A 230,686-nucleotide genomic window follows, 5' to 3' on the forward strand; every position below is an offset into this window, starting at 1 on the left:
GAGCAGTGCAACACGGCTTTCGCTCACTGTTGCGAGGTGGCGTATATTACGCTTTCCTCTTTCAGAGTCAAGCGTTTAATTTCGCTTTTCTCTGTTGAGATTCTCAGGAGAACCTCGCTGACCCGGCGGCTTGTTTGCCGTTGTTCCGTCTCAGTGGGGCCGCATTATAGGGAGTTTCTTCAGGGCCGCAACCCTTAAATTGCAGAAAAATGACTGACTGCTGCAATCCCCAGCAGAACCCCGCCTTATACCCATTTACACACAGAGTTATCCACAAAATTCATCTATTCATATGATCTCCGCGTATCCCCCCTTCTTTATATAGAGGGAAAATGGCTTATCTCAGCCACCACTATTCGACAATACGCCCTGACTCGAGCTTGATAATCCGGTCCGCAAGGTGGAAATAGCGATCGTCATGGGTAACAGCGATAATGGTTTTCCCCTCAGCCTTCAGCGCCGGCAGGATTTCCTGGTAAAATACCGCTTTGAATTCCGGGTCCTGATCGGCAGCCCACTCATCGAACAGGTAGATTGGCCGCGCTTCCAGCCAGGCCTGCAACAAAGCCAGCCGTTTGCGCTGCCCTTGCGAGAGCGCCGTCGTCGAGAATCGCCCATCGGCAAAACGGACCTTATGGCTGAGCTTCAGCCGTTCGAGTAACTCCCCCACCTGTTCCGCCGTGCGCTCATGCACAAACGCCACGTTATCGAAAAGGAAGAAATCATTGAACACCACCGAGAAGCATTGCCGATATGCCTCCTGTTGGTCATCGGTAACCCGCTGGCCGTTTAAGCGCAGCGTTCCGCTATCGGGCGGATAGATCCCCACCAGCAGATTCGCCAGCGTCGTTTTCCCGCTGCCGTTGCCGCCGACGATAAAAACCAGCTCGCCAGGATTAAACGTCAGGTCGAGTGGCCCCAGGGTAAAGCGTTCACCATCTTCCCCCTGATACTGATAGCTCACCTGCTCCAGCGCCAACGAGGTGAATAGCCCCTCTGGCAACGGACGCTGCGCCTGCTCCGGCGGTAGCGCTCCCTGAAGTTGCTGTACCCGCTGCACCGCCACCCGCGCGCTGGCGATCGTCGGTAGCGACGACAGCACACCTTCGACGGGCACAATCATATAAAGGAAGATCATCACGTAGCCGGTAATCGCCGCCGGTTGCAGCGTTAGCGCTTCGCGCAGGCCAAACAGTACCAGGCCGATAAACACAAAGAACAGAATGCTGCCCCAGCTCGTCGCCAGACCATACAGGATGTAGCCCCGCGTCCGCTCCCGACGCACCGCCTCAATATTCTCCGCCAGTTCGCCATCCACAAAATGCCGCCGACGCGCGGCGTTAAGCCGATATTCGCGCCCGCCGTCGAACAACGTTTTGCACTGTTGAATCAATGTATCTTCCCGTCGCCGGGATTGTCGCAACAGCCCAAGCGCGCGCCCGTGTGCCGCCTGATATCCCAGCGTACCGAGCACAATAGCCAGCATCGCCAGCCCCAGCACGCTAAAAGAGAGCGTCGCCAGGTAAATCAGACACCCGAGGATCACCGCGCTATAGATGAAGAGATTCGGCAGGTTGACGAAAAAGACCACCAGCGTATCGAGATCCTGCGTCAGCACCGAGATAGTCCGCGCCATTCCAGAACGCTCCAGCTGCAGCCAGCGGGTTTCACTCACCCGATGCGTCAGCTCACTACGCAGCCGCGCCTTTACCTTCTGCCCAAGATACATAAAGGTGGTTTGTGAGATAACGCGGGTTGCCAGCATCAAGCACGCCAGCAGCGCAAACTGTATTCCCGGTGCCAGCCAGCCGTGCGCTGGCGGCAGATTCAGGCTGTGGTTAATCATCGCCAACAGCGACGCATTGCTCAGCCCGCTAATCAGCCCGGCAACCACGGCCAGCAGTAGCCAGCCGCCGACCATCCGAAACAACATCAACAACAACGACATGCTCATTCCTTTTTTATAGTTTGCTTCTTTATTACGTCTGATGAGATGACGGCCTATTTCTGCCACGAATCAACGGCCAGACCAGCAGCGGCACGCCGATGAGCGATGCCACCAGCCCCACCGGCAGCTGGCGCGGATAGAGCGCATTGCGTCCCAGCCAATCGGCAACGGTCATGATGCAGGCGGAAAGCAGCACCGCGGTGTAGAGCTGCGCCAATACGCCCTTCACGCCAACCCGGCGCGCCAGATGCGGGCCCAGAAGCCCGATAAACGACACCGGCCCCACTAATAAGGTGGCAAGCCCAGTCATCAGCGCCGCCAGCGCTAGCACACTGAAGCGGGCACGCGGCAGCGAGACGCCTAGCGAACCGGCCACGCTGCCCATCGGCAGCAGTACCAGCCAACGACGAAACAGCGGGGTGATGACCAGCAGCACCAGCGTGGCGATAAACAGCACCTGCGCCAGAGAGGCGCTGATGTAGTAGGTACTGCCGGTCATCAGCGGCAGCAGCACCGCGCTGGCGGAGAGGTTATTGAGCATCACGATGCTCACGGCCGCCTGGCATAACGCATTCAGCGCCAGCCCGTTAAGCAACACGTGCTGAGGATTAAACGCGCTGCGTCGGCTATTCCACATCGTCAGTAACAAGCTGATCAGCGCCCCCGCCAGGCTGCTTAATAGAAGAAAGGCGCTGCCCTGAGTGGGAAACAGCAGGATATAGACGGTGACGCCCATCGCCGCGCCGCCGCCGATGCCCAGCACTTCAGGGCTCGCCAGCGGGTTGCCGCTTACGCGTTGCATCAGTACCCCCGCGCCCGCTAACAGCGCCCCGGCGCTGATGGCGGCCAGCAAGCGAGGCACCCTGAGCGGCAGCAACTGCGTCAGCTCCTCATGGCTTGCCCAATGCCAGTGGCCGAGGCCCAGCCCAAGACAGAGTGAAACCACAATGGCGATAAGCAGTACGGCAGCGGCGAGCCACGGCACCCAGCGGTGGGTTGAGGCATCCGCCGTCAGTGGCGACGGGGAAGTATCCGGAACAGGTTGTCGGGCATGACGCGCCAGCAGGATCAACAGCGGCCCGCCGGTCAGTGCAGTCAACATACCCACCGGCAGCAACTGACCGTTCAATAGCGACACCCGGGACACGCAGAGGTCGGTAAACCACAGCAGCCCCGCCCCGGTGAGCGCACTGTGCAGTATCAGTTGGCGCGACGTGCGCGCACCGCCAAAGCGGGCAAGATGCGGCGCGGCCAGGCCGATAAAACCAATCACGCCGACGGCATTGACCACCAGCGCGCTCATCACCAGCGCCAGCAGCACCGCCGCACTGCGAATTTTCAGCGGCGAGGCCCCCAGGCTACTGACCATGGTTTCCGGCAGTTGCAGCAGCTCCAGCGGTCGCCACAAAAAAGCCAACGCCAGCAGGCAAAGCGCCAGCCAGGGCAGCAGCGACATCAGCAGATGGCTATCCTCCTGCGCCAGCGAACCGCCGCCCCACATCAACACGGTCAACAGAAAACGGTCATTGATGATGGCAATAAGCATCGTCAGCGCGCCGCACCACAGGTTGATCATCATCCCGGCCTGGATCATCACTAAAGGCGAGAGCCGCTGCCGCCAGCTCAGCGCCAGCACCAGCAGCAGCGCGGCCAGTTCTCCCACGACCACCACCGCCATTTTGGCTTCGGTCAGGAGTAGTGGAAACCAGAGCGATGCTAGCCCCAGCGCCAGCGTCGCGCCGGAAGTCATCCCAAGCGTAATCGGCTCCGCCAGCGGATTGCGCAGCGCCCGCTGCATCAACCAGCCGCAGAGCCCGAGCGTCGCCCCGCCGACAATCGCCATACCCTGCCGTGGCAGCCACATGCTGTGCAGAATAATCGCCGTAGGTTGGAGGTTATTGGCATACAGCAGTGCGCACAGGCCACCTTCGCGTAGCACGTCGCTACCGGCGAGCAACAGCGCCGCCAGCCACAGCAGCGTGATGAGCCCCCATGAGAGACAGCGGGAATAGGGTTCATGCATCGCGCCACCCCGCAACAAAGGGATAGAGGATATCGGCGAAGCGCCCGGCGGTGATCAGCGCACCGGTATCGCTAATCGGCTGTTCAATCACTGCTATCGGATACCGCGACGTCACCGGCAGGCGCTGCCACAGCGCGCTCTGCCGCCAGCGGGCAACGGCATCACGCTTGTCGTCATCGACCAGCAGGATAAGCCGGGCGTTCACCGTGGCAATGCTGGTCAACTCCACCAGCACCGTCCCTTCCGCCCCACGGCTCCCCTGCCAGGCATGACGCAGGCCGCAGGCGGCCAGCACATCGCCAGGCAAACTTCCCGGGGTGTAGAGCCGCAGATGCAGCGCATCAACAGGCGTGGCGCAGAACACCGGTTGCCGCACCGTCTGGGCAACCTTGCGCACGCGGGCTAGTTGCGATTGCAGATTGTTGAGCAACACCTGCGCCTGCGTTTCTCGTCCGAAAACATCACCAAGCTGGCGCGTGGCGTCGATAAAGGAGGCAAGCCCATGGGTTGGCAGCGTCAGCGTCGGCGCGATTTTTTCCAGCGCGGGCTTCAGCAACGTATGTTGAGGGGTTATCACAATGCGGTCAGGCTTTAAGGCGTACAGCGTTTCGAGGTTCGGCTGGAACAGCAGCCCTAAATCCTGCACCGTTGAAGGCAGCACGGGCTGCGGGATCAGTTTGCGATACCAGTCAGGCGCCGAGACGCCAGCAGGCGTAATACCGAGCGCGAGGATCATCTCAGCCAGCCCCCAGTCCAGCACCGCCAGCTTCTGCGGGACCGCAGCACTCCCGGCCCACGACATCGCGGGAACGAGCAGTGCTGCGGTTAATAACGTGCGTCGTGAGAGCATCGTTACCACTTGTAGCTAACGGTCGCCGTCAGCTGACGTTTCATCGCGTATTCACAGCCGTTGTTCTGGCAGGTGGCGAGGTAGGTTTTGTTGGTCAGGTTCGCCGCGTTCAGCGCAACGCCCCATTCACGCCAGTCGTAGCCCAGACGCGCGTCGTAGACCGTGGCCGCCGGTACCTTCAGGCTGTTGTCGGTGTTGGCATAGCTGCTGCCGACATAGCGCACGCCGCCGCCGATGGAGAAACCGTCCAGCGGGCCACTCAGCGCATACTGCGTCCACAGCTTGGCGCTGTTGCGCGCAATACCAACCGGATGTTTACCTTCGGTGCCGTCGTTTGCGCTGATCACTTCCGGATCGGTCAACGCGTAGGACGCCAGAACAGACCAGGCCGGGGTGATATTGATCTTGCCATCCAGCTCGATCCCGCGCGATCGGATCTCACCGGTCTGCACGCTGTAGTTGGCGTGATCCGGATCCGGCGTCGCCACGTTAGTTTCCCGCAGGTTAAACAGCGCCAGCGTAAACAGCGCATCCAGCCCAACCGGGTCGTACTTCAGGCCCATTTCCGTCTGCTTGCCTTCCGTCGGCTTAAAGCCGTGACCATAAAAATCGGTCGTGCTGCTCGGCACAAACGAGGTCGAGTAGCTGACGTACGGCGCTAAACCGTTATCGAAGTGATACAGCAGCCCGGCGCGTCCGGTGGTCGCATAGTCGTTGCTTTCGGTACGCGCGTCGGTCAGCAGGTTGGTGCTCTTGGTTTTCGCCGCATCGTAACGCCCGGCCAGATTCATTATCCAGTTTGCCCATTCAAGCTGATCCTGCAGGTAGAACCCGGTTTGATCGAGCGTGGAGTGGGTGCTGCTGGTGAAGGCTGGCACTTTAACCGGCGTACTGTAATCCGGGTTGAGGTAGTTGATCGGGCTCGCATCACCGTAGCCTGCGCGGCTGCGCACCGAGCTATGCATCCGGTCAATCCCGGCCAGCAGCGTATGCTGTACCGGGCCGGTTTGCAGATGGAACTCCGCCTGGTTATCCACGGCGAAGTTGACCATGGTCTCCTGCAGGTTCATCGAGTAGCGGTCGATCAGCGGCGCATCCGCATGAACGCCCCACGGGTAGACCATCAGGTAATCGCCGGTGCTGCTGATATAGCGCAGGTTCTGGCGGAAGGTCACCGTGTCGTTAAAGTCGTGGCGGAACTGATAGCCGATGCTGCCCTGCTTGCGCTCATAGCTGTCAAAGCCAGGCTGGCCACCGTAGAACTTACTGGAGATCTGCCCGTTCGGGTTATAGGTCAGCGTGCCGGAGGTGGGCATCTGGTTGTAGAAGCCGCTGTCCGGATCTTTACGCAACTGCGCCAGCACCGTCAGGCTGGTGCGATCGCTCGGCTGCCAGGTGAAGGATGGCGCAATGTCGTAATGCTGATAGCGAGTGTGGTCGACCTGCGTTTCGGTATCGAAGAAGGTCCCCGCTACGCGGCCAAGCAGCGTGTTGTCGTCGGTCAGCGGGCCGGTGACATCAAAGCCGGTGCCAAACAGGTTGTTGTTGCCGGTGGACATATACACTTCCCCGCCAGGCTGGGCCTGCGGAGTTTTGCTCACCATATTGACCACCCCACCCGGGTTGGCTTGGCCGTACAGCACCGACGATGGGCCTTTCACCACCTCAATACGCGACAGCAGGAACGGGTCCCACGCCGGACGACTCCACCAGGCTTCGCGCGGCAGGCGCAGGCCATCGAGATATTCGTCGGCTTCAAAACCGCGCACCACGATAGTGTCGAAACGGGTATCCGGCCCGGCGTTTTCCGATGCCACGCCGGAGACATAGCGCAGCGCCTCCGGAATGGTTTTCGCCGCCTGCGCCGCGATTTGCGCCTGTGTAACGACGGCGATACTTTGCGATGTGCGGCTGATCGGCTGGCTGGATTTCGTTCCGGCAGCCGCGTTGTGCGCCACCAGTGAACTCTCATCATCCTGCCCCTGCGACGGTGCCGCGGCGGTGACCACTATTGTCTGTTCTTTTGTGCTATCGTGACCGTTATCCGCAGTGAACGCTTGCCCGCTGTACCCTGCGATGATCGTACATGCCAGTACTTTCAACGGTTTATCCCTGAAAAACTTGCCAACCAGATTCATAGCATTTCCGACTGTTATTAGAATTGGATGGAAATGATAATTATTCAAGTTTAAAAGAGAAGCCCTTCCATGGCAGAATGGCGTTACTGGCCATCAGGATGTCGCCATCCGGACAAAAGTTGTCTCTAAACGCAGCAGTAAGCATAAATGGTGAGAATCAGACAGAGGGCAGGTGAAGATGACCATTCCACACGCGATTGAAGGGCTGCGCCAGCTCAAATACGCTCCGGGCAGCGAAGAGCCGGTTCACCAGCACGAGCAGGGGCAGCTGATTTATCCGCTCAGCGGCGTGGCGAAAATCGTCACCCCGCAGCATATCTGGCTGCTGTCGCCCGGCCGCGCAATCTGGCTACCCGGCGGGCTGCCGCACGGGCTTCAGGCCGTGGATCGCGTGGTGACGCAGAACCTGTACCTTAGCCCGCAGGCTTCCCGCCTGTTTGGTAATCAGTGCCGCGGCCTGACCGCCACTCCCCTACTCCACACCTTGATTGATGCCGGGCTTGAAGATGCCATTCCCCCAGAGCGGATGGCCCTGCTTCAGGCGCTGCTGACCGACGAGCTACAGCGTTTACCCGCCGCCGCGCTGTGCCACGTGATCCTCCCCAGCGACCGCCGGGTGCGCCAGATCTGCGATACGCTGTGCCGCGAGTTGGATCACACCGCGACCCTCGCCTGGTGGGGGCAAAAGGTCGGAGCCAGCGAACGCACGCTGGCACGCCTGTTCCGCGAAGAGACGCACCTGAGTTTTTCCGAATGGCGGCAGCAGATTCGGCTGCTGGAAGCGGTGTGTAATCTGGCGCGCGGCGTGGCGGTGAATACGCTGGCGCAGGAGCTGGGTTATGCCAGCGCGAGCGCGTTTATTGCGATGTTCAGGAAGAAGCTGGGGGTGTCGCCGCAGCGGTATATTCAGGCGGCGATGGTGATGTCGTGATTTTATGGTTATCTATTTTTATTATTAATACGGGGACTGTTTTTAATAGATAATATTAATAATGGTTTCCGGTTTTATATTTAATAGCGTTTATTACGTTTTATTTTCGGCTGGCTTTTATTTTCTGTACTGGGTATATTTACAGGTATTATTTTGCGCGATGCGGGTGTGCGCCAACACGCCCGCATCGCTAATCACACCTACTATTTCACGAGAATAGCAACTATGACTAATACCGATTGTATTGTAGATTCGTTTGAACCAGAAGTAGCCGAAGGAAATAAGCGGAATTTAACCGTGAGTTATGTGAGCCGCGCGCCAGATTACCATCGCGTTCCAGCGGTGATGATGAAGGGGCAATGGCTGGAAGCGGCGGGGTTTGCCACCGGCACGAAGGTTGAGGTGCGGGTGATGAAGGGGTGTATGGTACTGACGGCGGTGGAAGATGAAGCTGACGAGGTGCTGGAGACGGCGCGGGTGGTGGGGAAGTTGTCGGTGCGGAAGCGGAGGCAGGTTAGGACGTTTATTGAGGTGATTGAGGGGAAAGGGAGTCGGGGGTGAAGGGGTAAGATTAGGCGCTGAGAGGCGCCTTTTTTGTTGGCTGTTTATTTAGGGTGAAACTGTATTTATGGGTGTTTGGCACTGGAATATTTATCACTCTCTTCCCGTACTATGAGTTAGGGTACAATTATCAGCGTGTGGAATATATTATGATACCTATTCAGACGACTATAAAGAATAAAATAATTGGGAGGAGCGCGCGCCCTTTACTTGTTGTTACAAAACATCATTTAGCTTAAGTCTAATAATTATTGCTCATGTGGTGATTGTTTTTAAAATGACCGCAGCGATTATTTCCATAATAGATAAAGGGAATTATGTCTGTAAAACTAAAAGTCATTACCGTTGGGGATAAAACCACCACAGGGGGAACGGTAAAAAACGGTGCTCTGACGGTGTTTTGCCAAGGCCGACCTGTTGCTCTTATTGATTCCGAATCTTTTTGCCCTCAATGCAAAACTCTCGGAGTTATCCGGCAGACCAGGCCATTCAACGTTTTCACTGAAAACAAACAAGTTTGTCTTGAAAACGATGTGGTTGAATGTGGCTGTCCGATAGGTACTAACCGCCTGATTGCTTCCCCTGATGCCTATGAGTTTATTGGTTACGATGATGGTTCGGTCAGTTCCACCATTTCTTATAAAGAGGTACCCGACTTTATCCAGAACGGGGGAAACACTCTGTTCAGCACGGGGGAGAAAGAACCAGAACAGCACGCACAGGTAGCGAAAAAACAAAATAGCTTTGCTGACATCTGTAAGCCAAAAGATAACCAGCTACTGAACGGCGTTTACCTCTGGACTGAAACGACAAGTGCAGGTCATGTTTTCGTTTCGGTGCATGACAATAACAGCATCTGCCTCTACACCTATGGACGATATGGACGCACTGATAAAAGTACCTTCACCGGGGATGGGATTTTAGATTTTTTCCAGGATGAAGATGCGCGTAAGTATTACCGATACGAACTTTATGAAATGGGTGCTCGCGCTTTCCGCATTGATGATGCAGATCCTAAAATAACCCGTAACTTCTTCGAAAGCCTTTGGAATAGCGGTGTAACCCCCATTCAAACGCCAAACATGCAAGACGGTACAAAGCGAAGAGGCCGCACAATTGATAAGTATGATGTGACCGATAGTAACTGTACCACCCACTCAGTTGAGGGGATCAAGTTTGCTGGCTCAAAGTTATTCGATCACGGTTACACATCCACGACAACACAGCTACCAATCGACATAGAAGACGATTTTACTATTCCGGTATCACTGCAAAGTTACCTTGAATCAAAGAGTGTAGGTGACACCTCAATTCTTGTTGTCGAAATGACGAATATACTCAAACAGCAGTACCCTAACACCGAGAACAAAAGCCCTCAACCCATGGGAGGGAGTGCAAAAATTCAACAACCTGCTGCCGATTCCGCTGCAGTTGCTGGCTCAACATCCCCATACTCAGGTGGTACGGTAGGCGGTTCATTGGGAAGTACTTACGATGATGAATAAGAAATTCTGGATCAGGTGGGCGAGTATCGCACTGATCTGTCTGGCGTATTACGTTATCGTGCTTTATTTCGACCTGGTCTTCGCTCTTAACTTTTCAGAGACAATGAGCCAAGGCGGAGCATTTACACCTTCTCAATGCACCTGGTTTGTTAAGGAGCTATCGCAAAATCACTCTGATTCGGCTTTAGCTTCTATCATTGGTTTCGCTGTTTGCGTCCCTCTGATTCTGCTCATCTTCAAGAAAGTGAGATGACCGTCAAAGGCTGGGAGATCCAGCCTTTGACCTTATCCCTGATTTTAGACAATAAAAACCTAGTGCCCCCTGGTGGTAAGACAACGCGCGGAGCCATTAGGCGACAACATCAGGGTATGTCAGACAGTGAAGTTTATCAGGATGACCATTCCCCAAAAAAGCGAGGCCGAACCGCTGGCTGAGCATGCATTTCGTGTGTAGGTGCTGCATTAGGGATGATGGACAAATTCTGGATTATAAGCACAAAAAAAAGACGTTCGTTGACGTCTATTGATGTTCCGATGGTGCGAAGGCCGGACTCGAATTTAACACCCAAAATACTGATATCAATAGATTTTATAAATTGGCATAAACAACCATACCCACACTTGTACCCACAAGTTAAAATCCGTACAAAAAATAGACATTGTGAGTGGGTATAAAGCCATATCAGTAGAACACCGATATGGCTATCAAAGCAAGATTCAGGCAGGTAGGAAAGTTTTCTTTAGGGGCACTAAAATCTTGGTCTCGATGTCGACTTGCTCATAGTTTTCAATCAATGTTCTGACAAGATCTTCAAGTGTCCATAGAGTCAGCGGGATATTCGAACGATCGGCTTCATAGCGAGCATCCTTAGTAAAACCGCCAGTGCTAACGTAAAGGCCGCGATCGTCTTTATGACGACCACCAATAAAACTTCGAATCTCCGGGCTTCCCATCTGTCCTTTACGGTGTTTTACCTCAACCACAATACGCGGGTTTTCAAACCCAAACCCATCTGGCGAGGCAATAATATCCTTCCCACGATCTGGCCCCACGGGAGATACTTGTGTTTTATACCCCATACTGCGTAAAACGCCAGCTACCAGATACTCCATTTCTTTCGGTTCGAGTGCATTAACTCGATCTTTGATGCCTTCACGCGCCAACGATTCCATATCACGAAGTAGATCAGGGGTGCCTTCATCTTCATCCATAGTAATTGGATTCTGAGTAATGACATCTATAGTGGGTTTCTTATCCTGCAAAAGCTCCTCTAACGCATACTCTGGAAGCTGGAAAACCGTCAGCGTAGAACCCAATGTATTCTTGGTAGCAACAGACAGTCTATCGCGGTCGATTTCTTGAGTATTCCATTTAACCTGCCGAGCGATACCCATCCCCTCTTCCACCCATTCAGGATGATATTGGAAGTCTGAAGTAACTTTGCCTAGCAAATAAGTACGGTTGGCTGGCGAATAGGTAATAACCCAATCACCCTTTTGGATCTCATTCACAAAACGCCAGACCTGCGATGCACCAGAACGCGCAGTTCCCAGCTTTGTTAAGGGATCTGCCTCCTGGTATAAGGCGAGTAACTGGGCTCGGGACAGGCCGGGTTTGACTAATGGAGCCAGCTGAGACCAGCCAATGCCAACAATTTGCTTATCGCGAAAATCGTCATAGAGCTTACCGCCGTCACCGCGGATCATCCACATTCTGTTGCCCATACTCGTCCCTTCATGAGGAAAAGAAATTAAGCTGGATCATAAGCTTGTTAGCCGTAGGCGTCAAAACTCTCCAAAATTACTTCGCTAACATTCCTGGGTAGTGTTTAGCGATAATATCGTTCATCCTCTCGACCAAATCCAGGCGCTTAAAAGTCAAGTGCGCAGTGCCCTTCTGAAAGTAGCGAACGCGGAAGAACTCATCCTCATAAACATCCTTATCCGGGTTATCTCGAATATGCGCCATCAACCGAGTAGTTATATCGCTACGGTTGTCAGGTATTGATTTACCACTCAGCAAAAACAGCATTCGCTCTAAGTCAGCCAACTGATCCCTCCGCCAACCCCAGTTAAGGCTAAAACCCCAGCGGTTATGAATTACCAAATTGTTAATGATTATCTTCTTACCAAATCTGCAGGGACTATTGGTTTTGTAATCCCACGACAGGCCTTTGAAGACATTAATGATCCCGCGCTCAAAGACATCCATTTTGTTCAGATGTAACTGTTCAAAAGTACTGAGAATGTTCGCCTCACTGATAGCTGGAAGATCGCCCTCCTCCAGGTTCTTGTGCCACTGGTCGCGAGCCTGTGCATCCATCAAGACCATCATGCCTGATTTCAGCATCAAATCGCGCCAGATACTACTGTCGATATTGCGGGTGACTGCAGGCATCGCTTTATCAGCCTTCTCAGTCAGCCAACTATCGTAGCGGTGCCCAGGCTTCATCGCCCAGTCTTGCGCTGTACCACCGCCAATTTCTGAGGTTAACCCTGAAATGGCATCAAGCTGCTCAATGAGTTGTTCTATCTGTTTTAATGCGGAATCGCGTCCAGTGACTACACGTTCGATACTGGTCGAAAGAATGAGCTCATTGTGTTCCGTCAACACGTCGTGTTCTGTTTGCATCGTTAATCGTCCATAAAAGCAAACACGCCTGCCGGGAGTGGCAGGCGCATTATGCGATGAATAAAAAAGGTGGGAAGTTCAGATGTAAAAATCAGGAATGGGGCTCGAAGAAATCAAGTATTTATTAATCCGGTAGCTCGCCTGGCTCTGAGAATATCGGTGGCGGTCAGGAATGGTGTTTGATCTTGCCAAGTGAATCCCTTACGGTCAGTGCGTACCAGTTCATAGCGTTCCACCAGGAAATTCACTGCATCAGCAAGTGTAATACCAGCTTCAATATGCTCTTGGATGGCCTCGTCGTCGTGAAATGGCGTGTCGTTAAGTGTCAGGCCGTAATGGTGTTCCAGCAGATACGTTAACAGTTGCTGCCAGACCTGTACGGGCGACAGGCGTGACGAAACCGGCACCGTGGCCGGTACAGTTGAAATGTGCATAATTTGGGTCCTGATAAAAGAAGAGAGAAGACGTTATTGGGTGGGATAAACAGTGAGGTAAACGTAGCCGCAGCTACTAAGGGTATCAGCTATACAAGTTAGACCTGTAAGCTGAATGGTCATCTGATGTTGCTGCTGTGGATTTAGCTCACCGGAACGCAACATATTTTCTAACTGCTCTATAAACAGTGGGAAAGCATTTTCCAGGCTTTGTAGCTGCTCTGGGCTAAAGCTTCCCATCAAACCAGCCCTGTCAGCCAGGTAATGCAGCCGGTTGCCTTCCTGAACTAATCTTGCGCCAAATCGTGGGGTGATATCGCTTTGTAGCCCCCATTCATGGGATAGTGTGAATGGCATGAAAACCTCCGTTTAAAGCAACCCCTGCTCAGCAAAAGAAACCACTTCATTCCCAACAACCAAATGATCCAACACTCGCACTTCTACCAGTGCTAACGCTTTCACTATCCGCTGAGTGATATGTTTATCCTGCTGACTGATTTCTGTCGTACCTGACGGATGGTTATGAGCCAGAATGACTGCAGCAGCATTGTGCTTCAGTGCCAATTTAACCACTTCGCGGGGATGAACTTCGGTTTGGCTGAGTGTGCCGGTAAACAGTGTTTCGCATCCCAGCAGGCAGTGCTGATTGTCGAGATACAACACCATAAAAACTTCACGCTCCTGATGAGCCATCTGTAATTGCAGCCAGGTTTTAGTGACGCTGGTGGAAGTAAATGACTCACTCGGTTGACGCTGATATTTCTCCACCAGTCGTAACGCCCGACGAATGATGCGTTGCTCTCTTGCAGGAAATACCGGGGATAAATTGAATACAGACATATTTGCTCCTTAAAACAAAAAGACTCGCCGATTTATTGGCAAGACCTTAGGGAAGGGATAATAGAAAGGCTCACGAAGCAAGCTGCAGCATATTCTCGGCCATCACCCACAGAGCGCGATTGAGCTTTACATCCCCGTCAATACCTTTGACGGCGCGGGTTTGAGCACGTTTACCTTTCATCGTTCGTCCCGACAGTCCACCTTTAATCAGGTTCTCCTGAATGCGCTGATAAGTGGTCCACAGGTCATTACTCTCATCCTGCCAGCGCCGCGGGATAAGGATCTGCGATTCCGTCACCGGCTGATGCTCTTCACCAAAGCGATAGGTTAATGCCGCTTTTGCCATTGCTAGTTGGGCCGGTGGGGGGAGTAGCAGCGACTGCATCGCATCTCGCTTCTCTTCAACCCGGTCAAATATCCCCAGTACCTCATAAGCCCCTTCAATGACTTTCTCCACCACGTTACCCTTATGGGGAACACGCACTTCACCAAAGCTCTCACCGCAAATCAGCCCATTTTGGCAAACCGATCTAAAAAGTCCCGGCAGCATCTGGTATGAGCTGGAACCGTCATGGCTATTAAGCAGAATAATTTCCGGCACTTGCTTGCCAGTGATTTGGCCTTCGCGGCGCAGGCGCAGCATATGTTTAGTGTGTTCACGCTTGCTCTGATCCCGCACACGAGTCTGGCAGGCAAAGAACGGCTGGAAGCCTTCTCGCTGCAGGTTATCGAGAAGGGTTATGGTCGGGATGTAGGTGTATCGGTCGCTACGTGATTCATGCTTTTCTTCACTAAAGACACTCGGTACGTAATGCGCCAGTTCATCATGGGTTAGAGGACGGTCGCGGCGAACCAGGTTGACCGCACCAAAGCGGCTGGCTAATTTCATGATAATTTCCTTAGGTTTTGGGGCATAAAAACAGAAGCCCCTGCTCCGTGAGGAGGCAGGGGCTATGTGCAGGTTCAGTGATCCTTGCAGCAGAAGGTGGCTCAGAAGTTGTCCAGGATCCGTAATATCTGCGCCATCAGGGCAGTTATCAGCGCGGTCACCAGCAGCGTGGCTGCTTCTCTGGCTGCATCTATGCTGTCGTCATCGCGACCGGCCTGACGAAAGCGGATTTCAATAAATTGTCGGGCTTGCTGACCGCCGTACCAGGTCAGAACCTGACCCAAAGCGGTCACTAGCATTTTCAGAAAAATCATAGGGTTTGCTCCGGACTGCCTGACGGCAGTCCGTTGGTGATGTGACGTCTTTTATGGAGGGAGATGAAACAGAGAGACTACTCAGTTATAGGTGTAGCGCCACGCCCCTCTGTCGGTGGTGACTACCACTTCCGAAGCCACGCACTCATTATAAAAATTCACTTTGACGGACTGCCCGTAGCGCAGAGTGATCGGCAGAATGGTTTCCTTGTTAACGGAGGACATAAACTTTTTGTTGTCGATGCGGCAGTTGCCCCGATTAACGTCAATGTTTTCAACTTTCACACTGTCATCCAGCGAGGTGACCACTACAGTGGCGTAGCGTGTTCCGGCAGGATGAACATAATCACTGGTCTCCACTTTTATTGGAGAAGTTGGCTCGGCCAGCGCCGAAGCAGACAGTAAAAATAGTGCGGGTATCAACCATTGTTTGATTTTCACAGCAAATTCCTTTTAAGAGTAACGTATCGCCGGAGCACGAATATCATCATTCATTACCAGCAACAGACGGTAAAAACATGTACAAATCAGAGTGAGGCCTTTGCCACACAGCCGTGTGTGCCAAACTCTGGCAGCACCTTCGCAGCCCCGGCTAGCGTGAAAGTTGCGGGCTTGACCCCTTCACCGGATACCGAGACCTGTTTGCCGTTACGCAACTGTGTCCAGGCCAGCACCAGGTTATTGCTGCCGACACGACTGTCAGACTCACTGATATCAATGGACTCCCCACCGTCAATGCTGACCTGGAGGTTTCTATCCTCATCCATACTGACTTCATGCCCGTTAGCGTCCGTAAATATGACCGTGGCTGGCTGTGAGCCGTAATCCTCACAGGACAGATATAACTGCGACTGACCTTTCCCCTTAATAACAAACTCTGATACGCCTTGGCCCCAACCACTGGACCAGGTGTCCTTATTTCCAAAAGCCTGCGCCATGACCGGAACTAGGCCACAGACCAGCACGAACGCGCTGAGTGATGAATTGTTCATGAATGTATCCTTTTATGAGTAAAGCAAATTGTCCTGACGGACGGGAATACGGGCTCATTCCTTGATGAGTCCGCTGATATATTGATAATGCGGCAGGGCCTGAATGAATCTCGGGTCCTGAAAAATGCGAGTGATATGGCTGTTTCGCACAAAACCGCTGAGGGTCATCACCACATCAGTGATGGCTGAAAGGGTGAACACCTGAATGCGATCTTTCGATACGGCCACCAAGTACCACTCCCCGTCCAGACAGATAAGCCGGTAAGGGGCCACTGCTGACTGCTGATGACCCTGATGCAGAAAGTGAACACGGCGATTACGGATGATGGCCTGAACGATAGCCTGGAAACCACCAAACAACGCAGGTGCCTGACGTGGCGGGGCATTCCAGATAATGCAGGGAGAATCCTGACCACTGTCGAGCAACACCGACAGCAGCCTGGGATCCAGGGTAGGAAAGTAATGTGCCACGCTGGTTATCCGGGCAAAGCGGAGAATGTCGCTGTTGGTGCGAAAGGGCCCTCGGGCATCCAGGAGTCGGAAGCTTCCACGGGAATATTCGATGTCGAGATAACGCAGACGCTCACGCAAGTCGCGCTGAACGGTGCGCTCAGAAACGCCAAACTCCTGAGCCAATTGTCTGACGCTGAGTGATTCGCCCATAAAGAGGCGACTGACCAGGATGGCGAGACGGTTGGCCAAACGATCATAGCGGTGTCCCTGTTCAGGCATGGAGTGTACTCCCAGCAGAAAATATTGGTACCAGTCATCTGCTGGCAGTGAAAAATGGATTAACGGGAAAGACGTTGCTGCCGGAGCCAGGCTACGATGATGCAGGCCGGTATGGTGACCCGGTAAGCCGGACCCGCAATATCGGAAATCATCCACGCCGAACTGAGCGCAATGGCTACGGGACCGGCGATAACGGACAGCACTCTGGATGCCACCACCACAGTGCCCCAAGTGGCAATCCCCCCCAGTGATGTAATGACGCTGGCGGACAGCACGGTGGCGAGTTCTAGGGCGGCCAGCGAGGAGGTACGTATGGCTGCCTGTACTGCCATCAGAATGAGCTGAGGGGTGGGGTTGGTCAGGTCGAGTTGCATATTGCGAGAAAAAGTAGCCAGTTCTTCCGGTGTCATCTGGTCCAGGCTTTTCTCCAGCACCTTCATCAACAGGCACAACTCAATGGTCTCGGTGGTGCTTTTCAGGTTGTAGTTCACATTAAGCTTATCGCAAACATCCTCGAGGATTTCCCGGTAGGTCACGCCCTGCCCCAGCCGAATCAAACTTACCAGCGTATTGGCCCCGTAACGCTGAAATTCAGCCGCTATCAGTTGCCAGTAGCGCCGGTGTTCCGGTGCCAACAGACGGTATTCAGGGGTACTGGTCAGGCTCTCTGTCCAGCGGGTGTCGCCGTCACGAGGGTCAGTGATCAGAATAGAAACCAACAGTTGCAGCTCTTCATTGCTGCACTGGCCCAGCAGGTTTAAATCGGGGTCGTTACGGTAGACAGCCATTGTTCTTCCTCAGTCAATGTGGTGAGAGGTCACACTGTAAGGGGGGCTGTTGCACAGATAGGTCTTATGAAATGGTGAATTTTTACGCGGATGGAGTTGAATGCGACACTGAGTGTCATAGTCCCGTGACAACTACGACTAAAACATACACACTGAGGTTGGGAGCTGCCATCATCCATTATGATAATATATGTCTGATTTTATGATGAATTACTGCATTTGTTCGAACAAAGACTGTATAGCCAGATCCATCAGTTCTGAGTGGTCCATACTGTGTTTTTTTGATAATTCCTTAAGCATCCTGATGCTTTCTTTGCTCAAGCCGAGAAGTTTGGCAGTCTGTTTTTTATCCGTCTCTTTTCTTTTTTCACGTACCTTCTTTTGTGACCAAGCTTTAGTCAACGAGGTGACTAACTCTTTAAAATTGTCTTCTCTTGTAAGCAGATAAAGCTGTGTGATTAATACGTATTTATTATCACTCTCCGTGAGAGGTTCTAAATCAGCCAGGAACTTATTCTTTTTCTTTAAGTAAAAAATTGAAAAAGAAACCGACTCCTTGCTTTTCATCAAAGAGGTGATATTGACCTCACGCCTGCATATCTCTTTACCTCTCTTGTAGTTACAGGATAAATGTGAAATCAGAAGATTTATTTCAGTATTTTTGAATGGCAACAAACTTAATAAGATCAAAATTGATTTGTAGCGTTCTTTATGCCCGCCTACTGCCCTGGGCAGACAAAATGTATCAGAAACGTATTGAACTTGCGGGTTATCCCCCACATCACTATAGCGATGTATATTATCCGCTCTAAGTAGTTTAAACACATCTCTCCATCCGAGCTGCATCAGATTCCACCAGAAATAGTGGCATGCCTCGATATCATTTTTAAGCCATACAATACAACCATCGGAGAAAGCGTCACTTCCTACATCTTTTACAATTTTATTTACCTTATCAAAAGGAGATATTATCTTATCAGAAGCAACACCAGAACAAATAAAACTTATTAATTTCGAGTCATCATTGGCTATTTGAGGGAAAATTGAGTTTGCTACCGTTATATCGAGCGAAATTAATATCCGCCTCAGTAGGGGCAATGGAAAGGTTGAAAGGTATTCCCTTATCAGCATTGGATCATCTCCTGCCAATTCCTGCGCAGATTTAATTCTCATCCTTTTTATACACTCATCATTCATGTCCAGTTCCTTCTATCAAACCTCCTTTTAGGATAACTTAAACCAAGGTATTAATGAAGATTATTCGTGTTAAAAACGATTCTTCATAGAGGAAAAAACAAGGAAAAAACGTTCCATTCATAGCGAACAGACCCCTGTAAATACTGGGACAAATGGTACTTTAGTGACATAGTTAAGCAACTTCCCCATACAACGTTAACTCCAGAGCGACTGAAGGACCAGCCAGGAGCACGCTGATGGTGCATGGCCCCCCGGATGCACACACTTTACATGGCTCAAACTGTCGGATTGGTAATATATACCTGACACATCCTTTCTCTCTGTTACGCTTAAAGCTATGGGTTACCTTCATAACCCTTCTGTAATCAGAAATGATTTAATCAAGATAGGTTGAAACATCAAATCTCAGTTTTAATTACCTGAAGCATTATTTTTAAGAGTATTTTTTTACAGCTCCAGTCATTGATGTGAAAAACAAACCACTGGAGATTTCAACAATGAACAACACCTTTAATCCTTTCTGGCAACAACGTATTACCGACACCTTACTGAACGCCCTTAAGGCTTATCCGCGAGTATTAATGTTGAGGGTTGATCTACGACTACCCAATGCTCCTGCATCTACAGATGCTGCTGTTATTTCCCGATTTATAGACTCTCTGAAAGTAAAGATTGCAGTATACCTGCTTCGTAAACACCGCGAGGGCAACCGAAAACGCATGACCGACCTGCGTTATATCTGGGCAAGGGAATATGGAGAACGCAATGGTAAAAAGCACTACCACGTGGTGTTGTTGCTTAATCGCGAAGTCTGGTGTTCCGCAGGTAACTATAACGATCCGGCTTCACTGGCAGGGTTAATCAAACAGGCGTGGTGTAGCGCCTTACGGGTGGGTACTTCGGAGTATGCAACGCTGGCACACTTTCCGGAAAGCCCGGTGTACTGGATTGACCGCGGGAATAATGAGCAACTACAGGAGGCATTAGTACGGGCTTCATATCTTGCAAAAGACCATACCAAAGTCACCGGTGATGGCGAACGTAATTTTGGATGCAGTCAGCGCTGATTTTCCCGTCAAGATTCACCCCAGCCTATCGGGGCCGATAAGGCTCTCAGGTATTTTTTTACTGGCAATCCCTATCCTCTGAAGGAGTACTGGCGTGCAATAGAACTCAACCACGCCGGACTCCTCCCATCATTAATTTTCAGAGGGAGAGATTCCATGGCTACTATCAATAACCCCATTCTTAGTGCTGAAGACCCGCTTATCGATATGACATTCATCACCACATACACCGGCATGACAGATAAGTGGTTCTACAAGCTTATTCAGGATGGCGAATTCCCGAAACCCATCAAACTGGGACGGAGTTCCCGTTGGTATAAAAGCGAAGTGGAAATCTGGATGCTACAGCGTATTGCTGACTCGCGGCGGATAGAAAAAATATGAAACGTACTACAGTACGAAAACTGGGATTATTTATCCCTTCCAGACAGAGGTAACCATAAGCGTCAATACGGTGTGTATTGACGCTTATGCAGAACTAATATTTACTTTCTATGGAAGCAGAACGACGACAGCTGCAAGACTGCTTTGTGCTCATCCTGCACATGTACCCTCAACCGGGCTGCCCATTTCCTGCACAAGTAACCAGTACAGTGTCAGGTTTTGGAAACGGTATCCGCGTCATGCATCAGCGTATCTACCAGTGATTTAAAGAAGGACGGCAGGGGGAGTGGCTCACCTTCTTCATCCACATTGTGACAGTCAAACCAGACTCCGTTCTCATGTGCGATAAAGAACGTTTCCTCTTCACTTACCGTAAGCTCTATACATGGCCATTCATCACCATAGACTGAGTGATAGGTCACGGCAGTGAAAGGCGCGTTTCCATCCTCTCTGCGAAGAAGGGCCAACAACCTTTTCGAGAGCACCCAACTGTGCAGCTCCCGGAAATAGCCGCGAAGGTTTGTCTTACTTAGCAGATACACCTGGTTATCTAATTTGTCGATAATCTTTTCCGAACAGTAGCGAATGGTCTCAGGGTCTTTCACGACCAGTTCGCGCCAGCCGCCCGGGTTTGATTCCTGAATAATTTCTCGGAGTGTATTCGACATATCTTCTTTTTTATTCAGCTTATCCAGCAGCTCAATAAACACATTTTTCTCTGTCACCCTCAGCCAGTTCTCATTACGCTCACGCCAAGACTGATGTAAAGGAAGGCAAAAGGTGTACCGTTGTCCTTTCTGCCATATCAGATAATCTCCCAGTGACAGCAGCGCACGTTCAAGTAAGTGCTCGTAGTTATGCAGAACCTGTTCGTTAAGCACCCAATAGGTTTTCTCTGTCAGAGATATAAATCGGGTAAGATCGTAACCGCTATTATCAGCAGTTTTGGCCCCCTTGAGCAGCCCCCTTACTCGACCTTTAAGATGAGGGTGAGATTCTGCCCGAATTAAGGCAGGCTCCCATTCACTATCCAAAGTAATCAGCTTTGCTTTAAGGGCTTCCTCATCCCACTGCTCGTTAAAACCCAGTCGAACGTCAACTGTACTCATATAGCTGTAAATGTTACCAGCATATGGAGCCAGTTCATCCAGAGAACGAATAACCCCCACTGCAACCTGATTGCTGTCAATACGCATAGTGTACAGGAAGTTATCGGTGACACGACTCCATTGAGCGTGCTGCTCAGCGAAGTAGGCGTGGCTGGACGATTTCTTATAAGTAATAAATGCGCAGAGTGCATAAAAACGACATGCTCCAAGTAAGTCAGAGCCCGTTAGAAACTCCATCAGCAAGCTGCGGTGTTCACGGGTTGCATGCTGGGAGCAAAGGAAATCTAGTACGGATGAGATGATTTCGATGTTACTGGGGTTGAAGGTATCCTTCGCTTCGAATTCTGAGGAACTAAAACCTTCACGGGTGCTTCTCAGGGCGCTGAACCAGGTCGCATTTAGGTTTGCCAGCAGATATGCAGGTTCAGATGACTGACTGCATTCAAGAAGAAACGCCATCCGCTTAAAAAAGCGCAGAAAAAGGGTATCAAAGCTTTCGGCCCTTTTTTTGCTCAGATTCCAGAACATATCAGTCCAGGCCTGATCGATTTTCTCTCCAAATTTCACGGCACCAGGCTGCTGGCTCATTCTGCCTGAGAGCCAGGCTTTGAAGTTTTCGAAATCGGTAAGCGCTTTCCCCCGCGAATTCATTTTGATATAGAGATCGTCAGAAAGTCCAAATGAGGACAGGTTTAAATATTGGAATACCACAGGCTGCGAGTCAGAACTGCACAGTTTGAAATAAAGCCCACTCGGTGCGTCATCGAAGCATGATTGAATCGCATTCAGCATCGTCAAGCAGGCTGAAACCGTAGGGTCCTGAAGCCAGGAGTGATAAAACCAGCGGCTGTCCGTTATCTGTTCCCTAAGGTCAGGGGCATTCTCTGCAAACTGTAGACCACTGTTGTCGGCTCGCACCAGCGCATGGAAAAACTCCGTTGCGGCGGTGCGGGTCTGATATGTGAAACGGGATTTGCCCAAATGAGTGAATCGCTCAATGAAATCAGCATATTTACCCTCTTTGTTCGCCAGATACCAGTGAAGCAAGAAGAGAGTTGTAAGGCGCTGCTGGCCATCAAGGACCGAAAGGGTGGGACGCTCCTCAGTGCTGAGGTTTCCATAAATAAAATCGAGATCAAGCGGTAGTGTGCCAACAGGAGCTGTTAACGCCTGACTGAGCGACAGGAGAAACTGATCGCGAATCTCCCATGCGTCCTCGCGCCCCTGAGCATAGTCACGCTGTATGATGGGGATCTCAACGTTGCTTACTTCGCTGAATAAACTGGCGAATGTGATGACTTTACCTTGCTGCATACATTGCTCCATCAAAAAATACGGTCAGGGCGTCTGTAATTGCGCGCCGGTAGCTATCCTGATCCTGGCTACTCCAGAAAGTCATTTCGTGGACATTACTGCTGTAGTATTTAAGAAATACGTTTCTTGTACCGGGAGGGACAAAAGTTGACGCTTTGTCCGCTTCAATAATGCGATTACGCTTCACCGGAAAGATGGCGTTGCGATAGCTTCTGTTAGTTGACTGATCCAGTAGCGTAAGGTTTCCAATGCTGTCATCCCTGTCCAGTAGAGGCATCTGACTATACTCATGCAGAATGTCGCTGAAATAGACTTCAAATTTTTCACTGTCAAAGGGTTCTTCCAGAAGCAAAGCTTTTGCACGCTCAAACAGTACCTGTTGTGCTGAACTTACCTTATCAGTTCCTTCTTCCGATAAATTGTAAGGACGAAAATGCTCACGCATCACTTCTGTCCAGGCCTTCTGTCCGCTGATATTTTCCGGCATTTGTGAGCTGACTGAAGTAATGTGCTCAATATCCCAGGCGTCGAGCTTGTAATGCCGGAATGGGAATCGGGTAGATGAATTTTTGTTAGCCAGCAAAATGGCAATATTAAAAAGCAGAAGCACAGGACGCAGCGAACGCTCAGGATACGTCAGAGCAGAGAGTGTGGCGTCAATCTGGCTGCTGCGCTCGCCCCGTCCCTGGCTCAACGGGCCCGCGAGTCCTGGCAGGGCAATACGTAGTATTCTTTGCTTCAGTACGGCAATGAATTTCGATTTAGTCTCACAGCTTTCAGATTCGCTGATAAGCTGAGGAATGACGCTCTCACTATTACTAATGAGGTAACCGACAAGATGATAAGTCATGCGGCCTTGGTACCACTCATCGAGTAACATAAAACGCTGTTTGATCCGCAGCCACACTTTCTCTATACGCTCCGGATCCTGATGCGTTTCCTCCAAGTAATGAGCGAACGACAGGAATATGTAGTGTGGATCCTGGCGGGAAACACCAGACTTCAGTGAATCTGCGACCAGTCCGAGTATAAACTCTATGCGGTTGCTCTCACGGGGATGATTACTGATGAAATACCAGAAGTCCTCTTGCTGAAGACGGCGTTCTGTTTCATCCCACTCCTGCGCAATCCTGAGTTGGTGAAAGCGAACGTTGAGATCTGTTGCATGGCTGAAGTTCCCGGCATTAAGCAGCAGTGCTTTAACCAGCTCTGAGTTGGTTAGCGGGATTTTTCCACGATTAAGCCGGGAAAATACCTCAGTCACGTTTGCCTGCTCGCTTAGCTGATACCAGATCACTTTTACATTTTTACCAGCCTCATCATCATTGAGCAGAGTCTGCAAAAAGCTGAACTTATAGACAGGCGGTCGTGAACTGAACCATGCGTCTATTACTTCCCGAGCCTGATTCATATGATAAAAATCAATATTATCATCTGCGTGATCGCTATTGATATTGCTAAGGAAACTTGCACTCTCAGGACGGGTTTCGTAGCGCAGAGAGTACCCTGAATGTCCAAGCATAGCGGCAATGTCCTTCAGATAATGAAGGATAATGCAGATAGTTGTCAGGCGCTGCTGACCATCAACCAATTCCCATTCTTCGCCACACTGCTTAATAACAACAGGCTGTAGGCAGTAGAAGGCTTTGCGGGAACTTGACTCGCTGTTTTTCTGAAATTCCGCGATGTCATCCAGCAGATCTGTTACCTGCCTTTGCGTCCAGCGGTAGCCCCGCTGGTATGAGGGTATGAAAAAACGCTGTTTCATCAGGTCGCTAATTGGCCTAAGGAGAAGTTCATTGCTCGTGGTCATGTGCCTCCCTGCATGCCTGATTTTTCCGGCCGCATGTTAAGTAGTTTAAGTCAGTTATAACAGTAATTGGCCTGCTTCGCTTTTTGCACATGGTGCGCAGCGGTACATTATCTTTTTCCCAAGGAAGGTAAACCGCCGGATACAACAATTCTACGCCCGCCAATGTATTGGTCCATGATATCTCGAGAACTGGCATTTCTGTTTTTTTTACTCTTTGCCGTTACTTTCTTGTTTTTGCTGGATTTGCTTTTTGCAGCAAGTCTTTTCTTGGCATGGGCAAGCAGAATGAGCCGCCCTGACATCAAACTCTGTCTGGAAGTATCCGCCGCATCATAGCCATTCACGATGGTCATTATTTCTTTTTCAATTTCAGATAACGTTTTTTCAGCAACGAATTTCTCTACTACAGCGGAGTATTTTTTATCGAGCGGTTGAGTTATCGCCCATTGATAGGAAATCGTCGTTACACTGTTTTTCTTTGTAGGGTTGCTACTGATGGGAGAAGAGCTTGGTCTTTCTGAATGGGCTTTATTTATATGCTTTTCTAATCTTTTCGCGTCCTTGAGAGAGACGTTACATACTGGACATTTGCAGGTTTGACGGGCAATAAGCGATGCCTCAGCTACCGGCTTAGCCGGATGAGGTACCATCTTCCAGCCATGATTGGTTAGCAAATGGCTGGACAGCACCGTCACCTCAACTGCGGTATTACACAGAGCACATATGATTTTTTCCATATTCTCCTCCCTCAAGCGATGGATGCTGCAGGACAGAAGCATCGCACGCCATTATGTTTAGCTTGTCATTATCATCCCAGCCATCCCGTCCAAACGCTTCTTGATCTTCTCCCAGTCAGGCATTACCTGCCCCATGAGCCGGTAGAAGCGTTCACTATGGTTATGCTCAGCCAGATGACATAGCTCATGCAAAATAACGTAATCGATGCACTCACGCGGGGCCTTTACCAGATTGGGATTCAGGGTCACCCTTCCATTGGGGGAACAACTTCCCCACTGAGTCTGCATGGTAAGAATACGCAATGGCGGTGAGTCACTGACCCATAACGCTTGCTCCAGCATAGCGCTCAGCCTTTTGGCGAAGACTTCGCGGGCTCGAGCCTTATACCAGTCAGTCAGCAACTGCAGAACCTTTTCAGCGCTCTTATGGCGTAAGGTGACTTCCAGCTTGCCACGCAACATTTTTACGCCCTGAGCGTCAGAGGGAGCCACTATCACCTTAAGCATGTACTGTTTGCCCAGGTAATAGTGGCTCTCACCGCTGATATACTGTCGTGGAGTTATATATTCCAGCTGCTTACGGAAGTCCCGTAGCTGCTGATAGATCCAGCGCCCACGCTTTTCAACAGCATTCAGAACCTGTTGGTCATCGGTATCCTGCGGCGCGGATACTACAACCCGGCAGTCGGGATGAACTTTTATCAGGATGCGTCCATTCACCAACGGTCGGGGTTTACACTCGAAGGTAATACGTTCATCACCGTAAATGAAGCTCATTGCTCTTTCGCCCACAATTTAGACTCCGCTCAGCCCTACACGGGTAATCTGGACGATCATTTCCACAATCTTTTTCGCCTGATCCATTCCGCCACCTATTGCCTTACACTCTTTAAACATCATCGGCAGAAGCTTCTTACGAATATCAGCCTCGATATTTTGCGGATTGATCGAGTTCTCAGCCACTGAGATATCAACAGCCTGGTCTACTTCAAAAGCAAGCTTCACCCACTTATCGATAACTTGAGAATCGGTAATGGCAAAAACCTCCGGCAGTACTTTTTTGTACACACCGAAGTAAGCCTGTGCATGGTGATTACCAGCAAATACGTCGGGTATTTCGTTCAGCCGCCGATCCTGTACTTGCTCCTCAAACTCACGAAATAGCATGTACTGCTTGAGAGGATGCTCAAACAGTTTTTCCGCCTCTTCAATAGCCAGACGCAGTAACTTCGAGAAGGCTTCCTGGGCATAAGGATCATCACGTAAATCCTGCTCAATCATCCGGGTTACGCGGGTTTTAATAATATCCGTTTCGTTGCGAGTTTTATCCTCACTCCACTCTTCGGGTCGTTGTCCCATTTTGCTGACTTCATACACTCCATCAGACTCGCGGACTTCTACGCCAACAACGTGTTTATCCAACAGCTTTTTAACCTGTTCTGTGTACTGATCATAATCTACTGTCTCACCGGCATCCTGCTTCACCAGCTGGCGCAAGCTAGTAAATTGCCTCAGCGTCTCTTTATAGTGCTGGCGATCCTCTTCGCTGAAACTCTTATCCTCAAAGAAGGTAGCCGACTGCAACGCCACTTTCAGGCAGCTGGCAAATTGCGTGAGTGCCTCATAAAAGTCCTCACGGACTTTAAGATGCACATCAACCATTTCTCCATGCTTTTCTTCCGTGCGCGGCACCAGCACCTGACGGAGCTGCTCAATATCGTTTTTGTTTTTTACACCTGCGAAAATCGCCCACAGATTTTTATACAGCTGGGGAAGGCGCTTGTACTCCGTACTCATCTGGCCGTACAGCCCCACCAGATCGTCAATATCAAACCCGCCCTGCGTGCGTGATGCCAACTTTTGGTAATCCTCAATGGTGGTATCCAACTCTTTGAGGATGCCCCGATAATCGATTAACAGACCAAATTTTTTCTTAGGATGAAGGCGGTTAACACGGGCTATGGCCTGAATCAGGTTATGCCCCTTAAGAGGCTTATCGATGTAAAGCACGGCGTTTTTGGGTTCATCAAATCCGGTAAGTAACTTATCGACCACAATAAGTAGCTTCAGCGAATCATCTTTATCAAAACGCTCAATGACATTACGCGTGTAAACCTGCTCATCCTGAGAGCCGACATTATCTTTCCACCATTTGGTCACATCAGGGATACCAGATTCATCCACCTCGGTATTTCCTTCACGCGTGTCAGGAGAACTAATGACCACTGCAGACTCAAACAGTCCGGCTTCATCAAGATACTTTTTGTATTTTATCGCTGCAGCTTTACTGTCACAGGCGAGCTGCCCCTTCAAGCCATCGTCGATGTTTTTGACAAAATGGTTGGCGATATCCAGTGCAATAAGGTGGATGCGATCGTCAGCGTTATACACCTGCCCTTTATTAGCAAACTTACGCTTCAAGTCGGCTTTTTGTTTATCCGTTAACCCCTCGGTGATACGGTCAAACCAACTATCTATAGCTCGTTCATTAACATTCAGCTCGGGCGGCCTCTCTTCGTAGAGAAGCGGAGTGACTGTCTTGTCCTCTACCGCACGCTGCATGGTGTAAGCATGAACGATGGGACCAAATTTATTAGTGGTCTTATCATCTTTCAGCAACGGCGTACCGGTGAAAGCAACAAAGGCCGCGTTGGGTAGAGCCAGCTTCATGCGTTGATGACTCTCACCGCCATGACTACGGTGGCCTTCATCGATCAACACAATGATATCGGGGCTGGTATTCACGCACTCGGGCAGGCGGGTGGCCGTGTTAAATTTCTGAATCAACGAGAAGAGAATGCGCTCAGTACCCTTGCCAATCTGTTCGGCTAAACGTCTGCCAGAGGTGGCAATGGCATCGGCTTTATCCCTTTTACCGGCCAGCTCCCCGGTTGAGATAAAGGTGCGACTGAGCTGGTTTTCCAAATCGACGCGATCGGTTACGACGATGATGCGGCACTGCTTGAGAGTTTCACTCAGAATCAGCGCCTTGCTGAGGAAAACCATCGTCAGCGACTTACCTGAACCCGTGGTATGCCAGATAACCCCACCGTTGCGGCTACCATCAGGGTTCTTCGTTTCTATCCGCTGTAGCAGCCGTTTGATACTGAATACCTGCTGATATCGGGCAATGACCTTACCGGCTTTCTTATCAAACAGCGTGAAGAAACGTGCCATATCCAGTAGACGTTCAGGTAAAAGCAGACTGATAAGTAGCTGGTCCTGGCCCGTTAAAGCTAGTTCACCCGCTGCAATCAGGTTCTGATACCATTTCAGGCAGCCAACCGGACGATGGCTGAAGATTGACTCCATCTGCTGTGCTGTGAGCTTGCGGTTTTTGACGGCAAGCATCTCCAGATCGGAGATATCTTCTTCCCGCCATGTCGCCCAAAACTTGGCTGGTGTTCCGCAAGTCCCATAACGCCCATCATGACCGTTTATCGACAGTAAGATCTGACTGTAGGCAAACAGTCTCGGAATTTCATCATGGCGCTGGTTGCGCAGACTTTGAGATATCCCTTCATCAATAGTCGGCCCTTTTTTAGCATTGCCATCCGGGCGCTTAGCCTCGATGACCACCAACGGAATACCATTCACAAAGCAGACAATATCTGGCCTGCGCACCTCAATGCCGTTAGCGCGTGTCACGCTGAATTCTTCGGTGAAAACAAAGCTGTTATTTTGCGGGTTGTTCCAGTCAATCAACGAGATTGTTGGGTTCACCCGCTTGCCATCGATAAATTCCGTCACTGAAATGCCGTACAACAAGTGGTTGTACAAGTGTTCATTGGCGGTAATCAATCCCTGGTTTAATGCCGGGCTGTTAACTTCGGCAATTAGGCTTTCAATCGCTTTGTCGGAAATGACATGCTCTTTACCGGCAAAGATAAACGTTCTCTTGGCTAACTGTTCACGCAAAATCTGGTTTAAGACCACCTGATCTGCCTTGCCTGCTCGCGCAGATAAGGCTTGCTGAGGTGAAATATATGTCCAGCCTAAATTACTCAAGAGGGCCAGCGCCGGGAGCTTGGCGCTGTACTCTTCCTGGAATTTTGGCGCGATCTGCATGCTCATGATGTTCCCTTATCTTTATCGGCTTTCCAGTGCAGTAGCTCGGTAATATCCTTTTCACCCTCGGCCTCTTTTAACAAACGCCGCTGTTCTGCAAATCTTGCATATTCACCCTGAGCTTTTTCATCTGCCATTTTCTTACTGACAGTGCCAGCGCCCTGTAGCACATTACGGTCGTTGAACTGCAGGAATTGATCCAGCTTCTCCTGCCAGTCCTGCAAAAAAACCTGCTGACGTCGCAGCGCCTGATCTTCGGCATAGTCCAGCCACATATTCACTACACGGTTCAGCTCACTGACCTCTTTTTGGGTCAGGTAATTCTTAGCAACCGTGACATCGCCTTTTCGAACGTCATTGCCTTTATAGCTGGTGAGCCCCATATGAGGCTGGCTGGCATCTGCCCGCTGGTGGATCAGCTCAGCGGCTGTACGCCCAGTGCAGGCAAAGTGCAGTTTGTTCTGGATGGTTTGAAAGAAGAGGGTGGTCTCTTTCAGAGTCGGCTGATAATCAGCAGCCAGCGCGAAAATCTCCCGCACACGCAGATAGACGCGCCGCTCGCTGGCACGAATATCACGGATACGTTCCAGCATCTCGTCAAAGTAGTCGGGCACCACAGAAGAGCCAACGGGCGGATTCTTCAGCCGCTCATCATCCATCACAAACCCTTTAATCAGATATTCCTGCAGGGTTTGCGTGGCCCACTGACGGAACTGAGTCCCCCGAACTGAGCGGACACGATAGCCAACAGCTAGTATGGCTTCGAGGCTGTAATGCTCTATCTCTCTGGAAACCTGACGTTTTCCTTCCTGGCGAACTATCCGGAATTTCCGGATAGTTGAATTTTGACCAAGTTCGCCTTCTGAAAAGATGTTGATAAGGTGCTCATTGATGGTACGAACATCCTTATCATATAGCTCAGCCATGGATGCCTGAGTGAGCCAAAGCGTATCTGACTGAAAGCGACACTCAACGCGTGCGCGACCATCTTCGCTTTGGAACAGCAGGAATTCACCTGCTGGAGGTTGAGGTAAGTGTTTATCAGTCATGCGGCGTCCACCTCCACACGGCGTTTACCGGTAAGAAGTTGCTGCATCAGGGCTTTTTTTTCTTGTTTTAGGTGATTTAGTTTTTGTTGTAAGAGCTCAATTTCTTGATCTGCCAAGGAAAGAACTTTAGCGATTTTTTTCTGTTCCTGTGAGCTTGGTACTCTAATTTGTAATTTCTTTATATCGTCGCTATTTATGGATTCAAATGTACTGCCTTGGGATAAGGAACACCATCTTGGTTCGAACCAAATCAACCACTGATAAAGATAAGCTTGATTAAATGCTGTTTTTGCTCTTATCGCGGCAATTCCTCTTCCTATGCATGCTTTATGGTTTGATATCGCAATCGTTCCCACTGGGGCTCTAACACTTAACAGAATATCATCAGGGTGACATTCTTTAGTTATCTCTGCAGTGAAAATACGTGGTGCAGATTTTCTATTTTTAATGTCAGCATTGCCTTGGATCAAGGGAAGACCAATCCCATTTTCATTATAGGCTCCAGATTTTGGTGAGGATCCCATTGTAATAACGGCGATTTTTGATAAATGATAAAACTTACATTCATCATTAAATTTCGGAAAACGGTTATTGCCGGTAAGCAATTTTTGCATTAGTGCTTTTTTCTGCTTCTTACTATTGACAAGCATTTCTTCAGTAGTAGCGATCGCCTTCACCCAGGCTGTAAGAATTTGAGCTATTTTCTTTTGCTCTCTGACAGGAGGTACCAAAATTCTAACTTTAGATAAGTCTTTTTGCCCAATATTCGCTCGAACAGCACCTTGGCCTAACTTAATTACTTGTGTTCTATAGCCAGACGCCTGAAACAAAAAAACTGAAAAGTCAGGATGAATTTCATCTACCTTAGGTCGCCCTCTTATTACAAAACCACCAAAGGTAGCAACAACATTATCTAAATAGACTGCCGCCATTGCTATTTCGTCAAATGTTTCTGAAGTGCGATTAAAGAGCACATCACCATACTTCAACTTATAGTCGCCCAGTTGTTTATCTGACATCTGAACTCGACCAATTATCTTGGACTCTGTGAGGATGTCATTTCTAAAAACATCCATAACATTTACAAACTTATATCCAATACCATATTGTTCCTTTTCAGCATTTAAACCATTCTTAAACTCAAACAGATTCCCTAAAATATCTATCTTCCATCCATCAGGCACCATAACCTAACTCCTCCAGATATTTCGCCATCTCCAATTCCAGCTCAACTAACTGTGCTTGCAGTTGCTTACGCTCGGTACGTAGCGCCATCAGATCAATTACCTCTTCTTCTTCAAAGGTATCGACATAGCGAGGAATATTCAGGTTGTAGTCGTTATCGCGGATCTCCTGCAGACTGGCAAGATAAGCATATTTTTCGACGTTATCACCTTCACGGTAGGTTTTAACGATTTTGGTAATATTTTCCGGGCTTAGCTGGTTTTGGTTTTTGCCTGATTTAAACTCACGACTGGCGTCGATAAACAACACGTTATCGTCCACTTTACTCTTTTTAAAGATCAGGATTGCAGCAGGTATACCTGTACCGAAGAATAACTTTTCTGGCAAACCAATCACCGCATCAAGGAGATTTTCTTCAATCAACTTCTGCCGGATTTTTCCCTCACTGGAACCGCGGAACAACACTCCATGGGGAACCACCACCCCCATACGTCCGGTTTTCGGCTTCATGGTTTCGATCATATGCAGGATAAATGCATAGTCGCCCTTGGTTTTAGGCGGCAGACCACGACGAAAACGGCTGAACTGGTCGTCAGAAATATCTTCAAGCCCCCATTTCTCCAGTGAGAAAGGTGGATTAGCGGTAACCACATCAAACAGCATCAGATTGGCATTTTTATCGAGTAGCTTGGGATTGCGGATCGTATCACCCCACTCGATTTTATGGTTATCCTCGCCGTGCAGAAACATGTTCATTTTAGCCAGAGACCAGGTTGAGCCAATTGCCTCCTGCCCATAAAGCTCATAGTTCTTACTATGGTGCTGTTGAGCCACCCACTTGCCACATTTCATCAAAAGCGAAGCAGAACCACAGGTTGGGTCACAGATCGATTCCCCTGGCTGTGGGTCAAGCAAAGCCGCGAGCAGATCCGACACTTCAGGTGGCGTATAGTACTCTCCGGCTTTCTGACCGCTGTTCGCGGCAAACTTACCAATCAAATACTCATAAGCGTTACCAATTACATCTAATCCCCCCACCCGACTGGGCTTAAGATTCAGCTCCGGATGAGTAAAATCTTCGAGTAGCTGCTTCAAAATCAGATTCTTTTGTTTTTCATCACCAAGCTTATTGGTATTAAATGAAATTTCTTGGAACACGCTCTTGCTACCATCTTTCAGCTTGGTGCCGTTAGCTTCTTCAATTGCGTGTAGAGCAACATCGATACGTTCACCGTTACCCGCCTCACTTCGACGCTTATAAAGAGCATAAAAGCTAGCATCTTTAGGTAGAACAAAGCGTTCATTCTTCATCATCTCTTCAATCAGCTCTGGTTCATCGCCATACTGGGCTTTGTAGCCATCATAGTGATCCTGCCAGACATCCGAGATGTACTTCAGAAACAGCATAGTAAGAATAAAATCTTTGTAGGTATCAGGGCTGATGGTGCCACGGAAAGTGTCACATACGCCCCATAGCACGCGATTGATGCGGTCCTGATCGATCATATTGCTCATAACAAGTTAATCCTTAAGTAATTTTTGCAAAATACCAAGCTCAAGCTGATGGCGATTTTTCTGTAACCTATTGATAAGTTCATCTTCTTTCTGCCATATATGCTGGAGCTCGATAAGCTGTAATTGAGTTTCAATAGGCGGTACCGGGATAGCGACATCCAGCAGCGCTGATTTCGTTATTAACTGAATATTGGTGCCACTCCGATGGAACCACTGCTGAATCGTCGGATGGTTTAAAAGCCAGCACACGTATTCAGGGGCAATCTCACTCTCTTTTCTTTTGATACTAACAATCAGGAACTGGCTGGTAGGAACCACAGGAACCTGGCCACGATATACAATTGCCAGATTACGATTCCCCCTGGCCGCAACAACAATCTCCCCCTGTTCAAGGAATGGAGGAGCGATGCGTTGTTCCCATACGACAGTAGGCAGTACTTTGTGGTTGAACTGCCAGTCCTGATCGAGGTCTTTAATCTGCAACAGACGCACATCTCCTTCAGGGTCAGGCGTGATTGCTCCCCTCAGAGTGTGGCCTGAACGGATGCCTGCAATTTGGCCTAACTTTCTTAAAGGTGTTGGCATACGGACCCCTGATTCATTGCACCATCCCTGGCGCATCTGTTCTTAAGCGTGGCGATTATAAGTTGTTTTTAAGCCATTGAGAGATATTGTCAGAAAGCCCATACCACGCACCATCTCCCCGCAAACCAGTAACGAGTAAACCATCATCGTTATCCATAACGGCTTTGAGATAATCGCGAACCTGAGTTGCCGTTTGCTCGGTGACAATAATCCAGGTTGATTCCAGAGGATGACACCAGGTCCCATAAGACTTGATGCGCACAATGAGCGGGGCATAATCTTTCTGCTTTCGCAGATCGTAAGAAATTTGATAAGCTGGCATAGATTTGATCTCCTAATTTAGACGTTTGGGTTTGAGTCAACGCGACAGATTGCAGTCTGTCGCACCTCATCACTCAAATCTGTAGATCGTGTACAGAGTTAAAAGTGATTTGGTGAAGCTATGATTGAGCAAAAAGATCAGAATGTAAACTAAAAAATAATGCAGTAGCGGACCTACAGAGATGCATATTCGTAAATTAGGTGCAAAAAAACAAACTTCTTACGACACAAGCGATTGATTTTAAATCAATAAAAAATAATCGAGCATGAATGAAACATGCGCAAATATTTTTATAACTTGCGCACTTTTATGCATTTTTGTTAAATGATCTGTGTAATATCATTCAACATTGACGCAAGATTATCCCATACACGTGCACCATCTCCCGTCTTCCCTCCAGGTAGGCCGCATATTTATACATGCCACAAATGGCTTTCCGTTTGGTGGATACCAAATCGTTCTCGTTTGCTAAATTTACTTAGTCTTCAACTTAGCAAAGTCAAACGGACTAATTGATTTTTCTCGATTAATATCCAGATAATCAGCCCACCACTGCAACATCAGTCTCCTCTCTCCCAGATGCTCCGCCTTATGGATATAAGCCGCCCGCACAGAGCTACGCTCCTGATGGCTCATCTGCCTTTCTACCGCATCCCTCGACCACAATCCTGACTCAATAAGTGAACTACACGCCATCGTCCTGAAACCATGCCCACAGACTTCCGTTTTGGTGTCATACCCCATCACTCGCAAAGCCTTGTTAACCGTATTCTCACTCATCGGCTTACGGGGATCGTGATCGCCAACGAAGATCAGCTCTCGGTTCCCATTCATGCTTTTGATCTTTTCCAGAATAGCTAAGGCCTGACGCGATAAGGGAACAAGATGGGGCGTCCGCATCTTTGAACCACGCTGCGAATGTTTAACACCGTCCAGCAGTTCACGCTCACCGGGGATCGTCCACATGGCCGTTTCAAAATCGACTTCTGACCAGCGGGCAAACCGCAGTTCACTTGAACGGATAAAGACTAACAAGGTAAGTTCGACAGCAAGTCGGGTTAATGGTCTTCCGGAATAGTGATCAATACGATGAAGTAATTCAGGTATGCGGTTAAGCTCCAGAGCAGCACGGTGCTGTCTTTTAGCCGTAGCAACTGCACCGGCAATTTCTTGCGCAGGGTTGTAGTCGATTAACCCGCTCTGCACAGCAAAGCGCATAATCGCGGTAGTTCTCTGTTGCAAACGAGCCGCAACTTCGAGACGCCCGGATGACTCCACCGCTTTGATGGGTACAAGCAAATCCCGTGTCTTCAACTCAGCAATGTTCCGCTTACCGATAGCAGCGAAGAGATTATCTTCCAGGCTTTTCAATACACGAGCACTGTGCGATGCCGACCATTTCTGGTTGCTGTTATGCCAGTCTCTGGCAACCACTTCAAACGTTATTGCCTCTTGCTCCTGCTCTACCTTAACGGCTTTCTTGTTCTCACTGGGATCGACGCCATTAGCTAACAGCTTACGGGCTTCGTCCCGGCGTGCCCGAGCATCCGCCAACGACACTTCAGGGTATTTCCCCAGCGCCAGCATTTTCTCTTTACCACCGAAGCGATAACGTAGCCGCCAATATTTGGAGCCGTTGGGGTGAACCAGCAAAACCATGCCATCACCGTCAGTCAGTTTGTAGGCTTTTGCTTCAGGCTTTGCCGAACGAACCTTCACATCACTCAGAGCCATGATGAGTATCCTTTCAAGGGTTCTGTGTGGGTACAAACATTATCGAACCGGGATATACCCGCAGTTGTACCCGCATCAGTAAGTTGATGTAGATTGAATCAGGTTGACTTAGGTTGAGTGAAAAAGCGAGGAAAGCCTTGCAGATACTGGATTTCAGGCACAAAAAAAGACGTCCGTTGACGTCTATTGATGTTCCGATGGTGCCGAAGGCCGGACTCGAACCGGCACGTATTTCTACGGTTGATTTTGAATCAACTGCGTCTACCGATTTCGCCACTCCGGCACTGGAAAGGTATGCGGAAAACGTTGAGGATTATACCTGTAGCGCGCCACCATGCAAGCACCAGCGCAAGCATAACTCGCTAAGTGTCGAAAAAATCAGCACAACTCTAATCTTGGTCACGTTTTCGCAGGCAACCCATAATCCCCCCTTCCGCCAAGCGCCCCGCCCCCACATGCTCTACACTCTCAGTTCAACACCACACTGAGAGATACACGATGTCCATAATAAAAAGCTACGCCGCGAAAAATGCCGGGGCAGAACTGGAAGTCTGGGAATACGATGCCGGAGAGCTGCTGCCGGAAGACGTTGAGGTGAAAGTGGATTACTGCGGGATCTGCCACTCGGACCTGTCGATGATCGACAACGAATGGGGGTTCTCTCAATATCCGCTGGTTGCTGGCCACGAGGTGATTGGTCACGTGGTGGCGCTGGGCAGCGCGGCGCAGAGTAAGGGGCTGAAGATTGGTCAGCGCGTGGGCATTGGCTGGACGGCGCGAAGCTGCGGCCACTGCGATGCCTGTATCGATGGCAACCAGATTAACTGTACCGAAGGCTCGGTGCCGACCATCCTCAACCACGGCGGCTTTGCCGATAAGCTGCGCGCCGACTGGCAATGGGTTATTCCACTGCCGGACAACATTGATATCGAAACCGCAGGCCCGATGCTGTGCGGCGGGATCACCGTCTTTAAACCGCTGCTGATGCATCACGTTACCGCCACCAGCCGCGTAGGGGTGATTGGGATTGGTGGTCTGGGGCATATCGCTATTAAACTGCTGCGCGCGATGGGTGCTGAAGTTACAGCATTCAGCTCCAATCCGTCGAAAGAGCAGGAAGTGCGGGCGATGGGTGCGGACCACGTGGTTAACAGCCGTTCGCCGGAAGCGCTCAAAGCGCTGGCGGGTCAGTTTGACCTGATCATCAACACCGTCAACGTCGACCTGAACTGGCAGCCGTACTTCGAAGCGCTGGCCTCAGGGGGGAACTTCCACACCGTCGGCGCGGTGCTGACGCCGCTGCCGGTACCGGCGTTTACCCTGATTGGCGGCGACCGCAGCGTCTCTGGTTCGGCGACGGGTAACCCGTTTGAACTGCGCAAGCTGATGAAGTTTGCCGGTCGTAGCAAAGTCGCGCCAATTACTGAGCTGTTCCCGATGTCAAAAATCAACGATGCCATCCAGCATGTGCGTGACGGTAAAGCCCGTTACCGCGTGGTGCTGAAGGCTGATTTCTGATGTTTATCCGGCGGCGTTCTGCCGCCGGTTCTTCTCTTAGTCGTTAAGCTTTTGCAAAAGCCGCGAAGACTTCCGCTACGGCCACGGCACCTGGGTCCGGCACGCCGTTCAGGTTATCGCTGTTCACGTATGACGCGCGCCCCGCTTTCGCTTTTTGCATCGTCGCCGTGCTTTCGGCACCCTGCTGTGCTGCCGCAATCGCCTCTGCCAGCCCCTTATCACGCAGCGCTTCCAGCGCCGGTTGCAGGGCATCGATTAACGTACGGTCGCCGGGTGCGGCACCACCGTAGAACTTCATCTGCTTTAGCCCAGCCAGTAGCGCATTGGCTAGCGGTTCGCCCTGCGCCAGCGCCTGCCCGGCGGCGGTGAAGAACAGCGACATCAGCACGCCGCTGGAGCCGCCCATCACCGTTGCCAGACGTTCGCCAATCAGCTGTAGAAGCTGCGCCGGGTTGTTCAGCGGCAGCGCGTTCTGCTTGAGCAGCGTGGCGATATCCTGCGCCCCCAGCGCAAAGGTCGAGCCGGTATCGCCGTCGCCTACTTTGGCATCCAGCGCGTTCAGGCGGCTCTCTAAACCCAACAGCGTCTGAGTAGCTTGTGCCACCAGCGCATGCACCTGCGGATTCTCTGACGGTTGTACCTCCAGCGCGTCGTGTACTTTGGCATGCGCCAGGGTTCTCAGCGGCGCAAAGGCCACGGCTTTTACCCATCCGCTGGTCTCAACGTCGGCCAGCAGCGCCTCTTCAATGGCCTGATTCATAACGATCAGCGAGAGCGAGAAGCCCTTCATATCGAGCGAGCTGACCAGCGTCGCCGGGCCAATCAGATAGGCTATCTGCTCACGCAGCGCGGAGTGCGCAAGCTCTTTGGCGAGCAGCGCCATCTCAAGCTCCGACACGCCGCCCAGGTTGTTGATTAACACCGCCACGCGGTTATCACCCACAGAGGCTTTCAGGGTCTCAACCAGCGTGCCGATCAGCTGTTGGCTGTTATGGCTGCTGACCGTCGAAGCGCCGGGCTCACCGTGGATACCAAGCCCCAGTTCCACCTGACCGGGCTTGATGCGATCTTCGGTCTCACCGCCGGGTAAATTGCAGGTTTCCATCGCCAGCCCCAGGCTGAACACGCCGCGGCTGGCCTGTTGGGCTATCTCGTGTACTTCGCTGAGCGATTTCCCCTGTTCCGCAGCAAAGCCCGCCACTTTATGCACCAGCGCCGTGCCCGCAATGCCGCGCGGCTGTTTGTTATCCGGCAGCGCAACGTCGTCGGCGACAATCACCATCTCGACCTTCAGGCCGTAGCGTTTGGCCTTTTCGGCGGCGAGGCCAAAGTTGAGGCGGTCGCCGGTGTAGTTTTTGACGATCAGCAGGCAGCCGCGATCGCCCGTAACCGCTACAATGGCGTTCAGCACCGCATCAACGCTCGGTGAGGCAAAGAGATCGCCACATACAGCAGCGGTGAGCATGCCCCTGCCGACAAAACCTGCGTGCGCCGGTTCATGGCCGGAGCCGCCGCCGGAGATTATCGCCACCCGGCTTTTATCCCAGTCGCTGCGGGCGACGATACGAATCGCCGGGTCGATATCCAATCGCACCAGGTTCGCGTGAGGTGCGGACAACACTAAGCCTTCAAGCGCATCATCCACAAGATGTTTGCGCTCGTTAAAGAAGAATCTGGACATAACATTCCAAAAAAAAGAAAACCGTATGCAAAGCATAGTCCGCACTGGATAAAGCGCCGCAAAACAGACAATTTACCGCCGCGAGATGTCGTTGTTTTGCCTATACTCGACGCAGAATAAATGGAGGATTACCCATGAGCGCACCTTTGCTTATCGCACGCACCCAGGACAAGCAGCTTGAACTGCTGCCCAATATGGCCAACCGTCACGGGCTGATTACCGGCGCCACCGGTACCGGGAAAACCGTCACCCTGCAAAAGATGGCCGAATCGTTCTCGGAGATTGGCGTGCCGGTCTTTATGGCGGATGTGAAAGGCGACCTGACCGGCGTAGCGGAGGAAGGCCAGGCCTCTGAGAAGCTGATGACGCGCCTGAACAATATCGGAGTGACCGACTGGGAGCCGCATGCTAACCCGGTAGTGGTGTGGGATATCTTCGGCGAGAAAGGCCACCCGGTTCGCGCCACGGTCTCAGACCTCGGCCCGCTGCTGCTGGCTCGCCTGCTGAACCTCAACGAGGTGCAGTCCGGGGTGCTGAATATTATCTTCCGCATCGCCGACGATCAGGGTCTGCTGTTACTGGATTTCAAAGACCTGCGGGCCATCACCCAGTACATCGGTGATAACGCCAAATCGTTCCAGAATCAGTACGGCAATATCAGCACCGCTTCTGTCGGCGCCATCCAGCGCGGGCTGCTGACGCTGGAACAACAAGGTGCCGAGCACTTCTTCGGTGAGCCGATGCTCGACATCAAAGACTGGATGCGTACCGACAGCAACGGTAAAGGCGTCATTAATATCCTCAGCGCAGAGAAGCTCTACCAGATGCCGAAGCTCTACGCTGCCAGCCTGCTGTGGATGCTCTCAGAGCTGTACGAGCAGTTGCCGGAAGCGGGCGACCTCGAAAAACCGAAGCTGGTCTTCTTCTTCGATGAAGCGCACCTGCTGTTTAGCGATGCGCCGCAGGTGCTGCTGGATAAAATCGAGCAGGTGATCCGTCTGATTCGCTCTAAGGGCGTGGGCGTCTACTTTGTGTCACAGAACCCGTCGGATATTCCCGATGCGGTGCTGGGCCAGCTAGGTAACCGCGTGCAGCACGCGCTACGCGCTTTTACACCGAAAGATCAGAAAGCGGTGAAGACGGCGGCGCAAACCATGCGCGCTAACCCGGCGTTTAATACCGAGCAGGCGATTCAGGAACTGGGCACCGGCGAGGCGCTTATCTCGTTCCTTGATGCCAAAGGCAGCCCGTCCATTGTTGAACGGGCGACGGTTATCGCGCCGTGTTCTCGTATGGGGCCAGTAACTGACGACGAGCGCAACGGCCTTATTAATAACTCGCCACTGTACGGTAAATACGAAGATGAGATTGACCGCGAGTCGGCGTTCGAGATGCTGCAAAAAGGGGTGCAGAACAGTGCCGGTCAGGCAGATGCCCCGCCCGCGAAAGGCCAGCAGGGCGCTGATGACGGCATCCTTGGCGGGCTGAAAGATATTATCTTCGGCACCACCGGGCCGCGCGGCGGCAAGCACGATGGTCTGGTGCAAACGGCGGCGAAAAGCGCCGTGCGTCAGGTGACAAACCAGATTGTGCGTGGGATGTTGGGTAGCCTGCTGGGTGGGCGGAAGCGTTAGTTCGTCATCGCCGGTTTGCCGGATGGCGGCTTCGCCTTATCCGGCCTACACCAATCGGTAGCCCGGGCGAGCGTCAGCGACCCCGGGGATAACACCGATGTTCCAAGAAATTTCGGGCATAAAAAACCCGGCGTCGCTATCGCTCGGCCGGGCTACAAGTGGGTTAGGCTTTTCGCATCATTAGCCAGAGGCTTATCAGGAAGAAGCTGGCGCTTGGCAGCAACGCCCCGATAATCGGCGGGATACCGTATACCAGCGTCAGTGGACCGAAGATCTGGTCGAGGACGTAGAACACAAAGCCGAAGCTAATCCCCGTCACCACACGCACACCCATCGGCACGCTACGCAGCGGGCCAAAGATAAACGACAGCGCCATCAGCATCATCACCGCCACGGACAGCGGCTGGAAGATTTTGCTCCACATGTTGAGCTGGTAGCGGCCTGGGTCCTGGCCGCTGGCCTTCAGATACTTCACATACTTATACAGACCGCTGATAGACAGCGCATCCGGGTCCAGTGCCACCACGCCAAGCTTATCTGGCGTCAGCGTGGTTTTCCAGGTCCCGCTCACGGTCTGCGAACCGGTCACCTGTTTCGGGTCAGTAAGGTTAGATTCATCAACCTGTGACAGACGCCATTCCTTCAGTTCCGGATCAAACTTCGCGCTGGCGGCATAGCGCACAGACTGCAAACGACGTTCGTTATTGAAGGCGTAAATACTCACGCCGCCGAGTTCATCGGTGCCCTTCAGACGTTCGATATAGACAAAGCTGTGGCCATCTTTCGCCCACATGCCCTGCTGTGTAGAAAGCAAAGAACCGCCGTACATCTGCTGAGCACGGTAGTTACGCGCCATCTGCTCACCCTGCGGTGCGACCCACTCGCCCATCGCCATGGTCAACAGCACCAGCGGGATAGCGGTTTTCATCACCGACAGCGCCACCTGCAGACGGGTAAAGCCGGAAGCCTGCATCACCACCAGCTCGCTACGCTGAGCCAGCATCCCCAGGCCCAGCAGTGCGCCAAGCAGCGCCGCCATCGGGAAGAAGATCTGCACGTCTTTCGGTACGCTAAGCAGGGTATAAATGCCCGCGCCTAATGCGTCATAGCTCCCCTGCCCGGCTTTCTTCAACTGGTCAACGAACTTGATAATGCCGGACAGCGACACCAGCATGAACAGCGTCATCATGATGGTGGTGAAAATGGTTTTGCCGATATAGCGGTCAAGTACACCAAATGGCTGCATTATACCGCTCCTTTATGCATGAAACGGGCGCGGAAACGGCGCATCGGCACGGTATCCCAGACATTAAGCACCACGGCCAACGCGATATACGCCAGGTTGACCGTCCACATCCATATTGCCGGGTCGATTTTGCCCTTGCCCGCATTCGACTTCAGCGAGGTCTGCAGCAGGAAGAACACCAGATACAGCAGCATGGCTGGCAGCATAGAGAGTACGCGGCCCTGACGTGGGTTTACCACGCTGAGCGGCACGACCATCAACGCCATGATAAAGACCGTCAATATCAACGTGATGCGCCAGTGCAGCTCCGCGCGGGCACGGTCGGTATCCGTGTTCCACAGCGTACTCATGCTCATCTGCTCGGTGTCGGTCGGGTCGGCGGCTACGGCCTGATGGCCCACGATCGCCTGGTAATTTTTGAAATCGGTAATGCGGAAGTCCCGCAGCATAGCGGTCCCTTCAAAGCGCGTGCCCTGATTTAAGGTCACCACCTGGGAGCCGTCTTTACGCTGAGAGAGCTGGCCAGTATCAGCCACCACGACGGAGGGGCGCGCAGAGCCTTTCGGGCGAAGCTGCGCCAGGAAGACGTCGTGGAAGTTTGCACCATTGACGCCTTCAATGAATAACACTGCGTTACCGTCGGTAGACTGCTGGAACTGACCCTGCGCCAGTGCCGCCATGCCGGGGTTCGCTTTAGCCTCAGCCAGAACTTCATCCTGATGGCGAGACGACCACGGCCCCGCCCACATCACGTTGACGGCCGCCACAATACCGGTAAAGAGCGCGAGTACCATCGCCGCTTTCACCAGCACCGCTTTACTCAGGCCGCAGGCGTGCATTACCGTGATTTCACTTTCGGTATACAGTTTACCCAGTGTCATCAGGAGACCGAGGAACAGGCTCAGCGGCAGAATAAGCTGCGCCATTTCAGGCACGCCGAGCCCGAGCAATGAGAGCACGAGGTTTGTCGGGATATCACCATCGACCGCCGCGCCGAGGATCCTCACCAGTTTCTGACAGAAAAAGATCAAAAGCAGGATGAAGAGGATGGCAAGCTGGCTTTTTAGCGTCTCCCGCACCAGATATCGTATGATTATCACTATAAATACGCCCGTAAAAACCCGTCTTATTGCAGGAAAATAGCTTGTTTCATGGCTTAAACGTCATTTATTCTCTTGAGTCGTCGAAAACATCGCTAAGATTAAATGACTCAGCGGTTTCACGTTTCAGGACATCGTCTGACGTGCCAGGACCGTAATAACGTTAAGATTAACACGAAGTCACCGCAACAGCGGAAATGAGTTACGTAAGCTTGCAATTCTATCCGTAGCCACCGCCGTTGTCTTTAAGATTCAGGAGCGTAGTGCATGGAGTTCAGTGTAAAAAGTGGTAGCCCGGAGAAGCAGCGGAGTGCCTGTATCGTCGTGGGCGTATTCGAACCACGCCGCCTTTCTCCCATCGCCGAACAGCTCGATAAAATCAGCGACGGCTATATCAGTGCGCTGCTGCGTCGCGGCGAACTGGAAGGCAAACCGGGGCAGACCTTATTGCTGCACCACGTACCGAACGTGCTGTCAGAACGCATTCTGCTGATTGGCTGCGGCAAAGAGCGCGAGCTCGACGAACGCCAGTACAAGCAGGTTATTCAGAAAACCATCAACACCCTGAATGACACCGGTTCAATGGAAGCCGTCTGCTTCCTGACCGAACTGCACGTTAAAGGCCGCAATAACTACTGGAAAGTACGCCAGGCGGTTGAGACAGCAAAAGAGACGCTGTACAGCTTCGACCAGCTCAAAACCAACAAAAGCGAACCGCGTCGCCCGCTGCGTAAAATGGTCTTCAACGTGCCAACTCGCCGTGAGCTGACCAGCGGCGAACGTGCTATCCAGCACGGCCTGGCGATTGCTGCCGGTATCAAAGCAGCTAAAGATCTCGGCAACATGCCGCCAAACATCTGTAACGCGGCTTACCTGGCCTCTCAGGCGCGTCAGCTTGCGGACAGCTACAGCAAAAACGTCATTACCCGCGTCATCGGTGAACAGCAGATGAAAGAGCTGGGTATGCACTCCTACCTAGCGGTCGGCAACGGTTCGCAGAACGAATCGCTGATGTCGGTCATCGAGTATAAAGGTGTGGCTTCCGAAGACGTTCGCCCCATCGTGCTGGTGGGTAAAGGCCTGACCTTCGACTCCGGCGGTATTTCCATCAAGCCTGCCGAAGGCATGGACGAGATGAAGTACGACATGTGCGGCGCAGCGGCGGTGTACGGCGTGATGCGGATGGTTGCGGAACTGCAATTGCCAATCAACGTGATCGGCGTGCTGGCGGGCTGTGAAAACATGCCTGGTGGACGCGCGTATCGTCCGGGCGATGTGCTGACCACCATGTCCGGACAGACCGTTGAAGTGCTGAACACCGATGCCGAAGGCCGTCTGGTGCTGTGCGACGTCCTGACCTACGTTGAGCGCTTCGAGCCGGAAGCGGTTATCGACGTGGCGACGCTGACCGGTGCCTGCGTGATTGCCCTGGGCCATCACATCACTGGCCTGATGTCGAACCACAACCCGCTGGCGCACGAGCTGATTGGCGCGTCCGAGCAGGCTGGCGACCGCGCGTGGCGTCTGCCGCTGGGCGATGAGTATCAGGAACAACTGGAGTCTAACTTCGCGGATATGGCGAACATCGGCGGCCGTCCTGGCGGTGCTATCACCGCGGGCTGCTTCCTGGCGCGCTTTACCCGTAAGTACAACTGGGCGCACCTGGACATCGCCGGCACCGCATGGCGTTCCGGCAAAGCCAAAGGCGCAACCGGTCGTCCGGTGGCGCTGCTGTCGCAGTTCCTGCTGAACCGCGCTGGCTTTAACGGCGAAGAGTAAAGCTGAAATGCCGGATGGCGCTGCGTTTATCCGACCTACAAGACGGTGTGCTGTAGGCCTGATAAGACGCGCCAGCGTCGCCATCAGGCAATAAGGCCGGGTCACCCGGCCTTGTATTTAAATCCATCACAAGAAGCCCCATATATGAAGAATGCGACGTTCTATCTTCTGGACAATGACACCACCGTCGACGACCTCAGCGCCGTCGAGCAACTGGTGTGTGAAATTGCCGCAGAACGTTGGCGCGCTGGCAAGCGCGTGCTGATCGCCTGCGAAGACGAGCAGCAGGCCATTCGCCTGGATGAAGCCCTGTGGAGCCGTCCTCCGGACAGTTTTGTGCCGCATAATCTGGCGGGCGAAGGCCCAAGAGGCGGTGCGCCGGTGGAGATAGCCTGGCCTGCCAAACGCAACAGCAGCCCACGGGATATACTGATAAGTCTGCGGGTAAACTTTGCAGATTTTGCCACCGCTTTCACAGAAGTGGTAGACTTCGTCCCTTACGAAGAAACTCTGAAACAACTCGCACGCGATCGCTACAAAGCCTACCGCGTGGCTGGTTTTAACCTGAATACGGCAACCTGGAAATAATGGAAAAGACATATAACCCGCAAGATATCGAACAGCCGCTTTACGAGCACTGGGAACAGCAGGGCTATTTCAAGCCTAACGGCGACGAAAGCAAAGAGTCCTTCTGCATCATGATCCCGCCGCCGAACGTCACCGGCAGTTTGCATATGGGTCATGCTTTCCAGCAAACCATCATGGACACCATGATTCGCTACCAGCGCATGCAGGGCAAAAATACCCTGTGGCAGGCGGGTACCGACCACGCGGGTATCGCAACCCAGATGGTGGTTGAGCGTAAGATTGCCGCTGAAGAAGGTAAAACTCGTCACGACTACGGTCGCGATGCCTTCATCGACAAAATCTGGCAGTGGAAAGCGGAATCCGGCGGCACCATTACCCGTCAGATGCGCCGTCTCGGCAACTCGGTTGACTGGGAGCGCGAGCGCTTCACCATGGACGAAGGCCTTTCCAATGCCGTGAAAGAAGTCTTTGTTCGCCTGTACAAAGAAGACCTGATTTATCGTGGCAAACGCCTGGTAAACTGGGACCCGAAACTGCGCACCGCCATCTCTGACCTGGAAGTGGAAAACCGCGAGTCTAAAGGCTCAATGTGGCACATCCGCTATCCGCTGGCCGACGGCGCGAAAACCGCAGACGGTAAAGATTACCTGGTCGTCGCGACCACCCGTCCGGAAACCATTCTGGGCGATACCGGCGTGGCCGTGAACCCGGAAGATCCGCGTTATAAAGATCTGATCGGCAAGTTCGTTATTCTGCCGCTGGTTGACCGCCGTATTCCGATCGTGGGCGATGAACATGCCGATATGGAAAAAGGCACCGGCTGCGTGAAGATCACCCCTGCGCACGACTTTAACGACTATGAAGTCGGCCGTCGTCACGCGCTGCCAATGATCAACATTCTGACCTTTGATGGCGACATCCGCGAAACCGCGGAAGTTTATGACACCAAGGGCGAAGAGTCTGACGTTTACTCCAACGCTATCCCGGCTGAATTCCAGAAGCTGGAACGCTTTGCCGCGCGTAAAGCGATCGTGGCTGCCATCGATGCGATGGGCCTGCTGGAAGAGATCAAACCTCACGATCTGACCGTTCCTTACGGCGACCGTGGCGGCGTGGTTATCGAGCCAATGCTGACCGACCAGTGGTACGTCCGTGCCGACGTGCTGGCGAAACCGGCGGTTGAAGCGGTTGAGAACGGCGACATTCAGTTCGTACCGAAACAGTACGAAAACATGTACTTCTCCTGGATGCGCGATATTCAGGACTGGTGTATCTCCCGTCAGCTGTGGTGGGGTCACCGTATCCCGGCATGGTATGACAACGACGGCAACGTCTACGTTGGCCGCACCGAAGACGAAGTGCGTCAGGAAAACAACCTCGGCGCCGACGTTCAGCTTCGTCAGGACGAAGACGTTCTGGATACCTGGTTCTCCTCCGCGCTGTGGACCTTCTCTACCCTTGGCTGGCCGGAAAACACCGACGCGCTGCGTCAGTTCCACCCAACCAGCGTGATGGTTTCCGGCTTCGACATCATCTTCTTCTGGATTGCCCGCATGATCATGATGACCATGCACTTCATCAAAGATGGAAACGGCAAGCCACAGGTTCCGTTCAAGACCGTCTACATGACCGGTCTGATTCGTGACGACGAAGGCCAGAAGATGTCCAAGTCCAAAGGTAACGTTATCGACCCGCTGGATATGGTCGACGGTATCTCGCTGGCAGACCTGCTGGAAAAACGTACCGGCAACATGATGCAGCCGCAGTTGGCTGAGAAAATTGCTAAACGTACCGAGAAACAGTTCCCGGACGGCATCGAGCCGCACGGCACCGACGCCCTGCGCTTCACCCTGGCAGCGCTGGCCTCTACCGGCCGCGACATCAACTGGGATATGAAGCGTCTGGAAGGTTACCGTAACTTCTGTAACAAGCTGTGGAACGCCAGTCGCTTCGTGCTGATGAACACCGAAGATCAGGATTGCGGCTTCAATGGCGGCGAAATGACCCTGTCTCTGGCGGATCGCTGGATCCTGGCTGAATTCAACCAGACCGTGAAAGCGTACCGTGAAGCGCTGGATAACTTCCGCTTCGACATCGCTGCGGGCATCCTGTACGAGTTCACCTGGAACCAGTTCTGTGACTGGTATCTGGAGCTGACTAAGCCAGTAATGACCGGTGGTTCCGAGTCTGAACTGCGCGGCACCCGCAATACGCTGGTCACCGTGCTGGAAGGTCTGCTGCGCCTGGCGCACCCGATCATTCCATTCATCACCGAGACCATCTGGCAGCGCGTGAAAGTCATTTGCGGCAACACCGCAGATACCATCATGCTGCAACCGTTCCCGGAATATAACGCTGCACAGGTTGATGAAGCCGCGCTGGCCGATACCGAGTGGCTGAAGCAGGCGATCGTTGCCGTACGTAACATCCGTGCGGAAATGAACATCGCTCCAGGCAAGCCGCTGGAGCTGCTGCTGCGTGGTTGCAGCGCTGACGCGATGCGTCGCGTGAACGACAACCGTAGCTTCCTGCTGAACCTGGCACGTCTGGAAAGCATCACCGTACTGCCAGCCGATGACAAAGGTCCGGTTTCCGTGACCAAAATCATCGACGGCGCCGAGCTGCTGATCCCGATGGCTGGCCTCATCAACAAAGAAGATGAGCTGGCGCGCCTGGCAAAAGAAGTGGCGAAAATCGAAGGTGAGATTGCCCGTATCGAAGGCAAGCTCTCCAACGAAGGTTTCGTTGCTCGCGCACCGGAAGCGGTCATTGCGAAAGAGCGTGAGAAGCTGGACGGTTACGCCGAAGCGAAAGCGAAGCTGATTGAGCAGCAGGCGGTCATCGCCGCGCTGTAATGTTATGGAAACGCCGGAGATCTTCTCCGGCGTTTTATTTTATGCGCCTTTTATTCTCACAAGTTTCCCATCCGGCATTGTCATCCAGTAATACTCACTGTCACCGAAAGAAAATTGCTCATAAAAACCCTCATCAAAATCAACCTGCAGAAGCATATTTTTTTCGATACAATTTTTTTTCGTATCTTTTTTTGGGGAGAAACAGAACAAGTCACCATCACCTGACTTATCAATATCGATAAACCCGCTACCAATACCCATAAAAGCAATACTGTATGAGGTACTCATTGGTATACGATATTTTTTCTTGAGCTCAACTTTGTGGTCTAAATACCAGTGAATCCTCCCCCATTCAGTTAATGCCAGGTGGTCAACCGCAATAGCGTACCATTCCTTACCAATAAATCCTCGAATACTACTGGCATAAAGACCATGTACATACTTAGGATCATATTCAAATTGAATCTCTGCCCGAAGGATAGTCACCGGTCTTTGAGTCCAGAGCAGATAACCGCAAACCAATGTTATCAAGCTAGTGATAACCACTTTATGTTTCGCTCTCATACTCTCCCCTTAATGAGGGCATGAGTACTCAAATTTGTCATGAACGGTTTGTAAGCATAATCGCGATGACGTTGTAGAAAAAACCAGATACGAAAAAAACGAAATGTTTCATAGAGAGTATTAGTAATATCTTCTTTACCAAGACCAAAATGATCCTGTCCTTTAAAAAAAAGCAACCCTTCCCATGACTTCGCATAACGCTGTAATCGAACAAGACTAATTTGTTGCGCATAAATATCATGTACGCTTATCCCTAATCCATTAAATCTATCGATAAAGCGGTTGAATTTTGGCAATCTTAAATCCCTTTTAATCACTGAATTTAGCTCCATAAAAAATCCGTAGTCGAGGATCACCTGTCGTTTAGAATAAAAATGTTTATTCATTGCCTCCTGAATTTTGACCAACACATCATTCGTCCCAACACCACTAATGACCTCTGCATATGCGCGATTCAGAAGTTCGTCAGTCCATGCCCGCACGTTGCCATAATGAAAATGATCAATCAACTTACCAATAAGAGGCGCATACCGCCCGCTGGCGAATTGCGTAGATAGCTCCTTCATCTCATCAAACATAATATCTGCACATTGCTGACGATTAATCGGTCTCCCTTGCCGTTGCTGATGAGCGAAGTCCATGGTGTATGCGTTAAATGAAGACATCTTTTCAAATTGCAAGCACTTGAATGGGTCAACCCGTGCCGAGATATCCATCAATCCCAATTGCTGAAAGTCCCAATCATCCATATCACCATATTGCATATCATCAATATAATAATTTTCGAAGCGATGGAATGTAGAGAAAATCTCACAGGGCAAACTCATTGATAAATAAATATCATTATTCATAACACATCACCCTAATAAATAACACTTCACGTTTATGTTGCATAAATAAATTAAGGTAATTTCAAATGATGAAAATTGATCAAAATAACGAAAATAACAGCTTAATGATGAAAAATCCCCCCACAGATAATATCTACCTTGCATGTTCGAAAAGAGGATGGTATCAAATATAACTATGATGATTTATCGTTTGATTGAGTAATAAAATGAGTTCTACGCAATTCTCCCCTACGCTACGCCGAATCTCTGCTAGCGACAACGCCGCCATCGCCAACGTTATCCGCCAGGTTTCCGCCGAATACGGCCTGACCGCCGATAAAGGCTACACGGTGGCCGACCCCAATCTGGACGAACTTTTCCAGGTTTACAGTCAGCCGGGCGCGGCCTACTGGGTCGTTGAGCAGAATGGTCAGGTGGTCGGTGGCGGCGGTGTCGCGCCGTTAGGCTGTAGCGAGCCGGATATTTGCGAACTGCAAAAGATGTATTTCCTGCCGAGCGTACGCGGTCAGGGGCTGGCGAAAAAGCTGGCGCTGATGGCGCTTGAGCACGCCCGCGAGCAGGGGTTTAAACAGTGTTATCTGGAAACGACGGCGTTTCTGACCGAGGCCATCAAGCTTTACGAACGTCTGGGATTTGCGCATATCACTGAAGCGCTGGGCTGCACCGGACATGTCGATTGTGAAGTGCGGATGTTAAAGCCCCTCTGAGAAGGATCAGAAGGGCTCCGTTTATCTTATTGCATCTCGGCAGAGAGTGCGAAGCGAATCACGCCGGCGGCGCGCGCGGTCGGCAGTTTGAGAACCTGAGTCCAGAGATCCTGAACCATTTCACAGGCCACTTTCTCTTTACCCATGCCTTTGCTCGGGTCAGCCATAATCTGAATATCCGGCCCGTAGCGCTGTACCAGTCCAGGGCTGATAGCTTGCAAATCTTCCAGCGCTAACTTTTTCTCTTCCGCCGTGACCGTATGTTTATCTGGGCCATAGGCGGCATGCATCATCGCCATATCGCTCGCCATACGCCGCTCCATAATTTCGCGCGGAATGAGACGAACCGGGTTAATTCCCCCTTTTACCGCAGGGAAAAGAAAACGAAAACATTCGTCGTCGCCCACGTTCTTCACCGCAGCAATCTGCTCGAGGTTAATCTTCATGTACTCGATAACATTGGTATCAGGCGCCTGCTGCAAACGCGCCATCTGAAGTTGAAGAATCTGCGGCTGGATGGCATCAATGATCTGCTGCTCGCTTTTCCCCGACTCTTTCATCTGCGCAGCCTGATTACGAATACGCTCCCAAAGCTCGGGTTCCTGCGCTTTAAGCACCTGATAAACCGGCATCGCCAGCATCGCATTTTCAAACTTCTGTGCTTCGCTCAGACCATAGTCCGGATTTTCTCGCGGGATCAGATAGTGCACATCGAACAGATTCCAGCCGACGATTGCAACGACAAAAATCACCCCGCCCGCGACCTTGCCAATCCAGCCTTTTTTGCGAAAGACACCAACGATGATGGCGATAACCGCCCCGATATACCCTGCCAGTAATACGTGTGCCCAGTTCATTGATTATCCTTAGCCAAATCGATAAATATGCCGGGAATTATGCTTTCCCGTACGGTATGTCGATTATTACGGCAAAGGTGGGGTATTTCCAGCCACCAGATTTTTCTACCGAACTATGCGGCACACCGCTGTGGAAGCGGAACTCGTCATCTGATGAAGTGATGAGCGAGGCTTCCACTTCACCGAAGAAACGCACTCGCTCGCTGATATCACCGTCAGCGATTTGCTGCGCCAGCGTGAGGTAATCCTGATAGTGCCGCGCTTCAGAACGCAGTAGCGATAGGTAAAACGCCTGCAGATCGTCATCCAGATACGGCGCCAGCGCGGCAAACCGTTCGCAGGATCGGGCCTCGATGTACGCGCCACAAATCAGCTTATCAATCAGCGTCAGCGGCTCATGCGTACGCACCTCTTTGAGCATCCCTTTGGCGTAGCGACTGGCGGTGATTTTCACGTACGGAATATGGCGCTTTAGCATCGCTTCGCGCACCTGCGAGAAGTGGTGCAGCTCCTCTTTAATCAACAACACCATGCTGTCGATAAGCTGCCGTCCCCACGGGTCGTCGGTCTGCGGCATCATGCTTTTGTTAATCTGCTTATTCAGCGCGGCGAAATCCGGCTCCTCGCCTTCGCGAAAGGTAAAGGCCTCATACGGTTTCAGCCAGTCGAGCAGCGCCTGCGCGCCGTCTTTATCCGCCACATATTTACGCACCAGCAGCATCGCGGTTTGCGCCGCTTTCAGCTCACAAACTAAATGGTCGGTCAGCAGCAAAGGAAGGTTGGCCGGATCGCGGGCTGTATCGAGCCATGCCTGGGGCGTTTTGCAATGCAGGAAGTTAAGAACCGGGGAGAGTATTTGCGGGTAATCCATGCCAAAATCCTTGCCCGACGGCAGCGGGCGCTGCCGTCGGATATATGATGACTTAGTGACGTACGCCGTCGTCTTCTTCGTCGACAAAATCTTCGTCGTCGTCATCGCCTTCTTCGCCGTTCGGGTCTTCGTAGTAGGTTCCCCAACCGTCGTATTCCACTTCGAACTTCTCAGCCAGGTTCATCAGTTGTTCAACCTGCGCGTCGATAAGCTCAGCATTCAGCGCGCTTTCGCTCAGGATATCGCAGCAGATCACGGTGTCGCCTTCTTCCACTTCCAGCTCTTCCGGTTCCGTCACTTCGTAGCCCAGCTTGAACGCTTCTACCGCTGCTTTCTCCAGACTTTCGAAATCGTCCGCGGAGAGGTGATGTTCGATGGTGTACAGCGCATCAGGATCGCTACCGTCTTCCAGCAGTTCTTCAATGATCAGACGGGTCTCTTCGCGCTGTTCTTCCAGATGTTCAGGGTTTGCCATGGCTCGTTCCTCATAATGTGGCTGATACTCTTATTGTCACATACCGTTGCCATTGCCTCCACCTTTCCGATAAAGATTTGTTATTGGGGTTGCAAATGAATATTCATCCATATAAAGTGAATTTTAATTCAATAAGTGGCTTGAGCCAGGTGAGGGAATTATGTCTACTCTGTATAAAAAGAACTTCTTAAAATTACTCGATTTTACCCCTGCAGAAATCACCACGCTGCTGCAGCTCGCAGCAAAGCTAAAAGCGGATAAAAAAAGCGGCGCGGAGTCGCCGAACCTGACCGGTAAAAACATCGCGCTCATCTTCGAAAAAGACTCAACCCGTACACGATGCTCTTTCGAAGTTGCCGCATACGATCAGGGTGCTCGCGTCACTTATCTTGGATCCAGCGGCAGCCAAATTGGCCACAAAGAATCGATTAAAGACACCGCTCGCGTGCTGGGCCGTATGTACGATGGCATCCAGTACCGTGGCTACGGCCAGGAAGTGGTGGAAACATTGGCTGAATACTCCGGCGTGCCGGTGTGGAACGGTCTGACCGATGAGTTCCATCCGACCCAACTGCTGGCGGATCTGCTCACCATGCAGGAACACCTGCCGGGCAAAGCGTTCAATGAAATGACGCTGGTTTATGCAGGCGATGCGCGTAATAACATGGGTAACTCCATGCTGGAAGCGGCGGCGTTAACCGGTCTCGACCTGCGTCTTGTCGCACCGCAGGAATGCTGGCCGGAAGCGAGCCTGGTGGCGGAATGCAAAGCGCTGGCGCAGAAGAACGGCGGCAACGTTACGCTAACGGAAGATATTGCCGCAGGCGTGAAGGGCGCGGACTTTATCTACACCGACGTGTGGGTATCGATGGGCGAAGCCAAAGAGAAGTGGGCGGAGCGTATTGCGCTGCTGCGCGGCTATCAGGTAAACAGCGCCATGATGAAGCTGACCGGCAATCCGCAGGTGAAATTCCTGCACTGCCTGCCTGCGTTCCACGATGACCAGACCACGCTGGGTAAGAAAATGGCCGCTGAATACGGCATGCACGGTGGAATGGAAGTGACCGACGAGGTCTTTGAATCTCCGGCCAGCATCGTATTCGATCAGGCGGAAAACCGGATGCACACCATCAAAGCGGTGATGGTCGCGACGCTAAGCAAATAACGACAACCTTAACGTTGTGCCTGATGGCGCTTCGCTTATCAGGCCTACGCACCATGTAGGCCGGATAAGGAGAAGCCGCCATCCGGCAATCTGTTTATTACTCAACCAGCAGCTTAATAACCGCTTTACGCACTTTCGCAGGCTGCCCTACCGCGCACAGCGGCTTGTGGACTTCGCCCGGGTAGAAGACCACGAAGTCACCTTCGCTCATCACTACCATCTTTTCCTGTACGCCTTCCGGCAGAAACGCGATGTCTTTGTCCGCCAGCCAGTCGGTGTCCGGCTCGCCCGCAGGCTGGGTGCTGAACGCCATCCCTTCCTGACCTTTCAGCACCACCTGGATATCCAGATAGCGCGCATGATACTCCGCACGACGGTCAGCATACGGCTCGGTCATGTTCTCAGAGATCATATAGAACAGGCGGTTGCCGTCGATGTCATATTTCCCTTCTGGGGTGGCATCGGTAACGTTCGCCATAAGGTGGATGATGGCCTGACGCAGCTCTTCCGGCAGCCAGGACTGAAGGTGATGGATGTTGCCAATAATCATGATGACTCCACGAATAAAACAATGTTTCAATTTTCAGTTGTTATACGTAAATTCGCGTTACCATACCAGTACTTTTTATCATGATTCTGCCGCCCTGCCGGTTTAGCGCACACTTTACGCGGCTTGCGTAAACGTCGAATTTAAATTCATAAAAAGCGAATACTCATTCTATAAGAATCGTTTTCGTTGATTAAAATGTGAATCAGACGCTTGATTGCCGGATAAAGCTGCGTATAATGCCACCCGTTTTGCCGGGAGGAATTATGGTTCAGTGTGTACGACATCGCGTCTTACCGCGTCTGAAAACAGACGCTGGCCTGCCGTTTTTCCTTTCCGTAGCATCCGTATTCATAAAGCCCCTTATTTAAGGGGCTTTTTTTTTGCGCCGTCGTCAGGAGATAACCATGGCTAATCCGCTGTATCAAAAACACATCATTTCCATAAACGATCTCAGCCGCGAAGACCTTGAACTGGTTTTGGCGACCGCCGCTAGCCTGAAAGCGAACCCACAACCGGAACTGCTGAAGCACAAGGTTATCGCCAGCTGTTTCTTCGAGGCCTCGACGCGCACCCGTCTCTCTTTTGAAACCTCCATGCACCGCCTTGGCGCCAGCGTGGTCGGCTTCTCCGACAGCGCCAATACCTCGCTCGGCAAGAAAGGCGAAACGCTGGCCGACACCATTTCGGTCATCAGCACCTACGTCGACGCCATCGTGATGCGTCACCCGCAGGAAGGTGCGGCGCGTCTGGCGACCGAGTTCTCCGGCAACATTCCGGTCCTGAACGCCGGCGACGGTGCCAACCAGCACCCTACCCAGACCCTGCTGGATCTGTTCACCATTCAGGAGACCCAAGGTCGCCTGGAGAACCTGAACATCGCAATGGTCGGCGACCTGAAGTACGGCCGCACCGTCCACTCGCTGACCCAGGCGCTGGCGAAATTTAACGGCAACCGCTTCTACTTTATCGCCCCGGACGCGCTGGCGATGCCGCAGTACATCCTCGATATGCTGGACGAGAAAGGCATTGTCTGGAGCCTGCATAGCGCCATCGACGAAGTGATGGCGGAGGTCGATATCCTCTACATGACCCGCGTGCAGAAAGAGCGCCTCGACCCGTCCGAATACGCCAACGTCAAAGCGCAGTTTGTCCTGCGCGCGGCGGATCTGGTCGGCGCACGCGATAACATGAAGGTGCTGCACCCGCTGCCGCGCATTGATGAGATCACCACCGATGTCGATAAAACGCCCCACGCCTGGTATTTCCAGCAGGCCGGCAACGGCATCTTCGCCCGCCAGGCGTTACTGGCACTGGTACTGAATAGCGAACTGGCTCTGTAAGGGGAAAATGACGATGACACACGATAACAAATTACAAGTAGAAGCCATCAAACGCGGCACCGTAATCGACCATATCCCGGCGCAGATTGGCTTTAAGCTGCTGACCCTGTTCAAGCTGACCGAGACCGACCAACGCATCACCATCGGCCTGAACCTGCCGTCCGGCGAGATGGGGCGTAAAGACCTGATTAAAATCGAAAACACCTTCCTGACCGACGAGCAGGTGAACCAACTGTCGCTGTACGCGCCAGAAGCGACCGTTAACCGCATCGATAACTACGAAGTGGTCGGCAAATCCCGCCCAAGCCTGCCGGAGCGCATTGAAAGCGTGCTGGTGTGCCCGAACAGCAACTGTATCAGCCACGCAGAACCGGTTTCCTCTAGCTTTGCAGTGAAAAAACGCGCCGATGACGTTGCACTCAAATGCAAATACTGTGAAAAAGAGTTTTCTCATTATGTGGTGCTGGCCAACTAATTGCGGTTGGTATTGAAATGTGGCCTCTCTATAATGGCTAACACCTTAATACTGCAGTTCATCTGGAGATATCATGAGCAAAACTATTGCGACGGAAAATGCACCAGCAGCTATCGGTCCATACGTTCAGGGCGTTGACCTGGGCAGCATGGTAATCACTTCCGGTCAGATCCCGGTAGACCCGAAAACCGGCAGCGTGGCGGAAGACGTATCCGCTCAGGCGCGTCAGTCGCTGGAAAACGTGAAAGCTATCGTTGAGGCCGCTGGCCTGAAAGTGGGCGATATCGTGAAAACCACCGTATTCGTTAAAGATCTCAACGATTTCGCGACCGTTAACGCCACTTACGAAGCATTCTTCACCGAGCACAATGCCACCTTCCCAGCGCGTTCTTGCGTCGAAGTGGCGCGTCTGCCGAAAGACGTGAAGATTGAAATCGAAGCGATTGCCGTTCGTCGCTGATAGCACGCAGTATGAAGAAAAGGCAGCCAATGGCTGCCTTTTTTTGTTTTAGTGCGACGTTTTCAACATCCACCATGTAGGCCGGATAAGGCGAAGCCGCCATCCGGCAACCTGCGCCATTCTGCCTGATGGCGCTTCGCTTATCAGGCCTACAATCAAGATTACTGCCAGCCGTAGCGGCGGGTGAAGAACCCTTTCACCATCTGCGTGAAGGTCATATACCCCACCAGAATCGCCACCAGCCATGGGAAGTAGCTCAGCGGCAGCGCTTCTAATTGCAGATAGCTTGCCAGCGGCGAGAACGGCAGCGCGATACCAATCGCCATCACCAGCAGCGTCATGGCGAACAGCGGCCACGCGGCGCGACTCTGCACAAACGGAATGCGGCGGGTACGAATCATATGCACAATCAGCGTCTGCGACAGCAGCCCTTCAATGAACCAGCCGGACTGGAACAGAGTCTGCATTTCTGGCGTGTTGGCTTTGAATACCCACCACATCAGGCAGAAGGTCAGAATGTCAAAGATGGAGCTGATTGGCCCGAAGAACACCATAAAGCGGCCCAGATCGGCCGGGTTCCAGCGCTGTGGTTTACGAATCTGTTCGTCATCGACGTTATCGAACGGCAGCGCCACCTGGGATACATCGTACAGCAGGTTCTGAATCAGCAAGTGTAACGGCAGCATTGGCAGGAACGGCAGGAAGGCGCTGGCCACCAGCACGCTGAAGACGTTACCGAAGTTAGAGCTGGCGGTCATCTTGATGTACTTCAGCATGTTCGAGAAAGTGCGGCGACCTTCGATCACGCCCTCTTCCAACACCATCAGGCTCTTTTCCAGCAGGATAATATCAGCCGCTTCACGGGCGATATCCACCGCGCCGTCGACTGAAATACCGATATCCGCCGCGCGCAGCGCTGGCGCATCGTTGATGCCGTCGCCCATAAAGCCCACCACGTGCCCTTCGCGTTTCAGCAGGGTCACGATGCGCTCTTTATGCATCGGCGTCAGGCGAGCAAACAGCGTGGTGCGCTGGGCAAGCTTCGCCAGCTCGTCGTCGCTCAGGTGCTCAATATCACTACCGACAATCACGTCGCCCGCATCCAGCCCCACTTCATGGCACACTTTCGCCGCCACCAGCTCGCTGTCGCCGGTGAGGATTTTCACGGTGATACCGCTTGCTTTCAGCGCTTTCAGCGCCGGCGCGGTAGTCTCTTTCGGCGGATCGAGGAAGGCGATATAGCCTTCGAGGATCAGGTCAGACTCATCAATGCGCTGATAATCCCCTTCACGCGCTGGCAGGAACTTGCTCGCCACCGCCACGACGCGCAGCCCCTGACGGTTCAGAGTATCGGTCACGCGTTTGATGCGGCGCAGCATGGTCTCGTCCAACGGCACGATTTCACCGTTGTGGTAGACCTGCGTACAGACGTTGAGGATCTCCTGCAGCGCCCCTTTGCAAATCAGCTTATGCACATCCGGCTTTTCGCTGACCACCACCGACATACGGCGGCGTTCAAAATCAAACGGGATCTCATCGACTTTCTGCCAGGCAGTCGACAGCTCGCGGGCCACCATTTCATCCACGCCTTCCAGCACCGCGGTATCCAGCAGGTTTTTCAGCCCGGTCTGGTAGTGGCTGTTGAGCCACGCGGTTTGCAGCACGCGTTCGCTCACTTTGCCGGAAACATCGGTGTGGTTTTCCAGCACGATTTTATCCTGAGTCAGCGTACCGGTTTTGTCGGTGCAGAGAATGTCCATCGCGCCAAAGTTCTGAATCGCGTCGAGGTGCTTAACAATAACCTTCTGTTTTGACAGTTTCACCGCCCCGCGCGCCAGCGTCGAGGTGACGATCATCGGCAGCATTTCCGGGGTCAGGCCTACCGCCACGGAGAGGGCGAACAGCGCCGCTTCCCACCAGTCGCCTTTGGTATAGCCGTTGATAACCAACACGATAGGCGCCATCACCAGCATAAAGCGGATCAGCAGCATGCTGACGCGGCTAATGCCTTTCTGGAAGGCGTTTGGCTCGCTCTCCTGCTCGCTCACGCGCCCAGCCAGTTGCCCAAACCAGGTGTTGGCCCCAGTGGAAATCACCATTGCCTGCGCGGTGCCGCTTACCACGTTAGTGCCCATAAAGCACAGGGTGTCGCATTCAAGCGGGTTAGTCTGTTCTGGCTCGCGGGTGTGCGCCACCTTCTCCACCGGCAAGGATTCGCCGGTCAGCGACGCCTGCGCCACGAACAGGTCGCGCGCCTGAAGCACGCGCAGGTCCGCCGGGATCATGTCGCCCGCCGCCAGTTTGATGATATCGCCCGGCACCAGCTGGTCGATAGGCAGTTCCACCCAGCTACTCTCACCCTTGTCATTGATGACGCGCAGCACCGTCGCGGTGTTGCTCACCATCGCTTTCAGGGTGTCCGCCGCCTTGGTCGAACGGGCTTCCTGGACAAAGTTCAGCAGTGTGGAAATGCCCACCATCAGCACGATAACGACCGCAGCAAAGAGATCTTCGGTGGCGTAAGAGACGGCAGCCAGCACAGTCAGCAGGATGTTGAACGGGTTACGGTAGCAGAGCCACAGATGCACCCACCACGGCTGCGGCTGTTGCGCGGGCAGTTTGTTTTCGCCGTGCGTGGTGCGCGCCAGCTCGACTTCCGCGGCGTTCAACCCTTCTGGATGGGTGTTAAAGGTTTCCCACAGCGCCTGTTCGCTGAGGTGCGCCATTTTCAGGCACTGTTCGCTGAGCGATGGCGGGATCGGGGTATTGGTGACGCTTTGCTGAGAAGGCATCGGGTCGCGCTGGACCAGACGGCGCGGCAAATGGCGGCCAAGCTGCGCGAACAGCTGCCGGGTTAAATTTTTCAGCATACAAAAGTCCTCCGCAGTCGCCGGGGGCAACCACAGACAGGCCTACGGGCACAGTCAATCTGTACCGTAAAGGCACTTCATTTTTATTGCAGGGACATTAAGACGTGTCACTGCCTCACATCATCGGCAAGGCAGCGAAAAGCTGGCTTACCGGAAAGTTACTCTCCAGATGGAGAGACGGGTGGGATCGGGATCCATACAGCCTCCGGTAAGATTGATAGTAGAAAACGCCGCGGATTATACGCAGAAATTCATAAGGTTTGTGGCAATTAGAGCGATATAATAACGTCAGGCAATTCAACGGTACGTCAACCATCAGGTTGGCGGCATAAAATATTCACGCGGGGCAACTATTATGGAAAATCGGCTGACTATTAAAGATATCGCTCGTCTGAGCGGTGTCGGGAAATCAACCGTCTCCCGCGTGCTGAATAATGAAAGCGGCGTTAGCGACCGCACCCGTGAACGGGTCGAAGCCGTCATGGTGCAGCACGGCTTCTCCCCTTCCCGCTCTGCGCGCGCCATGCGTGGGCAAAGCGATAAGGTGGTGGCGATTATCGTCACTCGTCTGGACTCGCTGTCGGAAAATCTGGCGGTACAGACTATGCTGCCCGCCTTCTACGAGCAGGGCTATGACCCCATCATGATGGAAAGCCAGTTCTCGCCGGAGAAAGTGGTCGAGCATCTGGCGATGCTCAAACGCCGCAATATCGACGGCGTGATCCTGTTCGGCTTTACCGGCGTGACCGAGGCAATTCTCGGCGACTGGCACTCCACGCTGGTGCTGATGGCCCGCGATGCTAAAGGTTTTGCTTCCGTCTGTTATGACGATACCGGCGCCATCACGCAGCTCATGCATCGCCTGTTCGAACTGGGTCATCGCCACATCAGCTTCCTCGGCGTTCCCCCTGCCGACGTCACCACCGGGCAACGTCGTCACGATGCCTATCAGGCGTTCTGCAAACGCCACAAGCTCACGCCAGTTGCCGCATTGCCGGGCCTGGCCATGAAGCAGGGCTACGACTTCGCAAGCCAGGTGATTACCCCCGAGACCACCGCGCTTATCTGCGCGACGGACACCCTCGCCCTTGGCGTCAGCAAATATCTTCAGGAGCAGCGCATCGACAACGTACAGTTGGCGAGCGTCGGTAACACACCGCTGACCAAGTTCCTGCACCCGGAAATTATCACCGTCGATCCCGGCTACGCCGAGGCTGGACACCGCGCCGCTGAGCAGCTTATCGCCCAAATCAGCGGTAAGAGCGAACCGCATCAGATCGTGATCCCCGCCATTCTGTCCTAAGCTTAACATCAGCTTTAATGTGATCGCCGCAGCGTTTCGGGAACGTTCCCATTTTCCCGAAACCGCAAACCCGTTAGGCTAATATTCAGCATATTAATAACGGTTCGATCCTGTGTCCGTCAGATAGCTCGCTTAAAAGAGCCTCTGAAGTGGCGGTATCGGGGAGATCTCACCTCTGTTTTAAGGCCCAATCATGAGCAAAAAAATAGACCAAAAGAACATCGATAAACTTATCGAGCTGGTTGGCGGGCGCGAGAACATCGCCACCGTCAGCCACTGCATCACGCGCCTGCGCTTCGTGCTCAACGACCCGGCCAAGGCCTCCCCGAAAGCCATTGAAGAGCTGCCGATGGTCAAAGGCTGCTTCACCAACGCCGGGCAGTTCCAGGTGGTTATCGGCACGGAAGTGGGCGACTACTACCAGGCCCTGCTCGCCACCACCGGTCAGACCGGCGCGGACAAAGAGCAGGCTAAAACGGCGGCGCGCCAGAATATGAAATGGCACGAGCAGATGATTTCTCACTTCGCGGAGATCTTCTTCCCGCTGCTGCCAGCGCTTATCAGCGGGGGTTTGATCTTAGGCTTCCGCAACGTGATCGGCGACCTGCCGATGAGCAACGGCCAGACCCTGGCGCAGATGCACCCGTCGCTGCAAACCATCTATGACTTCCTGTGGTTGATTGGCGAGGCCATTTTCTTCTATCTGCCGGTCGGTATCTGCTGGTCTGCGGTGAAGAAAATGGGCGGTACGCCAATTCTCGGTATCGTACTCGGCGTGACGCTAGTTTCCCCACAGCTGATGAACGCCTACCTGCTGGGTCAGCAGGTGCCGGAAGTGTGGAACTTCGGCCTGTTTACCATCGCTAAAGTCGGCTACCAGGCGCAGGTTATCCCGGCGCTGCTGGCGGGTCTGACCCTTGGCTTTATTGAGACGCGCCTTAAGCGCATCGTGCCAGACTACCTGTATCTCGTTATCGTACCGGTGTGCTCGCTGATTCTGGCGGTATTCCTTGCTCACGCGATTATCGGGCCATTTGGCCGCCTGATTGGCGATGGCGTTGCCTTCGCCGTGCGTCACCTGCTGACCGGCAGCTTCGCGCCGATTGGCGCCGCGCTGTTCGGCTTCCTGTATGCGCCGCTGGTCATTACCGGCGTGCACCAGACCACGCTGGCTATTGATATGCAGATGATTCAGAGCATGGGCGGCACCCCGGTGTGGCCGATGATTGCCCTATCAAACATCGCACAGGCCTCTGCCGTCGTCGGCATTATCATTTGCAGCCGCAAGGCCAAAGAGCGTGAAATCTCCGTGCCTGCGGCAATCTCCGCTTACCTCGGCGTGACCGAACCGGCGATGTACGGGATCAACCTCAAGTACCGCTTCCCGATGCTCTGCGCGATGATCGGTTCCGGCATCGCGGGCCTGCTGTGCGGCCTGTACGGCGTGCTGGCGAACGGTATCGGCGTCGGCGGCCTGCCGGGCATCCTGTCGATTAAGCCAACCTTCTGGGGCGTCTACAGCATCGCCATGATCATCACCATCGTGGTGCCGATTCTCCTGACGGTGATGGTCTACAAACGCAAAGAGCGTCAGGGCACGCTGCCCGTCATGTAACCCACCTTCTTCGGGGCGCAATTGCGCCCCTGATTCTTATTAGAGGACAACCAAATGAATACACTACCTCACTGGTGGCAAAACGGCGTGATTTACCAGATCTACCCAAAAAGCTTCCAGGACACGACCGGCAGCGGAACGGGAGATCTGCGCGGCGTCACCTCACGTCTCGACTATCTGCAAAAGCTCGGCGTTGATGCCCTCTGGATAACGCCGTTCTACGTTTCTCCGCAGGTCGATAACGGCTACGACATTGCCAACTACACCGAGATCGACCCCTCTTACGGCACGATCGATGATTTCGATACGCTGGTTGCCGAGGCGCATCAGCGCGGCATTCGCATCGTGCTGGACATGGTGCTCAACCACACCTCCACCCATCACGCATGGTTTAAAGAATCGCTGAACAAAGAGAGCCCGTACCGCCAGTTCTATATCTGGCGCGACGGCACGCCGGACACGCCGCCGAACAACTGGCGCTCGAAGTTTGGCGGCAACGCCTGGCAGTGGGACGCGGCCAGCGGCCAGTACTATCTGCACCTGTTCGCCACCGAGCAGGCGGATCTCAACTGGGAAAATGAAACGGTCCGCGCCGAGCTGAAAAAGGTCTGCGAGTTCTGGGCCGATCGCGGCGTTGATGGCCTGCGCCTCGACGTTATCAACCTGATCTCCAAAGACCAGAGCTTCCCGGACGACCATCAGGGCGATGGTCGACGTTTCTACACCGACGGCCCGCGCGCCCACGAGTTCCTGCAGGAGTTCAGCCGCGATGTCTTTACGCCGCGCGGTCTGATGACCGTTGGCGAGATGTCCTCGACCACGCTCGAAAACTGCCAGCAGTACGCCTCTCTCGACGGCAAAGAGCTGTCGATGACCTTTAACTTCCACCACCTGAAAGTGGACTACCCTGGCGGCGAGAAATGGACGCTGGCGCGTCCGGACTTCGTGGCGCTGAAATCGCTGTTCAACCACTGGCAGCAAGGGATGCACAACCGCGCGTGGAACGCGCTGTTCTGGTGTAACCACGATCAGCCGCGTATCGTTTCGCGCTTTGGCGACGAAGGCGAACATCGCGTCACCGCGGCGAAGATGCTGGCGATGGTGCTGCACGGGATGCAGGGCACGCCGTACATCTATCAAGGTGAAGAGATTGGCATGACCAACCCGCACTTCACGACGATAGAGCAGTACCGCGACGTTGAGAGCCACAATATGTACAACGAGCTGCTGGCGCAGGGGCGTGATGCCGATGAGCTGCTGGCGATCCTTGCCAGCAAATCCCGCGACAACAGCCGTACGCCGATGCAGTGGGACGCCAGCCCTAACGCCGGTTTTAGCGAAGGCAATCCGTGGATTGGCGTCAGCCATAACTATGCGGAGATCAACGCCGAACGCGCGCTGGCGGAGCCTGATTCGGTGTTTTACGCCTATCAGCAGCTGATTGCTCTGCGTAAATCCGAGCCGGTGCTGACCTGGGGCGACTATGAGGATCTGTTGCCTGAACACCCGTCGCTGTGGTGCTACCGTCGTCAGTGGCAGGGGCAGACGCTGTTGGTCGCCGCCAACCTCAGCGGCGAGCCGCAGGCCTGGGAACCTCCGACGGGCTCCACCGATGGCGAAGTATTGATGAGCAACTACGATACCCCTGCGGGTATGACGTTGCGTCCGTTTGAAGCTATCTGGTGGCTTCAGCGTTAACCCTCCGGCCCGACAGCGCCCTGCTGCCGGGCTTCCTCGCATCACGCTGTTTTTTGGTCCTTTTTCGTACATTTATTGCACAATAAAATTTACATTATCTATAACGCCTGCCATATGTACTCTCGCATTTTTACTTTGTCCTGAATCAATAAAAGCGCAAACATGTTTGATGCAAATCACTACATATAGAACTTAAAATGCGTCCCGGCCCAACATATGGTATTTATCGTCTATCATTGCAACAACGATAATCACGAAAAAGATAGTCGGTATGTGGATAACCTGGGCCACACACGAGGGAAAGTATTGGTTAATGGAGCTATTAAGCCAATCGTCGTTTTCCCGCCTCTGTGGATAACCTGTTCTTATAACGTAATGATAAAATTGGAGTGATCATGACACCGCATGTGATGAAACGAGATGGCTGTAAAGTGCCGTTCAAGTCAGAGCGCATCAAAGAAGCAATTCTGCGTGCAGCTAAAGCAGCGGGAGTCGATGACGCAGACTATTGCGCCACCGTCGCAGCAATCGTTAGCCAACAAATGCAAGGTCAGGCGCAGGTTGATATCAACGTGATTCAGACCGCCGTTGAGAACCAGTTGATGTCCGGGCCGTACAAGCAGCTCGCCCGTGCCTATATTGAATATCGTCACGACCGTGACAGCCAGCGCGAAAAACGCGGCCGCCTGAACCAGGAAATTCGCGGCCTGGTTGAGCAAACCAACTCGGCGCTGCTGAACGAGAACGCCAACAAAGACAGTAAAGTGATCCCGACCCAGCGCGACCTGCTGGCCGGTATCGTCGCTAAGCACTACGCTCGTCAGCACCTGCTGCCGCATGACGTGGTGATGGCGCACGAGCGCGGTGTTATCCACTACCACGACCTCGACTACTCGCCGTTCTTCCCGATGTTCAACTGTATGCTGATCGACCTGAAAGGTATGCTGACTCAGGGCTTTAAGATGGGCAACGCGGAGATTGAGCCGCCAAAATCCATCTCTACCGCGACTGCGGTGACCGCGCAGATTATCGCGCAGGTAGCCAGCCACATTTACGGCGGCACCACCATCAACCGTATCGATGAAGTGCTGGCGCCGTTCGTTGCCGCCAGCTTCAACAAGCATCGTCAAACCGCCGACGAGTGGCAGATCCCGAATGCGGAAGAGTATGCCCGTTCTCGTACCGAGAAAGAGTGCTACGACGCGTTCCAGTCGCTGGAGTATGAAGTGAACACGCTGCATACCGCCAACGGCCAGACCCCGTTTGTGACCTTTGGTTTCGGTCTCGGCACCAGTTGGGAGTCCCGCCTGATTCAGCAGTCCATTCTGCGTAATCGTATCGCGGGCCTCGGCAAAAACCGCAAAACCGCGGTGTTCCCGAAACTGGTCTTCGCCATTCGCGACGGCCTGAACCACAAGCCGGGCGATGCCAACTACGACATCAAACAGCTGGCGCTGGAGTGCGCGAGCAAGCGCATGTACCCGGACATTCTCAACTACGATCAGGTGGTGAAAGTCACCGGTTCGTTTAAAACCCCAATGGGCTGCCGCAGCTTCCTCGGCGTGTGGGAAAACGAGGACGGCGAGCAGGTTCACGATGGCCGTAACAACCTCGGCGTTATCAGCCTCAACCTGCCGCGCATCGCGCTGGAAGCGAAAGGCGACGAAGCCGCGTTCTGGTCATTGCTGGACGAACGTCTGGTGCTGGCGCGTAAAGCGCTGATGACCCGTATCGCCCGTCTGGAAGGGGTAAAAGCCCGCGTGGCGCCAATCCTCTATATGGAAGGGGCCTGCGGTGTGCGTCTGAAAGCGGACGACGACGTTTCTGAGATCTTCAAAAACGGTCGTGCGTCTATCTCTCTGGGCTACATCGGTATCCACGAGACCATCAACGCACTGTTCGGCAACCAGCATATGTACGACAGCGAGATGCTGCGTGAAAAAGGCGTGGCGATTGTTCAGCGTCTGCGCGACGCCGTTGACCAGTGGAAAGATGAAACCGGCTACGGCTTCAGCCTGTACAGCACGCCAAGCGAAAACCTGTGCGACCGCTTCTGCCGTCTGGACACCGCCGAGTTCGGCCTCGTTGAAGGCGTGACCGATAAGGGCTACTACACCAACAGCTTCCACCTCGACGTGGAGAAGAAGGTGAACCCGTACGACAAGATTGATTTCGAAGCGGCCTACCCGCCAATCGCCAACGGCGGCTTCATCTGCTACGGCGAATACCCGAACATTCAGCACAACCTGAAGGCGCTGGAAGACGTGTGGGATTACAGCTATCAGCACGTGCCGTACTACGGCACCAACACGCCAATCGACGAATGTTACGAGTGCGGCTTTACCGGTGAGTTCGAGTGCACCAGCAAAGGCTTCACCTGCCCGAAATGCGGCAACCACGACGCCGCGCGCGTCTCCGTGACGCGCCGCGTGTGCGGCTATCTCGGCAGCCCGGATGCACGTCCGTTCAACGCCGGTAAGCAGGAAGAAGTGAAGCGCCGCGTGAAGCACCTGGGTAACGGGCAGCTCGGTTAAGTTCGAGCGGTTTATCCCCTCACCCTAACCCTCTCCCCCCCGGGGGAGAGGGAACCGTTCACTGCACCATCGTACCACCGTAGCCCGGCCGAGCGTAGCGACGCCAGGGCCGTCCCGGAGTCGGCGTACCGCCTCGTCCGGGCTACGATGGTTGCTAATCTGGAACGCGAACATGAATTACCATCAATACTACCCCGTCGACATCGTTAACGGGCCGGGTACACGCTGCACGCTGTTTGTTTCCGGCTGCGTTCACGAATGCCCCGGCTGCTACAACAAGAGCACCTGGCGCGTGAATTCCGGCCAGCCGTTTACCGCCGAGATGGCCGACCGCATCATCGCCGACCTGAACGACACCCGTGTAAAACGCCAGGGGATTTCCCTCTCCGGCGGCGACCCGCTGCATCCACAGAACGTACCGGAAATTCTCAAGCTGGTTCAACGCATTCGCGCCGAATGCCCCGGCAAAGATATCTGGGTCTGGACCGGCTACAAGATAGACGAACTGAACGCCGCACAGATGGAGGTCGTCGACCTTATCAACGTGCTGGTCGACGGTAAGTTTGTGCAGGATTTAAAAGACCCGGCGCTTATCTGGCGCGGCAGCAGTAATCAGGTGGTGCACCACCTGCGTTAACCCCCTACGTCAGCCGCTCAAAACCGGCTGACGCACTCCATCGCCACCGCTTTAAATTCATCAAAGCTGCGGGTTGCCGACAGGCGCGTCATGGCGCGCTCGCGAAGGAAAGTGACGAAAATATCGTAGATGGCCATCGCCTCTTCATACTCGCTTTTGCTGATCGCCAGCAGGAAGATGAGGTGGGCGGTTTCGTCGCCCCAGGCGATGCCCTGTGGGGCAATGACGGTGTAGACCACCGTTTTTTGCGCCAGCAGCCCCAGGGCGTGCGGCAGCGCGATGCCGTCGCCCAGCATGGTGCTGACAATGGCTTCACGTTCCACCACCGAGGCATGGAACGCTTCGTCGACAAACCCTTCCTGCTCAAGCTGCTGGCAGAGTTCGGCAAACAGTGTCTGCTGGTCCGTCGGCCCATCGATAACCCGAAAATGGGCAGCGTCGAAGAACTTATTCAGCATCCACGGGCGCGTGCGGTCGACTAGCACCAGCTTGCCAATCTGGTCCAGTTGGTAATCCGTGGGGAACGGTGAAATGGTGACGACCGGCTTCTCTTTTTCGCTGATGCGCACCGTGGAAATGACGAAATCCTCGCTCACGCTTTCCCGCTGTTCGTACTCGCGCTGGGACAAGGTGGCGGCAATTTCCACCTGCGGGTATTTGCGCTGCAAAATGGCTTCAATCACTCGCACCATGGCGTTACCAGCATCGCACACCAGCAGCACCTTCGGCTGGCGCTGATAGCCGATATTGTAATGACGTTCTAGCCCCACGCCGATGTGCAGCACCAGAAAACCGATTTCGTTTTCGCTGATGGTGTACGGCGTATATTTCCCCCAGCTTGAAACCGCCGCCAGCGTCATATCCCACGCCATCGGGTAGTGCTGCTTGATGTTATCGAGCAACGGGTTGGGGATCATAATCTGGTAGCGCACGCGGGTGATCATGGTTTTGATGTGGGTCAGCAGATCCGCGTGCAGCTGCGCGTCCTCCAGCAGGTTGTAGTTATACTGCTGATTGATATAGCGCAGGATGTAATTCACCAGCGCTTCGTCATCGTCGGCGCTGATGGTTTCCGGATCGACGTCCTGCACCTGCCGAGCAGCAAGGTGTACGCACAGCCAGGCCTCTTCGGCCTGGGAGAACGGCTTTCCGGTGAGTTTTTGTAGCGCGCTGGCCACGTCATGAGCCACATCACGCACATTTTGCGCGACCTCTTCGGCGCTGAAGTCCGCCAGTGGATAGCCGTCACTCACGCGTCGTGCCGCCACCGCGCCGTACAGACAGATAAATCGCTCACCCACGTCGGTGAGGCGCACACGATGGCGCACCAGCGTTTCTTCCAGTACGGCTTCCAGCATGGCTGGCACGGTGTCATCAAACGCTTCCTGGCGAATCATCGGGTTCAGCGGCCCCTGCTGGCTGAGTTCCCACAGCAGATCAGTTAAGCAGGCGCGCACCGATACCTCGCTGCCAAACAGCTTCATACCGTGGCGCGGGCGGGTCTCGAGCGTCAGTTGATAGCGCTGAAAGCGCTCACGCACTTCCACCATATCGCCCTGCAGCGTCGCGCGGCTGACAAACCACTCGTCAGCGAGATCCTCAAGCTTGATAGAGAACGCCGAAGTCAGAAAGCGCACTAGCAGAAAGTGAATGCGATCCTGCGCGGTGCGGGGAATGTGCTGCGGCTTAGGCGCGCTCTCTTCCAGCGTCTGATAGCGGGAAGGATCGTCAATCTTCAACTGATAGCCGCTGCCGCGGGCTAATACAAACTGCGCGCCGTAGTTCATCAGCAGCTCGTTCAAAGCGGTGATATCGGCGCGTACGGTACGGGTCGAAACCGACAAGCGCTGCGCCAGTTCATCCTGCGGCAGCGTTTCGTTTTGCAGCAGAGTAAAGAGTTGCGCTAAACGTTGATTGGGAAATCTCATGTCAGTTCCTTGCTGTTACGGCTTAGGGTTGGGCAGAAATCACCATCTGCGACGGGCTGCCAACCGGGGTGTAGTCCGGAGAGAACGTCAGTTTTCCGTCCTTCGGCGCGACGCTAAAGCGGGTGATATTGTCGCTACGCTGATTCATCACATAGAGCCAGTGCCCCTGCTTATCCAGCGTTAACGTTCGCGGATAGTCGCCACGTGTCCAGATGTCATCCTGATGCTTCAGGCTGCCATCGGCCATCACGGTAAAGTGGGCGATACTGTTGTGTAAGCGGTTAGCGACGTACAGCTGTTTGCCGTCATGGCTTAATACCAGACCGGCGGCAAAGCTGGTGCCTTTGTACTCTTTCGGCAAGGCAGAGACCGTTTTCCCTTCGCGCAGCAGTCCGCTCTGTTTATCGAGGTGATAAAAGGTCAGCGTGGAAGCTTCTTCATTGATCAACCATAGTCCATCCCCGGCAGGGGTGAAGACAAAATGCCGCGGCCCCGCCCCGGCGGACGATGCGGCGATAAACGGCGGATCGTTCGGCGTCAGCTTGCCGCTGGCGCTGTCCATTCGGTACTGATAGATCCGGTCGAGCCCCAGATCGGTGGAGAAAACAAACTGCCCGCTCGGATCGGCCGAGATCATATGGGCATGCGGGCCGTTGTGATCGCTGACGGCAAAGCTGCCTTCAGCCGCCGCAGCCGGTCGCGCTGCGCCCGCGGGACCTTGATCCTGATGCACATCGACCGCCTCACCCAGGCTGCCGTCCTCTTTCACCGGTAATACGGCAATCGACCCGCTCACGTAGTTGGCGACCAACAGATGGCGACCATCTGGCGTCAGCGAGAGATAGACCGGGCCCGCGCCGCCGGAAGCCACCTGATTCAGCTCGCTAAGCTCGCCGCTCGCGGCAATGCGCCACGCCTGCACTACGCCTTTTTCTGCTTCACTGGCGGCGTACAGGGTTTTGCCATCCTGGCTGACGGTCAGCTGCGCGACATTCGGCAGCGAACTGACGAGCGCTTTATCGCGCAGCTCGCCGGTTTGGCCATCGACGGTAAAACGGTACAGACCTTCGCCGTTAGGGTTGTAAGTACCCACCCAGGCATACTGGGTTTGCGCGACGGCGCTGGCGGCAAGCAGAGAGAGTGAAGCAACAAGCAGGTGACGAGCGGTTAGCATGGTGACTCCTTGATGGTTCGGTGGGGTTTTCCCCTCACCCCGGCCCTCTCCCCATAGGGGCGAGGGAGAAAACCGGGCGGTCCCCTCTCCCCTATGGGGAGAGGGTTAGGGTGAGGGGGTTAATCGCACTACTTAACAAGCTGTTTCGTCATATCCAGCAACTGACGCACATCTGCCGGACGCGTATTCCCGCTCGCCTTATCAATAATCGAGCTATAGATATGGGGGATAATTTTGCTAACTCCAGCATCCAGCGCAATTTTCAGGATTTCACCGTAGTTATCGAGGTCAATGCCGCCGGTTGGCTCCAGCCAGAAATCATGGCGCGCGCAGGCTTCCGCCACCGCGACAAACTCATCGCGATGCTTCAGGCCGCCCATCGGGAAGTATTTAATCGAGCTACCGCCCATATCTTTCAGCAGGGCAATCGCCGTTTCCAGCGGCACAATGCCGTCCGGCGCATTGCTGGACAGCGGACCGGTGGAGATTTTGACCCTGCCGACGGTGCCGGTTGGCGACACCAGGCCGTTGACCACGGTCTCGTTCTGCCCCAGCAGCGCGCGGCTGGTGGCTACACCCGTGAAGACCTGGTTTACGTGCTGCGGCTGCACCTGACGGGAGATTTCGCTGACCATCGCCGACTGGTTCGGGTCGCCCGCGCCAAGACCAACGGAGAGCGCGTTATCAATCAGCTTGGCGTATTCGCGCATATCGGCCACCGCGCTGGCGATGTCCGGATAGTTTTTGGAGAGCACGCCCACCAGCACATGACCTTCTGCCGCTGCGTAAATCTCGCTGGCGTTCTGCTTGCTGCCTGCCAGAACGTTCAGGCAGACACGGTCACGGTAAAAGTTTGGGGTCAGTTTCATGCTTTTTTCTCCTGGTTTAAGACTTCAGCAATACGACGGGAGACAATCTCCAGCTGCTGCGCATCCACGCTGCGGACATCGGCTTCGATAATGCCTTCATTGGCCTTGTAGCCGCGGAAGTAAATGGCGTATTCGCCCTGCTTCAGTGCCGCCACCAGGTCACCGGTGTGAACGCCGGTCGCGGCTTCATCAAATTTAATCTCGGCGCGCGCAATATCGCGGCCTGCGCTGTCCCACACCACGCGGGCGGTTACGCCGTTGAGCGTATTAAGCTGATTGATGAATGGGGTCATTTTCGCCACCATCTCTTCGCCGCTCTCTTTGGTCGCCGTCAGGTAATGTTCAATGGCACAGGTCAGCCCAAGAATGCCCTCTTTACCCACCTTCATGGCACGGCCAATGCCGTTCGACTGACGTTTGACCCACTCCACGTACTGGGTTTTACCGATAACCAGCCCGCTGGTTGGCCCTTCAATGGCCTTCGCGCCGCTGTAGATAACCAGGTCCGCACCCGCGCGGTAGTAGGCCTGTAAATCTTCTTCCGCCGCTGCATCGACAATCAGCGGCAGATTGTGGCTACGCGCGACCACCGCGGCCTGCGCCACGTTGAGCATGCTTTTCTGCACGCAGTGGTGGGATTTAATGTACAGAATGGCTGCGGTACGCGGGGTAATCGCCGCGGCCAGCTGGTCGGCAGAGCATTCGTTGGCGTAGCCCGCTTCCACCAGCTTGCCGCCGCCCAGCGCCACCATGGTGCCGACCGGCGCGCCGAAGTTAACGTTGTGGCCTTTCGGCAGCACGATTTCGTTGTTTTCAATCGGGGTGACGTGCAGGTTTTCCAGCAGCCAGTCGCTGTCTTTTACCAGCACCGCCGCCACCGACTGCGCAATCCCGGCAGAGGCGCAGGAGACAACGGTCGCCCCTTCTACGTCCAGTAGCTTCGCGATGTAGGCACCGGTTTTATTCACCAGATCTTTCATCTCGAAGTACTGGTTCATGCCCGCCATCGCGGCTTCCACCACTTCCGGGCGCGGCGTAGAAACACCGAGGATCGTCATACGGCCGGAGGTGTTAATCACCTGTTTTAAATCATATTTCTCAAAAATCGAAGGCATTTTCCGCACTCCCTTGTTCGGTCAGATAGCCCTTGCCCGCACGAATCGCGGCAAGCGGCAGCAAAATCTTGTCAGCCTGAAGGCTCTCTTTTTCCGCATCCACCAGCACCGTTGGCGTCTGGGCAACGGTAAACAGCGTCAGGTCGGCGTCATACCCCACCGCCAGTTGCCCTTTACGGCTCAGGCGCAGGCCGTCGGCGGCATGGGCGGTGACGCAGTCAATGACCTGCGGCAGCGACATGCCGATGGCGAGAAACTTCGACATCACCAGCGCCAGCGAGCGTACCGGGCCGTCAATGCGGTTACGGCAGTAAATATCGGAGCTGATGGTGTGCGGCAGAATGCCCATCGCAATCGCCCGGCGGGCCACTTCAAAGCTGAAGCTGGCGGTGCCGTGGCCGACGTCGAGACGCACGCCGCGCTTTAAGGCGCGCACGATGGAGCCACGCAGTTCGCCTTCCGGCGTCAGAATACGGTTCGGTTTACCGTTGTAGCAGTGGGTGATGATGTCGCCGGAACTCAGCAGTTCAGCGATTTCATCGAGGTTTGGCGGGTTGTTGCCAATGTGCACCATCAGCGGCAGGTCGCCATTTTCTTTCTGGATGGCTTTGCCGCGCTCCAGCGGCGTAATGCCGTTTTCGCCGACTACGCTGCTGCTCATGCGCGCTTTCAGGCCGACGATAAAATCCGGGTGGCGCGCTACCGCCTGCTTCACCGCTTCCGCATCGATATTGGCCATATTGGCCAGTTCGTTCTGGGCAATCAGCCCGACGCGGGAGATATTGAGCAGCGCATACACCTCGGTCGCGGCTTTGCGGGTCAACTGGTAGAAATCATCCACATCATCGGCACCGGTACTGCCAGCATCAATCACGGTGGTCACGCCGGTGGCGATACCGACGCTGTCCGGTTCGTCGTGGTAAATCGGTGAGTTCGGGTAGCAGTGGACGTGGGAGTCAATCCAGCCAGCGCTGGCGTAGTATTTGCCGTCAAGGTCGATGGTTTTCAGGGCAGGCGCGCTAATCTCGCCCAGCGCCGCGATTGAACCGTCCTTGATGGCGATATCAGTCAGGGTATCGTCGACGAGGCGCGCACGGCGCAGGAGTAAATCAAACATATCTCTCTCCTGTTGGAATGGGGGCGTGTAGGCCTGATAAGCGCAGCGCCATCAGGCGGCGTTGCCGGATGGCGGCTACGCCTTATCCGGCCTACAACGAAACGCTATCAACTAATAGCCACCGGGAAGATAGAGCCCAGCAGCATCGCACCCAGAATGGCGCCGCCGGTAATCGGCTTCTGCCAGACATAGAAAATCAGCGCGCCAATCAGTGAGCCCACACCGATGGGAATCGAAGCGGTCATGGCGCTGAGGATAATCAACGGGCCGAGGAAGCGACCGGAGGCGTTACCCGCGCCCATCATCACGTCGGCCCCGTAGGTGGAATCGCTCTGATTGATGGTGAACTTACGCGCCAGGATGATGATGTAGCCAATCGCCAGACCAATCACCAGCCCGGTAATCAGGGAGGCGATAAAGTTGGTCACCGGGAACATGATGCCCGCCCCCAGCAGCAGCGCTGGAACCCCCAGGCCAACCCCGGTCTGGATAGCACCGCCGATGTCGAGTATCCCCACCAGCGAACCTTCGATGATACGGGCGAACAGGAAGCTCGCGCCGAACGCGGCAACGGCGCCGTAAGCCCCGGTATCAATCCCGGCTTTCAGCATCGCCACGAAAGCCACTTCGTTAAAGGCGCCGATGCCGTAGAGGTAGTACATATGCGTCCCGGCGAACACGCCGGAGGAGAGCAGGCCAACGAAGATCGGGAACGACCAGTCGGCATACCAAAAACCTTTATTTTGTTCCATGTCAGGCTCCCGTTATTTGCCGCTGATTGAGCTGTGGATCAGATCCAGCCAGTTCGGTACGGTCAGGTGGAAGGATTCAATCATCTTCATGTCGAAGCCGCGGAAGAAGGCGCTCAGGACGAATAGCGCAACGATAGCGCCCATCATCACTTTAGTGACGCGATGCCAGCCGCTCTCTTCAACGCCCTTACCAATCAGAATACCCAGCACCAGGCCCGGTACGGCGTTACCCATAATCAGCTGCGCTGCGCCGCCGAAGATGGTGGCCCAGAAGCCTGATTTCTTACCGGCATCAATCGCCGCCAGCCAGAAGATAACCGGCATCACGGTGTTCACCAGCAGATTGGCCGCCGGAACCAGCACCTTAACGGCGGTCACCTGCAGCGCCTGCGGTACGGAAGAGGCCGTCAGGTTAAGGAAGGCCACCACAATCATGCCGATAATGCCGCAGGCAATCGCCATTTTGCGTGGGTCATGCAGCGTCTCGCCGACGTTGCGATTTTTCACCATCAGTGCCGCCGCGCCCCAGTTCGGGATAATGCGGTGGTCAACATCCTGGGTGAAGGAACCTGCTGCGACGGAAGAAGCCCAAGCGTTAAAGAAGAAGCCGAGGCCAAAGGAGAAGTGGGAAGCCGGATCGCCTTCACAGGAGTTCAGCTCGCCCAACGTACGAAACGCCCCCATCCCCTGCGTGGTGGGCGCGTGAAACATGCGTGCCGCTCCGGCGCCCACGCCGACGCCAACCAGGCCGCCGATAATGAGCGATTTTATTAAAATTATCAGGAACATAGTCTGACCCTTTGGTGAAAATCAGGTGTGCGTGACGAAATCCACTTTATCGATATCAATGGCGGTCACGTTGACGGTCACGTCCAGCTCCACGCTGTACGCTCGTCGTTCACGGCGTAAAAAGAAGAATAAGAACGCCTCTTTTCGTACCGCTTCGCGCGCATGAACAACCTGCACATCCTGTGGCTCAATACGCAGTAAGATGCGCGATGATGTTTTCATCACCGCTGCCTGCACGTGGTTCAGGGCATCGGCGAACGCCCGTGTTTTGCTCTCGCCTTTGCCCGTGACCCTCACCGTGGTGGTGAATTGCTCTTTCATACTCAAGCGCCGTACTTCTTCTTCCAGGCCTCTACCAGGCGTTCACCCAGCTCTTCTTTGTCCATAAAGCCGAAGCCCAGCACGTTGCAGCCTTCGTTGATGGCGGTAACGCCCTCTTCCACCGAACGCATGCCGTATTTCGCTTTGTAGCCATATTTGGTCTGCGCGGTGATAGCACCCGCACCGCCGCTGCCGCAGAAGGAGATACCGAAGGTCGCGTTCTCAGCCTTCATCATGTCGCCCAGCTTCATGTCGGCGGCGACGCCCGGTACCACAACTGCACGAGCACCGGCTTTTTCCGCGCCAGCGGCAACTTTTTGTCCTTTACCCAGGCGGTCGCCAATTACTACGGTGATCTGTTCCATTTGTTGCTCCTTACAGGTTGTCTTTTGCTACTTCGAAGTGAACGGACAGCAGCCAGGCCTCTTCATCAGGCAGGTTGCCAAAATCCGCGACCACTTCGCGGGCAAGCATCATTGAATCGTCAGAAATTTCTTCAAACAGGCTTTCATCCACTTCCGGCAGCGGCTCGCCGCTGATGGACCGGTGGGCCATGGCCCGCACGTGGGAGGTCAGCATTTGCTCCTGCACGTCGTTAGGGGTGATACCGCGGCGGCGTAACAGTGCGAACACCTGCTGCAACATCTTGTCGGCCAACCGTTCGGTCTGTAGCGCCTGCTCCCCTGCGTCGTGTATTACCGCTCCGTTATTCACTCGTGTTACCCCGCTAATGTCTCTGGGGATAAACCTAACGCCGGGGGATGGGAGTTTGTAGCGAGTTGTTTTCCACTTCGAAGTGGAAAGGTAGACGGCTTGAGTGATCGGATTCACACATTCATCACGAAAATAACGATTTCGATATATTCGCGTGATGAATGTCACGTCTGGGGAGAAAGGTCATTGGAAAGGCGAATGGTAAAACGAAGGTAAAAAGTGTGATATCGGTGGAGTTTTCGGGGGGAGAAAGACGGAAGGCGTCAGGCGACACCTTCCGGAGATAGGATTAGCGGAACTTCTTGTGGTTCTCGTTGCGGGTAGTTTTGAAATCTTCCGCAGCGGCCTGGGCTTCTTTCACTTTGCCCTCGTTCGCCAGCTTCAGCGCACCGTCAATCTGACCAATCAGCGTATCCATACCATGACGATAGTCTTTCATTTCTGCGCTGTCAGCCGCTTTGCCTTCCAGCTTCGGCGGGGTCTCTTTTTTGGCGTCTTCCGCCGCGGTACGCATTTTCGTCAGCGCCGCTTTCAGCTCACCCGCATCGGAGGTCTTCTGCACCACCTGCAGATTTTCCGCCAGAGTGTCCATATCTTCGCCCAGATCGGCGAAGGCAGAAGCCGAACCCAGCGCCAGCGCGGAGACCGCCAGCATCGCAACCAGTTTTTTACGCATTGCTCACTTCCTTTTTATTATTTAAGCGAACGGGCGCAGCAGGATGCGCCCAATACGTGATTACTGTCCGGCGATTTTCATCTCCGGAAGCAGTACGGAACCACATTGAATGTTACTGCGTGTCTCAATATCGTCGGCGATGGTGACCATATTGCGCCACATGTCTTTCAGGTTGCCAGCGATGGTGATTTCACTCACCGGATATTGAATTTCGCCGTTCTCAACCCAGAAGCCGGATGCACCGCGAGAGTAATCGCCGGTGATGCCGCTAACACCCTGCCCCATCAGTTCTGTCACGACAAGACCCGTGCCCATCTCTTTAAGCAACTTTTCAAAACTCAGGCCGCGACCGGCAATACGCCAGTTGTGAATGCCGCCCGCGTGACCGGTGCTCTTCAGGCCCAGCTTACGCGCGGAGTAGTTGGTCAGCAGCCACTGGGTCAGCACGCCGTCTTTAATGATGTCGCGACGTTCGGTGCGCACGCCTTCGCCGTCAAACGGCGTAGACGCCAGCCCTTTCAGCAGATGCGGATGCTCTTCAATGGTCAGCCATTCAGGCAGAATTTGCTTGCCGAGAGAGTCCAGCAGGAAGGTGGATTTACGGTACACCGAACCACCGGCAATCGCGCCCACCAGGTGGCCAAACAGCCCGGTCGCCACTTCATTCGCGAAAATCACCGGCGCTTTCATGGTAGAGAGCTTACGCGGCTCCAGGCGAGACAGGGTGCGACGCGCACACTCTTCACCGACCCACTCAGGGGATTTCAGATCGCCCAGCGCGCGGCCAATGGTATAGGCGTAGTCACGCTCCATGTCACCGTTCACTTCGGCAATCACGCAGCTGGACAGGGAATGACGGGTAGAGCAGTAGCTTTGCAGCATGCCGTGGCTGTTGCCGAAGACTTTAATGCCGTAATGGCTGTTGAAGCTGCCGCCTTCGGTGTTGGTAATGCGTTTGTCAGCCTTCAGGGAAGCCTGCTCGGCGCGGGCCGCCATTTCGATGGCTTCATCCGGGGAGACTTCCGCCGGGTGGAACAGGTCAAGATCCGGGGCGTCAAAGGCCAGCAGCTCTTTGTCTGCCACGCCAGCACACGGGTCCGGCGAGGTGTAGCGCGCAATGTCTAACGCCGCCTGTACGGTACGGGCGATCGCATCCGGGCTCAGGTCGGTGGACGATGCGCTGCCTTTGCGGTTCTGGTGATACACGGTGATCCCCAGCGCCCCGTCGCTATTAAATTCGACGTTTTCGACTTCACCATAACGGGTGCTTACGCCGATACCGGTGGTCTTGCTGACCGCCACTTCCGCGCCGTCTGATTGACTGGCTGCCAGTTCCAGCGCCATAGAGACCGCTTTTTCCAGCGCAATACGTTGTTGTGCAACTTGTGTGATCACTTTCATCGTCTAAGCCATAATCTGAGGTAAAGTTAAATGAAGTCTAACAGAGAACCCTTTCTCAGTATGCGCTCAAGCTGTTAGTATTAGCCTCTTTTTTAAGGAGCCTGAAATGACAAAGCAGCCCGAAGACTGGCTCGACGACGTCCCCGGTGATGATATCGAAGACGAAGATGATGAAATTATCTGGGTCAGCAAGAGTGAAATTAAACGTGATGCCGAAGAGCTGAAGAAGCTTGGGGTAGAACTGGTTGAGCTCGGTAAGAACGCGCTGGATAAAATCCCGCTGGACGCCGACCTGCGCGCCGCCATTGAACTGGCGCAGCGTATTAAGATGGAAGGCCGCCGCCGCCAGCTGCAGCTGATTGGTAAAATGCTGCGTCAGCGTGACGTAGAACCTTTCCGCCAGGCGCTGGATAAGCTGAAAAACCGCCACAACCAGCAGGTTGTTGTTTTCCACAAGCTGGAACAACTGCGTGACCGTATGGTTGACGGTAGCGATGAAGCCATCGAAGAAGTGATGAACCTGTGGCCTGACGCCGACCGTCAGCAACTGCGTTCGCTGGTGCGTAACGCCAGGAAAGAAAAAGCCGGTAATAAGCCGCCGAAATCTTCCCGCCAGATCTTCCAGTATCTGCGCGAGCTGTCCGAAAACCAGGACTAAGCGTTGAGAAAATGCCCTCTTCGTGAGGGTATTTTTTTATCTGCGTGTGACCGCCTGATGGCGCTTCGCTTATCAGGCCTACAATTGGCACCGAATGTAGGCCGGATAAGGCGTTTACGCCGCCATCCGGCAATGATGCCTCGTTATGCCATCACAATCCGGCACAAATCATCGTTGAAGCGCTGGTACTGCGCCTCGTCAATCGGCTGCGGGTAGCTCAGCACGATCAGTTCGTGATCGGCGATACCGGGATGATAGGTCGGGTGCGCGTGCGGCCACGGGTTGGCGAAGAATCCCATGCTTTCATAGAAACGCAGGCGCTTGTGGGCTATCTCGGTGGTCAGCGGGTCGATTTCCAGAATGGTTTTCGCCGCACGTTCAAGGATTTGCCCCAGCAGGCGTTTGCCGTAGCCCTGCGAACGCAGGCTGCTGTCGACCGCCAGATGTTCAATGTAGACGTAGCCGTCGAACGCCCAGCATCCGCTCATGCCGATAAACTGTTCGCCGTCGAACCACGCTTCCAGCGCGTAGTGCGGGGAGTTGAGCGCGCGCTGCTTGGCGGGGAGTTCGCGCTGTTCGTGCCAGGGGAAGGCGTGGGTGTAAAGCGTGTCTAGTGGGGGGAATAGGACGGAGTCGGTTGAGGTGATTTTTTTAGCGGTGAGCATTTTTGGGTTCCGGGGAAAGGGCTGGATCGAGCGAGCTCCCCTCACCCCGGCCCTCTCCCCAAAGGGGCGAGGGAGAAAACCGTCCGGTCCCCTCTCCCCCGTGGGGAGAGGGTTAGGGTGAGGGGAAACCCGCTCAGCGCAAAAACAGGCGAATTATTCCTGCTGCGCTTTCTTCGCCAGCCCGTCGAGCAGCTTCTGATGAATGCCGCCGAAGCCGCCGTTACTCATCACCAGAATATGGTCGCCAGGCTCGGCGCTCTTCACAATCATATCGGCCAGCGTATCCACGTCGGCGCTCCAGTGCGCAGGCTGCACGCAGGCTTCCGCCACTTCCGCGACCTGCCACGGAATATGCTGAGGCTGCAGCAGGAACACTTCATCCGCGCGGCCCAGAGACGGCGCCAGGTCGTCTTTGCAGACGCCCATTTTCATGGTGTTCGAACGTGGCTCCAGCACGGCGATGATTTTCGCGGTACCGCCAACTTTGCCACGCAGCGCTTGCAGCGTCGCGAGGATAGCCGTTGGGTGGTGCGCGAAGTCGTCGTAAACGCAAACGCCGTTGGCTTCGCCGCGAAGCTCCAGACGACGACGGGCGTTGATAAAGCTGCCCAGCGCGTTGGCGGCATCGGCTGGGGTCACACCCACATGACGCGCGGCGGCAATCGCCATCAGACCGTTATGCATGTTGTGCTCGCCCACCAGGCCCCACTTCACTTCACCCACTTTCTCACCGTCGAGCAGCACTTCCCACTCGGAGGCGTCAGTGTTGAGCTTTTTCGCCTGCCAGTGGCCCTGTTCGCCCACCAGCTCCTGCTCGCTCCAGCAGCCCATCGCCATCACCTGTTTCAGGTTCGCGTCGTTTTCCGGCAGGATGATGCGACCTTGACCCGGAACGATACGCACCAGATGGTGGAACTGTTTCTGGATTGCTTTCAGATCGTCGAAGATGTCCGCGTGATCGAACTCAAGGTTGTTGAGGATCAGCGTGCGCGGGCAGTAATGCACGAATTTGGAACGCTTATCGAAGAAGGCGCAGTCGTATTCATCGGCTTCAATCACGAAGAACGGGCTGTCGCCCAGACGCGCGGAAACCTCGAAGTTACCCGGTACGCCGCCGATCACGAAGCCCGGCTTGTAGCCGCACTCTTCGAGGATCCAGGTCGCCATACCGGCGGTGGTGGTTTTACCGTGGGTACCGGCAACCGCCACAACCCAGCGGTCGCGAAGCACGAAGTCGTGCAGCCACTGCGGGCCGGACATGTACGGAATGTTCTTCTCCAGCACCGCTTCTACACACGGATTACCGCGCGTCATCGCGTTGCCGATGATCACCAGGTCCGGCTGAGGGTCGAGCTGACTTGCGTCATATCCCTGAATTAAATCAATACCTTGCTTTTCAAGCAGCGTGCTCATCGGGGGATACACATTGGCATCCGAACCCGTGACTTCGTGACCCAGCGAACGGGCCAGCATCGCCAGACCGCCCATGAAGGTGCCACAAATACCCAAAATATGAATGCGCATACGTCACTATCCTTTTTTTATCTGCTTCGCATTTTACCCATATGTTTGCCGTCATAGAAATGCATTTCAGGATATTCCGTAGTTTGCTGGCGCGATTCACCTGTGCGTATTTTTTTTATTCTTTGTTAAGATTGTTGCAGTCGTTTTACTCAACATCCACTGTCAGGGAAAGTGTTATGAAAACGTTAGGTGAATTTATTGTCGAAAAGCAGCACGAGTTCTCTCATGCTACCGGTGAGCTCACTGCTTTGTTGTCGGCAATAAAGTTAGGTGCCAAGATCATCCACCGCGATATCAATAAGGCCGGTCTGGTCGATATCCTGGGTGCCAGCGGCGCAGAAAACGTACAGGGAGAAGTACAACAAAAGCTCGATTTGTTCGCCAACGAGAAGCTGAAAGCCGCGCTGCGCGCCCGTGACATCGTCGCTGGTATCGCCTCCGAAGAAGAAGACGAAATTGTCGTATTCGACGGCTGCGAACATGCGAAGTATGTGGTCCTGATGGACCCGCTGGATGGCTCATCTAATATCGACGTTAACGTCTCTGTCGGTACTATCTTCTCTATCTACCGCCGCGTGACCCCAGTGGGTACGCCGGTCACCGAAGAAGATTTCCTGCAGCCGGGTAACCGTCAGGTGGCCGCGGGTTACGTGGTTTACGGCTCCTCCACCATGCTGGTGTACACCACCGGCTGCGGCGTGCATGCCTTTACCTACGACCCGTCGCTCGGCGTGTTCTGCCTGTGCCAGGAACGTATGCGCTTCCCGCAGCGCGGCAGCACCTACTCCATCAACGAAGGCAACTACATCAAGTTCCCGAACGGGGTGAAGAAGTACATTAAGTTCTGCCAGGAAGAAGATAAGTCCACGCAGCGCCCGTACACCTCACGCTACATCGGTTCTCTGGTTGCCGATTTCCACCGCAACCTGCTGAAAGGCGGGATCTACCTGTACCCAAGCACCGCCAGCCACCCGGAAGGGAAGCTGCGTCTGCTGTATGAGTGCAACCCGATGGCGTTCCTCGCGGAACAGGCCGGCGGAAAGGCCAGCGATGGGAAAGAGCGTATTCTGGATATCGTGCCGGAAACGCTGCACCAGCGTCGTTCGTTCTTCGTGGGGAACGACCATATGGTGGAAGACGTGGAACGTCTGATTCGCGAGTTCCCGGACGCGTAATCGCAGTATCCCGGCCTACATCACGTAGTAGGCCGGATAAGCGAAGCGCCATCCGGCACGATGCGGTGATATTGCCGGATGGCGGCGTAAACGCCTTATCCGGCCTACAAAATCGGTAACCCGATTACGATACCTGCAACCGGAACGAAGACATCGCCGCCACCAGCGCCTGCGACTGTTCTTCCAGCGAACGGGTTGCCGCCGACGACTGCTGTACCAGCGCCGCGTTCTGCTGCGCCGTCTCATCCATCTGACTCACCGCAATATTCACCTGCTCAATGCCGCGACTCTGCTCCTGTGACGCGCTGGCAATCTCGCGCATCAGTTTGGTCATGCGCATCACTTCGCTGGCAATCTCATCCATGGTCTCCCCCGCCTGCTGCGCAAGGTCGCTGCCTTCGCTGACGTGGGTTTGTGAGGCGGAAATCAGCTGACGAATCTCTTTGGCGGCATCCGCGCTGCGGCTTGCCAGATTACGTACCTCCCCGGCAACAACGGCGAACCCACGCCCCTGTTCGCCCGCGCGCGCCGCTTCTACCGAGGCGTTCAGCGCCAGAATGTTAGTCTGGAAGGCAATGCCGTCAATCACGCCGAGGATATCGGCGATGCGGTTGGCGCTTCCGGCAATATCCTGCATTTTTTCAATCACGTAGCAGACCATTTCGCTGCCGCGATCGGCGGTATCGGAAACCTCCTGCGCCAGCTTGTGCGCCTGGTCGGCATTATCGGCGTTTTGCTTCACGGTGGCGGTGATCTCTTCCATGCTGGCTGCGGTTTGCTCAAGCGACGTCGCCGTCGACTCGGTGCGCTGCGCCAGATGGTTGTTGCCCGCGGTCAGTTCACGGCTGCCTACGTCAATCTGCGAGCTGGCGTCGCGCACGCGCATGACCGAGTTCATCATCGATTCGCGCATGCCGGTAATCGCCACGTTCAGGCGCTTAATCTCCGCGCTGCGCGCCTTCAGCGGTGAATGGGTTAAGTCCCCCGCCGCTACCTGCTCCAGTTGGCCAATCGCTGCCGCCAGCGGTTTAAGCAGCAGATGACGCAGCTGCAGCCAGCCCAGCGCCATCACGCCTGCGGTCAGGAGAATGGCGATAATCATCAGCACCAGCACGCGGTTTTTGGTACTGTGCACCGCTGCGATTTCAATCTGGCCGCGAGACTCGCCCCAGTCCTGGAACGCGTGGATCGCCTCATCAAACTGGCGGGAGACCGGGATCATGGTCTTTTCCAGCAGATCGTAATAAGCATCGACGTTTTGTTGATTCAGCGCCGCCAGCATCGGCACGATCCCTTGCGTGTTGTAGGCTTCGAAGCTTTTCGTCACGTTCGCCAGCAGCAGTGCACCGTCGGCGTCATCCATTGAAGACTGGCCCACGTCGGCAATAATCTTTTGCCCCTGAGCCACTTCACCGTTGAGGATTTTTACCGCTTTCGTCGCATCGTCCAGCATGCCGATTTCCATCAGCCGAACAGCCTGGCTGGCTTCGTTACGCGCACGCAATAGCAGCGTGTAACCTTCGTTAAGCTGAGTCATCTGGTCACTTTGCAGATGGTCGATACGTTGCAGAGAAGTGGAGCTTTTGGTGAGGGCATAAATGCCGATGCCGCTGACTAAAACCAGCAGCAGGGTCATCACGGCGAGCAGGGACAGCAGGCCGGTACGGATAGAGAGCGTTTTTAGCATCATTGTGTTGTCCGGTAGCAGGGGTACTGTTTGGCGTAAAAGGTTAGTATCGGCTGCTACCGGAAAAACATTAGTGTTTCAGTGTGTTAGTCCTTTGTTACTGCTGGGCTAACGCGGGTCACCGCCGCGTTCTGGCGGTTCTCCCACAGCACCGTCAGCGCACGCTGGAGCGCGATGAAAATAAACAGCAAAATGCCGATGGCGATTTTCGTCCACCAGGAACTTAGCGTGCCGTCGAAGTTGATGTAGGTCTGAATCAGCCCCTGAATGCCAACGCCGAACAGCGTACCGAGCACCGTACCGACACCGCCGCTCAGCAGCGTGCCGCCAATCACCACCGAAGCAATGGCATCCAGCTCAACCCCAACGCCTGCCAGCGCATAGCCCGCCTGGGTATAGATGGAGAAGACGATACCGGCGAGCGTCGCCAGCCCGGTCGACAGCATATAAATACGCACGATGGTGCTGCGGGTCGGAATGCCCATCAGATTCGCCGAGATGGCGTTGCCGCCGATGGCATACACCTGATTACCAAAGCGCGTGCGGTGAGCCAGGAAGATCCCCAGAATCACCACCAACAGCATCAGCAGCCCCATTGCGCTCAGGCGACCACCGCCGGGAATGGTCCACGCCAGCCCGGAGAGGGTATCGTAGAGCGGATGATCGATAGGAATCGACTCCTCGGAAACCAGATAGCTGACGCCGCGCAGGAAGAACATCCCGGCAAGGGTAATGATAAACGCCGGGATCTTCAGGGCATCAATCAGCCAGCCCATAAACGCGCCGAAGGCGCAGCCCATTACCAACACCAGCGGGAAGGCCACCATCGGCGACAGCCCCCAGAAGCCAATGGCTTTCGCTAAGAAGACGCCGGTAAAAGCGATCACCGAACCGACGGAGAGATCGATCCCGCCGGAGAGGATCACAAAGGTCATACCTACCGCCACGATGCCCAAAAAGGCGTTGTCGGTCAGGATATTGCAAATCACCCGCGTGGACGCGAAGCCGGGAAACTGGGTCAGGCAGTAGAGATAGCCGAGGATGAACACGCCCAGGGTGATCATCAACGGTAAATTACGTTTTATCATCGCGGCGAACCCTCTTCAGCATCTGAATAAAGCGCGGCGATTGGACAATCAGCACGCACATTACCACCACCGCCTTCACGACCTGATTCAGCTCAGGTGGGAAACCGGAGAGCAAAATACCGGTGTTCATACCCTGAATAATCAGCGCGCCGACCACCGACAGCAGCAGGTTAAAGCGCCCGCCCATCAGCGAGCCGCCGCCTATCACCACCGCCAGAATGGCGTCGAGCTCCAGCCATAGCCCGGCGTTGTTGGCATCGGCACCACGAATGTCCGCCGCCACAATGGTGCCGGCAATCGCCGCGCAGACACCGCTCAGCACGTAGGCCAGCATCACCACAATGCGGGTATTTACCCCAGCGTTTTTTGCCGCGCGGATGTTGATCCCTACCGCTTCGATAAACATGCCGAGGGCGGTTTTACGCGCCAGCAGCCAGAAAATCACCAGCGTCACCAGCGCAATAATCACCGGCGTCGGGAACAGCAGAAACTTGCCGCTGCCAATCCACGCCAGCGACGGCGAGTCGAAGGTAACGATTTGCCCGGAGGTGATGAGCTGCGCCACCCCGCGTCCGGCCACCATCAAAATCAACGTTGCCACAAAGGGCTGAATTTTGAGGATGGCGACCAGAATGCCGTTCCACAGCCCTGCCAGCACGCCGGAGCCCAGCGCCGCCAGCAGCACCACCGGCAGGCTATGTCCGGCCACGGTCATTGAGGCGGCGGTCGCCCCGGCAATCGCCATGACCGCGCCCACGGAAAGATCGATACCGCCGGTAGCAATCACCAGCGTCATGCCAATCGCCAGCAGCGCCACCGGGGCGGCGCGGTTGAGGATATCAATCGGGCTACCGAACAGGCGGCCATCCTGTAGCGTTATCTGGAAAAAGTGCGGCGCGACAAGGCTATCCACCAGCAGCACCAGAATCAGCGCCGCAATCTGCGGCATACCCGGCGGCCAGCGAAAACGTCGCGCGGGCTGGCCGGGTTGAGGAACGGATCGAGGCATCACGGTGTACTCCTTAGGCCGCAATAGCGTTCATGATGGCAGGGACGGAGAGCTTATCGAGCGGGATCTCCGCCACCTGTTGGCGATCGCGCATGATGATCACCCGGTCGGCGTAGCCCACCAGCTCTTCCAGTTCAGATGAGATAACCAGCAGCGCCAGACCATCCGCGCAGAGCGTTTCGATAAGACGAATGATCTCCGCGTGAGCGCCCACGTCGATCCCGCGGGTCGGTTCGTCGAGGATCAGGAACTGCGGGCGCGTCAGCAGCCAGCGGGAGAGCAGCACCTTCTGCTGGTTGCCGCCGGAGAGAAACTCCACCGGCTGCTCGGCGCTGGGGGTGCGGATCGCCAGTTGGCGGATAAAGCGTTCGGCAATATCGTTCTGCTCTTTGCGCGGAATTGGCCGCAGCCAGCCGCGCTGCGCCTGTAGCGCGAGGATGATATTTTCCCGCACAGAAGCGGCGGCAATAATGCCGTCAGTTTTCCTGTCCTCCGGGCAGAAGCCGATCCCGAGGCAGGAGGCCTGATGCGGCGAGCGCAGGGTTTGCGGTTTGCCTTTGATCGTCGCCTGGCCGCTGTCGGCAGGATGAATACCGAAGATCACTTCGGCGGTTTCGGTACGCCCCGATCCCAGCAGCCCCGCCAGGCCGACGATCTCGCCGGGCCGGATATGCAGATCGAACGGGGCGATAGTACCTTTTTTGCCGTATCCCTCGAACGAGGCGACCGGTTTATCGCTCAGTAACGTGCGCCCGGCGCGTTGAAGCGCCTGATGCTCCAGCTCACGGCCAAGCATCATTTTGACCAGTTCAATCTGCGGTAGCTCGGCGGTTTCCCGGCAGCCAACGAACGATCCGTTGCGCAGCACGGTGATCCGGTCGCTGACCGCATAGACCTGATCGAGGAAGTGGGTGACGAAGATCAGGCTGACGCCCTGATCGCGCAGCTGGCGCATCAGGGTGAAGAGCATTTCCACTTCTTTGGTGTCGAGGCTGGCGGTAGGTTCATCGAGGATCAGCACTTTTGCCGAGAGATCGATGGCCCGGCAGACAGCGACGATTTGCTGCATCGCGACAGAAAAGCGGTTTAGCGGCTCGCGCACATCGAGGGAGAAGCCGTAGGAGGCCATCAGCGCGGTGGCGCGCTTTTCCATCTCTTTGCGCTGGATAAAACCAAAGCGTTTGGGTTCACGGCCGATAAACAGATTGTCCGCCACCGACATGTTCGGCAGCAGGTTCACTTCCTGGTAGACGGTGCCAATACCCAACTGTTGGGCATGGGCGGTATTTTTCGGGTTGATTTGCTGGCCTTCCAGCCAGATGCTGCCGCTGTTGGCATGGTAGACGCCGGTCAGCGCTTTGATGAGCGTGGATTTTCCCGCGCCGTTTTCGCCGAGCAGCGCCATAATTTCACCGCGCCGCAGGCTAAAGTTGACGTTATCCAGCGCTTTCACGCCGGGGAAGTACTGGCAGAGCCCCTCGGTGCGGAGGATTTCCGGGTTGGTTTCAGTGGTCATGTGCGCTCCCCCTCACCCCTTATATTGTACCCAACTTGCAACCCACACTGCCTGGTGAGGGTATCAGTCCTGTAGGCCGGATAAGGCAAAGCCGCCATCCGGCACCGTGCGCCGAACTGCCTGATGGCGCTTCGCTTATCAGGCCTACCGATATGCAGGTCCGATATGTGAAGCGTCACCAGGCGGGGTTACGCCTTAATAGCCCATATTTTTCTTCTTCTCTAACTCCTCTTTCGCCGTATCCGGCAGATACAGCGTGGACTTGGTCAGCGTCACTTTCTCCGGCATGGTGCCGTCTTTCTTGAATTTTTCGAGCGCATCAAACGCCGGACCCGCCATGTTCGGGGTCAGCTCGACGCTGGCGTTCGCTTCCCCGGCGATCATCGCTTTATAGATATCCGGTACGCCATCAATTGAACCGGTCAGAATATCTTTGCCCGGCTTGAGCCCGGCCTCTTTGATAGCCTGGATAGCGCCGATCACCATGTCGTCGTTATGGGCGTAAACCATGCAAATGTTCTTGCCGTTGTTCTCCGCCTTGATAAAGCTCTCCATCACCTCTTTACCCTTACTGCGGGTAAAGTCGCCGGACTGGGAGCGAATAATCTTGATATTGGAGGCTTTTGAAATCGCGTCGGCGAAGCCTTTCTTACGGTCAATCGCCACGCTCGCGCCGACGGTGCCTTGCAGCTCAACGACGTTACACGGCTTGCCGTCGACGGTTTTAATCAGCCACTCGCCAATCAGCTGGCCTTCCAGCACGTTGTTAGCGGTGACCGTGGTCATGTAGAGGGATTTGTCTTTGACATCAATGGAGCGGTCGAGCAGGAAGACCGGGATCTTGGCTTCTTTGGCTTCCTTCAGCACCGGTTCCCAGCCAGTGGCCACCACCGGCGCGATAAAGATGGCATCCACCCCCTGAGCGATAAACGAACGCACCGCTTTAATCTGGTTTTCCTGCTTTTGCTGCCCGTCGGCAATCTTCAGGGTGATACCGCGTTTTTCCGCTTCCTGCTTCGCGACGTTAGTTTCCGCCGCGCGCCAGCCGGATTCAGATCCGACCTGCGAAAATCCCACCGTTAATGGAGCAGCCATGACCATAGACGACATGGCTGCGGAAACTGCTGTGACAAGAAGTAAGCGCTTCCACATAGAGAAATCCTCGTAGGGTTATTGTTGGTCAAATATTCATCTGCGGAAAAACTATAGACAATAGGATATGTAACGGAATGCGTTACATCACAATTCAAAAAAGTAAATTATTTGTTAATTAGAAGTCAGCATCAGAGATTAGGAAGGAGTAGGTGTCGCGCACCCATTGATGGCAATCGGTTTTGTGTTTTTTTTAACCGCATCACCGTCATTTTTTATCGTGATGTAAACGGTTTCATGATTTTATTCATGATGCGGCTGTGTTTATGGATTTTTCTGCTTTAAGAAGGCGCTGAAAAGGCCGGGTTCCAAAGGGAGGGACGTAAAACAGGCCAAGACTTTCCCGGCGAGTTGGCTATAATACCGGGCACTAGTTTGCCATACATTCTAAAGGAAACAGACATGAGCTTACTCAACGTCCCTGCGGGTAAAGATCTGCCGGAAGATATCTACGTTGTCATTGAAATCCCAGCTAACGCAGATCCTATCAAATACGAAGTCGACAAAGAGAGCGGCGCGCTGTTCGTAGACCGTTTCATGTCCACCGCGATGTTCTATCCGTGCAACTACGGTTACATCAACCACACCCTGTCTCTGGACGGTGACCCGGTAGACGTTCTGGTCCCAACGCCATACCCACTGGAGCCAGGCTCCGTCATTCGCTGCCGCCCAGTTGGCGTGCTGAAAATGACCGACGAATCCGGTGAAGATGCGAAACTGGTTGCGGTACCGCACACCAAGCTGAGCAAAGAATACGATCACATCAAAGATGTGAACGACCTGCCAGACCTGCTGAAAGCGCAGATCACCCACTTCTTCGAGCACTACAAAGACCTCGAAGCGGGCAAATGGGTTAAAGTTGACGGTTGGGACAACGCTGAAGCGGCTAAAGCTGAAATCGTTGCTTCCTTCGAACGTGCGAAAAAATAATATTTTTCAAGCGTGACAAAACACCGCCTTCGGGCGGTGTTTTTGTTTGTGCGGGCCCCGGTATCAGAATACAAAAAAACAACGCCACCCGAAGGTGGCGTTGCCGTATTCAATACTGGTCTTTATCCAACCAGTTACCGCTTTCTATCAGCTTCAGCCCGTCGACCGGGCGCTGATAGACATACATCCAGGCACTACCGTAAGGCGTCTGGATGAGGTGACGTGCATACTCACCCGCTTTGGTGCGCAGCGCATCCAGTTCGGCCAGCGTCGATGCGTCAATTCGATAAACTTCACCGTGTACCGTGCCTTCACCTGGCACCGCGCCTGGATAGTGGCCCAGGCTGTACAGTTGATAATCGAAAACGCTGTGATCGCCCAGCCACTGGGCGTTCGTCATCCAGTGGCTGTTGCCTTGTTTGCGCCGTAAACTGCCGTACACAAATATTCGCATTGCTAAAACTCAAACTGATAGAGCAAATCGAGCGCCTGGTCTACGCCAGACACCGCTTCCAGATACAGCTTAGGCATCAGGCGATAGCGTAACGTGAGCGTCGCTAGCGAGTCAAAGATCCCAACGCCATATTTCACCTGCAGACCTGGCAATACGTAACCACTGACCACCACCTGGGAGGAATCACCCACCCCTTGTGTATCCAGAGCCAGATTACTTACGCCAAACGTCTCGCCGATTTTACCCACAAGCTGACCACTTTGTGCAACCCCCATACCAATAAGCATAGATGTCATTGCCGCACTGTCACTCTGACCGCTATCCAGCCCCTGTCCACGAACGAGGTAAGAGAGCGCTTCCTGCTGCGACATCGCCGGGTCGGAGAAAACTTCCGCCTTAGGCTGATCGGCGCTGCCGGTGACGCGAACGCCGGCAATAACATCGTTTTCCGTCGATTCTGGGTTACGAATCGCTTCGATGTTGAGCAGCGGCTGATCCGGCGGGCCGGAGAACAACAGCTCGCCTTTACGCACGATCAGGTCCTGGCCATAAGCGTGGAAACGCCCTTCCGGAATATTAATCTGGCCGTTCAGGCCCAGCCCCTGTTTATCCTGCGCCACCTTCAGGTCGCCGGTCAGGCGCGCTTTCAGCCCAAAGGCTTCCAGACGGACGTTGTTGCCGACATGAATATTCAGGTTGCTGTTGATAGGAATCGACGCAGACTGCGTTTTCTCCGGTTTGAGGTCACTGTTGAGCATCACCTCGTCGCTGGAGACGCCCACGGCGCTCTCCGGCACGTCTTTCACGATAATACGCGCCCACGGGATATCGACGTTACCGTCCAGCGTAAACAGGCTTGGCGTGGCGTTAAAGACAATATCCGGCGACACATCAAGTCGCACCATCGGCGGCACGGTAATACGTACCCGGCTGCCTTGCGCGGCGATACGCGCCCGCCAGTTGTCAATTTGCCGCCAGTCCGCGTCGCCGTTCAGGCTGATTTGCCCCTGCTGGGTGCGAATATCACCCAGCAACGTCGAGCTAGCGCCGTTGAAGTTCATGGTTATCTGGCTTGGCTGCATATCAAACGGCATAAAGTTGCCGTCGACGTCGATACCGTTCAACTGCATTTGCCCGAAGAGCAGCGGGCTCTGCGCGTTGCCGCCGAGACGCAGGTTCGCGTTGAGCTTACCCTCCGCCTTTTCGCCGCGAGAGAAGATAGGGTTAATCATCGCCAACGAGAAGTTGCGGATATTAACGTTACCGCCGAGGTTGCGACGCCCCTGTGGGTCGGTTACCTGCACCTGACCGTCCAGTTGGCCGTTATTGGTCAGACGGATAAGCCAGCCCAGCTCCGCGCGGTTGTTATGCAGGTCTGCGTTCAGGTTCAGCGTGTCAAAGGCCACCGGCAGCGGCGCATTGTTGACGATTTGCGTCACTTTGACGTTGCGCCCGGAGAGCGTCACTTTGCCCTGCGGCAGCCCCTCTTTGGTGGTGTCCCACGTCACATCGGCGTTACCGCTGAACACGCCGCTCGCCTGCGTCGCTTCCGGCATAAACGGTTTGAGCATGGCGAGATCGAAGCGGTTAAGGTTCACTATCGCATGGCCTGCGGCACCGGCATCAATCGTCTGCGGCACGCACAGCTCGGCGTTCGGGTTCACCCAACAATGTGGCCCGATGCTGATTTTCTGCTCGAGGTTGCGGTAGTCCAGCGCGATATCGCGGTTAACCGACCACGGGCCAACCGGGGTCTGGAAGCGCGTATTGCTGAGCGCCCCCTTCCAGCGTTCTTCTTTGCGGTCGAAGCTGCCCGACAGCGCCAGTTGGCCGGAGACCGGCTCGCCCTGAATCTGCAACTGCAAGGAATGCTGCTTCTCGTTACCTTTGGCCGCCAGATGCACCAGGCCGATATTCACGCCCGGCTGCGCAATGCGTTCCACGCGCACATCGAGCTTCCCGGCAATCTGATCGGTCGAATTGACCTCACCGTCCACGCGCACCTGGGCAATCGACAGTTCCTGCCAGCGCAGGCCCCGCGCGGTGATATCCGCCAGTAACTGCGGCGCTTCGACGGTGCCACGAATTTTCACCAGCCCTTTCGCCGTGCCGCCAAGACCCGGCAGCATGTTGTCGAGCTTCGGCGCATCAATGTTGGCATCCAGGTTGAGGTCTTTCACCCCCAGCTCGCCCTTCACGTCGGCAGTATTGTTACCCAGCGCCACGTGCAGGCCGGGAATGGTCCACTGCATATAGCTGTTGCCACGCAGGGAGCCATCGACGTTCACCTTGTTCTGCTTCACGTTGCCGGTGATTTTCACCTCCGGTACGTTCATCTGCCAGGTGCCGCCGTAAAGGCTACCGTTGGTTTTAATCAGGCCGTCCAGCTTCGATGGCCAGTCCGGCGCCACTTTAGCGGTGTTGATGCCGCGAAGCGCCAGTTCGCCGCGCCAGCTTATCGCCTGTTGCCAGTCGAGCAGCGCGGTTAGTTCGGTTTTGCCTTCCAGCGCCGCCACGGTGAGCTTATCAAGACTCACCTGCCGTTCATTGCCTTTTGCGTCAAGGGTGATATCCGCTGGCGGCACGCCCTGCCCCTTCACCGCGGTACGGAATGAGAGCGTATAGTCAGTCATCTTGCCGCCGAGCTTCAGCTTCAGGTCATCGGCCTGGAACTGTTTCTCGCCGGTAAACGGCCAGTAAAGCTGTTTGCTGTTGATTTCAACGTTGAACGGCAGGCCAGCTTCCGCCAGCTGCGCCTGAGCGCGGAGGGAAACGTCTACCGGGCCAGAGAGATTGACCCCAACCTCAAGCTGCTTGCGCACCTCACCGCCCACTTTCAGCTTCACTTTCTCGCCCTTCAGCGGGTCCATGTTCAGCGTACTGTTCAGCGTGATGTCGACCGGCCAATCGTTGATAAGCGTGGCGGTGCCGCTGGCGTTCACCGTTCCCTGGCTGGAGTCGACGTCCAGCGCATCGAGCTTCATGTTGCCGTCGATGCTGCTCACCTTCAGCAGCATTTTGTAGACCGTCAGGTCGGTGTCGCCGGTAATACGCAGCTGTTCACCGCTAAAGGACTCAACGTTCAGGTTTAGCGGCAGATGAACATCGGCCATTTCCGGCAGCACCGGCTTGGAGAACAGCTCGGTCATGGTTTCGCCGAGCGGTTTTTCCTGCGGTTGCGGGTTGTCGATTTTCGGCTCAACCACCTCTTTTTGTGCCACGTCGGCCACTTTCGGTAGGGCAATCAGCAGCCCTTGCAGCGTGGTTGGCGTGAGGGTCAGGTTTTTCTCCTGCCACTGAAGGCCACTGGTGAAATCCATCACCGACACCGTGGTGTCATCAATCTTGATATTGACGTTGTTCAGCGCGAAGCGCTTGAGGGTAATCGGGTACGGCGTGGAGAGGTTCAGCGGGCCGCTGTCCTCCTCTTTAACCGGCGCGGCAGGCGGCATTTTGCTGCTGTCGATAGCCACGTTGATGTTGCTGAGCGCAATGTCGTTCACGCACACGCTGCTGTGCCACAGACAATTGAGATCCACCGCCAGGTGGAATTCCCCGGCATCTACCGCCACGCCCGGCTGGGTATAACGGACGTTTTTCAGCGTCAGATCCCGCCAGCCGCCGGTGACCTTGCCAATTTCCAGCCCCGGCACCCAGCGGTTCGCCGCGTTAAACAGCAGATGTAACCCTGTCGTCGTGCCGACGAGGAATCCGACGATCCCCACCAGCAGCACGAGAAAAATCAGCACACCGAGGCTTATTTTCTTCCATAACGTCATAGTTCAGGCCCCAGTCCAATGTAAAACTGCAATCCATGTTCATCTTTGTCGCCCACTGGAACGGCGAAATCGAGCTTGATTGGCCCAACCGGCGACTGCCAGCGTACGCCAACGCCCGCGCCTTTTTTCCAGTCGCTCTGGCGAATATCGCTGACCGCTTCACCGCCGTCGACAAACACCGCGCCCCACCACTTCCCGGTCACGTTGTACTGATACTCCAGCGAGCCGGTGGCCAGTTTCGATGCACCAATCAGCTTGCCTTTATCGTCACGTGGAGCCACCGATTTGTACTTATAGCCGCGAATACTGCGGTCGCCACCGGCGAAGAAACGCAGATCCGGCGGTACGCGGTCGAAATCACCGGTTTCAATCCAGCCGAGGTTGCCGCGCATCACGAAGCGATGGCGGTCATAGAGCGTGCGGATCCAGACGTTTTGCGCCTGAAACACGGAGAAGTCGACGTCCGAACCCCAGGCGGTGTTGGAGTAGTCAATCGAGTAGCGCTGAGAATCACCCCAGGTTGGCATCAGGCCGCCGCGCGAGCGGGTTCGGCTAATAGAGACGCCAGGATAGAACAGCATGGTGGTGTTGGTGACATCGGCCTGGGTAAAGTGGTCGAGGCTCCAGCGCAGGTTAATGGCGCGCTGCCAGCCGCTCGACAAGTCCCAGAAGCGCGAGACAGCAAGCGTCGTGGAGTCAGCTTTGGTGTCGTTGAGATCGGTGCTTTTGAAACCGCCCTGCACCAGATAATACTGTTCCAGCGGGTTTTTCAGCAGCGGTACCTTATAGCTGAAGTCCAGCTGCTGTTCCGGTGCCGACACGCTAACGCTGGTCGTCAGGCTATGGCCGTAGGAGTTCACCCACGGTTTTCGCCACGAGGCTTTCACCCGTGGCCCGACGTCAGTGGAGAATCCGCCCCCTAGTTCAACGGTGTTTTCGCTGCGCGGCGAGACGACGCCATGCAGCGGTAGCACCTTCGTTTTCCGGGATTTAGCGAACTCCGGCGCGACGACCACCGAGTTAAACCAGCCGGTGGCGGAAAGACGGCGGTTGAGTTCAGCCAGGTCGCTGGACTGGTAGTAATCGCCCTTTTTGAACGGCACCAGGCGCTGCAAATACTCTTCGCGGATCTGCGAGCCTTCGAAGGTGACATCACCAAAACGGTAGCGCTCGCCGCTGTCGTAGTCGATATCCCAGAATGCCTGATGACGGTCGAGCGACACACCGAGCTGGCTCTTGTTAAACTCGCTATCAAAGTAGCCTTTACGCAGCGCCACGCTGGTTAGCGAACTTTTGAAATGATCGTAATCGCCGTGGTTCAGGACGGTACCAATTTTAGGCCGGGTTTGCAGCAGCGACAGATAATCGCTGTCGGTTCGCGCACCGCCGCGCAGAATCACATCAGTACCGCCAATCAGCACCGGCTCGCCCGGCGTCACTTTTGCCAGCAGCACCTGACGGCCTTTGGCCGGCGGTGGCTTAAGTTCGAAATCGATAGTCGGCTCGTAGTAGCCGAGGGCCTTCAGCCCTTCACGAATAGCATCATCTACGCGCGCGCGAAAGCGACGATCGGGCGTCACCTCATCGCTGCCAATAGTGGAAAGCTGCGCACGTACGTTTTTTTGTAGCTCGCCTGAGAGCCCTTCAACCTGCAGACGGATGTTTGCTGCACTGGCAACACCGCTGGTCAGCAGCAAGCTCACCAAACATAACTGGCGGATTTGTCGCACATTTTCTCCTGAATATCCTTGTTCCCACCCCAACGGGAAACGAAAGTCCGCTCCGCGGCCACGACTGCGTTTTCGCCAAAATTGCGCCTTGAGGACGCACGGCATTCAACGTCAGCTCAAAAAACCCACTCTTTGTCGGGTTGAAATAAAGACAGAGCCCCAAATTATTCTTATGTTTAAATTTAGACGTATTCGGCGTGTTTATTGTGTTAAAAGACGCGCCCGGTTACAACCTTAACGGAAATTACCGTACACCGGAGGCCTGGCCCATGAGTCTAGTTGATAAGAAAAACCTTGTATCTCAATCGGATGCATTACCCGGGCGAAATACGCCAATGCCGGTTGCCACGCTCAATGTTGTGACCGAACACTCAATGACGAACGTTCCGGAGGGGATGGAAGTCGCCTTATTCGCCATGGGCTGCTTCTGGGGCGTCGAACGTCTGTACTGGCAGATCCCTGGTGTTTACAGCACCGCAGCAGGCTATACCGGCGGCTATACGCCGAATCCAACCTACCGCGAAGTGTGTAGCGGGCTGACCGGACATGCGGAAGCGGTACGCGTGGTTTATGACCCTGCGGTGGTCAGCTATAGCGCCCTGCTAAAAGTGTTCTGGGAAAACCACGACCCGGCGCAGGGGATGAGACAGGGCAACGATCAGGGCACGCAGTACCGCTCGGCGATTTACCCCGTCACGCCGGAACAAGAGCAGGAAGCACATGCCAGCCTGAAACAGTTCCAGGACGCGATGAGGAGCTCGGGAGATGCGCGTACCATCACCACCGAAATCGCCAATGCGAAGCCGTTCTACTACGCCGAAGATGAGCACCAGCAGTATCTGTACAAAAATCCGCACGGCTACTGCGGCATCGGCGGGATTGGCGTGTGTCTGCCCCCTCAGTTGCAGGGTTAACCGTCCAACGCCACGCGCGCGGCATGGCGCGTGGCATTCGCCACCGTCCCGTAGTCCATGACTTTCCCCTGCAGTAACAGGTTATAGACCGGCGAATGGGGCCGGTTAAGCCGCGTTTGCAGCAAATGCACGGCCTCAATGCCCAGGTCACGGCAAGGCACGCGAATGCCGGTCACCGGCGCGGTCAGGCTATTTTCCAGATTCCACGTAAAATCGGTGGTGATAAGCGAGATATCCTGCGGCACGCGCAGCCCGTGGCGCTGCAACGCCTTCATCACCCCCTCGGTCATGCTGGTGCTGTTGGGGAAAATAACATCCGGCCACTGCGCGCGATCGTGCGTTTCCAGCCATGTATTCAGCGCCCGCTCGGCCTCCTCCGCCGTGAACCACTCGGTGACTAACAGGTCGTGCTGAGGGTTGAAAGGCACATGGTGATAGCGATAGGCCTCTTTAATTCCGTCCAGCCGCGCGTACAGCGTCTCCCTACGCAGACAGGTCATCGTCAGCACCCGCCGATGCCCTTGTTCAAAGAGATAGCGCATCGCGGTAAAGCCGATAGCCCGGTGGTCAGGCGAGACGCAATCCAGCGACATTTCCCGGTCAATCGAGTTAATCAGCACGCAGGGCTTATTCAGCGTACTGGCCAGCTTGAGGATCGTGGGGTCGTCCGTGCCGATGATGACCACGGCATTGATGCTCTTCTGATTGGCTTTTTCGAGGAACAATTTTACGTCTGCATGCTGTTCTTCCAGCGCACAGTGGCTGATCCAGACATCATGCGGCGCGCTGGCTTCGGCAATCCCTTTGGTGACCTCCAGATAAAAGGTATCGCCGCGCCCCTGGAACGTGCGCTCCGGCGCAAACACGGCAATGCCGTTAATCAGCAGTCGTCCGTTGGCCAGTGAGTCCAGTACCCCTAGCTGGCGAGCGCATTGCACAATCGCCTCTCGCGCCTTTTCGCTGGTGTAGGATTTGCCGCTCAGCACCCGGGAGACGGTGCTGATGGAGTAGCCGGTTCGGGCGGCAATTTCATCCATTTTTAGCTTGCCTGGCATTGTGTGACCTCGCTCGCAATCATATTTTGCAAATTTTTGCAGATGCAGTTTGCTGATTTTAAAACGCATTTTCACTTTCCCGCCCATATTCCTGCTTGGCCTGCGAGCATTCTCACAAATTCCGTTTGTCCGCGTTATCCGCCTTCCCTATTTTCAGACTTCAGTCATTCCTATCACGGTTAAGGTGCAACATGGATAAGGTGCGTTTCGGCATTATTGGCGTGGGTAACATTGGTACCCTTCACGCCCGTTACCTGATGGCAGGTACGGTGAAAGAGGCCTGCCTGACGGCAGTGTGCGATAACGATCTCAGCAAGCATCCGGCTATTCGCCAGCTGGTTGGCGACGGCATCACCCTATTCGACGATGCCGAAACCATGCTGAAAAGCGGGCTGATCGACGCGGTTATCGTCTCAACCCCGCACTACGATCATCCGGGCCTGTCGATGATGGCGATGCGCCACGGCATCCATACCCTTTGCGAAAAACCGGCCGGGGTTTACACCGCCCAGGTGCGTGAAATGAACGAATACGCCCGCGGCTGCAACGTGGTGTTCGGCATGATGTTCAACCAGCGTCCTAACCCGCTGTATCAGAAAGTGAAAGATCTGATCGACAGCGGCGAGCTGGGCGAACTGCGCCGCTCCAACTGGATTATCACCAACTGGTATCGCTCCCAGAGCTACTACAACTCCGGCGGCTGGCGCGCCACCTGGAAGGGCGAAGGCGGCGGCGTGCTGCTCAATCAGGACCCGCATCAGCTCGACCTGTGGCAGTGGCTGGTCGGTATGCCGGTGCGCATGCGCGCGTTTTGCCAGTTCGGTAAGCATCGCGATATTGAAGTGGAAAACGACGTCACCGCCTACGCCGAATACGCCAACGGCGCAACCGGGGTCTTTATTACCACCACCGCGGAAGCGCCGGGCACCAACCGCCTGGAGATCACCGGCGATCGCGGCAAGGTGGTGGTCGAGGAAGGTCGCCTGCGATTCTGGCGTCTGCGCGAGTCTGAACCCGAATTCAACGCCCGCTGGCAGAACGGCTTTGGCGAGCCGGAATGTTGGGAAGTCATCATCCCTACTCCGCCGGAAAGCAGCGAGCACCACGTGGTCACCGCCAACTTCTGCGACGCCGTGCTGCACGGTAAACCGCTGATTGCCCCCGGCACCGACGGGATTCGCGGCCTGACGCTTTCCAACGCCATGCACCTCTCCACCTGGACCGACGACTGGGTCAACCTGCCGTTTGACGAGGCGCTGTTTAAAAAGCTGCTGGACGAGCGCATCGCCACCTCCGTTGAAAAACAGGTCGAAAGTAAAACGCTGGATGCCTCCGGCACCTGGTAATCCGCATCAGGAGAGACACATGTTACGCATTGCTATCGTGGGAACCGGGAACATCTCCCACAACCATATTCAGGGATATCAGGAGTTTGCCGACCGCTGCCAGATAGTCGCGCTGGTCGATATCTACCCAGAGAAAGCGCAGGAGAAGAAAGAACGTTACGGGCTGACCAACGCTACGGTGTTCAGCAGCCACCAGGCCCTGCTGGAATCGGGTCTTGAGGTGGATATTGTTGATGTCTGCACCCCGCCGTATGTCCACGCCCAAATCAGTATTGATGCGCTAAACGCCGGTAAGCACGTGCTGTGCGAGAAGCCGATGGCGGCATCATTAGAGGAGTGCGACGCGATGATCGCCGCCCAACGCGCCAGCGGCAAAATCCTCTCGATCATCGCCCAGAACCGCTTCACCGACGCCTTCTGGCGTTTAAAGCAGGTGGTCGATTCCGGCGAGCTGGGGAAAATCTGCCACGCGCAGGTGGACTCATTCTGGTGGCGCGGCCACTGCTATTACGACCTGTGGTGGCGCGGCACCTGGGAAAAAGAGGGCGGCGGCTGCACCCTGAATCATGCGGTGCACCATATCGACGCTATCCAGTGGATGCTCGGCTTCCCCACCGAGGTGGTGGCGATGATGACCAACGTCGCCCACGATAACGCCGAGGTTGAAGACCTCTCCGCCGCCATTTTCCGCTACAGCAGCGGCGCGCTGACGCAGTTGACCGCCTCGGTGGTGCATCACGGCGAAGACCAGAAGATTGTGATTCAGGGCGAAAAAGCGCGAATCTCCGCGCCATGGGACGTGTGGGCCAGCGTCTCCGCCGATAACGGCTTCCCGCAGGAGCAGCATAACGACGCGCTGGAAGCACGACTGGACTCACTTTTCCGCAATACGCCAAAGCTCAAATACACGCTGCATACCGGGCAGATCAACGACCTGCTGAACGCGGTGGAGCAGCGCGGCGAACCGCTGATTGACGGCGTGCAGGGTAAACGCTCGCTCGAGCTGATTACCGCCATCTATCAATCTTCCATTACCGGGCGCGTGGTAACGCTGCCCGTCAGCCCGGACGAGCCCTGGTATAAAACCGGTGGCCTGGTTTCCCTCGCCCCGCACTTCTACGAGAAGGCGGCATCGGTCGAGAACTTCAGCGAAGTGGGCGCGATTCCGTTGGGTAAAGATTTGGACAAAGGAGCATAAACATGAGCATCAAAGACGGTATGAACTACGCCCCGGTGGGCAAACCACAGCCGGTTGTTGGCCAGGGTGAGTTTATTATTGCGGCGGCGGCGTTAGACCACGGTCATATCTACGGGATGTGTAACGGTCTGATTGAAGCCGGTGCGACGCTGAAATGGGTTTATGACCCGGACCCGGCGAAGGTCGACAAGTTTGTGCAGCAGTACCCGCAGGCGCAGGTTGCGCCGACGCTAGAAACGATTTTAAACGACGCCAGCGTCCATCTCGTGGCTGGGGCGGCGATCCCGTCCGAGCGCTGCGCGCTAGGGCTGAAGGTGATGGATGCCGGGAAAGACTACTTCACCGATAAAGCCCCGCTGACCACGCTGGCGCAACTGGAAGCCGCGAAACGTAAAGTGGCGGAAACCGGCCGCAAATACGCGGTGTACTACAGCGAGCGCCTGCACGTAGAAAGCGCGGTCTTTGCCGGGCAGTTAGTTGCTGAGGGCGCCATTGGCCGCGTCATGCAGACGCTGGGCGTCGGCCCGCACCGCGAAGGCACCGGTCGCCCGGACTGGTTCTACGAGAAAGAATTCTTCGGCGGCATCCTGTGCGACATCGGCAGTCACCAGATTGAGCAGTTCCTGTTTTATACCGGCAACAGCGATGCGCGCATCGTGGCAAGCCAGGTTCGCAACGTGAACCATCCGCAGTATCCGCAGTTCGAAGATTTCGGCGATGCCATGCTGGCGGGCGACAACGGCGCCACCGGCTATTTCCGCTGCGACTGGTTTACACCGGATGGCCTCTCCAGTTGGGGCGACGGTCGCTTAACCCTGCTCGGCACCGACGGCTATATCGAAATCCGTAAGTACGTCGACATCACCCACGGCGAGCAGGACGTGGTTTACCTGGTCAACAAAGAGGGCGAGTTCCGCTATCCGGTGGCGGGCAAAGTGGGCTTCCCTTATTTCGGCGAGCTGATTCGGGACTGCATGAATCGCACCGAAAACGCCATGACCCAGGCACACACCTTTAAAGCAGCCGAGCTTTGCGTCAAAGCGCAGATGCTGGCGAACGCGGTGGAATAACGGGAGGCGGAAATGAACACACGTCATGTCGCCATTATCGGCTGCGGCGCCATCCATACCTGCCACGTGGACGCGCTGCGCCATGTGCCGGGCGTTGTCCTGCGGGCGATTGTGGATATCGATAGCGCCAAAGGAAGCCAGCTTGCGGCCGACTATGGCTGTCACTTTTATCAGGACTACCGCGAGATGCTGCTGGATGACGCCATTGACGTGGTGCATATCTGCACGCCGCACTACCTGCATAAACCGATGATCCTTGCCGCGCTGGCGGCAGGGAAACAGGTTTTCTGCGAAAAACCGGTGGTGATGAATCCACAGGAGGTGGAGGAGATTCAGGCCGCGGCAGAGCGCTTCCAGCGCCGCGTCGGCGTCTGCTATCAAAACCGCCTGAACCCCACCAGCCTGGCCATTGAGCGCTGTATTGCCGACGGTACGCTGGGCGGCCTGCGCGCCATCAAGGCGGTGCTCACCTGGTCACGCTCTGGGGATTACTATGCCGCCAGCCCGTGGCGCGGTAGTTTCGCGACTGAAGGCGGCAGTCTGTTGATTAATCAGGCGATTCATACGCTGGATCTGATGCAGTGGTATGGCGAGGGGGTCAAGAGCCTGAAAGGGGTCGTCGACAGCGCACTGTTGGCCGACGAGATTGAAACCGAAGACAGCGCGATGGTCACTCTGCGCTTTCACAACGGCGCACGCGGGCTGTTTTACGCCAGCAACTGCCATATCAGCGACTCGCCACTGCTGCTGGAGTTGGAGTTTGAACGGGGAATGCTGCGCCTGGCGGACAACGTACTGTGGCAGTTCTGCGGTGATGAACGCACGCAGCTTGCCAGCGACGCTGCGCCCGACGGCATCGGCAAAAGCTACTGGGGAATCGGCCATCGGCTGGCCATTCTCCATTTTTACCAAGCGTTAAACGATCCCGCCAGTGCAGACTACTGCGATATTGCTGAGGCGGCCAAATCATTACAGATGGTTAATGCCATTTACCAATCGTCACTATTGAGGAAATGGGTGAATATAGACTAGCGATCGTCATCCGATTTTTCCTGCTGTCAATAAGATACAGTGCAGGGGTCACTCTGCACTGACACCCTACCAGTACAGGAATAATAATATTATGGTTAAACCAACTGAACGTCGCGTTGGCTATGGTACCGCTATTGGCTACGGCGTCACTGATTTATTTGGCGGCGGCGCCTTTGCCGTTATAGGAACCTGGCTTTTATTTTTTTACACCACCTATTGTGGCCTGAGCGTTTTAGAAGCGGGGTCAATATTTGCTATCGCTCGTATTATTGATGCCATTTTGAGTCCGGTGATGGGCTATATCACGGATAACTTTGGTAATACCTGGCTTGGCCGCAAGTTTGGCCGTCGCCGTTTTTTCCTGTTGATAAGCTCGCCGCTGATGTTTCTCTACGCGCTGGTGTGGATTACCGACATGAACTATTGGTACTACCTGGGCACCTATCTTTCCATCGAGCTGCTCTCTGCAATGGTACTGGTGCCGTGGGAAACCTTATCCGCCGAAATGACCAACCGCTTTAGCGAGCGTACGCGTCTTTCCGGCGTGCGCATGATGTGCTCCGCACTCGGCGGTTTTTTAGCGGTTTCCGTACCGGGTATTATTATGCAGTACACCGGTAAAGATAATTCATTCACCTACACCTTAACCGGGATTGTTTTTGCGACCATTTATTGCGTCGCGGTATTTACCACCTGGGCTTGTACCTGGGAAGCGAAAGACGTTCGCGAAGAATATGAATTCCAGTCGGATAATCAACGCGGCGGCGGCCTATTTAACCATTTAAAATACCTGGTTATTGATCTTATATCTTCATTCAAAATAAGAATATTTCGTCAGCACATTCTGATTTATATTTGTTCATTTACCGCCATGGATGTTTTTGGTTCGGTATTTACCTATTACGTGGTTTACGCATTACACCACGATACCGAAATGGTTTCCGGGCTATTAAGTATTGCCGCTTTTGTTTCGATTCCCGGCACCTTCGGCTTTATGATGCTGATGAATAGATTTAACCTCACGCCTTCCGCGGCGCTAAGGCTTTCCTATGGCAGTATTATGGTGGTGCTGGCGTTCCTGTTTATCATTTATATCGGTAATTTGCAGGTGCCGACGCTGCTGTTCTCCGCCGTGTTTGTGTTGCTGGGGCTGGCAAAAGCCGGGCTGTACTACATTCCCTGGAACATCTACAGCTTTATCCCTGATGTGGATGAGATTGTCACCCGCCAGCGCCGTGAGGGGATCTTTGCGGGCGTGATGGTACTGACGCGTAAAAGCACCGTCGCGCTGGCGATTATGCTGATTGGTATTGTGCTCGAGGAGAGCGGCTTCGTGAAAGGCGGCGGCGCACAGCCTGCCAGCGCGCTACACGCGATCATCGGCCTGATGGTGTTCGCCACCGCCGGGATGCTGGCCGTGAGCTTCTACATGACCTATCGCTTTAAGCTGACGCAAAAAACGCACAGCCTGCTGATTAAAGAGGTGGCGCGGCGCAAGCTCGGCGGGAATGCCGAGGACTGCGATCCGGAGACGCGTCAGGTGATTATGGCATTGACGGGATATGCGTATAACGAGGTCTGGGACGCAAAGCCGAAAGGGCACGAGAAGAGTAAATCGCTCGCCACCAGCGGATAACCTCAGTCACACCGTAGGCCGGATAAGCGAAGCGCCATCCGGCAGAACCCGCGTGCATTGCCGGATGGCGCTTCGCTTATCCGGCCTACCGCTCTCCCCACCTAAACAAAATGTGACCTCTGGCGGCTTTACAGTGCTTTACGCTATACTAACCGCTGAAATTGTCGCCCCATCACCTACGGGGCGGTTTTCAATGTGTATTCCACACGGATTTATAAACTTCCCCTTCCGAGGATCTGGCCCGACGGGCTGGATAAGATATGTTAAACAGTATATTAATCATACTCTGTCTGATCGCTGTAAGTGCGTTCTTCTCTATCTCTGAGATCTCACTTGCGGCATCACGCAAGATCAAACTGAAACTGCTTTCTGATGAAGGCAATATCAACGCCCTACGTGTTTTAAAAATGCAGGAAAACCCCGGTATGTTCTTTACCGTGGTGCAAATCGGCCTTAACGCCGTTGCCATTCTCGGCGGTATCGTCGGCGACGCCGCTTTCTCTCCCGCTTTCCACTCCTTGTTCTCAAAATACATGTCAGCGGAACTCTCCGAGCAGCTGAGCTTTATCCTCTCCTTCTCGCTGGTGACCGGGATGTTTATCCTGTTCGCGGATTTAACCCCGAAACGCATCGGTATGATTGCGCCTGAAGCCGTGGCTTTGCGTATCATCAACCCGATGCGCTTCTGCCTGGCGGTCTTCCGGCCGCTGGTGTGGTTCTTCAACGGCATGGCCAACATCATCTTCCGCATCTTCAAGCTGCCGATGGTGCGTAAAGACGACATTACCTCCGATGATATCTACGCGGTGGTCGAGGCCGGCGCGCTGGCTGGCGTGCTGCGTAAGCAAGAGCACGAGCTGATTGAAAACGTATTCGAGCTGGAATCCCGTACCGTGCCGTCGTCCATGACCCCGCGCGAGAACGTTATCTGGTTCGATCTGCACGAAGACGAACAAAGCCTGAAAAACAAAGTCGCCGAACATCCGCACTCCAAGTTCCTGGTGTGTAATGAAGACATTGACCACATCATTGGCTACGTCGACTCCAAAGACCTGCTGAACCGCGTGCTGGCTAACCAGAGCATGGCGCTGAACAGCGGCGTGCAGATCCGCAATACGCTGATTGTACCGGACACCCTCACCCTCTCTGAGGCGCTGGAAAGTTTCAAAACCGCCGGGGAAGACTTCGCGGTTATCATGAACGAATACGCGCTGGTGGTAGGGATCATCACTCTTAACGACGTGATGACAACCCTGATGGGCGACCTGGTGGGTCAGGGGCTGGAAGAGCAAATCGTTGCCCGTGACGAGAACTCCTGGCTGATTGACGGCGGTACGCCGATTGATGACGTGATGCGCGTGCTGGATATCGACGACTTCCCGCAGTCGGACAACTATGAAACCATCGGCGGCTTCATGATGTTTATGCTGCGCAAAATCCCGAAACGTACCGACGCAGTGAAGTTCTCCGGCTACAAGTTTGAAGTGGTGGATATCGATAACTACCGCATCGACCAGCTGCTGGTGACGCGCATTGATAACAAGCCGACGGTACTGGTGCCGAAGCAGTCGGATATCACTGAAAGCGAACAGCACGGCGCGTAAAACGGCGGTGCCAGAAACATCAACGGCTCCCATTGGGAGCCGTTTTTAATTCTGCCGCATCGTGTTCTGATTACGCCATGTCAGTCTGTAGGCGTAACACGTGGCGGTTAACTTCAGACATCACAGAAAGGTGCTGAATGTCTCTGACTTTTGGGATAAGAATTTTGCCCTTATCAAATTCAAAAGCGCCAACGTCCTTGATGTACAACCGTCCACGGAACAGGGTCTTAACGTATTTGGCTACCTGAAACGGGTTGTAGCGTTGGAAAATTTTCATTCTAATCTCCTGCAAGTACTACGCCCTTGTTGTCCACATTTGGCTCAACGCTCCGGGGCGCAAAGTGAAGTACTTGTTAACTATAGTCCATAACAACAGAGGACCTCTATCATAGAGGCCCTTATTTACCTTTTTATTACAATAATTCAGAACTTTCTTTTCAGCTATACGACGAACACAGTATAAGCCTTCGATTTCGGGAGATTGTGTGCGTTCCTCCACAAACTGGCACCGCCTTTGCGGGAAAAAAACATAGATCGCACATATGATTAAAGCTATCGGCCAAGTGGTCGGATCACCTGCATATAAAAAGGAAAAACCATGACCCTACGAACCCTTCTGGCGGTTTCATTCCTGTTAATGCCGTTAATGGCAACCGCACATAACTTTACAAACGGACAGCGCGTTTCGCCGGTTGGCGTGGCGGATCGCGGCGAACTCATTCTCGATAATGATAAGTTTAGCTATAAAAACTGGAACAGCGCGCAGCTACCTGGGAAAGTGAGAGTCGTGCAACATATTGCCGGGCGTTCATCGGCAAAAGAGAAAAATGCGACGCTGGTCGAGGCGATAAAAGCCGCTAAGTTGCCGCATGACCGCTACCAGACCACCACAATTGTTAACACTGATGATGCGATTCCGGGCTCCTCTATCTTCGTGCGCAGCAGCATCGAAAGTAATAAGAAGCTCTACCCTTGGTCACAGTTTATTGTCGACAGCGATGGTCTGGTGCGCAAAGCCTGGCAGTTGGATGAAGGCAGTTCGGCGATTGTGGTACTGGACAAAGAGGGACGGGTTCAGTGGGCCAAAGATGGCGCGCTGACGCAGGAAGAAGTGCAGCAGGTGGTTGCCCTGCTGCATAAGCTACTGAATTAAAAAATAGAGACGCGGAAGCCGGGGTTCAGGAACGATTCACGCGGGGTGTAATCCAGCGTTTTGCCCTGCCAGTCGTTGACGTGTGCACCGGCAGCAGCAGCCACCGCGTGCCCTGCGGCGGTATCCCAGATATTAGTTGGCCCGAAGCGCGGGTAAAGCTGCGCTTCGCCTTCCGCCACCAGGCAGAACTTCAGCGACGAGCCGATAGACGCGGTGTCGTGTTCACCCAACTGCTGCAGATACTCTTTCAGTTCGTCATCGTTGGCGTAGTGCGAACGGCTCACCACTACTTTCGGCGGGTTCGCGTCACGCACCTGAATCTGCTTACGCACGCCGCATTCTTCTTTCCACGCTTTGCCGTTTTCCGCGCTGTACATCACCTTGAGTACCGGTGCGAATACTACGCCCAGCACCGCTTTACCGTTTTCAATCAGCGCAATGTTAACCGTGAACTCACCGTTGCGCTTGATGAACTCTTTGGTGCCGTCGAGCGGGTCCACCAGCCAATAGCGCTGCCAGTGCTGGCGTACATCCCAGCCCGGCGGGTCCTCTTCAGAAAGAATCGGCACGTCGGGCGTCAGCGCCTTCAGCCCTTTGATAATGACATGGTGCGCCGCGATATCGGCCGCCGTCACCGGGGAATCATCTTTCTTGCTGGTGACGTCCAGCGGCTGCTTTCCGTCATACACCTGCATAATGGCATCACCCGCGTCGCGCGCGAGTTGACAGACTTGTTCTAACATTCTCCACCTCGTTGAGATTACAGTGGCGTTAACTTATTGTTTTATTTATATCGCATCGCCGTTAATTCTGCTATTCCCATCATCGTCCGGATATCTGTGAACCGTTACCGATTTCCTGTCACGCTTTTCTGGCATGATTCACATCCTCGTAAGTAACAGAATACAAATACATTTAAATCTGTGTGTCAGATCTAAAAAAAGGATGCCTCTGATGATCAAGTTTAGCGCAACGCTTCTGGCGACGCTGATTGCCGCCAGCGTGAATGCCGCCACGGTGGATCTCCGCATTATGGAAACCACTGATTTACATAGCAACATGATGGATTTTGATTACTACAAAGATACCGCCACCGAGAAGTTCGGCCTGGTGCGCACCGCGAGCCTGATTAATGCCGCTCGCGACGAAGTGAAAAACAGCGTACTGGTCGATAACGGTGACGTTATTCAGGGCAGCCCAATGGGCGATTACATGGCGGCCAAAGGGTTGAAACAGGGCGACGTTCACCCGGTTTATAAAGCCATGAACCTGCTCGATTACAGCGTCGGCAACCTCGGTAACCACGAATTCAACTACGGGCTGGATTACCTGCACAAAGCGCTAGCGGGAGCTAAATTCCCGTACGTTAACGCCAATATCATCGACGTTAAGACCAAAAAGCCGCTGTTTACGCCATATCTGATTAAAGAGACAGAGGTTGTCGATAAAGACGGTCACAAGCAAACGCTGAAGATTGGCTATATCGGCTTTGTGCCGCCGCAGATCATGACCTGGGATAAGGCCAATCTAAGCGGTAAAGTGACGGTGAACGACATCACCGAAACCGCGCGTCACTACGTGCCGGAGATGCGCGCCAAGGGTGCCGACGTGGTGGTGGTGATTGCCCACTCCGGCCTCTCCGCTGATCCGTATCAGGCAATGGCGGAGAACTCCGTCTATTACTTAAGCCAGGTGCCGGGCGTCGATGCCATTATGTTTGGCCACGCGCATGCAGTTTTCCCGAGCAAAGATTTCGCCAGCATCAAAGGGGCGGATATCGAAAAAGGCACGCTTAACGGTATTCCAGCGGTGATGCCGGGGATGTGGGGCGACCATCTTGGCGTGGTTGACCTGGTGCTGAACAACGACAGCGGCAAGTGGCAGGTGACTTCCGCGCAGGCTCAGGCTCGCCCAATCTATGACGCCGTCGCGAAAAAATCACTGGCAGCGGAAGACCACAAACTGGTTGATGCGCTGAAGGCCGATCACGACGCCACCCGCGAGTTCGTCAGCAAGCCGATTGGCAAGTCCTCCGACAATATGTACAGCTACCTGGCGCTGGTGCAGGACGACCCAACCGTGCAGGTGGTCAACATGGCGCAGAAGGCCTACGTTGAGCACTTTATTCAGGGCGACCCGGATCTGGCAAAACTGCCGGTGCTGTCTGCCGCCGCACCGTTTAAAGTCGGCGGACGTAAGAACGACCCGGCAAGCTACGTTGAAGTGGAAAAAGGTCAACTGACCTTCCGCAACGCCGCCGACCTCTATCTCTATCCAAACACCCTGGTGGTGGTGAAAGCCAGCGGTAAAGAAGTGAAAGAGTGGCTGGAGTGCTCGGCCGGGCAGTTCAACCAGATTGACCCACACAGCAGCAAGCCACAATCGCTGATTAACTGGGACGGTTTCCGCACCTATAACTTCGACATTATCGATGGCGTAGATTATCAGGTCGATGTGACCCAACCGGCGCGCTACGACGGCGAATGCCAGAGCCTTAATCCGAAATCCGAGCGCATCAAGAATCTGACCTTTAACGGCAAGCCTATCGATCCGAACGCCACGTTCCTCGTCGCCACCAACAACTATCGCGCTTACGGCGGTAAGTTCGCGGGCACCGGCGATGCGCATATTGCCTTTGCGTCACCGGATGAAAACCGTTCGGTACTGGCGGCATGGATTGGCGAGCAGTCGAAGAAAGCCGGAGAAATTCACCCAGCGGCGGACAACAACTGGCGTCTGGCACCGATTCACAGCGATACCAAACTGGATATCCGCTTTGAAACCTCACCGTCAGAAAAAGCCGCGGCGTTTATCAAAGAGAAAGCGCAGTATCCGATGAAGCAGGTAGCGACGGATGATATTGGGTTTGCGATTTATCAGCTCGATTTGAGTAAGTAAAAGACCTGCCGGGTGGCGGCTACGCCTTACCCGGCCTACGCGCGAGTTAGCATGGTAGGCCGGATAAGCGCAGCGCCATCCGGCAAACGAAGCCCGGCCGAGGCGTTTACGCCGACGCCGGGTTCTGCTGCGCCATCACCGTCGGCAAATTCACCTCAATCCAGTCCGCCAGCGCCGCCACCTTCTCACTCACCTCTTCCCCCAGCGGCGTCAGGCTATACTCAACGTGCGGCGGGACCACCGGGTAAGAGATGCGGTTGAGGAAACCATCCTGCTCCAGCGCCTGCAGCGACTGGGCGAGCATTTTTTCGCTGACCCCGCCCATCTTGCGGCGCAGGTCGCTAAAGCGATGCGTACCTTCACGCAGCGCCACCAGAATCAGTACGCCCCAACGGCTGGTCACGTGTTTGAGCACGTCCCGCGAAGGGCAGCTTTCGGCAAACAGATTGCCGTTGCGCAGCTTTTGCGTCAGCGTCGGATTTATTTCTTTCATACTTACCTTTTTGTACGTACTTACTAAAAGTTAGTTAAGGTGTTAGCTTACCACAACACCATACGAATACGAAGGAGAAGCCCCATGATCGCCATTACCGGAGCCACCGGCCAACTCGGCCAGCACGTCATTACTAACCTGCTCAACACCACCGCCGCTAACCAGTTGGTTGCCGTCGTCCGCAACCCGGCGAAAGCCGAAGCGCTGAGCCAGAAAGGGATCGTCGTTCGTCAGGCCGATTACGGCGACGAAGCGGCGCTGACCAAAGCCCTGCAGGGCGTGGACAAGCTGCTGATTATCTCCTCCAGCGAAGTCGGCCAGCGCGCACCGCAGCACCGTAATATCATCAATGCCGCCAAAGCTGCGGGCGTGAAATTCATCGCCTACACCAGCCTGCTGCACGCTGATAAATCCCCGCTGGGCCTGCACGTAGAACACGTTGAAACCGAGAAGATGCTGGCTGATTCCGGCATTCCTTATGCGCTGCTGCGTAACGGCTGGTACACCGAAAACTACCTGGCGAGCGCACCGCCTGCGCTGGAACACGGCGTGTTTATCGGTGCGGCCGGTGAAGGCAAAATTGCCTCAGCTACCCGCGCTGACTACGCCGCTGCCGCCGCGCGCGTCATCGCTGAAGAAGGTCATGCTGGGAAGGTTTACGAGCTGGCGGGCGACCACGGCTGGACGCTCAGCGAACTGGCCGCTGAGCTGGCAAAACAGAGCGGTAAAAAAGTAGTGTATCAGAACCTGAGCCAGGCCGATTTCGCCGCCGCGCTCAAAAGCGTTGGCCTGCCTGCCGGTCTGGCTGACATGCTGGCGGACTCTGACGTTGGCGCGTCAAAAGGCGGCCTGTTCGACGACAGTCACACCCTGAGCAAACTGATTGGCCGCCCAACCACGCCGCTTGCTGAGAGCGTCAAAGGCATCCTGTAATCGTTAAAAATCGGTTAAATGTGGTAGCGCCCCCGCGGGCCATCTCTGATAATAAAAGAATGGTCCAGGGGGAAACATCACGTGCAAGGCGTACCAGAACAGTTCAGCGATGAGAAAGACAGCGCCCGCTTTCGCCATCTGGCGCAGGTGCCGGGCGTTGAGCTTTATCATGCGCATATCTCCCGTTACGCCTTTGAACCCCACACCCACGAAGCGTTTGGCATCGGCGTCATTGAAGCCGGAGCCGAGCGTTTTCGCTATCGCGGTACCCAGCACGTTGCACCGGTCCACTCGGTTGTCACTATGAACCCTGACGAACTGCACACCGGCGAGGCGGAAACCGCCGACGGCTGGCGTTATCGGATGATTTATCTTCAGCCCGACCTGCTCGAAGAGGTCATCGGCATTCGCCACTGGTGGTTTGACGACGTCACCCGCCACGACCCGCAGCGCTCGTTGTTGATTGGCCGCCAGATCCACGCCCTGTGGCATACCGACGACCCACTCGCGCAAAAAGGGCTACTGCTCGATATGATAGACACCTTCCAGCCGCTGGCCTGTCATGCACCGGTGCTGGCGGAAGGGGCGCACCGCTTTGCCCACGTGCGCGACTATCTCTATGACAACTACATGCACCCGATTACCCTCGACGAACTGGCGAACGTCGCGGCGCTGAGCCCGTGGCATTTCCAGCGCCAGTTCAAAGCCCATTTCCACGTTACACCGCACCAGATGCTGATGGCCGTACGCTTATGGCGCGCTAAAGAGTTTCTGACCCACGGCATGCCCGCCGCTGAAGTCGCCGCCGCAACCGGGCTGACCGACCAGTCGCACCTCACCCGCGCCTTTACCCAGCGCTATGGCATTACCCCGGTGCGCTACCAAAAACAGGTTGTCCGTCGCTAATCAGCAATCTCATACAATACTGCACGCTTTTCCCCTCCTACACTTTTGTGCATGTTTAACAGAAGTGGAAGTCATGATGATTAGCGGTGTGCTGTATGCCCTGTTAGCGGGTTTGATGTGGGGGCTGATTTTTGTCGGGCCGTTAATCGTGCCGGATTACCCGGCGGTGTTGCAGTCGATGGGGCGCTATCTGGCGCTGGGGCTGATTGCCCTGCCGCTGGCGTGGCTTGGCCGCGTGCGTTTGCGCCAGTTAACGCGTCAGGACTGGTGGACGGCGCTGGGGTTGACCATGGTCGGCAACCTTATCTATTACGTCTGCCTTGCCAGCGCAATTCAGCGCACCGGTGCGCCGGTTTCAACAATGATCATCGCCACGCTGCCGGTGGTGATCCCGATTTTCGCCAACCTGCTCTATAGCCAGCGCGACGGTAAGCTGTCGTGGATGCGGCTGATGCCCGCGCTGGTGCTGATTGGCATCGGGCTGCTGTGCGTGAATATCGCCGAGCTGCGCCAGGGTTTGCCGGATTTCAGCGGCTGGCGCTACGGCTCCGGGATTGCGCTGGCGAGCGTGTCGGTGGTGTGCTGGGCATGGTATGCCCTACGTAACGCCCGCTGGCTGCGAGAAAACCCGCACCAGCCGCCGCTGATGTGGGCCACCGCACAGGCGCTGGTGACGCTGCCGGTTTCCGTTATCGGCTATGTCGCTGCCTGCCTGTGGCTCAACGTCCAGACGCCGGATTTCGCGCTGCCTTTCGGCCCGCGACCGGCGGTATTTATCGGGCTGATGATTGCGATTGCCGTGCTCTGTTCGTGGGTGGGCGCGCTGTGCTGGAACGTGGCGAGCCAGCGGCTGCCGACGGTGATCCTTGGGCCATTGATTGTCTTTGAAACGCTGGCGGGGTTGCTGTACACCTTCCTGCTGCGCCAGGAGATGCCGCCAATGTTGACGCTGAGCGGGATTACGCTGCTGGTAATCGGCGTGGTGATTGCGGTGCGGTCAAAACCGCAGAAACCGGCGGTGATGCCGGTTTCGGGGGATGCCTGATGGCGCTGCGCTTATCAGGCCTACAGGGGCAGAGCCGTTTGTAGGCCGGATAAGGCGTTCACGCCGCCATCCGGCAATGTGCTCGCGGTGACTTAAAAGGTTTCCCAGTTCGCTTCGTTGAGCGGCGCGGCTTTCGCCGTTGGCACGGAGGCTTTCTTCACTGGCGCTTTCTGCATCGACTGCTGGCGGGAGATTTTAAATACCGCCACCGTCTCGTTCAGGCGCGCTGCCTGCTCTTCCAGCGCTGATGCGGCGCTGGCGGACTCTTCCACCAGCGAGGCGTTCTGCTGGGTGACGCGGTCCATCTCGGCAACCGCCTGGCCCACCTGGTCAATGCCGCGGCTTTGCTCATCGGAGGCGGAAGCGATTTCGCCCATAATGTCGCTGACGCGGGTAACGGCGTTGACGATCTCTGCCATTGTTTCACCGGCTTCGTGCACCAGCGCAGAACCGGCGCTGACGCGGTTGCCCGAGTCATCAATCAGCCCTTTAATCTCTTTCGCGGCCTGCGCGCTGCGCTGCGCCAGCGTGCGGACTTCACCGGCAACCACGGCAAAGCCGCGCCCCTGTTCACCGGCTCGCGCCGCTTCTACCGCCGCGTTCAGCGCCAGAATGTTGGTCTGGAAGGCGATGCCGTCGATGACGTTGGTGATCTGGGCAATTTTGCTGGAGCTGGCGGCAATCTCGTCCATGGTACGCACCACGCCGTCGACCACGTTTCCGCCCTTCTGCGCGGTTTCAGAGGCGTTCTGCGCCAGTTGAGTGGCCTGACGCGCGTTGTCGGCGTTTTGTTTCACCGTCGCGGTCAACTGCTCCATGCTGGCGGCAGTCTGCTCCAGCGAGGCCGCCTGCTGCTCGGTGCGCGAAGAAAGATCGTTACTGCCTGCAGAAATTTCGCCCGCACCGGTGTAGATGGTGTCCGCTCCTTCGCGAACCACGCCGACCGTCTTCGCCAGCGACTGCTGCATGTCGTTGACGTTACGCGCCAGCAGCGCCATTTCGTTGCTGCCTTCGGTGTTGATATTGTTGGTCAGGTCGCCTTCGGCAATATGACGAATGTGGTCCATCACCTGATGCAGCGGCTTCAGCAGCACGCGCTGCATCGCCACCCAGCTCACCACAATAACCGCCAGCGCCAGCGCCAGCATCACCCCAAGGCTCCAAAGAATCCGCACGTAGTCGCTTTCGTTTTGTTTAACCCCTGCGGTGGTCAGCGCGGCCTGCGCCGCACGCCAGTCCAGATAAACCGCCTGCATCGCCTGCTGTTTCTGCTCGGCATTTTGCTTGAACATCTCTTCCAGCTTGCCTTCCGCCAGCAGTTCATTCATGCGCGCAAGCGTCGCGGAATAGATGCCGTACTGTTTCTCAAGGCTATCCGACAAATGGCCGTCCAGCCCTGGGGTTTCCGGCAGCGCGTAATATTTGTCGTAGTGACGCTTCGCGTCAGCCAAAAGATTATTCGCCGTGTCCACCAGCGTTTTCAGTTCGCCGCCGTTGACGCTGCTTGCCATGGTCCCCTGCAGACGCAGCATGCCGCGGTTGAGGGTAACACGGGCCTGGTTGAGGCTAATCCACGCATCGGTAAACTCCGCCACGTTCTGGCTGGAGAGCTGCGAAACGTTAAAATTCTGTTTGTCGTTATTCAGCGCACGGACGAATACGCCCGCCGAAATCAGCTGCATCGCGCCCAGCGCGACCAGCACGACAATCAGTACGGTAATCACTTTTATTCTTTTAAACATCTTTTGCCTTTAAGTGCAGGTGGTCTGAAGTCTCACTATCGGCAGCGCCACGCGCTTGTTTAATCGATTCAGGTCTTACCAGAGGCATTCTTAATAAGATTCAGCACGTTAAAGCGGAATAATTTTTTGTGACAGCCATCACTTAATTCCACTGCCTATAAAGGGGTATATCTTCGATTTAAAGATGCATTTAAAATACATCTTATATTATTGATGACGAGGTAACTGCTATGGCCTTTCGCGACCAACCATTAGGCGAGCTGGCGCTCTCCATCCCACGCGCATCCGCGCTGTTCCGTAAATACGATATGGATTACTGCTGCGGCGGTAAGCAGACTCTAGCCCGTGCGGCGGACCGCAAAGCGCTGGACGTTGCCGTGATTGAAGCTGAACTGGCAAAACTGGCCGAACAGCCTGTGGAAAAAGACTGGCGCGTTGCACCGCTGGCCGAAATCATCGACCACATCATCGTGCGTTACCACGACCGTCACCGCGAGCAACTGCCGGAGCTGATTCTGCAAGCCACCAAAGTCGAACGTGTACACGCCGACAAACCGAATGTGCCAAAAGGCCTGGCGAAATACCTGACCATGCTGCATCAGGAGCTTTCCAGCCACATGATGAAAGAGGAGCAGATCCTGTTCCCGATGATCAAACAGGGCATGGGCAGCCAGGCGATGGGGCCTATCAGCGTGATGGAAAGCGAGCATGACGAGGCAGGTGAACTGCTGGAAGTGATCAAGCACACCACGCAGAACGTCACCATTCCACCGGAAGCCTGCACCACCTGGAAAGCGATGTATAACGGCATCAACGAGATGATCGACGACCTGATGGAGCACATCAGCCTCGAGAATAACGTGCTGTTCCCACGCGCGCTCAAAGGCGAATAAGATGGCTAAGCGCCTCCCTGCGGGAGGCGTTTTTTTTACAGCAGCCCTTTCTGGCGGAAGGTTTCTCGCGTAGCGACGTTGAGATCCATGTCGGCCAGCGCTTCGGGTTTTACCCAGGCGACCTCCTGAAACTCCTCGTTAAACGTAATATCCCGGTTGGCGCTCACGCAGTCGAAGATGAGATAAATCATGTAGATTTGCTCGGTGGTTCCGTCGGCGTAGGTTTTCACCCGCACGTCATCGCGAAAGGTCCACGGTTTCACTTCGATAATCTCCAGCGCGTCACCCAGCTCTTCTTTTATTTCGCGTCTCAGCGCTGCTTCCATGGTTTCACCCGGCTCCATGCCGCCACCGGAAATCGCCCACTGCCCTGGGAAAACGCCGCGGTCATCGGCCATTTTGCACAGCAGGTATTCGCCCTCGTTTTGAATCACCGGGCAGACTATCGTTCTCTGACGCATTTCATCTCCATACGCTTTTTGTTTGTGGCGGGGAAAGTAGCACGTAAAGAAAGCGGGGACGTAGAGGTGGGGCTCAAAAACGAAGAAAGCGCCACGATGGGCGCTTTGTGTCGTTTCCCCTCACCCCGGCCCTCTCCGCAGAGGGGCGAGGGAGAAAACCGCACCGAGCGGTCCCCTCTCCCCCTTGGGGAGAGGGTTAGGGTGAGGGGGAAATTCTCTTACTTAGCCAGCTTGTTCTTACGCAGGAACATCCAACCCAGCCCCAGCACGATGAACCAGATTGGCGTTACCATCAGCGCTTCGCGGGTATCCGCTTCCAGGGTCAGCAGTACCAGAACGAAGGCGAAGAACGCCATGCAGACCCAGCACATCACTTTGCCCAGCGGCATTTTGTAGATCGATTTTTCATGCAGGTGCGGACGCTTCTTACGGTAGACCAGGTAAGAACACAGAATAATCGTCCAGACGAACATAAACAGAATCGCCGATACGGTGGTGATCATGGTGAAGGCCGCAATCACGCTTGGGTTCACCATCAGCATCACCACGCCGCCCAGCAGGCAGATACAGGAGAAGGTCAGCCCTTTTGCCGGTACTGCACGCTTGGAAAGCTTCGCGAACAGGCTTGGTGCTACGCCGTCCTGCGCCAGACCGAACAGCATACGGCTGGTTGAGAACACGCCGCTGTTGGCGGAGGAAGTCGCAGAAGTCAGCACCACGAAGTTGATGATGCTCGCCGCCGCCGGCAGACCGACCAGCATGAACAGTTCAACAAATGGGCTCTTATCAGGCACGATTGAGCTCCACGGGGTCACGGACATAATCACAATCAGCGCGAACACGTAGAACATAATGATACGGATGGGAATCGAGTTAATCGCGCGTGGCAGGGATTTCTCAGGGTCTTTAGTTTCCGCCGCGGTGGTGCCCACCAGCTCAATCCCCACGAAGGCGAAGACCGCTATCTGGAAGCCCGCAAAGAAGCCGCTGATGCCTTTCGGGAACCAGCCGCCATCATTCCACAGGTGGGCAAACGAGGCTTCTACGCCGGTCGGTGATTTGAAGTGCATCAGCACCATCACCAGGCCGACAACAATCAGCGCCACAATCGCGACGATTTTGATCATCGCAAACCAGAACTCCATCTCACCGAACATCTTCACGGTGGCAAGGTTCAGGCTCAGCAGTAGGACAACCACCGCCAGCGAAGCCACCCAATCGGATAGTCCGGGGAACCAGAACTGCGCGTAGGCGGTAATGGCGACGACGTCCGCCATGCCGGTCACCACCCAACAGAACCAGTAGGTCCAGCCGGTAAAATACCCGGCCCATGGGCCAAGCAGGTCGGCCGCAAAGTCACTAAACGATTTGTACTCGAGGTTGGAGAGCAGCAGCTCACCCATCGCGCGCATCACGAAGAAAAGCATAAAACCGATGATCATATAAACGAAGATGATCGAGGGCCCAGCGAGACTGATAGTTTTGCCCGATCCCATAAACAGCCCGGTGCCGATGGCCCCGCCGATAGCAATAAGCTGAATATGTCGGTTTGTGAGGTTTCGCCGTAGCGATTGTTCAGCCGGCTCCTGCCCTTCGGCAGCAGCGACCTTGATCTGATCAACCATGTGATTTTCTTCCTGTTGTTTCTGTCTGTGTTGTGCGGGCTCTACTGGCCCTTTATGTCGTCATGCAAGACGATCCTATCAATAGGATGCCTCGATATTAGGTAAGAATCGGAGGGATGAATACTATGATTTAAATATAATGTTAATTTTATGTTTAAAGTGAGTGTTATATCACCTCACCTATGGGAAACAGCTCACAAAAATACACGCAATTGCTGTATTTGCAAGATTAAATCCCAACATATATCTAACTTCAGGAGTTTGTATCCTCTCCCCGGACGAAGAGAGGATAAGTGCGAGGATTACAGGATTTCCAGTAACTCGACTTCGAACACCAGGGTGCTGAACGGAGGGATGGAAGCACCCGCGCCGCGCTCGCCGTAGGCCAGGCTATGAGGGATAGTCAGTTCCCACTTAGAACCAACCGGCATCAGGGTCAGTGCTTCAATCCAGCCAGCGATAACGCCGTTAACCGGGAATTCTGCTGGTTCGCCGCGCGCAACGGAGCTGTCGAATACGGTGCCGTCAATCAGCTTACCGGTGTAGTGCACACGAACGTGATCGGTACGCGCTGGGATTGCGCCTTCGCCCTGGGTCAGAACGCGGAACTGCAGACCGGATTCGGTGCTGTTTACGCCTTCTTTCTCACGGTTTTCTTCCAGATATTTCACGCCGTCTTCGGCCATCGCCGCAAAACGCTCACGACGTACTGCATCAGCACGTTCGTGGATTTCACGCAGCGCGCGATGAACAACGTCTACCGGCACAGCAGGCTGTTTGCCTTCCAGCGCATCGGCGATACCGGCAACCAGTGCTTCCGGCAGTAAACCCTGCAAACCGGACTCGCTCAGTTGCTGCCCTACCTGCAGGCCGATACCGTAGCTTGCCTGTGCTTCAATAGTGTCAAAAGTCGGGGTGGCCATCGTCTTTCCTTTCTTCGGGTATAAAGTAGCGGGCAGCATAGCAGCCACGCCGCACAGGGTAAAACTTTGTGTCAGGAAAGATGACAAATTACCGGGAAAAAGAAACAATAAGTTTTGCCTATAGGATATGATGAAAGTGCGCTTTGCCACGTTCATCAGGCAGTTAGCCATCTATACTGGATAGCATCGACACGGAGCAGGAGGAGAGCCATGCCCGCGAGATTTGAAATTAAACCTTTGCTGGTGAAAATCTGGCATGCGCCGGACGATCTTCGCATCCTGGACCCGCTGCCGCCAGCCCACCGTCGCGGCGTGATTGTTGCGGCACTGGCTATTATCATCGGCTTCCTGCTGCCTTCCGCTGACGACAGCCCCCCACCTCAGGTGACTCGCTCCGCACAGCTGGACTTCCAGTCACAGTCGCAAACGCCACAGCCTGACGCTCAGCCATTGCACGCCCAGTTGGTCACGCCGTCTAACGATTTAGATCAGGTTGCCCCTGTTGCGCCGGAACCGGTGCAGGAAGAGCAGCAGAGCGAACAGCAGGCCGCGCCGTCGCGAACTCAGCCCTATCAGGAGAGCCGCAGCAGCAGCGACTGGCGCACCTATCAGGTTGAAGCCGGTAAAACGCTGGCGCAGCTTTTCCGCGACAATAATCTGCCGCCAACCGATGTCTATGCCATGGCGCAGGTTGAGGGGGCTGGTAAACCGCTGAGTAACCTGAAGAACGGCCAGAAAGTGCAGATTCGTAAGAACGCCAACGGTGTGGTTACCGGGTTAACCATCGAATCTGACAACGGTCAGGTGCTGTTCACTCGCCAGCAGGACGGTAGTTTTATTCGCGCGCGTTAAGCGCGCAAATTGCCGGATGGAGGCTCCGCCTTATCCGGCCTACAAAAACGTGAACGCAGGCCTGATAAGCGCAGCGCCATCAGGCATTACCGCTTCACCTTGTTCACCCACCAAATCCCCGAACAGACCAGCACCAGCGCCAGCGCGTATTTCCACTCGAGAATATTTTCCCCAAGGAAAATCGCCGACAGTACCGAACCGGATACCGGGATCAGGAAGTTAAACGGCGCAATCATTCCCACGCGGTTGTACTTGAGCAGAATACTCCACAGCGCAAAGGCCACCGACGACAGCAGCGTCAGATAGCCAAGAATCGCCACCGACGAGAAGCCGTGGAAGGTGAGTGTGCCGCCACTCAGGTAGCCACCAACCACCAATGCCAAACCGCCCAGCGCCAGTTGGTAACCGGTCATCACCGTCGGGTCGACCGTTTGGGAGATGCGCTTGCCGTACAGCGAAGCCGCCGACAGGATAAACGCCGCCAGCACCACTGAGCCATCGCCCAGGCTAAAGCTGAAGTCCAGCAGCCCGCTGTTGAAGTTCACCACCATCACCCCGACAAAGCCGAGAATACAGCCCAGCGTCTTGTTATAGCTCAGCCGATCGTTCTGATAGATAAAGTGCGCCAGCAGGACGCTAAAGAAGGTACCCGTGGCATTCATAATTGACCCTTTCACCCCGGTGGTGAAAGCAAGGCCAATGTAGAAGAAGATGTACTGTAGCGAGGTCTGGGTGAGTCCCAGCAGGCTTAGCTGGCCAAACTGACGCGCGCTCAGGCGAGCAATAGGCTTGCGCTGTGCCATCGCCAGCAGGAGCAATATCAGCCCGGCAAACAGGAAACGGTAGCCCGCAAAGACGATTTTGGTCGGAATATCATCAGTGGCAATCTGAAACAGTTCATATCCGCTCTTAATCGCCGGGTAAGCACTTCCCCAAAGTAGACAGCAGAACGCAGCGCAGAGATAAACGATGTTTTTGCGGGAAAACAGAGGATGCTGGCGCAGAGTTTCCATTCTTTTACCAAAAATTAAAATATTGTTTTAATTTTTTGATTATCGCGAAAAGGATGAAAGATAGCCAGTCGAAAAGTGGTGGGCCTAAAAAGCAAAACGCCGGCACAAGGCCGGCGGTTTGTTGTTATCAAAACGTGGATTGCTGATTAAGCAGCAACAACGTTGATGATAACTTTAGCGAATACTTCGCTGTGAACCTGGAAGTCCACTTCGTGCTCGCCAACAGTACGCAGAACGCCGTTCGGCAGACGAACTTCGCTCTTAGCAACTTTAACGCCAGCTGCAGTAACTGCATCAGCGATGTCGCGAGTACCGATGGAACCGAACAGTTTACCTTCGTCGCCAGCTTTAGACGCGATGGTTACTGATTCCAGTGCTACGATCTGTGCAGCACGAGCTTCTGCAGCGCCCAGAACGTCAGCCAGTTTGGCTTCCAGTTCTGCACGACGTGCTTCGAAGAATTCAACGTTTTTCTTGGTAGCAGGAACAGCTTTGCCCTGTGGTACCAGGAAGTTACGAGCGTAGCCCGCTTTAACGTTAACTTGATCACCCAGGGTGCCCAGGTTTGCTACTTTATCAAGCAGAATAACTTGCATTACCTTATCCTCTTAAAGTCGTTAATAGACGGCGGCCGATTACTGATGACGATCGGTATACGGCAGCAGGGACAGGTAGCGAGCGCGCTTGATGCAGCGAGCCAGCTGACGCTGGTATTTTGCACGAGTACCGGTGATACGGCTCGGGACAATTTTACCGCTTTCGGTAATGTAGTTTTTCAACGTTGCGATGTCTTTGTAATCGATCTCAACAACGCCTTCCGCGGTGAAACGGCAGAACTTGCGACGACGGAAATAACGTGCCATATGGCTAGTCTCCAGAATCTATCAATTCAATCTGCTCGGCATGCAGAACCATTTTGCTCAGGCCATTCTTTGCTTTGTGGCAACAGATAAAACCCTGAACGGTGACTGCACTACCGACCGTTATACTGTGAGTAATGGCTTGGTTCTCTTGTCCGCTAATAATAACGGGCATTTGGCACCACGCCTGCCGGTGAAAGCCGGCTTCCTCCTGCACAGAACGATGCTCAAGCACGAACTGGCAATGAGGAATTCCTGATGGGCTGACCTTGCGAAGCGGTGTTCTGCACACTGTGCCGGATAACACCAGACGATTGGTCATCAGAAATTACTCTTCAGAATCCCCAGCTTCAGCATCATCTGAGGTTTCGTTTGCGAAATCATCGCGACGTTCACGACGCTCGTCTTTCGCTTTAACCATCGGAGACGCTTCGGTAACAGCGTGCTTAGTACGCATAACCATGCTGCGGATAACGGCATCGTTGAAGCGGAAGTTAGTTTCCAGCTCATCGATCACTTCCTGCGGCGCTTCAACGTTCAGCAGAACGTAGTGAGCTTTGTGCAGTTTGTTGATCGGGTAAGCCAGCTGACGACGGCCCCAGTCTTCCAGACGGTGGATCGTGCCTTCTGCTGCAGTGATTGCACCAGTGTAGCGCTCGATCATACCCGGAACCTGTTCGCTCTGGTCAGGATGGACCATAAAAACGATTTCGTAATGACGCATCGAATTGCTCCTTACGGATTATTCAGCCTCCTGTCTGGGTCAGCCGAGGCCCATGGAGGCAAGGAACGTGTTAAAGGTCGGCTGAAAAATGACGCGTAATAATACTTGCCCCCCCCAGGAAACTCAAGTGAATTGCACAAAAAGTTCACACAAAAGGCAAAGTCGGTCTAAGTCAGTGATTTAAAATTAAACAGCCCCAAATGCGGCATTTTTTTGAACAACAGCATCAGAAAAGGTCGCCATACAGCAGTCAAAAACCGATTACAATTACATCAGTAGTCAACCACAACAAGAGGAGAGCCCCCGCGTTAGCGTCAGGACTGTCAGTAAGGAGTCGAGTATGAAAACTATCGTCATTGCCGCATTGGCTGCGCTACTGGTTAGCGTCAGCGCACAGGCCGCCATTAAGATCGATGGCCATCAGGCACGTAACATGGACGATGTACAGAGCCTGGGGGTTATCTATATCAACCATAATATCGCCACTGAGCAAGAGGCCGATAAGGCGCTCAGTCAGGAGAGCGATGCTCAGGGGGCAAAATACTTCCAGCCTATCCTGATACATGAACCCGGAAGCAACGGTTTGATCCACGCGAGCGCTGCGCTGTATCGCTAATCCCGTGCATCGTTCTTCGCCCCCACCCCGAGGGCGAAGAACGCCTGCCGTAAAAAGGCTCCGGAATCAGACCAGTAACATCCCGAAGGTGTACAAATCCCGGAGCACATTTTTGGTAGCCGACTCCGGGGAGAACCCGGCGGCGCTTCGCTTGGCCGGGCTACGTTCCAGGTCCTGTAGGCCTGATAAGCGTAGCGCCATCAGGCATTATCAGGCTTCTAGATCACTGCCCGTAATAGGCATTCGGCCCATGCTTACGCATAAAGTGTTTATTCATCAGGTAGCTGTCAATCGAGCTAAGCGCTGGGTTGATACCGCGCGCAATCCACGCCATTTTCGCCACCTCTTCCATCACCACCGCGTTATGCACCGCGTCGTGCGCATCTTTCCCCCAGGCGAATGGGCCATGCTGGTACACCACAATTCCCGGCGTATGCAGCGGTTCGACATCACCCAGCGTCTCGATGATCACCTTGCCGGTATTCAGCTCATATTCCCCCTGAACTTCAGCCTCTGTTAACGCGCGGGTGCAGGGAATATCGCCAAAGAAGTAGTCCGCATGGGTAGTGCCGAGCGCGGGGATCGCCAGACCGGCCTGCGCCCACGCTGTCGCATGAGTCGAGTGGGTATGCACTACGCCGCCGAGCGATGGGTAACGGCGGTACATCGCCAGATGCGTCGCGGTATCGGAGGAAGGACGATAGTGCCCTTCCACCACGTTACCGTCCATATCCACGACCACCATGTCATCCACGGTCATAGCCTCATACGCTACGCCGCTCGGTTTAATCACTACCCGACCGCGTTCACGGTCGATAGCGCTGACGTTGCCCCAGGTAAAGGTCACCAGACCGTAGCGCGGCAAATCCATATTGGCGTCGAATACCTGCTGTTTTAGCTGTAGCATTATGCCGCCTCCACCAGTCCAGCGCGGGCCATTCTGGCCTTCACCCAATCGCGCGCTTTTGCCACTTCACGCACCGGGTCGTCTGAGGTTTCACTCCACATCTCAATCAGATACGGGCCGCAGTAGCCACTCTCGCGCAGCGTTTCAAAACAGCGCTCGAAGTCGACAACACCTTCACCGAAGGGGACGTTTTTAAAGACGCCGGGCTTCGTGTCTTTTACGTGTACGGCAACGATATGCCCCATCCCTGCCTGTAGCTCCATCTGTACGTCGTTATCCCACGCTGACAGGTTGCCAATATCTGGATAAAGCTGGAACCACGGGTTATTCAGATAGTGCGCATAGCCAAGCGCCTTACTGATGGAGTTCATCAGCGGGTAATCCATGATCTCCATCGCCAGCGTGACCTGCGCACGGCTGGCCATTTCCACGCTCTCCTTCAGGCCATCGCGAAAGCGTCGACGCGTTTCGTCATTCGCCTGCTGGTAATAGACGTCATATCCCGCCAGTTGGATCACCCGGATGCCGATGTCCTGCGCAAAGCGGATAGCTTTACGCATAATCTCCAGCCCCTGATTGCGAACGTCGTTATCTTCGCAACCCAAAGGGAAGCGGCGATGCGCGCTCAGACACATCGACGGCACGCGTACGCCGGTTTCCGCAATCGCGCCCACCAGCGCTAAACGCTGCTCGCGACTCCAGTCGAGACGCGACAGCCGTTCGTCGGTCTCATCCACCGACATTTCAACGAAATCAAAACCCAGCTCTTTTGCCAGACGCAGGCGTTCCAGCCAGCACTCCCCGGCGGGGAGCGCTTTTTCATAGATGCCAAGCGGTGTCTGTTTCGACAACATAACCGCTCCTTAGCCCCAAAGCTGAGCAATAGAGCGCTTGAACTGACGCGCGGCTTCCACTGGAGATGCTGCATCACGAATGCTACGGCCCGCGATAAAGACGTGGATTGGGATTCCCGCAAACAGCGGCAGATCTTCCAGCGCCAGCCCGCCGGTGACGGTCACTTTAAAGCCCATATCCGCCAGACGTTTGATGGCGCTAATGTCCGCCTCCCCCCACGCCACACCGGCTGCCTGCGCATCGCGGCTGCGGTGATAGACCACCTGCCCAATGCCCGCATCGCGCCACTCTTTGGCCTGTTCCCAGGTCCAGTAGCCGGTCAGCTCAATCTGCACGTCGCCGTTAAACTCTTTTGCTACGTCCAGCGCGCCTTTGGCGGTGTTGATATCCGCACAGCAGATGACGGTGACCCAGTCAGCGTTGGCTTCAAAGCACATGCGGGAAAGGATTTTACCCGCGTCGGCAATTTTGGCGTCTGCCAGCACGATTTTATGCGGATACAGCGCCTTCAGGTCGCGCACTGCGCGCACGCCTTCACCGACGCAAAGGATGGTGCCGACTTCAATGATATCAACCTCTTCCGCAATCAGGCGGGTGGTTTCATAGGCGCTGTCCATGGTCTGGTTATCCAGCGCAACCTGCAACATTGGTAATGACATGTTCAATTCCTTCTTAAGCTGTCGCCGCCTGAGTGGCGCTATCGATTAAATCCAGCACGTCCTGCTCGGTACGGCAGGCGCGTAAACGGTCGAAATTGGCTTCATCTTCAAACAGGTTGACGATCTGCATGATGCCGTCTTCCTGATGAGTGCGTGCATCCACCGCCGCCAGGGTGATGAGGATATCGACCGGGTCGTTGTCTTCGTGGTTAAACACCATCGGGGTTTTCAGGGTGACTAATGCAAAACCGTTTTTCTTCACCCCTTCTTCAGGGCGGCCATGCGGCATCGCCAAGCCAGGGGCAATGACGAAGTACGGGCCGAAACGTTCAACACCATCCAGAATCGCCTGGAAGTAGCGCGGCTCGACAACCTCTGCCTCCACCAGCAGGTCAACGCCAAGCTTGACCGCTTCCTGCCAGGTATTAGCTTCCTCCTGCAGGCGGATGGATTTATTTTCCGCCAATGAATCACGTAGCTTCATGGGTTGTCCTTACTTCATGTCTTTCGGGAAATGCGCGCTGATGACTTCCATCAGCTTCGGACCGAAGTCGGCCGCCGAGAGCATATTGCGTACGCCCACCACGTATTTGTTGCCGGAGACGGTGATTTCGCTCGCAACATGGGTGGAGGCGATAATGATGTCGGCCCCGCTCAGCTCGCTTTTGTACTCGCCCACCGCGCAGCTGTTTACCGTGTGATCAACGCCCTGCTCTTTGAGGAACTGGTCGACTTTCATCTTCATAATCATGGAGCTGCCTTGCCCACAACCACATACAGCCAGAATACGTACGGTCATAATCAACACTCCTTAGTGAGCAGAAACTTCTGCCATTTGTTTTTCCGCATCTTCTTCAGCGCGCAGGGTGCGGCCAGCGAAGAACATATAAGCCAGGGCAATCACGATGATGACGGCCATGAAAATCAGCCCGATGGAGGCAAAGCCCTGCATCATCGGCGGTGCCAGAATTGACCAGTCGGCCATCCCCATCCAGGCGCTCATGCCGGTCAGTTTCACCGCCCATACGCAGCCGAAGATTTCGATCATCCCCATCACCAGACAAATCTTGAGCGCCGCGCGCCAGCCGCCGAAGTGGTTAGCAAAGACGCCGATGGTGGCGTTGGAGAAGAACATCGGGATAAAGCCTGGAATAATCAGGATGGAAGAGCCGCAGCCGACCAGAATGCCCACGGCAATCAATTGACCGATGGTGCCCCACATAAAGCCCCATACCACGGCGTTTGGCGCGAAGCTATAAATCGCGGCGCAATCAATCGCTAGCACGGCACCGGGGATCAGGCGCTGAGAGATACCGTTAAAGGCTTCAGACAGCTCGGCGACGAACATGCGTACGCCCTGAGTGATGATGAAAATGGCCACCGCAAACGAGAAGCCGGTTTGCAGGATGTAGATAGTCCAGTGGGTCTTACCGGCCATCGCCTGTACCACATCCAGACCGAACGACAGCAGAATCGCACCGAAGAAGACCGTCATTACGATGGCAGTAGAGACGATGTTGTCATGGAAGATATTGAGCCAGCCCGGCAGCTTCAGGTCCTCTACGCTCTCCTCTTTCTTACCCAGGAACGGCGCCACCTTGTAGGCAATCCACGACGCAAACTGCTGCTGGTGACCGATGGAGAAACCGCAGTTATCCGTCACTTCCTGCGTCGGTTTGTACATCATGTTGGAGGTAATCCCCCAGTAGAGCGACACCAGCACTGCCGTGCAGATAATGGTGGTCCACATGGAGTAACCGCAGATATAGAAGAACACCGCAATCAACCCGGCCTGCTGGAACATGATGTGACCGGTGAGCATGATGGTGCGGATCCCCGTGATACGCCGCAGCAGCACGTAGCAAATGTTCAATGCCAACGCGAGCAGCACCGCATAGCCCACCCAGCTATAGGCATCGCCCATGCGTTCGATGGTCGCCATCATTGAGGCGTAGGTATCAGAAATGGCGCCGTTGATGCCGTAAACCTCAGACATCTTTGCCACTACCGGTTTGAAGGTGCTGGTCAGGATGCCCGACCCCGCCTGCAGAAGCATAAAGCCGATAATCGTCTTGATGGTGCCTTTGATAATCACGCTAACGCTTTTGCGCAGCAGGATATAACCAAGACAGGTCACGATACCCAGCAGCAGCGGGGCGTTGGTCATCACCTGATTAAAAAAGACGGTAAAGATGTTGTAGAGGATCTCCATAACGCTCTCCGATAAATGAAGTGGCTGAACCAGCAACCCTGCTCAGCGGTGGTGTGACACACTCTAATAATCAAAAATAATCACAACAAGATTCAATTTGATTAAATGTGACGCGCGCCGCAATAATAAGCACATTTAAAGAATGGAATTAATAACCATTCAATAAATATAAAAATAAACCAACAAAATCAATAAAATGAAATAAAAACATAGGTTAACAATTATTGATTTATCGTTACCTTGCATTGAGATCGTCCTCTCACACGCCAAAATACATCATTGCAATAATGAAAAAACGGTGACAATATCAATCACAACAAATCACAATGTGATTACTTATGACGATTTAAGAGGAAAACACGATGAGTAAAGTTGAAACCATTTCGCGAGAATCCTGGATCCTGAGCACCTTTCCAGAGTGGGGTAGCTGGCTGAATGAAGAGATCGAGCAAGAGCAGGTCGCACCGGGTACTTTTGCGATGTGGTGGCTGGGTTGCACCGGTATCTGGCTGAAATCAGAAGGCGGTACTAACGTCTGTGTCGATTTCTGGTGCGGCACAGGCAAACAAAGCCACGGCAATCCGCTGATGAAACAAGGTCATCAGATGCAGCGCATGGCGGGGGTGAAAAAATTACAGCCAAACCTGCGCACCACGCCGTTTGTGCTGGATCCGTTCGCCATCCGTCAGATCGACGCCGTGCTGGCAACTCACGATCATAACGATCATATCGACGTGAACGTTGCGGCCGCCGTCATGCAGAACTGCGCGGACGATGTGCCGTTTATCGGGCCACAAACCTGCGTTGACCTATGGGTAGGCTGGGGCGTGCCGAAAGAACGCTGCATCGTGGTGAAACCAGGCGATGTGGTTAAGGTAAAAGATATTGAAATTCATGCGCTTGATGCTTTCGATCGCACCGCGTTGATTACGCTGCCAGCCGATCAAAAAGCCGCTGGCGTACTGCCGGACGGTATGGACGCACGCGCGGTAAACTACCTGTTCAAAACGCCGGGCGGCACCCTGTATCACAGCGGTGACTCCCACTACTCTAACTACTACGCCAAGCACGGCAACGAGCATCACATCGACGTGGCGCTGGGATCCTACGGCGAGAACCCGCGCGGGATCACCGACAAAATGACCAGCGCCGATATGCTGCGTATGGCCGAGGCGCTGAACACCAAAGTGGTGATCCCTTTCCACCACGATATCTGGTCAAACTTCCAGGCGGACCCGCAGGAAATCCGCGTGCTGTGGGAGATGAAAAAAGACCGCCTGAAATACGGATTTAAGCCGTTTATCTGGCAGGTTGGCGGCAAGTTTACCTGGCCGCTGGATAAAGATAACTTCGAGTATCACTATCCGCGTGGCTTCGACGATTGCTTTACCATTGAGCCGGATCTGCCGTTTAAATCGTTCCTGTAAATTTAGGGGGCGAGCGAACCTTTGTAGGCCGGATAAGGCGTTACGCCACCATCCGGCATCTTGCTCCGTGTTGCCTGATGGCGCTGCGCTTATCAGGCCTACCCCCACTCCGTAGCCCGGGCGAGATGCCTCAACATCGACCCCGGGAAATAGCCCATATACTTTTAGTATTTTGGCGATTTTTCAAATATCATCTTTAATCATCATTTTTTTTCGGATTAGCTCATGACGGAAGCGCAAAGACATCAGATTCTACTGGACCTGCTGGCGCAAGCGGGTTTTATAACAGTAGAGCAGGTGATTTCCCGTCTGGGGATCTCACCCGCTACGGCCCGCAGGGACATCAACAAGCTTGATGAAAGCGGCAAGCTGAAAAAAGTGCGCAACGGCGCCGAGGCCGTTAACCAGCAGCGCCCGCGCTGGTCACCAATGAACATTCATCAGGCACAAAATCACGACGAGAAAGTCCGTATCGCGAAAGCGGCGGCGCAGCTGGTGATGCCCGGTGAAAGCGTGGTGATCAACTGCGGATCGACGGCTTTTCTGGTCGGCCAGGAGATCTGCGGCAAACCGGTTCAGATCATCACTAACTACCTGCCGCTGGCTAACTACCTTATCGATCAAGAACATGACAGCGTGATCATTATGGGCGGGCAGTACAACCGCAGCCACGCCATCACGCTCAGCCCACAGGGCAGCGAAAACAGCCTGTACGCCGGGCACTGGATGTTTACCAGCGGCAAAGGGCTGACGGCAGAAGGGTTGTATAAAACCGACATGCTCACCGCCATGGCAGAACAGAAAATGCTGAACGTAGTGGGTAAGCTTGTGGTACTGGTCGATAGCAGCAAGGTCGGCGAGCGAGCGGGAATGCTGTTCAGCCGCGCCGATGAAATCGATCTGCTGATCACCGGCAAACAGGCTGACCCGGAGATCCTCAAGAAGCTTGAGGATCAGGGGGTGAAGGTCATCCGCGTTTAAAGATGCTGGCGGAAAAAGGCCACCGTACTGTCCAGCGCTTCAGGCGTAATACGGTGGCGAACACCCGCCTGCCAGACACAGGTGAGATGCTCATCGAGTTCGGCCTCCCGCAACGCTTGCTGGAGTCGGAACGTCTCGCCCGGCGGCACCACGTCATCCTCTTCCCCATGCCACAGCAGCAGCGGCCTGTCCGCCAGACGCACCAGCTGATGTCCAACATCCCACTTCGCCAGCGGTGCCAATAGGCGTGCCTTCTCAATAGGATTTGCTGCTGACGGTGGGAATAGCGTCTCGGAAAGCGAAGTGAAATAACCCGACCCCATCAGGCTCGCCACGCATTTCAGCTCCGGATGCTGCGCCATCAGCCCCAGCGCGGTCATGCCGCCCATCGAGGCACCGGCCACCGCTAACCGCCCTTCGCTCACCAGCCCGCTTGCCAGCAGCGCATCGCGTAGCGCTGGGAACTCGGTAAAGTTCTGCACCAGAATCTGCCAGAAGTGCTGCAGACGCTCGGCCCCATCGCCATTGAAGCGTTCTCCATGCTCGGCGGCGTTAGGCATCACCACCCGAAAACCTGCCTGGGCCAGCGCCACGGCAAAATAGCTATAAACAACGTTCGACGAGGTAAAACCGTGATAAAACACTATGCTGGGAAGCGCCTTTTCACTACATCCCCTTGGGTAAGCGTGCAAAATCTGCTGTCCTGCCAGGGTGCGCATTTCCAGTTCAACCATGAGTTATCTCCTTTAGCTATGCTGAGATGGCATACGAAAATTGATGCAGTATGATGACGACAATACCCCTGATTTATAACATTGAGAACCCGGTTACGAAATCGTGATATTTTCATTCGAAAATAGCGCTATGGTTAACAAATCAGGAACATTCGCCTAAAGCGAAATGCTTTCCCCACTACACTATGACTATCAGGAAACGGGAAATGGCTAAACGACGGTTTATCCCACTGTTGCTGGCGCTCTTGTTGAGCGGTTGTACCATCCTGGAAGGCACGCCTGAAGCGCCTCCACCGGTCACCGACCATCCACAGGAAATACGCCGCAACCAGACGGCAGGCTTGCAGCGCATAGGCACGGTTAGCTCGCTGGTGTACGGTTCGCCGATGGATGTTGAAGCGTCTATCAAAGAGAAAGTCGCCGCGCAGAAAGCGGACTACTACGTGATAGTCATGATTGATGACACCGTAGTGCCGGGCCAGTGGTACTCGCAGGCAATTCTCTACCGTAAGTAGTTTTATTAGCTTTACGCAGCTTTGCACCGTTTCACGTTTCCCTGATGCACAATGGCGCCTCTGTCTGGATACAGGATATGCGTCTGCTATGGATTGCCCCCACTGGGTTATGTGAAATGGAGCTGACGATGAAACAAACACTTACCTTATCTACCCTGCTTTTGCCAGGCGGCAGTCATGCCGCGGCGGCGCAATCTGCAGAGTTCGCCAGCGCAGACTGCGTCACCGGGCTGAATGAGATCGGGCTGATTTCGGTGAATAACATCACCGGGAGCCTGGAAGATGTCGAACAGGTCATCGCACGCAAAGCGGATGAACAGGGCGCATCCTGGTATCGCATCGTTCAGATGTATGAAGAACCCCAGCAGGACAATTGGCGAGCACAGGCGATTCTCTATGCTTGATACCCGCCCCTAGTGGAAGAAGCGTTACGCTTGTTGCGCCTCTTCCACCCGCTTCTATTGCCTATCTTCCCCCGCCCGTCGCCCGACACAGCAGGTCATTAATCGCGGGTTCACTCAGTAACGTTCCGCCTCGCGAGTCCAGCATCATTCGACACCAGGCCTGAGCCATCGGCGGCGACGCATGACGCAGCATCTGCGCACCCACGCCCAGCAGGTAAAGCTGAAACGTTATCTCGCGCCCCAGAGATTCAGAAGGCTTGCGCAGCCGTTGCTGTAGCTGCCGCCAGTGCCGATCAAAGTGGCGATCCTGCCCCTTAACCTCGTTACATTCCGCCAACAGCAGCGCCACAGCGTCCGGTTGCTTCATCAACACGCGCAGTACATCGAGGCACATGATGTTACCCGAGCCTTCCCAGATGCTGTTCACCGGCATCTCCCGATACAGGCGCGGTAGTTCGCTCTCTTCACAGTAGCCAATCCCGCCCAGCACCTCCATCGCCTCCGCCACGAACGGGATGCCCGCTTTGCAGATAGCAAATTTGGCTGCAGGGGTGAAAAGACGCGCCCACAGTGCTTCCTGCGGCTGATGATTCTGCCCCCAGGCGCTCGCAAGACGAAACATAAACGCGGTCTGCCCTTCAAGCTGGAGAGCCATTTTCCCCAGCACCTGACGCATCAGCGGCAAGTCGACCAGATTATGGCCGAAGGCCTGACGCTGGAAGGCATGGTATAGCGCCACCGACAGCGCGCGACGCATCAGGCTGTGGCTGCCCAGCGCGCAGTCAAAGCGCGTCAGCCCGCCCATTTTGAGGATTTGCCGGATACCGTCGCCCTCTTCACCCAGCGGCCAGCCGAGCGCCTGCTGGAACTCCACTTCGCTGCTGGCGTTGGCGCGGTTGCCGAGCTTGTCTTTTAGCCGTTCGATGCGAATCGCATTGCGGGTACCGTCGGGCAGCAGGCGCGGCACAAAGAAGCAGGTTAATCCGCCATTAGCCTGCGCCAGCACCAGATGTGCGTCGCTCTGCGGCACCGAATAGAACCATTTGTGCCCGGTAAGCTGATAGCTGCCGTCCTCCAGCCGTTCCGCCCGCGTGCTATTGCTCAGGACGTCCGAGCCGCCCTGTTTTTCGGTCATCCCCATGCCAATCAGGAGTCCGCGCTTCTGCACGCCGGGTAGCTGATGGGGGTCATAGCGATCGCTAAGCAGGGCCGAACGCCAATCGGCAAAAAGCGGCGGCAGCGTTTTTAGCAGCAGCGGCGTGGCGGCAAAGGTCATGGTGATGGGGCACAGCGTGCCGGCTTCCACCTGCGCATGAAGCATAAAGCGCGCGGCACGGGCAACGAATGCGCCGCTGCGCGCCTCTTCCTCCCAGGGAAGGTTATGTACCCGGTTGGCGCAAAGTCCCTGCATCAACAGGTGCCAGGCGGGGTGAAAGCGAACATCGTCGAGCCGCTGCCCCTGCGGGTCATAGCGTAATAGTTCAGGGGGATGAGCGTTGGCGAGCCTGCCGAGCTCCAGCGATTCGGCGGTGCCGAGCTGTTGGCCGATGCTTGCCAGCAGTTCGCTGTCCCAACCGGCGTCATAGCGGGTCACCGCGTCACGCAGCGCAACGTCAGATAGAAACAGGTTGCTGTTATGTAAGGGAATAGGTTGATTAAAAACGGTATGTGTTTGCCAGTTCATTGTGTCTCCCTCCGTCAATGGGCAACCTGTTAAGTATGGATGGTCAGGGGAGATGCACAATAAAAAAGCCACCCGAAAGGGTGGCTTAGATGCAGAACCCGGCGGCGCTTCGCTTGGCCGGGCTACAAAATCGTAGCCCGGGAGAGGCGTTTACGCCGACCCCGGGAACGGAGCGTTAGCTGCGCTGACGCACCGCTTCAAACAGGCAGATGCCGGTTGCTACGGAAACGTTCAGCGACGACACGGTACCCGCCATCGGAATGCTGATCAGTTCGTCGCAGTGTTCACGAGTCAGACGGCGCATACCTTCGCCTTCCGCGCCCATCACCAGCGCCATTGCGCCGGTCATTTTGCTCTGATACAGGGTATGGGTTGCTTCACCAGCGGTGCCGACAATCCAGACGCTCTCTTCCTGTAGCATACGCATGGTACGCGCCAGGTTGGTCACGCGGATTAGCGGTACGCTCTCGGCGGCGCCACAGGCCACTTTCTTCGCCGTGGCGTTCAACTGCGCAGAACGGTCTTTCGGTACGATAACCGCGTGTACGCCAGCGGCATCGGCGCTACGCAGGCAGGCGCCGAGGTTGTGTGGGTCGGTCACGCCGTCGAGGATCAGCAGGAACGGGCTGTCGAGCGAAGCGATCAGATCCGGCAGATCGTTTTCCTGATACTGACGGCCCGGCTTCACGCGCGCAATAATGCCCTGGTGCACGGCACCTTCGCTTTTCTCATCCAGGAACTGACGGTTCGCTAACTGAATCACCACGCCCTGCGCTTCAAGCGCATGGATCAGCGGCATCAGACGCTTATCGTCGCGGCCTTTCAGAATAAAAACTTCCTGAAAACGTTCAGGCGCGCGCTCCAGCAGTGCCTGCACTGCGTGGATGCCGTAAATCATTTCACTCATGAATATACTCGTTGTTAATTCTACGTTGTGATTACCCTCACCCTAGCCCTCTCCCTGGAAGGGAGAGAGAACCGTCCTCTCTCGCCACTAAGGGGAGAGGGTCGCGGTGAGGGGAATGAGGTTATTCCGCTGCTTTCTTCTTCGCGGCGCGCTTAGCTTTGGTCGCCGCCGCGATTTTCTGCGTCTTGGTTGAAGGCTTTTTGGCCTTCTTCGCCGCCCCTTTCTCGGTAGAAGCCGGTTTAGCTTTCGCCTTCCCTTTCTTCTCGCCGCGGAAGGCGCTGTCCGGTTCGAAGTTCACGCGCTTGCCAACCTGACGGCGTTTACCGCCCGGCTTGGCCCCCGCTTCTTTCCTCGTTCTTTCACGCTCGGTTTTACCGACGTTGCGCGGCGCACGTTCGCTGGAAATCAGGGAGAAGTCAATTTTACGCTCGTCCATGTTGACCGCTTCCACGCGAACTTCCACGCGGTCGCCCAGACGATAGGTCTGACCGCCGGATTCACCAATCAGGCGCTGACCGATCTGATCAAAACGATAGTAGTCGTTGTCCAGCGAGGAGACGTGGACCAGGCCATCGATGAACAGCTCGTCCAGACGTACGAAGAAGCCAAAGCCGGTCACGCTCGCGATAACGCCTTTAAAGACGTTACCCACCTGATCCTGCATGAAGTCACATTTCAGCCAGTCAGCGACATCGCGAGTGGCTTCATCAGCACGACGTTCAGTCATCGAACAGTGCTGACCCAGTTGCAGCATCTCTTCCATCGAATAATGGTAGCCGCCGGTGTCGGTGCTGTTGCCCTTATGACCCTGCTCTTTCGCCAGCAGATACTTGATAGCGCGGTGCAGCGACAGGTCAGGATAACGACGAATCGGCGAGGTGAAGTGCGCATAGGACTGCAGCGCCAGGCCAAAGTGACCGCGATTTTCCGGGTCATAGATAGCCTGCTTCATCGAACGCAGCAGCATGGTTTGCAGCATTTCGGCGTCAGGACGGTCGGCGACGGATTCCAGCAGCTCGGCGTAGTCGCGTGGCTCCGGTTTGTTGCCGCCTGGCAGTTCAAGACCGAGTTCAGATAACACCGAACGGAACGCGGTAATCGCTTCGGTCGTTGGCTTGTCGTGAATACGGAACAGCGCAGGTTCCTGGGCTTTCTCGACAAAACGCGCCGCCGAGATGTTGGCCATGATCATGCACTCTTCAATCAGTTTGTGCGCGTCGTTACGCTGGGTCTGTTCGATACGCTCAATGCGGCGTTCGGCGTTGAAGATGAATTTCGCTTCTTCGCTCTCAAACGAGATCCCGCCGCGTTCGGCGCGAGCTTGATCCAGCACTTTGTAGAGGTTATGCAGCTCTTCAATGTGTTTCACCAGCGGCGCGTACTGTTCACGCAGCTCCTGGTCGCCCTGCAGCATATGCCAGACCTTGGTATAGGTCAGACGCGCGTGGGAGCTCATTACCGCTTCGTAGAATTTAAAGCCGGTTAAGCGCCCCTTCGACGAAATAGTCATTTCGCAGACCATACACAGGCGGTCAACCTGCGGGTTCAGCGAGCACAGGCCGTTGGAGAGCACTTCCGGCAGCATCGGTACAACCTGCGTTGGGAAGTAGACCGAGGTACCGCGGTTACGCGCTTCGCCGTCCAGCGGCGTTGGCGGACGCACATAGTAGCTCACGTCAGCGATGGCAACCCACAGGCGCCAGCCGCCGCCGCGCTTTTTCTCGCAGTAGACCGCGTCATCAAAGTCACGGGCGTCTTCGCCATCAATGGTGACCAGCGGCAGGTCGCGCAGGTCGACACGACCCACTTTTGCCTCTTCAGGCACCTGCTCTTTCAGCCCGGCAACCTGCGCTTCAACCGCTGGCGGCCAGACGTAGGGAATTTCGTGGGTGCGTAGCGCCATCTCAACGGCCATGCCGGTACCCATGTTGTCGCCCAGTACTTCGACGATTTTACCAATCGCCTTGGTGCGGCGGGTTGGGCGCTGGGTCAGTTCGACCACCACCACAAAGCCCATGCGCGCGCCCATCACCGACTCAGGCGGGATGAGGATATCAAAGCTCAGGCGGCTGTCATCCGGGACCACAAAGCCTACGCCAGCGTCGGTAAAGTAGCGACCGACGATCTGCGCATTGCGCGGCACCAGTACGCGAACGATACGCGCTTCGCGACGGCCTTTACGGTCCGCGCCCAGCGGCTGTGCCAGCACTTCATCGCCGTGCATGCACATTTTCATCTGTTCGCTCGACAGATACAGGTCGTCTTTACGGCCTTCAACGCGTAGGAAGCCGAAGCCATCGCGGTGACCGATGACCATGCCTTTCAGCAGGTCGAGACGTTCCGGCAGCGCATAGCACTGGCGGCGGGTAAAGACCAATTGCCCATCGCGCTCCATGGCGCGCAGGCGACGGCGCAGCGCTTCAACCTGCTCTTCGCCTTCAATATTGAGTTCGACGGCCAGTTCTTCTCGGTTGGCCGGTTTTTCGCGTTTTGTTAAGTGTTCGAGGATAAATTCCCGGCTCGGGATAGGATTCGAATATTTTTCTGCTTCGCGTTCCAGGAAAGGATCTTTTGACATGTCGGTTCCTCCGTCATCATCGCTGCTGGCGGGAGTCGTTACTCCACCAGCAATAATTTATATAGCGGTTGATTCTTTTCAACCAAATCAGCCAGTGTGTAGTTATCCAACTCCTTGAGAAAACATTGCACGGCTTGAGCAAGCGCCTGTTTCAAACGACAGGCGGGCGTAATATGGCAAAATTCGCTGCTGCAGTTCACCAGCGATAACGGTTCGAGTTCGCGCACCACGTCTCCGACGCGGATGTCCTTTGCTGGTTTACCCAGACGGATCCCGCCATTTTTTCCCCGCACGGCCATCACGTATCCGGCGCGACTGAGCTGGTTGATAATTTTAACCATATGGTTACGCGACACGCCGTAGACCTCGGTAACCTCCGAGATGCTGGTCATGTTGCCTTCCGGCAGCGACGCCATATAGATCAGCGCACGTAGCCCATAATCGGTAAAACTTGTTAACTGCACATCAACCTCAGGAAAAAGGGGAAAAACAGGGTGAGCCTGTTGATATTAATTATATTGATGATAAACCAGCCAGCGACTGAGCCGCTAATTTATTTCAGTTCGGGAAGGAAAAAGCGAGGATTTAACGCACGATTAAGCCGGATGGTGACGCTTTGCGCCTTATCCGGCCTACAGAGTGAGTAGGCCTGATAAGCGCAGCGCCTGATAGCGCTGCACAACGAACCAGAATTATGCGTCGAACGGGTCGCGCAGGATCATGGTTTCGGTACGGTCTGGGCCAGTCGAAATAATATCGATCGGCACGCCGGTCAGTTCTTCAATACGCTTGATGTAGTCCAGCGCTGCCTGTGGCAGGCCGCTACGTTCCTTCACGCCAAAGGTGGTTTCAGACCAGCCCGGCATGGTTTCATAGATTGGCTCAATACCTTCCCAATCATCAGCTGCCAGCGGAGTGGTCGTCACTTCGCGGCCATCTGGCATGCGGTAGCCTACGCAGATTTTCACTTCTTTCAGGCCGTCCAGAACGTCCAGCTTGGTCAGGCAGAAGCCAGACAGGGAGTTGATCTGTACAGCACGACGCACGGCAACGGAGTCCAGCCAGCCGGTACGACGACGACGACCGGTAGTGGCGCCGAATTCGTTACCCTGCTTGCACAAGAACTCACCGGTTTCATCAAACAGTTCGGTCGGGAATGGACCGGCACCCACGCGAGTGGAGTACGCTTTGATGATGCCCAGTACGTAGTCAACATAGCGCGGGCCGAGGCCTGAACCGGTTGCTACGCCACCCGCTGTGGTGTTGGAAGAGGTCACGTACGGATAGGTACCGTGGTCGATATCCAGCAGCGTACCCTGCGCGCCTTCGAACATCACGAAGTCACCGCGCTGACGAGCCTGATCCAGCAGGTCAGAAACGTCAACTACCATGCTGGTCAGGATGTCGGCAACGGCCATTACATCGTCCAGCACTTTCTGATAGTCAACCGCGTCAACTTTGTAGAAGTTCACCAGCTGGAAGTTGTGATATTCCATCACTTCTTTCAGTTTGTCGGCGAAGGTGGCTTTATCGAAGAGGTCACCCACGCGCAGACCGCGACGAGCCACTTTATCTTCGTAAGCAGGACCGATACCACGACCGGTAGTACCGATAGCTTTCGCGCCGCGCGCTTTTTCGCGAGCGTTATCCAGCGCGACGTGATAGTCGAGGATTAACGGGCATGCTTCGGAAAGCAGCAGACGTTCGCGAACCGGGATACCACGGTCTTCCAGGCCTTTCATCTCTTTCATCAGCGCAGCCGGAGACAGCACAACACCGTTACCGATGATGCTGGTTACATTCTCACGGAGAATACCTGATGGAATAAGATGGAGGACGGTTTTTTCACCGTTGATTACGAGAGTATGGCCTGCGTTGTGACCACCCTGATAGCGAACAACATATTTTGCACGCTCAGTAAGAAGATCGACGATCTTCCCTTTACCTTCGTCACCCCATTGGGTGCCCAGTACGACGACGTTGTTACCCATTTTTCAAAATCACCGATTGCTTAAAAATGGATTCTACCATCGCTTTTTCAGATATACAGCACTTTTTACCCACAAAATCGCGCTTTAATGTTCTCTTTTTAATCAGCCAATCGTTTTCGTCAACATGTAGTAGATCACGACACCTGCCACCACAAGACCGCCGCCAAATCGACGTAACATCGTATCCGGTAATTGGGTCATCGTAGCAATCATCTTGCGCCAGGCTTTCGGATAAAGCATCGGCCCCAGGCCTTCAAACACTAAAACCAGCGCAAGCGCCAGCCAGATGGTGGAGTTCATTCATCGTCCTTATAAAAAGAAAACCACCGACTCCCTGAGGAGGCGGTGGTTTTGTTCAGGCTTTCGCGCGATTAACGCGTCGTGGTACCCGGGTTTTTCATGTAGCGGAAGAAGTCGCTATCCGGGCTCAGCACCATCACGTCCTGGTTGCTATCGAAGCTCGCTTCGTACGCACGCAGGCTACGGATAAAGGCATAGAAGTCTGGATCCTGGCTGAAGGCATCGGCAAACAGCTTAGCGGCTTCAGCATCACCTTCACCGCGCATGATACGACCCTGACGTTCGGCTTCTGCCAGCGTCTTCGTCACTTCATAGTCAGCGGTAGCGCGCAGTTTTTCTGCCTCTTCCTGACCCTGTGAACGGTGACGACGGGCAACGGCTTCACGCTCGGCACGCATACGGTTGTAGATAGCTTCGGAAACCTCAGCAGGCAGGTTGATCTGCTTAATACGCACATCGACCACTTCAATCCCTAACGCCGCCATACTGTTCGGGTTAATGGTTGGCCCTTTGATGTTAGCCTGCTGCTCTACGCGCTCTGCGGCTTCGGCAATCGCGTTATCTGCGGCTGGCGTAGCGACTTCGTCTTCAGCACCGGAAGAACCGGAGTTCAGCGCGTCACGAACTTCCAGCGTCAGACGACCACGGGAGTCGGTAACGATGTCTTTCACGTCCAGACGACCAATCTCAGAACGCAGACGGTCAGAGAACTTACGTTTCAGCAGTACTTCGGCCTGGGAGACGTCACCGCCGCCGGTCGCCAGGAAGTAACGGCTGAAATCGCTGATACGCCACTTGATATAGGAGTCGACGATCAGGTCTTTTTTCTCTTTGGTCACGAAACGGTCGGCCTGGTTATCCATGGTCTGGATACGGGCATCGAGCATTTTCACTGACTGAATGAACGGAACCTTGAAGTGCAGGCCCGGCTCATAAATCAGCGGCTTCTTGTCGCCGTCACGCACGACGCTGCTGAACTGGAACTTGATCCCACGCTCGCCTTCTTTAACCACGAAGATAGAGGTGTAAAGCACTACCAGCACGATGATGATAATCGCAATAACTGACTTACGCATCGTTATTCCCCCTGACGCTGGTAGTCGTTACGCTGCGCGTTAGCGCGGCGTTGGTCCATGATATTGCCCTGACTGGCAGACGACGTGTTGCTTGCGCTGCTGCTGGAAGAGGACGCAGGCGGCAGGCGCAACAGGTTGTTCGCACCACTGCTATCGCTCTTTGCTGCCGGGGCGTTGCCGCCTTTCAGCATTTGATCCAGCGGCAGTACCATCAGGTTGCCATTCTTGTTGTCGCTAACCAGCACTTTGCGGGTATGGCTCAGTACTTTTTCCATGGTCTCGATATAGAGACGCTCGCGAGTGATCTGCGGTGCGGCTTTATATTCCGGCAGGATTTTCGCAAAGCGAGCCACTTCACCCTGTGCTTCCAGGACGGTCTGGGTCTTATACGCACGCGCTTCTTCCAGAATACGCTGCGCCTGACCGTTCGCACGTGGCTGCACTTCGTTGGTATACGCTTCCGCTTCACGGATGTACTGCTGCTCGTTTTCGCGTGCGGCAATCGCATCGTCAAACGCGGCTTTTACCTCTTCCGGCGGACGAGCGGCCTGGAAGTTGACGTCCAGCAGGGTGATACCCATGTTGTATGGACGAATGGTCTCTTCCAGCTCGCGCTGGGTATCGCTACGAATAACGGTACGACCTTCGGTCAGAATACGGTCCATGGTGTATTTACCGATAACACCACGCAGGGCGCTGTCGGTTGCCTGACGCAGACTGTCGTCAGCGCTGGTGACGCTGAACAGGTATTTCTGCGGGTCGGTCACGCGGTACTGCACGTTCATTTCTACGCGCACTACGTTTTCATCGGAGGTCAGCATCACGCCAGACGCGGCCAGTTCGCGTACGGCTTCAACGTTCACCGGAGTGACTTCGTCAACGAAGGTCGGCTTCCAGTTCAGACCCGGTTCAACCAGGTGGCTGAACTTACCAAAGCGCGTGACTACACCGCGCTCGGCTTCTTTAATGGTATAGAACCCGCTAGCCGCCCAGATAACCACAACGGCTGCGGCAGCGATACCGACAATGCGTCCGCCCATAGGGCTACGCGGCCCCTGGGTTGAACTACCGTTGCCGGAGCCCCCTTTACCGCCCCCAAATCCACCGAGCTTTTTGCTCAGCTTGCGGAAGATATCATCCAAATCCGGCGGCCCCTGATCGCGACCGCCTTTATTTCCATTCCCCCCGGAGTTGCCGCCTTGATTATTGCTGCTTCCCCACGGGTCGCGGTCTTGTCCGTTATTACCGGGCTGATTCCACGCCATGTTTATGCTCCATATTTGTTATGCGGTGATATACCTTTTCCCAGTCCAGATTTTTTCGCGGTTAACCGTCCTACCCTCCTGGTGGCGACGGTCGCGTTGAGGCAATCTGAACCGCTGGGTGCCCAAAGGGCTAATGTTCAGGCAAGCTGCACGGTCAGACCACGTAGTCTGCCAGTGTCGGTTCTTGTTTACAGAGGCGACGCCAGTCGACAATTGGCATACGAACCTGCAAATTGACGCAGCCGTCCTCCTCCATCCACTCTTTTTCAATTGCCTGAAGCTGATAAAAGCGGCTACGCAAACGCCCGGCCTGCGGAGGTAACCGCAGCGTGTGCTGCGCGACTTCGCCGGCTAGCCGTTCGGTTAACGCCTGAAAAAGCAGTGGTATGCCTACCCCGGTTTGTGCAGACAGCCACACCCGGATAGGTTTGTTCTCTTCATCACGGTCGATACGCGGCTCGAAATCGTCCAGCATATCGATTTTGTTCATCACCAGCAGGGTTGGGATCTCGTGCGCGTCGATCTCTTCGAGAACTGTGTTCACCGCGTCGATGTTTTCCTGTACCCGAACGTCCGCTGCATCAATCACGTGAAGCAACAGCGTCGCTTCGCGGGTTTCCTGCAAGGTGGCTTTAAAAGCCGCCACCAGATCGTGCGGCAGATGGCGAATAAAGCCTACGGTATCGGCCAGCACGGTTTCACCCACATCCGCCACGTCAATACGACGCAGGGTAGGATCCAGGGTCGCGAACAGCTGATCGGCAGCGTAAACCTCTGCCTGCGTAATATGGTTGAACAGCGTCGATTTGCCGGCGTTGGTGTAACCCACCAGCGATACCGTTGGCACATCGGCCTTTACACGGGCGCGACGCCCCTGCTCACGCTGTTTCTCCACTCGCTCAATACGCGAGAGGATCTGCATAATACGGTTACGCAGTAAACGACGGTCGGTTTCGAGCTGGGTTTCACCCGGGCCGCGCAAACCAATACCGCCTTTTTGTCTTTCAAGGTGCGTCCAGCCGCGCACCAGGCGCGTGGCCAGATGGCGCAGTTGCGCCAGCTCAACCTGCAGCTTACCTTCATGGGTACGCGCACGCTGGGCGAAAATATCTAAGATCAGACCGGTACGGTCGATAACCCGGCATTGACACAGGGCTTCAAGGTTTCGCTCCTGCGCGGGGCTTAGTGCATGATCGAACAGCACAACGGAAGCACCTGTCGCTTTGACGGCTTCCGCAATCTCGACAGCCTTACCTTCACCAACAAAATATTTTGGGTGCGGCGCTTTACGGCTACCAGTAATCACCTGCATTGCTTCGACACCGGCGGAAGAGACCAGAGATTCAAACTCCTGGAGGTCTTCCATATCTTTGTCTTGCGTAAAATAGATGTGTACCAGCACCGCCTGCTCACCGGCGTCATAACGGTCAAACAAGCGTTATATCTCCTGAAATACCAGCGGGGAACCTGGATAATCCGGCTCCCCGACATGGATAAACAGCCATCAACCTTATTCGGTTTCTTCGCTGTCTTGCGGCGCAGAACCCTGCGCGTTGCTACTGTGGTGGTAGTTGCTGCCAGTGCCGCCGCCAGCATTGTTGCTGTGATGGGAAACTGGACGAGACGGAACTACGGTAGAAATTGCGTGCTTATAGACCATCTGGCTGACCGTGTTTTTCAACAGGATCACGAACTGGTCAAAAGACTCAATTTGCCCTTGCAGCTTAATACCATTCACCAAATAAATAGAAACTGGAACACGTTCCCGACGCAGTGCGTTCAGGAACGGATCTTGTAAAGATTGCCCCTTAGCCATTCTCTCTTTTCCTTATATGCTTATTTGTACTTATACACTTCGTCTTTCAAGCCGCATTGCGGCAACTTGAGCGATGTTGCGTATGAACCTTACGATTCTGAAAATTGCGCACGATACGACTCAATTGTACACATTCAGTCTACACTAGCACCCACTACCTGTAATAGTTGGTTAAACGCCTGCTCCGGCTGCTCACTATCTAACCAGTGAACGTCTTCCCAACCGCGTAACCACGTCACCTGGCGTTTCGCTAGCTGTCTCGTGGCACAAACTCCTCTATAAACCATTTCATCATATGAAATCTCGCCTTCAAGGTATGACCACATCTGGCGGTATCCCACACAACGAATGGAAGGCATATCCGTATGCAAATCTCCACGGGCAAATAGCGCCCGCACTTCTGCTTCAAAACCTGAAGCTAACATCTGATGAAAACGCTGCTCAATGCGCTGATGGAGCAGTTCACGGCTCGCCGGGGCGATGGCGAACTGATGCACCTTGTAGGGCAGAGCGTCTCCTGACGTTTGTGTCAGCTCCGTTAAAGTTTTACCCGAAATGAAAAAAACTTCCAGTGCTCGGGAAAGTCTTTGCGGATCATTCGGATGAATACGCTCGGCCGCGACGGGGTCAATTTCCCGCAGTTGCTGATGCAGCGCCATCCATCCTTGCTCTGCCGCCTGCTGCTCAATCCGCGCCCGAACTTCTGGGTCGGCTGAGGGCAGCGGTGATAAACCTTCAAGCAACGCTTTGAAATACAACATCGTACCACCGACCAGCAGCGGAATTTTCCCTGCTGCGGTGATTTCCGCCATCTGCGCAAGCGCATCGCGGCGGAAGTCCGCCGCAGAGTATGCCTGCGACGGATCGAGAATATCTAACAGTCGATGCGGCGCGGCTTCTAGCTCTTCCGCACTCGGCTTAGCGGTGCCGATATCCATTCCCCGATAGATGAGGGCAGAATCAACACTAATCAACTCTACTGGCAAAACTTTACGTAATTCAATCGCCAGCGCCGTCTTGCCCGAAGCGGTTGGCCCCATCAAAAAAATTGCCTTAGGCAGGCTCACCTCGGTTACGTCACTCATGTCTCAGGGCGTTCATCGCAGAATCTAAATCAACGGGTTGTAACAGACCACCCGGCGGAGCTTTAACCAGCTGTGGGCAAAGACGTTCAACGTCTGCCAGCATGGAAATTGCCTGCGCCATGTTCCACTGCGCGTGATCGCTTGCCAGATTTCGGGCCAGCCACTGCGCAACATTCCCGGCGTCAACGACACTTTGTTCCACCAGGTAGCCTATCAGTTCAGGAATCAAGATTTGTAAATTTTGTTGTCGTAAGGGTAAAGGCACGGCGCGGATCGTGGCGTGTTGCCCTTCGAGCAATATTTCAATGCCGAGCAGGTTCAGCGTTTCCTGCGCGCGCTCCAGCGTTTGACGCTCGCCGTCGGTCACTTTCAGACGCAGCGGGATCAGCAGCGGCTGCGCGCAAATGGACGCCTCACCCGGCGTCAACTGTGCCTGGCGCAGCCAGCGTTCCGCCACCGGCAACGCCAGCAGGCTTACCTTACCGCCGCGCTCCAGCAGAGCACAGGTATCGGCGACAATCGCCAACACACGCCCAAAGCTTTGACTATGTCCGGCAAGATTATCCACCGCTGGTGCTTTCACCGGTTCCGGCGTTTTCTCTGGCGTATTTAACAACTGGCGATAAAGCGCCCCCTGCTGTTTCTGATAGCCCGGCTGAGCATTCGGCCAGCTACCGTTGGCACCACCACCGCTGATCCGCCCAGCGCTACCGCCGCCGGTTGGCGTTTGATAGCGCGGCATATCAGGCTCACGCGCCACCGCGGGTTCCGCAAACTGGTTGCGCCCCGCAGCAACGCGGTTCTCCGGCAGGACGCGCGGCGCGGGCTCGTCATCTTCCGCCAATGGCAGAGGCGCATCCAACTGCTGTTGCAGCACGCTGAGCACCCCTTGATAGATAAAGTCATGCACCAGACGGGACTGATGGAAACGCACCTCGTGCTTCGCCGGGTGAACGTTCACGTCCACCTGGTGCGGGTCAATCTCGAGATAAAGAACAAACGCTGGCTGCTGGTCAGCGCCAAGCTTATCTTCACACGCCTGACGAATCGCATGGTTGATGAGCCTATCGCGCATCATGCGTCCGTTCACGTAACAGTACTGAATTTCAGCCAGCGCAGGCGTGGTGTGTTTCGGGTCCGCCACCCAGCCGTGCAGCGCCAGGTCGCCGTGCTGCCACTCAATGGCCAGCGCGTGCTCAAGGAACGGCACGCCGCAAATCGCCCCCAGTCGGCGCTCTTTCGGTGCGCCTTCGGCTACCGCACGATACTGGCGAACCGCTTTGCCATTGTGGGTCAGGTTAATGCTCACATCGAAGCGCGCCAGCGCAATGCGGCGGATAATCTCATCGATATGGTTGAATTCGGTTTTCTCGGTGCGCATAAACTTGCGCCGCGCTGGGGTGTTGTAGAACAGGTCCAACACTTCCAGCGTGGTCCCTACTGGGTGCGCCGCTGGTTTCACCGTCACGTCCTGATCGCGCCCTTCCGCGTAGGCCTGCCACGCTTCTTGTTGCTCAGCGGTTCGTGAGGTGATGGTCAGACGCGAGACCGAGCTGATACTCGCCAGCGCTTCGCCGCGAAAACCCAGACTGATGATCGCCTCAAGGTCATCAAGCGAGGCGATTTTACTGGTGGCGTGACGAGCCAGCGAGAGCGCCAGCTCGTCTTTTTTGATGCCGCAGCCGTTATCACGAATGCGGATAAGCTTGGCGCCGCCGCGTTCAATATCAATATCAATGCGGGTGGCTCCCGCATCGAGACTGTTCTCCACCAGCTCTTTCACTACCGATGCAGGCCGCTCAACCACTTCACCCGCGGCAATCTGGTTCGCAAGCTGCGGCGGTAAAACCTGTATCGGCATGAAAACTCCTTAGTTAACGAGCGTCCTGGATGCTGACGCGGCGCTGGCGGTCTGCGACTGTTCGTCACGAGGGCCGGATTGTATCGGATGCGCCGTGAAATAGTTACGTAAACCGTTATAAATGGCTTCCGCGATCTTCTGCTGATAATCGTCGCTGCCCAGCAGGCGCTCTTCGCTGCTGTTACTGATAAAGCCGGTCTCGACCAGAATGGACGGAATATCCGGCGAACGCAGCACGCCAAGGCTGGCATGTTCAGGACGACGCTTATGCAAGTTACCCACCTGCTGAAGCTGGCTAATCACGCTGGTCGCCACATCATACCCTACGCGCTGGGAATGACCGAACTGCAGATCCAGCACCGCCTGGCTCAGGTACGGGTCGGCCTGGCTGTTGGCCAGTACGTCGCCCGCGCCGCCCAGCAGCTCAGACTGTTTCTCATGCTGTTCGAGCCAGCCCGCCATTTCGCTGTTTGCGCGACGGTTAGAGAGCACCCACACGGACGCACCGGTCGCATCGCGGTTCGGCGCAGCATCGGCGTGAATCGACACCAGGAAAGAGGCGTTCTGCTTACGCGCCACGTCGGAACGGCCCATCACCGAAATAAAATAATCGCCGTCGCGAGTCAGCACGCCTTTGAACATCGGATCATCATTCAGCAAGGCACGCAGCTTGCGCGCAATGGCAATGGTGACGTTTTTCTCACGCGTGCCGCCAGGGCCAATCGCCCCAGGGTCCTGACCGCCGTGACCGGCATCAATAGCGATAATCACTTTATCCCCCGAGACGCTGCGCGCGCGGGAAGACGGACGCGGGGTTGGCGTCACGGTGCTGGCAATTGCCGGCTGGCGTTCACTGCTGAAACTACCGCTACTGCCGTTCGTGGTACTGCCGCCGCTGAACGGGTTACGCCCAGGCTGCACCGGCGCAGTCGTCACGACTGGCGTTTCCACTCGCTTAGCCACTACCGGCGGTGGCGGAGGAGGCGGTGGAACGTCAGCGTTAATGGTGAACACCACGGTATAGTTGGCACCGTTCTGCTGCTTCACCGCCCGGGTTTTGCCATTTTCGGTCAGATCGACCACCAGTCGTAAGGTCTGATCGTCTTTCGGCGTGCCCGAGCGAATCGCTTTCACCAGGTTATTACCGCTAAAACGCAACGGTAATCCCTGAAGCACCCCGGTTTGTTTGATATCCAGCACGACGCTACGCTTGTCGTCCTGGGTAAAGTTGTACTCCGGATCGCCCATAAAGCTGAGCGTGATCCGCGCCTGCGTTTCGCCGTTCGCCACCTGAATATCGGACAAACTTGCCGCCATTGCCGGTACGCCGACCAGCATCAGTGCGGCCATTAACCACCCTTTTGCGCGAAAAATCATCCTGGGATCCCTTAAATTAACCGGCAAACCGCGCCAGCAGAGACTCACCTAATGAGGAGACCGCGCTGATGCGCGCCTCACGCCCTTGCGCCTGGTAATCTAAGTGTATTTCGATATCCGGCTCGGGCAGAACACCTGCGCCCTGTTGCGGCCATTCCACCAGGCAAATGGCATCGTTAGCAAAGTAATCGCGGATCCCCATAAATTCGAGCTCCTCGGGATCGGCAAGGCGGTACAGATCAAAGTGATAAACCATCAGGTCGGCGAGCTGATAAGGCTCAACCAGGGTATAAGTGGGGCTTTTGACGTTGCCGTTATGACCTAACGCCTGCAGGAATCCACGGCTAAAGGTGGTTTTCCCGGCGCCCAGATCGCCGTACAGATAGATGACGGTTGCACCGACACAGGCTTTCGCCACTCGGTTGCCAAGGTCCAGGGTTGCCTGCTCGTCAGATAAAGGAATCACTCGATTAGTCATGGTTTACGTCAATCACATCCGGGTTAACAACACGCCGTAGCGTGGAAAAGAGGTCTGTCGCGAGCATACCGCGGGTGCCATAGCGCGCCGCCAGTTCATCGGCGGCGGCACCGTGGGCGATACACCCTGCGCACGCTGCATCATACGGCGATAATGCCTGCCCCAGCAATGCGCCGATGATGCCCGAAAGCACATCGCCCATTCCGCCGCTGGCCATGCCGGCATTTCCCGCATCAATAATTCCGATCGCGCCCTGGTCATCTGCCACGACCGTACCGGCGCCTTTTAGCACCACCGCGCCGCCGTACCGTTTTACCAGACGCTGCGCGGAAAGTAAGCGATCGTTCTCGATGTCTGCCACCCGACAATTGAGCAGCCGTGCGGCTTCGCCGGGGTGCGGCGTGATCACGCGATTGTGACGTTTATCCGGATTGATTGCCAGCAGGTTAAGCGCATCGGCATCCCACAGAGTGGGTTTGCGGAAATTGTCGATTTTCCGCAGCGCCTGCTTGCCCCATTCGGCTTGCCCCAGACCGGGGCCTATCACCACCGCATCCGCCCACTCCAGTGCTTCATCGAGCGTCTGCGGCGTCAGTTCATGCACCATCAGCTCAGGCCGGGCGGTAATAATCGGCGCAACGTTTTCAGCACGCGTTAATACCCGCACCAGCCCCGCACCGGCTCGCAGCGCCGCTTCACCGGTCATGCGAATCGCCCCGGCGGTACCGTGGTCGCCACCGATCACCACCAGGCGGCCGTGATCGCCTTTATGTGAGGTAGGACGACGCGGCGTGAACCACTGTCCTAGCTGCGAAGCATCAAATCGATGAATGTTTGTGTTCTGGGTTGCCAGCCAGGCGTCGAGACCGAGCGCATCGTGGTGCAGATGCCCAACAACGTCACGCGCCTTGCCGGTCAGTAAACCGGGTTTGAGGGCGATAAAGGTGATGGTGTGAGCCGCCTGAATAACCGCACCGGGCGTCGTGCCCGTTTGCGCATTCAGCCCGGAGGGAATATCCAGCGCGATAATCGGTGCCGGGAAGGCGTTAGCCCGCTCAATCAGGTACGCTACGTTCTCGCGCGGCGCGCTTTGTAGCCCGGTACCGAGCAGGCCATCAATAATCAGGTCTGCGTCCTGTGGCCAATGCGCATTCGCCGGGTAAATCTCGCCGCCCACCGCGTGCCACGCCTCACGAGCAGCCTGCGCCTCTTCCGGCAGCGGCTTATCGCTGGCGATTGCCAGCAGCGTCACCTGAATACCGGCAGCCTTCGCCAGACGCGCGACCTCGTAGCCATCACCGCCGTTATTGCCGTGCCCGCAAAGGACAATCCAGCGGCGGGTAGCAGGATACGCGGCTCGCGCGAGGTTAAATGCCGCTTCGCCCGCGCGCTGCATTAAGGAGTAAAGGGAAAGCCCAAGGCTCTGTGCCGCTGTTTTTTCAGCGCGACGCAGGTCATCCGCAGGCCAAATGGAGTGTGGTATACTTTGGGGGTTACTCGTCAATGTATGGTCCGTCATGTCACAGCCCCTCGATCTCAATCAATTAGCGCAACAAATCAAACAATGGGGCACCGAACTGGGTTTTCAGCAGGTCGGCATCACCGATACCGATCTCAGCGCCTCCGAGCCCAAACTGCAGGCATGGCTGGATAAACAATACCACGGCGAGATGGAATGGATGGCGCGTCACGGTATGATGCGCGCGCGTCCGCACGAACTGCAGCCCGGTACGCTCCGGGTGATTAGCGTTCGCATGAACTATCTTCCCGCCAATGCGGCCTTTGCCAGCACGCTGAAAAATCCCGAGCTAGGTTACGTCAGCCGTTATGCCCTGGGGCGTGATTATCATAAGCTGTTGCGTAACCGCCTTAAAAAGCTCGGCGAAATGATTCAGGAACAGTGTGTCTCGCTGAATTTTAGACCGTTTGTCGACTCTGCGCCTATTCTTGAGCGTCCGCTAGCGGAAAAAGCCGGGATTGGCTGGACGGGGAAGCACTCACTTATCCTCAACCGCGATGCCGGATCGTTCTTTTTCCTCGGCGAGCTGCTGGTTGATATCCCCCTGCCCATCGATCAACCGGTAGCCGAAGAGTGCGGGCGCTGCGTGGCCTGCATGACCATCTGCCCCACCGGTGCGATTGTCGAACCTTACACCGTCGACGCCCGCCGCTGTATCTCGTATCTGACCATCGAGCTTGAAGGCGCCATTCCGGAAGAATTTCGTCCACTATTGGGCAATCGTATTTACGGCTGCGACGACTGCCAGCTAATCTGCCCGTGGAATCGCTTCTCACAGCTGACTGATGAAGCCGACTTTAGTCCGCGCAAAGCGCTGCATGCGCCCGAACTTATCGAGCTATTTGCCTGGAACGAAGCCCATTTCCTGAAAGTGACGGAAGGTTCAGCCATTCGCCGTATCGGCCACCTGCGCTGGCTGCGAAATATCGCCGTTGCGCTGGGTAATGCACCGTGGAGCGAAGCGGCGCTAAACGCGCTGGAAAGTCGCCGAGGTGAGCACCCACTACTCGATGAACACATTGAATGGGCGGTGGCGCAGCAAATCACTCGTCGAAATGAAAATGTGGTTGAGGTGCAGTTACCGAAGAAACAGCGTCTGGTGAGAGTGGTGGAAAAAGGGCTACCGCGCGACGCCTGATATATTCACAGCCTGTGAGTAAAAATAAAAAGACATTGCGTTTCAACACGCCAAAGTTCGTCAAGCGATCCCGCTAACATTTTGAAATGATATATCTCATTAAATTTCAACAAGTTAAGAAAAACTGTAAAAATCCAGAAAACATTAGTGCGCGAAGAACGTGATAACAGCCTGTGGATAACTCTGTTTACAAGAGTATTTCAGAAACGAAAAAAACAACCTCAATGACTTAACGCATTGTGGAAGTATTTTTGTTTTGGAAGAAAATTTGGAGCGGGAAACGAGACTCGAACTCGCGACCCCGACCTTGGCAAGGTCGTGCTCTACCAACTGAGCTATTCCCGCTTGGGTGTGTCTACTGCGACTACTTTCAAATTTTGGAGCGGGAAACGAGACTCGAACTCGCGACCCCGACCTTGGCAAGGTCGTGCTCTACCAACTGAGCTATTCCCGCTTGGGTGCTTGGTACTGCTTTCAAATTTTTGGAGCGGGAAACGAGACTCGAACTCGCGACCCCGACCTTGGCAAGGTCGTGCTCTACCAACTGAGCTATTCCCGCAAAATCTGGCAATTTTTGTTGCTGTCGTAATTCGCATTTCTGCTTCGTTACGGGAGGCGCATTATACGAGAATTCTTTCCCCCTGCAACCCCCCCTGAAGCGATTTTTTAAAAAAACCGTTCAAGTGCTGGATAAATCGGCAAGTTGACTATTTTAGCGCCAATTCATCCCGTTAGCACGTTAAAGCTGAATAAAATGTTCGCGGTAGTAGGCCAGTTCCGCCACCGACTCACGAATATCATCCATCGCCTGGTGAGTCCCCTGCTTTTTAAAGCCAGGCAGAATTTCTGGTTTCCAGCGACGCGCCAGCTCTTTGAGCGTGCTGACATCCAGATAACGATAGTGGAAGTAGGATTCCAGCTCCGGCATGTATTTAAACAGGAAGCGACGATCCTGACCGATACTGTTCCCACAAATTGGTGATTTACCTTCCGGCACCCATTGCTTTAAGAATTCCAGCGTCGCCAGCTCCGCTTCGCGGTCCCCCATGGTGCTCGCCTTCACGCGCTCAACCAGGCCGCTACCGGTGTGGGTACGCACGTTCCAGTCATCCATCAGCGCCAGCTGCGCGTCAGATTGGTGAACAGCAATGGTCGGCCCTTCCGCCAGAATATTCAGCTGTGCATCGGTCACCAGCGTGGCGATTTCAATAATGCGATCGCGCTCGGGATCCAAACCCGTCATCTCCAGATCGATCCAAATCAGGTTGTTTTCATCTGCACTCATGCTATTTTCCACCCTTCTTGTCTAACCTGCCGCTGCGGGTTAACTAGTATTAATTAGCGTGTATCATAGAGGTTTTGCCCGATATGGGCGACCAGGAGTCAGCACGATTGAGTAAAAATAAACTCTCCAAAGGTCAGCAGCGCCGCGTTAAGGCGAACCACCAGCGCCGCCTCACAACAGCCGCGGAGAAGCCAGATTATGACGACAACCTGTTTGGCGAAGCCGCCGAAGGGGTGGTCATCAGCCGCTTTGGCATGCATGCCGACGTGGAATCCGCCGACGGCGAAACCCACCGCTGCAACATTCGCCGCACCATCCGTTCGCTGGTTACCGGCGACCGCGTCGTGTGGCGTCCGGGTAAAACCGCCGCTGAAGGGGTAAACGTTAAAGGTATCGTTGAAGCGGTACACGAGCGCACCTCGGTACTGACGCGCCCTGACTTTTACGACGGCGTGAAGCCGATTGCCGCCAACATCGATCAAATCGTTATTGTTTCGGCCATTTTGCCCGAGCTGTCGCTGAATATTATCGACCGTTATCTCGTCGCCTGCGAAACGCTAAGCGTTGAGCCGCTGTTGGTACTGAATAAAATCGACCTGCTGGACGATGAAGGCATGGCGTTCGTCAACGAGCAGATGGATATTTACCGCAACATCGGCTACACCGTACTGATGGCCTCAAGCCACACCCAGGATGGCTTAAAGCCGCTAGAAGCCGCGCTGACCAACCGTGTAAGCATCTTTGCCGGTCAGTCTGGCGTAGGTAAATCCAGCTTGCTGAACGCGCTGTTGGGGCTTAACGACGACCGCATTCTGACCAACGACGTTTCCGATGTCTCCGGTCTGGGTCAGCACACCACCACCGCCGCGCGTCTGTACCACTTCCCGCACGGTGGCGACGTCATCGACTCCCCAGGCGTTCGCGAATTCGGCCTGTGGCACCTCGAACCGGAACAAATTACCAATGGTTTTGTCGAATTCCACGACTACCTTGGACACTGTAAGTATCGCGACTGTAAACATGATACTGACCCAGGCTGCGCTATCCGTGCAGCCGTAGAGGAAGGGAAGATTGCCGAGACTCGTTTCGAAAATTATCACCGCATCCTGGAAACCATGGCGCAGGTAAAAACGCGTAAAAACTTTTCAGACATAGATAATTGAGAACTATGATTTTGCCGACTGACATTTACGTCAACAGTCGCTAGAATCGGCCGCTTTTCTTTTTAAGATCCGACGCCCGTCGTCGGATCAGGATCGACACATAATGGCCTGGAGGCTACCTTGTTAAACTCGTTTAAACTTTCACTGCAATACATTCTGCCTAAACTGTGGCTTACGCGTCTCGCAGGCTGGGGTGCGAGCAAACGAGCGGGATGGCTGACGAAACTGGTTATCGATCTGTTCGTGAAGTTCTACAAGGTCGATATGAAAGAAGCGCAGAAGCCGGACACCGCTAGCTACCGCACTTTCAACGACTTCTTCGTTCGTCCGCTGCGTGAAGATGTCCGCCCGGTCAATACCGACCCAAACGTGCTGGTGATGCCAGCCGACGGCGTGATTAGCCAACTTGGCGCGATTGAAGACGACAAAATTCTGCAGGCCAAAGGCCATAACTACTCGCTCGAAGCGCTGCTCGCGGGTAACTACATCATGGCTGACCTGTTCCGTAACGGCAGTTTCGCGACGACCTATCTGTCGCCGCGCGACTACCACCGCGTACATATGCCATGCAACGGTATCCTGCGTGAAATGATTTACGTCCCGGGCGATCTGTTCTCTGTGAACCACCTGACCGCGCAGAACGTACCTAATCTGTTTGCCCGTAACGAACGCGTCATCTGCCTGTTTGATACTGAATTTGGTCCAATGGCGCAAATTCTGGTGGGTGCGACTATCGTGGGTAGCATCGAAACCGTCTGGGCGGGTACCGTCACGCCACCGCGTGAAGGCGTGATTAAGCGCTGGACTTACCCAGCGGGCGATCAGGAAGGCTCCGTAGCACTGCTGAAAGGCCAGGAGATGGGCCGCTTCAAGCTGGGCTCAACGGTCATCAACCTGTTTGCCGCGGGTAAAGTCACGCTGATGGAGCAGTTGAAAAATCTGTCCGTGACGAAGCTTGGCGAACCGCTGGCCGTTTCCACCGAAGCCGTTGCCGAACCTGAGGCTGCGCCGGTTGTTGAGCCTGTCGTTGAGCCGGTTATTGAACCTGTTGCTGAACCACAGGTCGAAGCGGTTGTTGAACCGGTTGTAGAGCAGGATGTCGCCCCAAAGGCTGACAACGCGCAAGAAAAAAGTTAACAACGAATAAGGGTCTGACGTGCGCCTGATTATCACTTTACTGATGGCCTGGTGCCTCAGCCAGGGGGCGTACGCAGCGACGGCCCCCAACGCTCGACAAATCGCCCAGGAACTGGAACAGGCAAAGGCGGCAAAGCCCGCCCAGCCTGAAACCGTCGAAGCGTTACAAAATGCCCTGACCGCGCTCGAAGAGCAGAAAGGCTCTCTTGAGCGCGCCGCGCAGTACCAGCAGGCCATCGACAACTTCCCCAAACTCTCCCAGACGCTGCGTAATCAGCTCAACAATCTGCGCGATGACCCGCGTCAGGTACCTGAGGGCATGAGCACCGATGCGTTGAATCAGGAGATTTTGCAGGTTAGCAGCCAACTGCTGGAAAAAACCCGCCTTGCTCAACAGGAGCAGGAGCGCGCCCGCGATATCGCGGATTCCCTGAACCAGCTTCCCCAGCAGCAGACCGACGCGCGCCGCCAGTTAAACGATGTGGAACGTCGGCTCGGCACACAAACAGGCAATACGCCGCTGGCACAGGCACAAAGTCTCAATTTGCAGGCGGATTCCAGCAAACTCAAAGCGCTGGTTGATGAACTGGAGCTCGCACAGCTCTCTGCCAATAACCGCCAGGAACTGGCGCGCATGCGCTCTGAGCTCGCACAAAAGCAAAGCGAGCAGTTGGATGCGTATCTGCAAGCGCTGCGAAACCAGCTCAATAGCCAACGTCAACGTGAAGCGGAACAAGCGCTGGAAAGCACCGAACTGCTGGCGGAAAACAGCGAAAACCTGCCATCGGGTATCGTTGACCAGTTTAAGATTAACCGCGAACTTTCTCAGGCACTGAATCAACAGGCCCAGCGTATGGATCTGGTTGCCTCGCAGCAGCGTCAGGCGGCCAATCAGACGCTGCAGGTGCGTCAGGCTCTGAACACGCTGCGCGAGCAGTCACAGTGGCTGGGTTCATCGAATCTGCTCGGTGAAGCGCTGCGCGCGCAGGTCGCCCGTCTGCCGGAGATGCCAAAACCGCAGCAGTTGGATACCGAAATGGCCCAGCTGCGCGTGCATCGTCTGCGCTATGAAGACCTGCTGAACAAGCAGCCGCAGCTGCGCCAGATTCGCCAGGCCGACGGTCAGCCGCTCACCAGCGAAGAGAACCGCATTCTTGAAGCCCAGCTTCGCACTCAGCGCGAACTGCTGAATTCGCTGCTGCAAGGCGGCGATACGTTGATCCTAGAGCTGACCAAGCTGAAAGTCTCCAACAGCCAGTTGGAAGACGCGCTAAAAGAGGTCAACGAAGCGACCCACCGCTACCTGTTCTGGACCTCCGACGTACGGCCTATCGACTTCAGTTGGCCGCTTGAAATTGTCCAGGACCTGCGCCGCCTGATCTCGCTCGATACGTTCAGTCAGCTCGGCAAAGCCAGCATGATGATGCTGACCAGCCGTCAAACGCTGTTCCCGCTGTTTGGCGCCCTGCTGCTGGTTGGCTTCAGCATCAGCTCACGTAAACACTTCACGCGCTTCCTGGAGCGTTCCAGCGCCCGTGTAGGCAAAGTCACCCAGGATCACTTCTGGCTGACGCTACGCACGGTTTTCTGGTCTATCCTGGTCGCCTCACCGCTGCCGGTGCTGTGGGCAACCCTTGGCTATGGTTTACAGGAAGCGTGGCCCTTCCCGCTCGCCGTCGCCGTCGGCGATGGCGTCACCGCTACCGTACCACTGCTATGGGTGGTGATGATTTGCGCGGCATTCGCCCGCACCAACGGCCTGTTTATCGTACACTTTGGCTGGCCGCAGCACCGCGTGGCGCGCGCGATGCGCTACTACCTGATGAGCATCGGGCTTATCGTGCCGCTGATTATGGCGCTGATCATGTTCGATAATCTCAACGACCGTGAGTTCTCCGCCTCGCTCGGCAGGCTGTGCTTTATCCTGATCTGCGGCGCGCTGGCAATAGTCACGTTGAGCCTGAAACGCGCCGGGATCCCGCTCTATCTCGATAAAAGCGGCAGTGGTGAAAACCGCGTTAACCTGCTGCTGTGGAACCTGATGATTGGCGCGCCGCTGCTGGCGATTTTCACCGCGGCGGTGGGCTATCTTGCCACCTCGCAGGCGCTGCTGGCGCGTCTGGAAACCTCTGTCGCTATCTGGTTCCTGCTGCTGGTGATTTACCACGTCATCCGCCGCTGGATGCTGATTCAGCGCCGCCGTCTGGCCTTTGACCGCGCCAAACACAAGCGTGCCGAAATGCTGGCGCACCGCGCCCGCGGCGAGGAAGAAGCGCACGCCAGCAGTCTGGAAGGGTCGGTCGAGCAGGAGGTGAGCGAAGTCAACCTCGATACCATCAGCGAGCAGTCGCTACGCCTGGTGCGCTCGATTCTGATGCTGATTGCGCTGGTGTCGGTGATTATCCTGTGGTCGGAAATTCACTCGGCGTTTGGCTTCCTCGAGAACATTTCGCTGTGGGACGTCACCTCAACGGTTCAGGGCGTTGAAAGCATCGAGCCGATTACCCTCGGCGCCGTGCTGATCGCGATTCTGGTGCTAATCATCACCACCCAGTTGGTGCGTAATCTGCCCGCGTTGCTGGAGCTGGCCATTCTGCAACACCTGGATTTAACGCCGGGCACCGGCTATGCCATCACCACCATCACCAAATATCTGCTGCTGCTGATAGGCGGGCTGGTTGGATTCTCGATGATTGGCATTGAATGGTCGAAGCTGCAATGGCTGGTCGCCGCACTCGGTGTCGGTCTCGGTTTTGGTTTGCAGGAGATTTTCGCCAACTTCATCTCCGGCCTGATTATTCTGTTTGAGAAACCGATTCGTATTGGCGATACGGTCACCATTCGGGACCTGACCGGCAGCGTGACCAAAATCAACACCCGCGCCACCACCATCAGCGACTGGGACCGCAAAGAGATTATCGTGCCGAACAAGGCGTTTATCACCGAGCAGTTCATCAACTGGTCACTGTCGGATTCGGTCACGCGCGTGGTGTTAAGCATTCCCGCGCCGTCGGACGCCAACAGCGAAGAGGTGGCGCAGATCCTGTTGACCGCCGCGCACCGTTGCTCGCTGGTGATTGATAATCCAGCGCCGGAAGCGTTCCTTGTCGATTTACAGCAGGGGATTCAGATTTTCGAGCTGCGTATCTACGCCGCCGAGATGGGTCACCGTATGCCGCTGCGTCATGAATTACACCAGTTGATTCTGGCAGGCTTCCGCCAGCACGGTATCGATATGCCGTTCCCACCGTTCCAGATGCGTCTGGAGACCCTGGATGGCCGGAAAACGGGAAGAACGCTGACCTCTGCAGGCAAACGCCAGCCGGGAAGTCTGTAACAACCTCGGCCGGGCTACGGTGTGGGTCTTGTAGGCCTGATAAGCGTAGCGCCATCAGGCAATCGGTGCTGATTGCCGGATGGCGGCGTTGCCTTATCCGGCCTACAACGGCCCTATTTACTCTGCCACCAGAATGGGCTGACGGTTAATACGGCGATGATAGTTCTCATAAATCGCCATCGCCAGCAGCGAGAAGAAGATTGGCCCGCCAACCATCCACATTGCGCTGCTCCAGTCCCCAGCTTCAATCACCGGCTGAATAATGGTGAAGATATTGGCGAAGGTCACCACCAGTACAACCACGCTGGTTGCCAGCCATGTTGAGCCTTTGGTTTTGAAAATCACAAACGGACGTTCGAGATCCATTTTGGCCTTAAAGAACGGGAAGGCCAGCGCCAGGAACAGGTATGGCAGGGTCATCGACACGTTCGCCATCAGCGTCAGCTTGTTGTAGAACGCCGAGGCAGTATCACCACCAAACGACACCAGCAGGATGAACGCGCTCACCAGCAGACACTGCATCCACATCGCGGTGGACGGCATGCCGTTGGCATTCAGACGGGTCATCGACGCTGGCCACAGCGCTTTTGGCGTACCCTGAATAATTGCTTTCAGCGGCGAGTAGCTCAGAGTGAAGAACGCCCCGGTGTAGGCAAGGAACATCGACAGGCCGGTGATGCGCGCAAACCACACGCCCACCGTCGCCGACACTTCCGGTGACAGGTGCATAGCGTTGCCGAGCGTTGAGCCCAGGCTGGTCATCAGGACATAAGTAATGTTGCCAAGGTTCACTGAACGGTCGCTCAGAATTTGCTGCCAGTTGGTGCTCACGCCCCACAGGAAGATAGCTAACGAATAACCGATTGAGATAACAATCGCCGCAAAAACAATTCCTTTGGCGAAGTTCTTTTCTGGTTTATCGGTTTTATCCACCAGGCCGCCGACGGCTTCAATACCGCCATAGGCAAAAATAGCAAATACCACAAACGATAATACCGCCAGACCGGATTGATAACCTGGGTTTGGCAAAGTGGTGAAATTAAGAGGTTGTGCGAAGTGGCCGCCATTTAATAACAAAATGGCAATACTCACTAACAATAAAACTAAATTCAGACACATTACCGAAATACCGCCAACGGCGGTAATGCGGGCAATTTTATTAATTCCCTTAGAGGCAACCGTGGTGACCAGCACCATCCAGACGACGGCCAGCAGACCCACAACCTGCGTCGATTGCAGTCCCGCCACGCCCCAGTGCTGCGTCATATCAGAGCCAAACAGGAAGGTGGAGAACGGCACCCACACCTTGGCAGAGGTACTCACCATCCAGACCACGTAAGAGGAGAACCACATAAAGGTGCCAATAAACGCATAGCGTGGGCCCACACTATTATTCATCCAGGAATAGATCCCGCCCTCTTCTTTACGATACGCCGAACCCATTTCAGCCATCATTAAGGCGAATGGGATAAAGAATAAAAGCGCGGAAAATATATACCAGGTTATCGCACTATAGCCCATCAGATAAAAAGCTGAGGGGCTATTAGCAAAGCCAAATACTGACGTGAATATCATCAGGATGAGTCCTATCAGGCTCATCTTTTTAATTGATTGGGTCATATGACCATCCCTTATTTTAGAACATTTTTTTTACACATCGACAGGGCACCGCGCGGCATACTTGCGAGAGCAAGGCAACGGAAAATCGACGCGAGAAATTGCTGGCTGGATGATAGCAAATAACCAGACGAATCTTGTGACCTTAAGAGGGAATTTGAAAATATATGACTAAAAATGGCGCATAAAGCGCCATTTTATCTTATCGGATAGTGGGTTACGCGCGATCGACGCTAAAGGCCAGCACCTCGGACAAGGTTTCCGCCCCCAGCGCCAGCATGATCAGACGGTCAACGCCCAGCGCCACGCCGGAACAGTCCGGCAGGCCAGCGGCCAGCGCGTCCAGCAGGTTTTGATCGATAGGCTGCTGCGGTAGGCCGCGTGCCGCACGTTTACGGTTATCCTGCTCAAAACGCTGCTGCTGTTCGCGGGCATCGGTCAGCTCATGGAAACCGTTCGCCAGTTCAATTCCCTTAAAGTAAACCTCAAAGCGTTCAGCCACGCGGTGGTCTTCAGCGCTAATCTGCGCCAACGACGCCTGGCTTGCCGGGAAGTGATAAACGAAGGTCGGGCGATCTTTACCAATGTGCGGCTCTACGCCAAAGGCAAACAGCAGCTGCAGCAGCGTATCCCTATCTTCTTCGGTCTCGGCCACGTTGCTCAAGTCAAGCTTCGCCGCCGCTTCACGCAGCTGCGTTTTATCCGCCGACAGCGGGTCAATTTCCAGATGGCGCTGGAAAGCCTGCTGATAGGAGAGGCTTTCTGCCGGTTGGGTTTCCAGTACCTGCTGTAGCAGGTCGTCCACTTCGTTAATGAGGCGATACATATCGAAGTGCGGGCGATACCACTCCAGCATGGTGAATTCCGGGTTATGGTGGCGCCCCATCTCTTCGTTGCGGAAGCTACGGCAAAGCTGGAACACCGGGCCACACCCTGCCGCCAGCAGGCGCTTCATGTGGTATTCCGGGCTGGTCATCAGATACAGGTTCATTCCCTCGGAATGCCCTGGGCCAACAAAGCGAGTCTCAAACGGAACCAAATGGACGTCAGTTACCGTTGCCTGGCTCATACAAGGCGTCTCCACCTCCAGTACTCCACGGTCAGCGAAGAAACGACGAATTTCCGCCATCAGTGCCGCACGCTTTAACAGGTTAGGGATGGATGCGCTCGGCTGCCAGGTTGCCGTCTCGCTCATGTTTTTTTCTCCGATTTCAGACAAGGGCACGAAGTCTACCCGCAAGTGATACACGACACAAATATTGCTCAGTAATTTCCCGAATAGCCGGAAAGAAGATTTCTCCAATTAATTCCACAACGTAATTCATCAGCTACAGTGATAAATAAACCGCACAGAACGACAAAAAAATCGAACACATCAAATTTCCCCCACAACCCTACGGGTATACTGCTTTACCCATAAAGGAGCAGTGGAAACGTTTTTGCGCAGGCCACGTGATATCCCCCCACGCAGCCTGTTGTGAAATAACAAAAATCTGGAGGAATGTCGTGCAAACCTTTCAAGCCGATCTAGCCATTATTGGCGCAGGCGGGGCCGGATTACGCGCTGCTATCGCAGCCGCCCAGGCCAACCCAAAAGCCAAAATCGCATTGATCTCAAAAGTTTATCCTATGCGCAGCCACACGGTGGCCGCTGAAGGTGGCTCCGCCGCCGTCGCACAGGACCATGATAGCTTCGAATACCATTTTCACGACACCGTCGCCGGCGGCGACTGGCTTTGCGAGCAGGATGTCGTCGATTACTTCGTCCATCATTGCCCAACCGAAATGACCCAGCTCGAACAGTGGGGCTGTCCGTGGAGCCGTCGGCCAGACGGTAGCGTCAACGTTCGCCGCTTCGGCGGAATGAAGATTGAACGCACCTGGTTTGCCGCCGATAAAACCGGCTTCCACATGCTGCATACCCTGTTCCAGACCTCCCTTCAGTTCCCACAAATTCAACGCTTTGACGAACACTTCGTCCTCGACATTCTGGTCGATGACGGTCAGGCCCGTGGCCTGGTGGCGATGAACATGATGGAAGGCTCGCTGGTGCAAATTCGCGCCAACGCGGTGGTAATGGCCACCGGCGGTGCAGGCCGCGTCTACCGCTACAACACCAACGGCGGCATCGTCACCGGTGACGGCATGGGTATGGCGCTGAGTCACGGCGTTCCATTGCGCGACATGGAATTTGTTCAGTATCACCCGACCGGCCTACCGGGCTCGGGCATCCTGATGACCGAAGGTTGTCGTGGTGAAGGCGGTATTCTGGTCAACAAAAACGGCTATCGCTACCTGCAGGATTACGGCATGGGCCCGGAAACCCCACTCGGCGAGCCGAAAAACAAATACATGGAGCTGGGCCCGCGCGACAAAGTCTCCCAGGCCTTCTGGCACGAATGGCGCAAAGGCAATACCGTGCCAACGCCACGCGGCGACGTGGTCTACCTCGACCTGCGCCACCTCGGCGAGAAAAAACTGCTGGAACGTTTGCCGTTCATCTGCGAACTGGCGAAAGCCTACGTGGGCGTGGATCCGGTCAAAGAGCCAATTCCGGTTCGCCCAACCGCGCACTACACCATGGGCGGCATCGAAACCGACCAGCAGTGTGAAACCCGCATTAAAGGCCTGTTTGCCGTCGGCGAATGTTCTTCCGTCGGTCTGCACGGTGCCAACCGTCTGGGCTCCAACTCGCTGGCAGAATTGGTGGTATTTGGCCGCATGGCCGGTGAGCAGGCGATGGCTCGCGCGGCAACCGCCGGCGAAGCTAACGGCAGCGCGCTGGACGCGCAGGTCAGCGATATCGAAAACCGCCTGAAAGCGCTGGTGAATCAGGAAGGCAGCGAAAACTGGTCGAAGATCCGCGACGAGATGGGCCTGTCGATGGAAGAAGGCTGCGGTATTTACCGTACGCCGGAGCTGATGCAGAAAACCATCGATAAGCTGGCTGAACTGCAGGAACGCTTCAAGCGCGTACGCGTGACCGATACCTCCAGCGTCTTCAACACCGACCTGCTGTACACCATCGAACTGGGCCACGGCCTGAACGTTGCCGAATGTATGGCGCACTCCGCCATGGCGCGTAAAGAGTCCCGCGGCGCGCACCAGCGTCTGGACGAAGGCTGCACCGAACGTGACGACGTCAATTTCCTCAAGCATACCCTCGCCTTCCGCGACGCCGACGGCACTACGCGCCTCGACTACAGCGATGTGAAGATAACGACCCTGCCACCGGCAAAACGCGTCTACGGCGCGGAAGCCGAAGCGGCCGAGAAGAAGGAGACGGCGAATGGCTGAGATGCAGAATTTAAAAATTGAGATTGTGCGCTACAACCCGGAAGTGGATAGCGCACCGCACAGCGCCTTCTATGAAGTGCCTTACGATGAGCAGACTTCGCTGCTCGATGCCCTGGGCTACATCAAAGATAACCTCGCGCCGGATCTCAGCTATCGCTGGTCCTGCCGTATGGCTATCTGCGGCTCCTGCGGCATGATGGTCAACAAGGTGCCGAAGCTTGCCTGTAAAACCTTCCTGCGTGAATACACCAAGGGAATCAAGGTCGAGGCGCTGGCAAATTTCCCTATCGAGCGCGATCTGGTGGTCGATATGACCCACTTTATCGAAAGTCTGGAAGCGATTAAGCCGTACATTATCGGCAACCCGCGCACGCCGGATCAGGGGCCAAATACCCAGACTCCGGCGCAGATGGCGAAGTATCACCAGTTCTCCGGCTGCATCAACTGCGGTCTGTGCTATGCCGCCTGCCCGCAGTTTGGCCTGAACCCAGAGTTTATCGGCCCAGCGGCAATTACCCTGGCGCATCGCTACAACGAAGACAGCCGCGACCACGGTAAGAAAGAGCGTATGGCGCAGTTGAACGGCCAGAATGGCGTCTGGACCTGTACGTTTGTTGGCTACTGTTCCGAAGTGTGTCCGAAACACGTCGACCCGGCAGCCGCTATTCAGCAGGGCAAAGTGGAAAGTTCGAAAGACTTTCTTATTGCCACCCTGAAACCACGCTAAGGAGTGCATGATGACGACTAAACGCAAACCCTATGTACGGCCAATGCCGTCCACCTGGTGGAAAAATCTGCCGTTTTATCGCTTCTATATGCTGCGTGAAGGGACGGCAGTACCGACGGTGTGGTTCAGCATCGTGCTGATTTACGGCCTGTTTGCGCTGAAGCACGGCGCGGAAAGCTGGGCGGGCTACGTTGGTTTCCTGCAAAACCCGGTGGTGGTGGTGCTGAACCTGATTACCCTGGCCGCCGCGCTGCTGCATACCAAGACCTGGTTTGAGCTGGCGCCAAAGGCCGCCAACATCATCGTTAAAAGCGAAAAAATGGGGCCAGAGCCGATTATCAAAGGGCTTTGGGTGGTTACCGCGCTAGTCAGCGTGGTGATTCTGCTTGTCGCGTTGTTCTGGTAAGGAGACTGGTATGATTAACCCGAACCCAAAACGTTCCGATGAACCGGTATTCTGGGGTCTATTTGGCGCAGGCGGCATGTGGGGCGCGATTATTGCGCCGGTCATCGTGTTGCTGGTTGGCGTGCTGCTGCCGTTAGGCCTGGCACCGGCCGATGCCTTCAGCTACGAACGCGTGCTGAGCTTTGCCCACAGCCTGATTGGCCGCGCGTTTATCTTCCTGATGATCGTGCTGCCGCTGTGGTGCGGCCTGCACCGTATTCACCATGCGATGCATGACCTGAAAATCCATGTTCCGAACGGGAAGTGGGTGTTCTACGGTCTGGCAGCGATTCTAACGGTGGTGACGCTGGTCGGCGTGCTGTTTATTTAACCTCATTGGCGCTGCGCAGGGTCTGTAGGCCTGATAAGCGCAGCGCCATCAGGCGCATTGCCGGATGGCGGCTACGCCTTATCCGGCCTACGGTTCCACACGGAATTAATGCGCACTCATCTTTAATCCAATAATTCCCATCACAATCAGCGCCAGGCTGGCGATGCGCATCGGACTTGCCGACTCGCCCAGCAGAAGAATGCCGGTAATTGCCGCGCCGACCGCGCCAATCCCCGTCCATACCGCATAGGCCGTTCCTATCGGCAGGCTTTTCATCGCCCACGACAGCAGCGCCATGCTGGCAACCATCGCCACGATGGTAATCACGCTCGGCACCAGGCGGCTAAAACCGTGAGTGTATTTGAGGCCAACGGCCCAGACGACTTCCAGCAGGCCAGCAATAAAGAGAATTAACCAGGACATATCAGGCTCCATAACGATGGGGCCGTCCCCGGTTGAGATACGCTTACGGGTCGTCCCGCAAGGTGTTGGAAAGCATAACGGGGGGATTATAGGCGTTGAAAAACGGCGGTACAACCGCTTGTTGTACCGCCAGATTCAATTTACTGCTGCGCTTTGGTTGCGGCTCCAGAAATGGCATTACCGCCATCTGAAATATCCTGACCCACTCCGCGAGTGGTGTTACAGGCAGTCAACGCTGAGGAGAGAACCAGAACCGTAAAAAATGCTGCAATCGCTTTTTTCACCATAATGTCATCCTTAAGAGTCAGTTTTAATTATCTTGCTCCATAAGCATAGACAACTTCGGTCAGGATGTTGGAGGTAAGCGTTTTTTTCGGAAGAAGACGAAGCGGGATAAACAGAAGGTTGGAACGGACGGGGAAAAGGCTGGCGCAGCATCGCTGCTGCGCCGGGCGATCAAAGCATGAATTACTTCACGCGAGATACGTATTCGCCGGAGCGGGTATCCACTTTGATCACTTCGCCAATCTGGACGAACAGTGGAACTTTAACCACAGCGCCAGTTGACAGGGTAGCTGGTTTGCCGCCAGTACCTGCGGTATCACCTTTCAGGCCTGGATCGGTTTCAATGATTTCCAGCTCAACGAAGTTCGGTGGGGTCACGGCGATAGGCTGGCCGTTCCACAGGGTCACGATGCACTCAGCCTGATCCAGCAGCCATTTAGCGTTATCGCCAACCGCTTTCTCATCGGCAGCCAGCTGCTCGAAGGTTTCGTTGTTCATGAAGTGCCAGAATTCACCGTCGGTATACAGGAAGGTGAGGTTCATGTCGGCAACGTCTGCGCCTTCAGCGGAGTCAGTAGACTTGAAGGTTTTCTCTACGCGAGTACCGGTCAGCAGGCGGCGCAGCTTAACGCGTGCGAATGCCTGGCCTTTACCCGGTTTAACGAATTCACTGGCTTCAACCGCGTACGGTTCGCCGTCCATCATGATTTTAAGACCAGCACGAAAATCGTTGCTATAGTAAGTCGCCATAAGGCCCTCTGAAATTGTTAAATGGTAGCTAAGCCACAAAATGGCGCATATTGTAACCCTAAATACCCCATCCAGAGAAGATTGGTTGATGCAACTTGCCGATGTTCTCACCGATCCGGATGAACTATTACGTCTTCTGAATATAGACGCTGATGAAAATTTGCTCGCTGGCCGTGAGGCTAAGCGCCTGTTTGCCCTGCGCGTTCCGCGTGCGTTTGTGGCGCGAATGGAGAAAGGCAACCCGAACGATCCGCTTTTGCGTCAGGTACTTACCTCACAGGAAGAATTTATCGCCGCGCCCGGTTTTTCCACCGATCCGCTGGAAGAGCAGCACAGCGTGGTCCCCGGACTGCTGCATAAATACCGCAATCGCGCGCTATTGCTGGTAAAAGGCGGTTGTGCGGTGAATTGTCGTTATTGCTTCCGCCGTCACTTCCCGTATGCCGACAATCAGGGCAATAAGCGGAACTGGCAGGCCGCGCTGGACTACGTGAGTGCGCATCCGGAACTGGACGAAATCATTTTCTCCGGCGGCGATCCGCTAATGGCAAAAGATCACGAACTGGATTGGCTGCTCACCCAGCTTGAGGCCATTCCACATATCAAGCGCCTGCGTATTCATAGCCGCTTGCCGATCGTTATTCCAGCGCGCATCACCGACACGCTGACGTCACGCTTTGAGCGTTCATCGTTGCAGATCCTGCTGGTGAACCATATCAACCACGCCAATGAGATTGACGATGAATTCCGTCAGGCCATGGCACGCTTGCGCCAGGCAGGGGTAACGTTGCTCAACCAGAGCGTATTACTGCGCGGCGTGAACGATAACGCACAAACCCTGGCGAACCTCAGCAATGCGCTGTTTGATGCCGGTGTGATGCCTTATTACCTGCACGTGCTGGATAAAGTTCAGGGCGCGGCCCATTTCCTTGTCAGCGATGACGAAGCGCGCGAAATCATGCGCGAACTGCTCACACTGGTCTCCGGCTATATGGTGCCGAGGCTGGCGCGGGAAATTGGCGGCGAACCAAGTAAAACGCCGCTGGATCTTCAGCTACGTCAGCGGTAAACGAAATTTAAAGGCAGACTTCGGTCTGCCTCTTTTTTTGGACATCATAGTGGCCTGTGTTATTTTAACCATTAATACCCATATAAAAATAATTTAAATCAATAGGTTAATAAAATACATTTAACCTAAAAATGGTAAAGGAGAACCGTTTGTCTATTTCCATCAAAGGCATTAACGCAGGTGTTATTCGTCAGGAAAATAACTTCATTGCGCTGGCCCTGAAAGTGAAAGAGCCGCGTAACAAAGCGTCGCTCTTTTTCCTGCCCGCTATCGTCCTGAAAGATCTGTTTATTGCCCTCGAATACCGCCTTGCGCAGATCCCGCAGCTCAGCGCCGACGAACGTAGCCGCTACGAAAAAGCGCGTGATAAGGCCGCCGCGAAAATGCATCAGAATATCCCGGCACTTCAGCGTGAAACGCTGGAGCATGCCGACGTGAATCTGCGCGTCAACGCCATCTCACTTACGCATGATGACCATGAAACCCTGACGTTTACCCTGACGCTGCACTCCGGAAAAAAGGTCGAGCTGGTCGTTGATCTGCTACAAATCGAGCTGATGGTGACCGTGATGGTCCATGCCATCAATAACGCGGGAATGAACGAGTTGTCACTGCGTATCTCTTCGATGCTGGACTTCCTGCCGCTGTACGATGTGGACTGCCAGACAGGCGGTAATCTGGAATACGACACTTACGACCATCCAACCTGGAAACGAAACCTGTTCGTTCACCATCTGGCGGTTATCTATCGTTATACCGATACCGAAGGGAAAACGCAGTTTAGCGGAACGGTGATTAAAACACGCAGCAAACCGGGTACCAAAGACGTCGAAGCCGTCACCCGTCGACTGTTAGATTGCAGCCCAAGGCTGAAGAAAATAGCGGGCTTACCGTGTCAGGTTTTTGTCAGAGCGCTCTCTTCTGACAAACGTAAAACCTTCACGGCTGATGCCTACATGCAGGCGCTGTATCAGCTACAGCAAAGCGTGGAAAAAAACGCAGAAAAAGCCTGACGCACTACGCCCCCGGAATACTAGCGGGGGCGCTACGCGTGAATCAGTTCGGGCACTTATAAACCTGACCGTTCATTTCGCTGTCTGTCGGCACAAAGCTCGAGAGTACGCCTTGCGTCGGGCTGCTTACGCCATAAATGACGTTGCCACCCATCTCTGCGGCATGGTTACGCAGCGCATTGGCCGCACCACGCAGAGAACCGCCTTCCGCACCCTGCTGGCCAGAAAGCCAGTTACCCTGAGTGCCCGTCGCGGTGCCCAGCAGCTGACACTCCGCGCCCGGTTTATCTTCTACAAAGCGTACGTTCTGGCCGCCAGAGGTCAGCTCCGTAGTTGAGCTACAGCCGGCCAGCAGCAGCGCCGCGCCAACGATCCCTGCCAAATATTTTACCTGCATGTTATTCCCCATAATCAATGAGCTGGACGCATGTCGTCCGTGTGTAAACCTTATACCTAAAAGATGACCAAAAGAAAAACCCCCGAACATTTCTGCTCGGGGGTTTCTTGATGCTATGGGGTATAGCGCACGATTACATCATGCCGCCCATACCGCCCATACCACCCATGCCGCCAGCTGCGCCTAAATCAGGAGCATCGCTTTTTGGAAGGTCGGTCACCATGCACTCGGTGGTGATCATCAGGCCCGCAACGGATGCCGCGTACTGCAGAGCAGAACGGGTCACTTTAGTTGGGTCCAGGATACCGAAGTCGATCATGTTGCCGTATTCTTCAGTTGCTGCGTTGTAACCGTAGTTACCTTCGCCCGCTTTCACGTTGTTCGCAACAACAGATGGCTCTTCACCGGCGTTGGAAACGATCTGACGCAGTGGCGCTTCCATCGCGCGCAGCGCAACTTTGATACCGACGTTCTGATCTTCGTTCTGAGCGGTCAGGCCAGCCAGTTTAGCGGCTACACGAACCAGCGCAACACCACCACCAGCAACCACGCCTTCTTCTACCGCAGCACGGGTCGCGTGCAGGGCATCGTCAACGCGTGCTTTTTTCTCTTTCATTTCAACTTCGGTAGCCGCACCGACTTTGATTACCGCAACGCCGCCAGCCAGTTTCGCTACGCGTTCTTGCAGTTTTTCACGGTCGTAGTCAGAAGTTGCTTCTTCAATCTGTTTGCGGATCTGAGCAACGCGGCCCTGAATCGCAGCTTCTTCACCCACGCCATCGATGATGGTGGTGGTGTCTTTGTTGATCACAACGCGTTTAGCCTGACCCAGGTCTTCCAGGGTTGCTTTTTCCAGCTCCATACCGATCTCTTCAGAGATAACGGTACCGCCGGTCAGGGTTGCGATGTCCTGCAGCATAGCTTTACGACGGTCGCCGAAGCCAGGTGCTTTAACAGCAGCGACTTTCACGATACCGCGCATGGTGTTAACCACCAGGGTAGCCAGCGCTTCGCCTTCAACGTCTTCAGCGATGATAACCAGTGGTTTACCTGCTTTCGCAACGGCTTCCAGAACTGGCAGCATTTCGCGGATGTTGGAAACTTTTTTGTCAGCCAGCAGGATGAACGGGCTTTCCAGCTCAACAGCACCAGTCTCTGGTTTGTTGATGAAGTATGGGGACAGGTAGCCACGGTCGAACTGCATACCTTCAACCACGTCCAGCTCATCTTCCAGACCAGTACCGTCTTCAACGGTGATCACGCCTTCTTTACCGACTTTATCCATCGCTTCAGCGATCAGTTTACCTACGGTTTCGTCGGAGTTAGCGGAGATGGTACCAACCTGAGCAATCGCTTTAGAGTCGGAGCAAGGTACGGACAGCGCTTTCAGTTCTTCAACTGCAGCCAGAACGGCTTTGTCGATACCGCGCTTCAGGTCCATTGGGTTCATGCCCGCAGCAACGGCTTTCAGGCCTTCTGCGATAATAGCCTGAGCCAGTACGGTCGCGGTGGTGGTACCGTCGCCTGCAGCGTCGTTCGCTTTAGAGGCAACTTCTTTCACCATCTGTGCACCCATGTTTTCGAACTTGTCTTCCAGTTCGATTTCACGTGCTACAGATACGCCATCTTTAGTGATGGTCGGTGCGCCGAAAGATTTGTCCAGAACAACGTTACGGCCTTTAGGGCCCAGGGTAACTTTAACTGCGTCTGCCAGTACGTTAACGCCGCGCAGCATTTTTACACGAGCGTCGTTACCAAATTTTACGTCTTTAGCTGCCATTTCTTCTATTCCTCAAATTCGTTCGCGCGTTGCTTACGCTTCAACAATTGCCAGGATGTCGCTTTCAGACATGATCAACACTTCTTCATTGTCGATCTTCTCAGATTTCACGCCGTAGCCATCGTTGAAAATCACGATGTCACCAACTTTAACGTCCAGCGGCTGCACGGTCCCGTTTTCCAGGATGCGGCCCTTACCGACAGCGATGATTTCGCCACGAGTTGATTTTGCTGCCGCAGAACCGGTCAGAACGATGCCGCCAGCAGATTTGGTTTCAACTTCTTTGCGTTTGACGATCACACGATCATGTAACGGACGAATACTCATTGATAGCTCTCCTTTGAGAAAGTCATTATCAGTTATGGGTGATGCCGGGCCGTAAGCGGTTTTCCGGCTAGTGCCTGAGAGATGGGGATGGTTATTTTGCCCTTCAAGGGGGCACCCTAAAAAAAATTTTGTTCGGCGATGCAATCGCGATAAATCGCTGTATTGCCAGCGTAGAACAGCACAATGACGCGGGGCCGCCGGGAGAGGGGATGTGGTAATATTTTGCTCTTTTTGCAAGGGTGTGGACGAGGGACATGGCAGGACTTAAACAGGAGCTCGGGTTAGCTCAGGGAGTAGGATTACTATCGACGTCGCTGCTCGGCACCGGCGTCTTTGCCGTCCCGGCGCTGGGGGCGCTGGTTGCTGGCGACAACAGCCTGTGGGCGTGGCCCGCGTTAATCGTGCTGGTCTTTCCGGTCGCTATCGTTTTTGCCCTCCTCGGCCGACACTTCCCCAGCGCAGGCGGCGTGGCGCACTTCGTCGAGATGGCCTTTGGCCCTCGTCTCGCCCGCGTCACCGGCTGGCTGTTCCTCTCGGTTATCCCGGTTGGCCTGCCCGCCGCGCTGCATATTGCTTCGGGTTTTACCCAGGCGCTGTTCGGCTGGCATGGCTGGCAGCTGCTAATGGCGGAAGTGGCAACGCTGGCAATCGTCTGGTGGTTGGGCTCACGCGGCGCCAGCTCCAGCGCTAATTTGCAGACGCTGGTCGCCATTTTGATCGTTGCCCTGCTGGCCGCCATTTGGGTCTACGGCGATATCTCGGTAAAAGCGATCCCCTTCCCAGCCCTGCCTGATATCGACAGTTCACAGCTTTTCGCCGCGCTGTCGGTGATGTTCTGGTGCTTTGTCGGCCTGGAGGCGTTTGCCCATATGGCCTCGGAATTCCGCAACCCGGAGCGCGACTTCCCGCGCGCGCTGATTATCGGCCTGCTGCTGGCGGGCGTGGTCTACTGGGCCTGTACCGTACTGGTACTGCACTTCCATGCCTACGGCGCCGCTAATACCGCTGCGGCCTCGCTACCAACCATCGTGGTACAGCTTTTCGGCGTGAAAGCGCTGTGGGTGGCGAGCGTCGTCGGCTTCCTTGCCTGCTTCGCCAGCCTCAATATCTATATTCAGAGCTTCGCCCGGCTGGTGTGGTCGCAGGCGCAGTCCACGCCGGATAGCTATCTGGCGCGCCTGTCGCCGGGGCTGGTACCGCGCAATGCGCTGAGCGTGGTGATTGGTAGTTGCATGGTGAGCACGCTTGCCAGCTACTGGCTGAACATCAATCTCGACGCGCTGATCGTCTACGCCAACGGCATCTTTATTATGATTTATCTGCTGTGCATGCTGGCGGGATGCCGGTTGCTGAGCGGGCGCTACCGCGCATTATCCGTCGTGGGCGTAGCGCTGTGCGTGCTGTTGCTGTCGATGGTGGGATGGAAGAGCCTGTACGCGATCGTGATGCTGGCGGCGCTGTGGGTGCTGCTGCCGAAAAGGAAGGCCTAGCGACAGAGTTGCCGGATGGCGGCGTTGCCTTATCCGGCCTACGCGCCATTTGTAGGCCTGATAAGCGTAGCGCCATCAGGCAATAAAAAAGCCGGAGGCTCAACGCGTTCCGGCTTTTTATTATCGCCACCACTTACGGGCGATTATCGTCTTTGTGATCCAACTGGTCTGGTCGCTCGTCCTTACGCTGATACTCACCGTCAAACGTCTGCCCGCCCGTGGTACCGCCCGCAAACCCGCCGCCCGGCATCCGATTAAAGTGCAGATACGGCATCAACTTCACGGTGAGGTGTTTCTGCACCGGCGGCAGCAACAGCACCAGACCTAAGAAGTCGGTAAAGAACCCTGGCAACAGCAGCAGCAAACCGGCGAGGATCAGCGACACGCTTTTGATCATCTCGGCCGCCGGGCTTTCGCCCGCCTGCATTTTTTCCTGCATCAGCATCAGGTTTTTGAAGCCCTGATTGCGCACCAGCGACATGCCGATGACGGAGGTAAAAATAACCAGCACTAACGTCAGCAGGACGCCAAACACATGGGCGACCTGGATAAAAATCGATATCTCAATGTAAACATAGAGAAAAATGGCAATTAACGGTATCCAGCGCACTGGCATCTCCTGTTCGAAAAATCACGCGATTCGCGCGTTTGCAGCGATTCACAGCCCGCTGCACTACTTTTAGATGGTGGTGATTCGCCGTATTTCAATCAGCGCCTATCCATATTTTTGTCAACGATGGTCAAGCGGTGACTCATTTCACAAATCAATAATTCTTATCCGCTCCGTCTGATAATAAGTGATCCAGATTACTGCAATCCGCTATTATCAGCATATGATCATGGACACCGGGCCGATTAAGGAAATAATCTGCGGTCATAAAACGCATAACCATTCAGATTATGCGCATTTGGTGAAATCATTGGCAGCTCGCAAATAGAAGGTTCACATGCTAAACAACATTCGTATCGAAGAAGATCTGTTGGGTACCAGGGAAGTTCCGGCTGACGCTTACTACGGCGTTCATACTCTGAGAGCGATTGAAAACTTTTACATCAGTAACAGCAAAATCAGCGACATCCCGGAATTTGTCCGTGGGATGGTGATGGTGAAAAAAGCAGCGGCCCTGGCGAACAAAGAACTGCAAACAATCCCTAAAGGCGTGGCGAATGCCATTATTGCTGCCTGTGATGAAGTCCTGAATAACGGCAAATGCATGGATCAGTTCCCGGTAGACGTTTACCAGGGCGGTGCCGGCACCTCCGTTAACATGAACACCAACGAGGTACTGGCAAACATTGGCCTGGAGCTGATGGGTCACCAGAAAGGCGAATACCAGTATCTGAACCCGAACGACCACGTCAACAAATGCCAGTCCACCAACGATGCCTACCCAACCGGTTTCCGCATCGCGGTGTACACCTCTATTCTGAAGCTGATTGATGCGATTAATCAGTTGGGCGAAGGCTTCCAGCGCAAAGCGGCGGAATTCCAGGACATCCTGAAAATGGGTCGTACCCAGCTGCAGGACGCGGTACCGATGACTCTGGGCCAGGAGTTCCACGCGTTCAACGTGCTGCTGACCGAAGAAACCAAAAACCTGCTGCGCACCGCAGAACTGCTGCTGGAAGTGAACCTCGGCGCGACCGCTATCGGTACCCGCCTGAACACCCCGGACGGCTATCAGCAACTGGCAGTGCAGAAGCTGGCGGAAGTCAGTAACCTGGCGGTTGTCCCGGCGGAAGACCTGATTGAAGCGACCTCCGACTGCGGCGCCTACGTGATGGTGCACAGCTCGCTGAAACGCCTGGCGGTGAAAATGTCGAAGATCTGTAACGACCTTCGCCTGCTCTCCTCCGGCCCACGCGCTGGCCTGAACGAAATCAACCTGCCGGAACTGCAAGCGGGCTCGTCCATCATGCCAGCCAAAGTGAACCCAGTGGTGCCAGAAGTGGTGAACCAGGTCTGCTTCAAGGTTATTGGCAACGACACCACCGTCACCATGGCGTCTGAAGCCGGTCAGCTGCAGCTGAACGTGATGGAGCCAGTCATTGGCCAGGCGCTGTTTGAGTCTATCCACATCCTGACCAACGCCTGCTACAACCTGCTGGAAAAATGTATCGACGGCATCACCGCGAACAAAGAAGTGTGCGAAAGCTACGTCTATAACTCAATTGGTATCGTCACCTACCTCAACCCGTTCATCGGCCACCACAACGGCGACATCGTCGGTAAAATCTGTGCCGAAACCGGTAAGAGCGTGCGTGAAGTGGTGCTGGAGCGCGGCCTGCTGACGGAAACGGAGCTGGACGATATCTTCTCTCCGCAGAACCTGATGCATCCGGCCTATAAAGCGAAGCGCTATACCGATGAAAGCGAACAGTAGTCTTTCTAACTAATAAACTGAGGCATGTCATGATGACATGCCTTTTTTGTTTCTATAATTCACGAAAACACAACAATTACATATCAACTTGTTAAACAAGGAAGGCTACTATGTTTGGAGCAGAACTGGTCATTGTGCTTCTTGCCATTTATCTGGGGGCAAGACTTGGCGGCATTGGTATCGGCTTCGCCGGCGGTTTCGGCGTGCTGGTGCTGACGCTCATCTTTCAAATTAAACCCGGTGCGATACCCTTTGACGTTATTGAAATCATCATGGCGGTTATCGCTGCCATTGCCGCGATGCAAATCGCCGGCGGGATGGATTATCTCGTCAGTCTGGCCGAGCGACTGCTCCGCCGCCACCCTAAATACATCACCTTCTTAGCGCCGCTGGTCACCTGGTTTATGACCATTCTGGCGGGTACCGGGCACACCGCGTTCTCCACGCTGCCGGTCATCACCGAAGTGGCCAAAGAGCAGGGTATCCGCCCTTCTCGCCCACTCTCTATTGCCGTGGTGGCCTCGCAGATTGCGATTACCGCCTCACCCATCTCTGCGGCGGTGGTGTTCTTCGCCGGTATCCTCGAACCGATGGGCGTAAGCTACCTGACGCTGCTGGCTATCTGTATTCCGGTCACGCTGATTGCCGTCATGCTCACCGCCGTTGTCTGTAACTTCCTCGGCTGCGAGCTGAAAGATGACCCGGTGTATCAGGAACGTCTGGCAAAAGGCGAAGTGCGCCTGCGCGGCAGCAAAGTGTTTGAGCTGAAGCCGCATGCGAAACGCTCCGTCCTGCTGTTCCTGATTGGTATTGTGGCGGTGATGTTCTACGCCACCGCCATCAGCGACACCGTTGGGCTGATTCAGAACCCGATACTGCCGCGTAACGAAGCGATTGTGGTATTCATGCTGACCATCGCCACGCTGATTTGCATCACTTGTAAAGTCGATACCGGCGAGATCCTCAACGCCAGCACCTTTAAGTCCGGCATGAGCGCCTGCGTGTGCGTACTGGGCGTCGCATGGCTGGGTGATACCTTCGTGAAAGCGCATATCACCGACATTCAGGCGGTAGCGGGCGACCTGCTGCATAACTACCCGTGGCTGCTGGCGGTGGTGCTGTTCTTTGCCGCCACCCTGCTTTACTCCCAGGCGGCGACCACCAAAGCGCTGATGCCTGCGGCGCTGATGCTCGGCGTCACCCCATTAACAGCCATTGCCTCTTTTGCGGCGGTTTCCGCGCTGTTCGTGCTGCCAACCTACCCAACGCTGCTGGCGGCGGTAGAAATGGATGACACCGGCTCCACCCGTATCGGCAAATACGTGTTTAACCACGCCTTCCTGATCCCGGGCGTTATCGCCATTACGCTGTGCGTGATCTTCGGTTTTATCTTCGGCGGCCTGATGCTCTAATCCGCTGTAAAAATCATTAAAGTCGGGCCGCGCTGCGGCCCGATTCATTCAAACCCCATTCCCCACCGTGCTATAGTGCCTCTTTTCATCGATACGAGGTTTGCAATGAGTATTCCCGACGCTGTTGTGGTTCTCTGTACTGCTCCTGATGAAGCCACCGCCCAGGATCTGGCGGCGAAAGTGCTGGCGGAAAAGCTGGCGGCCTGCGCCACGCTGCTGCCCGGCGCAACATCGCTCTACTACTGGGAGGGGAAACTCGAACAGGAGTATGAAGTGCAGATGCTGCTGAAAACCGACCACGCGCACCAGCAAGCGCTGCTCGATTGTCTGAAGACTCACCACCCGTATCAAACGCCCGAACTTCTGGTTTTACCCGTTACTCACGCAGATACTGATTACCTCTCATGGCTCAACGCTTCCTTACGCTGATTCTGCTGCTGTGCAGCACCTCAGCCTTTGCCGGGCTGTTCGACGCGCCCGGCCGCACTCATTTCGTTCCTGCTGATCAGGCCTTCGCCTTTGATTTTCAGCAAAACCAGCACGATGTGAACCTCACCTGGCAGGTGAAAGACGGCTACTACCTCTACCGCAAACAGGTGCAGGTGACCCCGGCTAACGCCAGCATCGCCCCGCTTCAGATGCCCAACGGCGAGTGGCATAGCGACGAGTTTTACGGCAAAAGCGAAATCTATCGCCACAGCCTGACCGTGCCGGTGACGCTAACCCAAGCGAACGCCGGCGCGACGCTCACCGTCACCTACCAGGGCTGTGCCGATGCGGGCTTCTGCTACCCGCCGGAAACCAAAACCGTACCATTGAGCGCGGTCGCCCAAGCCGCGCAGACACCTCCCCCTCTCCCCTCCGGGGAGAGGGCCGGGGTGAGGGGCAACACCAGCGCGGACTTACCGTTCTCCGCCCTCTGGGCCCTATTAATCGGCATCGGCATCGCCTTCACCCCCTGCGTGTTACCGATGTACCCGCTGATCTCCGGCATGGTCCTCGGCGGTAAACAGCGCCTCTCCACCGCCCGCGCGCTGCTGCTGGCCTTTATCTACGTGCAGGGCATGGCGCTCACCTACACCGCGCTCGGCCTGGTGGTGGCCGCTGCCGGGATGCAGTTCCAGGCGGCGCTTCAACATCCGTACGTGCTGATTGGTCTGTCGGCAGTATTTATCCTGCTGGCGCTGTCGATGTTTGGTGCCTTCTCGCTGCAATTGCCATCGTCGCTGCAAACCCGCCTCACCCTGATGAGCAATCGCCAGCAGGGCGGCTCGATGGGCGGCGTATTTGCCATGGGGGCAATTGCCGGGCTTATCTGCTCGCCGTGCACCACCGCGCCGCTGAGCGCCATTCTGCTGTACATCGCCCAAAGCGGTAATCTGTGGCTCGGCGGCGGTACGCTGTACCTTTACGCGCTGGGGATGGGTCTGCCGCTGATTCTGGTGACGGTATTCGGCAACCGCCTGCTGCCAAAAAGCGGGCCGTGGATGGCGCACGTCAAAACCGCCTTTGGCTTTGTGATCCTCGCCCTGCCGGTGTTCCTGCTGGAACGCATTATTGGCGACGTCTGGGGGCTACGGCTGTGGTCGATGCTCGGCGTGGCGTTCTTCGGCTGGGCGTTTATTACTAGCCTGGGTTTGCAAAAACCGTGGCAGCGCATTGGGCAAATACTCCTGCTCGCTGCCGCGCTGATTAGCGTGCGCCCGTTACAGGATTGGGCCTTTGGCACCACCGTGGCGCAAAGCCAATCGCACCTCAACTTTACCCGCATCAGCAATGTTGAAACACTGAACGCGGCGCTCGCCAACGCTCAGGGTAAGCCGGTGATGCTCGACCTGTACGCCGACTGGTGCGTGGCCTGCAAAGAGTTTGAGAAGTACACCTTCAGCGACCCGCAGGTACAGCAGGCGCTGCAAAACACGGTACTGCTACAGGCGGACGTGACCGCCAACAGCGCCGAGGACGTGGCGCTGCTAAAACATTTACAGGTTCTGGGCCTGCCGACCATTCTCTTCTTTGACGAGAACGGCAACGAGCAGCCCGCACTACGGGTGACCGGATTCAAGGATGCCGCCGCGTTCCGCGCACATTTGCGCGATCGCCAACCGTAGACAACACTTTTAGACGGGAAACTGTCAGGAACGGAGGAGAAACACCGTGCAACGCGAAGACGTACTGGGAGAAGCTCTACAGCTCCTTGAGCAAGAAGGGATTGCGAGCACCACGCTGGAGATGGTTGCCGAACGCGTAGATCGCCCGCTGGACGAACTGCGCCGTTTCTGGCCGGACAGCGAAGCGCTGCTGTATGACGCGCTGCGCTACCTGAGCCAGCAGGTGGAGACCTGGCGTCGCCAGTTGATGCTTAATGAGGAACTGACCCCCGAGCAAAAACTGCTGGCCCGCTACACCGCGCTGACCGAATGCGTGGCGAAAAACCGCTATCCTGGCTGCCTGTTTATCGCCGCCTGTACCTTCTACCCGGAGGCGGATCACCCGATTCACCAGCTCGCCGAGCAGCAGAAGCAGGCCGCCTATGAGTACAGCCATCAGCTGTTAAGTCAGCTGGAAGTGGATGACCCGCCAATGGTCGCCAAACAGATGCAACTGGTGCTGGAAGGCTGCCTGAGCCGCATGCTGGTCAGCCGCAGCCAGGCCGACGTGGACACCGCGCACCGTCTTGCCGAAGACATCCTGCGCTTTGCCCAGTGCCGCCAGAACGGCGCGCTGACCTAAGCCAGCATCCCCGCCCACGCGGAGACCAACAGGCACAGCGCCATCAGCCGCTGAAACCGCACCATCGCTACGGTGGTGCGGAACACCCGGTTCACCGCTTTCCCCAGCCACGCCCAGCACATCAGACACGCCACCGAGATCAGCAAAAACCACAGCGCCATCAGCGCCACCTCACGTACCGCGTGTTCGCCCGCCGGAGCAAACAGGCTCACCACCGCCAGCGCCATCATCCAGGTTTTCGGGTTTATCACCTGCAACAGCGCCGCCGCTTTCGCGGTAAAGCGATGATGTGACTGCCCGGCAATATTCGCCGCCGGCGCGCAGAACAGCTGCCAGCTCATCCACGTCAGCCACAGCACGCCCGCCCAGCTCATCACCAGGCGCACCAGCGGATACTGGCGCAATAGCTCACCCGCGCCCGCGCCGGAGACCAGAACAATTAAACTTGCCGCTACGCAGCCGCTGACGAGCGCCGGAATAGTCGCCCGCACGCCATAGTGCTGGCTATTGGTCAGAACAAGGATATTGGTCGGCCCCGGCGTTATCGACGCGACAAAAGCAAACAGCAGAAACGGCATGATATTCACAGGTGACTCCTTATTATTAGAGCCCCGACTGTGCCGTTATTTATTGGAAACGTCTGGAAGGTTTGTGCACAACCGACGGTAGTGGGCCGGTGAGATGCGATACGCCCGCTGGAACCAGCGTCCGAGGTGGCTCTGGTCGGCAAAGCCGAGCGTCGCCGCCACGTCCACCGGCTGCTCGCCCAGCGACAGCAGCTGGCGCGCTTTCGCCAACCGCAGCTGGATCAACCACGCGTGTGGGGCCAGGTTGAACTCACGCTTAAAGCTGCGCGTGAGGGTAAAACGGTCGGTACCCGTCTCCCGCGCTAAATCAGACAGCCCGATATTGTCGCCCATATGCGCATGCAGATAATCCCGCGCCCGATGGGCAATCGCCGAGCTTTGAATCGCCGACGGCAGTCGCTTGCGCCACTGGCAGTGCGCGGTCAGCTGCGCCAGCAGGCCGTCCATGCTGCTCTGCTGCACAATGCGCATCTCATCGGTATGCAGCGTGCTGAACGTCTCGCCAATCGCCCGTACCAGCTGCGGTTCGCGGGTGAGCGTTTGGTTAAAGTGCAGCGAATAGCTGTCCGGCGTGGCGTCATACAGCCCGCGCAACGTGTTGGTCAGCCAGCGTTCGTCGAGGTAAAAGGTGAGATAGGTAAAGCCACCGGCCACCGGCGCTTCACCGTCGTGAATTTCCCCCGGCTCCAGCAGAAAGGCATCGCCCGGCACGCTATGGTGACGCTCGCGACGACAGTGAAACTGCTGGGTGCCAGACAGCGTGATCCCCACCAGATAGCTATCATGCCAGTGCGGGTCAAACGCGTACCCTTCAAAGTGCGCTTTGATTGTCTCAATGCCCGTATCGGCATGCTGTCGCAGCTCAAGCCAGTCTTTCGTTGCCATACCGCCCCCCTCTCACCGCCAGCATTGCCCGATTGCCGCGCCGATGTCTGGAAGATTTGTGCAATCCCCCGACGCAAACGCGTAGATTGCCGCAATAGTAAGCAGTTGAACAGCTTTTCGGTGAATTTGGTTGACGTGAAGGAGCGACTACGGTTTAATGCGCCTCGTTGCCCGGATAGCTCAGTCGGTAGAGCAGGGGATTGAAAATCCCCGTGTCCTTGGTTCGATTCCGAGTCCGGGCACCAAATTCATATCAACGGACCTCCACGGAGGTCCGTTTTTGCATTCTAAGCCCGCAAAAATCAACCCTTCTACAATCCCTTAACTCCACCCAACTCAATCAACTTCAACCCGCATCAAGTCCCTTGCGAGGGTACAACTGAGGGTATAGTCTGATTCGATAAAATTTATACCCCTTTTACTATCAGGAGATACCGCCAATGGCGCTCACTGACGCTAAAATCCGTGCAGCTAAACCGGATGAAAAACCTTATAAACTTGCAGACAGCGGCAACATGTTTTTGCTCGTTCACCCTAACGGCTCGCGCTACTGGCGGCTCCGCTACCGGTTTCTGGGCAAAGAGAAAACGCTCGCTCTGGGTATCTATCCTGAAGTCTCGTTATCAGAGGCAAGGGAAAAACGCGATACGGCGAGGAAGCTGATAGCTGAGGGAACTGACCCGTGCGAACATAAACGGATCAAAAAGTCTGTGCCTGAAACAGCTCAGACATTCGAAGGCATCGCAAGGCAGTGGCATAAGAGCAACAAAAAATGGTCAGCTTCACACAGTGAGAAGATACTTAAAAGCCTCGAAACTCATGTGTTTCCCTTTATTGGCTCACGTGACATTACCACCCTCAGAACTCCCGATTTACTTGTTCCAGTAAAGGCAGCCGAAGCCAAAGAGATCTATGAGATTGCAGCGCGCCTTCAGCAGCGTATCACTGCAATCATGCGCTATGCTGCCCAGTCAGGCATTATCACCTATAACCCCGCCGTTGATATGGCTGGCGCTTTAACGACAGTGAAACGCCAGCACCGCCCTGCCCTCGCCTTAAATCGCATTTCAGAGCTACTTGAACGATTGGATGCATACAGAGGGCAACCTCTCACCCGACTGACAACTAAACTTACCCTGCTCATCTTCATCCGTTCCAGTGAACTACGCTTTGCCAGGTGGTCTGAGATCGACGTTAAGAAAGCCATGTGGACCATTCCTCCTGAGCGGGAACCTATTGAAGGGGTCAAGTATTCCCATCGTGGCTCAAAAATGCGAACAGAGCATCTTGTGCCACTCTCTACTCAGGCGCTGAATATACTGCAGCAGATCCACACGATCAGCGGAGAACATGAACTGATTTTCACCGGCGATCACAATCCATGGAAACCCATGAGTGAAAATACCGTGAATAACGCACTGCGACTGATGGGCTACGATACAAAGGTCGATGTCTGTGGTCACGGATTCCGGGCAATGGCCTGCAGTTCGTTGATTGAATCAGGATTATGGTCGAGAGATGCGGTTGAACGTCAGATGAGCCATCAGGAGCGTAATGGCGTACGGGCGGCTTACATTCACAAGGCGGAGTTTCTGGATGAACGAAGACTGATGCTGCAATGGTGGGGGGATTTTATCGACGCAAACATTCACGAGGTTGTTTCTCCTTTTGACTACGCCAGAGTCAATAATCCACTGAGATAATCAGGATTTCACTTATAAGCCTCGTAATCAGCCATCCAGCCTTTACGGTTGGCTGGCTTCACCTTCTGGATTTTTTTTTGTAAAGACTGACAGCAAACCGTACGAAACAGAATCAGATAAATACCCGGCTTTCCATTAACCATTTAAATTAAAACAACAAACATATAATGTTATATTTACAGAATTTTATAATTTAGTAAAATCTGTAAATTGTGCAGTATCTGATATCAATCCAGAGGCTACTGACCATGAAGATCCCCGTTTATCTGAAACATAAACCTGTCATTACTGTCGAAAATTATGATCGTATTGATGGTCCATACGCTGACGACAGCGATGCCAAAGGCCTGTCAGTCGGCATCGCGCAGTGGAATTCCCCCGGCTGGACAGAGTTGTCAGCTAAAGTCTGGCGCAATACCGGAGAAAAATGGTCAAGGCAGTCAGAAGAACTTCCTCTGCACAGGGTGATAGACCTTGCAACCCTAGTCTGTATCGTGATGGATTACAGCAGGAATGGGCGTCTGTCTTCTGATGATGATTTTCCGGTCAGTCGGGCGGGAGATAACCCGGACCTGGAACATCACACGGAACTAATGAAAAAAGAACTAAAGCAGAATCACAGATATCTGGATGAGAGTCTTAAACGACTTGCTGTCGAATTAAAAAGGGCCGGCTACTGACCGTTGTGGAAGCATCCGGCTGGTTAAACACCTTCCCGGTTGTCATCAAATATTGGTAAGATGTGAGTTTCCCCACAGGTTAGGAGGTAAAATGACCCCAAGGCTGCCGTTTGCGTTTGCTGTATTTCTGGGCTCATATTTGCCACTTAGTATGATCCTGCTCATTCAGGATTTTGATGACAGTAAATATAAAAGGCATCTTTGCTTTGATTTACTGACATCTGACTCCTGTAACCTGCCGTTTAAGGAACCATTACTGTCCGTCAGTTTATTTCTCATCTGCCTGGTATGTTTTCTTATTTCATGGCTTATATTAAAACTGGCTAAAAGCGATGAGCAAAAAATCAGGATTCTGGAAGTAAAGTATACGCCGTCAGACCTGATGAACTATGTTCTCCCTTACATTGTTTCGTTCATGAGCATTAATTACCAAGAAACCAACAAATTTTTTGGGTTTATTGTATTTCTTCTCTGGCTCTTCTGGCTGTCTTATAAGACCGGACAAATAATACTCAACCCTATACTTATCGTATTCAACTGGAAAATGTATGAAGTAACTTATCGACATCCAGGTAGCAAAAACACACACTCAGGTGTGGTATTATCAAACCTGAGTATTTCCCCTGATTCTGATTACGAATATCAGACAATACAGTCTGTCATTATTATTAGTGGAGATAAGGATGAAACTTAAAGAATTACAGGATTTTGATATCCAGAGTGCAACACTTTCTGTCTGGGTGTTCAGGAAACAGACAGTAAAAAGTAACCCGGTATACAGGGGGAAATGGATCACTGTTGTTCCTGAACTCAAAACTGAACTGACGGAATTTATTTGTGCTGAAAGAGGAAAATACACGGAGACTATTGAGTATTCACTGCTGGCCCAGAACAATGAAGCCAGCCTGATGCTGATTGGTTCCGGAGAAACCTCTGCGGTTGCAATTACAGCACTATCTGCGGACCAGACACAGGCCAGAAAAGTAAAAGAAATCAAAGAACTGGTGAACTGTGATTTTTACTCTGTGAAACTGGTGTCCGGAGATACTGTACTACATTGTGTCAAAAAAACAGATCCATCATGGGCAACGAAAAAACAATCCGGATTACGATCTGTTGTTTTCAAAAACAATAAATTAAAAATAGATGACACCCCTCGTTTTAACATAGCAAAAGATTTCGATTTTTATATTCTTGGTGACAATGTTTTCATCAAAAACAAAAAAACGTTTGAATCCCTTCTGAGTTATAAAAAAGCTCACCTTACTAACTTTAACGATCTCGTTGATGAACCAGAATTCAGTCAGCTCTTTACTGATGCCGGGCCACTAAAAAGATATGTCGGAACAAACGCAATGCAGCTAAGAAGAGCATCGGCCATAAAAGAAAAAGGATTCTATAAGTTACCGGAGTTTATGGCAAGCCTCAGGGAACATGCCTCGCGGTTCCGGCTGAATCTTCAGTTTGATGAACAGGGCAGGATTATTGCCAGTGATGCCTGCTGTTCCGATATATTTCAGGCCCTGCTTGACCATCGCCTGCAGTCACACTTTGCCGCACATATCTACGATGTTCCGAATGCGTCACCAATTCAGTAAAAAAGTCAGGGATGAATTTTCCATCATCCCTGATTCAATACCTGCTAAATCAACCCCCACCTCATTTTTCTACGGATATATCAGTTATAATACCTGTCTCAGCCTCACGGAATCCTTCCTGTATCATTCTTTTATATCTGGCCAGTGCCCTATCCCTGCGTTCTTCTTTACTCAATGTGGGAACGCCATAATGAATAACATCGCCATCAAACCGGAAATCTTTCAGGTCTTTCCAGGCAAATTGAGTCCAGAAAGTAACGACATAACCATGGACAACCCCCACCTCTCCCAGGGTCTTTTTAAGAGGGACTTTTTTGCCATCAAAGACCAAAGAATGATTAAGCGATACCTGAATGTTTTCGTCTGAAAATGTCGCTGGTTTCGGAAGGCGGAAAAAATTCCGCAGAATGTTGATTACATCTCCCGCAGTAAAGCTCCCCGCCACAGGGATCCGAAACACGGAATCCTGTCGACTGGAATACAAAAAAATATCAAAAGGTGAATCTTCCAGTTGTTGCCGGAGCTCTTCGGTATAGCGTACTGAAAAGGTATTACTAATGGCTGAAACAAATTTGTTTTGAGGAACATCGAGAAACTTTCTGAAATTACGTTCTGAATCGCCACGGATAATCTAAATAACTGTTCGGAATAGTAGATCACTTTGAGGGAACTCAGCCCGAATTGTGCGATCTGATCAATCGCTGAATATCCCAAATCACCAACCGGACTGAGCGATGCCGATCATAGCACCAATTCCCCGTGACGAACGACGCCTGATGCAGAAAGCTATCCATAAAACGCGTGATAAAAATTATGCCCGCAGACTGACCGCCATGCTGATGTTGCACCGGGGCGAGCGCGTCAGTCATGTGGCCAGAACACTCTGCTGTGCCCGCTCATCGATTGGTCGCTGGATTAACTGGTTCACTCTGTCTGGTGCTGAAGGCCTGAAGTCATTACCGTCAGGACGTGGCAGGCGCTGGCCGTTCGAACATATTTGCGCATTGCTGCGTGAGCTTGTGAAGCATTCTCCCGGCGATTTCGGTTATCAGCGTTCCCGCTGGAGTACCGAACTGCTGGCGATAAAAATCCGTGATGTCACCGGTTGTCCGCTACATGCCTCAACCATCCGGAGATGGTTACCTGCTGCCGGGCTGGTATGGCGCAGAGCAGCGCCGACACTGCGTATCCGTGACCCACACAAAGAAGAAAAAATGGTCGCTATCCATGAAGCACTGGCGAAATGCAGTGCGGAAAATCCCGTGTTTTACGAAGCTGAAGTGGATATTCATCTCAACCCGAAAATCGGTGCTGACTGGCAGTTACGCGGGCAGCAAAAACGTGTTGTCACACCGGGCCAGAATGAAAAGTACTATCTTGCCGGTGCGCTGCACAGCGGTACGGGAAAAGTCAGCTACGTAGGTGGAAACAGTAAAGGTTCATCTTTATTTATCAGACTGTTAAAACATCTTAAGGCGACATACCGGCGGGCAAAAACGATTACGCTCATTGTCGATAACTACATTATCCACAAAAGCCGTGAAACGTTGCGCTGGCTGAAAGCAAACCAGAAGTTCAGGGTCATTTATCAGCCGGTTTACTCGCCATGGGTCAATCATGTCGAACGGTTGTGGCAGGCGCTTCATGAGACAATAACCCGAAATCACCAGTGCCGTTCAATGTGGCAACTGTTGAAAAAGGTTCATCACTTTATGGATACCGTCAGCCCATTCCCCGGTGGAAAACACGGGCTGGATAAAGTGTAGCGGTATTAGGATCAGTTATTTAGCCCTGTACTAAAAAGTCTTCCAATTTAATCGTGCGCGGAATCGATTCATAAAATGATTTTAACAAACATTGATGGATGGACAAAACCACATTGTATATTCCGTTAGAAAAAATTCACTACACCCTTTTTTAGATTCATAGATACTTGCATCAGATCACGGACATATAATCAAGAAGGTGATAGTGAATGAAAATTTCATGCATATTAAATTAAAAACACTCCTATCTCCAAAAAGTATATTTCAAGGTTTCCATTAACATTCCCGCCTGCCACTTTACGTACACTCATCCTTCCACGCATACACAAAACACTGCAACTAATAAACAACTACATTAAGGTATCAAATACAGATTACATCGGCGAAAACAAGAACTGTAACCCTACCTACATCACAAGTAAAGACGGCAGCATACTTGTGATTTATCGGCATTTCTGGCATGATCTTTAGTGTGTTAAATACAGATTAATCAGTTGAATCAACATTCTAATTGTACACACTGGAAAAATGTCAGACGCTGAGATACATTCACGGAATGTATGTTTTATGTGGAGATATCCTCCCATGTTTCATGGTAAGGCCTACGAATTCGAAAATGTCGATTATTTTTGAAAAAGATGTGTTTCAGCAGCAAGGCCAACATAAAGTGATACGAAAACACAAAATTGCATAAGCTGTCAGTGCGGGATACCTACGAACACATAATAACGCATTGCAATTAATTTATTGCTTATTATTTAAATACTCTTTGAATAGCTCTTTTGACATCTTATAACTAATACAATAATCAGTAATGTCGGACAAAATCATTACTAATTCTAAATTTTTAGTTGATACAGCTTGCTTGTCGTTACTTAATTATTTTTAAGGAAAAAGATTGTGAATACATTTAACCGAACTACCACATGCATCGTGATTTCCGCAGCATTGTTACTTGGAGGCTGTGCCAATACCGGAAGCTCTCTCCTGTCTGGGACAAAGCCGGATCCTCGCCTTACCACCACAGAACAATCACAGTTCTTTAGCGCTTCTGGTGCACAAGGTTGTGGCGTAGGCGCCGTATCCGGCGCAGCTCTCGGCGCGTTAGTAGGGGCGCTAGCAGGTGACTCGAAGAAAGCGCTTGCCGGCGCTGCAATTGGTGGCGCAGCTGGCTGTGCTGCAGGTATGACCGCTAACTACTATCTTGATGGCCTGAAAAAAGATTATGCCTCTACAGCCGATCGTCTGCAGGCTATGGATAATGACATCAGCAAAGATACCGCAGCGGTTGAAAAATCGACGCTGGCGATGAAACAAGTTATTAGCGAAAACCAGGCCACCTTAACCAAAATCAGCATCCAAAAAGATAAAGCTGGATTTGATAAAGTCGGTGCGAAAACCCAGCTGGCGCAAATTGATGCCAACATCAGCAAGATGAAAGAGACCATGAAAGGCATGAAGGATAAAGAATCTGCCTATAAGGTCGCTTTACAAGGTCAAACGACCACCACAAGTGCAGAGAAAAGCAAGCTGGCAAATTTGAACAAAGAATATGCCAATCTCAATAGCAAGATTGCTGCTCTGGAACAAGAAACCAACGAGCTGTATGAACAGCGCCAGGCGATCTCCCTTGGTTAACCCTTTCGGCCGATAGCATTATCGGCCGGTTTAAGACTGCTTAAAGCAGCGTTATTCGACGCTAATGATGGATTATTTGATGAGAAAATACGCACTTCTTGCCGCCCTTGTCCTTACGGGTTGTACTACGTCCCCCCAGGACTGTGATTTACACGCACAAGATCCAAGCTTTATTACCAAACTGAGCTGCGCCACGTCGGGTGGTTATCGTCAGCAGGTTGATCAAAAAGAACAGCAGGTTCGCCTGAGCCAATATCAAAATGAATCGGCCAGGCAACAGCAGGATTATACCCAAAACAGACAGCAGACCTTAAATCAAAAGCTGGCAGATGAACAAGCAAGGCTAAATGCCGTGCGTTCGGATCTGTCGCAGACTCTCGCAAAACTGAAATCAAGCAAGATTCAAAGCCGCGAACGCCAGCAGGAAATTGCCAAATTGCAGGAGCTGCAGCGCCAGTCACAAGCGGCAACGAGCGCCAGCGAAATTTCAGCGATTGAGAAAAAGGTCGCCGAAGCCAAGCACAAAATTAAAGTTCTCGAAGAAGCAAATACGCTCCGCTAAAAGCGCAGAAAACGTTCCGGCTGTCTGAGATGCGATGATACACATCTCATGCATATCACCCACAACAATAATGATTTGCTTATGCAACGATTAACAACTGCCGCGCCGATTGATGAAGCAACGCTGACAACCTATGAAGAGACGGTCGGTATCATACATCGTCATCTTCCTCCTTCACTGGCGCTGCTGTATGCCACCGCGCGTCGCAATGCCGAAGGACGCCTGGAGTGGTGGACAGCACGTCAGGGGCTGGCTAAACCTTTTTCCGCACTGAATGACGCCGAACGGCTGACTGTTGAGAATAAACGTCAGCAATATCAGGACATTCTGGCGGGGTTAATCAGCCAGCTGGCCGCGCGCGGCGAAGATAAGTCAGCACATGCGTTGCAAACGCTGCTCACCCAATCACACCACCTCGACGGCTATAGCGTCGGCGGCGAACCGGTGTTGGTCAATTGGGCCACAGCCAGCACAGCGGCACCCCTCCATACAGTAGTGGTTATCCCCTGGTGGCGCGGTTTTCTTCCTTGGCTGGCATTATTGCTACTGCTGCTCCTGCTCGTCGGTGTCTGGTGGTGGTTTACACATCGCCCGGCCGTGAAGCTCCCCGTTGTTACACCAACCCATACCGAATTAACTGACACCAATCCCAGCGTGAAGCTTGAGAAACGTCAGGATTTTGGCCGGATAAAAATCAATCTGCAGTGGAAGCAGGGGGACCACAAAGAGCCTGTCGATCTCGATATTGCCGCCTTTGTGCGCTTAAAAAACGGTGAAATCAGCGGCGCTGAGGCGCTGAGTCATTTGCCCGGCAACTATGACCAGCCACCGTATCTGCTGCTGCAGGAAGATCTGCGTGAAGGCAATGACGTGGATGGCGAATGGCTTTTCGTCAACGGCAGCCACTGGCAGGACATTGATGAGGTGCTGATTTATAGCTTCATTTACGCTGGCACCGATAACTGGCAAGGGACAAACGCCTCCGTCACCCTCTATGTCCCCGAACAGCAGCCGATTACATCCATGCTCACGGATAGCGACCAGCGTAATAATGTCGCCGCCATCGCCAGGCTCAAAAATGTCGATGGCAATATTCAGGTTGAACGCCTTGACCGTTTCTTCCCCGACCGCGAGTCGATGGATAAGCACTATGGCTGGGGTTTCAAATGGACGCCCGGCGCGACCAAAAATTAGCCTGTACCACTGTGGCTTTAGTCAAATTACAGCCTTTAAGGGTTAGATAATGCGAAATTCGATTCAGGGACCACTACTTCGTACCGGAAATAACTCTTCATTCAAGGCGCTGGGTGAAACGGGCTATCCTGTTTTCAAGATGGCCTTCCAGCTACGCGAAGCCATCTATCGTCTTGATGCAGGGCGCGATCTGGCCCGTCATCTGGCTATCCCGCAAAACGATCAGGGCGGTGACAGAACCGACTGGTACAGCAGTTTTCCCGGCGATGTTATCCCGTGGAGCGGCGCAAGCGAAGCGGAGCGAGAATCGGCGCGCCAGCAATTTAATGCGTTTCAAATGGCAGTGCAGTCACTAAGCGAACAGCTGCTCAACGCGGAGCAAAGCGGAACCGGCGGCGATCGTCGGGTCTTTGCCCAGTTGCTTAAATCTGTGACCCATTTCCCCGATTATGAGTTTGTCTATCTCGTTAATGGAACGCTGGTGATCACCTTTTGGGGGTTTGTCCACCCGGAAGGGGAACAACGTCACCCGATGCATTGGCTGAGTTCATCGTCCGTTCCCGCCGCCGCCCTCGCGGCCGTTCCGCCGCAGGCCAGCGCCACGGAAAAAACCGTCGAACCCGCTCCCGCGCCCTTTGTTGATATTCGAACGCGCCGCTGGCGCTGGCGTTGGTTGCTATGGCTACTTTTGGCGTTACTGCTGCTGGCGCTGCTGTTAGGGCTGCTCCGCGGCTGCGCTCCTTCTCTTTCCCTGCCGGGCCTCCCTGGCCTTTCTGCGGATAAAACCACGGCCACCGCTGAACCTGTGGCTACGCACCCGGCCACCAGCACCCATGACGTGGCGATCAGGGAGTCAGAAACCGCCGTTGGCGCTCGCGCCGTACCCGGCATTGTGGAAGGGTCAACCGCGGACGCGCATCCTGCGCTGGATTCAACGGTGCCCGCGATGCCTGCCGACACATCTGACAGAGCGGTAGACGGCGATGCGCCGCCGCCGGCTAACGCAAATGAAGCCAGCGTAGAACCGCCACTGCCGCCCGGCGTACAGGATACCCACGACGAGCAGACGCCTCCGGGCGTGACTCCGGTAACCGCCCCGCCGCTCGTTGCGCCGCAGGGCGAACCGTTAACCCTCCCGGCCACGCTGCCGGACGGCCCGGCGAAGTTTCTTAACGGCGAATGGCGCGTGAATGGCGGTATTCAGGACAAGCACACCGGACGCCCGCTCCAGCTGCAATATAATTTTGACCAGGGCAACGGCACCGTCAGCGTCCGCCAGTCCAGCGGCGTAACGTGCCGTGGCCCAGCCAACGGTAACGTGCAGCAGGGGGCGCTCAACATTACCAACCCTGAGCAAATGATCTGCAGCGATGGCTCAAACTTTATTGTGCCGACCATCGAGTGCAAATCACCTTCCGCGGGTCATGCCGATTGTATTGGCAGCAACGATGGGGAAAAAACCTTCCCGATTCGTATGCTTCAACCTAATTCCTGAACAGGGACGAGATAACTATGTTGCCCGAGATTGTATCTTTTGATCGTCAAGTAACCCTGGTAGGCGACTCCGGGATCCAGTTTATGGATTTTGGTTTGTCTCCAGGACGTTTGCCCGCCGGTGAATTTGTTAAATTAGCCAATGGCGTATTGACCCGTTTAATCTACAACGAACAGCGTGATTACTATTTTTATCAGCCCAGCCCGGCAAATATCGAGAAGGCTAAAAGCCAGTACGATATTCCCGTTGAGCAGAGTCTTAAGCTGTTTGACGGGACATGGTTGCCGCTTCCCCTACTCCGTTTCAGCCCGCCTGACGTCTATCAGGAAGGGCCGCTAAACTGGGCGCGTTTTCGTATCGTCAAGCTGGACAAGCCTGATATGGATGGGCATAGCCATCGAATGACGTTGGCTATCGATACTCGCGTAATGGCCAAACAGCAGGCCGCCGCCGACCTCAGCCCGAACCAGGAAGATGTCAATGCCGGGGCAACCTTTGCGGTGGCGACAGCCACTTATGCCCTTAACTGGTATCTCACGCAAGAGTGGATTGTCGACTGGCTGAAAGAGGTATTTAAAGAGGCGAGCAAAGGCCGGGATATCGACGAACGCGAGCAGGAGCTTAACCAGCAGTATCCGCTGGCGCACTACCTTAACCTTCTTTCACTGATGGCGATTCCCGTCGAAGGTTTGCAAAGTCAGACCGCCCCCATCATTGAATTGCCGCAGTTCAGGGTCATCGCCAATCGGGAAACTAACGCTATCAAGCCTATTCCCGTTGATTTGATCCTCGATGTCGGTAACTCACGCACCTGCGGTATTCTCATTGAAGATCATGGGCAATCAGGTTCAGGTATGCAGCACAACTATGTGCTCAAATTGCGCGATCTTAGCGCGCCGGAACATGTTTATACCGAACCCTTTGAAAGCCGGGTCGAATTTTCACAGGCCTTCTTCGGCAAAGATCACTGCTCGGTGCGTAGCGGCCGCCACGATGCCTTCCAGTGGCCGACGATCGCTCGTATCGGCGGAGAAGCGGGTCGTTTAGCGGCGCGCCGAAAAGGCAGCGAAGGTTCAACCGGCCTCTCCAGCCCTAAACGTTATCTTTGGGATGAAAAATATTACGGTCAGGGCTGGCGATTTAACGGTAGCTACGTGCAGGACAGTAATCCACTCGCCACCGCTGCGCCGTTCGCGAATCTGATCGATGAACGGGGCGAGGCGTTACACACCATCGAAGATGAGATGGATCGCATCCCGGTCTTTACGCCACGCTATTCTCGCAGTTCTCTGATGACCTTTATGCTCGCGGAAGTATTAACCCAGGCGATTAGTCAGATTAATAGCCCGGAACAGCGCATACGTCAGGGACACGCAGGTATTCCGCGTCAGCTACGCCATATTATTCTGACCGTGCCGCCCGGTATGCCGATGGCTGAACGTTGCGTACTGGATGACCGTATGCGTCAGGCGGTCGGTTTAGTCTGGAAAGCGCTACGCTGGCACAACGGCGAAAACGATCCTTATGAGGATGAGCAAGAAGATCATAGTCAGACAAACATTAAAATTCCGCTGCCAAAAATCAGGGTCGAGTGGGATGAAGCGTCCTGCGCGCAGTTGGTTTATCTCTACACCGAGATAAACCAAAACTTTGCCGGTCACCCGGAGTCGTTTTTCGACGCCCTTAGCCGACCCGACAGCACGCAACGTGAAAGAATATCCATCGCATCTATCGATATCGGCGGCGGCACCACCGATCTGGTCATCACCGATTATCATCTCGATCGCAATGGTCATAGTGGGGGCGGCGCTAACGTCCATATCATCCCGCAGCAGCGTTTTCGCGACAGTTTTAAAATTGCCGGCGACGATATTCTGCTAGATGTCATCCAGTCCTATGTGCTTCCAGCCTTTGAGCAGGCGCTGCGTGAAACGGGGGTCATATCCGTTGAGACGCTGATGTCTCAACTGTGCGGCTCGCAAAATATTAGCGCGGCGGAATCCGTGCTGCGCCAGCAGCTCACCCTGCAACTCTTCGTTCCCCTCGCGTTGCACATTCTGGGTAAATACGAGCAATTCGATCCGCTGGACGAGCAAACGCATATCGTGATTAACCAACGTGTCGGCGATCTACTGCCGGTAGGTTCTCTGCGTGATGAAGTCGAGGGCTTTGTTCGCCGCGAAGTACAAAAAGCTGGTGGCCCGACCGATTTCAAACTGGCGGAGGTAATGCTCACTCTGCCGCTCGCCAGAGTGCATAACGATTTGTGCTCGGGTAAGTTCAACATTGATAAAGTGCTAACCGCGCTGTGCGAAGTGCTGAGCTATTATCATTGCGACCTGCTACTGCTGACGGGCCGCCCTTCGCAGCTGCCGGGCATTCAGGCAATTATCCGTCGCAACCTGCCGTTGCCGCCGGGGCGTATTTTACCGCTGCACGGTTATCAGACCGGCACCTGGTATCCGTTCCATAAAAATGGCCATATCGACGATCCGAAGAGCACCGCCTCCGTTGGCGCGATGCTCACACAGCTGTGCGCAAATCACAGCATTCCTAACTTCCATTTCCGTACCTCGGCGCTGAAGCCTTACTCAACGATTCGCCATATTGGCACCATTGATATGGATAACCTGATTCGCAGTGCCGATATCGTTTATCGCCATATCGAATCGGAGAACGGGCAGATAAAACTGCCGACATTCACCGACGAAAATGGCGAGAACACCACGCAAAGTATCATCATGCGTGGCGATTTGCGGCTGGGTTATCGTCAACTGGATGCCGAACGTTGGGCCGCCGCACCGCTTTATACCTTACGTTTTAGCGAAGAAGGCCGTAAGAAGTTTTCCGCCGCCTTCTCCGTGGATAACGGTTCACCGTACCTGAAAGTGAGACTGGCTATCGACAAAGGCAAACGGGCGCGCCAACTGGGCTTAATCAGCGATCGGTTGATGATTGCGGATATCACCAGCAACACCGATAAGTCATTCAGCAAGCGTGATGTAGATCTGGAACTCAATACTATGCCCGATACGGGGCTCATTGATAGCCGACACTGGCTCGATAGCGGGAGTGTTAAAAAATAATGAATAGCGATCAAAAATCTCTCACTCAGGGTTGGGCAGCTATCGCTCAGGGCTGTCAGGACGCACTTGGCTGGGTTGATGCAGTGCGTTCCGGTTCACGTCGCCTCGACAACGAGGCGGATAAACTCAACCTTAGCTTGCTCCGCACGCGTAACCAGGCCAATAGCCTGACGTTGGTCGCCAGAACGCCAATGACCGTCGGTTTTTTTGGCATTTCTCAGGCCGGGAAATCCTATCTAATCTCCGCGCTGGCAGCGGGCAGCAATGGTTCACTGGAAGCCCTTTATGGCGAACGGCGCGTCGACTTTATCAAAGAAGTGAATCCCGTCGGCGGCGGTAAAGAGGCCACCGGCCTGGTCACCCGCTTCACCCGCCAGGCCCCCGCTGCGCCTGCGGGCTATCCTGTGCCTCTGCGCCTGTTCAGTGAAATCGATCTGGCCAAAATTCTGGCAAACGCCTGGTTTAATGATTTCAACCACGAGCAGCTGAGCTTTCAACTTGATGAAGCCAGGGTTGAAGAGCGACTGCGCCCCTTCCTACAACGCGCCACACAAGCAAAAAGCTATAACGGCGTGAGCCAGGAAGATGTGGTTGCCTTATGGGATTACCTGAACGCCTCGTTCAGAAAATCGGTTGAAAAACTTGAACACGCCTATTGGCCGCAGGTGTTGAAAATTGCCCCTGCGCTGAGTCCTGGTGAACGCGCAGAGCTATTTTCTTTATTGTGGGGAGAACTGCCGGCCCTCACCGAGACCTATCGTTCATTAGCCAATGTGCTGACCAAACTCAATCATGCCCGGACGGTGTTCGCCCCGCTGGAGACGCTGATCGATCACAGTAATGGCAGCATTATGAACGTCGACAGCCTTAACCGGCTAGGCTCCAGCCAGGATCGCCACGTGGAGATCCGCTACTGGAAAGAGGAACAGCAAATCGGCAGCGCCAGCTTAACCCAGGCGGAACTGGCAGCGTTAACCACCGAGCTTATCTTCCCGTTAGCGGAAGTCGAGGCCGACAGCGTCGTGGAGCAGGTCGATCTGCTTGACTTCCCTGGGTATCGCGGGCGTCTTAAAATTACCGCACTGGAAGAGGCCGGTAGAGAGGGGCTTAATCCCATTTGCCAGCTTCTGCTGCGCGGTAAAGTCGCCTATCTGTTTGAACGTTACACCGATAATCAAGAGATGAACGCGCTGGTCGTGTGCGCCAGCTCCGCCAAACAGAGCGATGTTGCTGACGTCGGTCCGGTATTAAACCGCTGGGTAGAAAAAACGCAGGGTAAAAGCGCCGAAGAACGTCAGGGCCGTAACCCTGGGCTGTTCTGGGCCATCACCATGTGCGATATGCGCATCAACAGCAGTCTGCAACTCACCACCGAACAGTTAAAAGAAGGCTGGGAAGGTATGCTGCACATGACCTTGCTGGAGCGTTTCGCCCAATATGATTGGCTGCAGCAATGGGCGCCCGGCCAGGCGTTTAATAACTGTTTCCTGGTGCGAAAACCGGGGCTGGATAATCCGTTCATCGACCTAAAAGACGGTGCAGAACAGGAGCGAAACAAGGAAGCGTGCATCACCGAGCGCTATCGCCAGAAGCTCGACGAAATGGGCAGCACCTTCATTAGCGCTAAAAACGTGCTGCAACACGTCACCGAGCCGAGCAAAGCCTGGCACGCGATGCTCGAGCTCAACGATGGCGGCATGGGACGCTTAACCAAAGCGCTGCGCGGCGTCGCGCATCTGGAATTCAAGCTGGCACGTTTGCAGCAACAACTTGAGCAGTGTCGCGAGGAGACCGGCAATCGCCGCCTGGGCCGCTGGTACGAAAAAGACGGCGACGGGCAGCTCGTGAAAAAACAGGCCATCGCGAAAGAGCTATGGCAGGGGCTGTCCGCCTGCTCCCACAGTATGGGAGAGCTAATTAATCGTCTGGATCTGCCGACGCAGGAGCTTAATAACATCTATTTAAGCATTCGCGACCGCAACCCGGAACCGTCAAGCGATGGCGACAGCCTGGCGGCAAACGCGTTTACCGCCAGCCCATTTGGCAACAACCCCTTCGGTGATAACCCGTTTGGCAGCGATCCATTCGCCGCCGCACCGGCTGAAATCGCCGTGGATGACGCGCCAGCGTCAACTGCCCAGGAAAGAGTCGGCCAGGACGATGATTTCGCCCATCAGGCGTTTAAAGCCTGGGTCGCGCATCTGCGTGAACTGCCGCAGCAAGCGCCGCAGTGGCGTCAGTTGGGGATGAACAGCGAACTGATTAATCATCTCAGCGAAGAATTGATCACCGCAGCCACGCGCCTCGATCTGGAAGGCACGCTGAAACGCGCGCTGGCGGGTCAGGAGCAAGCGGGTACGCGGCGTGAACATCTTATGGCACGCCAGGTTCTGCGAGCCCAACTGACTATGCGTGATTTTATCGCCTGGTTTGGTTATCTCACTCTACCGCCTGAAAAGGTGCCCAACAGCTACGTTGGCGAGAAAAATAAAGTCTTCCTGCGCCAGAAACCGCTGATGAACGACGAGCTGCCGCAGCTCGCCGCCGTTGCGCCGCAGCCGGGTGTCTCTTATCTGGGAGACTGGCTATCCGCCCTGATGAGCGTCGTACTTGATAACGCTGGTCATAGCGCCACGCGCGATATTTCCGTCGAACATAATCGCCAACTTGGTCAGATTATCAGCCAATTAAAACAAGAGAACATGCCATGCTAGCTAAAATCATCACCTGCCAACCGGCAGAGCCGGGTACCGCACAATTGATGGTTCGCCTGCGCGGCGAAACTGCGGTGCTGCCCGATCTGACCTTTACGCTTTGTAATAACGAGCAGAACTATCTGCAGCCCGATGGCAGCTGGAGCCCTGCACAGCACTGGTTTACTGTCAACGGCGGTTACTCCCTGGCCAACGGCAGCGGCTTTCGTATCGGCCCTACTTTACTTGACCCTTTGCTGGCAAACGCAAGCCAGGTCCAGATTCAGATCAAGCTGGCTTCAGGAGAAGTGCGCAATACCACCCTCCAATTGGTGCGTGATGAGTTGCTCTCTTCTGAAGCCAGGGGCGCGACGGGTAATTACAGCAGCAGCAGTATGCTGGCAACCCCAGAAACCGACTCCGCACCAGTGGCCATCGTAGAAGCGCCCGTCGCAGAATCTGAAACCATTGCGCCGACCATTCATGCCGAGCCGCAGCCGCAACAAAAACCTGCGGCTTCCCGCCTCCCGCTCATCATCGCCGCCATCCTGCTTTTAGTGGTGATTGCTGGCGCGCTTTGGTGGTTCATGGGCCGGGACAAAGGTCAGGAGGTGGTCCCGGCGGTACAAGCTCAGCAAGCCCCCGCCGCCGCCGCCCCTGAAGCGACGAACACCGAGCCTAAAGCCCCGGCTGGCTGTTCCGCACAGAGTTTAGACACGCTGAGCGAGCTTGAATTCGTGCAGACGTGCGTTCAGGAAAAACTCGATAGCGATAAACTGCTGGCCATTATCCAGTCAGCGAAAGAGGCGAAGAAATGCGGCGTCGCCCAGCGCCTGTACGCAAATCGCGCGCAGGGCGGCGATACCAAAATCGCCCTGATTTACGCCGGTGAGTACGATCCGAAATACCATCAGGCAAGCGAATGTTTCAAAGAGGCGGATAAAGATACCGCGGCCTATTGGTACGAAACGGTACTACAATCAGAACCCGAGAACCAAACGGCTAAGCAGCACCTTGAGGAGCTAGCAAAATGACCCGGACTTTTTTTTGCCGTCTGGCGCTGCCATTATGCGGCCTGTTGTTCAGCGGGCACCTCTTTGCCGCCGAGGGCGATAAACCGCTGCTTCAGGAAGGGAAGAAAACGCTATACCAGCGCATCCTGACGACGCCAGGCTGTAAGCTTAGCGACAACGCCGGGGATGAAAATGGGCAGCTTCAGCCTGCCTTTAGCAGCCTTTATGTTTATCAAAAGGAAGAGGCTAAGGGGCAAAGCTGGCTTAAAGTCGGGCCGGATAGCTATGGCAAAACCCTTGGCTGGTTGCCGAAATCCTGTACCGTAGACTGGAAAATGCAGCTGACGCTGGCGTTTACCAACCCGGCCAACCGCGATCGGTTACTCTTTTTCAAAGAGAAAGAAAGTCTGGATAACATTCTTTCTGCCCCCGATCCTGTCTCTCTGGTGGCGCCGCTGCGCGCCAAATTGAAGCGTGACGGCCACGCTGAAGGTATTCAGGCCCAGGAGCCGGAATATTTTGTCGATCTGCAAAAGCAATTTTATCTGCTGCCAATCCTGAGCGGCGAAGAGGTCATGACCGAAGATGGCTTCTATACGCGCCTGCTCAACGTGGCCTCCGTCAGCAAGGCGGATGATAACGCAGCGGCAAAACAAGATAACGACGTAAACCAGTTGAAAGGCTTTAACGCTTCGGTGGTGTTCGTTATCGATTCAACCATTTCAATGGGGCCGTATATTGAGCGCACTAAAGAGGCGGTCAATAAGATCTACGACAAAATTAAACAAGAGCATCTGGATGGGCAGGTCAAGTTTGGTTTGGTCTCTTATCGTTCAAATACCAAAGCCGTACCGGGACTTGAATATAACACCCGCATTTTCGCCGACCCTAACCAGGTCAAGGACGGCGCGGATTTTCTGCAGAAAGTCGCCGATCTTAAAGAAGCGAAGGTCTCAAGCTCTTTATACGACGAGGATGCCTATTCCGGCGTGTTATCAGCTATTGATGACATTGACTGGAGTCCATTCGGCGCCCGCTATATGGTGCTGATTACCGATGCTGGCGCGATTGAGGGCAGCAATAAACTTTCAGGAACCGGCCTTGATGCCAGCCAGCTCCGTCTGGAAGCCGGTAACCGCGGCATTGCTATTTATACGTTGCACCTGAAAACCGCCAGCGGCAAAGCAAACCATACCAAAGCCGAGGGCCAGTACCGCGATCTCTCCAATTTTGATAGCACGCAATCTAACCTTTATCAGGCGGTGAATGCAGGCGATATCAAAATGTTCGGTCAGCAGGTTGATGCCCTGGCGTCAGCCATTACGGAACAGGTGAAAGCCGCCTATATGGGGGATGCCGCCATTGGCAGCGCGCTGTATGCCAAAGATGAGGGGCAAAAGCTCACGGCGGAGCAGAAATTGCTCCAGGATACGGCGTTAATCGGGCATGCGATGCAGTTAGCCTATTTGGGCAAACGCAACAGCACCCAAGCCCCGCTGGTGTTCCAGGCCTGGATTAGCGATCGCGATCTGATTAAGCAGAACATCCCCACAACAGATGTTCGCGTGCTCTTAACCAAGGGACAGCTGAGCGATTTAAGCGATGCCGTCAGCCAGATTCTGAAAGCCGCTAATGAAGGGATGATCTCGCCCACTAAGATGTTTGAACAACTGCGCACCGTTGCGGCAACAATGGGGACCGATCCTAACCAGTTGAAACAGCAAGACAGCGCGAGCATCGGCGATCTTGGCGTGCTGGGCGAGTATCTGGCCGATCTTCCCTACAAAAGCGATGTGCTGAATCTCGATGAAGAAACGTGGAAAAGCTGGGATGGGCTGTCACAGGAGAAATTTATCCGCACACTGTCATCCAAGCTGCGTCACTATCAAAAATATAATGCAGATGTCGACCGCTGGGTCGAGCTGGCGCAAGGTAGCGATCCGCGCGATCGCGTGTATCCCATCCCACTGGAAATGATGCCCTGATGCTGCACATTGAAGACTTGTGCGTGGTTCGTGGTCAGGATCATCAGGCTCACCGTGTTTACCTGCCGCAGCTTTCGCTGCGGCCAGGCGAGGTGGTGGCGGTAACGGGTGAAAGCGGCTGCGGTAAAAGCACGCTTCTGGAAGCCATTGGTTTAGTGTTGCATCCCAGCAAAATTGGGCGTTTCACGCTCAGCAAAGGGACACAGCAGCAGGATATTGCCGCGTTGCTTCTGGGCGAGCGACATAATACACTCGCTGCGATTCGGGCACGCGAACTTGGCTTTGTATTACAAAACGGTGGCCTCCTTCCCTACCTGAACGTCAAAGATAATATTCTCTTGCCGTGCCAGCTGCTGGGAGCCCGCCCTGACAGCACCATGCTGGATAGGGTCATCGACACGCTAAAACTGTCGCCACTACTGGCAAAATATCCTACCCAGCTCTCCTTTGGCGAACGGCAGCGCACCGCTTTTGCGCGCGCGATATTACATCGCCCGGCGCTGGTACTGGCAGATGAACCGACGGCGGCGCTCGATCCCTACAATGCCCAGAAACTATTTAGCCTGTTTATCGAACTAGTCCGTCAGGAAGACATGATGGCGCTGGTCGTTTGCCATGACTGGCCTCTGGTCAAACACTTCAATTTACCCTGTTTAGCTGCGCAGCCAGAATCGCTGACGGCGTCATCACAGAGCGAACGGGGAGGTACTTACTTTGTCCTTTAATCGTGCAAGACTGCTCGGTCGCCTTGCAATGCAAGACCTGTGGCACGATCGCATCATCTCTTTTTGCATCGTCTCCTCTCTTGTTGCGGTCATCGCCCCTTTACTGCTCCTTTTTGGCCTGCGCTTTGGCATTGTGAACCAGTTACAAAACGATCTGGCCAACGATCCCCGCAATCTGGAGATCCGCATGTTGAGCAGCGGAAGCTACGATCAGCACTGGATCACGCAGCTACGGCAGCGGCCTGATGTCGGCTTCGCCATCGGGCAAACGCGCTCGCTCAATACGCTGACTGACTTGCAGACGGACAGCACACATTTTATTGAAAATGCGGAAGTCATTCCGACAGAGGCTGGCGATCCTTTGCTCGGCACGCAGGTGCTCCATCATGACCATGAAGTTGTTATTACTCAGGAAGCGGCACGCAAGCTGGCGGTGAAAACCGGTGATACGCTCACGCTACGCGTGAGTCGTATGCTCGATGAACGCCGCGAATGGGGACGTAAGCGCGTGACCGTGGTGGGGATTTTGCCAGCCACCTATTTTAATCGCCCCGCTATCTTTACCCGCCCCGCGTTATTAATGGCTCTTGAACATTTTCGCGATGGCTATGCGGTAACAGCGTTAGGGGTCGCCAGCGGCGCTCAGCTTAACGGTAACGCGCCGCGCTACGCCCGCGCAAGGTTGTACGCACGCGATATTGACCATGTCGCCAGCCTTGAACGCGATTTGCGCGCCCAACGCATCGAAACCACCAGTCGGCTGGCGGATATTGAGAATGTAAAAAGCATTAACCGAGTGTTGGGCATCATCTTTAACACGATCGCCATCACCGCGCTCATTGGCTGTATCGCCTCGTTAATCGGCTCGTTTATCGCCAATGTCGATCGTAAACGTAAGCATATTGCTGTACTTCGTCTGCTGGGCTTCACGCGACCAGCCGTAGGCGTTTACGTCATTAGTCAGGGCGCTTTGCTCAGCCTGATGGCCTATATCGGCGGTTTTGGCATCTATTTTTTAGCCAGCCAGATATTTAACCGGGCGCTGTCCACAAGCCAGGCCACCGGTCAGATGATTTGCAAGATAACGCCCTTACACGGCCTTATCGCACTCTTACTGACGCTGGTTGTGGCGACGCTGGTTGCCGGTATCGGTGCCTGGCGCGCGATCCATATTGAACCTGCGCAGAGCCTGCGCGAGGCATAACCCTTATTTTTTTAATTTGCCCTAAGCTCTATTTTAGCGGAGATCGTTCATGGCCTTTACTCCTTCCACATTATCGCGCTGCCTGGCGCTAGCCCTGCTGGTGAAGATCTCCCCCGCGCTGGCAGAACCGTGGGCAGAGAAAACCTATAATCCGAAGCCGGATAGCGATGACGTGATTTTGCCTATGCCCTGCGAAGGTTCGATGGTATTTCGTCGGGTAGAAATTCCAGTAGCCGGTCCTCTGGATGATATTCCCATCACCTTAGGGGAAGATGGCGGTGAATGGGGCTTTGTGGAACACAGTTATCCCACGTTTATCGCCGGTAGCTTTACTGAAACGCCCCAAAATAAAGGCCGTTATTATTTAATGGCGAAATATGAGCTGACGGCATTGCAATATCAGGCATTAACTTCCGATACTTGCCCGACACCATCGCGTAAACTTAGCCTCCCTCAAACCAGCATCAGTTGGTTTGAGGCCGTTAATTTCTCCGATAAATATAACCAGTGGTTACGCGCAAACGCGCTCGACAAGCTGCCGAAAGAAGATAACAAGCCAGGTTTTTTACGACTGCCCACCGAAGTAGAGTGGGAGTTTGCCGCGCGCGGCGGTCTGAAAGTGGATACCGCACAGTTTCGTGATTCCCGTTATCCGATGGACGACATCAAAAATTATGAGTGGTATTCCGGTTCGCAGTCCTCAAACGGGAAACTTCAGCTCATCGGTCTGTTAAATCCTAACCCGCTCGGCCTGTACGATATGTTAGGCAACGTCTCTGAGATGATGTTTACCCCCTTCTACCTCAATAAAATTAATCGATTGCATGGCCAGGCTGGCGGTTTTGTGGTGCGTGGCGGCAGCGTGATGTCCAGTGAGTCGGATATCCGCAGCGCTAGCCGTAAAGAAATTAACTATTACGATAATGCCCAGCCTTTTACCAGTAAAACAATGGGCCTGCGGTTGGTGCTGGTTTCCCAGGCAATTACCTCAACGGACCGGGTCAAACTTCTTGAGAAAAACTGGTCGACTCTCGGTGATGATAAAACGGGCGCAGAGAGCAGCAAATCCGGGTCCAATGATACGGCGAAAGCGTTAGGTAGCCTGGCTTCTGGCGTTGAAGACGGCGAGCTGAAGAAAAAGCTGAAAGATCTGGAAAACCAACTTCGTGCCAGCAACCAGCAGCAGCAAGAAGAAAGAGCACAGTCTATCCGCGCCAGCCTGAATCTGGGCTCTTTTCTCTGTACCAAATTACAGGACGATGGTCGTTTCCTTGACTTCCTCAATCACAATTATGAGCTGCTGTGCAAAGATAAAGACAGCAGCGATGCCAACTGTGCCATCCGCAAAAATAAGCTGGCGGAACAAACCGATCGTCTACAGCAGCTAACGAGCTACTACGCCAGCAGTCTGGTGGATTCCGGCACCCTGTATGGGCAAGCAGGGCTAAAAGGCGAAGTGAACGTGTTCAATCAGATGCTGACGCTGAATAAACGTCTTTCCGGTCTTAAGCCGTTCCTCGCTGCTCATTGGCAGAATCAGCAAAAATACCTAGCGAACGGCAAAATTGATACAGCTGGCTGGCTGGATACCTGCAAACAAGTAAAGAACGGCCACTAATCTTAAACATGTCAGTTTATAAAGGAGTAAGGAACGTGAAATTAACTCTACGAATTGCGGCGTTGACCATTGTCTGTATGTCACTCAGCCAGACAGCTTTAGCTGCGTCTTACAGTGCGGAGGATCAGGAACAATTAACGCTGGAATGCCTGCTCACCAATAATAAATACGCCAGCGCCTTTATTGCGCAGGATAGCGCGGGATATGCCCTGGGAACCCAGTCTGCTCCGACTGCTGAGCTGAATCTTGTCACTAATCAACCGGGGGTTAACGCCTACTATAATTCTCAGATGATCGCCGGTGGCTCGCTTTACTGGATACGTGTCGTCAAAGGCCCCTATGAATATATTGTTTACGATAAAGAGCAGCACGGCGATATGTCAGGTGTGGTTGTCACAAAAAAAGGGAAAAGAATCTTCCACAAAGATTGCAAGGAACCTATCAAGGTGGGTACACAAAACGATAGCAGCATCTTTAGTCGAGTTGCGCAAGAAGATACAGAAGGCGATCGTATTATCGATTTAATCAACAAAGCATAAACGCTTGTTGCGTTGTAATGGGGATGTATCTCTGTCATCCCCATAGAAGGCAGGTAAAATTACCGACTTTTTTGTACGCTCATTTTTAATGGTTGATAATATTGCGGATCAAACATCGACAGTGGCAGGGCATGGACTGAACCATCCGAAGACGTTTCCTCAACGTGGGTAATCACGATGTTGGCTGTATTTTCAACCGCATCACAGCTGAATTCAGTTGCCGAAAGGGTTGAGCGAGTTGCGCTGCTATCGCCAAACGGCTGAACATCAAGAGTTCCTTTTTCCAGAACGGCTCCCGATTTATCAGTTAATTGCAAGTTGACCATCAGGTTATTGAATGTCCCATCACCGCCGTTATCCAGCCGGAATACCAAAGAACACACGCCCTGCACCCAACTGCTATCCGTATTACGAATACTAATATACCGATGGTCATTCTCCGCACTCACTGCGGGTCCCACCATGCCGCCACAAAGTACAGCCAGCAATAAGCTGCATAATGTTTTCTTAATCATAATATTCTACGCCCTCATTCCTCACGCCGCCTCACCAACTTCTGTTCTCTTCCCCGACAGGCATGTCGGTTTTAGCCTATTTCAGTGCCAACTCAATCTGTTCTATTGCTTTCTAAGTATATTGTAATGAGCTATATGTTTAAAAAATAGTAATACACTAAACAAACTAGCACTTCAATTTAAAAGCGTTACTCACAAAAAATTAGAGCGATAATTAGTTCATTAAAAATAATAACGCTCCAAAATTAGTAATTTTTATTCTTTCTTGTTGCTTGTAGAAAAAATAGCCTGTTCAATAGGTCCTATGCATAACTCATTGAGATGGATCATTTGAGTATATGAACTGTTTTGCTAACGTCATTAATCGTTATTATGTAAATCAATGTCTTATTTTTCTACGTATATATAATACAAGATATAAGGAAATGGTATTCTATAAAAATATTGGTGCAGAATAATTAATGCGTAGTTGTTGCATGGATGTTTTTAAAAAGTTAACGAATGACTCCATGAATAACATAACATAATATAAATTAACAAATAGGTATAAAAAGTAATGGCTATTAAAATTCGTATGGAGAATCCACGTACTGGCGAGACAGTAACAGGATTTTATGGTTTTTCCTGGACTACATTGTTTTTCGGAGCGTTTCCAGCTCTTTTCAGAAAGGATTTCATAACCTTCATCGGTACTTTTATCGTGCTGATTATCCTTGCTTTTCTCACCATGGGTATTGGCTCGACGATTGGCATGATTATTTGGGCATTTATGTACAATAAGTACTATACAACTAATCTTATTAAGAAGGGTTTTGCTTTTGCAGGAACCAACACAGAGAATGAACTTGCATCAGGTAAGCTTAATCTCCGCTTAAATGCTGATAACTGCCTCACATACAGAATTGGTAATTAAGCATCTAATTGAGCCACCAATGAGTGGCTCATGTATTCATTATTCTTCAGGTACGAACTCAGTAATGTACTGGCCAACACGATTCTTACTCAATGTGTAAGTAACCATCATTTTATCACCATCAGAAAATTCGCATACCCCATAGCATATGAGTTTATTCTATTTATCTTTTATGGTTATCTACTCATAGATATCAATCATAGCAAAGTCGACATTTTTATCACCGAGCACCTCGTGATATTGTTCTATCAGGATAGCCCTTGTTTTTTAAATAATTACAGTCCTTTTGACCAACGTCGTAATCAGGATCAGTTGCTAGTGTTAAAATGGATGAAAGTAACCATACAGAGATAATTATAAATCTCATGTCATAGTAATCTCTTCGTGACATTCGCTTCATTAGGAGTTGATGAACTCAAAACTGTTATGTGTGGGCTGACCAAACACGGCAGGCTGGCGAAATTCTACTCGCCCATACTAATTTCATCGGCATTGGTCCGCTTTGTGCCAACAGCAGACGTTTTTTCAGAGCTGAATATCCCTAATCTGGATATGTCGGGAGCTGTCAGTAAAATCTTATGGAGAAGGTGCCATTAACTTAGGATACAGCTACATAACAAGATGGCCCTACTGGCTCCCTGTTTCGCAGGTTAGTGAAGAACTGATGCTGTAGTACGTTCTATTTTCTCCTCCAGTTTTTCTTTTTCTGTAAGCGGACAGCCAGAACCGTATTGACGATCGGCAGTTATTCAGTTGGCAGGACGAGACGCCAGGGCAGCAGTTCGCTGACCCGGTTGACCGGCCAGTCTGCGATAACATCCAGCACATGGCGAAGGTAGCGTTCCGGATCGATTCCATTTAGTTTGCACGTGCCGATCAGGCTGTACAGCAGCGCACCCCGCTCACCACCGTGGTCCGAACCGAAGAACAGGTAGTTTTTTCGCCCCAGACTCACCATCCGCAGCGCATTTTCAGCGATGTTGTTATCGGCCTCAGCCCAGCCGTCATCTGCATAGTATGCCAGTGCCGTCCACTGGTTCAGCGCATACGCGAACGCTTTTGTCAGCTCCGAGTGTTGCGACAGGGTCTTCATCTTTTCACGCAGCCAGCTTTCCAGGGATTTCAACAACGGTTTCGTTTATCTCTGGCGTTCAGCAAGCCGCAGCTATGTCGACATTCCCCTTATATCCGCCTATATGGCGTATAACTGACCGATCTGCCTCATGGCTTCTTCCGTCAGGGGTGCGGACGTGCACATCGTGGATCTTTCGGCGGGCATGAGACCAGCAGGCAGCTTCCGTTAATCGCATTAATCTCCTGAACTACACCATCACCAGTTGGCGTCTCGCGCATCGCTCCCAGCGTATCGAGATTCATCAGCAACACCATTTTGCACTCTGCCGCGCTAACGGGCTCCCATAACCACCGCAGAATATTGGGCGGTGAATGTCGGCGTGCCTGTTGCCGTTGCCACGAATATTCGCCGATGCGCTGCCTGATTTCCGTGTGAAAGCGCATAATCAATACCCGGTTATCTGCTGAGGTTTCACTGTGCGGTAACTGCAGCTTAAAACTAAACACTACCAGTCGGGGGTAGTGGTCAACAGCCTGTTGGGGAAAAGCGAGTATGTTTACCCCATCCGCAGAATTATCAACAACCGGGGTGGCATGGTTATATTTCATAGTGGATTTTCTCTGTTGTTTCACAGAAAAGGTTAATAAGGGTGGGCAACAGCACTATGCTAAGTTCAACGTAATGCCGTCACCCACCATGCCATGCCTCTGGCGCTTAAAATCCCCGTATGCCCGTCGACAGCGAGGAGGATACTCTGTAACGGCAACGACTCACTTGCTTTCTGTCCATCTCTGAACCCGGCCGGTGAATCAATTGCCAGCCTGTATCATTCTGCGTCACCACTACAGAGATATGGCAGGAGCCGCAGCGCAGTGGTCTGGCATGCAGGACAATGAGTTCATCGATGGCTACCCACTCCCCATCATCGGTAATCACATATTCGGTTGGTCTGAATGAATTAACCATCGTCAGCAAGCTCCTGATGTTGATGCTGCTATGCGTGTGTCTTCAGATGGTCGCTGGGCTGGATTATTGACCGGGCATATATAGTTCTCCCGCCAGGCGGTTTCCTCAATACTGTAGATACCGGTGTTACAGGCCACACAGTGTTTCTCACCTGCATAGTGACGCCCACACCACACGCAATACCAGGCCCCAATAGGTGCAGAAGCATCCAGCGGAAAGAAGGTGAATATAAACCTTGTGTACCAGTCTCCCGGCAATGTGGCAGAGTGGTTCAGATGTCTGCACTGCCTCAGCACATCTTTCCCTACTGACCGTGGATCGTGCTCAAACCAGGCGCGAATGCCGGGGTTATCAGAATGCAGTATCAAACGACATCCGCAGGACGGGCAGGTCCAGCGCTCATCAGGCTGGCTGACTGCACTTCTGCTGCTGGTTTGCTCTCCTCTGGTATTCAGGGCCCGATAGCATGGCATTATGAGCATATGGCCTCCCCCTCAGCGTGACAGCCAGACTCACCCTGGCATTGGCCAACATGACGGGCTACCGGTCTTGCATCCGGTACGTAACACTTCAAGCGCTGTATAATTCTGACTTCATCAACAGCAGGATGCGTGTATGGGCACTCTTGTCTGCCTCGTTCAGTCAGTGCAGCAGTAGTATGGGCAAACCAGGGACGATCGGTTTCAGCATGCAGCACCAGGGAACTACCACAGTGATGGCAGGTATAAACGTCAGACGGGGAGCATAGTGCGGTTCTGGCACCGGTAAGCCGTCCGGCAGGGTTACAGGCAAGAAATGATTTTGCGTACATAGTAAGGGTCCTTACCGCCAGACAGCACGCAGGCGTGAGCCATCCCTGTATGGGCAACGTTAAGCGTGGTCACTGGCGGAATGAAGATTCAGAGAATCAGTGGATTGGGGGAAAGCGATTATGACAGGATGGGTATTCAGTGCGCAGAGGCTGCAACGACGTGGTCTATACAGTAACAAAAGGGCATATGCGCTCACCGCTGAACTGACGGTTGCATTGTCTGCAAATCCAGCGTACTGGTGCCTGCCATGTCTTGCTGTTCTGTTTATTCGCCATGAGTGTTTAGCTCCGTGACTTCGCAATGTGTTGCCACAAGACGAGGGGCATTAGCGAAAATACTTTCCAGCACCTGTTCATCGTCCACCAGCATATTCCCGGTAGAAGCCCCCATAAAGACCTTCACCCCGCAGGCTTGCGAAGCCGTAAGCGCCTTCAGTTCGTCAAGATTATCGTTCGTCGCGCCGAAGTAAAAACTGTAGTTTGCCAGCGAAGAACGCGAGGCACGCTGAAATTTCTCACGCAGCGCCTGACGGGTTGTCGTGGGTGGTGTAACGTTCGGCATTTCCATAAAACTGGTAATGCCTCCCATTACTGCGGCGGCAGATTCAGTGGCAATACTTCCCTTATGCGTCAGACCGGGTTCGCGGAAATGAACCTGATCGTCAATCATACCGGGGATCACCCATTTCCCTCGCACATCAATAACCTGCCATTCCGGTCGGGAGGGAATAAGCGAGGCAATTTTCTGGATCCGTCCCTTATCAATAAGGATGTCAGCCGGATAACGCATGTCCTCACTGATTATTAATGCATTGGTCAGTAATAAAGGCTTCATGACATCCCGCCCCCGATACTGTTGCGCTCCAGTATGGATGAGATAAACGCGCCGATTAAATAACGGTTTGCCTCTATTCGCTTTGCAAAGGGTTGCAACCCCGGCGTTTCAGTGCACGCTGCGACGTCGGAACCGGAAGAAAACAACCAGGATTCAAATGACGAATCAAAATGGTTAAAGATGATGCCATCCTCACATTCACAGCCATCAACCCGCTCTTTTTCCATGACCGGGAAAAAACGTCCAAGCTCATCACGTAATGCCACGCTAAAATGGCCTGGACGGGCAGTATGTTCAAAGGTGTAGAGATACGCCTGCTGGCGAAGAATATCCTCGTGACAACAGAGCACACCGTGTCTGGCTGCGTTTTTCAGAAGCGCTTCATAATTAAGCAGTACTTTTCCTTCAACTGAAGGCTCGACCTCTGCCCCATTGGTAAAGCCGCGATTTGGATTCTGTCCAGTACTGTTGAGCCGACAGCCAGCGCTCAGGCCAGACAGGTTCACAAGCGGTAAAAAACTCACGGCTACGTTATCAAACAATTCAGGGGAGCCCCCGCGCAGAAAATCCAGCATTCCCCAGCATCCCGCGGGTTCTTCTCCATGAAACCCTGCCGCAATCAGAATGTGCGGAACGTCGGCCCCCTGATTGACGGACTGATACAATGATATTTTGCCCTCAACAACGCTTCCCAAAACAATCTCGTAAAGCCCCCATCGCCTGGATTGTTCTCTGAAGGCTGTTTCATAAAACGCGATATCGTTGCTTTGGGTATCATCCTTCTTCACTGGCCAGACGTGACGACCGCTCTCGCGCCGGGGGATATCGCTTCCGCTTGGCTTAATCAAGGTTAACCTCCGGTGGCTGGCAACATATTTTGATAGCGTCTGCCGCCTCATTGAGTAACAGCGTTCCCATGCACTTCCCGGTACGATCGCGTACGGTGACACGCGCCGCATTCTCCTCCGCATCGCCAACGATCAGCAGGAAAGGAATGCGGGCCAGAGTCTGTTCACGGATTTTAAATCCAATTTTTTCATTGCGGAGGTCGGCCTCACAACGCAGCCCTTTTTTGCGAAGCGCCTTCACAACCTGCTCCGCATACTGGTGCTGCTTATCGGTAATCGTCATGACCACGACCTGAACCGGCGACAGCCAAGCGGGCAGTTTACCGGCGTAATGTTCAAGAAGAATACCGGTAAAACGCTCAAGAGAGCCGAAGAGCGCTCTGTGCAACATCACCGGGCGTTTTGTCGAGCCATCCTCGGCAATGTAGCCAATATCAAATCGCTCAGGCAGATTCATATCCACCTGTAGCGTTCCGCACTGCCAGTCACGGCCAATCGCGTCGCGCAACACAAACTCCAGTTTAGGGCCATAGAAGGCACCTTCACCGGGATTTACCGACCATGGTAATCCCTGCGCTTCCAGAGAGGCTGAAAGCGCGTTTTCCAGCCGATCCCAGTCGGCGTCGCTTCCCATGCGCTTTTCAGGACGGGTGGATAACTTGATTGCGACCTCTTCAAATCCAAACTGCTTATAAATATCAAGCACCAGCTGAAGGATACTTTTACACTCCCCCTCTACCTGTTCCAGCGTGCAAAAGATATGCGCGTCATCCTGAGTAAAATGGCGGACCCGTAATAAACCATGCAGCGATCCAGAGGGTTCATAACGATGGACTTTACCAAATTCAGACAGGCGAACGGGTAAATCGCGGTAGCTCCTGAGCCCGTATTTAAACAGTGATACCGCCCCCGGACAGTTCATTGGCTTGAGAGCAAAACGTCGACCATCCTCCGTTTGCGTTGTAAACATATGATCACGATAGTTGTCCCAGTGACCGGATATTTCCCACAGGCTGCGGTCCATGACATCAGGCGTATTGACCTCAACGTAACCCGCCACTTCATGGCGGTTACGCATATAGGCAATAAGCGACTGAAAGATTGTCCACCCCCTGGGATGCCAGAAAACCGCGCCAGGCGCATTGTCCTGAAAATGAAACAAATCCAGCTCCCGACCCAGCTTACGATGGTCGCGTTTCTCCGCTTCGGCCGTTTTCTCAAGCCAGCCATCAAGCTGTTTTTTGCTGGCCCATGCCGTGCCATAAATCCGCTGTAGCTGTACGTTGCTGGCTTCCCCCTGCCAGTACGCACCGGATACGTTAAGCAACTTCATATTTTTCAGAAAACGAAGATCCGGAATCAGTGGGCCATTAAAGCCGTCCGTGAACTGTTTGAGATGACATAATGTCACCGGCTCATCTGTCGGTATTTCCATCAGCCTCGTTGTTTTGAATTTCTCTCCCTGCCGCTCAAAACAGTCAACTGCCTGCGCTCGTGTGACCTGCTCTTTAAAAACCGGCGGGTTTTCGGCGATCAATTTTGTCATGTGCTGCTCAATTTTCAGCAGATCGCTGCTGGTAAAAGGATTATCCGTCGCAAAATCGTAATAAAACCCCTCTTCTGTCAGATGCCCTTCAACCCCCCTGGCAGAGGGAAACAGCTGATTTACAGACGCAGCAAGAAGGAGAAGGCAGCCACGGCGAATCGGGTCCAACGCTTCTTCGTCAAAAAGCGTAATAATATTGAGCGTGCCACTTTTTTGCACTGCCTCGATCAGATCGATATATTGGCCATCAATTTCAGCATGCACGGCGTTTTTCGCGACGAAAGAACCGATACTTTCCGCGACGTTCTGCAACGTGGTCCCTTTTCTGACGAGCTTCAGAGAGCCATCAGGAAGAGTAAAGGTGAGAGGTTCTGACTCTGTTATAAGCGCTTCTGACATTTTCGTATCCCGACATAGCTCAGTGATTAACAGCAACTATGTTGCATTAACCCACAAATTAACGCAACCTTGTTGCATTAAAAGTCGTCTGTCTGAATATCAATCCCTGCGTAAGCCATAAAAAATTGCGGCATCAGGCATTAAATGATAACGATAATTCTTCTCATTTAAATATAGCCTGTGCTATGTTTTACAACCTAGGATAGGTTATAACATTGCGTAGCATTGACAAACAGTGATTTCATCAGGAGATAACCATGCTTCAACTCAATACGGTAAAGATAATCCTGTTAAGCACGCTTATCACAGGACTGACAGCTATCCAGGGCGCTTACGCTGCTGAAAAGTTTAAGGTCATTACGACATTCACGGTAATTGCTGATATGGCACAGAACGTGGAAGGGGACGCCGCAGAAGTGAGTTCGATCACCAGGCCTGGCGCAGAAATCCATGAATACCAGCCTACAACCAGAGTTATAAAGCGCGCTCAGGGGGGAATGAGAAATACCGCTGAGGAAGTTAATGTTTTATGAAAAAAGCAATCATCTTTCTCCTTTCGTTTTATAGCTGCACGGGATTTGCTGAGTCTCAGCAGGCACGAAGCGACTATTCTACTGAAGAAAGTCAGGCTAAAGTTAACAAAATCCTTCATACTACTTCTTTGTACAGGAAGGGCCTCAGCTATAGTGAACGCGTTGCTGAGATATCTTCCCGTTTCCTCGGAACGCCTTACCAGTCTCATACACTGATTGGATCATCTTCGATGCAAGAGAGGCTGGTCACTAACCCCAGCACCGTGGATTGTTTTACTTTTCTTGATTATGTTCGCTCCATGGCGCACGCCAGTAGCTGGCAAACTTATGTATCTGAACTTGTTAATACCCGTTATACAAACGGAAAGATTGATTTTACTGGCAGAAAACATTTTTTCACGGACTGGGCTGTCATATCTCCGCGAAATGCACAAGATGTTACTCAGGATATCAGCCCCTATGCTATTACTGTCAACAAACAGCTAAACCAAAAGAATAAAAGACAAGAATATGTTAAGGGTCTCGGCATTATCTCACGCCGGATAAGCTATATACCGGCTTCTGCAATAGATAAAGAGGTAATAAATAAACTGCAAACAGGTGATTACGTGGGTATTTATTCAACAAAAAGAGGACTGGATGTTTCACATGTTGGGATCATTATCAAAGACCACAATAATATCTGGTTCAGAAATGCATCGTCATTAGCGAAAAACAGAAAGGTAGTTGACTCACCTTTTATTAGATACATGGCTACAAAACCGGGTATTGTAGTTTTACGAGAGAAAACAGATCAATACCCCTGAAAAGTAGAATAGTGTGTCAGGCAATAGCGCCTTTCCCCACTCCCTCAAAGGCATGGACTTCTATTTTCGCTGCGGGTAAACCGTGCTCAATTGACTGCCTGATAAATAAAGCCAGTGACTCAACCGTGGTATCACACGGCAGAATATCTACTACCTCAGAACAAAGCATAATTTCAAAGTATCCCTGAGAACTCCGCCAGGAAGAACATGTCAGCCCCTTATGCCAGTATGCAACGGCACGCGGTGAAAGTGTTGTCACTGTAACGACATCTTCCCAGCTTAATAGATAAGCGTTAATCCATCGCGTTGCCCACTTCTGTTCCCACATATGGCTTCGCTCACCATCCACAAAAATTCTGATCGCAGAGCGATGCCCATGCGCTATTCTCTGGCAATTTCCGCGGTGTTTTTTCAGTCCATGCGAGTAGTGATAACTGCCCCCATTAATACTTTCCGGCCGTAACGTTATCGTTATGTCTTTTACTCCTGGCGGCAAACACGCCAGTAAATGTTTTTCTATTTGGGATTCAAGGCAACGGGAATTAATATTATCTGTCTGGACCAGCCAGAAACTCTCCTGCGGCCCGGAAATAAAACACTGGGTCTCCCCATTCTTACGCAGCATGGCGACTTCCGTCGTAGTGCCTGCATGACTAACAATAATATGACTATTTTGTTCCGGCACAATCAGGACATGATCGGCCAGTTTATCAATTTCATGTTTGATACTTTTTTTAGCATGTGAGAAATCCATTACCATTGACTCAGCATTCAGATCTCCCTCAAGAATAATATCAACAATAAGGCTATCGCCAATCAACCCGGATTCCGCATCAAGGAAACTAAAATCCATGACCGTCAGATCATTAATAAAAAGTTTCACCGCTACCTCTTTAATAAAACAGAAAAGCCTCTTCCGCAAAAGGAAAGAAGAGGCAAGTATCATCTTGCTACATTAATAACAAATCGTTAATAATACGATGTTATTTTAATGGCACTAACCGAGCCATACTCAGAATTCATTTCGCAACAGCTGATAACCTTCCACCAGTTTGACATTGGTGCTGGCGACTTCTTCTGAAAATTGTAAAGACGCGGGGTCTACTTTCGAATAACTTTTAAGATCGGAATCAGGCCCCACGCGTTCCGTTGATGGAATATAGGTGTTCTCAGGCAAGGTAACGCCATCCACAACTGCATTATAGCGAATAACACAACCAGTCTGAATATGACAATTAAACAACACGCTGTTGAATCCAATAAATACCCGTTCATCAACCTGACAGGGGCCATGCACTATTGCACGGTGGGCAATGGACGTTCCGCTTCCTATCGTCACTGGCGCGCCGCTTTTTGAATGAATAACCACCCCATCCTGAATATTAGAGTGGGAATGGATAATGATAGGATCCATGTCCCCTTCTGCATTTAGCTCGTCAGCACGGATAACCGCATAGGGTCCGACGTAAACATAATCATGAATAATGACACGTCCACAAATTACCGCGGTGGGATCGATATAGGCCTTTGTTGACACCACTGGGGTATGACCTGATGGGTTTTTACGTAACATTTTTACTTCCTTTCCAGTGAATACGGGCAACGGCATTATGAGGATGCAGGCTTTCCTGATGCTCAACCCTGATATCAAATGCTTCACAAAAGGGTGCACAACGAAAAACGTTATTGAGCCGACGGGCAGCATCTTCGCAAAACATCAGATTCTGACCGTTAGCCACCGCAAAAGCCTGTTCGTCGCTCCGCTTGACAACCGTTTGCACGGCTGTCCCGAGAGCAACTTCAGCATAATCAATCAGCTCAATCACAGGCAGTGATTTTGCTTCAGAATTAAGCAGGATACTCACCCATGCCCAGCTTCGCTGGCTGTGCGGGGTTGCCGGCATTCCTTTCTCAACAAGCCAGTCCGCTATTTCTGCTGCCGGGAGCCTGTCGATCCGGTTACCAAAGTCTTTGCTAAACTGCAAACCCGCGACGTGGCGGCTAAGCGCGGCGGAAGCAGGACAGGTTGACGAATAAGGGATACCCACTTTGAGGGTAACCGTAAAAGATTGCCTGAGTTCGGCGCTCAGAGTCAGAGGATAGGCTTTCCAGCCGGAGTGATTAGAATTTAACGACTTACGCGACAGTAACACCTCCCCTGAAATCTCAATACTGGCTTCATCACTACGTCCCTGATGCGATACCAGAAATGCTTTCAGCACACGTTGCAATAAATCCGGCGTCATTTCCCCTTGTGTTAGTTCATCCAGTAGCAGATAAAGGCGAGACATATGGATCCCCTTTTCGGCTTCAGGTGAACTGAGAAGGTTTATGCCGGCATTAACCTTTGCGGCTACCGGCCTGCCTGCGATATCTACCGGCAGATCGATTTGCTCCATACCGACCCAGGATAACGACTCACTCTCATCGTCGCCCTTAGTGGACTGAATATCCGGTAGCATGCCGGGGCATAAGGTTTGTTTCGCTGCCATACTCATATATACCTGCCTGATCTGTTATTCGTTCCTGTCCCTGCCCGCGCCCCGGGCGGCTTTATTTCTTTCGGTACTGAACCTCAACTTTTTCCTCCTTGGTTTTGGCTTCAATACTTAATTCTGCGGTGGGCCTGAGTAGCAGGCGTTGCAGGCCGATAGGTTCGCCAGTATCCCGGCAGAATCCATACTCTCCTTTTTCCAGCCGTATCAGCGCTGCATCATATTTCGGCAGCAGGCGGCTTTCCCTGTCTATCTGTCTGAACAACAGACGTAACTGCTCTTCACGAATGGCGATATCCCCTTCGTCACCCGTTTCGGGATTCTCCTGCAACTGTTGCTTCATCTGATCGATATGATCGAGTACCTCCTGCCTTTCGTGGCGGATAAGCCGCCGGAAGTAGTCCTGTTGCACAGGGTTCATGTAGTCTTCTGGCGGCATAGCCAGGATTTTTTCTCGTTCAGCGCGGGTAGGTTTAGTCATGTCCTGTACCGATAAAATTGCATAATGAAACGCTATAACATAACATTAACTAACGCTGCAAAATAACCTGTTAAACCAGCCTGGCCACTTTCGTGGGCCAGGGATCGTGGAAAATCCCCCCCTGCTGCCACCAGTGAATTTGCTCTTCCGTGAGTAAACACTGGCGCAATGCAAGGGTGAAATCGTCGATTTCTCCGCTCTCGCCAATAACCGTCAGGCGGCAGCGCCGGTCACCAAATCTGCCAGGCATTTTTGCCAGTTGCTCACGGATAGCTGAGCGTTCTTCCTTTGTCAGTGAATTATCAGTGTGCGTCAGGACCCCGGCTTTCCAGTAGCTTATGAATTCAAGATTGATGCTCCCTGCTGCCTGGTTCCACAATAATGCCAGATCATCCCTTCCCGGTAGCCAGAAAAACCCCTTGCTGCGGTAAACACCTGCGCCCATAAAGCGATGACAGGTATCCCATAGCCGCTGCGGATGAAATGGACGGTCATCCTCAATGACCCGCCACGAAATATCATATTTTTTGTTGGGTTCATCCGGCAAAACTGCATCAATGGCATCCTGAAGCTCATCGATAAGTAACGCGACACGATGAAAATCGTAATCCGGCATGGAAAGCAATTCATCCAGCTGTAAATTTCCCCAGGGTACGGCCATAGTTGCAACCTGGGGATTAAGTGGATGTATGGCTCTGGCTACCTCAGTAACCACATAGAAGGGTAACCTGTCGTTTTTGGTTAATAAGAGCTTATTACAGAACATAATCTGTTCTGCCAGCAGGCTTTCCACTCCCCGGGTCCCTTTGTTGAGGTGCTCCTGGAAAATCGGAATAAGCGTCTTTCCACCGTCGTAGTCATCATTAAGCATGACCGTGTCTACAAGAGACAAAAATGCTTTGAGACTTACCTGGGTGTGTTCTCGCAGATAGCGGACCAGGGGAAGAGGATGGCTGCTGCCTGACGTTTCCAGTAAAATAAAATCCGGAGACCTTTTTTCGAGCAGGTTTTTCAGCGCGGAATCCAGCTTCTGGATCCCACTTCTGCTGCTGATACTGTCTGCTGAAATACTCACAAAATTGTTACTGGCTGCATCAACGATTTCTGTGTTGGCTATCAGGACGCCATCCACATCAAGTTCACTCATGTCATTAACGATGACGGATACAGTCATTCGCCGTTTGTATGCCTGTGTAAGAAGGTTTTTTAGCAGAGTAGTTTTCCCTGCCCCCAGAAAACCATTAAGGATAATGAGCGGTGTTCTTTTCATAGCATCCAGCCTTATGCCGCTAAACGTTAATGCAATCAAGTTGCAATAATACCGGCTTCCTGCCAAAATTCAAATGACATGACTCGGAGGGGGAAATATGACAACACCAGTAGCCAAAACGTATGACTGGAAGCAAACGTTGCGCGCACAGGGTTTGCGGGCAACGCCATCCACCCTTGCTACACTGCAGTGTCTTGAACATGCCAGCCAGGCCATGAGCCATGACGATTTAACTCAGCAACTGGGCGAGCAGGCTCCCGATCGTGTGACCCTTTACCGAATACTGGAGCGGCTAATGCAGATAAGTATTGTCCAGCGTTATACCGACTCGGCAAGAACTCAGCGTTTCGCTCTGACCCAACGGGCTGCCGTAGGACTTTTTGAATGCGATAACTGCCATCATGTTATTCCTATTGAACAGGATCCAGCGCTGGAAGCGGCTATTGAAATGGTAAAGTCGCATCTCACCGGACATGGTATGACCGAACGGGAAATTACCCTTTCCAGCCATGGTATCTGTCCGGACTGTAATCGTACTCTGACTAAATAACCTTTTTCTTATTCCATGCAACCGTTGATTAGCACCAGGCGTGCTCGCGTACTGCTATGCAAAGTAATGAGGTAAGCGCCATGATAAAAATGACAAATACAATGAATGGGCAAAAGGAGTTGTTGGTTCCGATCACGAAAGGCAAAATTGGCATGTATGTATGCGGCGTGACGGTTTATGACCTTTGCCATCTGGGACACGCCAGAACCTTTGTAGCTTTTGATATGATTGTCCGCTATCTGCGTTTTCGCGGATACGATGTGACTTTCGTGCGTAACATTACTGATATAGATGATAAAATTATTCAGCGCGCCCGTGATACGGGAGAGGACTGGCGCAGCCTGACAGAGCGAATGGTGCAGGAAATGCACATTGACTTTGCAAAGTTAGGCATCCTGCCGCCAGACATCGAACCCCGCCCCACAGAGCACATTCCACAAATCATCAGTATGATCGAACGACTTCTGCATCGACAATATGCTTACATTGCAGAGAGTGGTGATGTCATGTTCTCCACTGCATCGGCACAAGACTACGGAAAGCTTTCGGGACAGGATATTACCATGCTTCGCGCCGGGGCCCGCATCGACGTCAATGAGTATAAACGTGACCCGCTGGATTTTGTTCTCTGGAAGCGGGCGAAATCCGGCGAGCCGGCCTGGCCCTCTCCATGGGGAGAAGGTCGACCGGGATGGCATATTGAATGCTCTGCGATGAACTGTCATTACCTCGGAACGCATTTCGACATTCATGGCGGCGGTTCGGATCTCATTTTTCCACATCATGAAAATGAAATCGCTCAGTCTACCTCAGCCAACGATGGCCCTTACGTGAACTACTGGCTCCATACCGGCATGGTGACGGTAGATAAAGAAAAGATGTCGAAATCGCTGAATAACTTTTTTACCCTGCGCGATATTCTGAACCGGTTTGATGCCCAGAGCGTGCGTTTCTTCCTGTTAAGTGCCCATTATCGTAAGCCATTAAATTACAGCGAGGAAAATATTCATCTGGCACGCGCCTCGCTGACACGGCTCTATACCGCATGCCAGTTTGCTGATGGCTCCCGGTCTGAACAGCATGATACCTGGCGGGCCAGGTTCTGTGAGGCAATGGATGATGATTTTAATACGCCTCAGGCGCTTGCCGTTCTGTTTGAGCTAACAAGAGAAATTAACCGGCTATACGCAATGAATGAAGGCGAGGCGGCAGCACTTGCCACCACGCTGAAAGTACTGGGCAATGTGCTGGGGTTGTTTGAACAATCCGCGGCTGCCTTTTTGACCAACCGCGATGACGTTCACCCAGCAGAGTTGCAGCTTATTGAAAACCTAATCCATCAGCGTAGTGAAGCACGACGTATGGGCGAATGGGGCAAGGCCGATCGTTTAAGAAATGAATTAGCGGAGCAAGGCATTGAGCTTGAAGATGTCGGCGAAAACACCTCCTGGCGCATCCGATAAATCGTACATCAGGAGGAAAAAAAATTTCAATGTGGTATGTTATGTTATAACGTAACATAAAAGGTGATTCTATGAACCAACCACGCGAAGTCGTTATTGTCGGTGCGGGTCCGGCTGGAGTGGGTATGGCGGCGCTTCTTCGTCGGAGCGCCGTACAGGATATCCTCGTCGTGGACAGTCACGAAGTGGGTGCCTCCTTTATGCGCTGGCCGGAAGAAACCCGCTTTATTACTCCTTCTTTTTTTTCCAATCCGTTCGGACAAGCCGATCTTAATGCTGTGACGCCTGACAGTTCCCTGGCGCTTTTCTGCGGTGAAGAACACGCTGGGGGAAACACGTACGCAAAATACCTCAATGCCGTGCTGGATGAGTATCAGATCCCCGTCATGGCCCCCGCCAGGGTTGTAAAGGTGGCCTTGCTCAGTTCAGGTCACTTTATGCTGACAACAGAAACAGGAGAGAGAATTGAAACGCGCTCATTAATATGGGCTACAGGTGAATTCCAGTTCCCTGACCGGCAGATTTTTCCGGGAGCAAAAATGTGTTGCCATTACGCTGATGTGTCCAGCTGGAAGGACTTCCGAAAAGGCGATTACATCGTGATCGGCGGCTATGAAAGCGCGGTGGATGCCGCTGTAAACCTGCTGGAAAATGGTTCATCGGTAAAAATGTTGACCCGCTCTGCCCCCTGGTCAGCTAACCATATCAGCGATCCCAGTCTGTCGCTCTCCCCTTATACCCGTGAGCGACTTAACAGGGCGATGAATAACCGTCTTTTCGAAATTTATGAAGATGCGGATGTCTGTGAGGTGGTCAGGATGCCCGGCCCGGGGAGCTCCTACAAGGTCCATACCACTAACGGACGCGCCTGGGCCACTGACGAGGTGCCTGTGCTTGCCACCGGCTTCCAGTGTGGCGGGGGAGCAAGTCAACTGGCTGCTTTTTTTGAATGGAATGATGATGGCTATCCGGTGTTGACGGACGACGACTGCTCAACTCTTTTTCCCGGTTTGTACCTTGTCGGTCCCCATGTCCGGCATGCCGGAAATATTTATTGCTTTATCTATAAGTTCCGCCAGCGCTTTCCCGTCGTGGCAGAAAGTATCACGCGTCATCTGGGCCTGTCCTCTGAAGGAGTACGGGACTGGTGGGTTCTGCCTTCAGAGCCTGACTGCTGTGCCGATGATGACTGTGCATGCTGAGGTCCGTGTTTATGCAATCATTCGTTTTAATGGGATTAGAAAGTGCAGGAAAATCTACCCTGTTTAATATCCTGACGGAAAGTGCTGCCAGTGATGAGCGTAATTTCAGGGGATCGACCGTTGTATGTCGGGAAGGTCTCATTAATGATGCAGGGATCTGCCTGGTTGATACACCAGGCATACGTTTTCAGAGCGACAGTGAAACCACGAAACTCGCCCTTGATGCGCTAAACCAGCATGATGGCATTCTGGTGGTTCTGCGGGCCACGCACGCTCAGCAGGAGTGGCAAACGCTCTGTCACCTCATACCGCCACAGGCAAAACACCTTGTTATACTCCTGACCTTTGCTGATAAGATCAGAAAGGGCCTTCGGGAAGTGACTGAATACCTGAGCGAAACATCAGGTGCGCCTGTACTGGCAGTCAATGCCCGGAAAGCTGGCAGCAATGTACGACAGGGAATAGTGCAGTTGCTGTTGCAGGATAAACCAGCACCTTCCGCTGTCTCTTTACCCCGTCATAAGATACCGGTAATTAATCTGCTGGCTGAATCTCCTCAACAAACGATATTTGAACATCGCTGGGCTGGAAAAGTTGCTGCAATAGTATGCCTTTTCCTGCTGTTTGCCGTTCCGGTATGGGGGGCATGGCTGCTGTCAGATTTCATTCAGCCTGTCATTGACAGTGCGGTTATTCAGCCACTTGAGAATATAACGACCAACTGGCCCGACGTTCTGAAAGCATTATTTGTCGGCAATTACGGTCTTTTTAGCCTCGGACTCTATTCTTTCGTATGGGCCTTTCCTGTGGTGGTACTGGTCGGAATATCTCTTTCACTGACAGACGACAGTGGGCTTAAGGAAAGAATTACCGCGACGCTGGATCCCTGGTTGCGAAAAGTGGGTCTCAGCGGCCAGGATCTTATTCCCGTATTAAGTGGTTTCGGCTGTAACGTGGTGGCAGTTTTTCAGAGCCGTTCATGTTCACGCTGTACCCGGCATGCCTGTATCAGCATGATTAGCTTTGGCTCTGCTTGCAGCTATCAGACGGGGGCAACGCTTTCACTTTTTAATGCTTCTCATCATCCCTGGCTCTTTGCACCTTATCTCAGCCTGCTTTTTATCACTGGCGCAATACATACGCGGCTCTGGAACAGGCCGTTAAAGCCTGGCGAGAATCCGCGTTTGACAGAGCTGACCTGGCTACAATGGCCGCGCTGGAGAAACGTGGCGTGGATGCTGAGAAATATCCTCCGTCAGTTCCTTATGCAAGCTATGCCACTGTTCCTGATTATCTGCCTTATTGCGGGAATGCTTGATTACGCAGGTATCACCCGCTGGCTGAGCGAAACTACTGCGCCTTTACTTCATCTTTTTAAACTGCCGGCAGAACTGATGCCTGGGATCATCTTTTCACTGTTACGAAAAGATGGCCTCATGGTGCTGAATCAGGATGGCGGCAGCGTATTACAGTCCCTCAGCACACCTCAGATTCTGTTGCTTGTCTGGCTCGCCTCTACCCTGATGGCTTGCCTTGTCACGGTATTTACCATCGCCCGGGAAATAAACTGGCGGTTTGCCGCGGCAATAGCAGGAAGACAGGCGCTGAGTTCGTTGGTTGTGGCTCTGGTGATATCCCTGTTATTCATTCATGGAGCATGAATATGATCCCCAAAAATTACCAGCAATGGTACCGGTGCATTACAGAAGAATGTGGCATTCCCCTGACGCAGGCATTCATTACATCCCGCCTGGCTGTTCTTGAGGACCCCGGACACCAGGAAACCAGACGCTTTGTCTCGTTATATGGACAATCTCATCTGAACAGTATTGTTCAATGGTTTAAAAAAGTGCGGGAAGACGTGTCGTAAAAATGACAGCCTGTTTCGCTTTCATACTCAGGCACCCGGCAAATGCGGGTGCCTTTAATTCACTCCTCGAACCAGGGCTCAACAGGATCGGCATAATGACGCCACTTTTGCGGTCCTTCTGCCATTTCTGCATCCGTTAACAGGGCGGAATCCAGCCTGTTGCGCAGTTCTGATTCATTCATTTCCATGCCAATAAAAACGAGTTCCTGCCGGGCATCACCAATGCCATCCATCCAGTGAGACATGATGAATTCCAGTGATTCAGCGTCCTCTGGCCAGCGTTCTTTCGGCACGCTTGCCCACCACATGCCACCCAGTCCCTGGCGCGCAACTCCGCCAGCCTGTGACCATGAACCTGCAAATTCCGGACGGCTGGCCAGCCAGAAGTACCCTTTTGATCTGACGACGCCATCCAGCTCGTTTTCCATCACCTGCCAGAAACGGGTCGGATGAAAAGGCCGGCGGGCGCGAAAGACAAAGCTGGAAATTCCGTATTCTTCTGTTTCCGGCTTATGTTCACCGCGCAATTCTTTTAGCCAGCCAGGTGCCTGAGCGGCTTGATCAAAATCGAACAGGCCGGTATTGAGTACGTTATCCAGGGGGACCTGACCAAATTGTGAAACAACAATCCTCGCCCGTGGATTAAGCGAGCGTAAAACCGCCATCAGTTTTTCTTTTTGTGCTTCACTGATAAGGTCAACTTTATTAAGGACCAGCACATCGCAGAATTCAATCTGATCGATCAGCAGGTCAACCACGCTCCTTTCATCACCTTCACCTAACGATTCTCCGCGTGACTGAATACTGTCTTGCGAACCATAGTCCTTCAGAAAATTGTACGCATCCACCACAGTGACCATGGTGTCAAGGCGGGCCACCGTCGAAAGGCTTTCACCGTCATCGCCCGCAAAGGTAAATGTTTCAGCAACAGGCAGAGGCTCAGATATACCGGTGGACTCAATGACAAGCTGATCAAAACGCCCTTCTTTTGCCAGACGATTAACTTCAAGAAGAAGATCTTCGCGCAACGTGCAGCAAATGCAACCGTTGCTCATTTCTACCAGTTTTTCATCAGTCCGGGAGAGTTCTGCACCACCTTCCCTCACAAGGGCAGCATCAATATTCACCTCAGACATATCATTAACAATGACAGCAACACGACGGCCTTCCCGGTTGTTCAGAATATGGTTAAGCAGTGTCGTTTTCCCTGCTCCCAAAAATCCCGAAAGTACGGTAACCGGCAGGCGTTTATCGCCATGAAAATTTGCACTGACTTCGGACATTACCTTACATCTCCTCAGATATTCGTTGTGTTCGGATTAACCAGGAGCGTTGAGCACGGTTAGCTCATCGCCTTTAACGGCGTTGTAAAAACAACTCCGCCGACCTGTGTGGCAGGCTCCACCTTTTTGATCCACAAGCAGTAGTACCGCATCTCCGTCACAATCCAGACGGATATCATGTACTTGCTGAACGCAGCCGGAGGTCTCACCTTTTCGCCAAAGGCATGATCGGGATCGCGACCAGTAACAGGCTCTGCCAGTCAATAAGGTTTCATCAAGAGCCTGTTGATTCATCCAGGCCAGCATCAACACCTCTCCAGTGTCATATTGCTGTGCAATCGCAGCGATCAATCCATGAGAATCCCAGGGTATTGTTGCCAGGATATCTTCAAGTTTAAAAACTGCACCTGCATGGGCTTTTTCCAGTAAGAGAAACATTGGCACCTCACTTATCATATGTTATGTTATAACGTAACAATTAAATTTGCCAGTTCTTCTTTACTTACATGGCACGATCACAACATCAGTAGATTTCCATCGTTTCAGGACAAGAAAAGAAAACATCGCTTGAAAATTACAGGAGGCTCAATGAGTAATAGTCCATCTTCTCTAAGTACAAGGAATACTACATTATCGTCTGCGGATTGTTCCGGGCTGAGAGAGCTGATGGCGAGTAAGAAGGTACGAATCACACCGCTCCGGGAGAGAGTTTATAATTTTGTCAGTCATGCTAAAGAAAAAGGCATTAGCGCATACCAGATTCTGGAATTAATGAAGAAATATAATCCGAATGCAAAACCGGCTACGGTTTATCGTTCTCTGGATTATTTGCAACAGGCAGGGGTTATCGTAAAAATAGAATACTGTAGTAAATTCATTAAAAAAAATAATTTATCATCTGATGTTGTGACCATTTTTTTGATTTGCTCAAATTGCGGAATAATAATTCAACATACTGACAAACTCATCCATACTTACATTGAGGAAAAGGCAATAGATTATGGTTGTGCTGTACAAAAAAAAGATATTGAAGTTAAAGTTATTTGCCCTGAATGTAGAGGAAAGATTTAAACCAGCTATCCGCAAGCTGTGCTCTTGGCTGAAAATTTAGAGCATTGTTCAGTAATGTAGTCTTGTTTGATTCTGGAATTTCGTCGTAGCAGTAACGGGTATACGAATATCTTCATTCATACTGAGCTTGGTATGCTTCCACTTAAAATCAGCACATTATGGAATAACAACAAACAGTTAAGCTAATCAGTAGATTGATGCGGGGAAATTTATGGAAACAACACTACTCTCTCAGCTTTATCTCACAACCCCGGGTAACCCGTCACTTTAGGTTAATTAGCCTGCCTGGCCAGAAATAAAACATCAGGGTAACCATCAACAATTTATGAAAAAAATTAACTTTCGTGTGGCTGGTAGATAATAATTGTGCATGTCAAAACTGTTTGAGCTCATCGGAAACAACACCAACAAATTCATTCCCGTGACTAACACATATTCTACCCTAACTAGCCCCCCATTGTGGCGGAATCAGCATGTCTTTGTCAGGCGCCCATTACAAACACAACATCATGTGATGTGTAACGACTCAGTCCTCTGACTTCAGACCTGAGCTTATCACTCGTTCGCGCAAGTCTGAAAGGAGATTAGAGGTTAACGCTGCGTAGTGAGGTACAAAATGCGCAATTACAGCCAGCTATCGGTATGATTTGTGTCGCATCGGCATTTATCGCTTCCGACGGTATTGCATGCCCGTTGTTCACGGCACTCGTGGTGTTTATTTGTTGCCCGACAGGCACTGGTGATGTTGAAACAAATGCCGCGGCATGAAAAGACGTCACTAACAGCGTCGCGCCAACGATACTCAGTACTTTCATTTTTATCCCCTCAAATAACCTCAGAAGTCTACTTTATCCCTGCCAGGGATACTGCGCCAGTATAATGGTGCGAAATTATGTCATAAAGGCACAGGCCCCTCCATTTAAGGGGAGAGTTGAGGATACCATACTTGCCGTGCCTCAACGTGAAACGAGTACCGACGATAACTCATTGTATCCTTGAATGCTTCTTACTGGTCAGGCCTGCCAGACTCACCCCCATCACGGATAAAAGCGCCAGGGCACTCGCCGGAGCTAGTACGACCCAGTACGCGCGTTCAAGATAGGGCATGCCTTCCGCGAGAACTCTGCCCCATTCCGGCTCAGGTGGTGATGCCCCCAGCCCCAGAAATCCCAGTGACGCTAATGCCAGCGCGATTCCAGGCAATCGCAGCATGGCATGACGGAAAAGAGGGCCAATGAGTGCAGGAAAAACATAGAACAGATTCTGGCGTAGCCAGCCCGCACCCAGAACGGGCAGCATACTGATATAAGCTCTGGCACGTATCTCTGTTGCCAGTGCGGCAGTGTGTGTCGCCAGAGGAGCCCAGCCGACAGCCGCTATTGCAATGGCAGCACCTGAACTGCCGGGGCCGCTCACCGAAACGACCAGTAACCCCGCAATAACCGGGGGTAAGGCATTCGCCATCTCGGTTGGCCCCACGAATACCCGGGGGAAAAGGCCAATCACTAATCCCAGAACCAAACAAATCATCGAGACCATCAGTGCCAGAAAGCAGGTGTGCACCGTACCGTGCGCTACTCTCGCCAGTAAATCACGCCCCATGGCGTCTGCACCGAAGGGCAGTGCCAGAGAAGGCGGTGCCAGGCGCAGAAACTCAGACGTGTACGGGTCACGTGGTAATCCGGCCAGCAGAAGGAGAGTCAGTGCGACGCCACAGATCACCGGTAATACAATCAACAGTTTTCTGTTACTGTCGTCCGGCTCAGTGGTTACCGGCAGAGATGACGAACGTAATGCGCTGCCAAGAATAAGGTATCTGATCCCCGCGGCCAGAATGCCAAACATAAATGCGATAATCAGCAGGAATAGAATACCGGTCTGCAACGCAGGAAGATCCTGTGCGACAACGGCACCGAGCGTTGCTCTGCCCAGCCCCGGGATGGCAAACACTTTCTCGACGGCTACTGCACTTCCCGTCAATGACACCAGAATAAGACCGAATAACGGCATTATCGTGGAGAGGGTTCGCTTGAGCACCGCACAAATAATATGCCAGCGCACTATCCCTGCAACGGTCCAGGTAATGACCCAGTTTTCGCTGAATGTTGCGGCTAACGCGTCAGAGAATATCCGCCCCAGATACCCTCCGGCCGGGATCCCCATGGCCAGCGCGGGTAGTACGGCATAATGCAGTCCACTCCAGCCGTAAGGGGGAAACCACTTCAGCCAGACCGCGCCGACGACCAGTAAAAAGGAGGCCAGGAGAAATTCGGGTAATGAGGTAAAGATCGATGCGAAAAAACCTGTCGAACGGTATGTGTGGCCCTGCAGTCCGCGACGGAACGTCGGTAGACAAATTATTGCTGCCATCACCAGCGCCACCGCGGCAGACATCAGCATCAGCGTCAGTGATACTTGGGCTGCCTGCATCATTCCGGGCAGGACCGGACGTCCTGAAACCCAGGAGTTTCCCGCATCGCCCTGTAAAAGGCCGCTGAGCCAGTTAATCAGTAAATGAACAGGCCCCTGATCAAGCCCCAGTGACTGGCGAATCGCTGCCAGCGCTTCCGGTGTCGCCTCTTGTTCAGCGGAGCGCGCGCGCAATAACGCCATTGCCGGATCCGTACCTGAAAGCCAGGGTAGCATCCCTATCAGTACAATGATGCCCAACAGCGTAATGACCCGTGACAACAACGTTATCATTAAGCCATGAGGCAGGTAGCGTACCTGTTGAATTCTGGCGCAGGTCCTGCAGTACAGCGATTCGCTCATCGTCAATAGTCTCTTTACTTACTGCGCGGCAGTATTCTGGTCGCCGGAGACTAACTGCGTCTGGCTGTCGATCAGCGTGCGCTCGCGAGGGTCACGTAGCGCATTTTTCAGTGCCGCGCTTTCCCCCTGAATAACTCGCTCATGTAGCATTGGAATGGCAGCATCACTGGCCAGGATCAGATTTTCAGCATCCATGATGGCCTGGCGACGCAACTCACCTGCGGGAGTTTCACCGGCTTTTTTCAGCGCAGCATCAATTTCAGGGCGACATAATTGCGAAATATTGAACGAACCTTCACAGGAAAAATCGCTGTACATATAGGCAACCGGGTCACCGGAATCCAGGACTGTTGCTCTGGAAAGAATGAACGCATCGAACTTTCCAGCCAGCGCGTCTGCTTCTATCTGCGCATATTCGCGAACCACTTGTTTCACGTTAAACCCGGCTGCGGTGAGCTGTTGTGCCAGATAAACCGCGACTTCAGGTAATTCCGCGCGATCGCTGAACGTTGCCAGAGTAATGGTGGCGCCGTCTGGCGCCCCCGGGGCTACCGGGCTGGAAACCGATTTACGCAATGGTGCTGCCCACGGCAGGGCCGGGCCAAGCAGTCCCTGCGCAACGTCTGCTCGTTTCTCATAGACATTATCGACAAGTTGCTGACGGTTAATCGCGTTACGGACGGCAGCACGCATCGCAGGATCTTTCATGACGCCCTGGGCCGTGTTGAGATAAAGCGTGTTGGTTCTCGGCATAGGCACTTCATGAACCAGGGATGGTTCCAGAAGGGGGGCCTGAGAGACAGGGATCGCCTCAATAATATCTGCCGTACCGGTACGTAATGCGGCAGCGCGGGCGGCGCCATCCGGAACAAAACTGGCGTCTATACCGGTGGCTTTAGCCTTCTCACCCCAGTAACCTTCGAAACGATCGAGTGACGCACTGCTGGTACCATTCACGCTGCGCAGAATGAAGGGGCCCGTCCCTGCATTAACCGGATCCACCACGCCATTTTCTTTGTAAGCATTCAGGGACAGGATTGCCAGTTGAGGGCTGGAAAGACGTTGCGGCAGGAGAGGGTCTCTCTTTTCCGTTGTCACCAAAATGGCATCATCACCCTCAGCTTTTGCTGTGAGTTTTACACCATCAAGAATGCGGGGTTTCGGTGTGGCACTGGCGGCGACGCTCAGGGCATTCACAACGACCTGCGCAGTCAGGGCGCTGTTGTCATGAAACCTGACGTTTGGGCGCAGTTCAAAGCGCCAGATTGTATCGTTGATTTGTTGCCATTTAGTCGAGAGCGCTGGCTGCGCGTCGCCGGCACTATTGAGCACTACCAGCGTTTCAGCCGTGCTCCAGCGAGATAATTTAAATGCATCATCGCTGAGTGGTGTCAGGCCGGAACGCGGCGGAAGAAGGTGTGCCACTTTAATTCTGCCTTCGCTGGCACCGACCGATTCATCCTGCGGTTCATTAAAGCAGCCGGTCAGTAATAAGGCGGCTGACAAGAGCCCATAAACAGGCCAAAGATTTTTACCCGTATTCATCTGTGTATCCTTATTGATTTGCAGAGGTGGAGTTAAACGTGCGTAAAATAAACAGCATGGCGATGGCGCTGCATAACGGAATGCAACCCATCATTAGCCATGGCACAAAAGCCAGTGAAGAAGGGGTGAGCGCGTTGTCCAGAAGACCGCCCAGGGCAAAATTTCCGCTCAGAACGGCGACCCCACCCATGGATGACAACGCCCCGTAATGCGCACCCAGATTTTTATCCCGGGCAAAGACGGGGATCATGTCCATGCCGACAGGAACAATAAGCATCTGGCCCAGGGTCAGTAGCGTGACCAGTGACACTGCGGGAAGCAGTCTCCACAGGTTGTCTGGTGGTGTGGTATTAGCGAACAGCGCGACGCTAAAGAAGGACAATGCCAGCAGCAAAAAGCCCGCAGGCAGCATCTGCAGGGCGCCGCGTTTTCGGGCAAACCGCGCCAGAGGCAATTGCAGGAAAATGATCATGACGGAGGCCAGCATAAACAGTGGGCCAAGGTCCGCTTCACTGCCCCCTGAGCGACGTAGCTCAACGGGTAACGCCAGATAGAGCTGGTTATAGCTAAACAGGTAAGCGCTATAGGCGACAATAAATGCAACAAAGCGACGTTGTTGAAACGCCGTCCACCAGGGGGCAATACTAAGATTACCGCTATGATGGTCACCTGCTGGCAACATGAAATAGAGGGCGAACAACGCAAACAGGAAAACGCCAGCACCGCCAAGCGCAACGTACTGGAAACTGTATCCTGTCAGCAATGCTCCCAGTAACGGCCCGATGACTGAGCCCAATTCGCCACAAACAGAAAATAACGCGAACCATTCTGAACGGCTGCGCTTGCCTTCCTTTTCACTCTGCGTACCCGCCTGCGCCATCAGTGACTCTATTGCAGGCGAGAAGAGTGCGCCGCCAATACCTGTCAGGCAGGCACCCAGGACGATGCCCCATAACGAGGCGCTGGTGGCAAGCAGCAGGTATCCGCTGATGCGAACAAGGCAGCCGCAGAGTATGACCGCACGCCCGCCGAATCTGTCGGTAAGTGCACCGCCGACCAGAAACATCCCCTGTTGTGAAAAGGTTCTGAGACCGAGCACGAGGCCTATCGCTGCGCCTGACAACAGCATGTCATCGCGCAGAAAAAGGGCCAGAAAAGGAACAACCGCATAAAATCCGGTGTTGAAAATAAACTGGCTGGCCAGCAGTAAGGGGGGAGAAGTATGTGCTTTCTTCCCTAAAGTCAATTCAGTCATGGTTACAAGTATTCGTTTTGCGTTTATTCAGCCATGTGCCCGGGAAGGGACATGAGAAAAAAGACCCGGTACCGCGTCCAGAAGCTGGCGTGTATGCGGATGATTGGGCAAATGCAGCATTTGCAGCGTGGGGCGATCTTCGATGATTTTGCCGGCCTCCATGACCAGCGTTCTGTCGCATAACCCCGCCAGCATAGAAATGTCATGAGAGACAATCAGTAGCCCCATGTGGTTCTCTTCTGTTATTCGCAAAAGCAGCGCTTTAATTTGTTCGCGCAGGGGAAGGTCGAGACCGCTGACCGGTTCATCGGCGAGTAGAAAATTGGGCTGAATAATCAGCGCCCTTGCCAGTGCAACACGCTGAGCCTGGCCGCCTGACAGCGAACCGGCGCGTTGGTCGAGAACTTTTGAGCTGAGTTCAACCTGTTCAAGCGCGGTGACAAGACTGGGGGCCGTATTACGATTACAGCCTAAATGCCTTAGCGGCTCGTTGAGGATATCACTGACACGCATTGCCGGAGGCAGCGTGCTGGCTGGCTCCTGAGGAAGATACTGAACCTGGCGGCGATACCAGCGTAATGTGCGGGCAGAACCAGGCCTGACCACCTTCCCGTGGCAATACACTGCTCCGCCGTCCACCGTATCGAGCGCCAGAATAGCTTTCAGTAGAGTTGATTTCCCGCAGCCCGAACACCCGAGCAGGCCAACGCGTTCATGCTGGCCCAGAGTTAACGAAAAATCGTCAAGAATGGCATTCCCGGGGGTAGCCTTCTGCCAGAGGAATGTGCGCCGATTGCGGTAGCGGGAAATTCTGTCGACCTGAATGAAAGGTTGGGATGCCGCTTGTAATATCCTGCTCATCCGGTGAGTGCCTCACTTGAGTGAGTTATCAATACCTGTTCTGTTGTTCGTGCTGCCTGTACCAGTTTTCGGGTATAAGGATGCTCGGGCGCATTCAGGAGCTGTGCCATTGTGCCACACTCCACTATCCGACCTTTTTCCATGACAATACCGCGCTCACACAGTTGCGTGGCAACGGCGATATCGTGAGTAATGAAGAGCAGTGCAGGGGGATTTTTCAGCGTTGAACGACGGCCTAATACCTGCAAAACCTGCTGCTGGCTAATCACATCCAGCGCCGTCGTCGGTTCATCAGCAATCAGCAGACGGTTATTCCCCAACAGTGCCAGTGCAATACAGACTCGCTGACGCTGCCCGCCGGAGAGCGCAGCAGGGTATCGTGAGAGCAACTGAGGAATATCGCCCAGCTGTAGCGCATCCAGTAAGGACGTCAGCATGGCCTTATCACCCGTTTTCAGTGCCAGAGTAAGCTGGCGCCCCACCGGCATGAGTGGATTAAGTGCGGTGGAAGAGTCCTGAAAAATGGCAGATACCAACGCATGTCCGGGCCTCCGGGACGGATGAATCCCGCCGACACTGGCGCCGTTAATGCGGATACTTCCCTCTAACGATAATCCGGCAGGTAGTGTGCCAATGATCGCCTTTGCGGTAAGGGATTTACCCGAACCTGATGACCCGATGATACAGACCCGTTCGCCCTCGAACAGACGAAAACTAAACTCGCTGACCAGAGCGCGATTACCCGTGAAGATACTCACATTTTTTGTATCAAGCACGGGAAGCGGATAAGGGTAGTTGTTATTCATCAAAATGCACATGTTGCCGTATATTATGTAATAACATAACACCTGCTCGCGCTTTGTTGCAAATAACGTCTATTTGTAAATTTTTGTATGTATTTTACACTGTGGTACACAATCCGGACAACGACAACG

208 protein-coding genes, 5 tRNA genes and 4 pseudogenes are annotated in these 230,686 nt (G+C 53.8%); 87 read left to right on the forward strand and 130 right to left on the reverse strand.

Going from position 1 to position 230,686, the window contains the following annotated elements:
- Positions 1-352: 352 nt before the first annotated feature.
- From ACH1XZ_RS16750 to ACH1XZ_RS16765, 4 genes are read right to left on the reverse strand one after another with little or no spacing between them, the layout of a single operon-like run.
- Positions 353-1,954, reverse strand: coding sequence for a cyclic peptide export ABC transporter (locus ACH1XZ_RS16750; protein ID WP_395596474.1), 1,602 nt, complete (start codon positions 1,952-1,954; stop codon positions 353-355).
- Positions 1,955-1,979: 25 nt separating this feature from the next.
- On the reverse strand, positions 1,980-3,971 hold the full coding sequence (fhuB, locus tag ACH1XZ_RS16755) for a Fe(3+)-hydroxamate ABC transporter permease FhuB (protein WP_395596475.1): 1,992 nt from the start codon (positions 3,969-3,971) through the stop codon (positions 1,980-1,982).
- Positions 3,964-4,821, reverse strand: coding sequence for an iron-siderophore ABC transporter substrate-binding protein (locus tag ACH1XZ_RS16760; RefSeq protein WP_395596476.1), 858 nt, complete (start codon positions 4,819-4,821; stop codon positions 3,964-3,966). The genes fhuB and ACH1XZ_RS16760 overlap by 8 nt, the downstream gene beginning before the upstream one ends.
- 2 nt (positions 4,822-4,823) lie before the next feature.
- Complete coding sequence (locus ACH1XZ_RS16765) at positions 4,824-6,959, reverse strand: TonB-dependent siderophore receptor (protein WP_395596477.1); 2,136 nt, start codon at positions 6,957-6,959, stop codon at positions 4,824-4,826.
- Positions 6,960-7,137: 178 nt separating this feature from the next.
- On the opposite strand from ACH1XZ_RS16765, the gene ACH1XZ_RS16770 reads away from it, so the two are divergent.
- From ACH1XZ_RS16770 to ACH1XZ_RS16785, 4 genes are all read left to right on the forward strand, one after another.
- Positions 7,138-7,890, forward strand: a complete 753-nt coding sequence (locus ACH1XZ_RS16770; RefSeq protein WP_395596478.1) for an AraC family transcriptional regulator — start codon at positions 7,138-7,140, stop codon at positions 7,888-7,890.
- Positions 7,891-8,115: 225 nt separating this feature from the next.
- Complete coding sequence (symE, locus tag ACH1XZ_RS16775; protein WP_395596479.1) at positions 8,116-8,451, forward strand: endoribonuclease SymE; 336 nt, start codon at positions 8,116-8,118, stop codon at positions 8,449-8,451.
- 317 nt (positions 8,452-8,768) lie between these two features.
- Positions 8,769-9,956 carry a PAAR domain-containing protein gene (locus ACH1XZ_RS16780; RefSeq protein WP_395596480.1) on the forward strand — a complete coding sequence of 396 codons (1,188 nt, stop codon included), beginning with the start codon at positions 8,769-8,771 and terminating at the stop codon, positions 9,954-9,956.
- Positions 9,946-10,209, forward strand: a complete 264-nt coding sequence (locus ACH1XZ_RS16785; protein WP_395596481.1) for a hypothetical protein — start codon at positions 9,946-9,948, stop codon at positions 10,207-10,209. The genes ACH1XZ_RS16780 and ACH1XZ_RS16785 overlap by 11 nt, the downstream gene beginning before the upstream one ends.
- Positions 10,210-10,673: 464 nt before the next feature.
- Here the strand turns inward: ACH1XZ_RS16785 and ACH1XZ_RS16790 are convergent, their stop codons facing one another.
- The 12 genes from ACH1XZ_RS16790 to ACH1XZ_RS16845 form a co-directional block, all read right to left on the reverse strand.
- Positions 10,674-11,681 (reverse strand): restriction endonuclease, encoded by a 1,008-nt coding sequence (locus ACH1XZ_RS16790; protein WP_282676468.1) that lies wholly within the window; start codon positions 11,679-11,681, stop codon positions 10,674-10,676.
- A 76-nt stretch (positions 11,682-11,757) separates the two neighbouring features.
- On the reverse strand, positions 11,758-12,588 hold the full coding sequence (locus tag ACH1XZ_RS16795; RefSeq protein WP_395596482.1) for a DUF4942 domain-containing protein: 831 nt from the start codon (positions 12,586-12,588) through the stop codon (positions 11,758-11,760).
- 113 nt (positions 12,589-12,701) lie between these two features.
- Positions 12,702-13,022, reverse strand: a complete 321-nt coding sequence (locus tag ACH1XZ_RS16800) for a TA system toxin CbtA family protein (RefSeq protein ID WP_072057623.1) — start codon at positions 13,020-13,022, stop codon at positions 12,702-12,704.
- Positions 13,023-13,055: 33 nt separating this feature from the next.
- Positions 13,056-13,379: a type IV toxin-antitoxin system YeeU family antitoxin gene (locus ACH1XZ_RS16805; protein WP_395596483.1), complete on the reverse strand. Its 324-nt coding sequence runs from the start codon at positions 13,377-13,379 to the stop codon at positions 13,056-13,058.
- A gap of 12 nt (positions 13,380-13,391) precedes the next feature.
- On the reverse strand, positions 13,392-13,862 hold the full coding sequence (gene radC / locus ACH1XZ_RS16810) for a RadC family protein (RefSeq protein ID WP_100684818.1): 471 nt from the start codon (positions 13,860-13,862) through the stop codon (positions 13,392-13,394).
- 70 nt (positions 13,863-13,932) lie between these two features.
- Entirely contained in the window at positions 13,933-14,754 is an 822-nt protein-coding gene (locus ACH1XZ_RS16815; protein ID WP_202785644.1) for a DUF932 domain-containing protein, read from the reverse strand.
- Between the two features lie 98 nt (positions 14,755-14,852).
- Positions 14,853-15,065: a hypothetical protein gene (locus tag ACH1XZ_RS16820; RefSeq protein WP_049141565.1), complete on the reverse strand. Its 213-nt coding sequence runs from the start codon at positions 15,063-15,065 to the stop codon at positions 14,853-14,855.
- Between the two features lie 81 nt (positions 15,066-15,146).
- Positions 15,147-15,506, reverse strand: coding sequence for a hypothetical protein (locus ACH1XZ_RS16825; RefSeq protein ID WP_228688666.1), 360 nt, complete (start codon positions 15,504-15,506; stop codon positions 15,147-15,149).
- Between the two features lie 86 nt (positions 15,507-15,592).
- Entirely contained in the window at positions 15,593-16,057 is a 465-nt protein-coding gene (locus ACH1XZ_RS16830; protein ID WP_395596484.1) for a hypothetical protein, read from the reverse strand.
- A 54-nt stretch (positions 16,058-16,111) separates the two neighbouring features.
- Positions 16,112-16,789, reverse strand: a complete 678-nt coding sequence (locus ACH1XZ_RS16835; RefSeq protein ID WP_228688664.1) for a helix-turn-helix transcriptional regulator — start codon at positions 16,787-16,789, stop codon at positions 16,112-16,114.
- A 59-nt stretch (positions 16,790-16,848) separates the two neighbouring features.
- Positions 16,849-17,577 carry a YaaW family protein gene (locus tag ACH1XZ_RS16840; RefSeq protein WP_395596485.1) on the reverse strand — a complete coding sequence of 243 codons (729 nt, stop codon included), beginning with the start codon at positions 17,575-17,577 and terminating at the stop codon, positions 16,849-16,851.
- Between the two features lie 210 nt (positions 17,578-17,787).
- A complete protein-coding gene (locus ACH1XZ_RS16845; protein ID WP_395596486.1) occupies positions 17,788-18,774 on the reverse strand; it encodes a hypothetical protein in 987 nt (328 codons plus the stop codon).
- 497 nt (positions 18,775-19,271) lie between these two features.
- On the opposite strand from ACH1XZ_RS16845, the gene ACH1XZ_RS16850 reads away from it, so the two are divergent.
- Both ACH1XZ_RS16850 and ACH1XZ_RS16855 read left to right on the forward strand, forming a co-directional pair.
- Positions 19,272-19,841: an inovirus Gp2 family protein gene (locus ACH1XZ_RS16850; RefSeq protein ID WP_069303586.1), complete on the forward strand. Its 570-nt coding sequence runs from the start codon at positions 19,272-19,274 to the stop codon at positions 19,839-19,841.
- A gap of 156 nt (positions 19,842-19,997) precedes the next feature.
- Entirely contained in the window at positions 19,998-20,225 is a 228-nt protein-coding gene (locus ACH1XZ_RS16855) for a helix-turn-helix transcriptional regulator (RefSeq protein ID WP_395596487.1), read from the forward strand.
- Positions 20,226-20,437: 212 nt separating this feature from the next.
- On the opposite strand, the gene ACH1XZ_RS16860 is transcribed toward ACH1XZ_RS16855, so the two are convergent.
- The 12 genes from ACH1XZ_RS16860 to ACH1XZ_RS16915 all read right to left on the reverse strand — a co-directional run bounded on the left by ACH1XZ_RS16860 (position 20,438) and on the right by ACH1XZ_RS16915 (position 35,939).
- Positions 20,438-22,648: a DUF262 domain-containing protein gene (locus ACH1XZ_RS16860; RefSeq protein ID WP_395596488.1), complete on the reverse strand. Its 2,211-nt coding sequence runs from the start codon at positions 22,646-22,648 to the stop codon at positions 20,438-20,440.
- Positions 22,635-24,461 (reverse strand): DUF262 domain-containing protein, encoded by a 1,827-nt coding sequence (locus ACH1XZ_RS16865; protein WP_395596489.1) that lies wholly within the window; start codon positions 24,459-24,461, stop codon positions 22,635-22,637. Before ACH1XZ_RS16865 ends, ACH1XZ_RS16860 begins: the two co-directional genes overlap by 14 nt.
- Positions 24,462-24,568: 107 nt before the next feature.
- A complete protein-coding gene (locus ACH1XZ_RS16870) occupies positions 24,569-25,198 on the reverse strand; it encodes a hypothetical protein (RefSeq protein WP_320702916.1) in 630 nt (209 codons plus the stop codon).
- A gap of 57 nt (positions 25,199-25,255) precedes the next feature.
- The gene (locus ACH1XZ_RS16875) at positions 25,256-25,975 is read right to left on the reverse strand and encodes a M48 family metallopeptidase (protein WP_194302381.1); all 720 of its coding nucleotides are present in this window, start codon (positions 25,973-25,975) and stop codon (positions 25,256-25,258) included.
- 18 nt (positions 25,976-25,993) lie between these two features.
- A complete protein-coding gene (locus ACH1XZ_RS16880; RefSeq protein ID WP_395596490.1) occupies positions 25,994-29,272 on the reverse strand; it encodes a type I restriction endonuclease subunit R in 3,279 nt (1,092 codons plus the stop codon).
- A complete protein-coding gene (locus ACH1XZ_RS16885) occupies positions 29,269-30,315 on the reverse strand; it encodes a virulence RhuM family protein (RefSeq protein WP_069303580.1) in 1,047 nt (348 codons plus the stop codon). Before ACH1XZ_RS16885 ends, ACH1XZ_RS16880 begins: the two co-directional genes overlap by 4 nt.
- The gene (locus tag ACH1XZ_RS16890; RefSeq protein WP_395596491.1) at positions 30,312-31,502 is read right to left on the reverse strand and encodes a restriction endonuclease subunit S; all 1,191 of its coding nucleotides are present in this window, start codon (positions 31,500-31,502) and stop codon (positions 30,312-30,314) included. Before ACH1XZ_RS16890 ends, ACH1XZ_RS16885 begins: the two co-directional genes overlap by 4 nt.
- Positions 31,492-33,015 carry a type I restriction-modification system subunit M gene (locus ACH1XZ_RS16895; protein WP_395596492.1) on the reverse strand — a complete coding sequence of 508 codons (1,524 nt, stop codon included), beginning with the start codon at positions 33,013-33,015 and terminating at the stop codon, positions 31,492-31,494. The genes ACH1XZ_RS16890 and ACH1XZ_RS16895 overlap by 11 nt, the downstream gene beginning before the upstream one ends.
- 6 nt (positions 33,016-33,021) lie before the next feature.
- Positions 33,022-33,600: a restriction endonuclease subunit S gene (locus tag ACH1XZ_RS16900; RefSeq protein WP_395596493.1), complete on the reverse strand. Its 579-nt coding sequence runs from the start codon at positions 33,598-33,600 to the stop codon at positions 33,022-33,024.
- A 55-nt stretch (positions 33,601-33,655) separates the two neighbouring features.
- Positions 33,656-33,922, reverse strand: a complete 267-nt coding sequence (locus ACH1XZ_RS16905; RefSeq protein WP_395596494.1) for a hypothetical protein — start codon at positions 33,920-33,922, stop codon at positions 33,656-33,658.
- Positions 33,923-34,396: 474 nt separating this feature from the next.
- The gene (locus tag ACH1XZ_RS16910) at positions 34,397-35,656 is read right to left on the reverse strand and encodes a tyrosine-type recombinase/integrase (protein WP_395596495.1); all 1,260 of its coding nucleotides are present in this window, start codon (positions 35,654-35,656) and stop codon (positions 34,397-34,399) included.
- Positions 35,657-35,854: 198 nt separating this feature from the next.
- Positions 35,855-35,939 (reverse strand) — tRNA-Leu (locus ACH1XZ_RS16915).
- Positions 35,940-36,154: 215 nt separating this feature from the next.
- Here ACH1XZ_RS16915 and ahr point away from each other — a divergent pair.
- Positions 36,155-37,174: an NADPH-dependent aldehyde reductase Ahr gene (ahr, locus tag ACH1XZ_RS16920; RefSeq protein ID WP_185670116.1), complete on the forward strand. Its 1,020-nt coding sequence runs from the start codon at positions 36,155-36,157 to the stop codon at positions 37,172-37,174.
- A 43-nt stretch (positions 37,175-37,217) separates the two neighbouring features.
- Here ahr and ACH1XZ_RS16925 read toward each other — a convergent pair whose 3' ends face one another.
- Positions 37,218-38,855 (reverse strand): dihydroxyacetone kinase subunit DhaK, encoded by a 1,638-nt coding sequence (locus ACH1XZ_RS16925; RefSeq protein WP_395596496.1) that lies wholly within the window; start codon positions 38,853-38,855, stop codon positions 37,218-37,220.
- A 134-nt stretch (positions 38,856-38,989) separates the two neighbouring features.
- Between ACH1XZ_RS16925 and ACH1XZ_RS16930 the strand changes: the two genes are divergently transcribed.
- Positions 38,990-40,489: a helicase HerA-like C-terminal domain-containing protein gene (locus ACH1XZ_RS16930; protein ID WP_395596497.1), complete on the forward strand. Its 1,500-nt coding sequence runs from the start codon at positions 38,990-38,992 to the stop codon at positions 40,487-40,489.
- 163 nt (positions 40,490-40,652) lie between these two features.
- Here the strand turns inward: ACH1XZ_RS16930 and lptG are convergent, their stop codons facing one another.
- Positions 40,653-41,735 (reverse strand): LPS export ABC transporter permease LptG, encoded by a 1,083-nt coding sequence (gene lptG / locus ACH1XZ_RS16935; RefSeq protein WP_395596498.1) that lies wholly within the window; start codon positions 41,733-41,735, stop codon positions 40,653-40,655.
- On the reverse strand, positions 41,735-42,835 hold the full coding sequence (lptF, locus tag ACH1XZ_RS16940; RefSeq protein ID WP_395596499.1) for an LPS export ABC transporter permease LptF: 1,101 nt from the start codon (positions 42,833-42,835) through the stop codon (positions 41,735-41,737). Before lptF ends, lptG begins: the two co-directional genes overlap by 1 nt.
- A 267-nt stretch (positions 42,836-43,102) precedes the next feature.
- Between lptF and pepA the strand changes: the two genes are divergently transcribed.
- From pepA to ACH1XZ_RS16955, 3 genes are all read left to right on the forward strand, one after another.
- Positions 43,103-44,614: a leucyl aminopeptidase gene (gene pepA / locus ACH1XZ_RS16945; protein WP_035892787.1), complete on the forward strand. Its 1,512-nt coding sequence runs from the start codon at positions 43,103-43,105 to the stop codon at positions 44,612-44,614.
- 144 nt (positions 44,615-44,758) lie between these two features.
- Positions 44,759-45,202, forward strand: a complete 444-nt coding sequence (gene holC / locus ACH1XZ_RS16950) for a DNA polymerase III subunit chi (RefSeq protein ID WP_035892786.1) — start codon at positions 44,759-44,761, stop codon at positions 45,200-45,202.
- A complete protein-coding gene (locus ACH1XZ_RS16955; protein ID WP_395596500.1) occupies positions 45,202-48,057 on the forward strand; it encodes a valine--tRNA ligase in 2,856 nt (951 codons plus the stop codon). Before holC ends, ACH1XZ_RS16955 begins: the two co-directional genes overlap by 1 nt.
- Positions 48,058-48,096: 39 nt before the next feature.
- Here ACH1XZ_RS16955 and ACH1XZ_RS16960 read toward each other — a convergent pair whose 3' ends face one another.
- Both ACH1XZ_RS16960 and ACH1XZ_RS16965 read right to left on the reverse strand, forming a co-directional pair.
- Positions 48,097-48,621 carry a DUF943 family protein gene (locus ACH1XZ_RS16960; protein ID WP_395596501.1) on the reverse strand — a complete coding sequence of 175 codons (525 nt, stop codon included), beginning with the start codon at positions 48,619-48,621 and terminating at the stop codon, positions 48,097-48,099.
- A complete protein-coding gene (locus ACH1XZ_RS16965; protein ID WP_395596502.1) occupies positions 48,618-49,472 on the reverse strand; it encodes a DUF3289 family protein in 855 nt (284 codons plus the stop codon). Before ACH1XZ_RS16965 ends, ACH1XZ_RS16960 begins: the two co-directional genes overlap by 4 nt.
- A gap of 206 nt (positions 49,473-49,678) precedes the next feature.
- On the opposite strand from ACH1XZ_RS16965, the gene ACH1XZ_RS16970 reads away from it, so the two are divergent.
- Positions 49,679-50,179 carry a GNAT family N-acetyltransferase gene (locus ACH1XZ_RS16970; RefSeq protein WP_395596503.1) on the forward strand — a complete coding sequence of 167 codons (501 nt, stop codon included), beginning with the start codon at positions 49,679-49,681 and terminating at the stop codon, positions 50,177-50,179.
- A 26-nt stretch (positions 50,180-50,205) separates the two neighbouring features.
- Here ACH1XZ_RS16970 and ACH1XZ_RS16975 read toward each other — a convergent pair whose 3' ends face one another.
- The 3 genes and pseudogenes from ACH1XZ_RS16975 to rraB all read right to left on the reverse strand — a co-directional run bounded on the left by ACH1XZ_RS16975 (position 50,206) and on the right by rraB (position 52,382).
- A complete protein-coding gene (locus tag ACH1XZ_RS16975) occupies positions 50,206-51,036 on the reverse strand; it encodes a topoisomerase II (protein WP_395596504.1) in 831 nt (276 codons plus the stop codon).
- Between the two features lie 118 nt (positions 51,037-51,154).
- A pseudogene (gene miaE / locus ACH1XZ_RS16980) lies at positions 51,155-51,907 on the reverse strand (tRNA isopentenyl-2-thiomethyl-A-37 hydroxylase MiaE); the annotation flags it as partial.
- Positions 51,908-51,959: 52 nt separating this feature from the next.
- A complete protein-coding gene (gene rraB / locus ACH1XZ_RS16985) occupies positions 51,960-52,382 on the reverse strand; it encodes a ribonuclease E inhibitor RraB (protein WP_035892780.1) in 423 nt (140 codons plus the stop codon).
- A 160-nt stretch (positions 52,383-52,542) separates the two neighbouring features.
- Here rraB and argF point away from each other — a divergent pair, with 160 nt between their 5' ends.
- Positions 52,543-53,547 carry an ornithine carbamoyltransferase gene (gene argF, locus ACH1XZ_RS16990; protein WP_395596505.1) on the forward strand — a complete coding sequence of 335 codons (1,005 nt, stop codon included), beginning with the start codon at positions 52,543-52,545 and terminating at the stop codon, positions 53,545-53,547.
- 97 nt (positions 53,548-53,644) lie between these two features.
- Here the strand turns inward: argF and ACH1XZ_RS16995 are convergent, their stop codons facing one another.
- Entirely contained in the window at positions 53,645-54,097 is a 453-nt protein-coding gene (locus ACH1XZ_RS16995) for a YhcH/YjgK/YiaL family protein (RefSeq protein WP_395596506.1), read from the reverse strand.
- A 263-nt stretch (positions 54,098-54,360) separates the two neighbouring features.
- Here ACH1XZ_RS16995 and ACH1XZ_RS17000 point away from each other — a divergent pair, with 263 nt between their 5' ends.
- The 4 genes from ACH1XZ_RS17000 to ridA all read left to right on the forward strand — a co-directional run bounded on the left by ACH1XZ_RS17000 (position 54,361) and on the right by ridA (position 56,372).
- Entirely contained in the window at positions 54,361-54,465 is a 105-nt protein-coding gene (locus tag ACH1XZ_RS17000; protein ID WP_395596507.1) for a pyrBI operon leader peptide, read from the forward strand.
- Between the two features lie 36 nt (positions 54,466-54,501).
- Positions 54,502-55,437 (forward strand): aspartate carbamoyltransferase, encoded by a 936-nt coding sequence (gene pyrB, locus ACH1XZ_RS17005; protein ID WP_035892776.1) that lies wholly within the window; start codon positions 54,502-54,504, stop codon positions 55,435-55,437.
- A 13-nt stretch (positions 55,438-55,450) separates the two neighbouring features.
- Positions 55,451-55,912 (forward strand): aspartate carbamoyltransferase regulatory subunit, encoded by a 462-nt coding sequence (gene pyrI / locus ACH1XZ_RS17010; protein ID WP_395596585.1) that lies wholly within the window; start codon positions 55,451-55,453, stop codon positions 55,910-55,912.
- A 73-nt stretch (positions 55,913-55,985) separates the two neighbouring features.
- Positions 55,986-56,372, forward strand: a complete 387-nt coding sequence (gene ridA / locus ACH1XZ_RS17015; protein ID WP_395596508.1) for a 2-iminobutanoate/2-iminopropanoate deaminase — start codon at positions 55,986-55,988, stop codon at positions 56,370-56,372.
- Between the two features lie 161 nt (positions 56,373-56,533).
- On the opposite strand, the gene mgtA is transcribed toward ridA, so the two are convergent.
- Entirely contained in the window at positions 56,534-59,242 is a 2,709-nt protein-coding gene (gene mgtA / locus ACH1XZ_RS17020) for a magnesium-translocating P-type ATPase (protein ID WP_395596509.1), read from the reverse strand.
- 355 nt (positions 59,243-59,597) lie between these two features.
- On the opposite strand from mgtA, the gene treR reads away from it, so the two are divergent.
- The 5 genes from treR to nrdG all read left to right on the forward strand — a co-directional run bounded on the left by treR (position 59,598) and on the right by nrdG (position 67,029).
- Entirely contained in the window at positions 59,598-60,545 is a 948-nt protein-coding gene (gene treR, locus ACH1XZ_RS17025) for a trehalose operon repressor TreR (protein ID WP_395596510.1), read from the forward strand.
- Between the two features lie 193 nt (positions 60,546-60,738).
- Entirely contained in the window at positions 60,739-62,160 is a 1,422-nt protein-coding gene (gene treB / locus ACH1XZ_RS17030) for a PTS trehalose transporter subunit IIBC (protein WP_185669153.1), read from the forward strand.
- A 54-nt stretch (positions 62,161-62,214) separates the two neighbouring features.
- Positions 62,215-63,858, forward strand: coding sequence for an alpha,alpha-phosphotrehalase (gene treC / locus ACH1XZ_RS17035; RefSeq protein ID WP_395596511.1), 1,644 nt, complete (start codon positions 62,215-62,217; stop codon positions 63,856-63,858).
- Positions 63,859-64,253: 395 nt separating this feature from the next.
- The gene (gene nrdD, locus ACH1XZ_RS17040) at positions 64,254-66,392 is read left to right on the forward strand and encodes an anaerobic ribonucleoside-triphosphate reductase (protein WP_035892768.1); all 2,139 of its coding nucleotides are present in this window, start codon (positions 64,254-64,256) and stop codon (positions 66,390-66,392) included.
- A 172-nt stretch (positions 66,393-66,564) separates the two neighbouring features.
- Positions 66,565-67,029: an anaerobic ribonucleoside-triphosphate reductase-activating protein gene (nrdG, locus tag ACH1XZ_RS17045; protein WP_395596512.1), complete on the forward strand. Its 465-nt coding sequence runs from the start codon at positions 66,565-66,567 to the stop codon at positions 67,027-67,029.
- Between the two features lie 17 nt (positions 67,030-67,046).
- On the opposite strand, the gene ACH1XZ_RS17050 is transcribed toward nrdG, so the two are convergent.
- The 12 genes from ACH1XZ_RS17050 to pmbA form a co-directional block, all read right to left on the reverse strand.
- Entirely contained in the window at positions 67,047-68,957 is a 1,911-nt protein-coding gene (locus tag ACH1XZ_RS17050; RefSeq protein ID WP_395596513.1) for a BglG family transcription antiterminator, read from the reverse strand.
- Between the two features lie 22 nt (positions 68,958-68,979).
- The gene (locus ACH1XZ_RS17055) at positions 68,980-70,131 is read right to left on the reverse strand and encodes a lactonase family protein (protein ID WP_395596514.1); all 1,152 of its coding nucleotides are present in this window, start codon (positions 70,129-70,131) and stop codon (positions 68,980-68,982) included.
- A gap of 128 nt (positions 70,132-70,259) precedes the next feature.
- Positions 70,260-71,000, reverse strand: a complete 741-nt coding sequence (dagF, locus tag ACH1XZ_RS17060; protein ID WP_395596515.1) for a 2-dehydro-3-deoxy-phosphogluconate aldolase — start codon at positions 70,998-71,000, stop codon at positions 70,260-70,262.
- On the reverse strand, positions 70,997-72,115 hold the full coding sequence (locus ACH1XZ_RS17065; protein ID WP_395596516.1) for a DgaE family pyridoxal phosphate-dependent ammonia lyase: 1,119 nt from the start codon (positions 72,113-72,115) through the stop codon (positions 70,997-70,999). The genes dagF and ACH1XZ_RS17065 overlap by 4 nt, the downstream gene beginning before the upstream one ends.
- Positions 72,099-73,232, reverse strand: a complete 1,134-nt coding sequence (locus ACH1XZ_RS17070) for an amidohydrolase/deacetylase family metallohydrolase (protein WP_395596517.1) — start codon at positions 73,230-73,232, stop codon at positions 72,099-72,101. Before ACH1XZ_RS17070 ends, ACH1XZ_RS17065 begins: the two co-directional genes overlap by 17 nt.
- A 107-nt stretch (positions 73,233-73,339) precedes the next feature.
- Positions 73,340-73,984 carry a DUF4310 family protein gene (locus ACH1XZ_RS17075; RefSeq protein WP_035892755.1) on the reverse strand — a complete coding sequence of 215 codons (645 nt, stop codon included), beginning with the start codon at positions 73,982-73,984 and terminating at the stop codon, positions 73,340-73,342.
- Positions 73,985-73,996: 12 nt separating this feature from the next.
- Entirely contained in the window at positions 73,997-74,773 is a 777-nt protein-coding gene (locus tag ACH1XZ_RS17080) for a DUF4311 domain-containing protein (RefSeq protein ID WP_123651112.1), read from the reverse strand.
- Between the two features lie 21 nt (positions 74,774-74,794).
- Entirely contained in the window at positions 74,795-75,094 is a 300-nt protein-coding gene (locus tag ACH1XZ_RS17085) for a DUF4312 family protein (RefSeq protein ID WP_395596518.1), read from the reverse strand.
- A gap of 2 nt (positions 75,095-75,096) precedes the next feature.
- Complete coding sequence (locus ACH1XZ_RS17090; protein ID WP_004206501.1) at positions 75,097-75,459, reverse strand: SFCGS family glycine-rich protein; 363 nt, start codon at positions 75,457-75,459, stop codon at positions 75,097-75,099.
- A 10-nt stretch (positions 75,460-75,469) separates the two neighbouring features.
- A complete protein-coding gene (locus tag ACH1XZ_RS17095) occupies positions 75,470-75,808 on the reverse strand; it encodes a glycine dehydrogenase (protein WP_395596519.1) in 339 nt (112 codons plus the stop codon).
- Positions 75,809-76,097: 289 nt separating this feature from the next.
- On the reverse strand, positions 76,098-76,484 hold the full coding sequence (gene cybC, locus ACH1XZ_RS17100) for a cytochrome b562 (RefSeq protein ID WP_064546963.1): 387 nt from the start codon (positions 76,482-76,484) through the stop codon (positions 76,098-76,100).
- Between the two features lie 60 nt (positions 76,485-76,544).
- Positions 76,545-77,885 carry a metalloprotease PmbA gene (pmbA, locus tag ACH1XZ_RS17105; RefSeq protein ID WP_395596520.1) on the reverse strand — a complete coding sequence of 447 codons (1,341 nt, stop codon included), beginning with the start codon at positions 77,883-77,885 and terminating at the stop codon, positions 76,545-76,547.
- 106 nt (positions 77,886-77,991) lie between these two features.
- On the opposite strand from pmbA, the gene yjgA reads away from it, so the two are divergent.
- The gene (gene yjgA, locus ACH1XZ_RS17110) at positions 77,992-78,543 is read left to right on the forward strand and encodes a ribosome biogenesis factor YjgA (RefSeq protein WP_395596521.1); all 552 of its coding nucleotides are present in this window, start codon (positions 77,992-77,994) and stop codon (positions 78,541-78,543) included.
- A 53-nt stretch (positions 78,544-78,596) separates the two neighbouring features.
- Positions 78,597-78,674, forward strand: a pseudogene (locus ACH1XZ_RS17115) (hypothetical protein); the annotation flags it as partial.
- A gap of 12 nt (positions 78,675-78,686) precedes the next feature.
- Here ACH1XZ_RS17115 and ACH1XZ_RS17120 read toward each other — a convergent pair.
- Together ACH1XZ_RS17120 and mpl are read right to left on the reverse strand one after the other, a co-directional pair.
- On the reverse strand, positions 78,687-79,208 hold the full coding sequence (locus ACH1XZ_RS17120; protein WP_395596522.1) for a GNAT family N-acetyltransferase: 522 nt from the start codon (positions 79,206-79,208) through the stop codon (positions 78,687-78,689).
- Between the two features lie 153 nt (positions 79,209-79,361).
- Entirely contained in the window at positions 79,362-80,732 is a 1,371-nt protein-coding gene (mpl, locus tag ACH1XZ_RS17125; protein WP_106927557.1) for a UDP-N-acetylmuramate:L-alanyl-gamma-D-glutamyl-meso-diaminopimelate ligase, read from the reverse strand.
- A 176-nt stretch (positions 80,733-80,908) separates the two neighbouring features.
- Here mpl and fbp point away from each other — a divergent pair, with 176 nt between their 5' ends.
- Complete coding sequence (fbp, locus tag ACH1XZ_RS17130; protein ID WP_035892743.1) at positions 80,909-81,907, forward strand: class 1 fructose-bisphosphatase; 999 nt, start codon at positions 80,909-80,911, stop codon at positions 81,905-81,907.
- A gap of 124 nt (positions 81,908-82,031) precedes the next feature.
- On the opposite strand, the gene ACH1XZ_RS17135 is transcribed toward fbp, so the two are convergent.
- The 5 genes from ACH1XZ_RS17135 to ytfQ form a co-directional block, all read right to left on the reverse strand.
- Entirely contained in the window at positions 82,032-83,594 is a 1,563-nt protein-coding gene (locus ACH1XZ_RS17135) for a methyl-accepting chemotaxis protein (RefSeq protein WP_395596586.1), read from the reverse strand.
- A gap of 86 nt (positions 83,595-83,680) precedes the next feature.
- Complete coding sequence (gene yjfF / locus ACH1XZ_RS17140) at positions 83,681-84,682, reverse strand: galactofuranose ABC transporter, permease protein YjfF (protein ID WP_395596523.1); 1,002 nt, start codon at positions 84,680-84,682, stop codon at positions 83,681-83,683.
- Positions 84,669-85,694: a galactofuranose ABC transporter, ATP-binding protein YtfT gene (gene ytfT, locus ACH1XZ_RS17145; RefSeq protein ID WP_395596524.1), complete on the reverse strand. Its 1,026-nt coding sequence runs from the start codon at positions 85,692-85,694 to the stop codon at positions 84,669-84,671. Before ytfT ends, yjfF begins: the two co-directional genes overlap by 14 nt.
- 10 nt (positions 85,695-85,704) lie before the next feature.
- The gene (gene ytfR, locus ACH1XZ_RS17150; RefSeq protein ID WP_395596525.1) at positions 85,705-87,207 is read right to left on the reverse strand and encodes a galactofuranose ABC transporter, ATP-binding protein YtfR; all 1,503 of its coding nucleotides are present in this window, start codon (positions 87,205-87,207) and stop codon (positions 85,705-85,707) included.
- 195 nt (positions 87,208-87,402) lie between these two features.
- A complete protein-coding gene (gene ytfQ, locus ACH1XZ_RS17155; protein ID WP_123651118.1) occupies positions 87,403-88,359 on the reverse strand; it encodes a galactofuranose ABC transporter, galactofuranose-binding protein YtfQ in 957 nt (318 codons plus the stop codon).
- 402 nt (positions 88,360-88,761) lie between these two features.
- Here ytfQ and ppa point away from each other — a divergent pair, with 402 nt between their 5' ends.
- Entirely contained in the window at positions 88,762-89,289 is a 528-nt protein-coding gene (gene ppa, locus ACH1XZ_RS17160; protein ID WP_005134479.1) for an inorganic diphosphatase, read from the forward strand.
- Positions 89,290-89,398: 109 nt separating this feature from the next.
- Here the strand turns inward: ppa and ACH1XZ_RS17165 are convergent, their stop codons facing one another.
- From ACH1XZ_RS17165 to tamA, 3 genes are read right to left on the reverse strand one after another with little or no spacing between them, the layout of a single operon-like run.
- Positions 89,399-89,743: a gamma-glutamylcyclotransferase family protein gene (locus ACH1XZ_RS17165; protein ID WP_035896263.1), complete on the reverse strand. Its 345-nt coding sequence runs from the start codon at positions 89,741-89,743 to the stop codon at positions 89,399-89,401.
- A 2-nt stretch (positions 89,744-89,745) separates the two neighbouring features.
- Entirely contained in the window at positions 89,746-93,522 is a 3,777-nt protein-coding gene (gene tamB, locus ACH1XZ_RS17170) for an autotransporter assembly complex protein TamB (protein WP_395596526.1), read from the reverse strand.
- The gene (tamA, locus tag ACH1XZ_RS17175) at positions 93,519-95,252 is read right to left on the reverse strand and encodes an autotransporter assembly complex protein TamA (protein WP_395596527.1); all 1,734 of its coding nucleotides are present in this window, start codon (positions 95,250-95,252) and stop codon (positions 93,519-93,521) included. Before tamA ends, tamB begins: the two co-directional genes overlap by 4 nt.
- 269 nt (positions 95,253-95,521) lie before the next feature.
- Between tamA and msrA the strand changes: the two genes are divergently transcribed.
- Positions 95,522-96,166: a peptide-methionine (S)-S-oxide reductase MsrA gene (gene msrA / locus ACH1XZ_RS17180; protein WP_395596528.1), complete on the forward strand. Its 645-nt coding sequence runs from the start codon at positions 95,522-95,524 to the stop codon at positions 96,164-96,166.
- Here the strand turns inward: msrA and ACH1XZ_RS17185 are convergent.
- Complete coding sequence (locus ACH1XZ_RS17185; RefSeq protein WP_395596529.1) at positions 96,163-97,221, reverse strand: LacI family DNA-binding transcriptional regulator; 1,059 nt, start codon at positions 97,219-97,221, stop codon at positions 96,163-96,165. The genes msrA and ACH1XZ_RS17185 overlap by 4 nt on opposite strands.
- A gap of 191 nt (positions 97,222-97,412) precedes the next feature.
- On the opposite strand from ACH1XZ_RS17185, the gene ACH1XZ_RS17190 reads away from it, so the two are divergent.
- The 6 genes from ACH1XZ_RS17190 to paeA all read left to right on the forward strand — a co-directional run bounded on the left by ACH1XZ_RS17190 (position 97,413) and on the right by paeA (position 105,107).
- Positions 97,413-98,567, forward strand: a complete 1,155-nt coding sequence (locus ACH1XZ_RS17190; RefSeq protein WP_185669130.1) for a Gfo/Idh/MocA family protein — start codon at positions 97,413-97,415, stop codon at positions 98,565-98,567.
- Positions 98,568-98,586: 19 nt separating this feature from the next.
- The gene (locus tag ACH1XZ_RS17195) at positions 98,587-99,765 is read left to right on the forward strand and encodes a Gfo/Idh/MocA family protein (RefSeq protein ID WP_395596530.1); all 1,179 of its coding nucleotides are present in this window, start codon (positions 98,587-98,589) and stop codon (positions 99,763-99,765) included.
- Positions 99,766-99,767: 2 nt separating this feature from the next.
- Positions 99,768-100,835 (forward strand): Gfo/Idh/MocA family protein, encoded by a 1,068-nt coding sequence (locus ACH1XZ_RS17200; protein ID WP_395596531.1) that lies wholly within the window; start codon positions 99,768-99,770, stop codon positions 100,833-100,835.
- Between the two features lie 12 nt (positions 100,836-100,847).
- Positions 100,848-101,867: a Gfo/Idh/MocA family protein gene (locus tag ACH1XZ_RS17205; protein ID WP_395596532.1), complete on the forward strand. Its 1,020-nt coding sequence runs from the start codon at positions 100,848-100,850 to the stop codon at positions 101,865-101,867.
- A gap of 91 nt (positions 101,868-101,958) precedes the next feature.
- Positions 101,959-103,503, forward strand: a complete 1,545-nt coding sequence (locus tag ACH1XZ_RS17210; RefSeq protein WP_395596533.1) for an MFS transporter — start codon at positions 101,959-101,961, stop codon at positions 103,501-103,503.
- Positions 103,504-103,763: 260 nt separating this feature from the next.
- A complete protein-coding gene (gene paeA, locus ACH1XZ_RS17215; RefSeq protein WP_395596534.1) occupies positions 103,764-105,107 on the forward strand; it encodes a polyamine export protein PaeA in 1,344 nt (447 codons plus the stop codon).
- A 70-nt stretch (positions 105,108-105,177) separates the two neighbouring features.
- On the opposite strand, the gene ACH1XZ_RS17220 is transcribed toward paeA, so the two are convergent.
- Positions 105,178-105,384: a DUF1107 domain-containing protein gene (locus ACH1XZ_RS17220; protein WP_035893246.1), complete on the reverse strand. Its 207-nt coding sequence runs from the start codon at positions 105,382-105,384 to the stop codon at positions 105,178-105,180.
- 321 nt (positions 105,385-105,705) lie between these two features.
- Here ACH1XZ_RS17220 and ACH1XZ_RS17225 point away from each other — a divergent pair, with 321 nt between their 5' ends.
- A complete protein-coding gene (locus ACH1XZ_RS17225; RefSeq protein ID WP_395596535.1) occupies positions 105,706-106,260 on the forward strand; it encodes a YtfJ family protein in 555 nt (184 codons plus the stop codon).
- On the opposite strand, the gene cysQ is transcribed toward ACH1XZ_RS17225, so the two are convergent.
- Positions 106,257-107,003, reverse strand: a complete 747-nt coding sequence (cysQ, locus tag ACH1XZ_RS17230; protein ID WP_395596536.1) for a 3'(2'),5'-bisphosphate nucleotidase CysQ — start codon at positions 107,001-107,003, stop codon at positions 106,257-106,259. The two genes, ACH1XZ_RS17225 and cysQ, sit on opposite strands and share 4 nt — an antisense overlap.
- A gap of 211 nt (positions 107,004-107,214) precedes the next feature.
- Here cysQ and ACH1XZ_RS17235 point away from each other — a divergent pair, with 211 nt between their 5' ends.
- A complete protein-coding gene (locus ACH1XZ_RS17235) occupies positions 107,215-109,158 on the forward strand; it encodes a bifunctional 2',3'-cyclic-nucleotide 2'-phosphodiesterase/3'-nucleotidase (protein ID WP_395596537.1) in 1,944 nt (647 codons plus the stop codon).
- Positions 109,159-109,264: 106 nt separating this feature from the next.
- On the opposite strand, the gene ACH1XZ_RS17240 is transcribed toward ACH1XZ_RS17235, so the two are convergent.
- Positions 109,265-109,651: a winged helix-turn-helix transcriptional regulator gene (locus ACH1XZ_RS17240; protein ID WP_395596538.1), complete on the reverse strand. Its 387-nt coding sequence runs from the start codon at positions 109,649-109,651 to the stop codon at positions 109,265-109,267.
- A gap of 84 nt (positions 109,652-109,735) precedes the next feature.
- Here ACH1XZ_RS17240 and ACH1XZ_RS17245 point away from each other — a divergent pair, with 84 nt between their 5' ends.
- From ACH1XZ_RS17245 to ACH1XZ_RS17255, 3 genes are all read left to right on the forward strand, one after another.
- A complete protein-coding gene (locus tag ACH1XZ_RS17245; protein ID WP_395596539.1) occupies positions 109,736-110,584 on the forward strand; it encodes an SDR family oxidoreductase in 849 nt (282 codons plus the stop codon).
- Between the two features lie 81 nt (positions 110,585-110,665).
- Positions 110,666-111,490, forward strand: a complete 825-nt coding sequence (locus ACH1XZ_RS17250) for an AraC family transcriptional regulator (RefSeq protein ID WP_395596540.1) — start codon at positions 110,666-110,668, stop codon at positions 111,488-111,490.
- 76 nt (positions 111,491-111,566) lie between these two features.
- Positions 111,567-112,535 (forward strand): DMT family transporter, encoded by a 969-nt coding sequence (locus ACH1XZ_RS17255; protein WP_395596587.1) that lies wholly within the window; start codon positions 111,567-111,569, stop codon positions 112,533-112,535.
- 92 nt (positions 112,536-112,627) lie between these two features.
- On the opposite strand, the gene ACH1XZ_RS17260 is transcribed toward ACH1XZ_RS17255, so the two are convergent.
- Positions 112,628-114,277: a methyl-accepting chemotaxis protein gene (locus ACH1XZ_RS17260; RefSeq protein ID WP_395596541.1), complete on the reverse strand. Its 1,650-nt coding sequence runs from the start codon at positions 114,275-114,277 to the stop codon at positions 112,628-112,630.
- Between the two features lie 230 nt (positions 114,278-114,507).
- Here ACH1XZ_RS17260 and ytfE point away from each other — a divergent pair, with 230 nt between their 5' ends.
- Positions 114,508-115,170 carry an iron-sulfur cluster repair protein YtfE gene (gene ytfE, locus ACH1XZ_RS17265; RefSeq protein WP_395596542.1) on the forward strand — a complete coding sequence of 221 codons (663 nt, stop codon included), beginning with the start codon at positions 114,508-114,510 and terminating at the stop codon, positions 115,168-115,170.
- A gap of 35 nt (positions 115,171-115,205) precedes the next feature.
- Here the strand turns inward: ytfE and nudI are convergent, their stop codons facing one another.
- From nudI to fklB, 3 genes are all read right to left on the reverse strand, one after another.
- Complete coding sequence (nudI, locus tag ACH1XZ_RS17270) at positions 115,206-115,631, reverse strand: nucleoside triphosphatase NudI (protein WP_395596543.1); 426 nt, start codon at positions 115,629-115,631, stop codon at positions 115,206-115,208.
- 218 nt (positions 115,632-115,849) lie between these two features.
- Entirely contained in the window at positions 115,850-117,256 is a 1,407-nt protein-coding gene (gene cycA, locus ACH1XZ_RS17275; protein ID WP_395596544.1) for a D-serine/D-alanine/glycine transporter, read from the reverse strand.
- Positions 117,257-117,558: 302 nt separating this feature from the next.
- Positions 117,559-118,179, reverse strand: coding sequence for an FKBP-type peptidyl-prolyl cis-trans isomerase (fklB, locus tag ACH1XZ_RS17280; protein ID WP_035893271.1), 621 nt, complete (start codon positions 118,177-118,179; stop codon positions 117,559-117,561).
- Between the two features lie 210 nt (positions 118,180-118,389).
- Here fklB and ACH1XZ_RS17285 point away from each other — a divergent pair, with 210 nt between their 5' ends.
- Entirely contained in the window at positions 118,390-119,031 is a 642-nt protein-coding gene (locus ACH1XZ_RS17285) for a LysM-like peptidoglycan-binding domain-containing protein (RefSeq protein WP_395596545.1), read from the forward strand.
- Between the two features lie 86 nt (positions 119,032-119,117).
- Here the strand turns inward: ACH1XZ_RS17285 and ACH1XZ_RS17290 are convergent, their stop codons facing one another.
- The 5 genes from ACH1XZ_RS17290 to rpsF all read right to left on the reverse strand — a co-directional run bounded on the left by ACH1XZ_RS17290 (position 119,118) and on the right by rpsF (position 121,628).
- The gene (locus tag ACH1XZ_RS17290) at positions 119,118-120,044 is read right to left on the reverse strand and encodes a DMT family transporter (RefSeq protein ID WP_395596546.1); all 927 of its coding nucleotides are present in this window, start codon (positions 120,042-120,044) and stop codon (positions 119,118-119,120) included.
- Between the two features lie 146 nt (positions 120,045-120,190).
- Positions 120,191-120,640: a 50S ribosomal protein L9 gene (gene rplI, locus ACH1XZ_RS17295; protein WP_035893274.1), complete on the reverse strand. Its 450-nt coding sequence runs from the start codon at positions 120,638-120,640 to the stop codon at positions 120,191-120,193.
- Between the two features lie 39 nt (positions 120,641-120,679).
- Positions 120,680-120,907 carry a 30S ribosomal protein S18 gene (rpsR, locus tag ACH1XZ_RS17300; protein WP_002210155.1) on the reverse strand — a complete coding sequence of 76 codons (228 nt, stop codon included), beginning with the start codon at positions 120,905-120,907 and terminating at the stop codon, positions 120,680-120,682.
- A gap of 4 nt (positions 120,908-120,911) precedes the next feature.
- Positions 120,912-121,226, reverse strand: a complete 315-nt coding sequence (gene priB / locus ACH1XZ_RS17305) for a primosomal replication protein N (protein ID WP_035893276.1) — start codon at positions 121,224-121,226, stop codon at positions 120,912-120,914.
- Positions 121,227-121,232: 6 nt separating this feature from the next.
- A complete protein-coding gene (gene rpsF / locus ACH1XZ_RS17310; RefSeq protein WP_035893279.1) occupies positions 121,233-121,628 on the reverse strand; it encodes a 30S ribosomal protein S6 in 396 nt (131 codons plus the stop codon).
- Positions 121,629-121,968: 340 nt separating this feature from the next.
- Between rpsF and ACH1XZ_RS17315 the strand changes: the two genes are divergently transcribed.
- Positions 121,969-122,244: a YdgH/BhsA/McbA family protein gene (locus ACH1XZ_RS17315; protein ID WP_395596547.1), complete on the forward strand. Its 276-nt coding sequence runs from the start codon at positions 121,969-121,971 to the stop codon at positions 122,242-122,244.
- Between the two features lie 223 nt (positions 122,245-122,467).
- Here the strand turns inward: ACH1XZ_RS17315 and ACH1XZ_RS17320 are convergent, their stop codons facing one another.
- From ACH1XZ_RS17320 to ulaA, 6 genes are read right to left on the reverse strand one after another with little or no spacing between them, the layout of a single operon-like run.
- Positions 122,468-123,151 carry an L-ribulose-5-phosphate 4-epimerase gene (locus ACH1XZ_RS17320; RefSeq protein WP_395596548.1) on the reverse strand — a complete coding sequence of 228 codons (684 nt, stop codon included), beginning with the start codon at positions 123,149-123,151 and terminating at the stop codon, positions 122,468-122,470.
- Positions 123,151-124,005, reverse strand: a complete 855-nt coding sequence (locus ACH1XZ_RS17325) for an L-ribulose-5-phosphate 3-epimerase (RefSeq protein ID WP_395596549.1) — start codon at positions 124,003-124,005, stop codon at positions 123,151-123,153. Before ACH1XZ_RS17325 ends, ACH1XZ_RS17320 begins: the two co-directional genes overlap by 1 nt.
- Before the next feature lie 9 nt (positions 124,006-124,014).
- Entirely contained in the window at positions 124,015-124,665 is a 651-nt protein-coding gene (gene ulaD / locus ACH1XZ_RS17330; RefSeq protein WP_395596550.1) for a 3-keto-L-gulonate-6-phosphate decarboxylase UlaD, read from the reverse strand.
- A 13-nt stretch (positions 124,666-124,678) separates the two neighbouring features.
- Positions 124,679-125,149, reverse strand: a complete 471-nt coding sequence (gene ulaC, locus ACH1XZ_RS17335) for a PTS ascorbate transporter subunit IIA (RefSeq protein ID WP_395596551.1) — start codon at positions 125,147-125,149, stop codon at positions 124,679-124,681.
- Positions 125,150-125,158: 9 nt separating this feature from the next.
- Complete coding sequence (gene ulaB / locus ACH1XZ_RS17340) at positions 125,159-125,464, reverse strand: PTS ascorbate transporter subunit IIB (protein ID WP_035893290.1); 306 nt, start codon at positions 125,462-125,464, stop codon at positions 125,159-125,161.
- 12 nt (positions 125,465-125,476) lie between these two features.
- Complete coding sequence (gene ulaA / locus ACH1XZ_RS17345) at positions 125,477-126,877, reverse strand: PTS ascorbate transporter subunit IIC (protein WP_185669106.1); 1,401 nt, start codon at positions 126,875-126,877, stop codon at positions 125,477-125,479.
- A gap of 362 nt (positions 126,878-127,239) precedes the next feature.
- Between ulaA and ulaG the strand changes: the two genes are divergently transcribed.
- Both ulaG and ulaR read left to right on the forward strand, forming a co-directional pair.
- Positions 127,240-128,304 carry an L-ascorbate 6-phosphate lactonase gene (gene ulaG, locus ACH1XZ_RS17350; RefSeq protein ID WP_395596552.1) on the forward strand — a complete coding sequence of 355 codons (1,065 nt, stop codon included), beginning with the start codon at positions 127,240-127,242 and terminating at the stop codon, positions 128,302-128,304.
- A gap of 225 nt (positions 128,305-128,529) precedes the next feature.
- Positions 128,530-129,285, forward strand: a complete 756-nt coding sequence (ulaR, locus tag ACH1XZ_RS17355) for an HTH-type transcriptional regulator UlaR (protein ID WP_395596553.1) — start codon at positions 128,530-128,532, stop codon at positions 129,283-129,285.
- Here ulaR and yjfP read toward each other — a convergent pair.
- A complete protein-coding gene (yjfP, locus tag ACH1XZ_RS17360) occupies positions 129,282-130,019 on the reverse strand; it encodes an esterase (protein ID WP_395596554.1) in 738 nt (245 codons plus the stop codon). The two genes, ulaR and yjfP, sit on opposite strands and share 4 nt — an antisense overlap.
- Positions 130,020-130,225: 206 nt before the next feature.
- Here yjfP and bsmA point away from each other — a divergent pair, with 206 nt between their 5' ends.
- Together bsmA and yjfN are read left to right on the forward strand one after the other, a co-directional pair.
- The gene (gene bsmA, locus ACH1XZ_RS17365) at positions 130,226-130,534 is read left to right on the forward strand and encodes a biofilm peroxide resistance protein BsmA (RefSeq protein WP_395596555.1); all 309 of its coding nucleotides are present in this window, start codon (positions 130,226-130,228) and stop codon (positions 130,532-130,534) included.
- 116 nt (positions 130,535-130,650) lie between these two features.
- Positions 130,651-130,938, forward strand: a complete 288-nt coding sequence (gene yjfN, locus ACH1XZ_RS17370; protein ID WP_395596588.1) for a DUF1471 family protease activator YjfN — start codon at positions 130,651-130,653, stop codon at positions 130,936-130,938.
- Positions 130,939-130,999: 61 nt separating this feature from the next.
- Here yjfN and ACH1XZ_RS17375 read toward each other — a convergent pair whose 3' ends face one another.
- The 15 genes from ACH1XZ_RS17375 to nnr all read right to left on the reverse strand — a co-directional run bounded on the left by ACH1XZ_RS17375 (position 131,000) and on the right by nnr (position 148,875).
- The gene (locus ACH1XZ_RS17375; RefSeq protein ID WP_395596556.1) at positions 131,000-132,622 is read right to left on the reverse strand and encodes an isovaleryl-CoA dehydrogenase; all 1,623 of its coding nucleotides are present in this window, start codon (positions 132,620-132,622) and stop codon (positions 131,000-131,002) included.
- Positions 132,623-132,797: 175 nt separating this feature from the next.
- Positions 132,798-133,529 (reverse strand): 23S rRNA (guanosine(2251)-2'-O)-methyltransferase RlmB, encoded by a 732-nt coding sequence (gene rlmB, locus ACH1XZ_RS17380; RefSeq protein WP_035893302.1) that lies wholly within the window; start codon positions 133,527-133,529, stop codon positions 132,798-132,800.
- Positions 133,530-133,650: 121 nt separating this feature from the next.
- Positions 133,651-136,107 carry a ribonuclease R gene (rnr, locus tag ACH1XZ_RS17385; RefSeq protein WP_395596557.1) on the reverse strand — a complete coding sequence of 819 codons (2,457 nt, stop codon included), beginning with the start codon at positions 136,105-136,107 and terminating at the stop codon, positions 133,651-133,653.
- Positions 136,108-136,145: 38 nt separating this feature from the next.
- Positions 136,146-136,571: a nitric oxide-sensing transcriptional repressor NsrR gene (nsrR, locus tag ACH1XZ_RS17390; protein ID WP_035893314.1), complete on the reverse strand. Its 426-nt coding sequence runs from the start codon at positions 136,569-136,571 to the stop codon at positions 136,146-136,148.
- Positions 136,572-136,799: 228 nt separating this feature from the next.
- Complete coding sequence (locus ACH1XZ_RS17395) at positions 136,800-138,098, reverse strand: adenylosuccinate synthase (RefSeq protein WP_315406472.1); 1,299 nt, start codon at positions 138,096-138,098, stop codon at positions 136,800-136,802.
- 102 nt (positions 138,099-138,200) lie between these two features.
- On the reverse strand, positions 138,201-138,398 hold the full coding sequence (locus tag ACH1XZ_RS17400) for a DUF2065 domain-containing protein (RefSeq protein WP_035893317.1): 198 nt from the start codon (positions 138,396-138,398) through the stop codon (positions 138,201-138,203).
- Between the two features lie 71 nt (positions 138,399-138,469).
- On the reverse strand, positions 138,470-139,474 hold the full coding sequence (hflC, locus tag ACH1XZ_RS17405; RefSeq protein WP_123651143.1) for a protease modulator HflC: 1,005 nt from the start codon (positions 139,472-139,474) through the stop codon (positions 138,470-138,472).
- Between the two features lie 2 nt (positions 139,475-139,476).
- On the reverse strand, positions 139,477-140,739 hold the full coding sequence (hflK, locus tag ACH1XZ_RS17410; RefSeq protein ID WP_035893322.1) for an FtsH protease activity modulator HflK: 1,263 nt from the start codon (positions 140,737-140,739) through the stop codon (positions 139,477-139,479).
- 154 nt (positions 140,740-140,893) lie between these two features.
- Positions 140,894-142,174 carry a ribosome rescue GTPase HflX gene (gene hflX, locus ACH1XZ_RS17415; protein WP_035893324.1) on the reverse strand — a complete coding sequence of 427 codons (1,281 nt, stop codon included), beginning with the start codon at positions 142,172-142,174 and terminating at the stop codon, positions 140,894-140,896.
- A gap of 75 nt (positions 142,175-142,249) precedes the next feature.
- The gene (hfq, locus tag ACH1XZ_RS17420; protein ID WP_395596558.1) at positions 142,250-142,555 is read right to left on the reverse strand and encodes an RNA chaperone Hfq; all 306 of its coding nucleotides are present in this window, start codon (positions 142,553-142,555) and stop codon (positions 142,250-142,252) included.
- Positions 142,556-142,689: 134 nt separating this feature from the next.
- The gene (miaA, locus tag ACH1XZ_RS17425; protein ID WP_395596559.1) at positions 142,690-143,640 is read right to left on the reverse strand and encodes a tRNA (adenosine(37)-N6)-dimethylallyltransferase MiaA; all 951 of its coding nucleotides are present in this window, start codon (positions 143,638-143,640) and stop codon (positions 142,690-142,692) included.
- Positions 143,633-145,501 carry a DNA mismatch repair endonuclease MutL gene (gene mutL / locus ACH1XZ_RS17430; RefSeq protein WP_395596560.1) on the reverse strand — a complete coding sequence of 623 codons (1,869 nt, stop codon included), beginning with the start codon at positions 145,499-145,501 and terminating at the stop codon, positions 143,633-143,635. The genes miaA and mutL overlap by 8 nt, the downstream gene beginning before the upstream one ends.
- Before the next feature lie 9 nt (positions 145,502-145,510).
- Positions 145,511-146,878 carry an N-acetylmuramoyl-L-alanine amidase AmiB gene (amiB, locus tag ACH1XZ_RS17435; protein WP_395596561.1) on the reverse strand — a complete coding sequence of 456 codons (1,368 nt, stop codon included), beginning with the start codon at positions 146,876-146,878 and terminating at the stop codon, positions 145,511-145,513.
- A gap of 16 nt (positions 146,879-146,894) precedes the next feature.
- Positions 146,895-147,356, reverse strand: coding sequence for a tRNA (adenosine(37)-N6)-threonylcarbamoyltransferase complex ATPase subunit type 1 TsaE (gene tsaE / locus ACH1XZ_RS17440; protein ID WP_123651147.1), 462 nt, complete (start codon positions 147,354-147,356; stop codon positions 146,895-146,897).
- Entirely contained in the window at positions 147,349-148,875 is a 1,527-nt protein-coding gene (gene nnr, locus ACH1XZ_RS17445) for a bifunctional ADP-dependent NAD(P)H-hydrate dehydratase/NAD(P)H-hydrate epimerase (protein ID WP_395596562.1), read from the reverse strand. The genes tsaE and nnr overlap by 8 nt, the downstream gene beginning before the upstream one ends.
- Here nnr and queG point away from each other — a divergent pair.
- Positions 148,874-150,013: a tRNA epoxyqueuosine(34) reductase QueG gene (gene queG / locus ACH1XZ_RS17450; protein ID WP_395596563.1), complete on the forward strand. Its 1,140-nt coding sequence runs from the start codon at positions 148,874-148,876 to the stop codon at positions 150,011-150,013. The two genes, nnr and queG, sit on opposite strands and share 2 nt — an antisense overlap.
- Before the next feature lie 269 nt (positions 150,014-150,282).
- Here the strand turns inward: queG and ACH1XZ_RS17455 are convergent.
- From ACH1XZ_RS17455 to orn, 4 genes are all read right to left on the reverse strand, one after another.
- Positions 150,283-150,358, reverse strand: a tRNA-Gly gene (locus tag ACH1XZ_RS17455).
- Between the two features lie 33 nt (positions 150,359-150,391).
- A tRNA-Gly gene (locus ACH1XZ_RS17460) sits at positions 150,392-150,467 on the reverse strand.
- A 29-nt stretch (positions 150,468-150,496) separates the two neighbouring features.
- Positions 150,497-150,572 (reverse strand) — tRNA-Gly (locus ACH1XZ_RS17465).
- Positions 150,573-150,752: 180 nt separating this feature from the next.
- The gene (gene orn / locus ACH1XZ_RS17470; protein WP_185669307.1) at positions 150,753-151,298 is read right to left on the reverse strand and encodes an oligoribonuclease; all 546 of its coding nucleotides are present in this window, start codon (positions 151,296-151,298) and stop codon (positions 150,753-150,755) included.
- A 107-nt stretch (positions 151,299-151,405) separates the two neighbouring features.
- Here orn and rsgA point away from each other — a divergent pair, with 107 nt between their 5' ends.
- The 3 genes from rsgA (at position 151,406) to mscM (ending at position 156,935) form a co-directional block, all read left to right on the forward strand.
- The gene (gene rsgA, locus ACH1XZ_RS17475) at positions 151,406-152,461 is read left to right on the forward strand and encodes a small ribosomal subunit biogenesis GTPase RsgA (RefSeq protein ID WP_395596564.1); all 1,056 of its coding nucleotides are present in this window, start codon (positions 151,406-151,408) and stop codon (positions 152,459-152,461) included.
- Between the two features lie 120 nt (positions 152,462-152,581).
- A complete protein-coding gene (gene asd, locus ACH1XZ_RS17480; RefSeq protein ID WP_395596565.1) occupies positions 152,582-153,598 on the forward strand; it encodes an archaetidylserine decarboxylase in 1,017 nt (338 codons plus the stop codon).
- A gap of 19 nt (positions 153,599-153,617) precedes the next feature.
- Positions 153,618-156,935, forward strand: coding sequence for a miniconductance mechanosensitive channel MscM (gene mscM, locus ACH1XZ_RS17485; RefSeq protein WP_395596566.1), 3,318 nt, complete (start codon positions 153,618-153,620; stop codon positions 156,933-156,935).
- A 117-nt stretch (positions 156,936-157,052) separates the two neighbouring features.
- On the opposite strand, the gene yjeM is transcribed toward mscM, so the two are convergent.
- Positions 157,053-158,555, reverse strand: a complete 1,503-nt coding sequence (gene yjeM, locus ACH1XZ_RS17490; protein ID WP_395596567.1) for a glutamate/gamma-aminobutyrate family transporter YjeM — start codon at positions 158,553-158,555, stop codon at positions 157,053-157,055.
- 214 nt (positions 158,556-158,769) lie between these two features.
- Entirely contained in the window at positions 158,770-159,747 is a 978-nt protein-coding gene (gene epmA, locus ACH1XZ_RS17495) for an elongation factor P--(R)-beta-lysine ligase (protein ID WP_395596568.1), read from the reverse strand.
- A gap of 311 nt (positions 159,748-160,058) precedes the next feature.
- Here epmA and frdA point away from each other — a divergent pair, with 311 nt between their 5' ends.
- The 4 genes from frdA to frdD are packed head-to-tail and all read left to right on the forward strand — an operon-like array spanning position 160,059 to position 163,352.
- Entirely contained in the window at positions 160,059-161,849 is a 1,791-nt protein-coding gene (gene frdA / locus ACH1XZ_RS17500; RefSeq protein WP_395596569.1) for a fumarate reductase (quinol) flavoprotein subunit, read from the forward strand.
- A complete protein-coding gene (locus tag ACH1XZ_RS17505) occupies positions 161,842-162,576 on the forward strand; it encodes a succinate dehydrogenase/fumarate reductase iron-sulfur subunit (RefSeq protein WP_115074771.1) in 735 nt (244 codons plus the stop codon). Before frdA ends, ACH1XZ_RS17505 begins: the two co-directional genes overlap by 8 nt.
- A 10-nt stretch (positions 162,577-162,586) precedes the next feature.
- Complete coding sequence (gene frdC / locus ACH1XZ_RS17510; RefSeq protein WP_395596589.1) at positions 162,587-162,982, forward strand: fumarate reductase subunit FrdC; 396 nt, start codon at positions 162,587-162,589, stop codon at positions 162,980-162,982.
- Between the two features lie 10 nt (positions 162,983-162,992).
- The gene (frdD, locus tag ACH1XZ_RS17515; protein WP_395596570.1) at positions 162,993-163,352 is read left to right on the forward strand and encodes a fumarate reductase subunit FrdD; all 360 of its coding nucleotides are present in this window, start codon (positions 162,993-162,995) and stop codon (positions 163,350-163,352) included.
- Between the two features lie 105 nt (positions 163,353-163,457).
- Here frdD and sugE read toward each other — a convergent pair whose 3' ends face one another.
- The 3 genes from sugE to efp form a co-directional block, all read right to left on the reverse strand.
- A complete protein-coding gene (sugE, locus tag ACH1XZ_RS17520; RefSeq protein ID WP_395596571.1) occupies positions 163,458-163,775 on the reverse strand; it encodes a quaternary ammonium compound efflux SMR transporter SugE in 318 nt (105 codons plus the stop codon).
- Between the two features lie 140 nt (positions 163,776-163,915).
- Positions 163,916-164,062 carry a lipoprotein toxin entericidin B gene (ecnB, locus tag ACH1XZ_RS17525; RefSeq protein WP_395596572.1) on the reverse strand — a complete coding sequence of 49 codons (147 nt, stop codon included), beginning with the start codon at positions 164,060-164,062 and terminating at the stop codon, positions 163,916-163,918.
- Between the two features lie 181 nt (positions 164,063-164,243).
- Complete coding sequence (gene efp / locus ACH1XZ_RS17530) at positions 164,244-164,810, reverse strand: elongation factor P (protein ID WP_035894230.1); 567 nt, start codon at positions 164,808-164,810, stop codon at positions 164,244-164,246.
- 40 nt (positions 164,811-164,850) lie between these two features.
- Here efp and epmB point away from each other — a divergent pair, with 40 nt between their 5' ends.
- Together epmB and yjeJ are read left to right on the forward strand one after the other, a co-directional pair.
- The gene (gene epmB / locus ACH1XZ_RS17535; RefSeq protein ID WP_395596573.1) at positions 164,851-165,879 is read left to right on the forward strand and encodes an EF-P beta-lysylation protein EpmB; all 1,029 of its coding nucleotides are present in this window, start codon (positions 164,851-164,853) and stop codon (positions 165,877-165,879) included.
- 149 nt (positions 165,880-166,028) lie between these two features.
- A complete protein-coding gene (gene yjeJ / locus ACH1XZ_RS17540) occupies positions 166,029-166,892 on the forward strand; it encodes a YjeJ family protein (RefSeq protein ID WP_395596574.1) in 864 nt (287 codons plus the stop codon).
- 43 nt (positions 166,893-166,935) lie between these two features.
- Here yjeJ and ACH1XZ_RS17545 read toward each other — a convergent pair whose 3' ends face one another.
- From ACH1XZ_RS17545 to ACH1XZ_RS17555, 3 genes are all read right to left on the reverse strand, one after another.
- Entirely contained in the window at positions 166,936-167,289 is a 354-nt protein-coding gene (locus tag ACH1XZ_RS17545) for a DUF4156 domain-containing protein (protein ID WP_035894232.1), read from the reverse strand.
- A gap of 133 nt (positions 167,290-167,422) precedes the next feature.
- On the reverse strand, positions 167,423-169,069 hold the full coding sequence (gene groL, locus ACH1XZ_RS17550; RefSeq protein WP_395596575.1) for a chaperonin GroEL: 1,647 nt from the start codon (positions 169,067-169,069) through the stop codon (positions 167,423-167,425).
- 33 nt (positions 169,070-169,102) lie between these two features.
- Complete coding sequence (locus tag ACH1XZ_RS17555) at positions 169,103-169,396, reverse strand: co-chaperone GroES (protein ID WP_003855929.1); 294 nt, start codon at positions 169,394-169,396, stop codon at positions 169,103-169,105.
- Positions 169,397-169,650: 254 nt separating this feature from the next.
- Between ACH1XZ_RS17555 and yjeH the strand changes: the two genes are divergently transcribed.
- Positions 169,651-170,886: an L-methionine/branched-chain amino acid transporter gene (yjeH, locus tag ACH1XZ_RS17560; protein ID WP_395596576.1), complete on the forward strand. Its 1,236-nt coding sequence runs from the start codon at positions 169,651-169,653 to the stop codon at positions 170,884-170,886.
- A gap of 133 nt (positions 170,887-171,019) precedes the next feature.
- On the opposite strand, the gene ACH1XZ_RS17565 is transcribed toward yjeH, so the two are convergent.
- On the reverse strand, positions 171,020-171,496 hold the full coding sequence (locus ACH1XZ_RS17565; RefSeq protein ID WP_333497341.1) for an FxsA family protein: 477 nt from the start codon (positions 171,494-171,496) through the stop codon (positions 171,020-171,022).
- Between the two features lie 337 nt (positions 171,497-171,833).
- Here ACH1XZ_RS17565 and aspA point away from each other — a divergent pair, with 337 nt between their 5' ends.
- The 5 genes from aspA to ACH1XZ_RS17590 all read left to right on the forward strand — a co-directional run bounded on the left by aspA (position 171,834) and on the right by ACH1XZ_RS17590 (position 177,415).
- Positions 171,834-173,270, forward strand: coding sequence for an aspartate ammonia-lyase (aspA, locus tag ACH1XZ_RS17570; RefSeq protein WP_395596577.1), 1,437 nt, complete (start codon positions 171,834-171,836; stop codon positions 173,268-173,270).
- Positions 173,271-173,380: 110 nt separating this feature from the next.
- Positions 173,381-174,682, forward strand: a complete 1,302-nt coding sequence (locus ACH1XZ_RS17575) for an anaerobic C4-dicarboxylate transporter (protein ID WP_395596578.1) — start codon at positions 173,381-173,383, stop codon at positions 174,680-174,682.
- Between the two features lie 105 nt (positions 174,683-174,787).
- Positions 174,788-175,111 carry a divalent cation tolerance protein CutA gene (gene cutA, locus ACH1XZ_RS17580; RefSeq protein ID WP_395596579.1) on the forward strand — a complete coding sequence of 108 codons (324 nt, stop codon included), beginning with the start codon at positions 174,788-174,790 and terminating at the stop codon, positions 175,109-175,111.
- Entirely contained in the window at positions 175,087-176,793 is a 1,707-nt protein-coding gene (locus ACH1XZ_RS17585) for a protein-disulfide reductase DsbD (protein WP_395596580.1), read from the forward strand. Before cutA ends, ACH1XZ_RS17585 begins: the two co-directional genes overlap by 25 nt.
- Positions 176,794-176,839: 46 nt before the next feature.
- A complete protein-coding gene (locus tag ACH1XZ_RS17590; RefSeq protein WP_395596581.1) occupies positions 176,840-177,415 on the forward strand; it encodes a transcriptional regulator in 576 nt (191 codons plus the stop codon).
- Here ACH1XZ_RS17590 and ACH1XZ_RS17595 read toward each other — a convergent pair.
- On the reverse strand, positions 177,412-178,002 hold the full coding sequence (locus ACH1XZ_RS17595; RefSeq protein ID WP_395596582.1) for a LysE family translocator: 591 nt from the start codon (positions 178,000-178,002) through the stop codon (positions 177,412-177,414). The genes ACH1XZ_RS17590 and ACH1XZ_RS17595 overlap by 4 nt on opposite strands.
- A 36-nt stretch (positions 178,003-178,038) precedes the next feature.
- On the reverse strand, positions 178,039-178,887 hold the full coding sequence (locus tag ACH1XZ_RS17600; RefSeq protein WP_220439661.1) for an AraC family transcriptional regulator: 849 nt from the start codon (positions 178,885-178,887) through the stop codon (positions 178,039-178,041).
- Between the two features lie 169 nt (positions 178,888-179,056).
- On the opposite strand from ACH1XZ_RS17600, the gene ACH1XZ_RS17605 reads away from it, so the two are divergent.
- The 5 genes from ACH1XZ_RS17605 to ACH1XZ_RS17625 all read left to right on the forward strand — a co-directional run bounded on the left by ACH1XZ_RS17605 (position 179,057) and on the right by ACH1XZ_RS17625 (position 182,868).
- A tRNA-Phe gene (locus ACH1XZ_RS17605) sits at positions 179,057-179,132 on the forward strand.
- A 195-nt stretch (positions 179,133-179,327) separates the two neighbouring features.
- Entirely contained in the window at positions 179,328-180,590 is a 1,263-nt protein-coding gene (locus ACH1XZ_RS17610) for a tyrosine-type recombinase/integrase (protein ID WP_270502554.1), read from the forward strand.
- Positions 180,591-180,838: 248 nt separating this feature from the next.
- Positions 180,839-181,270 (forward strand): DUF6530 family protein, encoded by a 432-nt coding sequence (locus ACH1XZ_RS17615; protein WP_005123253.1) that lies wholly within the window; start codon positions 180,839-180,841, stop codon positions 181,268-181,270.
- Positions 181,271-181,361: 91 nt separating this feature from the next.
- Positions 181,362-181,964, forward strand: a complete 603-nt coding sequence (locus ACH1XZ_RS17620) for a hypothetical protein (RefSeq protein WP_270502555.1) — start codon at positions 181,362-181,364, stop codon at positions 181,962-181,964.
- Positions 181,954-182,868 (forward strand): Kiwa anti-phage protein KwaB-like domain-containing protein, encoded by a 915-nt coding sequence (locus ACH1XZ_RS17625; RefSeq protein ID WP_270502556.1) that lies wholly within the window; start codon positions 181,954-181,956, stop codon positions 182,866-182,868. Before ACH1XZ_RS17620 ends, ACH1XZ_RS17625 begins: the two co-directional genes overlap by 11 nt.
- A gap of 61 nt (positions 182,869-182,929) precedes the next feature.
- Here ACH1XZ_RS17625 and ACH1XZ_RS17630 read toward each other — a convergent pair whose 3' ends face one another.
- Positions 182,930-183,328: a hypothetical protein gene (locus ACH1XZ_RS17630; protein WP_270502557.1), complete on the reverse strand. Its 399-nt coding sequence runs from the start codon at positions 183,326-183,328 to the stop codon at positions 182,930-182,932.
- 274 nt (positions 183,329-183,602) lie between these two features.
- Between ACH1XZ_RS17630 and ACH1XZ_RS17635 the strand changes: the two genes are divergently transcribed.
- From ACH1XZ_RS17635 to ACH1XZ_RS17695, 13 genes are all read left to right on the forward strand, one after another.
- On the forward strand, positions 183,603-184,634 hold the full coding sequence (locus tag ACH1XZ_RS17635) for an IS630-like element ISSpu2 family transposase (protein ID WP_270502558.1): 1,032 nt from the start codon (positions 183,603-183,605) through the stop codon (positions 184,632-184,634).
- A gap of 900 nt (positions 184,635-185,534) precedes the next feature.
- Complete coding sequence (locus ACH1XZ_RS17640; protein ID WP_040232073.1) at positions 185,535-186,272, forward strand: glycine zipper domain-containing protein; 738 nt, start codon at positions 185,535-185,537, stop codon at positions 186,270-186,272.
- Positions 186,273-186,351: 79 nt separating this feature from the next.
- Positions 186,352-186,834: a hypothetical protein gene (locus tag ACH1XZ_RS17645; RefSeq protein ID WP_270502559.1), complete on the forward strand. Its 483-nt coding sequence runs from the start codon at positions 186,352-186,354 to the stop codon at positions 186,832-186,834.
- Between the two features lie 81 nt (positions 186,835-186,915).
- A complete protein-coding gene (locus tag ACH1XZ_RS17650) occupies positions 186,916-188,028 on the forward strand; it encodes a tellurite resistance domain protein (RefSeq protein ID WP_073970863.1) in 1,113 nt (370 codons plus the stop codon).
- 49 nt (positions 188,029-188,077) lie between these two features.
- Entirely contained in the window at positions 188,078-189,523 is a 1,446-nt protein-coding gene (locus tag ACH1XZ_RS17655) for an SrfA family protein (protein ID WP_270502560.1), read from the forward strand.
- A gap of 17 nt (positions 189,524-189,540) precedes the next feature.
- Positions 189,541-192,609, forward strand: a complete 3,069-nt coding sequence (locus ACH1XZ_RS17660; protein WP_075849349.1) for a virulence factor SrfB — start codon at positions 189,541-189,543, stop codon at positions 192,607-192,609.
- A complete protein-coding gene (locus tag ACH1XZ_RS17665) occupies positions 192,609-195,323 on the forward strand; it encodes a putative virulence factor (protein ID WP_270502561.1) in 2,715 nt (904 codons plus the stop codon). The genes ACH1XZ_RS17660 and ACH1XZ_RS17665 overlap by 1 nt, the downstream gene beginning before the upstream one ends.
- Entirely contained in the window at positions 195,317-196,336 is a 1,020-nt protein-coding gene (locus ACH1XZ_RS17670; protein ID WP_270502562.1) for a hypothetical protein, read from the forward strand. The genes ACH1XZ_RS17665 and ACH1XZ_RS17670 overlap by 7 nt, the downstream gene beginning before the upstream one ends.
- Positions 196,333-198,300, forward strand: a complete 1,968-nt coding sequence (locus ACH1XZ_RS17675) for a vWA domain-containing protein (RefSeq protein ID WP_040232062.1) — start codon at positions 196,333-196,335, stop codon at positions 198,298-198,300. Before ACH1XZ_RS17670 ends, ACH1XZ_RS17675 begins: the two co-directional genes overlap by 4 nt.
- On the forward strand, positions 198,300-199,025 hold the full coding sequence (locus tag ACH1XZ_RS17680) for an ABC transporter ATP-binding protein (protein WP_047660990.1): 726 nt from the start codon (positions 198,300-198,302) through the stop codon (positions 199,023-199,025). The genes ACH1XZ_RS17675 and ACH1XZ_RS17680 overlap by 1 nt, the downstream gene beginning before the upstream one ends.
- Positions 199,015-200,229, forward strand: coding sequence for an ABC transporter permease (locus ACH1XZ_RS17685; protein ID WP_025999345.1), 1,215 nt, complete (start codon positions 199,015-199,017; stop codon positions 200,227-200,229). Before ACH1XZ_RS17680 ends, ACH1XZ_RS17685 begins: the two co-directional genes overlap by 11 nt.
- 49 nt (positions 200,230-200,278) lie before the next feature.
- On the forward strand, positions 200,279-201,847 hold the full coding sequence (locus ACH1XZ_RS17690) for a formylglycine-generating enzyme family protein (protein WP_040232056.1): 1,569 nt from the start codon (positions 200,279-200,281) through the stop codon (positions 201,845-201,847).
- A 35-nt stretch (positions 201,848-201,882) separates the two neighbouring features.
- On the forward strand, positions 201,883-202,386 hold the full coding sequence (locus ACH1XZ_RS17695) for a hypothetical protein (RefSeq protein ID WP_047660992.1): 504 nt from the start codon (positions 201,883-201,885) through the stop codon (positions 202,384-202,386).
- A 59-nt stretch (positions 202,387-202,445) separates the two neighbouring features.
- Here ACH1XZ_RS17695 and ACH1XZ_RS17700 read toward each other — a convergent pair whose 3' ends face one another.
- Entirely contained in the window at positions 202,446-202,901 is a 456-nt protein-coding gene (locus ACH1XZ_RS17700) for an IrmA family protein (protein WP_077249813.1), read from the reverse strand.
- A 556-nt stretch (positions 202,902-203,457) separates the two neighbouring features.
- Between ACH1XZ_RS17700 and ACH1XZ_RS17705 the strand changes: the two genes are divergently transcribed.
- The gene (locus ACH1XZ_RS17705) at positions 203,458-203,814 is read left to right on the forward strand and encodes a hypothetical protein (protein WP_395596583.1); all 357 of its coding nucleotides are present in this window, start codon (positions 203,458-203,460) and stop codon (positions 203,812-203,814) included.
- 745 nt (positions 203,815-204,559) lie between these two features.
- On the opposite strand, the pseudogene tnpC reads toward ACH1XZ_RS17705, so the two are convergent.
- The 6 genes and pseudogenes from tnpC to thrS form a co-directional block, all read right to left on the reverse strand.
- Positions 204,560-205,118: pseudogene (gene tnpC / locus ACH1XZ_RS17710) on the reverse strand (IS66 family transposase); the annotation flags it as partial.
- A gap of 739 nt (positions 205,119-205,857) precedes the next feature.
- A complete protein-coding gene (locus ACH1XZ_RS17715; RefSeq protein ID WP_395596584.1) occupies positions 205,858-206,337 on the reverse strand; it encodes a putative zinc ribbon protein in 480 nt (159 codons plus the stop codon).
- Positions 206,328-206,666 carry a DUF7828 domain-containing protein gene (locus ACH1XZ_RS17720; protein ID WP_047660995.1) on the reverse strand — a complete coding sequence of 113 codons (339 nt, stop codon included), beginning with the start codon at positions 206,664-206,666 and terminating at the stop codon, positions 206,328-206,330. Before ACH1XZ_RS17720 ends, ACH1XZ_RS17715 begins: the two co-directional genes overlap by 10 nt.
- 265 nt (positions 206,667-206,931) lie before the next feature.
- Positions 206,932-207,501 (reverse strand): amidohydrolase family protein, encoded by a 570-nt coding sequence (locus ACH1XZ_RS17725; protein ID WP_270502563.1) that lies wholly within the window; start codon positions 207,499-207,501, stop codon positions 206,932-206,934.
- Positions 207,498-208,349 carry a M14 family metallopeptidase gene (locus ACH1XZ_RS17730; RefSeq protein WP_270502564.1) on the reverse strand — a complete coding sequence of 284 codons (852 nt, stop codon included), beginning with the start codon at positions 208,347-208,349 and terminating at the stop codon, positions 207,498-207,500. Before ACH1XZ_RS17730 ends, ACH1XZ_RS17725 begins: the two co-directional genes overlap by 4 nt.
- Positions 208,342-210,294 carry a threonine--tRNA ligase gene (gene thrS / locus ACH1XZ_RS17735; protein WP_270502565.1) on the reverse strand — a complete coding sequence of 651 codons (1,953 nt, stop codon included), beginning with the start codon at positions 210,292-210,294 and terminating at the stop codon, positions 208,342-208,344. The genes ACH1XZ_RS17730 and thrS overlap by 8 nt, the downstream gene beginning before the upstream one ends.
- Positions 210,295-210,551: 257 nt before the next feature.
- On the opposite strand from thrS, the pseudogene ACH1XZ_RS17740 reads away from it, so the two are divergent.
- Positions 210,552-210,821: pseudogene (locus tag ACH1XZ_RS17740) on the forward strand (metal ABC transporter solute-binding protein, Zn/Mn family); the annotation flags it as partial.
- A 2-nt stretch (positions 210,822-210,823) separates the two neighbouring features.
- On the forward strand, positions 210,824-211,633 hold the full coding sequence (locus tag ACH1XZ_RS17745) for a DUF1460 domain-containing protein (protein WP_270502566.1): 810 nt from the start codon (positions 210,824-210,826) through the stop codon (positions 211,631-211,633).
- Positions 211,634-211,649: 16 nt separating this feature from the next.
- On the opposite strand, the gene ACH1XZ_RS17750 is transcribed toward ACH1XZ_RS17745, so the two are convergent.
- The 5 genes from ACH1XZ_RS17750 to ACH1XZ_RS17770 form a co-directional block, all read right to left on the reverse strand.
- Positions 211,650-212,516: a tunnelling fold family protein gene (locus ACH1XZ_RS17750; RefSeq protein ID WP_270502567.1), complete on the reverse strand. Its 867-nt coding sequence runs from the start codon at positions 212,514-212,516 to the stop codon at positions 211,650-211,652.
- Between the two features lie 129 nt (positions 212,517-212,645).
- On the reverse strand, positions 212,646-213,206 hold the full coding sequence (locus tag ACH1XZ_RS17755) for an LbetaH domain-containing protein (RefSeq protein WP_216298950.1): 561 nt from the start codon (positions 213,204-213,206) through the stop codon (positions 212,646-212,648).
- Positions 213,196-214,131, reverse strand: a complete 936-nt coding sequence (gene folE2 / locus ACH1XZ_RS17760) for a GTP cyclohydrolase FolE2 (protein WP_226614710.1) — start codon at positions 214,129-214,131, stop codon at positions 213,196-213,198. The genes ACH1XZ_RS17755 and folE2 overlap by 11 nt, the downstream gene beginning before the upstream one ends.
- 55 nt (positions 214,132-214,186) lie before the next feature.
- Complete coding sequence (dksA, locus tag ACH1XZ_RS17765; protein WP_049235485.1) at positions 214,187-214,609, reverse strand: RNA polymerase-binding protein DksA; 423 nt, start codon at positions 214,607-214,609, stop codon at positions 214,187-214,189.
- Between the two features lie 70 nt (positions 214,610-214,679).
- A complete protein-coding gene (locus ACH1XZ_RS17770; RefSeq protein ID WP_270502568.1) occupies positions 214,680-215,879 on the reverse strand; it encodes a CobW family GTP-binding protein in 1,200 nt (399 codons plus the stop codon).
- A 97-nt stretch (positions 215,880-215,976) separates the two neighbouring features.
- On the opposite strand from ACH1XZ_RS17770, the gene ACH1XZ_RS17775 reads away from it, so the two are divergent.
- The 4 genes from ACH1XZ_RS17775 (at position 215,977) to ACH1XZ_RS17790 (ending at position 220,755) form a co-directional block, all read left to right on the forward strand.
- Positions 215,977-216,429, forward strand: coding sequence for a Fur family transcriptional regulator (locus tag ACH1XZ_RS17775; RefSeq protein WP_076738282.1), 453 nt, complete (start codon positions 215,977-215,979; stop codon positions 216,427-216,429).
- A gap of 80 nt (positions 216,430-216,509) precedes the next feature.
- Positions 216,510-217,892, forward strand: a complete 1,383-nt coding sequence (gene cysS / locus ACH1XZ_RS17780; RefSeq protein ID WP_085661478.1) for a cysteine--tRNA ligase — start codon at positions 216,510-216,512, stop codon at positions 217,890-217,892.
- A 71-nt stretch (positions 217,893-217,963) separates the two neighbouring features.
- Complete coding sequence (locus ACH1XZ_RS17785) at positions 217,964-219,094, forward strand: NAD(P)/FAD-dependent oxidoreductase (protein ID WP_076738281.1); 1,131 nt, start codon at positions 217,964-217,966, stop codon at positions 219,092-219,094.
- Positions 219,095-219,105: 11 nt separating this feature from the next.
- Positions 219,106-220,755, forward strand: coding sequence for a nucleoside recognition domain-containing protein (locus tag ACH1XZ_RS17790; RefSeq protein ID WP_081396773.1), 1,650 nt, complete (start codon positions 219,106-219,108; stop codon positions 220,753-220,755).
- 268 nt (positions 220,756-221,023) lie between these two features.
- Here ACH1XZ_RS17790 and zigA read toward each other — a convergent pair whose 3' ends face one another.
- Both zigA and hisI read right to left on the reverse strand, forming a co-directional pair.
- Positions 221,024-222,247 (reverse strand): zinc metallochaperone GTPase ZigA, encoded by a 1,224-nt coding sequence (gene zigA / locus ACH1XZ_RS17795; RefSeq protein ID WP_085661457.1) that lies wholly within the window; start codon positions 222,245-222,247, stop codon positions 221,024-221,026.
- Between the two features lie 36 nt (positions 222,248-222,283).
- On the reverse strand, positions 222,284-222,685 hold the full coding sequence (gene hisI / locus ACH1XZ_RS17800; RefSeq protein ID WP_101739908.1) for a phosphoribosyl-AMP cyclohydrolase: 402 nt from the start codon (positions 222,683-222,685) through the stop codon (positions 222,284-222,286).
- A gap of 150 nt (positions 222,686-222,835) precedes the next feature.
- Here hisI and ACH1XZ_RS17805 point away from each other — a divergent pair, with 150 nt between their 5' ends.
- Positions 222,836-223,318 (forward strand): Fur family transcriptional regulator, encoded by a 483-nt coding sequence (locus tag ACH1XZ_RS17805; RefSeq protein ID WP_137371380.1) that lies wholly within the window; start codon positions 222,836-222,838, stop codon positions 223,316-223,318.
- A gap of 984 nt (positions 223,319-224,302) precedes the next feature.
- Here the strand turns inward: ACH1XZ_RS17805 and ACH1XZ_RS17810 are convergent.
- From ACH1XZ_RS17810 to ACH1XZ_RS17830, 5 genes are read right to left on the reverse strand one after another with little or no spacing between them, the layout of a single operon-like run.
- Positions 224,303-226,090: an ABC transporter permease subunit gene (locus ACH1XZ_RS17810; protein ID WP_101739905.1), complete on the reverse strand. Its 1,788-nt coding sequence runs from the start codon at positions 226,088-226,090 to the stop codon at positions 224,303-224,305.
- An 18-nt stretch (positions 226,091-226,108) separates the two neighbouring features.
- The gene (locus ACH1XZ_RS17815) at positions 226,109-227,635 is read right to left on the reverse strand and encodes an ABC transporter substrate-binding protein (protein ID WP_101739904.1); all 1,527 of its coding nucleotides are present in this window, start codon (positions 227,633-227,635) and stop codon (positions 226,109-226,111) included.
- A 10-nt stretch (positions 227,636-227,645) separates the two neighbouring features.
- A complete protein-coding gene (locus ACH1XZ_RS17820) occupies positions 227,646-228,890 on the reverse strand; it encodes an MDR family MFS transporter (protein ID WP_101739903.1) in 1,245 nt (414 codons plus the stop codon).
- A 27-nt stretch (positions 228,891-228,917) separates the two neighbouring features.
- Positions 228,918-229,751 (reverse strand): ABC transporter ATP-binding protein, encoded by an 834-nt coding sequence (locus ACH1XZ_RS17825; protein ID WP_270502570.1) that lies wholly within the window; start codon positions 229,749-229,751, stop codon positions 228,918-228,920.
- Positions 229,748-230,569 (reverse strand): ATP-binding cassette domain-containing protein, encoded by an 822-nt coding sequence (locus ACH1XZ_RS17830; RefSeq protein ID WP_101739901.1) that lies wholly within the window; start codon positions 230,567-230,569, stop codon positions 229,748-229,750. The genes ACH1XZ_RS17825 and ACH1XZ_RS17830 overlap by 4 nt, the downstream gene beginning before the upstream one ends.
- Between the last annotated feature and the right edge of the window lie 117 nt (positions 230,570-230,686).

The organism is Kluyvera chengduensis (genome assembly GCF_044197065.1).
Taxonomy (GTDB): Bacteria; Pseudomonadota; Gammaproteobacteria; order Enterobacterales; family Enterobacteriaceae; genus Kluyvera; species Kluyvera ascorbata_C.

Excerpts from the sequence above, each read along its gene's own strand:
- fklB (WP_035893271.1), bottom strand. The coding sequence starts at position 118,179 with ATGGCCACCCCGACTTTTGACACTATTGAAGCACAGGCAAGCTACGGT.
- ACH1XZ_RS17260 (WP_395596541.1), bottom strand. The coding sequence starts at position 114,277 with ATGTTTAAAAGAATAAAAGTGATTACCGTACTGATTGTCGTGCTGGTC.
- paeA (WP_395596534.1), top strand. The coding sequence starts at position 103,764 with ATGTTAAACAGTATATTAATCATACTCTGTCTGATCGCTGTAAGTGCG.
- ACH1XZ_RS17320 (WP_395596548.1), bottom strand. The coding sequence starts at position 123,151 with ATGCTACAGCTAAAACAGCAGGTATTCGACGCCAATATGGATTTGCCG.
- ACH1XZ_RS17810 (WP_101739905.1), bottom strand. The coding sequence starts at position 226,090 with ATGAGCGAATCGCTGTACTGCAGGACCTGCGCCAGAATTCAACAGGTA.
- cutA (WP_395596579.1), top strand. The coding sequence starts at position 174,788 with ATGAGTATTCCCGACGCTGTTGTGGTTCTCTGTACTGCTCCTGATGAA.
- ACH1XZ_RS17245 (WP_395596539.1), top strand. The coding sequence starts at position 109,736 with ATGATCGCCATTACCGGAGCCACCGGCCAACTCGGCCAGCACGTCATT.
- rpsF (WP_035893279.1), bottom strand. The coding sequence starts at position 121,628 with ATGCGTCATTACGAAATCGTTTTTATGGTCCATCCTGACCAGAGCGAA.
- ACH1XZ_RS16845 (WP_395596486.1), bottom strand. The coding sequence starts at position 18,774 with ATGAATGATGAGTGTATAAAAAGGATGAGAATTAAATCTGCGCAGGAA.
- hfq (WP_395596558.1), bottom strand. The coding sequence starts at position 142,555 with ATGGCTAAGGGGCAATCTTTACAAGATCCGTTCCTGAACGCACTGCGT.
- ACH1XZ_RS16970 (WP_395596503.1), top strand. The coding sequence starts at position 49,679 with ATGAGTTCTACGCAATTCTCCCCTACGCTACGCCGAATCTCTGCTAGC.
- dksA (WP_049235485.1), bottom strand. The coding sequence starts at position 214,609 with ATGACTAAACCTACCCGCGCTGAACGAGAAAAAATCCTGGCTATGCCG.
- tamB (WP_395596526.1), bottom strand. The coding sequence starts at position 93,522 with ATGACGTTATGGAAGAAAATAAGCCTCGGTGTGCTGATTTTTCTCGTG.
- ACH1XZ_RS17255 (WP_395596587.1), top strand. The coding sequence starts at position 111,567 with ATGATTAGCGGTGTGCTGTATGCCCTGTTAGCGGGTTTGATGTGGGGG.
- groL (WP_395596575.1), bottom strand. The coding sequence starts at position 169,069 with ATGGCAGCTAAAGACGTAAAATTTGGTAACGACGCTCGTGTAAAAATG.
- ACH1XZ_RS17220 (WP_035893246.1), bottom strand. The coding sequence starts at position 105,384 with ATGAAAATTTTCCAACGCTACAACCCGTTTCAGGTAGCCAAATACGTT.
- ACH1XZ_RS17825 (WP_270502570.1), bottom strand. The coding sequence starts at position 229,751 with ATGAGCAGGATATTACAAGCGGCATCCCAACCTTTCATTCAGGTCGAC.
- pepA (WP_035892787.1), top strand. The coding sequence starts at position 43,103 with ATGGAGTTCAGTGTAAAAAGTGGTAGCCCGGAGAAGCAGCGGAGTGCC.
- yjgA (WP_395596521.1), top strand. The coding sequence starts at position 77,992 with ATGACAAAGCAGCCCGAAGACTGGCTCGACGACGTCCCCGGTGATGAT.
- ACH1XZ_RS17770 (WP_270502568.1), bottom strand. The coding sequence starts at position 215,879 with ATGAAAAGAACACCGCTCATTATCCTTAATGGTTTTCTGGGGGCAGGG.
- dagF (WP_395596515.1), bottom strand. The coding sequence starts at position 71,000 with ATGAAACTGACCCCAAACTTTTACCGTGACCGTGTCTGCCTGAACGTT.
- ACH1XZ_RS17210 (WP_395596533.1), top strand. The coding sequence starts at position 101,959 with ATGGTTAAACCAACTGAACGTCGCGTTGGCTATGGTACCGCTATTGGC.
- zigA (WP_085661457.1), bottom strand. The coding sequence starts at position 222,247 with ATGTCCGAAGTCAGTGCAAATTTTCATGGCGATAAACGCCTGCCGGTT.
- ahr (WP_185670116.1), top strand. The coding sequence starts at position 36,155 with ATGTCCATAATAAAAAGCTACGCCGCGAAAAATGCCGGGGCAGAACTG.
- efp (WP_035894230.1), bottom strand. The coding sequence starts at position 164,810 with ATGGCGACTTACTATAGCAACGATTTTCGTGCTGGTCTTAAAATCATG.
- frdD (WP_395596570.1), top strand. The coding sequence starts at position 162,993 with ATGATTAACCCGAACCCAAAACGTTCCGATGAACCGGTATTCTGGGGT.
- ACH1XZ_RS16800 (WP_072057623.1), bottom strand. The coding sequence starts at position 13,022 with ATGCACATTTCAACTGTACCGGCCACGGTGCCGGTTTCGTCACGCCTG.
- ACH1XZ_RS17505 (WP_115074771.1), top strand. The coding sequence starts at position 161,842 with ATGGCTGAGATGCAGAATTTAAAAATTGAGATTGTGCGCTACAACCCG.
- ACH1XZ_RS17135 (WP_395596586.1), bottom strand. The coding sequence starts at position 83,594 with ATGCTAAAAACGCTCTCTATCCGTACCGGCCTGCTGTCCCTGCTCGCC.
- nrdD (WP_035892768.1), top strand. The coding sequence starts at position 64,254 with ATGACACCGCATGTGATGAAACGAGATGGCTGTAAAGTGCCGTTCAAG.
- ACH1XZ_RS17660 (WP_075849349.1), top strand. The coding sequence starts at position 189,541 with ATGTTGCCCGAGATTGTATCTTTTGATCGTCAAGTAACCCTGGTAGGC.
- orn (WP_185669307.1), bottom strand. The coding sequence starts at position 151,298 with ATGAGTGCAGATGAAAACAACCTGATTTGGATCGATCTGGAGATGACG.
- cybC (WP_064546963.1), bottom strand. The coding sequence starts at position 76,484 with ATGCGTAAAAAACTGGTTGCGATGCTGGCGGTCTCCGCGCTGGCGCTG.
- ACH1XZ_RS17690 (WP_040232056.1), top strand. The coding sequence starts at position 200,279 with ATGGCCTTTACTCCTTCCACATTATCGCGCTGCCTGGCGCTAGCCCTG.
- ACH1XZ_RS16795 (WP_395596482.1), bottom strand. The coding sequence starts at position 12,588 with ATGCAAACAGAACACGACGTGTTGACGGAACACAATGAGCTCATTCTT.
- ulaG (WP_395596552.1), top strand. The coding sequence starts at position 127,240 with ATGAGTAAAGTTGAAACCATTTCGCGAGAATCCTGGATCCTGAGCACC.
- rnr (WP_395596557.1), bottom strand. The coding sequence starts at position 136,107 with ATGTCAAAAGATCCTTTCCTGGAACGCGAAGCAGAAAAATATTCGAAT.
- ACH1XZ_RS17815 (WP_101739904.1), bottom strand. The coding sequence starts at position 227,635 with ATGAATACGGGTAAAAATCTTTGGCCTGTTTATGGGCTCTTGTCAGCC.
- thrS (WP_270502565.1), bottom strand. The coding sequence starts at position 210,294 with ATGTCAGAAGCGCTTATAACAGAGTCAGAACCTCTCACCTTTACTCTT.
- ACH1XZ_RS17205 (WP_395596532.1), top strand. The coding sequence starts at position 100,848 with ATGAACACACGTCATGTCGCCATTATCGGCTGCGGCGCCATCCATACC.
- ACH1XZ_RS17235 (WP_395596537.1), top strand. The coding sequence starts at position 107,215 with ATGATCAAGTTTAGCGCAACGCTTCTGGCGACGCTGATTGCCGCCAGC.
- pyrI (WP_395596585.1), top strand. The coding sequence starts at position 55,451 with ATGACACACGATAACAAATTACAAGTAGAAGCCATCAAACGCGGCACC.
- rpsR (WP_002210155.1), bottom strand. The coding sequence starts at position 120,907 with ATGGCACGTTATTTCCGTCGTCGCAAGTTCTGCCGTTTCACCGCGGAA.
- ulaR (WP_395596553.1), top strand. The coding sequence starts at position 128,530 with ATGACGGAAGCGCAAAGACATCAGATTCTACTGGACCTGCTGGCGCAA.
- hflK (WP_035893322.1), bottom strand. The coding sequence starts at position 140,739 with ATGGCGTGGAATCAGCCCGGTAATAACGGACAAGACCGCGACCCGTGG.
- aspA (WP_395596577.1), top strand. The coding sequence starts at position 171,834 with ATGCTAAACAACATTCGTATCGAAGAAGATCTGTTGGGTACCAGGGAA.
- treB (WP_185669153.1), top strand. The coding sequence starts at position 60,739 with ATGAGCAAAAAAATAGACCAAAAGAACATCGATAAACTTATCGAGCTG.
- treR (WP_395596510.1), top strand. The coding sequence starts at position 59,598 with ATGGAAAATCGGCTGACTATTAAAGATATCGCTCGTCTGAGCGGTGTC.
- ulaC (WP_395596551.1), bottom strand. The coding sequence starts at position 125,149 with ATGAAGCTACGTGATTCATTGGCGGAAAATAAATCCATCCGCCTGCAG.
- ACH1XZ_RS16835 (WP_228688664.1), bottom strand. The coding sequence starts at position 16,789 with ATGCCTGAACAGGGACACCGCTATGATCGTTTGGCCAACCGTCTCGCC.
- priB (WP_035893276.1), bottom strand. The coding sequence starts at position 121,226 with ATGACCAATCGTCTGGTGTTATCCGGCACAGTGTGCAGAACACCGCTT.
- ACH1XZ_RS17650 (WP_073970863.1), top strand. The coding sequence starts at position 186,916 with ATGCAACGATTAACAACTGCCGCGCCGATTGATGAAGCAACGCTGACA.
- mpl (WP_106927557.1), bottom strand. The coding sequence starts at position 80,732 with ATGCGCATTCATATTTTGGGTATTTGTGGCACCTTCATGGGCGGTCTG.
- yjfN (WP_395596588.1), top strand. The coding sequence starts at position 130,651 with ATGGAGCTGACGATGAAACAAACACTTACCTTATCTACCCTGCTTTTG.
- ACH1XZ_RS16790 (WP_282676468.1), bottom strand. The coding sequence starts at position 11,681 with ATGGGCAACAGAATGTGGATGATCCGCGGTGACGGCGGTAAGCTCTAT.
- yjeM (WP_395596567.1), bottom strand. The coding sequence starts at position 158,555 with ATGACCCAATCAATTAAAAAGATGAGCCTGATAGGACTCATCCTGATG.
- ACH1XZ_RS16820 (WP_049141565.1), bottom strand. The coding sequence starts at position 15,065 with ATGATTTTTCTGAAAATGCTAGTGACCGCTTTGGGTCAGGTTCTGACC.
- ACH1XZ_RS17165 (WP_035896263.1), bottom strand. The coding sequence starts at position 89,743 with ATGCGAATATTTGTGTACGGCAGTTTACGGCGCAAACAAGGCAACAGC.
- ACH1XZ_RS17720 (WP_047660995.1), bottom strand. The coding sequence starts at position 206,666 with ATGTACGCAAAATCATTTCTTGCCTGTAACCCTGCCGGACGGCTTACC.
- ACH1XZ_RS17395 (WP_315406472.1), bottom strand. The coding sequence starts at position 138,098 with ATGGGTAACAACGTCGTCGTACTGGGCACCCAATGGGGTGACGAAGGT.
- ACH1XZ_RS16805 (WP_395596483.1), bottom strand. The coding sequence starts at position 13,379 with ATGCCATTCACACTATCCCATGAATGGGGGCTACAAAGCGATATCACC.
- tsaE (WP_123651147.1), bottom strand. The coding sequence starts at position 147,356 with ATGACTAATCGAGTGATTCCTTTATCTGACGAGCAGGCAACCCTGGAC.
- cysS (WP_085661478.1), top strand. The coding sequence starts at position 216,510 with ATGATAAAAATGACAAATACAATGAATGGGCAAAAGGAGTTGTTGGTT.
- ACH1XZ_RS17705 (WP_395596583.1), top strand. The coding sequence starts at position 203,458 with ATGGCTATTAAAATTCGTATGGAGAATCCACGTACTGGCGAGACAGTA.
- ACH1XZ_RS16750 (WP_395596474.1), bottom strand. The coding sequence starts at position 1,954 with ATGAGCATGTCGTTGTTGTTGATGTTGTTTCGGATGGTCGGCGGCTGG.
- ACH1XZ_RS17700 (WP_077249813.1), bottom strand. The coding sequence starts at position 202,901 with ATGATTAAGAAAACATTATGCAGCTTATTGCTGGCTGTACTTTGTGGC.
- ACH1XZ_RS16960 (WP_395596501.1), bottom strand. The coding sequence starts at position 48,621 with ATGAGAGCGAAACATAAAGTGGTTATCACTAGCTTGATAACATTGGTT.
- rlmB (WP_035893302.1), bottom strand. The coding sequence starts at position 133,529 with ATGAGTGAAATGATTTACGGCATCCACGCAGTGCAGGCACTGCTGGAG.
- ridA (WP_395596508.1), top strand. The coding sequence starts at position 55,986 with ATGAGCAAAACTATTGCGACGGAAAATGCACCAGCAGCTATCGGTCCA.
- ACH1XZ_RS16850 (WP_069303586.1), top strand. The coding sequence starts at position 19,272 with ATGAACAACACCTTTAATCCTTTCTGGCAACAACGTATTACCGACACC.
- ACH1XZ_RS17200 (WP_395596531.1), top strand. The coding sequence starts at position 99,768 with ATGAGCATCAAAGACGGTATGAACTACGCCCCGGTGGGCAAACCACAG.
- sugE (WP_395596571.1), bottom strand. The coding sequence starts at position 163,775 with ATGTCCTGGTTAATTCTCTTTATTGCTGGCCTGCTGGAAGTCGTCTGG.
- ytfE (WP_395596542.1), top strand. The coding sequence starts at position 114,508 with ATGGCCTTTCGCGACCAACCATTAGGCGAGCTGGCGCTCTCCATCCCA.
- folE2 (WP_226614710.1), bottom strand. The coding sequence starts at position 214,131 with ATGAGTATGGCAGCGAAACAAACCTTATGCCCCGGCATGCTACCGGAT.
- ACH1XZ_RS17065 (WP_395596516.1), bottom strand. The coding sequence starts at position 72,115 with ATGCCTTCGATTTTTGAGAAATATGATTTAAAACAGGTGATTAACACC.
- ACH1XZ_RS17655 (WP_270502560.1), top strand. The coding sequence starts at position 188,078 with ATGCGAAATTCGATTCAGGGACCACTACTTCGTACCGGAAATAACTCT.
- ACH1XZ_RS16890 (WP_395596491.1), bottom strand. The coding sequence starts at position 31,502 with ATGGTGCCTGATGGATGGAAGATAGATATTTTAGGGAATCTGTTTGAG.
- ACH1XZ_RS16975 (WP_395596504.1), bottom strand. The coding sequence starts at position 51,036 with ATGAACTGGGCACACGTATTACTGGCAGGGTATATCGGGGCGGTTATC.
- ACH1XZ_RS17725 (WP_270502563.1), bottom strand. The coding sequence starts at position 207,501 with ATGAAGCCTTTATTACTGACCAATGCATTAATAATCAGTGAGGACATG.
- ACH1XZ_RS16895 (WP_395596492.1), bottom strand. The coding sequence starts at position 33,015 with ATGAGCAATATGATCGATCAGGACCGCATCAATCGCGTGCTATGGGGC.
- ACH1XZ_RS17615 (WP_005123253.1), top strand. The coding sequence starts at position 180,839 with ATGAAGATCCCCGTTTATCTGAAACATAAACCTGTCATTACTGTCGAA.
- symE (WP_395596479.1), top strand. The coding sequence starts at position 8,116 with ATGACTAATACCGATTGTATTGTAGATTCGTTTGAACCAGAAGTAGCC.
- ACH1XZ_RS17620 (WP_270502555.1), top strand. The coding sequence starts at position 181,362 with ATGACCCCAAGGCTGCCGTTTGCGTTTGCTGTATTTCTGGGCTCATAT.
- ACH1XZ_RS17715 (WP_395596584.1), bottom strand. The coding sequence starts at position 206,337 with ATGCTCATAATGCCATGCTATCGGGCCCTGAATACCAGAGGAGAGCAA.
- ACH1XZ_RS17375 (WP_395596556.1), bottom strand. The coding sequence starts at position 132,622 with ATGAACTGGCAAACACATACCGTTTTTAATCAACCTATTCCCTTACAT.
- fhuB (WP_395596475.1), bottom strand. The coding sequence starts at position 3,971 with ATGCATGAACCCTATTCCCGCTGTCTCTCATGGGGGCTCATCACGCTG.
- ACH1XZ_RS17790 (WP_081396773.1), top strand. The coding sequence starts at position 219,106 with ATGCAATCATTCGTTTTAATGGGATTAGAAAGTGCAGGAAAATCTACC.
- ulaA (WP_185669106.1), bottom strand. The coding sequence starts at position 126,877 with ATGGAGATCCTCTACAACATCTTTACCGTCTTTTTTAATCAGGTGATG.
- ACH1XZ_RS17325 (WP_395596549.1), bottom strand. The coding sequence starts at position 124,005 with ATGTTGTCGAAACAGACACCGCTTGGCATCTATGAAAAAGCGCTCCCC.
- ACH1XZ_RS17285 (WP_395596545.1), top strand. The coding sequence starts at position 118,390 with ATGCCCGCGAGATTTGAAATTAAACCTTTGCTGGTGAAAATCTGGCAT.
- treC (WP_395596511.1), top strand. The coding sequence starts at position 62,215 with ATGAATACACTACCTCACTGGTGGCAAAACGGCGTGATTTACCAGATC.
- ACH1XZ_RS17225 (WP_395596535.1), top strand. The coding sequence starts at position 105,706 with ATGACCCTACGAACCCTTCTGGCGGTTTCATTCCTGTTAATGCCGTTA.
- ACH1XZ_RS16875 (WP_194302381.1), bottom strand. The coding sequence starts at position 25,975 with ATGAGCTTCATTTACGGTGATGAACGTATTACCTTCGAGTGTAAACCC.
- ACH1XZ_RS16770 (WP_395596478.1), top strand. The coding sequence starts at position 7,138 with ATGACCATTCCACACGCGATTGAAGGGCTGCGCCAGCTCAAATACGCT.
- ACH1XZ_RS17675 (WP_040232062.1), top strand. The coding sequence starts at position 196,333 with ATGACCCGGACTTTTTTTTGCCGTCTGGCGCTGCCATTATGCGGCCTG.
- ACH1XZ_RS16925 (WP_395596496.1), bottom strand. The coding sequence starts at position 38,855 with ATGTCCAGATTCTTCTTTAACGAGCGCAAACATCTTGTGGATGATGCG.
- ACH1XZ_RS17635 (WP_270502558.1), top strand. The coding sequence starts at position 183,603 with ATGCCGATCATAGCACCAATTCCCCGTGACGAACGACGCCTGATGCAG.
- ACH1XZ_RS17400 (WP_035893317.1), bottom strand. The coding sequence starts at position 138,398 with ATGAACTCCACCATCTGGCTGGCGCTTGCGCTGGTTTTAGTGTTTGAA.
- ACH1XZ_RS17585 (WP_395596580.1), top strand. The coding sequence starts at position 175,087 with ATGGCTCAACGCTTCCTTACGCTGATTCTGCTGCTGTGCAGCACCTCA.
- ulaD (WP_395596550.1), bottom strand. The coding sequence starts at position 124,665 with ATGTCATTACCAATGTTGCAGGTTGCGCTGGATAACCAGACCATGGAC.
- miaA (WP_395596559.1), bottom strand. The coding sequence starts at position 143,640 with ATGAGTGACGTAACCGAGGTGAGCCTGCCTAAGGCAATTTTTTTGATG.
- ACH1XZ_RS16865 (WP_395596489.1), bottom strand. The coding sequence starts at position 24,461 with ATGACCACGAGCAATGAACTTCTCCTTAGGCCAATTAGCGACCTGATG.
- ACH1XZ_RS17670 (WP_270502562.1), top strand. The coding sequence starts at position 195,317 with ATGCTAGCTAAAATCATCACCTGCCAACCGGCAGAGCCGGGTACCGCA.
- ACH1XZ_RS17050 (WP_395596513.1), bottom strand. The coding sequence starts at position 68,957 with ATGAGATTTCCCAATCAACGTTTAGCGCAACTCTTTACTCTGCTGCAA.
- ACH1XZ_RS17600 (WP_220439661.1), bottom strand. The coding sequence starts at position 178,887 with ATGGCAACGAAAGACTGGCTTGAGCTGCGACAGCATGCCGATACGGGC.
- ACH1XZ_RS17775 (WP_076738282.1), top strand. The coding sequence starts at position 215,977 with ATGACAACACCAGTAGCCAAAACGTATGACTGGAAGCAAACGTTGCGC.
- ACH1XZ_RS16785 (WP_395596481.1), top strand. The coding sequence starts at position 9,946 with ATGATGAATAAGAAATTCTGGATCAGGTGGGCGAGTATCGCACTGATC.
- ACH1XZ_RS17575 (WP_395596578.1), top strand. The coding sequence starts at position 173,381 with ATGTTTGGAGCAGAACTGGTCATTGTGCTTCTTGCCATTTATCTGGGG.
- ACH1XZ_RS17680 (WP_047660990.1), top strand. The coding sequence starts at position 198,300 with ATGCTGCACATTGAAGACTTGTGCGTGGTTCGTGGTCAGGATCATCAG.
- ACH1XZ_RS17085 (WP_395596518.1), bottom strand. The coding sequence starts at position 75,094 with ATGAAAGAGCAATTCACCACCACGGTGAGGGTCACGGGCAAAGGCGAG.
- ACH1XZ_RS16780 (WP_395596480.1), top strand. The coding sequence starts at position 8,769 with ATGTCTGTAAAACTAAAAGTCATTACCGTTGGGGATAAAACCACCACA.
- holC (WP_035892786.1), top strand. The coding sequence starts at position 44,759 with ATGAAGAATGCGACGTTCTATCTTCTGGACAATGACACCACCGTCGAC.
- ACH1XZ_RS17315 (WP_395596547.1), top strand. The coding sequence starts at position 121,969 with ATGAAAACTATCGTCATTGCCGCATTGGCTGCGCTACTGGTTAGCGTC.
- ecnB (WP_395596572.1), bottom strand. The coding sequence starts at position 164,062 with ATGGTGAAAAAAGCGATTGCAGCATTTTTTACGGTTCTGGTTCTCTCC.
- ACH1XZ_RS16880 (WP_395596490.1), bottom strand. The coding sequence starts at position 29,272 with ATGAGCATGCAGATCGCGCCAAAATTCCAGGAAGAGTACAGCGCCAAG.
- ACH1XZ_RS17625 (WP_270502556.1), top strand. The coding sequence starts at position 181,954 with ATGAAACTTAAAGAATTACAGGATTTTGATATCCAGAGTGCAACACTT.
- ACH1XZ_RS17055 (WP_395596514.1), bottom strand. The coding sequence starts at position 70,131 with ATGCTAACCGCTCGTCACCTGCTTGTTGCTTCACTCTCTCTGCTTGCC.
- ACH1XZ_RS17075 (WP_035892755.1), bottom strand. The coding sequence starts at position 73,984 with ATGGAACAAAATAAAGGTTTTTGGTATGCCGACTGGTCGTTCCCGATC.
- epmA (WP_395596568.1), bottom strand. The coding sequence starts at position 159,747 with ATGAGCGAGACGGCAACCTGGCAGCCGAGCGCATCCATCCCTAACCTG.
- ACH1XZ_RS17000 (WP_395596507.1), top strand. The coding sequence starts at position 54,361 with ATGGTTCAGTGTGTACGACATCGCGTCTTACCGCGTCTGAAAACAGAC.
- ACH1XZ_RS17185 (WP_395596529.1), bottom strand. The coding sequence starts at position 97,221 with ATGCCAGGCAAGCTAAAAATGGATGAAATTGCCGCCCGAACCGGCTAC.
- ACH1XZ_RS17645 (WP_270502559.1), top strand. The coding sequence starts at position 186,352 with ATGAGAAAATACGCACTTCTTGCCGCCCTTGTCCTTACGGGTTGTACT.
- hisI (WP_101739908.1), bottom strand. The coding sequence starts at position 222,685 with ATGTTTCTCTTACTGGAAAAAGCCCATGCAGGTGCAGTTTTTAAACTT.
- nnr (WP_395596562.1), bottom strand. The coding sequence starts at position 148,875 with ATGACGGACCATACATTGACGAGTAACCCCCAAAGTATACCACACTCC.
- ACH1XZ_RS17665 (WP_270502561.1), top strand. The coding sequence starts at position 192,609 with ATGAATAGCGATCAAAAATCTCTCACTCAGGGTTGGGCAGCTATCGCT.
- ppa (WP_005134479.1), top strand. The coding sequence starts at position 88,762 with ATGAGCTTACTCAACGTCCCTGCGGGTAAAGATCTGCCGGAAGATATC.
- yjeH (WP_395596576.1), top strand. The coding sequence starts at position 169,651 with ATGGCAGGACTTAAACAGGAGCTCGGGTTAGCTCAGGGAGTAGGATTA.
- frdC (WP_395596589.1), top strand. The coding sequence starts at position 162,587 with ATGACGACTAAACGCAAACCCTATGTACGGCCAATGCCGTCCACCTGG.
- ACH1XZ_RS17240 (WP_395596538.1), bottom strand. The coding sequence starts at position 109,651 with ATGAAAGAAATAAATCCGACGCTGACGCAAAAGCTGCGCAACGGCAAT.
- epmB (WP_395596573.1), top strand. The coding sequence starts at position 164,851 with ATGGCGCATATTGTAACCCTAAATACCCCATCCAGAGAAGATTGGTTG.
- ACH1XZ_RS17090 (WP_004206501.1), bottom strand. The coding sequence starts at position 75,459 with ATGGAACAGATCACCGTAGTAATTGGCGACCGCCTGGGTAAAGGACAA.
- ACH1XZ_RS16860 (WP_395596488.1), bottom strand. The coding sequence starts at position 22,648 with ATGCAGCAAGGTAAAGTCATCACATTCGCCAGTTTATTCAGCGAAGTA.
- ACH1XZ_RS16930 (WP_395596497.1), top strand. The coding sequence starts at position 38,990 with ATGAGCGCACCTTTGCTTATCGCACGCACCCAGGACAAGCAGCTTGAA.
- ytfR (WP_395596525.1), bottom strand. The coding sequence starts at position 87,207 with ATGACCACTGAAACCAACCCGGAAATCCTCCGCACCGAGGGGCTCTGC.
- amiB (WP_395596561.1), bottom strand. The coding sequence starts at position 146,878 with ATGATTTTTCGCGCAAAAGGGTGGTTAATGGCCGCACTGATGCTGGTC.
- mutL (WP_395596560.1), bottom strand. The coding sequence starts at position 145,501 with ATGCCGATACAGGTTTTACCGCCGCAGCTTGCGAACCAGATTGCCGCG.
- ACH1XZ_RS17555 (WP_003855929.1), bottom strand. The coding sequence starts at position 169,396 with ATGAGTATTCGTCCGTTACATGATCGTGTGATCGTCAAACGCAAAGAA.
- ulaB (WP_035893290.1), bottom strand. The coding sequence starts at position 125,464 with ATGACCGTACGTATTCTGGCTGTATGTGGTTGTGGGCAAGGCAGCTCC.
- rplI (WP_035893274.1), bottom strand. The coding sequence starts at position 120,640 with ATGCAAGTTATTCTGCTTGATAAAGTAGCAAACCTGGGCACCCTGGGT.
- ACH1XZ_RS17080 (WP_123651112.1), bottom strand. The coding sequence starts at position 74,773 with ATGTTCCTGATAATTTTAATAAAATCGCTCATTATCGGCGGCCTGGTT.
- msrA (WP_395596528.1), top strand. The coding sequence starts at position 95,522 with ATGAGTCTAGTTGATAAGAAAAACCTTGTATCTCAATCGGATGCATTA.
- queG (WP_395596563.1), top strand. The coding sequence starts at position 148,874 with ATGTCACAGCCCCTCGATCTCAATCAATTAGCGCAACAAATCAAACAA.
- bsmA (WP_395596555.1), top strand. The coding sequence starts at position 130,226 with ATGGCTAAACGACGGTTTATCCCACTGTTGCTGGCGCTCTTGTTGAGC.
- ACH1XZ_RS17120 (WP_395596522.1), bottom strand. The coding sequence starts at position 79,208 with ATGCTCACCGCTAAAAAAATCACCTCAACCGACTCCGTCCTATTCCCC.
- yjfF (WP_395596523.1), bottom strand. The coding sequence starts at position 84,682 with ATGATAAAACGTAATTTACCGTTGATGATCACCCTGGGCGTGTTCATC.
- hflC (WP_123651143.1), bottom strand. The coding sequence starts at position 139,474 with ATGCGTAAGTCAGTTATTGCGATTATCATCATCGTGCTGGTAGTGCTT.
- ytfQ (WP_123651118.1), bottom strand. The coding sequence starts at position 88,359 with ATGTGGAAGCGCTTACTTCTTGTCACAGCAGTTTCCGCAGCCATGTCG.
- pmbA (WP_395596520.1), bottom strand. The coding sequence starts at position 77,885 with ATGAAAGTGATCACACAAGTTGCACAACAACGTATTGCGCTGGAAAAA.
- rraB (WP_035892780.1), bottom strand. The coding sequence starts at position 52,382 with ATGGCAAACCCTGAACATCTGGAAGAACAGCGCGAAGAGACCCGTCTG.
- ACH1XZ_RS17745 (WP_270502566.1), top strand. The coding sequence starts at position 210,824 with ATGAAAAAAGCAATCATCTTTCTCCTTTCGTTTTATAGCTGCACGGGA.
- lptG (WP_395596498.1), bottom strand. The coding sequence starts at position 41,735 with ATGCAGCCATTTGGTGTACTTGACCGCTATATCGGCAAAACCATTTTC.
- ACH1XZ_RS17610 (WP_270502554.1), top strand. The coding sequence starts at position 179,328 with ATGGCGCTCACTGACGCTAAAATCCGTGCAGCTAAACCGGATGAAAAA.
- ACH1XZ_RS17805 (WP_137371380.1), top strand. The coding sequence starts at position 222,836 with ATGAGTAATAGTCCATCTTCTCTAAGTACAAGGAATACTACATTATCG.
- ACH1XZ_RS16995 (WP_395596506.1), bottom strand. The coding sequence starts at position 54,097 with ATGATTATTGGCAACATCCATCACCTTCAGTCCTGGCTGCCGGAAGAG.
- ACH1XZ_RS16955 (WP_395596500.1), top strand. The coding sequence starts at position 45,202 with ATGGAAAAGACATATAACCCGCAAGATATCGAACAGCCGCTTTACGAG.
- cysQ (WP_395596536.1), bottom strand. The coding sequence starts at position 107,003 with ATGTTAGAACAAGTCTGTCAACTCGCGCGCGACGCGGGTGATGCCATT.
- nudI (WP_395596543.1), bottom strand. The coding sequence starts at position 115,631 with ATGCGTCAGAGAACGATAGTCTGCCCGGTGATTCAAAACGAGGGCGAA.
- ACH1XZ_RS17290 (WP_395596546.1), bottom strand. The coding sequence starts at position 120,044 with ATGGAAACTCTGCGCCAGCATCCTCTGTTTTCCCGCAAAAACATCGTT.
- ACH1XZ_RS16885 (WP_069303580.1), bottom strand. The coding sequence starts at position 30,315 with ATGACTGATAAACACTTACCTCAACCTCCAGCAGGTGAATTCCTGCTG.
- ACH1XZ_RS17545 (WP_035894232.1), bottom strand. The coding sequence starts at position 167,289 with ATGCAGGTAAAATATTTGGCAGGGATCGTTGGCGCGGCGCTGCTGCTG.
- ACH1XZ_RS16905 (WP_395596494.1), bottom strand. The coding sequence starts at position 33,922 with ATGCCAGCTTATCAAATTTCTTACGATCTGCGAAAGCAGAAAGATTAT.
- ACH1XZ_RS16900 (WP_395596493.1), bottom strand. The coding sequence starts at position 33,600 with ATGCCAACACCTTTAAGAAAGTTAGGCCAAATTGCAGGCATCCGTTCA.
- fbp (WP_035892743.1), top strand. The coding sequence starts at position 80,909 with ATGAAAACGTTAGGTGAATTTATTGTCGAAAAGCAGCACGAGTTCTCT.
- ACH1XZ_RS16870 (WP_320702916.1), bottom strand. The coding sequence starts at position 25,198 with ATGGAAAAAATCATATGTGCTCTGTGTAATACCGCAGTTGAGGTGACG.
- radC (WP_100684818.1), bottom strand. The coding sequence starts at position 13,862 with ATGTCTGTATTCAATTTATCCCCGGTATTTCCTGCAAGAGAGCAACGC.
- ACH1XZ_RS16830 (WP_395596484.1), bottom strand. The coding sequence starts at position 16,057 with ATGAACAATTCATCACTCAGCGCGTTCGTGCTGGTCTGTGGCCTAGTT.
- ACH1XZ_RS17830 (WP_101739901.1), bottom strand. The coding sequence starts at position 230,569 with ATGTGCATTTTGATGAATAACAACTACCCTTATCCGCTTCCCGTGCTT.
- argF (WP_395596505.1), top strand. The coding sequence starts at position 52,543 with ATGTCTACTCTGTATAAAAAGAACTTCTTAAAATTACTCGATTTTACC.
- mgtA (WP_395596509.1), bottom strand. The coding sequence starts at position 59,242 with ATGCTGAAAAATTTAACCCGGCAGCTGTTCGCGCAGCTTGGCCGCCAT.
- ACH1XZ_RS16855 (WP_395596487.1), top strand. The coding sequence starts at position 19,998 with ATGGCTACTATCAATAACCCCATTCTTAGTGCTGAAGACCCGCTTATC.
- ACH1XZ_RS16910 (WP_395596495.1), bottom strand. The coding sequence starts at position 35,656 with ATGGCTCTGAGTGATGTGAAGGTTCGTTCGGCAAAGCCTGAAGCAAAA.
- ACH1XZ_RS17190 (WP_185669130.1), top strand. The coding sequence starts at position 97,413 with ATGGATAAGGTGCGTTTCGGCATTATTGGCGTGGGTAACATTGGTACC.
- ACH1XZ_RS17755 (WP_216298950.1), bottom strand. The coding sequence starts at position 213,206 with ATGTTACGTAAAAACCCATCAGGTCATACCCCAGTGGTGTCAACAAAG.
- ACH1XZ_RS17070 (WP_395596517.1), bottom strand. The coding sequence starts at position 73,232 with ATGTTTGATTTACTCCTGCGCCGTGCGCGCCTCGTCGACGATACCCTG.
- ACH1XZ_RS16840 (WP_395596485.1), bottom strand. The coding sequence starts at position 17,577 with ATGGCTGTCTACCGTAACGACCCCGATTTAAACCTGCTGGGCCAGTGC.
- ACH1XZ_RS16765 (WP_395596477.1), bottom strand. The coding sequence starts at position 6,959 with ATGAATCTGGTTGGCAAGTTTTTCAGGGATAAACCGTTGAAAGTACTG.
- ACH1XZ_RS16760 (WP_395596476.1), bottom strand. The coding sequence starts at position 4,821 with ATGCTCTCACGACGCACGTTATTAACCGCAGCACTGCTCGTTCCCGCG.
- nrdG (WP_395596512.1), top strand. The coding sequence starts at position 66,565 with ATGAATTACCATCAATACTACCCCGTCGACATCGTTAACGGGCCGGGT.
- ACH1XZ_RS17195 (WP_395596530.1), top strand. The coding sequence starts at position 98,587 with ATGTTACGCATTGCTATCGTGGGAACCGGGAACATCTCCCACAACCAT.
- ACH1XZ_RS17785 (WP_076738281.1), top strand. The coding sequence starts at position 217,964 with ATGAACCAACCACGCGAAGTCGTTATTGTCGGTGCGGGTCCGGCTGGA.
- cycA (WP_395596544.1), bottom strand. The coding sequence starts at position 117,256 with ATGGTTGATCAGATCAAGGTCGCTGCTGCCGAAGGGCAGGAGCCGGCT.
- ACH1XZ_RS17820 (WP_101739903.1), bottom strand. The coding sequence starts at position 228,890 with ATGACTGAATTGACTTTAGGGAAGAAAGCACATACTTCTCCCCCCTTA.
- yjfP (WP_395596554.1), bottom strand. The coding sequence starts at position 130,019 with ATGGTTGAACTGGAAATGCGCACCCTGGCAGGACAGCAGATTTTGCAC.
- pyrB (WP_035892776.1), top strand. The coding sequence starts at position 54,502 with ATGGCTAATCCGCTGTATCAAAAACACATCATTTCCATAAACGATCTC.
- ACH1XZ_RS16965 (WP_395596502.1), bottom strand. The coding sequence starts at position 49,472 with ATGAATAATGATATTTATTTATCAATGAGTTTGCCCTGTGAGATTTTC.